This is a genomic window from Brevundimonas lenta (genome assembly GCF_014196335.1).
In the GTDB taxonomy this organism is placed as follows: Bacteria; Pseudomonadota; Alphaproteobacteria; order Caulobacterales; family Caulobacteraceae; genus Brevundimonas; species Brevundimonas lenta.
Genome location: NZ_JACIDM010000001.1, coordinates 1 through 220,058, shown reverse-complemented (window position 1 = coordinate 220,058; position 220,058 = coordinate 1). Strand labels below are relative to the sequence as shown.

The 220,058-nt window shown below is 69.3% G+C and carries 228 protein-coding genes, 2 tRNA genes and 1 pseudogene (1 of these 231 running past the window's edge); 117 read left to right on the top strand and 114 right to left on the bottom strand.

Translation table 11 applies throughout. The annotated features are described in order from the left end of the window. The 4 genes from GGR12_RS01155 to GGR12_RS01140 form a co-directional block, all read left to right on the top strand. Positions 1-124: the 3' portion of a hypothetical protein gene (locus tag GGR12_RS01155; protein WP_183201999.1), read on the top strand. Its footprint begins 104 nt before the window's first position; 124 of the gene's 228 nt are visible here — the last part of the coding sequence; its start codon lies beyond the left edge, outside the window; it ends in the stop codon at positions 122-124. A gap of 17 nt (positions 125-141) precedes the next feature. After that, positions 142-1,068, top strand: coding sequence for a methionyl-tRNA formyltransferase (gene fmt, locus GGR12_RS01150; RefSeq protein WP_183201997.1), 927 nt, complete (start codon positions 142-144; stop codon positions 1,066-1,068). Next, positions 1,068-1,835: a tRNA pseudouridine(38-40) synthase TruA gene (gene truA / locus GGR12_RS01145; RefSeq protein WP_183201995.1), complete on the top strand. Its 768-nt coding sequence runs from the start codon at positions 1,068-1,070 to the stop codon at positions 1,833-1,835. The genes fmt and truA overlap by 1 nt, the downstream gene beginning before the upstream one ends. Before the next feature lie 71 nt (positions 1,836-1,906). Beyond that, a complete protein-coding gene (locus GGR12_RS01140; protein ID WP_183201993.1) occupies positions 1,907-2,677 on the top strand; it encodes an alpha/beta hydrolase in 771 nt (256 codons plus the stop codon). Here GGR12_RS01140 and GGR12_RS01135 read toward each other — a convergent pair. Both GGR12_RS01135 and GGR12_RS01130 read right to left on the bottom strand, forming a co-directional pair. After that, positions 2,674-3,066, bottom strand: coding sequence for a YidB family protein (locus tag GGR12_RS01135; protein WP_183201991.1), 393 nt, complete (start codon positions 3,064-3,066; stop codon positions 2,674-2,676). The genes GGR12_RS01140 and GGR12_RS01135 overlap by 4 nt on opposite strands. 62 nt (positions 3,067-3,128) lie before the next feature. After that, positions 3,129-3,266, bottom strand: a complete 138-nt coding sequence (locus GGR12_RS01130) for an entericidin A/B family lipoprotein (RefSeq protein WP_183201989.1) — start codon at positions 3,264-3,266, stop codon at positions 3,129-3,131. A 99-nt stretch (positions 3,267-3,365) separates the two neighbouring features. Here GGR12_RS01130 and GGR12_RS01125 point away from each other — a divergent pair, with 99 nt between their 5' ends. The 6 genes and pseudogenes from GGR12_RS01125 to GGR12_RS01100 all read left to right on the top strand — a co-directional run bounded on the left by GGR12_RS01125 (position 3,366) and on the right by GGR12_RS01100 (position 10,437). After that, on the top strand, positions 3,366-5,027 hold the full coding sequence (locus GGR12_RS01125) for a thiamine pyrophosphate-binding protein (protein ID WP_183201987.1): 1,662 nt from the start codon (positions 3,366-3,368) through the stop codon (positions 5,025-5,027). Between the two features lie 8 nt (positions 5,028-5,035). Next, positions 5,036-5,485, top strand: coding sequence for a hypothetical protein (locus GGR12_RS01120; protein WP_183201985.1), 450 nt, complete (start codon positions 5,036-5,038; stop codon positions 5,483-5,485). Between the two features lie 45 nt (positions 5,486-5,530). Beyond that, positions 5,531-8,443 (top strand): DNA polymerase I, encoded by a 2,913-nt coding sequence (gene polA, locus GGR12_RS01115; protein ID WP_183201983.1) that lies wholly within the window; start codon positions 5,531-5,533, stop codon positions 8,441-8,443. 59 nt (positions 8,444-8,502) lie between these two features. After that, complete coding sequence (locus tag GGR12_RS01110; protein WP_183201981.1) at positions 8,503-9,258, top strand: energy transducer TonB; 756 nt, start codon at positions 8,503-8,505, stop codon at positions 9,256-9,258. Next, positions 9,221-9,508: pseudogene (locus GGR12_RS01105) on the top strand (DNA polymerase); the annotation flags it as partial. The gene GGR12_RS01110 and the pseudogene GGR12_RS01105, both read left to right, overlap by 38 nt. 200 nt (positions 9,509-9,708) lie before the next feature. After that, a complete protein-coding gene (locus GGR12_RS01100) occupies positions 9,709-10,437 on the top strand; it encodes a toll/interleukin-1 receptor domain-containing protein (protein WP_183201977.1) in 729 nt (242 codons plus the stop codon). Between the two features lie 267 nt (positions 10,438-10,704). On the opposite strand, the gene GGR12_RS01095 is transcribed toward GGR12_RS01100, so the two are convergent. From GGR12_RS01095 to GGR12_RS01080, 4 genes are all read right to left on the bottom strand, one after another. Beyond that, positions 10,705-11,190 (bottom strand): hypothetical protein, encoded by a 486-nt coding sequence (locus GGR12_RS01095; RefSeq protein WP_221212177.1) that lies wholly within the window; start codon positions 11,188-11,190, stop codon positions 10,705-10,707. A gap of 4 nt (positions 11,191-11,194) precedes the next feature. Then, a complete protein-coding gene (locus tag GGR12_RS01090) occupies positions 11,195-12,172 on the bottom strand; it encodes a toll/interleukin-1 receptor domain-containing protein (RefSeq protein WP_183201975.1) in 978 nt (325 codons plus the stop codon). A gap of 84 nt (positions 12,173-12,256) precedes the next feature. Continuing rightward, positions 12,257-12,532: a hypothetical protein gene (locus GGR12_RS01085; protein WP_183201972.1), complete on the bottom strand. Its 276-nt coding sequence runs from the start codon at positions 12,530-12,532 to the stop codon at positions 12,257-12,259. After that, complete coding sequence (locus GGR12_RS01080) at positions 12,519-12,728, bottom strand: hypothetical protein (protein WP_183201970.1); 210 nt, start codon at positions 12,726-12,728, stop codon at positions 12,519-12,521. The genes GGR12_RS01085 and GGR12_RS01080 overlap by 14 nt, the downstream gene beginning before the upstream one ends. 989 nt (positions 12,729-13,717) lie before the next feature. Between GGR12_RS01080 and GGR12_RS16475 the strand changes: the two genes are divergently transcribed. From GGR12_RS16475 to rplS, 6 genes are all read left to right on the top strand, one after another. Further along, positions 13,718-15,202 (top strand): phage terminase large subunit family protein, encoded by a 1,485-nt coding sequence (locus GGR12_RS16475; protein WP_425486211.1) that lies wholly within the window; start codon positions 13,718-13,720, stop codon positions 15,200-15,202. 78 nt (positions 15,203-15,280) lie between these two features. Further along, the gene (locus GGR12_RS01065; protein WP_183201969.1) at positions 15,281-15,775 is read left to right on the top strand and encodes a hypothetical protein; all 495 of its coding nucleotides are present in this window, start codon (positions 15,281-15,283) and stop codon (positions 15,773-15,775) included. After that, positions 15,775-16,371 carry a hypothetical protein gene (locus GGR12_RS01060; RefSeq protein WP_183201967.1) on the top strand — a complete coding sequence of 199 codons (597 nt, stop codon included), beginning with the start codon at positions 15,775-15,777 and terminating at the stop codon, positions 16,369-16,371. Before GGR12_RS01065 ends, GGR12_RS01060 begins: the two co-directional genes overlap by 1 nt. A gap of 36 nt (positions 16,372-16,407) precedes the next feature. After that, positions 16,408-17,631 (top strand): BaiN/RdsA family NAD(P)/FAD-dependent oxidoreductase, encoded by a 1,224-nt coding sequence (locus tag GGR12_RS01055; RefSeq protein WP_183201965.1) that lies wholly within the window; start codon positions 16,408-16,410, stop codon positions 17,629-17,631. Positions 17,632-17,750: 119 nt separating this feature from the next. Continuing rightward, positions 17,751-18,446: a tRNA (guanosine(37)-N1)-methyltransferase TrmD gene (trmD, locus tag GGR12_RS01050; RefSeq protein WP_183201962.1), complete on the top strand. Its 696-nt coding sequence runs from the start codon at positions 17,751-17,753 to the stop codon at positions 18,444-18,446. A 65-nt stretch (positions 18,447-18,511) separates the two neighbouring features. Next, positions 18,512-18,940, top strand: a complete 429-nt coding sequence (rplS, locus tag GGR12_RS01045) for a 50S ribosomal protein L19 (RefSeq protein ID WP_183201960.1) — start codon at positions 18,512-18,514, stop codon at positions 18,938-18,940. 72 nt (positions 18,941-19,012) lie between these two features. Here the strand turns inward: rplS and GGR12_RS01040 are convergent, their stop codons facing one another. Continuing rightward, positions 19,013-20,245 carry an epoxide hydrolase family protein gene (locus GGR12_RS01040; RefSeq protein ID WP_183201958.1) on the bottom strand — a complete coding sequence of 411 codons (1,233 nt, stop codon included), beginning with the start codon at positions 20,243-20,245 and terminating at the stop codon, positions 19,013-19,015. A 198-nt stretch (positions 20,246-20,443) separates the two neighbouring features. Between GGR12_RS01040 and GGR12_RS01035 the strand changes: the two genes are divergently transcribed. Continuing rightward, positions 20,444-20,917: a helix-turn-helix domain-containing protein gene (locus tag GGR12_RS01035; protein WP_183201956.1), complete on the top strand. Its 474-nt coding sequence runs from the start codon at positions 20,444-20,446 to the stop codon at positions 20,915-20,917. Here the strand turns inward: GGR12_RS01035 and GGR12_RS01030 are convergent. The 9 genes from GGR12_RS01030 to GGR12_RS00990 all read right to left on the bottom strand — a co-directional run bounded on the left by GGR12_RS01030 (position 20,880) and on the right by GGR12_RS00990 (position 34,564). Then, positions 20,880-21,323: a cupin domain-containing protein gene (locus tag GGR12_RS01030; protein WP_221212176.1), complete on the bottom strand. Its 444-nt coding sequence runs from the start codon at positions 21,321-21,323 to the stop codon at positions 20,880-20,882. The two genes, GGR12_RS01035 and GGR12_RS01030, sit on opposite strands and share 38 nt — an antisense overlap. Before the next feature lie 24 nt (positions 21,324-21,347). After that, the gene (locus tag GGR12_RS01025) at positions 21,348-24,302 is read right to left on the bottom strand and encodes a beta strand repeat-containing protein (protein WP_183201954.1); all 2,955 of its coding nucleotides are present in this window, start codon (positions 24,300-24,302) and stop codon (positions 21,348-21,350) included. Between the two features lie 238 nt (positions 24,303-24,540). Beyond that, positions 24,541-28,884, bottom strand: coding sequence for a beta strand repeat-containing protein (locus GGR12_RS01020; RefSeq protein ID WP_183201950.1), 4,344 nt, complete (start codon positions 28,882-28,884; stop codon positions 24,541-24,543). 215 nt (positions 28,885-29,099) lie between these two features. Then, positions 29,100-29,585 (bottom strand): PA2169 family four-helix-bundle protein, encoded by a 486-nt coding sequence (locus GGR12_RS01015; RefSeq protein WP_183201948.1) that lies wholly within the window; start codon positions 29,583-29,585, stop codon positions 29,100-29,102. Positions 29,586-29,654: 69 nt separating this feature from the next. After that, positions 29,655-30,461, bottom strand: coding sequence for a tryptophan 2,3-dioxygenase (locus GGR12_RS01010; RefSeq protein ID WP_183201946.1), 807 nt, complete (start codon positions 30,459-30,461; stop codon positions 29,655-29,657). A 41-nt stretch (positions 30,462-30,502) separates the two neighbouring features. After that, entirely contained in the window at positions 30,503-30,775 is a 273-nt protein-coding gene (locus GGR12_RS01005; RefSeq protein ID WP_183201944.1) for a hypothetical protein, read from the bottom strand. Positions 30,776-30,798: 23 nt separating this feature from the next. Then, a complete protein-coding gene (locus GGR12_RS01000; RefSeq protein WP_183201942.1) occupies positions 30,799-31,161 on the bottom strand; it encodes a YdbL family probable chaperone protein in 363 nt (120 codons plus the stop codon). 17 nt (positions 31,162-31,178) lie between these two features. After that, a complete protein-coding gene (locus tag GGR12_RS00995) occupies positions 31,179-31,370 on the bottom strand; it encodes a YnbE family lipoprotein (protein ID WP_183201940.1) in 192 nt (63 codons plus the stop codon). A gap of 77 nt (positions 31,371-31,447) precedes the next feature. After that, a complete protein-coding gene (locus GGR12_RS00990) occupies positions 31,448-34,564 on the bottom strand; it encodes an intermembrane phospholipid transport protein YdbH family protein (RefSeq protein ID WP_343053048.1) in 3,117 nt (1,038 codons plus the stop codon). Positions 34,565-35,035: 471 nt separating this feature from the next. Here GGR12_RS00990 and GGR12_RS00985 point away from each other — a divergent pair, with 471 nt between their 5' ends. Further along, a complete protein-coding gene (locus tag GGR12_RS00985; protein ID WP_183201936.1) occupies positions 35,036-36,388 on the top strand; it encodes a M23 family metallopeptidase in 1,353 nt (450 codons plus the stop codon). Positions 36,389-36,395: 7 nt separating this feature from the next. Here the strand turns inward: GGR12_RS00985 and GGR12_RS00980 are convergent, their stop codons facing one another. After that, positions 36,396-37,043, bottom strand: coding sequence for a glutathione S-transferase family protein (locus GGR12_RS00980; protein ID WP_183201934.1), 648 nt, complete (start codon positions 37,041-37,043; stop codon positions 36,396-36,398). 48 nt (positions 37,044-37,091) lie between these two features. On the opposite strand from GGR12_RS00980, the gene GGR12_RS00975 reads away from it, so the two are divergent. Then, positions 37,092-37,982, top strand: coding sequence for an alpha/beta fold hydrolase (locus GGR12_RS00975; RefSeq protein WP_246328701.1), 891 nt, complete (start codon positions 37,092-37,094; stop codon positions 37,980-37,982). A 3-nt stretch (positions 37,983-37,985) separates the two neighbouring features. On the opposite strand, the gene maiA is transcribed toward GGR12_RS00975, so the two are convergent. Continuing rightward, complete coding sequence (maiA, locus tag GGR12_RS00970) at positions 37,986-38,618, bottom strand: maleylacetoacetate isomerase (RefSeq protein WP_183201931.1); 633 nt, start codon at positions 38,616-38,618, stop codon at positions 37,986-37,988. Then, entirely contained in the window at positions 38,615-39,268 is a 654-nt protein-coding gene (locus GGR12_RS00965) for a fumarylacetoacetate hydrolase family protein (RefSeq protein WP_183201930.1), read from the bottom strand. Before GGR12_RS00965 ends, maiA begins: the two co-directional genes overlap by 4 nt. 136 nt (positions 39,269-39,404) lie before the next feature. Here GGR12_RS00965 and GGR12_RS00960 point away from each other — a divergent pair, with 136 nt between their 5' ends. From GGR12_RS00960 to GGR12_RS00950, 3 genes are all read left to right on the top strand, one after another. Beyond that, the gene (locus tag GGR12_RS00960; RefSeq protein WP_183201927.1) at positions 39,405-39,788 is read left to right on the top strand and encodes a glycine zipper domain-containing protein; all 384 of its coding nucleotides are present in this window, start codon (positions 39,405-39,407) and stop codon (positions 39,786-39,788) included. A gap of 26 nt (positions 39,789-39,814) precedes the next feature. Then, positions 39,815-40,192 (top strand): hypothetical protein, encoded by a 378-nt coding sequence (locus GGR12_RS00955; RefSeq protein WP_343053047.1) that lies wholly within the window; start codon positions 39,815-39,817, stop codon positions 40,190-40,192. An 88-nt stretch (positions 40,193-40,280) separates the two neighbouring features. Continuing rightward, the gene (locus GGR12_RS00950) at positions 40,281-40,445 is read left to right on the top strand and encodes a DUF1328 family protein (RefSeq protein ID WP_183201922.1); all 165 of its coding nucleotides are present in this window, start codon (positions 40,281-40,283) and stop codon (positions 40,443-40,445) included. Positions 40,446-40,504: 59 nt separating this feature from the next. On the opposite strand, the gene GGR12_RS00945 is transcribed toward GGR12_RS00950, so the two are convergent. The 3 genes from GGR12_RS00945 to GGR12_RS00935 form a co-directional block, all read right to left on the bottom strand. After that, positions 40,505-41,356, bottom strand: coding sequence for a metallophosphoesterase (locus GGR12_RS00945; RefSeq protein ID WP_183201920.1), 852 nt, complete (start codon positions 41,354-41,356; stop codon positions 40,505-40,507). Next, the gene (locus GGR12_RS00940) at positions 41,356-42,327 is read right to left on the bottom strand and encodes a diacylglycerol/lipid kinase family protein (protein ID WP_183201918.1); all 972 of its coding nucleotides are present in this window, start codon (positions 42,325-42,327) and stop codon (positions 41,356-41,358) included. The genes GGR12_RS00945 and GGR12_RS00940 overlap by 1 nt, the downstream gene beginning before the upstream one ends. A 61-nt stretch (positions 42,328-42,388) precedes the next feature. Next, positions 42,389-42,727, bottom strand: a complete 339-nt coding sequence (locus GGR12_RS00935; protein WP_183201916.1) for a hypothetical protein — start codon at positions 42,725-42,727, stop codon at positions 42,389-42,391. A 151-nt stretch (positions 42,728-42,878) separates the two neighbouring features. Between GGR12_RS00935 and GGR12_RS00930 the strand changes: the two genes are divergently transcribed. Together GGR12_RS00930 and GGR12_RS00925 are read left to right on the top strand one after the other, a co-directional pair. Beyond that, positions 42,879-43,220 carry a YMGG-like glycine zipper-containing protein gene (locus GGR12_RS00930; RefSeq protein WP_183203705.1) on the top strand — a complete coding sequence of 114 codons (342 nt, stop codon included), beginning with the start codon at positions 42,879-42,881 and terminating at the stop codon, positions 43,218-43,220. Between the two features lie 80 nt (positions 43,221-43,300). Beyond that, a complete protein-coding gene (locus GGR12_RS00925; RefSeq protein WP_183201914.1) occupies positions 43,301-43,750 on the top strand; it encodes an OmpA family protein in 450 nt (149 codons plus the stop codon). A 3-nt stretch (positions 43,751-43,753) separates the two neighbouring features. Here the strand turns inward: GGR12_RS00925 and GGR12_RS00920 are convergent, their stop codons facing one another. The 3 genes from GGR12_RS00920 to GGR12_RS00910 form a co-directional block, all read right to left on the bottom strand. Next, a complete protein-coding gene (locus GGR12_RS00920) occupies positions 43,754-44,434 on the bottom strand; it encodes a thioredoxin family protein (RefSeq protein WP_183201912.1) in 681 nt (226 codons plus the stop codon). A gap of 23 nt (positions 44,435-44,457) precedes the next feature. Then, entirely contained in the window at positions 44,458-46,632 is a 2,175-nt protein-coding gene (locus GGR12_RS00915) for a protein-disulfide reductase DsbD family protein (RefSeq protein WP_183201910.1), read from the bottom strand. A 116-nt stretch (positions 46,633-46,748) separates the two neighbouring features. After that, a complete protein-coding gene (locus tag GGR12_RS00910; protein ID WP_183201908.1) occupies positions 46,749-47,225 on the bottom strand; it encodes a hypothetical protein in 477 nt (158 codons plus the stop codon). A gap of 103 nt (positions 47,226-47,328) precedes the next feature. Here GGR12_RS00910 and pgi point away from each other — a divergent pair, with 103 nt between their 5' ends. Together pgi and GGR12_RS00900 are read left to right on the top strand one after the other, a co-directional pair. Continuing rightward, complete coding sequence (gene pgi / locus GGR12_RS00905; RefSeq protein ID WP_183201906.1) at positions 47,329-48,954, top strand: glucose-6-phosphate isomerase; 1,626 nt, start codon at positions 47,329-47,331, stop codon at positions 48,952-48,954. A gap of 413 nt (positions 48,955-49,367) precedes the next feature. Then, the gene (locus GGR12_RS00900) at positions 49,368-49,766 is read left to right on the top strand and encodes a DNA breaking-rejoining protein (protein WP_183201904.1); all 399 of its coding nucleotides are present in this window, start codon (positions 49,368-49,370) and stop codon (positions 49,764-49,766) included. A 91-nt stretch (positions 49,767-49,857) separates the two neighbouring features. On the opposite strand, the gene GGR12_RS00895 is transcribed toward GGR12_RS00900, so the two are convergent. Further along, a complete protein-coding gene (locus GGR12_RS00895) occupies positions 49,858-50,358 on the bottom strand; it encodes a hypothetical protein (protein WP_183201902.1) in 501 nt (166 codons plus the stop codon). Between the two features lie 158 nt (positions 50,359-50,516). Between GGR12_RS00895 and GGR12_RS00890 the strand changes: the two genes are divergently transcribed. The 3 genes from GGR12_RS00890 to groL all read left to right on the top strand — a co-directional run bounded on the left by GGR12_RS00890 (position 50,517) and on the right by groL (position 54,104). Further along, on the top strand, positions 50,517-51,965 hold the full coding sequence (locus tag GGR12_RS00890) for a tetratricopeptide repeat protein (RefSeq protein WP_183201900.1): 1,449 nt from the start codon (positions 50,517-50,519) through the stop codon (positions 51,963-51,965). A 144-nt stretch (positions 51,966-52,109) separates the two neighbouring features. Beyond that, positions 52,110-52,397: a co-chaperone GroES gene (groES, locus tag GGR12_RS00885; RefSeq protein ID WP_183201898.1), complete on the top strand. Its 288-nt coding sequence runs from the start codon at positions 52,110-52,112 to the stop codon at positions 52,395-52,397. A gap of 54 nt (positions 52,398-52,451) precedes the next feature. Next, positions 52,452-54,104 (top strand): chaperonin GroEL, encoded by a 1,653-nt coding sequence (groL, locus tag GGR12_RS00880; protein WP_183201896.1) that lies wholly within the window; start codon positions 52,452-52,454, stop codon positions 54,102-54,104. Between the two features lie 151 nt (positions 54,105-54,255). Here groL and GGR12_RS00875 read toward each other — a convergent pair whose 3' ends face one another. Together GGR12_RS00875 and GGR12_RS00870 are read right to left on the bottom strand one after the other, a co-directional pair. Then, on the bottom strand, positions 54,256-54,606 hold the full coding sequence (locus GGR12_RS00875) for a hypothetical protein (protein ID WP_183201894.1): 351 nt from the start codon (positions 54,604-54,606) through the stop codon (positions 54,256-54,258). A gap of 335 nt (positions 54,607-54,941) precedes the next feature. Then, positions 54,942-55,886, bottom strand: a complete 945-nt coding sequence (locus GGR12_RS00870; RefSeq protein WP_183201892.1) for a toll/interleukin-1 receptor domain-containing protein — start codon at positions 55,884-55,886, stop codon at positions 54,942-54,944. A 131-nt stretch (positions 55,887-56,017) separates the two neighbouring features. Here GGR12_RS00870 and GGR12_RS00865 point away from each other — a divergent pair, with 131 nt between their 5' ends. After that, positions 56,018-56,545: a hypothetical protein gene (locus GGR12_RS00865; RefSeq protein WP_183201891.1), complete on the top strand. Its 528-nt coding sequence runs from the start codon at positions 56,018-56,020 to the stop codon at positions 56,543-56,545. A 16-nt stretch (positions 56,546-56,561) separates the two neighbouring features. Here the strand turns inward: GGR12_RS00865 and GGR12_RS00860 are convergent, their stop codons facing one another. Beyond that, the gene (locus tag GGR12_RS00860) at positions 56,562-57,104 is read right to left on the bottom strand and encodes a hypothetical protein (protein ID WP_183201890.1); all 543 of its coding nucleotides are present in this window, start codon (positions 57,102-57,104) and stop codon (positions 56,562-56,564) included. 37 nt (positions 57,105-57,141) lie between these two features. Further along, complete coding sequence (locus GGR12_RS00855) at positions 57,142-57,552, bottom strand: hypothetical protein (protein ID WP_221212175.1); 411 nt, start codon at positions 57,550-57,552, stop codon at positions 57,142-57,144. 203 nt (positions 57,553-57,755) lie between these two features. On the opposite strand from GGR12_RS00855, the gene GGR12_RS00850 reads away from it, so the two are divergent. The 3 genes from GGR12_RS00850 to GGR12_RS00840 all read left to right on the top strand — a co-directional run bounded on the left by GGR12_RS00850 (position 57,756) and on the right by GGR12_RS00840 (position 60,827). Beyond that, positions 57,756-58,439 (top strand): hypothetical protein, encoded by a 684-nt coding sequence (locus tag GGR12_RS00850; protein ID WP_183201888.1) that lies wholly within the window; start codon positions 57,756-57,758, stop codon positions 58,437-58,439. Between the two features lie 337 nt (positions 58,440-58,776). After that, positions 58,777-59,247 carry a hypothetical protein gene (locus GGR12_RS00845; RefSeq protein ID WP_183201886.1) on the top strand — a complete coding sequence of 157 codons (471 nt, stop codon included), beginning with the start codon at positions 58,777-58,779 and terminating at the stop codon, positions 59,245-59,247. Between the two features lie 203 nt (positions 59,248-59,450). Continuing rightward, positions 59,451-60,827 carry a phage terminase large subunit family protein gene (locus tag GGR12_RS00840; RefSeq protein ID WP_246328700.1) on the top strand — a complete coding sequence of 459 codons (1,377 nt, stop codon included), beginning with the start codon at positions 59,451-59,453 and terminating at the stop codon, positions 60,825-60,827. A 78-nt stretch (positions 60,828-60,905) separates the two neighbouring features. On the opposite strand, the gene GGR12_RS00835 is transcribed toward GGR12_RS00840, so the two are convergent. The 3 genes from GGR12_RS00835 to greA all read right to left on the bottom strand — a co-directional run bounded on the left by GGR12_RS00835 (position 60,906) and on the right by greA (position 65,041). Next, the gene (locus tag GGR12_RS00835) at positions 60,906-64,190 is read right to left on the bottom strand and encodes an amidohydrolase family protein (protein WP_183201884.1); all 3,285 of its coding nucleotides are present in this window, start codon (positions 64,188-64,190) and stop codon (positions 60,906-60,908) included. Between the two features lie 128 nt (positions 64,191-64,318). Further along, entirely contained in the window at positions 64,319-64,468 is a 150-nt protein-coding gene (locus tag GGR12_RS00830; protein WP_183201882.1) for a hypothetical protein, read from the bottom strand. 96 nt (positions 64,469-64,564) lie between these two features. Next, on the bottom strand, positions 64,565-65,041 hold the full coding sequence (gene greA, locus GGR12_RS00825; RefSeq protein WP_183201880.1) for a transcription elongation factor GreA: 477 nt from the start codon (positions 65,039-65,041) through the stop codon (positions 64,565-64,567). 212 nt (positions 65,042-65,253) lie between these two features. Between greA and GGR12_RS00820 the strand changes: the two genes are divergently transcribed. Continuing rightward, positions 65,254-66,474 carry a BaiN/RdsA family NAD(P)/FAD-dependent oxidoreductase gene (locus tag GGR12_RS00820; protein WP_183201878.1) on the top strand — a complete coding sequence of 407 codons (1,221 nt, stop codon included), beginning with the start codon at positions 65,254-65,256 and terminating at the stop codon, positions 66,472-66,474. A gap of 204 nt (positions 66,475-66,678) precedes the next feature. Then, a complete protein-coding gene (locus tag GGR12_RS00815) occupies positions 66,679-68,310 on the top strand; it encodes a M28 family peptidase (protein ID WP_183201877.1) in 1,632 nt (543 codons plus the stop codon). Positions 68,311-68,329: 19 nt separating this feature from the next. On the opposite strand, the gene GGR12_RS00810 is transcribed toward GGR12_RS00815, so the two are convergent. Continuing rightward, positions 68,330-68,761 carry a hypothetical protein gene (locus GGR12_RS00810; protein WP_183201876.1) on the bottom strand — a complete coding sequence of 144 codons (432 nt, stop codon included), beginning with the start codon at positions 68,759-68,761 and terminating at the stop codon, positions 68,330-68,332. Positions 68,762-68,864: 103 nt separating this feature from the next. Here GGR12_RS00810 and GGR12_RS00805 point away from each other — a divergent pair, with 103 nt between their 5' ends. Next, positions 68,865-69,995, top strand: coding sequence for a serine hydrolase domain-containing protein (locus GGR12_RS00805; RefSeq protein WP_183201875.1), 1,131 nt, complete (start codon positions 68,865-68,867; stop codon positions 69,993-69,995). On the opposite strand, the gene GGR12_RS00800 is transcribed toward GGR12_RS00805, so the two are convergent. The 3 genes from GGR12_RS00800 to GGR12_RS00790 form a co-directional block, all read right to left on the bottom strand. Next, the gene (locus GGR12_RS00800) at positions 69,980-71,494 is read right to left on the bottom strand and encodes an MFS transporter (RefSeq protein WP_183201874.1); all 1,515 of its coding nucleotides are present in this window, start codon (positions 71,492-71,494) and stop codon (positions 69,980-69,982) included. The two genes, GGR12_RS00805 and GGR12_RS00800, sit on opposite strands and share 16 nt — an antisense overlap. A gap of 199 nt (positions 71,495-71,693) precedes the next feature. Continuing rightward, positions 71,694-72,623 carry an EamA family transporter RarD gene (gene rarD / locus GGR12_RS00795; protein ID WP_343053044.1) on the bottom strand — a complete coding sequence of 310 codons (930 nt, stop codon included), beginning with the start codon at positions 72,621-72,623 and terminating at the stop codon, positions 71,694-71,696. Positions 72,624-72,780: 157 nt separating this feature from the next. Then, positions 72,781-73,827 (bottom strand): aspartate-semialdehyde dehydrogenase, encoded by a 1,047-nt coding sequence (locus GGR12_RS00790; protein ID WP_183201872.1) that lies wholly within the window; start codon positions 73,825-73,827, stop codon positions 72,781-72,783. A 155-nt stretch (positions 73,828-73,982) separates the two neighbouring features. On the opposite strand from GGR12_RS00790, the gene zapE reads away from it, so the two are divergent. From zapE to GGR12_RS00775, 3 genes are all read left to right on the top strand, one after another. Further along, on the top strand, positions 73,983-75,083 hold the full coding sequence (gene zapE / locus GGR12_RS00785; RefSeq protein WP_183201862.1) for a cell division protein ZapE: 1,101 nt from the start codon (positions 73,983-73,985) through the stop codon (positions 75,081-75,083). Between the two features lie 53 nt (positions 75,084-75,136). Beyond that, complete coding sequence (locus GGR12_RS00780; RefSeq protein ID WP_183201860.1) at positions 75,137-75,673, top strand: YbjN domain-containing protein; 537 nt, start codon at positions 75,137-75,139, stop codon at positions 75,671-75,673. A gap of 88 nt (positions 75,674-75,761) precedes the next feature. Next, positions 75,762-76,628 (top strand): hypothetical protein, encoded by an 867-nt coding sequence (locus tag GGR12_RS00775; RefSeq protein WP_183201858.1) that lies wholly within the window; start codon positions 75,762-75,764, stop codon positions 76,626-76,628. Between the two features lie 87 nt (positions 76,629-76,715). On the opposite strand, the gene mdh is transcribed toward GGR12_RS00775, so the two are convergent. After that, a complete protein-coding gene (gene mdh, locus GGR12_RS00770) occupies positions 76,716-77,678 on the bottom strand; it encodes a malate dehydrogenase (protein WP_183201856.1) in 963 nt (320 codons plus the stop codon). A gap of 109 nt (positions 77,679-77,787) precedes the next feature. Between mdh and GGR12_RS00765 the strand changes: the two genes are divergently transcribed. The 4 genes from GGR12_RS00765 to GGR12_RS00750 all read left to right on the top strand — a co-directional run bounded on the left by GGR12_RS00765 (position 77,788) and on the right by GGR12_RS00750 (position 84,965). Continuing rightward, positions 77,788-78,600 carry an EcsC family protein gene (locus GGR12_RS00765; RefSeq protein WP_183201853.1) on the top strand — a complete coding sequence of 271 codons (813 nt, stop codon included), beginning with the start codon at positions 77,788-77,790 and terminating at the stop codon, positions 78,598-78,600. Positions 78,601-78,694: 94 nt separating this feature from the next. After that, complete coding sequence (gene katG / locus GGR12_RS00760; RefSeq protein WP_183201852.1) at positions 78,695-80,917, top strand: catalase/peroxidase HPI; 2,223 nt, start codon at positions 78,695-78,697, stop codon at positions 80,915-80,917. A 138-nt stretch (positions 80,918-81,055) separates the two neighbouring features. Then, on the top strand, positions 81,056-81,943 hold the full coding sequence (locus tag GGR12_RS00755) for a hydrogen peroxide-inducible genes activator (RefSeq protein WP_183201849.1): 888 nt from the start codon (positions 81,056-81,058) through the stop codon (positions 81,941-81,943). Between the two features lie 133 nt (positions 81,944-82,076). Further along, a complete protein-coding gene (locus GGR12_RS00750) occupies positions 82,077-84,965 on the top strand; it encodes a M16 family metallopeptidase (protein ID WP_183201846.1) in 2,889 nt (962 codons plus the stop codon). 94 nt (positions 84,966-85,059) lie between these two features. Here GGR12_RS00750 and GGR12_RS00745 read toward each other — a convergent pair whose 3' ends face one another. From GGR12_RS00745 to GGR12_RS00730, 4 genes are all read right to left on the bottom strand, one after another. Further along, on the bottom strand, positions 85,060-85,887 hold the full coding sequence (locus tag GGR12_RS00745; protein ID WP_183201844.1) for a S1 family peptidase: 828 nt from the start codon (positions 85,885-85,887) through the stop codon (positions 85,060-85,062). Positions 85,888-85,891: 4 nt separating this feature from the next. Next, positions 85,892-86,335 carry a DUF350 domain-containing protein gene (locus GGR12_RS00740; protein ID WP_183201842.1) on the bottom strand — a complete coding sequence of 148 codons (444 nt, stop codon included), beginning with the start codon at positions 86,333-86,335 and terminating at the stop codon, positions 85,892-85,894. A gap of 122 nt (positions 86,336-86,457) precedes the next feature. Beyond that, positions 86,458-87,630: a dual-specificity RNA methyltransferase RlmN gene (gene rlmN, locus GGR12_RS00735; RefSeq protein WP_183201840.1), complete on the bottom strand. Its 1,173-nt coding sequence runs from the start codon at positions 87,628-87,630 to the stop codon at positions 86,458-86,460. Between the two features lie 256 nt (positions 87,631-87,886). Further along, positions 87,887-88,306: a metallopeptidase family protein gene (locus tag GGR12_RS00730; RefSeq protein WP_183201838.1), complete on the bottom strand. Its 420-nt coding sequence runs from the start codon at positions 88,304-88,306 to the stop codon at positions 87,887-87,889. Between the two features lie 98 nt (positions 88,307-88,404). Between GGR12_RS00730 and GGR12_RS00725 the strand changes: the two genes are divergently transcribed. The 3 genes from GGR12_RS00725 (at position 88,405) to GGR12_RS00715 (ending at position 92,911) form a co-directional block, all read left to right on the top strand. Further along, positions 88,405-90,729: a PAS domain-containing sensor histidine kinase gene (locus GGR12_RS00725; RefSeq protein WP_183201833.1), complete on the top strand. Its 2,325-nt coding sequence runs from the start codon at positions 88,405-88,407 to the stop codon at positions 90,727-90,729. A 49-nt stretch (positions 90,730-90,778) separates the two neighbouring features. Next, complete coding sequence (locus GGR12_RS00720; protein WP_183201822.1) at positions 90,779-91,633, top strand: HAD family hydrolase; 855 nt, start codon at positions 90,779-90,781, stop codon at positions 91,631-91,633. Between the two features lie 288 nt (positions 91,634-91,921). Then, positions 91,922-92,911, top strand: coding sequence for an acyl-CoA thioester hydrolase/BAAT C-terminal domain-containing protein (locus GGR12_RS00715; RefSeq protein ID WP_183201819.1), 990 nt, complete (start codon positions 91,922-91,924; stop codon positions 92,909-92,911). On the opposite strand, the gene GGR12_RS00710 is transcribed toward GGR12_RS00715, so the two are convergent. From GGR12_RS00710 to sdhC, 7 genes are read right to left on the bottom strand one after another with little or no spacing between them, the layout of a single operon-like run. Next, positions 92,908-93,234, bottom strand: coding sequence for a PilZ domain-containing protein (locus GGR12_RS00710; protein ID WP_183201817.1), 327 nt, complete (start codon positions 93,232-93,234; stop codon positions 92,908-92,910). The two genes, GGR12_RS00715 and GGR12_RS00710, sit on opposite strands and share 4 nt — an antisense overlap. Then, positions 93,231-94,094, bottom strand: a complete 864-nt coding sequence (locus GGR12_RS00705) for a kinase (protein WP_343053042.1) — start codon at positions 94,092-94,094, stop codon at positions 93,231-93,233. The genes GGR12_RS00710 and GGR12_RS00705 overlap by 4 nt, the downstream gene beginning before the upstream one ends. Next, positions 94,028-94,348 (bottom strand): 2Fe-2S iron-sulfur cluster-binding protein, encoded by a 321-nt coding sequence (locus GGR12_RS00700; RefSeq protein WP_183201814.1) that lies wholly within the window; start codon positions 94,346-94,348, stop codon positions 94,028-94,030. Before GGR12_RS00700 ends, GGR12_RS00705 begins: the two co-directional genes overlap by 67 nt. Position 94,349: 1 nt before the next feature. After that, positions 94,350-95,153, bottom strand: coding sequence for a succinate dehydrogenase iron-sulfur subunit (locus tag GGR12_RS00695; protein ID WP_183201812.1), 804 nt, complete (start codon positions 95,151-95,153; stop codon positions 94,350-94,352). Positions 95,154-95,155: 2 nt separating this feature from the next. Beyond that, on the bottom strand, positions 95,156-96,940 hold the full coding sequence (gene sdhA / locus GGR12_RS00690) for a succinate dehydrogenase flavoprotein subunit (protein ID WP_183201811.1): 1,785 nt from the start codon (positions 96,938-96,940) through the stop codon (positions 95,156-95,158). A gap of 3 nt (positions 96,941-96,943) precedes the next feature. Continuing rightward, a complete protein-coding gene (gene sdhD, locus GGR12_RS00685) occupies positions 96,944-97,348 on the bottom strand; it encodes a succinate dehydrogenase, hydrophobic membrane anchor protein (RefSeq protein WP_183201808.1) in 405 nt (134 codons plus the stop codon). Further along, entirely contained in the window at positions 97,345-97,818 is a 474-nt protein-coding gene (sdhC, locus tag GGR12_RS00680) for a succinate dehydrogenase, cytochrome b556 subunit (RefSeq protein ID WP_183201806.1), read from the bottom strand. The genes sdhD and sdhC overlap by 4 nt, the downstream gene beginning before the upstream one ends. 223 nt (positions 97,819-98,041) lie before the next feature. Between sdhC and GGR12_RS00675 the strand changes: the two genes are divergently transcribed. Beyond that, complete coding sequence (locus GGR12_RS00675; RefSeq protein ID WP_183201804.1) at positions 98,042-98,572, top strand: hypothetical protein; 531 nt, start codon at positions 98,042-98,044, stop codon at positions 98,570-98,572. Here GGR12_RS00675 and GGR12_RS00670 read toward each other — a convergent pair. Beyond that, the gene (locus GGR12_RS00670) at positions 98,559-98,987 is read right to left on the bottom strand and encodes an HIT domain-containing protein (RefSeq protein ID WP_183201802.1); all 429 of its coding nucleotides are present in this window, start codon (positions 98,985-98,987) and stop codon (positions 98,559-98,561) included. The genes GGR12_RS00675 and GGR12_RS00670 overlap by 14 nt on opposite strands. Positions 98,988-99,033: 46 nt before the next feature. Next, positions 99,034-99,912, bottom strand: coding sequence for an SIMPL domain-containing protein (locus GGR12_RS00665; protein ID WP_183201800.1), 879 nt, complete (start codon positions 99,910-99,912; stop codon positions 99,034-99,036). A 235-nt stretch (positions 99,913-100,147) separates the two neighbouring features. On the opposite strand from GGR12_RS00665, the gene GGR12_RS00660 reads away from it, so the two are divergent. Together GGR12_RS00660 and ahpD are read left to right on the top strand one after the other, a co-directional pair. Further along, positions 100,148-100,702: a peroxiredoxin gene (locus tag GGR12_RS00660; RefSeq protein ID WP_183201797.1), complete on the top strand. Its 555-nt coding sequence runs from the start codon at positions 100,148-100,150 to the stop codon at positions 100,700-100,702. 164 nt (positions 100,703-100,866) lie between these two features. Next, positions 100,867-101,400 carry an alkylhydroperoxidase, AhpD family gene (gene ahpD / locus GGR12_RS00655; RefSeq protein WP_183201796.1) on the top strand — a complete coding sequence of 178 codons (534 nt, stop codon included), beginning with the start codon at positions 100,867-100,869 and terminating at the stop codon, positions 101,398-101,400. Here ahpD and GGR12_RS16795 read toward each other — a convergent pair. Next, a complete protein-coding gene (locus GGR12_RS16795) occupies positions 101,397-102,182 on the bottom strand; it encodes a LytTR family transcriptional regulator DNA-binding domain-containing protein (RefSeq protein WP_183201793.1) in 786 nt (261 codons plus the stop codon). The genes ahpD and GGR12_RS16795 overlap by 4 nt on opposite strands. Before the next feature lie 105 nt (positions 102,183-102,287). Between GGR12_RS16795 and GGR12_RS00645 the strand changes: the two genes are divergently transcribed. Then, positions 102,288-102,929 (top strand): DUF2306 domain-containing protein, encoded by a 642-nt coding sequence (locus tag GGR12_RS00645; protein ID WP_183201790.1) that lies wholly within the window; start codon positions 102,288-102,290, stop codon positions 102,927-102,929. Here the strand turns inward: GGR12_RS00645 and GGR12_RS00640 are convergent. From GGR12_RS00640 to GGR12_RS00630, 3 genes are read right to left on the bottom strand one after another with little or no spacing between them, the layout of a single operon-like run. Next, positions 102,905-103,429 carry an SRPBCC family protein gene (locus GGR12_RS00640; protein ID WP_183201788.1) on the bottom strand — a complete coding sequence of 175 codons (525 nt, stop codon included), beginning with the start codon at positions 103,427-103,429 and terminating at the stop codon, positions 102,905-102,907. The two genes, GGR12_RS00645 and GGR12_RS00640, sit on opposite strands and share 25 nt — an antisense overlap. Positions 103,430-103,478: 49 nt before the next feature. Beyond that, positions 103,479-103,847, bottom strand: a complete 369-nt coding sequence (locus GGR12_RS00635; RefSeq protein WP_183201786.1) for an MmcQ/YjbR family DNA-binding protein — start codon at positions 103,845-103,847, stop codon at positions 103,479-103,481. 3 nt (positions 103,848-103,850) lie between these two features. Next, positions 103,851-104,702 carry a glutamate racemase gene (locus GGR12_RS00630; RefSeq protein WP_183201784.1) on the bottom strand — a complete coding sequence of 284 codons (852 nt, stop codon included), beginning with the start codon at positions 104,700-104,702 and terminating at the stop codon, positions 103,851-103,853. Positions 104,703-104,827: 125 nt separating this feature from the next. On the opposite strand from GGR12_RS00630, the gene GGR12_RS00625 reads away from it, so the two are divergent. Beyond that, positions 104,828-107,002 (top strand): M3 family metallopeptidase, encoded by a 2,175-nt coding sequence (locus GGR12_RS00625; protein WP_183201782.1) that lies wholly within the window; start codon positions 104,828-104,830, stop codon positions 107,000-107,002. A gap of 59 nt (positions 107,003-107,061) precedes the next feature. On the opposite strand, the gene GGR12_RS00620 is transcribed toward GGR12_RS00625, so the two are convergent. Together GGR12_RS00620 and GGR12_RS00615 are read right to left on the bottom strand one after the other, a co-directional pair. Continuing rightward, the gene (locus GGR12_RS00620; protein ID WP_183201780.1) at positions 107,062-107,373 is read right to left on the bottom strand and encodes a UrcA family protein; all 312 of its coding nucleotides are present in this window, start codon (positions 107,371-107,373) and stop codon (positions 107,062-107,064) included. 172 nt (positions 107,374-107,545) lie between these two features. Continuing rightward, on the bottom strand, positions 107,546-107,845 hold the full coding sequence (locus tag GGR12_RS00615; protein WP_183201778.1) for a UrcA family protein: 300 nt from the start codon (positions 107,843-107,845) through the stop codon (positions 107,546-107,548). A 335-nt stretch (positions 107,846-108,180) separates the two neighbouring features. On the opposite strand from GGR12_RS00615, the gene ffh reads away from it, so the two are divergent. The 3 genes from ffh to rimM all read left to right on the top strand — a co-directional run bounded on the left by ffh (position 108,181) and on the right by rimM (position 110,989). Next, positions 108,181-109,704 (top strand): signal recognition particle protein, encoded by a 1,524-nt coding sequence (gene ffh, locus GGR12_RS00610; protein WP_183201776.1) that lies wholly within the window; start codon positions 108,181-108,183, stop codon positions 109,702-109,704. A gap of 27 nt (positions 109,705-109,731) precedes the next feature. Next, positions 109,732-110,316, top strand: coding sequence for a 30S ribosomal protein S16 (gene rpsP / locus GGR12_RS00605; RefSeq protein WP_183201774.1), 585 nt, complete (start codon positions 109,732-109,734; stop codon positions 110,314-110,316). 145 nt (positions 110,317-110,461) lie between these two features. Beyond that, the gene (rimM, locus tag GGR12_RS00600) at positions 110,462-110,989 is read left to right on the top strand and encodes a ribosome maturation factor RimM (RefSeq protein WP_183201771.1); all 528 of its coding nucleotides are present in this window, start codon (positions 110,462-110,464) and stop codon (positions 110,987-110,989) included. On the opposite strand, the gene GGR12_RS00595 is transcribed toward rimM, so the two are convergent. Further along, positions 110,986-111,162 carry a YegP family protein gene (locus tag GGR12_RS00595; RefSeq protein ID WP_183201769.1) on the bottom strand — a complete coding sequence of 59 codons (177 nt, stop codon included), beginning with the start codon at positions 111,160-111,162 and terminating at the stop codon, positions 110,986-110,988. The genes rimM and GGR12_RS00595 overlap by 4 nt on opposite strands. Positions 111,163-111,296: 134 nt before the next feature. Between GGR12_RS00595 and GGR12_RS00590 the strand changes: the two genes are divergently transcribed. From GGR12_RS00590 to GGR12_RS00580, 3 genes are read left to right on the top strand one after another with little or no spacing between them, the layout of a single operon-like run. Then, a complete protein-coding gene (locus GGR12_RS00590) occupies positions 111,297-111,686 on the top strand; it encodes a DUF3597 family protein (protein WP_183201767.1) in 390 nt (129 codons plus the stop codon). Between the two features lie 12 nt (positions 111,687-111,698). Further along, on the top strand, positions 111,699-111,908 hold the full coding sequence (locus GGR12_RS00585; protein ID WP_183201765.1) for a KTSC domain-containing protein: 210 nt from the start codon (positions 111,699-111,701) through the stop codon (positions 111,906-111,908). 43 nt (positions 111,909-111,951) lie between these two features. Further along, positions 111,952-112,359 (top strand): VOC family protein, encoded by a 408-nt coding sequence (locus GGR12_RS00580; RefSeq protein ID WP_183201763.1) that lies wholly within the window; start codon positions 111,952-111,954, stop codon positions 112,357-112,359. A 4-nt stretch (positions 112,360-112,363) separates the two neighbouring features. On the opposite strand, the gene GGR12_RS00575 is transcribed toward GGR12_RS00580, so the two are convergent. Next, positions 112,364-113,161, bottom strand: coding sequence for an enoyl-ACP reductase FabI (locus GGR12_RS00575; protein WP_183203701.1), 798 nt, complete (start codon positions 113,159-113,161; stop codon positions 112,364-112,366). Positions 113,162-113,311: 150 nt separating this feature from the next. Here GGR12_RS00575 and GGR12_RS00570 point away from each other — a divergent pair, with 150 nt between their 5' ends. Further along, the gene (locus GGR12_RS00570; RefSeq protein WP_183201761.1) at positions 113,312-113,869 is read left to right on the top strand and encodes a hypothetical protein; all 558 of its coding nucleotides are present in this window, start codon (positions 113,312-113,314) and stop codon (positions 113,867-113,869) included. Here the strand turns inward: GGR12_RS00570 and fabB are convergent. Further along, the gene (gene fabB / locus GGR12_RS00565) at positions 113,866-115,095 is read right to left on the bottom strand and encodes a beta-ketoacyl-ACP synthase I (protein WP_183201759.1); all 1,230 of its coding nucleotides are present in this window, start codon (positions 115,093-115,095) and stop codon (positions 113,866-113,868) included. The genes GGR12_RS00570 and fabB overlap by 4 nt on opposite strands. A gap of 64 nt (positions 115,096-115,159) precedes the next feature. Next, on the bottom strand, positions 115,160-115,693 hold the full coding sequence (fabA, locus tag GGR12_RS00560; protein ID WP_183201757.1) for a 3-hydroxyacyl-[acyl-carrier-protein] dehydratase FabA: 534 nt from the start codon (positions 115,691-115,693) through the stop codon (positions 115,160-115,162). A 913-nt stretch (positions 115,694-116,606) separates the two neighbouring features. Here fabA and recQ point away from each other — a divergent pair. Then, the gene (gene recQ / locus GGR12_RS00555) at positions 116,607-118,472 is read left to right on the top strand and encodes a DNA helicase RecQ (protein WP_183203700.1); all 1,866 of its coding nucleotides are present in this window, start codon (positions 116,607-116,609) and stop codon (positions 118,470-118,472) included. Here recQ and htpX read toward each other — a convergent pair. After that, complete coding sequence (gene htpX / locus GGR12_RS00550) at positions 118,469-119,449, bottom strand: zinc metalloprotease HtpX (RefSeq protein ID WP_183201755.1); 981 nt, start codon at positions 119,447-119,449, stop codon at positions 118,469-118,471. The genes recQ and htpX overlap by 4 nt on opposite strands. Before the next feature lie 83 nt (positions 119,450-119,532). Between htpX and GGR12_RS00545 the strand changes: the two genes are divergently transcribed. The 3 genes from GGR12_RS00545 (at position 119,533) to GGR12_RS00535 (ending at position 121,078) form a co-directional block, all read left to right on the top strand. Further along, entirely contained in the window at positions 119,533-119,769 is a 237-nt protein-coding gene (locus tag GGR12_RS00545) for a DUF1674 domain-containing protein (protein ID WP_183201753.1), read from the top strand. Between the two features lie 57 nt (positions 119,770-119,826). Continuing rightward, a complete protein-coding gene (locus GGR12_RS00540; RefSeq protein WP_183201751.1) occupies positions 119,827-120,243 on the top strand; it encodes a hypothetical protein in 417 nt (138 codons plus the stop codon). A 103-nt stretch (positions 120,244-120,346) separates the two neighbouring features. After that, a complete protein-coding gene (locus GGR12_RS00535) occupies positions 120,347-121,078 on the top strand; it encodes a hypothetical protein (RefSeq protein ID WP_183201749.1) in 732 nt (243 codons plus the stop codon). 3 nt (positions 121,079-121,081) lie between these two features. On the opposite strand, the gene pyrF is transcribed toward GGR12_RS00535, so the two are convergent. Beyond that, the gene (gene pyrF, locus GGR12_RS00530; protein WP_183203699.1) at positions 121,082-121,792 is read right to left on the bottom strand and encodes an orotidine-5'-phosphate decarboxylase; all 711 of its coding nucleotides are present in this window, start codon (positions 121,790-121,792) and stop codon (positions 121,082-121,084) included. 101 nt (positions 121,793-121,893) lie between these two features. Between pyrF and GGR12_RS00525 the strand changes: the two genes are divergently transcribed. Beyond that, on the top strand, positions 121,894-122,592 hold the full coding sequence (locus GGR12_RS00525) for a MarC family protein (RefSeq protein WP_183201746.1): 699 nt from the start codon (positions 121,894-121,896) through the stop codon (positions 122,590-122,592). A gap of 4 nt (positions 122,593-122,596) precedes the next feature. Here the strand turns inward: GGR12_RS00525 and GGR12_RS00520 are convergent, their stop codons facing one another. Then, positions 122,597-123,694, bottom strand: a complete 1,098-nt coding sequence (locus GGR12_RS00520; RefSeq protein ID WP_183201744.1) for a phytase — start codon at positions 123,692-123,694, stop codon at positions 122,597-122,599. Positions 123,695-123,947: 253 nt separating this feature from the next. Here GGR12_RS00520 and GGR12_RS00515 point away from each other — a divergent pair, with 253 nt between their 5' ends. From GGR12_RS00515 to lpdA, 4 genes are all read left to right on the top strand, one after another. After that, positions 123,948-126,173, top strand: a complete 2,226-nt coding sequence (locus tag GGR12_RS00515) for a TonB-dependent receptor plug domain-containing protein (protein ID WP_183201736.1) — start codon at positions 123,948-123,950, stop codon at positions 126,171-126,173. 208 nt (positions 126,174-126,381) lie between these two features. Continuing rightward, positions 126,382-128,181, top strand: coding sequence for a PAS domain-containing sensor histidine kinase (locus GGR12_RS00510; protein WP_183201734.1), 1,800 nt, complete (start codon positions 126,382-126,384; stop codon positions 128,179-128,181). A gap of 66 nt (positions 128,182-128,247) precedes the next feature. Further along, entirely contained in the window at positions 128,248-128,724 is a 477-nt protein-coding gene (locus GGR12_RS00505) for a hypothetical protein (protein WP_183201732.1), read from the top strand. A 115-nt stretch (positions 128,725-128,839) separates the two neighbouring features. Beyond that, positions 128,840-130,249, top strand: a complete 1,410-nt coding sequence (gene lpdA, locus GGR12_RS00500) for a dihydrolipoyl dehydrogenase (RefSeq protein ID WP_183201729.1) — start codon at positions 128,840-128,842, stop codon at positions 130,247-130,249. Between the two features lies 1 nt (position 130,250). On the opposite strand, the gene GGR12_RS00495 is transcribed toward lpdA, so the two are convergent. The 4 genes from GGR12_RS00495 to fsa all read right to left on the bottom strand — a co-directional run bounded on the left by GGR12_RS00495 (position 130,251) and on the right by fsa (position 133,630). Further along, entirely contained in the window at positions 130,251-131,207 is a 957-nt protein-coding gene (locus GGR12_RS00495; RefSeq protein WP_183201726.1) for a retropepsin-like aspartic protease, read from the bottom strand. Positions 131,208-131,338: 131 nt separating this feature from the next. Then, positions 131,339-132,271: a tyrosine recombinase XerC gene (locus tag GGR12_RS00490; RefSeq protein ID WP_183201724.1), complete on the bottom strand. Its 933-nt coding sequence runs from the start codon at positions 132,269-132,271 to the stop codon at positions 131,339-131,341. Continuing rightward, on the bottom strand, positions 132,253-132,954 hold the full coding sequence (locus GGR12_RS00485) for a DUF484 family protein (RefSeq protein ID WP_343053038.1): 702 nt from the start codon (positions 132,952-132,954) through the stop codon (positions 132,253-132,255). The genes GGR12_RS00490 and GGR12_RS00485 overlap by 19 nt, the downstream gene beginning before the upstream one ends. Positions 132,955-132,976: 22 nt before the next feature. Next, positions 132,977-133,630, bottom strand: coding sequence for a fructose-6-phosphate aldolase (fsa, locus tag GGR12_RS00480; protein ID WP_183201720.1), 654 nt, complete (start codon positions 133,628-133,630; stop codon positions 132,977-132,979). Between the two features lie 63 nt (positions 133,631-133,693). On the opposite strand from fsa, the gene GGR12_RS00475 reads away from it, so the two are divergent. Next, complete coding sequence (locus GGR12_RS00475) at positions 133,694-135,856, top strand: primosomal protein N' (protein ID WP_183201718.1); 2,163 nt, start codon at positions 133,694-133,696, stop codon at positions 135,854-135,856. Positions 135,857-135,865: 9 nt separating this feature from the next. On the opposite strand, the gene GGR12_RS00470 is transcribed toward GGR12_RS00475, so the two are convergent. After that, on the bottom strand, positions 135,866-136,426 hold the full coding sequence (locus tag GGR12_RS00470) for an SH3 domain-containing protein (RefSeq protein WP_343053037.1): 561 nt from the start codon (positions 136,424-136,426) through the stop codon (positions 135,866-135,868). A 42-nt stretch (positions 136,427-136,468) separates the two neighbouring features. Between GGR12_RS00470 and GGR12_RS00465 the strand changes: the two genes are divergently transcribed. Both GGR12_RS00465 and GGR12_RS00460 read left to right on the top strand, forming a co-directional pair. Further along, positions 136,469-137,455, top strand: coding sequence for a 2-hydroxyacid dehydrogenase (locus GGR12_RS00465; protein ID WP_183201714.1), 987 nt, complete (start codon positions 136,469-136,471; stop codon positions 137,453-137,455). Between the two features lie 118 nt (positions 137,456-137,573). After that, positions 137,574-139,604: an alpha/beta hydrolase family protein gene (locus GGR12_RS00460; protein ID WP_183201713.1), complete on the top strand. Its 2,031-nt coding sequence runs from the start codon at positions 137,574-137,576 to the stop codon at positions 139,602-139,604. A 7-nt stretch (positions 139,605-139,611) separates the two neighbouring features. On the opposite strand, the gene GGR12_RS00455 is transcribed toward GGR12_RS00460, so the two are convergent. Continuing rightward, a complete protein-coding gene (locus GGR12_RS00455; protein ID WP_183201710.1) occupies positions 139,612-140,349 on the bottom strand; it encodes a molybdopterin-synthase adenylyltransferase MoeB in 738 nt (245 codons plus the stop codon). Between the two features lie 32 nt (positions 140,350-140,381). Beyond that, complete coding sequence (locus GGR12_RS00450; protein ID WP_183201704.1) at positions 140,382-140,771, bottom strand: BLUF domain-containing protein; 390 nt, start codon at positions 140,769-140,771, stop codon at positions 140,382-140,384. Positions 140,772-140,913: 142 nt separating this feature from the next. On the opposite strand from GGR12_RS00450, the gene hslV reads away from it, so the two are divergent. The 4 genes from hslV to hslU all read left to right on the top strand — a co-directional run bounded on the left by hslV (position 140,914) and on the right by hslU (position 144,492). Continuing rightward, entirely contained in the window at positions 140,914-141,471 is a 558-nt protein-coding gene (hslV, locus tag GGR12_RS00445; RefSeq protein WP_183201703.1) for an ATP-dependent protease subunit HslV, read from the top strand. Positions 141,472-141,522: 51 nt separating this feature from the next. Next, a complete protein-coding gene (locus GGR12_RS00440) occupies positions 141,523-141,930 on the top strand; it encodes a GxxExxY protein (protein WP_183201700.1) in 408 nt (135 codons plus the stop codon). 115 nt (positions 141,931-142,045) lie between these two features. Continuing rightward, positions 142,046-142,948, top strand: a complete 903-nt coding sequence (locus GGR12_RS00435) for a nuclear transport factor 2 family protein (protein WP_183201698.1) — start codon at positions 142,046-142,048, stop codon at positions 142,946-142,948. A 239-nt stretch (positions 142,949-143,187) separates the two neighbouring features. Then, on the top strand, positions 143,188-144,492 hold the full coding sequence (hslU, locus tag GGR12_RS00430; RefSeq protein WP_183201696.1) for an ATP-dependent protease ATPase subunit HslU: 1,305 nt from the start codon (positions 143,188-143,190) through the stop codon (positions 144,490-144,492). A gap of 3 nt (positions 144,493-144,495) precedes the next feature. Here hslU and GGR12_RS00425 read toward each other — a convergent pair whose 3' ends face one another. Beyond that, entirely contained in the window at positions 144,496-144,744 is a 249-nt protein-coding gene (locus GGR12_RS00425) for a hypothetical protein (RefSeq protein ID WP_183201694.1), read from the bottom strand. A 104-nt stretch (positions 144,745-144,848) separates the two neighbouring features. On the opposite strand from GGR12_RS00425, the gene mmcB reads away from it, so the two are divergent. Beyond that, positions 144,849-145,307 carry a DNA repair putative endonuclease MmcB gene (gene mmcB, locus GGR12_RS00420; protein WP_183201692.1) on the top strand — a complete coding sequence of 153 codons (459 nt, stop codon included), beginning with the start codon at positions 144,849-144,851 and terminating at the stop codon, positions 145,305-145,307. On the opposite strand, the gene GGR12_RS00415 is transcribed toward mmcB, so the two are convergent. The 7 genes from GGR12_RS00415 to rph all read right to left on the bottom strand — a co-directional run bounded on the left by GGR12_RS00415 (position 145,292) and on the right by rph (position 150,215). After that, positions 145,292-145,744, bottom strand: coding sequence for a COG3650 family protein (locus tag GGR12_RS00415; protein ID WP_183201690.1), 453 nt, complete (start codon positions 145,742-145,744; stop codon positions 145,292-145,294). The two genes, mmcB and GGR12_RS00415, sit on opposite strands and share 16 nt — an antisense overlap. Positions 145,745-145,757: 13 nt before the next feature. Continuing rightward, positions 145,758-146,237, bottom strand: a complete 480-nt coding sequence (locus GGR12_RS00410; protein WP_183201688.1) for a COG3650 family protein — start codon at positions 146,235-146,237, stop codon at positions 145,758-145,760. Between the two features lie 56 nt (positions 146,238-146,293). After that, positions 146,294-147,253: a magnesium transporter CorA family protein gene (locus GGR12_RS00405; protein ID WP_183201685.1), complete on the bottom strand. Its 960-nt coding sequence runs from the start codon at positions 147,251-147,253 to the stop codon at positions 146,294-146,296. A gap of 30 nt (positions 147,254-147,283) precedes the next feature. Beyond that, positions 147,284-147,808: a CHAP domain-containing protein gene (locus GGR12_RS00400; protein WP_183201683.1), complete on the bottom strand. Its 525-nt coding sequence runs from the start codon at positions 147,806-147,808 to the stop codon at positions 147,284-147,286. Between the two features lie 35 nt (positions 147,809-147,843). After that, on the bottom strand, positions 147,844-148,986 hold the full coding sequence (locus GGR12_RS00395; protein WP_183201681.1) for an acyltransferase family protein: 1,143 nt from the start codon (positions 148,984-148,986) through the stop codon (positions 147,844-147,846). A 46-nt stretch (positions 148,987-149,032) separates the two neighbouring features. After that, a complete protein-coding gene (locus GGR12_RS00390; RefSeq protein WP_183201679.1) occupies positions 149,033-149,404 on the bottom strand; it encodes a hypothetical protein in 372 nt (123 codons plus the stop codon). Positions 149,405-149,492: 88 nt separating this feature from the next. Beyond that, the gene (gene rph, locus GGR12_RS00385; protein WP_183201677.1) at positions 149,493-150,215 is read right to left on the bottom strand and encodes a ribonuclease PH; all 723 of its coding nucleotides are present in this window, start codon (positions 150,213-150,215) and stop codon (positions 149,493-149,495) included. A gap of 45 nt (positions 150,216-150,260) precedes the next feature. Here rph and GGR12_RS00380 point away from each other — a divergent pair, with 45 nt between their 5' ends. The 3 genes from GGR12_RS00380 to grpE are packed head-to-tail and all read left to right on the top strand — an operon-like array spanning position 150,261 to position 152,661. Beyond that, entirely contained in the window at positions 150,261-150,947 is a 687-nt protein-coding gene (locus tag GGR12_RS00380; protein WP_343053030.1) for a DUF1287 domain-containing protein, read from the top strand. Then, a complete protein-coding gene (gene hrcA, locus GGR12_RS00375; RefSeq protein ID WP_183201673.1) occupies positions 150,944-152,032 on the top strand; it encodes a heat-inducible transcriptional repressor HrcA in 1,089 nt (362 codons plus the stop codon). The genes GGR12_RS00380 and hrcA overlap by 4 nt, the downstream gene beginning before the upstream one ends. A 44-nt stretch (positions 152,033-152,076) precedes the next feature. Further along, positions 152,077-152,661 carry a nucleotide exchange factor GrpE gene (grpE, locus tag GGR12_RS00370; RefSeq protein ID WP_183203698.1) on the top strand — a complete coding sequence of 195 codons (585 nt, stop codon included), beginning with the start codon at positions 152,077-152,079 and terminating at the stop codon, positions 152,659-152,661. Between the two features lie 141 nt (positions 152,662-152,802). Here grpE and GGR12_RS00365 read toward each other — a convergent pair whose 3' ends face one another. After that, the gene (locus tag GGR12_RS00365) at positions 152,803-153,705 is read right to left on the bottom strand and encodes a dienelactone hydrolase family protein (protein ID WP_183201670.1); all 903 of its coding nucleotides are present in this window, start codon (positions 153,703-153,705) and stop codon (positions 152,803-152,805) included. Positions 153,706-153,766: 61 nt separating this feature from the next. Continuing rightward, complete coding sequence (locus GGR12_RS00360) at positions 153,767-154,402, bottom strand: alpha-ketoglutarate-dependent dioxygenase AlkB (protein ID WP_183201668.1); 636 nt, start codon at positions 154,400-154,402, stop codon at positions 153,767-153,769. 47 nt (positions 154,403-154,449) lie between these two features. On the opposite strand from GGR12_RS00360, the gene GGR12_RS00355 reads away from it, so the two are divergent. Continuing rightward, positions 154,450-154,845 (top strand): Tat pathway signal protein, encoded by a 396-nt coding sequence (locus tag GGR12_RS00355; protein WP_183201666.1) that lies wholly within the window; start codon positions 154,450-154,452, stop codon positions 154,843-154,845. On the opposite strand, the gene GGR12_RS00350 is transcribed toward GGR12_RS00355, so the two are convergent. Next, a complete protein-coding gene (locus tag GGR12_RS00350) occupies positions 154,846-155,820 on the bottom strand; it encodes an ABC transporter ATP-binding protein (RefSeq protein WP_183201664.1) in 975 nt (324 codons plus the stop codon). A 101-nt stretch (positions 155,821-155,921) separates the two neighbouring features. Here GGR12_RS00350 and GGR12_RS00345 point away from each other — a divergent pair, with 101 nt between their 5' ends. Beyond that, on the top strand, positions 155,922-156,161 hold the full coding sequence (locus GGR12_RS00345; RefSeq protein WP_183201662.1) for a zinc-finger domain-containing protein: 240 nt from the start codon (positions 155,922-155,924) through the stop codon (positions 156,159-156,161). A gap of 7 nt (positions 156,162-156,168) precedes the next feature. Here GGR12_RS00345 and GGR12_RS00340 read toward each other — a convergent pair whose 3' ends face one another. From GGR12_RS00340 to GGR12_RS00330, 3 genes are all read right to left on the bottom strand, one after another. Next, a complete protein-coding gene (locus GGR12_RS00340; RefSeq protein WP_183201660.1) occupies positions 156,169-158,019 on the bottom strand; it encodes a DUF885 domain-containing protein in 1,851 nt (616 codons plus the stop codon). A 79-nt stretch (positions 158,020-158,098) separates the two neighbouring features. Then, positions 158,099-158,719: a DUF6655 family protein gene (locus tag GGR12_RS00335; protein ID WP_425486199.1), complete on the bottom strand. Its 621-nt coding sequence runs from the start codon at positions 158,717-158,719 to the stop codon at positions 158,099-158,101. After that, complete coding sequence (locus GGR12_RS00330; RefSeq protein WP_183201656.1) at positions 158,716-159,156, bottom strand: VOC family protein; 441 nt, start codon at positions 159,154-159,156, stop codon at positions 158,716-158,718. The genes GGR12_RS00335 and GGR12_RS00330 overlap by 4 nt, the downstream gene beginning before the upstream one ends. A 156-nt stretch (positions 159,157-159,312) precedes the next feature. Here GGR12_RS00330 and GGR12_RS00325 point away from each other — a divergent pair, with 156 nt between their 5' ends. The 4 genes from GGR12_RS00325 to GGR12_RS00310 all read left to right on the top strand — a co-directional run bounded on the left by GGR12_RS00325 (position 159,313) and on the right by GGR12_RS00310 (position 161,471). Further along, positions 159,313-159,888, top strand: a complete 576-nt coding sequence (locus GGR12_RS00325; RefSeq protein ID WP_183201655.1) for a YqaA family protein — start codon at positions 159,313-159,315, stop codon at positions 159,886-159,888. A gap of 46 nt (positions 159,889-159,934) precedes the next feature. Continuing rightward, entirely contained in the window at positions 159,935-160,468 is a 534-nt protein-coding gene (locus GGR12_RS00320) for a disulfide bond formation protein B (protein WP_183201653.1), read from the top strand. Further along, positions 160,446-161,042, top strand: coding sequence for a demethoxyubiquinone hydroxylase family protein (locus GGR12_RS00315; protein ID WP_183201651.1), 597 nt, complete (start codon positions 160,446-160,448; stop codon positions 161,040-161,042). The genes GGR12_RS00320 and GGR12_RS00315 overlap by 23 nt, the downstream gene beginning before the upstream one ends. Positions 161,043-161,165: 123 nt before the next feature. Further along, the gene (locus GGR12_RS00310; RefSeq protein ID WP_183201648.1) at positions 161,166-161,471 is read left to right on the top strand and encodes a hypothetical protein; all 306 of its coding nucleotides are present in this window, start codon (positions 161,166-161,168) and stop codon (positions 161,469-161,471) included. Positions 161,472-161,478: 7 nt separating this feature from the next. Here GGR12_RS00310 and GGR12_RS00305 read toward each other — a convergent pair whose 3' ends face one another. The 3 genes from GGR12_RS00305 to ppa form a co-directional block, all read right to left on the bottom strand. Beyond that, positions 161,479-162,468: an esterase-like activity of phytase family protein gene (locus GGR12_RS00305; protein ID WP_183201646.1), complete on the bottom strand. Its 990-nt coding sequence runs from the start codon at positions 162,466-162,468 to the stop codon at positions 161,479-161,481. Next, a complete protein-coding gene (gene cobT, locus GGR12_RS00300; RefSeq protein WP_183201645.1) occupies positions 162,465-164,342 on the bottom strand; it encodes a cobaltochelatase subunit CobT in 1,878 nt (625 codons plus the stop codon). Before cobT ends, GGR12_RS00305 begins: the two co-directional genes overlap by 4 nt. A gap of 98 nt (positions 164,343-164,440) precedes the next feature. After that, a complete protein-coding gene (gene ppa, locus GGR12_RS00295; protein WP_183201642.1) occupies positions 164,441-165,004 on the bottom strand; it encodes an inorganic diphosphatase in 564 nt (187 codons plus the stop codon). A 202-nt stretch (positions 165,005-165,206) separates the two neighbouring features. Here ppa and GGR12_RS00290 point away from each other — a divergent pair, with 202 nt between their 5' ends. After that, on the top strand, positions 165,207-165,890 hold the full coding sequence (locus GGR12_RS00290) for a DUF599 domain-containing protein (protein WP_183201640.1): 684 nt from the start codon (positions 165,207-165,209) through the stop codon (positions 165,888-165,890). 264 nt (positions 165,891-166,154) lie between these two features. Here the strand turns inward: GGR12_RS00290 and GGR12_RS00285 are convergent, their stop codons facing one another. Further along, positions 166,155-167,006, bottom strand: a complete 852-nt coding sequence (locus GGR12_RS00285; protein ID WP_183201638.1) for an N-formylglutamate amidohydrolase — start codon at positions 167,004-167,006, stop codon at positions 166,155-166,157. Positions 167,007-167,149: 143 nt separating this feature from the next. Here GGR12_RS00285 and cpdR point away from each other — a divergent pair, with 143 nt between their 5' ends. Continuing rightward, on the top strand, positions 167,150-167,506 hold the full coding sequence (cpdR, locus tag GGR12_RS00280; protein ID WP_183201636.1) for a cell cycle two-component system response regulator CpdR: 357 nt from the start codon (positions 167,150-167,152) through the stop codon (positions 167,504-167,506). Positions 167,507-167,591: 85 nt separating this feature from the next. Continuing rightward, positions 167,592-167,666, top strand: a tRNA-Val gene (locus tag GGR12_RS00275). A 73-nt stretch (positions 167,667-167,739) separates the two neighbouring features. On the opposite strand, the gene GGR12_RS00270 is transcribed toward GGR12_RS00275, so the two are convergent. Both GGR12_RS00270 and GGR12_RS00265 read right to left on the bottom strand, forming a co-directional pair. Further along, the gene (locus GGR12_RS00270) at positions 167,740-168,114 is read right to left on the bottom strand and encodes an ammonium transporter (protein WP_183201634.1); all 375 of its coding nucleotides are present in this window, start codon (positions 168,112-168,114) and stop codon (positions 167,740-167,742) included. Next, complete coding sequence (locus GGR12_RS00265) at positions 168,111-168,407, bottom strand: autorepressor SdpR family transcription factor (RefSeq protein WP_183201631.1); 297 nt, start codon at positions 168,405-168,407, stop codon at positions 168,111-168,113. The genes GGR12_RS00270 and GGR12_RS00265 overlap by 4 nt, the downstream gene beginning before the upstream one ends. Before the next feature lie 52 nt (positions 168,408-168,459). Between GGR12_RS00265 and GGR12_RS00260 the strand changes: the two genes are divergently transcribed. The 3 genes from GGR12_RS00260 to GGR12_RS00250 all read left to right on the top strand — a co-directional run bounded on the left by GGR12_RS00260 (position 168,460) and on the right by GGR12_RS00250 (position 171,748). After that, positions 168,460-170,148, top strand: a complete 1,689-nt coding sequence (locus GGR12_RS00260) for an alpha/beta hydrolase family protein (RefSeq protein WP_183201629.1) — start codon at positions 168,460-168,462, stop codon at positions 170,146-170,148. Between the two features lie 68 nt (positions 170,149-170,216). Beyond that, complete coding sequence (locus GGR12_RS00255; protein WP_183201627.1) at positions 170,217-171,170, top strand: hypothetical protein; 954 nt, start codon at positions 170,217-170,219, stop codon at positions 171,168-171,170. 17 nt (positions 171,171-171,187) lie between these two features. Further along, complete coding sequence (locus GGR12_RS00250; RefSeq protein WP_183201625.1) at positions 171,188-171,748, top strand: fasciclin domain-containing protein; 561 nt, start codon at positions 171,188-171,190, stop codon at positions 171,746-171,748. A 1-nt stretch (position 171,749) separates the two neighbouring features. Here the strand turns inward: GGR12_RS00250 and GGR12_RS00245 are convergent, their stop codons facing one another. After that, on the bottom strand, positions 171,750-172,538 hold the full coding sequence (locus GGR12_RS00245; RefSeq protein WP_183201623.1) for an alpha/beta hydrolase: 789 nt from the start codon (positions 172,536-172,538) through the stop codon (positions 171,750-171,752). A 202-nt stretch (positions 172,539-172,740) separates the two neighbouring features. On the opposite strand from GGR12_RS00245, the gene GGR12_RS00240 reads away from it, so the two are divergent. Then, positions 172,741-173,682 carry a DUF5996 family protein gene (locus GGR12_RS00240; RefSeq protein WP_183201621.1) on the top strand — a complete coding sequence of 314 codons (942 nt, stop codon included), beginning with the start codon at positions 172,741-172,743 and terminating at the stop codon, positions 173,680-173,682. A gap of 47 nt (positions 173,683-173,729) precedes the next feature. Here GGR12_RS00240 and GGR12_RS00235 read toward each other — a convergent pair whose 3' ends face one another. Then, a complete protein-coding gene (locus GGR12_RS00235) occupies positions 173,730-174,434 on the bottom strand; it encodes a glutathione S-transferase N-terminal domain-containing protein (protein WP_183201619.1) in 705 nt (234 codons plus the stop codon). 155 nt (positions 174,435-174,589) lie between these two features. Here GGR12_RS00235 and GGR12_RS00230 point away from each other — a divergent pair, with 155 nt between their 5' ends. After that, the gene (locus GGR12_RS00230) at positions 174,590-175,984 is read left to right on the top strand and encodes a methylmalonyl-CoA mutase family protein (protein WP_183201618.1); all 1,395 of its coding nucleotides are present in this window, start codon (positions 174,590-174,592) and stop codon (positions 175,982-175,984) included. Beyond that, on the top strand, positions 175,981-178,122 hold the full coding sequence (gene scpA, locus GGR12_RS00225) for a methylmalonyl-CoA mutase (RefSeq protein ID WP_183201616.1): 2,142 nt from the start codon (positions 175,981-175,983) through the stop codon (positions 178,120-178,122). Before GGR12_RS00230 ends, scpA begins: the two co-directional genes overlap by 4 nt. 8 nt (positions 178,123-178,130) lie before the next feature. Here scpA and GGR12_RS00220 read toward each other — a convergent pair whose 3' ends face one another. The 7 genes from GGR12_RS00220 to GGR12_RS00190 all read right to left on the bottom strand — a co-directional run bounded on the left by GGR12_RS00220 (position 178,131) and on the right by GGR12_RS00190 (position 184,631). Continuing rightward, positions 178,131-178,547, bottom strand: a complete 417-nt coding sequence (locus GGR12_RS00220) for a hypothetical protein (RefSeq protein ID WP_183201614.1) — start codon at positions 178,545-178,547, stop codon at positions 178,131-178,133. Positions 178,548-178,584: 37 nt separating this feature from the next. After that, the gene (gene mnmC, locus GGR12_RS00215) at positions 178,585-180,393 is read right to left on the bottom strand and encodes a bifunctional tRNA (5-methylaminomethyl-2-thiouridine)(34)-methyltransferase MnmC2/FAD-dependent 5-carboxymethylaminomethyl-2-thiouridine(34) oxidoreductase MnmC1 (protein WP_183201612.1); all 1,809 of its coding nucleotides are present in this window, start codon (positions 180,391-180,393) and stop codon (positions 178,585-178,587) included. Positions 180,394-180,477: 84 nt separating this feature from the next. Next, the gene (locus GGR12_RS00210) at positions 180,478-180,858 is read right to left on the bottom strand and encodes a hypothetical protein (RefSeq protein ID WP_183201610.1); all 381 of its coding nucleotides are present in this window, start codon (positions 180,856-180,858) and stop codon (positions 180,478-180,480) included. A 148-nt stretch (positions 180,859-181,006) separates the two neighbouring features. After that, the gene (locus GGR12_RS00205) at positions 181,007-181,276 is read right to left on the bottom strand and encodes a hypothetical protein (RefSeq protein ID WP_183201608.1); all 270 of its coding nucleotides are present in this window, start codon (positions 181,274-181,276) and stop codon (positions 181,007-181,009) included. Positions 181,277-181,446: 170 nt separating this feature from the next. Next, positions 181,447-181,752, bottom strand: coding sequence for a hypothetical protein (locus tag GGR12_RS00200; protein ID WP_183201606.1), 306 nt, complete (start codon positions 181,750-181,752; stop codon positions 181,447-181,449). A 132-nt stretch (positions 181,753-181,884) separates the two neighbouring features. Further along, complete coding sequence (motA, locus tag GGR12_RS00195) at positions 181,885-182,754, bottom strand: flagellar motor stator protein MotA (RefSeq protein ID WP_183201604.1); 870 nt, start codon at positions 182,752-182,754, stop codon at positions 181,885-181,887. 80 nt (positions 182,755-182,834) lie between these two features. After that, positions 182,835-184,631 (bottom strand): long-chain-acyl-CoA synthetase, encoded by a 1,797-nt coding sequence (locus GGR12_RS00190; protein WP_183201602.1) that lies wholly within the window; start codon positions 184,629-184,631, stop codon positions 182,835-182,837. 369 nt (positions 184,632-185,000) lie between these two features. Here GGR12_RS00190 and GGR12_RS00185 point away from each other — a divergent pair, with 369 nt between their 5' ends. Beyond that, positions 185,001-185,561 (top strand): hypothetical protein, encoded by a 561-nt coding sequence (locus GGR12_RS00185; protein ID WP_183201600.1) that lies wholly within the window; start codon positions 185,001-185,003, stop codon positions 185,559-185,561. 57 nt (positions 185,562-185,618) lie between these two features. Here GGR12_RS00185 and GGR12_RS00180 read toward each other — a convergent pair whose 3' ends face one another. Together GGR12_RS00180 and GGR12_RS00175 are read right to left on the bottom strand one after the other, a co-directional pair. Continuing rightward, positions 185,619-186,938, bottom strand: coding sequence for a PQQ-dependent sugar dehydrogenase (locus GGR12_RS00180; RefSeq protein ID WP_183201598.1), 1,320 nt, complete (start codon positions 186,936-186,938; stop codon positions 185,619-185,621). Between the two features lie 67 nt (positions 186,939-187,005). Further along, positions 187,006-187,896 (bottom strand): DUF1206 domain-containing protein, encoded by an 891-nt coding sequence (locus GGR12_RS00175; protein WP_221212172.1) that lies wholly within the window; start codon positions 187,894-187,896, stop codon positions 187,006-187,008. A gap of 104 nt (positions 187,897-188,000) precedes the next feature. Here GGR12_RS00175 and GGR12_RS00170 point away from each other — a divergent pair, with 104 nt between their 5' ends. From GGR12_RS00170 to GGR12_RS00160, 3 genes are all read left to right on the top strand, one after another. Further along, complete coding sequence (locus GGR12_RS00170) at positions 188,001-188,939, top strand: ABC transporter ATP-binding protein (protein WP_183201596.1); 939 nt, start codon at positions 188,001-188,003, stop codon at positions 188,937-188,939. Further along, the gene (locus GGR12_RS00165; RefSeq protein ID WP_183201594.1) at positions 188,939-189,706 is read left to right on the top strand and encodes an ABC transporter permease; all 768 of its coding nucleotides are present in this window, start codon (positions 188,939-188,941) and stop codon (positions 189,704-189,706) included. The genes GGR12_RS00170 and GGR12_RS00165 overlap by 1 nt, the downstream gene beginning before the upstream one ends. A gap of 95 nt (positions 189,707-189,801) precedes the next feature. After that, positions 189,802-190,812, top strand: coding sequence for a hypothetical protein (locus GGR12_RS00160; RefSeq protein WP_183201592.1), 1,011 nt, complete (start codon positions 189,802-189,804; stop codon positions 190,810-190,812). 1 nt (position 190,813) lies between these two features. Here GGR12_RS00160 and GGR12_RS00155 read toward each other — a convergent pair whose 3' ends face one another. Further along, positions 190,814-191,191: a hypothetical protein gene (locus tag GGR12_RS00155; RefSeq protein WP_183201590.1), complete on the bottom strand. Its 378-nt coding sequence runs from the start codon at positions 191,189-191,191 to the stop codon at positions 190,814-190,816. A gap of 90 nt (positions 191,192-191,281) precedes the next feature. Here GGR12_RS00155 and GGR12_RS00150 point away from each other — a divergent pair, with 90 nt between their 5' ends. Genes GGR12_RS00150 through GGR12_RS00130 form a run of 5 tightly spaced genes read left to right on the top strand, consistent with a single transcriptional unit; the run spans position 191,282 to position 193,899 of the window. Further along, positions 191,282-191,629, top strand: a complete 348-nt coding sequence (locus GGR12_RS00150; protein ID WP_183201588.1) for an ArsR/SmtB family transcription factor — start codon at positions 191,282-191,284, stop codon at positions 191,627-191,629. Continuing rightward, positions 191,626-192,117 (top strand): SRPBCC domain-containing protein, encoded by a 492-nt coding sequence (locus tag GGR12_RS00145; protein ID WP_183201586.1) that lies wholly within the window; start codon positions 191,626-191,628, stop codon positions 192,115-192,117. The genes GGR12_RS00150 and GGR12_RS00145 overlap by 4 nt, the downstream gene beginning before the upstream one ends. Continuing rightward, positions 192,117-192,773, top strand: coding sequence for a dihydrofolate reductase family protein (locus GGR12_RS00140; protein WP_183201583.1), 657 nt, complete (start codon positions 192,117-192,119; stop codon positions 192,771-192,773). Before GGR12_RS00145 ends, GGR12_RS00140 begins: the two co-directional genes overlap by 1 nt. Next, positions 192,773-193,243: an SRPBCC family protein gene (locus GGR12_RS00135; protein ID WP_183201581.1), complete on the top strand. Its 471-nt coding sequence runs from the start codon at positions 192,773-192,775 to the stop codon at positions 193,241-193,243. Before GGR12_RS00140 ends, GGR12_RS00135 begins: the two co-directional genes overlap by 1 nt. Continuing rightward, positions 193,243-193,899, top strand: a complete 657-nt coding sequence (locus tag GGR12_RS00130) for a glutathione S-transferase family protein (RefSeq protein WP_183201579.1) — start codon at positions 193,243-193,245, stop codon at positions 193,897-193,899. The genes GGR12_RS00135 and GGR12_RS00130 overlap by 1 nt, the downstream gene beginning before the upstream one ends. Here GGR12_RS00130 and GGR12_RS00125 read toward each other — a convergent pair. Beyond that, positions 193,896-194,366, bottom strand: a complete 471-nt coding sequence (locus GGR12_RS00125; RefSeq protein ID WP_183201577.1) for a PaaI family thioesterase — start codon at positions 194,364-194,366, stop codon at positions 193,896-193,898. The genes GGR12_RS00130 and GGR12_RS00125 overlap by 4 nt on opposite strands. Positions 194,367-194,483: 117 nt before the next feature. On the opposite strand from GGR12_RS00125, the gene GGR12_RS00120 reads away from it, so the two are divergent. Beyond that, positions 194,484-194,828 (top strand): TFIIB-type zinc ribbon-containing protein, encoded by a 345-nt coding sequence (locus GGR12_RS00120; protein ID WP_183201576.1) that lies wholly within the window; start codon positions 194,484-194,486, stop codon positions 194,826-194,828. A 16-nt stretch (positions 194,829-194,844) separates the two neighbouring features. Here the strand turns inward: GGR12_RS00120 and GGR12_RS00115 are convergent, their stop codons facing one another. Further along, entirely contained in the window at positions 194,845-196,563 is a 1,719-nt protein-coding gene (locus GGR12_RS00115) for a hypothetical protein (RefSeq protein WP_183201574.1), read from the bottom strand. A gap of 176 nt (positions 196,564-196,739) precedes the next feature. Here GGR12_RS00115 and GGR12_RS00110 point away from each other — a divergent pair, with 176 nt between their 5' ends. From GGR12_RS00110 to GGR12_RS00090, 5 genes are all read left to right on the top strand, one after another. Then, positions 196,740-197,444, top strand: a complete 705-nt coding sequence (locus GGR12_RS00110; protein ID WP_183201572.1) for a two-component response regulator ChvI — start codon at positions 196,740-196,742, stop codon at positions 197,442-197,444. Then, positions 197,413-199,050, top strand: a complete 1,638-nt coding sequence (locus tag GGR12_RS00105; RefSeq protein ID WP_183201570.1) for a sensor histidine kinase — start codon at positions 197,413-197,415, stop codon at positions 199,048-199,050. The genes GGR12_RS00110 and GGR12_RS00105 overlap by 32 nt, the downstream gene beginning before the upstream one ends. After that, positions 199,047-199,481, top strand: a complete 435-nt coding sequence (locus GGR12_RS00100) for an HPr kinase/phosphorylase (RefSeq protein WP_183201568.1) — start codon at positions 199,047-199,049, stop codon at positions 199,479-199,481. The genes GGR12_RS00105 and GGR12_RS00100 overlap by 4 nt, the downstream gene beginning before the upstream one ends. Positions 199,482-199,570: 89 nt before the next feature. Further along, the gene (locus GGR12_RS00095) at positions 199,571-199,975 is read left to right on the top strand and encodes a PTS sugar transporter subunit IIA (protein ID WP_183201566.1); all 405 of its coding nucleotides are present in this window, start codon (positions 199,571-199,573) and stop codon (positions 199,973-199,975) included. Continuing rightward, positions 199,972-200,250 (top strand): HPr family phosphocarrier protein, encoded by a 279-nt coding sequence (locus GGR12_RS00090; protein WP_183201564.1) that lies wholly within the window; start codon positions 199,972-199,974, stop codon positions 200,248-200,250. The genes GGR12_RS00095 and GGR12_RS00090 overlap by 4 nt, the downstream gene beginning before the upstream one ends. Positions 200,251-200,254: 4 nt before the next feature. Here the strand turns inward: GGR12_RS00090 and trhO are convergent, their stop codons facing one another. The 3 genes from trhO to GGR12_RS00075 all read right to left on the bottom strand — a co-directional run bounded on the left by trhO (position 200,255) and on the right by GGR12_RS00075 (position 201,802). Next, on the bottom strand, positions 200,255-201,202 hold the full coding sequence (gene trhO, locus GGR12_RS00085; protein ID WP_343053027.1) for an oxygen-dependent tRNA uridine(34) hydroxylase TrhO: 948 nt from the start codon (positions 201,200-201,202) through the stop codon (positions 200,255-200,257). Next, positions 201,199-201,441 carry a GIY-YIG nuclease family protein gene (locus tag GGR12_RS00080; RefSeq protein WP_183201560.1) on the bottom strand — a complete coding sequence of 81 codons (243 nt, stop codon included), beginning with the start codon at positions 201,439-201,441 and terminating at the stop codon, positions 201,199-201,201. The genes trhO and GGR12_RS00080 overlap by 4 nt, the downstream gene beginning before the upstream one ends. A 285-nt stretch (positions 201,442-201,726) precedes the next feature. After that, positions 201,727-201,802 (bottom strand) — tRNA-Ala (locus tag GGR12_RS00075). A 158-nt stretch (positions 201,803-201,960) separates the two neighbouring features. On the opposite strand from GGR12_RS00075, the gene GGR12_RS00070 reads away from it, so the two are divergent. The 5 genes from GGR12_RS00070 to hisS all read left to right on the top strand — a co-directional run bounded on the left by GGR12_RS00070 (position 201,961) and on the right by hisS (position 206,732). After that, positions 201,961-202,278: a YggT family protein gene (locus tag GGR12_RS00070; protein ID WP_183201558.1), complete on the top strand. Its 318-nt coding sequence runs from the start codon at positions 201,961-201,963 to the stop codon at positions 202,276-202,278. Between the two features lie 130 nt (positions 202,279-202,408). After that, positions 202,409-203,287, top strand: a complete 879-nt coding sequence (locus tag GGR12_RS00065) for a 3-hydroxybutyryl-CoA dehydrogenase (RefSeq protein ID WP_183201556.1) — start codon at positions 202,409-202,411, stop codon at positions 203,285-203,287. Continuing rightward, the gene (locus GGR12_RS00060; RefSeq protein WP_183201554.1) at positions 203,287-203,862 is read left to right on the top strand and encodes a phthalate transporter; all 576 of its coding nucleotides are present in this window, start codon (positions 203,287-203,289) and stop codon (positions 203,860-203,862) included. Before GGR12_RS00065 ends, GGR12_RS00060 begins: the two co-directional genes overlap by 1 nt. Before the next feature lie 78 nt (positions 203,863-203,940). Further along, a complete protein-coding gene (locus GGR12_RS00055; RefSeq protein WP_183201552.1) occupies positions 203,941-205,200 on the top strand; it encodes a DUF418 domain-containing protein in 1,260 nt (419 codons plus the stop codon). A gap of 38 nt (positions 205,201-205,238) precedes the next feature. Then, positions 205,239-206,732 carry a histidine--tRNA ligase gene (gene hisS, locus GGR12_RS00050; RefSeq protein ID WP_183201550.1) on the top strand — a complete coding sequence of 498 codons (1,494 nt, stop codon included), beginning with the start codon at positions 205,239-205,241 and terminating at the stop codon, positions 206,730-206,732. A gap of 366 nt (positions 206,733-207,098) precedes the next feature. Here hisS and GGR12_RS00045 read toward each other — a convergent pair whose 3' ends face one another. After that, the gene (locus GGR12_RS00045) at positions 207,099-209,234 is read right to left on the bottom strand and encodes a M13 family metallopeptidase (protein WP_183201548.1); all 2,136 of its coding nucleotides are present in this window, start codon (positions 209,232-209,234) and stop codon (positions 207,099-207,101) included. A gap of 152 nt (positions 209,235-209,386) precedes the next feature. On the opposite strand from GGR12_RS00045, the gene GGR12_RS00040 reads away from it, so the two are divergent. Together GGR12_RS00040 and GGR12_RS00035 are read left to right on the top strand one after the other, a co-directional pair. Then, complete coding sequence (locus GGR12_RS00040; protein ID WP_183201546.1) at positions 209,387-211,222, top strand: cation:proton antiporter domain-containing protein; 1,836 nt, start codon at positions 209,387-209,389, stop codon at positions 211,220-211,222. A 231-nt stretch (positions 211,223-211,453) separates the two neighbouring features. Continuing rightward, a complete protein-coding gene (locus GGR12_RS00035; RefSeq protein WP_246328699.1) occupies positions 211,454-212,107 on the top strand; it encodes a TetR/AcrR family transcriptional regulator in 654 nt (217 codons plus the stop codon). Positions 212,108-212,202: 95 nt separating this feature from the next. Here GGR12_RS00035 and GGR12_RS00030 read toward each other — a convergent pair whose 3' ends face one another. Continuing rightward, positions 212,203-213,324, bottom strand: coding sequence for an aromatic ring-hydroxylating oxygenase subunit alpha (locus GGR12_RS00030; protein ID WP_183201542.1), 1,122 nt, complete (start codon positions 213,322-213,324; stop codon positions 212,203-212,205). A gap of 117 nt (positions 213,325-213,441) precedes the next feature. Here GGR12_RS00030 and GGR12_RS00025 point away from each other — a divergent pair, with 117 nt between their 5' ends. Next, entirely contained in the window at positions 213,442-214,392 is a 951-nt protein-coding gene (locus tag GGR12_RS00025; RefSeq protein WP_246328698.1) for an alpha/beta fold hydrolase, read from the top strand. Between the two features lie 150 nt (positions 214,393-214,542). Next, positions 214,543-216,660 carry a transglycosylase domain-containing protein gene (locus tag GGR12_RS00020; RefSeq protein WP_183201540.1) on the top strand — a complete coding sequence of 706 codons (2,118 nt, stop codon included), beginning with the start codon at positions 214,543-214,545 and terminating at the stop codon, positions 216,658-216,660. A 6-nt stretch (positions 216,661-216,666) separates the two neighbouring features. On the opposite strand, the gene GGR12_RS00015 is transcribed toward GGR12_RS00020, so the two are convergent. From GGR12_RS00015 to GGR12_RS16785, 4 genes are all read right to left on the bottom strand, one after another. Beyond that, positions 216,667-217,383, bottom strand: coding sequence for a YgjP-like metallopeptidase domain-containing protein (locus GGR12_RS00015; protein ID WP_183201538.1), 717 nt, complete (start codon positions 217,381-217,383; stop codon positions 216,667-216,669). After that, positions 217,349-218,629, bottom strand: a complete 1,281-nt coding sequence (locus GGR12_RS00010) for a polyhydroxyalkanoate depolymerase (RefSeq protein ID WP_183201536.1) — start codon at positions 218,627-218,629, stop codon at positions 217,349-217,351. The genes GGR12_RS00015 and GGR12_RS00010 overlap by 35 nt, the downstream gene beginning before the upstream one ends. Positions 218,630-219,359: 730 nt before the next feature. Further along, positions 219,360-219,704, bottom strand: a complete 345-nt coding sequence (locus GGR12_RS16790) for a hypothetical protein (RefSeq protein ID WP_343053142.1) — start codon at positions 219,702-219,704, stop codon at positions 219,360-219,362. A gap of 5 nt (positions 219,705-219,709) precedes the next feature. Continuing rightward, positions 219,710-220,058: hypothetical protein (locus tag GGR12_RS16785; protein ID WP_343053151.1), on the bottom strand; the 349-nt coding region annotated here is incomplete at its 5' end.

Genomic DNA, 220,058 nt, shown 5'->3' with positions numbered 1-220,058 from the left:
GGGCGTCGCCGTGGTCGGCGTCATCGCCGGCATCCTGATCGACCGCCTGCTCGATTTCGACGACGCGCTCGACGCGGGCGGCGAGTGGGACGAGGGCGGCGGCGTCTTCACGCGCTGGAACTAAGCCTCTAAGGCGTCCTCATGCGCCTCGCCTTCATGGGTACCCCCGACTTCGCCGTGCCGTCCCTGGCCGAGCTCATCGCCTCGGGTCACGATGTCGTCGCGGTCTATTCGCAGCCGCCGAAGCCGCGCGGCCGCGGCCAGAAGCTGACGCCCTCACCGGTCCACGCCTTCGCGGAGACCATGGGCCTGCCGGTCTTCACGCCCGCGTCCATGAAGGCCGCCGACGCCATCGAGACCTTCCGGGGCCTCGACGTCGACGCCGCCTGCGTCGTCGCCTACGGCCAGATCCTCAAGACCGAGGTGCTGGAGGCCCCGCGCCTCGGCTGCTTCAACCTGCACGGCTCCCTGCTGCCGCGCTGGCGCGGCGCCGCCCCTATCCAGCGCGCCATCATGGCTGGCGACCGCCAGACCGGCGTCCAGATCATGCGCATGTCGGAAGGCCTCGACGAGGGTCCGATCCTGCTCTCCGAAATCCTCGACATCCGTCCAGACGACACCGCCGCCAGCCTGTCCGAGCGCATGGCCCACACCGGCGCCAGCCTGTGGCCCCGCGCGCTGGCGGCCATCGAGCGCGGCGGCGTGAGCGGGACGGCCCAGGCGGGCGAACCGACCTACGCCCGCAAGATCACCCCGGCCGAGGCCCGCATCGACTGGACCCGCCCGGCGGCCGAGGTCGACGCCCACATCCGCGGCCTGTCGCCCTTCCCCGGCGCCTGGTTCGAGGCGGTCGGACCTGACGGCCCCGTGCGCATCAAGGCCCTGATGTCGCGCGTCTCCCAAAGGGGCGAAGGCATCCCGGGCGAGGTGCTGGACGGCGCCCTGCGCATCGCCTGCGGCGACGGCGTCGTCCGCCTGCTCCGCGTCCAGCGCGAGGGCCGCTCCGCCCAGGCGCCGGAAGACATGCTCCGCGGCTTCGCCCTGCCGCCGGGAAGCCTCGTCCGCTGATGCCCCGCTACCGGCTGACCATCGAATACGACGGCTCGGGCTACAACGGCTTCCAGGTCCAGGACGGTCAGCCGACGGTTCAGGGCGCCATCGAGACCGCCATCAAGGCCTTCTGCGGCGAGGATATCCGCATCGCCGCCGCCGGCCGCACCGACACCGGCGTCCACGCCACCGGTCAGGTCGTCAGCTTCGATCTGGAAAAGGCCTGGCCGGCCCGGACGGTCATGAACGCCATGAACGCCCACCTCATCCACGAGGCGGTCTCCGTGCTCGACAGCGCCGAGGTCGACGGCGAATGGCACGCCCGCTTCTCGGCGACCGGCCGCCGCTACCTCTACCGCATCCTCAACCGCCCCGGCCGTCCGGCGCTGGACCTCGGCCGCGTCTGGCACATGAAGAAGCCGCTCGACGCGGACGCCATGCACGCCGCCGCGCAAGGCCTGGTGGGCCTGCACGACTTCACCACCTTCCGGGACGTGAACTGTCAGTCGAAATCGGCCGAGAAGACCCTCGACATCGCTTCGGTCACCCGCGTCGGCGACGAGGTGCATCTGGTGTTCGAGGCGCGCAGCTTCCTGCACCGCCAGGTCCGCTCGATGACCGGCACCCTCGTCGAGGTCGGCCTCGGCCGCTGGGCCGTCGAGGATGTCGCCACAGCCCTCGCCGCGCGCGACCGCACCGCCTGCGGCCCGGTGGCCCCCTCGGACGGTCTGTACCTGACCGGCGTCAGCTACCAGCCGGCCCCCGGTCCGGGCGACGATCTATGACTTCCGTGCGAGTGACGCCCTGAACGAAAGGCCCTAAACCGCGGTCGCGTTTGAGTGGAGGTCGCAGGGTCATGATCAGCCGACGCAATGTGGTTTTGACCCTCTCCGCAGGCGCGGGGGCCGCCGTGGTTTCGCCGGCGGCCGTCGCGGCGACCCGTCAGACCGGCGCGCGGAATGTCGTTCTCGCCCACGGGCTGTTCGCCGACGGATCGTCATGGTCGGAGGTCATCGGGCGACTCCAGACCGAGGGTCTGAACGTCACCTCGGTCCAGAACCCGCTTACCCGTCTCTCCGAAGCCGTCGCCTCGGTCCAACAGGTGCTGGCGCGGCAGGACGGTCCGACCGTGCTCGCCGGTCATTCGTTCGCGGGCATGATCATCAGCGAGGCGGGTGTGCACCTGAACGTTTCGGCCCTGGTCTATGTGGCCGCCCGCGCGCCGGATGCGGGCGAGGACTATGCCGCGCTGGCGGGGCGCTTTCCGGCGCCGCCGGCTTCGGCCGGCATCGTCTATGACGGCGATCAAGGACGGCTCAGTGAGGCCGCCTTCCTGCGCGACTTCGGCGGCGATCTGCCTCCCGCCCGGGCGCGGGTGCTCTATGCGGCGCAGCAGCCGTTCCAGCGGGCGCTGCTCGCTGACCGCACGACCCAGGCGGCCTGGCGATCCAGACCCAGCTGGTACGCCGTCTCGACCGAGGACCGCACGATCAACCCGGACCTGCAGCGATTCATGGCCAACCGGATGGGTGCGACGACCGTCGAACTTCGCGCGAGCCACCTGTCGCTGATCTCACAGCCTGACGCGGTGGCGCGGCTGATCCTGGACGCGGCGCGCACAGCCTAACGCTTCAGGAAGCCGCCCAGCATATCGCCGAGGCCGCCGGGCAGCTTGTCCAGCAGGTCGTCGGCGCCGTCGGCTGTGCCGCCGGGCGTCAGGCGATCGATGGCCTCCGGCAGCAGGCCGGACAGGGTCTCGCTCGCCTGCTCCGGCGAAATGCCCAGCTTGCGGGCGAAGTCCGCGATCGGGCCATGGCCCAGCACCGCGTTGATCTGCTCGGGCGAGATATTCAGGTTCGAGCCCTTGCCGACCCACGAACCGACGACGTCGCCGAGGCCGTTGGCTCCGAACTTTTCCGTCAGGCCGCTTACGCCGCCCTGACCCTTCAGCAGGTCGCCCAGACCCCCGGCGGCGTCATCGCCCAGGCCGCCCAGCACATTGTCGAGTAATCCCATGTCGCTCTCCTGTCGGCGCGAAAGGCCGCCGACAGGTTACGCGCATGCGGACGCCCGAAATATCAGTTCTTCACCTCATTCGCCGCGCCGGTGACGGCCGAACCGACCGCCTGCACGTCACGGCCCACGCCGGCGACGGTGTTGCAGGCCGAAACGGCGAGGGCGGCGGCGACGAGGGCCAGGGTGACGATCTTGCGCATGGGAAGTCCTTCAGAGGGGGGAGTAACCTTGGCCGTAAACGTCAGGCTTGGCCGTACGGTTGCATGGCCAGGGCGGGAGCCGTCTGCTAATCCGCCCGCATGACCCAGCCGCTCAATACCGCCGCCCGCCGCCTTGTCGAGACCCTCGTCATGAACGGCGTCGACCGTGTCTTTTGCGTGCCGGGCGAGAGCTACCTCGCGGTGCTCGACGCCCTCGCCGACGTCTCTGACAAGATCCAGGTCATCGCCTGCCGCCACGAGGCCGGCGCCGCCAACATGGCCGAGGCCTACGGCAAGCTGACAGGCAAGCCGGGCATCTGCATGGTCACCCGCGGTCCCGGCGCGACCCACGCCTCCATCGGCGTCCACACTGCCCACCAGGACTCCACGCCGATGATCCTGTTCGTCGGCCAGATCGCCCTGACCGACCGCGGCCGCGGCGCCTTCCAGGAGGTCGACTACCGCGAAGTCTTCGGCGGGCTCGCCAAATGGGCCACCGAGCTCGAAAGCCCCGATCGCACCGTCGAGGTCGTCGAGCGCGCCTTCTCCACCGCCCTGCAGGGCCGCATGGGCCCGGTCGTCGTCGCCCTGCCCGAAGACATCCTGCACGAGGACGGCGGCCCCTCGCCGGTCCGCCCCGTGGTTCCGGCGAAGGCCGCCCTCGACCCCGCCTTCGTCGCCGCCCTCCAGGACCGCCTCTCGAAGGCCGAACGCCCCCTGCTGGTCCTCGGCGGCTCCGGCTGGACCGACGAGGCGACCACGGCCATCGCCGACTGGTCCGAACGCCTCGGCCTCCCGGTCGCCCTGTCCTTCCGCCGCAAGGACCTGGTCTCCAACGATCGCCCCAACTACGCCGGCGATCTCGGCCTCGGCCCGAACCCGAAACTGATCGCCCGGGTCAAGGACGCCGACCTCCTGATCGTCATCGGCGCCCGGATGGGCGAGAACCCGACCCAAGGGTACACGCTTCTCGACCGCACCCAGACTATCCACAAACTTGTCCACACCCATCCGGGTCCCGAGGAGATCGGCCGCGTCTGGCCCGTCCTGCTCGGCGCCACGGCCGATAACTCACTGGCCGCGCTGGCGATTTCCTCGATCGAGCCCGGCCGCACCTGGACCGACGTGGCGCAGGCCGCCCACGCCGACTATCAGGCCTTCATCGCCCCCGTTTCCGTCACCGGCGCGGTCAATATGAGCGAGGTCATCCGTACACTGACGGATGTGCTGCCCGCCGACGCGATCCTGACCAACGGCGCCGGCAATTTCGCCGCCTGGCTGCACCGTTTCCACCGCCACACCGCCCGCCGCACCCAGCTGGCCCCGACTTCCGGCGCCATGGGCTACGGCTACCCCGCCGCCGTCGCCGCCAAGTCGGTCCACCCGGACCGCGACGTCATCTGCATCGCCGGCGACGGCGACTACCTGATGACCGGCCAGGAGATCGCCACCGCCGTACAGTACGGCATCAACGCGGTGGTCGTGATCGTCGACAACGGCACCTACGGCACCATCCGTATGCACCAGGAGACCCACTACTCCGGCGCGGAGCGGGTCATCGCCACCGACCTGAAGAACCCCGATTTCGTCAGATACGCCGAGGCCTTCGGCGCCTTCGGCATCCGCTGCGAGCGCACCGAAGACTTCCCCGCCGCCCTGGAAGCGGCGCGGAACGCGGGCCGCCCGGCCGTCGTTCACCTGATCACCTCGGCCGAGGACATCGCGCCCAATCGCACGATCACCGGCCTTCGCAGCCAGTAGGAGCGCCCATGCGCGCCGTCGCCGTCCTCGCCGTCACGCTCGCCATCGGCGCCTGCGCCACGCCAGCGCAACCCGCCCCTGACGGCCCGCCGATGGCGCAGAACGGCAATGACTGCGCGGTGATCGCGGCGGTGGCGAAGGAGCACTATCGCTTCAACACCACCGACAACGTCCCGCCGCCACTCTGGCTGGACGACGAGGGCTCGGGCTGGAATCCCCGCTGCGACTGGAGCGAATACGGCCTCAGCTTCCCGGCGACCTTCCACCCGAACGACCGCCCCCAGCCGCAGCGCGTCCAATGGGTCTCGTTCAAACAGCCCCGCTACGACGGCCACGGCGCGACGATCGAAGCCGGAATCCTGCACGGCCCGCTGGCCGGCATGGGCGTCGAATGCCGCGTCATCTCGGGCTTCGCCGCCTGGACCGTCAGCGAATGCCGGAACACCTGGATCTCATGATCACAGGGCGGTGACGGGCGGCGCGCGCGCCCCTATGTTCCGCCCATGACCGACAGCACCGCCGAGACCGCCGACCGCCCCCTCACCCAGGACGGCCCCGCCCTGCGGCTCTGGATGATCGATGCTTCGGCTTACATCTTCCGCGCCTATCACGCCCTTCCGCCGCTCACCCGCAAGTCCGACGGTCTGCCGGTCGGGGCGGTGCAGGGTTACTGCAACATGCTCTGGAAGCTGATCCGGGACATGAAGGGCGCGGACGGCCCCACCCACCTGGTGGCGATCTTCGATCACTCGGAGAAGACGTTCCGGAATGAGCTGTACGACCAATACAAGGCGCACCGCCCGCCGGCGCCCGAAGATCTGGCCCCGCAGTTCCCGCTGGTTCGGGAGGCCACGGCGGCGTTCGGCGTTCATTGCCTAGAGCTGCCCGGCTACGAGGCCGACGACCTGATCGCCACCTACGCCTGCAAGGCCCGGGACGCGGGCGGCGAGGCCGTGATCGTCTCATCCGACAAGGACCTGATGCAGCTGATCGGCGGCGGCGTGGTCATGTGGGACCCGATGAAGGACCGCCGGCTGGAGGAGGCCGCGGTCTACGAAAAATTCGGCGTCGGCCCCGAGAAGATGATCGACCTGCAGGCCCTCATCGGCGACAGCGTCGACAACGTGCCCGGGGCCCCCGGCATCGGACCCAAGACCGCGGCCCAGCTGCTGGACGAATACGGCGATCTCGACACCCTGCTGGCCCGCGCCGGCGAGATCAAACAGCCCAAACGCCGCGAAACCCTGATCAATTTCCGCGACCAGATTCTGCTCAGTCGCGAACTGGTCCGTCTGTCCTGCGACGCCCCCGCGCCCGAGGCCATCGACGACTTCGCCGTCCGCGACCCCGACCCCGAGGTGCTCGCCGACTTCCTCGACAAGATGGAGTTCCGCTCGCTGCGCAACCGTGTCGGCGACGGCAAGGCACCGGCCCGCGACGGCACCGCCTTCGTCGCCCGCCCCAAGCCCCTGACCGCCCCGGTCATCACCCCGCGCTACGCCCCCCAGGCCCCGACCACGCCCAACGAGGCCCACAACTTCGATCTGGAGGGGTACGTCTGTGTACAGACGATCGAGGAACTCGACGCCTGGATCGCCCGCGCGACCGAGGCCGGCGTGGTCGGTTTCGACGTCGAGACCGACGCCCTGTCGTCGAATTTCGCGGGGCTGTGCGGCGTGTCGCTGGCGATCGGGCCGAATGACGCCTGCTATGTGCCGCTGACGCATGAGCATGCGCCGGTCGAGAGCGCCGGCGGGCTGGATTTCGGGGACGGGCCGGCCGACACGCGCGAACCGATCACCCAGATCGAGAAACAGACCGCCATGGCCCGCCTGAAGACCCTGCTGGAGAACCCCGCGGTCCTGAAGGTGGGCCAGAACATCAAATACGACCTCGCCGTCATGGCGAAGCGCGGCGTCCGCGTCGCGCCTTACGACGACACCATGCTGATCAGCTACGTCCTCGAGGGCGGCCTGCACGGCCACGGCATGGACGAGCTGGCCCGGCTGCACCTCGGCCACGAACCCATCCCGTTCAAACAGGTGGCGGGCACGGGCAAGGCCCAGAAATCCTTCCGCCACGTCGAGCTGAAACACGCCACCTGCTACGCGGCCGAGGACGCCGACGTGACCCTGCGCCTGTGGCGCATCCTCAAGCCCCGCCTGGCCGCGGAAGCGCTGACCACCGTCTACGAAACCCTCGAACGCGGCATGCCCGAAACCCTCGCCGGCATGGAGCGCGAGGGCATCCGCGTCGACCCCGCCCGCCTGCGCCGCCTGTCCAGCGAGTTCGGCATGCGCATGGCCGAGCTGGAGACCAAAGCCCACCAGCTGGCCGGCCGCCCGTTCAATGTCGGCTCCCCGCGCCAGATCGGCGACATCCTGTTCGGCGAGATGCAGCTGCCCGGCGGCAAGAAGACCGCCAGCGGCCAGTGGGGCACCGAGGCCTCGACCCTCGACGCCCTGGCCCAGACGCACGAACTGCCCCGCGTCCTGCTGGACTGGCGCCAGCTGGCCAAGCTGAAGGGCACCTACACCGACGCCCTGATCGAGGCCGCGGACGACACCACCCACCGCGTCCACACCAGCTACCAGTTGGCCGCCGCCACCACCGGCCGCCTCGCCAGCTCCGACCCCAATCTGCAGAACATCCCGATCCGCACCGAGACCGGCCGCCAGATCCGCCAGGCCTTCATCGCCGGCCCCGGCAATGTCCTGATCAGCGCCGACTACAGCCAGATCGAGCTGCGCCTGCTGGCCCACATCGGCGACATCCCCGAGCTGAAACGCGCCTTCAAGGCCGGCCAGGACATCCACGCCGCCACGGCCTCGGAGATGTTCAACGTCCCCCTCGACCAGATGGACTCCGAGACGCGGCGGCGCGCCAAGGCGATCAATTTCGGCATCGTCTACGGCATCTCGGCCTTCGGTCTGGCCGCCCAGCTGGGCATCGACCAGGGCGAGGCCGGGGCCTACATCAAGACCTATTTCGAGCGCTTCCCCGGCATCCGCGCCTATATGGACGCGACGAAAACGGAGGTGCGCGAGCGCGGCTTCGTCTCCACCGTCTTCGGCCGCCGCATCCACATCCCGGCCATCCATTCCAAGTCGGGGGCCGAGCGCCAGTTCGGCGAACGCGCCGCCATCAACGCCCCCATCCAGGGCGCCGCCGCCGACATCATCCGTCGCGCCATGGTCCGCATGCCGGCGGCGCTGGAAGCGGCCGGCCTGTCCGACGTGAAGATGCTGCTCCAGGTCCACGACGAACTGGTCTTCGAGGCCCCGGAAGCCAGGGCCGACCAGGCCATCGCCGTGATCAAACGGGTGATGGAGGGGGCGGCGGAGCCGGCCGTGGCGCTGACGGTGCCGTTGGTGGTCGATGCGCGAGCGGCGGGGAACTGGGACGAGGCGCACTGAGGGGGCGGATAGACCGCGCCGCGCCCGCGTGATTGTCTGCCGACGAGAGGGAGGCGTCGATGGCTTTTGTAAATGCCCTGGCTTGGCTGGGAAGCGGGATCGTTGCGCTGACGGGCGCGGGTCAGGAGGCGGGACAGGATTTTGTCCCCCCTGCCTGGAGCCGACCGGTCAGCGCCGCCAACGCCGCACAGATGCATCCGGCCTTTGCCGGGGGGATTGGCATCGGCGGGGTGGCGACCGTGAAATGCAGGGCCGCGGCCGATGGGCCGCCGACAGAGTGCGTGGTCGTTCGTGAAGCGCCCGAGGGCCTCGGCTTCGGCGCCGCCGCGCTGCAGATGCTCGCAACCGCCGAGGTCAGGGCGGCCCGCCTAGACGGCGAAGTGTCCCCGCGCTGGGTCCAGACCAACGTCAACTTTCTGGCCCCGGATATGGGCGCTCCGTCGGAAGTGAGGGCGGAGCCTTCGCCCGCCAGTCTCGCCCTCGCCAGGAAACTGGTCGACCTTATGGAAGCGGACCTTCCCCCACCGCCCCGTGACCTCTGGTCAGGTGGTCTCGACGCCGAACGCCGCGAGGTTGTTCGTCCCTGGATAGACGAGTTGATGCCCAGAGATCCGGTGCGCGACCGGGAGGTCCGGGCGCTTCAGCTGATCAACCTGTTCAGCGACGTCGAGCTGCAGCGCATGATCGAGCGCAAGCCGGTGAGAATGCCCTCGACCGAAGAGATGTTGGCGGCATGCCCGCCGCCGACACCGGACGAGCTGGCGGCGATGGCCGAGATTCGCCGACGCTATTGCGCCCGCTACGCGTGCGAGTGAACGCGCTGCCGTCATTATCCGGCGCATGATCCGCCTGCCGGCGGCGCTTGCAGCGGCCGGCCTGTCAGACGTGAAGATGCTGCTCCAGGTCCACGACGAACTGGTCTTCGAGGCCCCGGAGGCGAAGGCCGACCAGGCCATCGCCGTGATCAAGCGGGTGATGGAGGGGGCGGCGGAGCCTGCCGTGGCGCTGACCGTGCCGCTCGTGGTCGATGCGTGCGCGGCGGGGAACTGGGACGAGGCGCATTAGGGCGCTGACGCACCCTAATGCGTTCTGGCGCTAACGCTCGCGACGCGGTCGCTCGCTGCTTGAGCGCGAAAGGTCGGGTTGTGAAGGCGGCGCTCAACCTTGACGGTCGGCAAGACTCAGGTTGACGTTCATGTACTTTGGAGCGCTACCGATTGATTCGCGTGGCATCCCCATACGAATAGCCTCAACAGGTAGCCCGTTTGCCGCCAAGTTCAGCTCTTACGAACAGCGCAGCTGGACCTATTAGGGTCTTCATTTCCTATTCGCATAAGGACCAAAAGGCTCGACAAACGCTTGAAGTGCACTTGGCCCAGCTGAAGCGCGAAGGCATCGAGTTCTGGTTCGATGGAGACATTACGCCAGGCAGCGAAATCGACGCCAACGTAAGGCGCGCGATGAAAGCGGCGGATATTTTCGTCGCGCTCGCGAGTCCGGACTATCTCCATTCAAGCTATTGCTTTGACAAGGAATACAGTCCCGCCCTGCGCAAAGCCGCCCGAGGTGGCATCAGAGTAGTTGTCGCGATTCTGAGGGATTGCCAGTGGAAGCATACTCGCATGGCGGCTTACAAAGCGCTGCCGACTGACGGAAAACCTGTCGATCATTGGCCCAGGAGAGGCGATGCCTACGAGGAAATCGTCAATGGTTTGCGAGAGGTAATCAAGGCTGTTTCTGCCGTAAAGGCCGGTTTGCCCCCGAAGCGGCGTTCGACTGCTTCAACGGCTCCGAAGAAGCCGGTCTCTCCCAAGATCGCATCACCCGGCGCGAAGAAACCGCAACCAGCGAGGACCCTTAAGGCTAAGCCGGCCAAGGCCAAGGCCAAAGCCAAGCCGGGCGCGACGAAGCCCAAATCGGGCGCTTCGACGCAACCAAGAAGGGCCGTCAAAGTGCGTCCTAAGAAGCCGCGCGGACCCTCGCCCAGCCGGTAACTTCAGTCCCAACCAGGCCGCACGGCAGTGCGGTTGCATTTTGGGCAATGCAAAGAGGAGGTCGGGCGATTCTCGTCTCTGGCCCTCTGTGACTCTTCCTTGGTCAGGACTTGTTCCGCGAACTGATGTCCGCAGTTTTGGCAGGTGAATGGCTTCGTCTCAGGCATCGTCACGACTCGGTTTGCTGATAACAAATCGAACCTTGGCCGCATCTCTTCGATCATGCAACCGTGAGTCGATGGCCTGCTCCGTCGAGATTGAAGGCAACTAGGCTTCTAATTTTCTTTTGGAATCGACTTCAACAAGCGTCCGCTTGTCGGCTCCCGCTCCGATCACTACGCACCAGCGAGAAAAGCCTGCCGATTGCTCCGATCCTGCGGGTAGCAATCCGTCGTGCAGCAAAACCCTCCCCTGCCGACCAAAATGCCCATCCGCCTTGCCGCACACGGCGAGTTGCGTCGAGGTCCGAACAATATCTCCAAGGCGGGGTGTGGTCGATTGAGGGTCGAACAAGCTCTCTTGATCCACCTCAATCATCACATCCGGGATGATCAGGCCACGCCAGCTGAAGTTTTCCGAACTCGGGAAAAAGATAAACGGGGAGCCGCCATCCAAGACCACCGCGGCAGGTTTGTCTTGCAAGCTTCCAACAAGAACTGTCGATTCGTATTTCGTTCGAGGCAGCATGAGCGAAAGAGGCTTCGCGTCCGCAAGTGCGCCAGCCGTGAATTCTGTTGCGGATAGCATGTTCATCGCTCTACCAACCGGAACCTTGCTGGAGCGGATCGACTAGCATGCTCCAGTAGAGTTCGGCCGCTCCCTCTTGAGAAAGTTTCTTATCTCGTTCCAGCCCAAGGGAACGCATGCCCATGCTCAACAAGTGGAGAGAATGCTCATCTGCTTCGACGCGAAGCGACTCGTTCATCGAGTTACTTCCCGTGGTCTGTCCGTGGATATAGTTTATCCCCTTGGAGAAGCTGTCATCGCCCAAGTAGATTGTTGCTCGCGCGACGTCTTTGCCCTCTTTGTAGATTGTCGCGAAAAACCGACCAGCATCGACCTTTCGAAAATTGCCCTCGAAGCCCGGGTTGCGCGCCGTGAGTTCGGAAAGTGAGTTCTCAAAATATCGGGCGATGAACTCGAATGTCTCCAGTTGAAACTGGTCTCTGTCTCGCTGCGTAAAGGTCTTGGCCAAGCGTAAATTGCTGGATCGTGCGACCGCTGGTGCGGCTATCGGTACCGACCGTACGGCCGCCGGCGCACTGTGCAATGCTGCGGGGGAGGAGGCCCCCGAACTCGCAATATCAGCAGCGGCAATTCTTACAGCCTTGGCGACCTGCAGTAGTGCTTCATCGATGTCCGGCCATCGTGTGACCGGAATGCCGTCCTTCGGAACGGCCATCAGTTCACCAAAAGGAGCATTGTTCCAGTCACAAGCGCGCAGAATGACCGGAATGACGCGAGCCTCCTTTGCGTGATGGCGTTCCATCGCTCGTTTCATTTCGATGTCGTAGCAATAGTCCGACGCAATGAAGTCCGCACTTACAAGAAGCAGGATGATCTGATCCCTATTGATGTGGTCGTCGATCGCTGCATGGATGTTCTCGCCCGGCCCGATCCGGCGATCATGCCAAGTGTCGATGACGCCCTGTCGCTTGAGCATAGCGAGCTGTTTCTCAAGCTGATCCCTCAGCCCTTCGTCCGCGTGCGAATACGAGAAGAAAACGCTTGGCAATGCCGCCCCCGAGTTTGAGAAACCAATGTGATGCGCCCTTCAGGATTCGCAAGCGTTGTGAACCCCTAAGGCTGCGAGGCGTCCTTACGTCATCGCCACATCCCCGCCCGCCCCATGCGGCCGAACCCAGAACGTCACCCGTCCCGGGCACCCCATCCGCCGGCAGGTCGTCGCCCGGCCCCACAGGACGAAATTGGCCCCGCGCTCGCGGGCGATGCGCTTCAGGTCCGCCCGGATGCGAAGCTCGCACAGGTCGCACTCGGTGTAGACCAGCCAGCGATTGGCGATGATCGCGCCGACCGTGCGGCCCGCCGTCTTCCAGTCCTCGGCCGTGTAGCGATCCGGATTACGCCGACCCATCGGCCTGTCGAACGGAGCCGGCGCGGCGCAGGTCCATGGAGGCCGACTGCCGCTGGATGGCGCCGGGCGAGAGGCGCTCGATCTCGGCCAGCAGGGCGCCGATGCCGGCGCGGCCGTCGGCGCTGGTCAGGTCGACGCCCCGGAGGGCGGCGAGGAGGCGGGCGGAAGGGTGGTTCGGGGTCGGGTCCGGGGTCATGGCGTCCTCCATCGCTGACGCTCTGTCTGGACCGGGAGAACGGGGCGGGCAAATGAATTGTTCCTGATTTGTTCCGGTTGTTCACCCTCCTTCGCCTCCGGCTTCGGAGGGTCCCCCTCCCCCGGCGGGGGAGAATTTGCTGTGCGGTTGTTTTCGGATTCCCGCGCAATCGGGGTGAGGGATTTCAGGGGGTTGACGCTGAAATCAGGGGATCGGCCAGCCGGGGTATCGGCCGCCCTTAGACTTCCGGCATGGGGAAGCATTTCAATTCGAAACATGACGACGCGGCGTGGCGGGCGCTGTTCGGGCGCTGGCATGCGGGGGAGGCCTGCAAGGCGCTGAAGGCCGAGGCGGGGGTGTCGAGCGATACCTGGCGCGCCAATGCGAAGCGGCTGGGGATGCGGCTGTGCGATCTGCCGGCGGATCATCCGGGGCGGCGGCGGGCGCCGCCGTTCGAGGCGCGGCCGGATGACTGGAAGCATCAGAACAGCCTGCTGGACGAGGGCGGGTGGCGGGAGCTGTTCCGGCTGAGGGCCGTGGGCGTGCCGGATACGGTGCTGTCGGAGCGGTTCGGGGTGCATGCGGCGACGATCTGCACCCAGGCGGCGAAGCGGGGCTGGCGGCGGGAGGATTTGCGGAGGGCGTCGGATGAGGTGGTGGGGGCGGAAGGCGAGGTTTCGCCCCTCCACCGCTTCGCGGTCCCCCTCCCCGCGGAGCGGGGAGGAGACGAGGGCGGCGTCGGCGATCCGCGCCTGGCGGTCGCGATCGATCCGAAGGATGCGGCGGCGACGCGGGCGTCGTTCGAGGCGGTGATCGTCAGCGCGGGGGCGCTGGGGGACTATCGGACGGTGACGGCGGCGTGCCGGACGAAGGAGGCGGTCGAGAAGAGCTTCTTCGCCTCGGGGGGCTATCGCCCTTCGGGCTGCTTGAGCCCCCCGAACCCCCCGGGGTGCGAAGACGGCGAGGCCGGGGAGGCGGCCGCGGCGCCGCTGGAGTTGCGGCCGGCGCAGAGGGCGCCGGACGGGGACTGGTCGACGTGGTTGTTCCTGGGCGGGCGGGGGGCGGGGAAGACACTGGCGGGGGCGATGTGGCTGGCGGATCAGGCGGAGGCGCTGGGGGCCGGCGGGCGGCTGGCGCTGATCGGGCCGACGCTGCACGACGTGCGCGAGGTGATGGTCGAGGGGGCGTCGGGGATCGTCTCGCTCCCGCGCTGGCAGGGCGGGGCGCGGCCGGTGTTCGAGCCGTCGCGGCGGCGGCTGGTGTTTCCCAACGGGGCGGTGGCGCAGGCGTTTTCGGCGGAGGATCCGGACAGCCTGCGCGGGCCGCAGTTCGCGGCGGCGTGGGCGGACGAATTTTGCGCGTGGAGGAAGGGGGGAGAGACGCTGGCGTTGCTGCGGATGGGGTTGAGGTTGCCGCTGCGCCCCTCCACCGCTCCGCGGTCCCCCTCCCCACGATGTGGGGAGGAGACGGAAGGTGGCGGCAGTGTCTCCTCCCCGTCGCCTTGCGATGGGGAGGGGGACCCCGAAGGGGTGGAGGGGCGTAGTCAGCCGCGCCTCTGCGTCACCACCACGCCCCGGCCCTCGGCGGCGCTCCGGCGCCTGCGGGGCGAGCCGGGGTGCGTGGAGACGCATGCGACGACGCGGGACAATGCGGCGAATCTGTCGGCCGGCTTCGTCGAGGGGCTGGAGCGGCTGTACGGCGGGACGCGGAAGGCGGCGCAGGAGCTGGAGGGGAAGGTGGTGGAACAGGAAGGGGCGCTGTTTACGGCGGAGATGATGATGCGGGCGCGTTCTCCCTCCCCGCCCCGGGGAGGGTGGTCGCGAAGCGACCGGGTGGGGGCGGCGGACGAGGCGGATGGGGGCGCCCCCACCCTGTCGCCGCTGCGCGCCGACATCCCTCCCCGGGGCGGGGAGGGAGAGGCGCCTTACGACCGCATCGTCGTGGCGGTGGACCCGACGACCACCGCCGGCGGGAACGCCTGCGGCATCGTGGTGGCGGGGCGGCGGGGGGATCGGGCCGTGGTGCTGGCGGACTGGTCGAAGGCGGGGCTGTCGCCGGACGGGTGGGCGCGGCGGGCCGTGCGGGCGGCGGAGGCCTTCGGCGCGCACGCCATCGTGGCCGAGGTCAACCAGGGCGGGGAGATGGTGCGGGCGGTGCTGAAGGCGGCGGGCTGCGCCGTGCGGCTGAGAGAGGTGCGGGCGACGAAGGGCAAGCGGGTGCGGGCCGAGCCGGTGGCGGCGCTGTATGAGCAGGGGCGGGTTGTTCATGCGGGGGACTTCGCGGCGCTGGAGGAGGAGCTGATGGCGCTGGGCGGGGAGGAGGAGGCGGGGTCGGACCTGGACCGGGCGGATGCGCTGGTGTGGGCGGTGACCGACCTGCTGATCGACCGGGCCAGGAGCGGGGAATACGGGCCGCGGGTGAGCGTGCTGGGCGGGCCGGTCGTGCGGACGGGGCTGTCGGCGCGGGCGTGGTGAGCGCGTAACCGCGTTCTGTCACGCTTGACGCGAGGGCGGACTCGGCCAAGGGTTGTGCGGGGACAACGGAGGCTGGTCATGAGGGATGCGCGCGCCTTGCGGGGGCGGTTGCCGGGGGTCGCGTCGATGGCGCTGGTCCTGCTGCTGGGGGGCGTCGGCCTGACGGGCTGTGCGACCATGGCGGATGAGGTGGCGTACGTGCCGCCGCCGCCCCCGCCTCCGCCGCCTCCGCCGCCTCCGCCGCCTCCGCCGCCTCCTCCGCCTCCTCCGCCTCCGCCTCCTCCCATGCCGCAGCGGCCCAGCTATGTGCCGGTGACGGTGCAGTCGACGAGCACAGGCAGCTTCCTCTTCATCCGCAACGACCTGTGGCAGGGGCTGGGCGCCGACGAGCCGAGCCGGCGGACCGAGTTCTGGCGCCAGCGGCAGGACCAGCAGATCGGCGTCGGGGCCCAGATCCAGCTGCGCGAGGGGCAGCAGTATCTGCTGTTCCCGGTGTGCGCCGACCAGCCCGCCTGGACGAAGGTGCTGCGCCACGTGCCTGACGGGGCCGGGACCGTGACGGTGAACTGCTGATGCCCAGTTTCGCCAACGTCGAGAATGTCGTGAAGGGGGTGGTCAGCCTGATCGCCCTGCTGCCGGGCCTGGCCCTGATCACCCGCGCGATCCAGCTGCCGCTGGACCTGCAGCAGCTGATGGGCGGGCTGGCGCTGACCGCCGGGGTGCTGGTGGTGCTGGCCGTCTATCTGTTCGGCGGGCGGCTGAAGCGGCTGTCGGCGCAGAAGGTGGGCATCGCCGTGCTGGCGCTGGGCGTGGTGGGGCTGGCGACCTCGGTCTACGCCTTCAGCTACATCGGCGAGCACACCATCGAGCGCAGCGTGGACGGGGAGACGGTGCAGCTGGTGGTGCCCGACCGCCCGACCGGCCAGCTGGCGACCGACATGGTCTACTACCAGGGCGACTACGTCGAGGCGATGCACGACCCGATCAACGGCGGCCGCATCGCGCGCGACATCCACGCCCAGGCCAAGCCGACGCTGTGGGCGATGATCTTCTGGTACACCGTGGCCCAAACCCTGCTGCTGGCGGCGATGGTGCTGGGCGCCTGGAAGGTGGCCGACGTGCTGGAGCGGCGGCGGGGCGCGGCCAGGCCGACGGAACAGGCGGCCTGATGGTCGCGGGGCGGCCGCCCTGCTAAGCGCAGGCGGATGAGCGAAACCGTAGATGTCCTGATCGTCGGCGCCGGCGCGGCCGGGATGATGTGCGCCATCGAGGCGGGGCGGCGCGGGCGCTCGGTGCGCATCGTCGATCACGCGCGGGCGCCGGGCGAGAAGATCCGCATCTCGGGCGGCGGACGCTGCAACTTCACCAACCTGGGAACCGGGCCGGCGAACTTCCTGGGCGAGAACCCGCGCTTCGCGACCTCGGCGCTGAAGCGCTACACCCAGCACGACTTCATCAAGCGGGTCGACCGGGCGAGCATCGCCTGGCACGAGAAGACCCTGGGCCAGCTGTTCTGCGACGACAGCGCCAAACAGATCATCCGTATGCTGACGGACGACATGCGCGAGGCGGGCGCGACCCTGTCGCTGGGCCTGGCGGTGGACCGGGTGGCGCGCTCGGGCGAGGGCTTCGAGGCGGCGCTGTCGGACGGGAGCGTGGTGCGGGCGAGGTCGCTGGTGCTGGCCACCGGCGGCAAGTCGATCCCCAAGATGGGCGCGACCGGCTGGGCCTATGAGACGGCGCGGCAGTTCGGGCTGCGGGTGACCGACACGCGCCCGGCGCTGGTTCCGCTGACCTTCGAGCCGGGCCTGCTGGAGAAGCTGGCGCCCCTGTCCGGGCTGTCGGTCGAGGCGGTGGTCAGTCACCGGACGCCGGCGGACGGCGGCGCGCCCGGACGGCCGACGGCCGAGACGCGGTTCGCGGAAGGCATGCTGTTCACCCATCGTGGGCTGTCGGGCCCGTCGATCCTGCAGATCAGTTCTTACTGGCGCGAGGGCGAGGCGATCACCGTGGCCATGGCGCCCGGCGAGGATGTCTACGCTCGCCTAAAGGCGGCCAAGGAGGAGAACGGCAAGCAGATGGTGCACACGGCCCTGGGCCACATCGTCCCGCGCCGTCTGGCCGAGAGCGTGTGCGAGCGCGAGGGCGTGCAGGGCAAGCTGGCCGAGGTCGGCGACAAGGTGCTGCGCCGGCTGGACGAGGCGGTGAACGCCTGGACGGTCAAGCCGGTGGGATCGGAAGGCTATCGCACCGCCGAGGTGACCCTGGGCGGCATCGCCACCGACGAGCTGGACCAGCAGACCATGGCGGCGAAGGCCGTGCCGGGCCTGTACGCCATCGGCGAGGCCGTCGACGTCACCGGCTGGCTGGGCGGCTACAATTTCCAGTGGGCCTGGTCGTCAGGCTGGGCGGCGGGGCAGGTTTGCTAGGGTCGAGGGTCGAGGGTCGAGGGTCGCGAGGCGAGGTGGATGTCCCGGACTTCGGGGCTCCTGAACCCTGAATCCCTCGACCCTCGTCCCTCGACCCTGAGTGCGCTAAGAGGCGCCCCATGCCCTTTACAGCCACCGTCCTGACCATGTTTCCGGAAGCGTTTCCGGGCCCGCTCGGCGTTTCGCTGATCGGGACGGCGTGGCGCGAGCGGGGGCTCTGGAGCCTTGAAACGCTTGACATTCGGGCGTTTTCCGAAGATAGGCGCGGCTTCCTGGATGACACCCCCGCGGGTGGCGGCCCAGGAGCCGTGCTTAAAGCGGATGTTGTGGCCCGGGCGGTCGATAGCCTGACCGGACCGAAACGGCCGCTTTTGTACATGAGCGCCCGGGGTCGGCCCCTGACCCAGGCGCGCGTCAAGGAATGGGCGAAGGCGGACGGCATCGTCGTCCTCTGCGGCCGTTTCGAGGGGGTGGATCAGCGCGTGCTGGACGCGCGCGGGTTCGAGGAGGTCTCGGTCGGAGACGCGGTTCTCGCCGGCGGCGAGGCGGCGGCGATGGTCGCGATCGAGGCGTGCGTACGACTGATCCCCGGAGTGCTGGGCCAGGCTGAAAGCCTGAGTTCGGAAAGCTTCGAGGACGGGCTTCTGGAGCATCCGCAGTACACGCGACCGCGGACGTTCGAGGGCCTGGATATCCCGGAGGTCCTGCTGTCGGGCGACCATAAAAAGGTCGCGCAATGGCGTCAGGAGCAGCGGGAGACGACCACGCGGGAACGACGTCCGGATCTCTGGGCGGCGCGCAACGCGAAAGACTGAGCTACCCGCGGGGTTCGCCCCGCCAATTCACAGCTAAAGGGCGCAAAAGCCCGAGGAGAATAGACATGAACATCCTTCAGCAGATCGCTGCCGAGGAAAAAGCCCGTCTGATCGAGACGCGCGCCATTCCTGACTTCCAGCCGGGCGACACCCTGCGCGTCAACGTCAAGATCAAGGAAGGCGAGCGCGAGCGCGTCCAGGCCTTCGAAGGCGTCTGCATCGCGCGCGCCGGCGGCGGCGTGAACGAGAACTTCACCGTCCGCAAAATCTCCTTCGGCGAGGGCGTCGAGCGCGTCTTCCCGATCCTGTCGCCGAACATCGAATCCATCGAAGTGAAGCGCCGCGGCGTCGTCCGTCGCGCCAAGCTGTACTACCTGCGCGACCGTCGCGGTAAGTCGGCCCGTATCGCCGAGAAGCAAACCGCCCGCGCGCCGAAGGGCGTCGCCGTGCCGGTCACCGGCGCTGCTGAAGGCCCGGCCGACACCGAAGCGTAAGCCGCTTCAGGTCGTTGATATGAAGAAGGCCCCGGCGGTTCGCCGGGGCCTTTTTCTTGCGCGGGGGCGCGGTCAGCGCAGGGAGCGGAAGCCGGTCCGCATCTCGTTGACGAGCGCCTCGGGCTGCTCCCAGGCGGCGAAATGGCCGCCCTTGTCGACCCGATTGTAGTGGATGAGGTTCGGATAGAACCGCTCGGCCCAGCTGCGCGGGCACTGGTACAGCTCGTCCCGGAAGGCGCTGATCGCGACCGGCACCTTCACGTTCATCGGCACGAAGAAGGGCAGCTTGTTCTCCCAGTACAGGCGCGCCTCGGAGATGGCCGTATTGGTCAGCCAGGTGATGGTCAGGTTGTCGAGGATGTCGTCGCGGCTGAGACCCTCGGTGACGCCGTCGAACACCCGCGCCTTGAGCTGGTAGCTCTTTTCGTCGTGGTCGCAGAACCAGGCGGCCAGACCGATCGGCGAGTCCGCGATGCCGTACAGGGTCTGTGGCCGCAGCCCCATCTCCTGGGCGTAGGCGAGGCCCTTGCCGAAGAAGGTGTCCAGCCGCTGGAAGGCCCACAGCTCGTCCTCGGACAGGCCGGCCGGCGGCGTGTGCGTCGGCAGGGCGGCGAAGATTTCGGGCGGCACGGCGGAGGGCATGTTGGTGTGGATGCCCAGCAGTTCCGGCGGGGCCAGCACGCCGAGCTGCTCGGTGACCAGAGCGCCCCAGTCCCCGCCCTGGGCCACGACTTTCGTGTAGCCGAGGCGCCGCATCAGCTCGACCCAGGCCCTGGCCATGCGGGGGGCGTCCCAGCCTGGCTTGTCCGGCTTGCCGGAGAAGCCGTAGCCGGCCATTGCCGGGATCACGACGTCGAAAGCGTCCTCGGCCTTGCCGCCGTGGGCGGTGGGGTCGGTCAGCGGCCCGATGATCTTGAGCTGCTCGATGACCGAACCGGGCCATCCGTGGGTGATGATGACCGGCAGGGCGTTCTCGTGCTTCGAGCGGACGTGGATGAAGTGGAAGTCCAGGCCGTCGAGCTCGGTGATGAACTGGGGCAGGGCGTTCAGGCGCGCCTCGACCTTTCGCCAGTCGTATTCGTTCGCCCAGTAGTCGGCGAGCTTCTGCATGGTGGCGAGCTGGACGCCCTGGGTGTCGTCGGGGACGGTTTCCCGTTCTGGCCACCGGGTGTTGCGGAGCCGGCTGCGCAGGTCCGCGAGGTCTTCGTCCGGGACATTGATGCTGAAGGGCCGGATCGCCGTGCTGTCGACCCCCGCCCCTAGTGCCGCCGCGCCGTCGGGCGCCATAGGAACCGTTCCGTCCATGGTGTTTCTCCAGGTTTTTCAGGGACAGCCGGGGAGCGCCGGATGGTCCGGTCGCATGGGAGACCGGCTGAAGCCTTGGACCCGCTTCTATCGACACGTTCAGCCCGCTGGCTTGAACGGATGGGGCGTTTTGGAAGGTTTGTGCCGTTGATCTTCCGCCGTCGGAGACCGATGTTCCGGGCCGAAAGCAGATGCGCCATGGTTCCACCCTCTACAGGACCTGGACATTGTCCCCGTGGGCTCGCGCCCTGGCAGCTTGAACTCGCCGTCGGAGAACTGCTTCGGGAGCCCGGCGCGGACCTGTCGGTCGCGGACATCGCCAACCGGTGCGGCCTGTCCCGCAGCTATTTCGAACGCGCCTTCAAGATCAGCATGGGCACGCCGCCGCACCGATGGATGGTGCAGCAACGGGTCCGGCGGGCCGCCGAACTGCTGGAATGGACCGACGAGAAGGTCTGTCTGATCGCGTCGTATTGCGGCTTTGCGGACCAGAGCCATCTGACCCGGGTGTTCGGGGCGACCATGGGCTGCAGCCCGGCGGCCTGGCGGCGACGGCGGAGAGCGGGATGGGCCCTGGCGGTCGCCGGGCCGACGGGCCGGACGCGACCGGACCCGCACCGGAAAGCGACGCTGACTATCGACCCGGCGTCGGCGAGGGAGGCGGACCTGTGAGCGTCGCAAGCGGCTGGCCGGCCTCGACGAAATAGGTCGACAGCATGCGGCCGGTCTCCGGTCCGATGTCGCGCGCATTGTGCGGCGTGTTTGCAGGGATGAGGAAGGCGTCCCCGGTCCTCAGGGTGACGTCGGCGCGGCCGGCCACCTTCATCTCGACATCGCCGGCGAGGATGTAACCGACCTCCTCGCCCGGATGGATGTGCCAGCCGGATTCGACCCCGGCCGGAATTTCAGTCACCACCTGAACGATCTCCCGGTCCGCGACCGACGACGGCGCGCGCTGTAGTTCGCGGCGGACGAGCCGGCTGGCGAGTTCGTCACGCGCCGGCTCCTGGGTGACGGGACCTGCGGCGAGCGGGGTGAGGGCGAGGGCCGCGATCAGGGCCATCGGGGGGAAGAGCATGGCGGTCTCTCCGAACCTGCGCCCCTATAACAGCCAGTGATCCATATGGGCTCCCGGGATGAACCCGTGGTCGTTGAGCGGCAGGCCCGACCAGTCGCCGATCCAGGGGAGGGCGTGGCCGAAGCCGGCGTGCGGCCGTGCGGCGAGGGCGTCGAGGACGCTGGTCTCCGGCAGAGCCTGCACCGCCGTGTCGTCGGCCGCGGGCGGCAGGACGAAGGCGTCGTCGATGAATTTGTCGCTCGTCTCCAGCGGGCCGGAGGGCGGCGGCGGATATGTCAGGACGCGGGTGGTGTTTCCGGCGATGAAGCGAAGCAGTTCCACGCTTTCGACATAGGTCGAGCCGTCGCGGCCGGCGACGGAATCGACGATGCGGTAGCCGGCCCCCTCGCTGACGATGACGTAGTTCGCGGCCACGCCCCGCAGGTGCACCTCGTCCGTGCCGCCGCCCCCGAACAGCCGGTCGGCGCCGCCCATGCCCTTGAGGATGTCGTTGGCCGCGCCGCCGGTGATGGTGTTGCCCAGGGCGTTGCCCGTTCCGTAGAATTTGTTGGCGCCGACGTAGAACATGTCCTCGACATTGGCGCCCATGGTGTGGGTGCCGACGTGGGCCTCGATCACGTCGTGGCCCTCGCCCGCCAGCTCGACCACGGTGTCGTAGGCGTCGAGAACGTAATAGTCGTTGCCGGCCCCGCCCTGGACCTGGTTGGCCGCCCCCTGGCCGCCGCGGAGAACGTCGTCGCCGCCGAAGCCCAGCAGGGTGTCAGCGCCGAGGCTGCCCGACAGGGTGTTGGATGCGCCGTTGCCGATCAGCACGTCGTTGTGGAGGGAGCCCGCGAGCGCCTCGAAGCCGAACAGGTTGTCGGTCGCGCCCTCACCGTCGTTGGTCGCCTTGCCAAGGTCCAGCCTGGCGCTGACGCCCGCCGTCGCCTGGCTGTAGTCGGCGGTGTCGAAGCCCGCGCCGCCGACCAGGGTGTCGACGCCGCCCCGCCCGCGCAGCAGGTCGTCGCCGCCGCCGCCGGTGAGGGTGTTGTTGAGCGCATTGCCCGTGCCGGTGAACCCGCCCGCGCCGCCGAAGAGCAGGTTCTCGATATTGGCGCCGAGGACGTAGGCGGCGATGCGGGCGTCGACCGTGTCCGTGCCCTGGCCGGCGACCTCGACCACGGAATCGGCGGCCTCGAGGATGTAACGGTCGTCGCCGAGACCGCCCTGAAGCGTGTTGGCCAGGCCTGTCCCGCCCCACAGGATATCGTTGCCGCCCTGGCCGAGCAGGGTGTCGGAGCCGAGCCCGCCGCGCAGGGTGTCGCCCCCGCCGGCGCCGGTGATGACGTTGTTCAGCGCATTGCCCGTGCCGCTGAAATCGCCGACGCCGGTGAATACCAGCCGTTCGACGTTGGCGGACAGGGTGTAGGCGGCGATGCGGGCCTCGACGGTGTCCGTGCCCTCGCCGGCGAGCTCGACCACGGTGTCGACCACCTCGAGCACATAGCGGTCGTCACCGGTACCGCCCTGCAGGGTGTTGGGGGATACGATGCCGCCCCACAGGATGTCGTTGCCGCCTTGGCCGAGCAGGGTGTCGACGCCTGCGCCGCCTTGCAGAAGGTTGGCGCCGGCGTCGCCGATGAGCAGATCGTTGGCGACGGATCCGATCAGGTTCTCGATACCGGTCAGGGTGTCGCCGTCGTTGGCGATTCCGGTGTCGAGGCGGGCCGTGACCGACCCGCCGCCGGAATAGTCCGCCGTGTCGATGCCGGCGCCGCCGTCGATGCTGTCCGCCCCGGCCCCGCCGTCGATGACGTCGTCGCCGCCGCCGGCGTTGATGATGTCGATGCCGCCGGCGGTGGTGATGCGGTTGGCGCCGTCCGTGCCGGTGATGGTGTCGGCGCCGTTGCCCGTGACGACGTTCTCGAAATTGCTGAAGATCTCGCCGAAATTGGTCGAGCCCGTCACGAGGTTGATCTCGTAGGTCCCGTTCCACAGGGCCGTGTTGATGGTGTCGATCCCCGTGCCGCCGTCGAGGATCTCGTTGACGCCCGAGGTGAGACCGGCGTGGATCAGGTCGTCGCCGGCGTCGCCGTAATAGTGACCCTCGCCGCCGGAATGGAGGATGTCGTTGCCGCCGTCGCCGTGGACCTCTTCCTCGGTGCCTTCCCCGCCGTACAGGGTGTCGTTGTCGGCGCCGCCGCGAATGACGTCGATGCCCGTGCCGCCGTGAATGAGGTCGTCGCCGGCCCCGCCGTTCAGGATGTCGGCGCCGGCCTGGCCGAACAGGGCGTCGGCGCCGCCCTCGCCATTGAGCGTGTCGATCCCCATGGCCGGGGCGGAGCCGATGGCGTGGCCGGTGACCGAGACATTCAGCACGAAGGTGTTGTTCGCCGTGAACGTCGAGCCCGGTCCGCTGCCGAACGGCCGGACGTTGATGTAGTAGGTCCCCGCGGCGGGGGCGGTGAAGGTCAGGTAGCTGTCGTAGGACAACTGGCTTCCAGCGGTGCGGGGAAAGGATCCCAGACCGCCGCTGGTCGGAGCTTCGTCGTCGGAGGCGCCGACGATATTGCCGCCTGCGTCCAGCAATTCGGCGACCAGGTCGACGGGGGCGCCGATCAACGAGCCGACGCCGAAGTCGAGATCGATGGTGATGGTCTGGCCGGCGCCGATCGCGACCGCGAAATACTCGCTCTGACCGATGGTCGTCTCGACGATGGCGGTGGTGTGGGGCGTGGAATCGACGCCGATCGTCGGGTTCTCGAGGACGCTCCAGGTCGAGGTGATGGTCTCGAGGTTGAAGGCCGTGGCGATCGAACCGTTGAGATAGGAGGCGTTCGGAATCCAGGTGTCGGTGGAATCTCCCATCACCCAGTCGTCGCCGTCGCCGGCGTTGACGGTGTTGACGCTGGTCCCGGTCGATCCGGGATAGGCGATGACGAAGTCGTCTTCAGCGGTCCCGGTCATCGGCTGGCCGGTGTAGATGTGGCTGATGGGCATGGCGTTCGATCCCTCGCTGAGGGCCGGGCCTCCACCCGGCGCGCGGATGAAAACAACGCATACTGATCAGGCGGGGGCGGGGGGCCTGGGCCTGAAAGGCCCCTGCGCAGTAGCGCAAATTGGGTAGGCCCGACGGGCAGTAAGGCGCGCGGTTCGAACAACACGCAAGCGGAGCCATAAACGGAAAAGGCCCCGGCGGTTCCGCCGGGGCCTTTCGTTCACCTGAAGCCGTGCTCGGTCAGACGATCCAGCCGTCGTGGGCGTGGCCGTCCATGTGCGGGCCGAACATGCCGCCGATGAGCAGCGGCGCGTCCGCGAAGCCATGGAAGCCGGTCTCCATGCCGCTGGCGCCGCCGCCGGAAGCCTCGCCGGCGAGTGCGAACGGTTCGGGCGAAACCAGCGGGCTCGCGTCGTGGGGCAGGGCCGGCAGGATGAAGGCGTCGTCGTCCTGCAGCGGCGAGACCAGCGGCCCGGCGTCCTTGGCCGACAGTTCCGGCGATCCCACGTGGGTGTAGGTGAGCACCGTCTTGGTGTTGCCGGTCAGGAAGCGGACCGCCTCGATGCTCTCGACGTAGATAGTGCCGTCACGGCCGGCGACCGTGTCGACGATGCGCCAGCCCGAGCCCTCGATGGTGACCGTGTACTGGGCCTTGGAGCCCCGCACATGAACCTCGTCGTAGCCCGTACCGCCGAACAGGCGGTCGGAGCCGCCCATGCCCTTGAGGATGTCGTCGCCGATGCCGCTGGTGATGGTGTTGTTGCCGGCGTTGCCCGTTCCGTAGAATTTGTTGAAGCCGACGTAGAACATGTCTTCCACGTTCGCGGCCATGACGTGGGCCCCGACGTGGGCCTCGATCACATCGTAGCCCTGGCCGGCCAGCTCGACGATCGTGTCGTAGGCGTCGAGGATGTAGGTGTCGTCGCCCAGACCGCCCTGCAGCTGGTTGGCCAGACCCTGTCCACCGGAGAGGATGTCGTTGCCGCCGAAGCCCAGCAGGGTGTCCGCGCCGAGGCCGCCGCTGAGGCGGTCGCCGAGCGTGCCGCCGACGAGGGTGTCGTTGAAGGCTGAACCCAGAATGGCTTCGATGGAGACATAGGTGTCGGTCGCGCCGTCGCCGTCGTTGACGGCGCGCATGACGTCCAGACGGGCGTTCACCCCGGCCGCGGCCTGCGAGTAGTCGGCGGTGTCCATGCCGGATCCGCCCTGCAGGACGTCCACGCCGCCGCGGCCGCGCAGCAGGTCGTCGCCCGCTCCGCCGGTCAGGGTGTTGTTGAGGACGTTGCCAGTGCCGGAGAAGGCGCCGGTCCCGCCGAAGATCAGGTTCTCGACGTTGGCGGCGAGGTTGTAGGCGTTGATGCGGACGTCGATCGTGTCCGTGCCCGCGCCCGCCGCCTCGACGACGGAGTCGGCGACCTCGAGGATGTAGAGGTCGTCGCCGGCGCCGCCCTGCAGCTGGTTCAGCGCGCCGGCGCCGCCCCACAGGATGTCGTTGCCGCCCTGACCGAGCAGGGTGTCGGCCCCGAGACCGCCGCGCAGGACGTCGCCCAGCGCGCCGCCGATCAGGGTGTCGTTGTAGGCCGAACCCGTCAGCGCCTCGATGGAGCTGAAGGTGTCCGTCGCGCCGTCGCCGTCACCGGTGGCGCGCATAACGTCGAGACGGGCGTTCACCCCGGCCGCGGCCTGCGAATAGTCCACCGTGTCGAAGCCGTTCCCGCCGGCCAGCACGTCGATGCCCGCGCCACCGATCAGGATGTCGTCGGCGGCGCCGCCGTCGAGGCTGTCGGCGCCTGCGCCGCCGCGCAGGGTGTCGACCCCGCCGGCGCCCGCCAGGGCGTCGTCACCGGCGCCGCCGGTGATGTCGTTGGCGGCGGCGTCGCCGGTCAGACTGTCGTTGAAGCCGGAGCCGATCAGGTTCTCGATCGAGATCAGGGTGTCCGAACCGCCCTGGCCGTCGTTGACGGCCGTGCCGGCCGTCAGATTGGCGGTCACGCCCGAGGTCGCGCCGCTATAGTCGGCGGTGTCGGAATCGGAGCCGCCGTTCAGGGTATCGCTGCCCGCGCCGCCGCGCAGAATGTCCGCGCCCGCCAGGCCGTTGAGGGTGTCGTCGCCCTCGGTGCCGGTCAGCGTCTCGCCGTTTGCGGTGCCCGACAGGCTGACGCCGGTCACGACGGTGCGGTCGGCGAATTGCAGGGCCTCGACATTGGTCAGGGTGTCGACGCCATCGGCGCCGGTGACCGTGATCACGCCGGCGACCGTGCTGATCGAATAGTCGGCCCAGTTGCCCGAGAAGACGGCGGTGTCCGTGCCGTCGCCGCCGTTCAGAACGTCGTCGCCCGCGCCGCCGTCCAGGGTGTCGTCGCCCGCCAGGCCGAAGACGGTGTCGGCGGCGCCCGAGCCGACCAGCGTGTCGTTGTTGCCCGAGAGCTCGAAGCGTTCGATGCCCTGGAAGGTGTCGCCCGTGGCGTCGCCGGTGCTGGCCGCGTTGTTGGCGAGGTTCAGGGTCAGGCCGACCGCCGCGCCGCGATAGCTGGCGGTGTCGATGCCGTTGTCGCCCATCACGGTGTCGGCGCCCACGCCGCCTTCGAGGACGTCGTCGCCCTCGCCGCCGATGAGCCAGTCGTCGCCCGCGCCGCCGCGGGCGCGGTCATTGCCTGCCCCGAGGAACAGCAGGTCGCTGCCCGAGCCGGTGGTGATGTCGAAATGTTCGATGTTCGAATAGTTGACGCGGGTCAGGTTGCCGGCGGCGCCGTCGCGGAACACGCCGCCGAAGCTCTGGATGCCTGCCGTTTCGCCGGACCAGTCTATGACGAGGGTGTCTACGCCGTCGCCGCCGTCGATGGTGTCCGCGCCACCGCCGACGGTGATGATGTCGTCGCCGGCGCCGCCGTTCACGGTGTCGTCGATGCCGTCCTCGGTGTTCCCGGTTCGGGTGACGATGACGTCATTGCCCGAGCCGGCGGTCAGGTACAGCCGCTCGATGCTGGTGACGTCGCTGCCGTTGGCGAGTTGCTGCACGCCCGCGAGATTGAGGTCGAGCGAGATCGCCGTGGCGGTGTTGCTGAAGTCGACGTTCCAGCCGTCGATGCCCGACCCGCCGTCGACGTGGGCCACGCCCTGGAAGGTGGCGATATTGTCATTGCCGTCGCCACCGTTGACCGTGTCTTCCCAGGCGCCCGAGAGGATGGTCTGCAGGTCGTCGTCGCCCGAGCCGCCGCGGATGATCATCCGCTCGATGCCGGTGAAATTGTTGTTGGCGAAGGTGCCCGAACCCGGCGTCAGGCTTTCGCCGACGAACATGTAGGAGGTGCGGTCGCCCATCTCGATGATCAGGGTGTCGACGCCGTCGTCGCCGTGGATCACGTCGCCCATGCCGCCGCCGGCGCCGCCGCCGCCCGAGGTGATGATGTCGTCGCCCGCGCCGCCGTGGATCACGTCGCGGTAGCCGGTGCCGCCGGTCTGCAGGTCCGTGGCGTTGTTGTTGACGCCATACAGGGTGGTGATGACGTCATTGCCCGAGCCGAAGGTCAGGTCGACGCGCTCGACATTGGTCACCGAGCTGCCGCCGCCCATGACGCTGACGCCGGTCATGCCGGCGTTGAGGTTCATGGTCATGCCGCCCGAGAAATAGCTCAGGTCGGCCGTCCAGGTGTCCATGCCGGTCCCGCCGTCGATCACGGCGCCCCCGGTCAGGGTGTAGAGGTCGTCGCGGCCGGCGCCGCCGTACAGGGTGTCGAAGCCGGCGTCCGTGGTGATGGCGTCGTCGCCCGAACCGAGTCGGATGGTGAAATTCTCCACGCCGGTGAAGCTGACGCGCTGGGTATTGCCGGCGTTGCGCAGGGTCCCCGGGGTGCTGTCATAGGGCATCTGCAGGAAGACCGCCGCGGTCTCCGACGAGAAGTCGGCGATCAGCGTGTCGACGCCGTCGCCGAAGGTGTAGCTGTCGTTGCCGCCGGTGAAGGTGATGCTGTCGTTGCCCGCGCCGGCATCGATCGTGTCGTTGTAGTTCCCGGTGCGGCCGACGAGCGTGTCGGCGCCCGTGCCGAGGAACAGCCAGACGCGCTCGACGCCCTGGACGCTGGAGCCGTTGCCCAGGTTGACGAAGGCCGAGGCGGCCGCGTTCAGGTCGAGCGAGACGCCCAGGGCGTTGTTGCTGAAGTCGGCGCGCCAGAAGTCGACGCCGGCGCCGGCGTTGACCGTCGCATTGCCGCGCCAGGTGTCGATGTCGTCGTCGCCCGCGCCGGTGCTCACGACGTCATTGCCGCCGCCCGTGACGATGGTGTCGTTCCCCGAGCCGGTGCGGACGTCGAAGCGCTCGAAATTGGTGAAGTCGACCTGGCGGGTCGGAACTTCGTAATAGTAGCCGGTCACGTCGCCGGTGGAGGGGATGAACTGCCCGGTGATCACATTGCCGGTGGCGGTCGAGAAGTCGACGATCAGAAGGTCGTCGCCGTCGCCGCCGTCGGTCTGATCGGACACGCCGCGCGCTGTGATGGTGTCGTTGCCGCCGAGACCGTTGATCTGGTCCTGGGCGTCGGTGTCGACCAGTACGTCGTCGCCCGACGTGCCGTTGATGGTGGGCATGCTCGATCCTTGCTGGATGAACGCCCGCTCCCCCTTGGCGCTGGCGACGCGCGCAGAGAGACCATCGCTCGCCGAGTTTGACAAGGAGAATCAGCCAGTTGGAGAAAACCCTCCGGCGAGTGTGGCTTCACGGTGCGGTCAGGAGACGTCGGTTGGTCGACGTGCGGCGAGGCCTCTGACCGGGCGGCAGGTCGGTGAACGGGGTGTGCCGTCGCCTACTGCGGGAACAACCGGTTGTTGGCGTCCTTCTGGCCTTCGAGGCTGTGTTTGAGGTCGCGCATCTGGTCGTGGCCGTCGCGGACCTTGTCCCAGGCGCGGCGGATGGTTTCGCGCGTGGTGGCCGAGATGTGGGAGTCCTCCAGCGCCTTCTCGAAATGAGCCTGAACGTGGTCCTCGGTGCTTTCGAGCGCGCCGACGACGCTGAGCTCGTCGCGGAGCAGGGCGTGTTTCACGTCCATGAAGGCGCGCTGGGCCTTGGCGAGGATCGAGCCCTCGGCGTCGGGCTCGCCGCCCAGCGAACGGACGCTGGTTCCCAGCTCCTCGGCGACGCTGCGGCGTTCGACGTCGCGGCGCGTGAACAGGTCGCGATGGCCATCGTCCGACGTCTCCGTGGCGGCCTCGCGGTATCCGTCGGCGCTGTCGATGGTGGTGCGGATCAGGCCGTTGAGGACCTGGATGTCGTGGCGATTGGCGTTCGTCATGGTCGTCATCCCCGTGTGGGAGAGACGAATAAAGCGCATCCCTGCGGCGAAGGTTGCCGTCGAACGTCGTTACAGGCGCGTGCGCAGCGACCAGAGCTCAGGGAAACAGCGGCGCTGGAGGGTCTCGGTGAGGTAGGCGACGCCTTCCGTACCGCCGGTGCCGCGGCGGCGGCCGATGATGCGTTCGACGGTGACGACATGCTTGTGGCGCCAGGTCAGCAGGGCGTCGTCGAGGTCGACGAGCTTTTCGGCCAGCTGGTACTGCGGCCACCAGCGGGCGGTGTCGCGATAGACCTCCAGCCAGGCATCCTCGACCGCCTCGGACGGTTCGTAGGGCTGGCTGACGTCGCGGTTCAGCACCTCGACCGGGATCGGCAGGCCGGCGATGGCCAGTTGCGACAGGGCGTCGTCATAGAGGCTGGGCGCATCGATGGCGGCCTTGAGGGCGGCGTAGGCGTGTGGCCGTTCCTCGTGGAAGCGGAGGAAGCGCGAGTCCTTGAGGCCCAGCATGGCCTCGAAGCGGCGGAACTGGTCGCTCTGGAAGCCGGAGGAGGAGCCCAGCACGCCGCGGAAGCGCAGATAGTCCGCCGGGGTCATGGTGGCGAGGATGTCCCAGCTCTGGGTCATGACCGCCTGGATGCGGCTGACGCGGGCCAGGCTCTTGTAGGCGGGGACCAGATCGCCGCTGCGAACCAGCGACTGCGCCAGGGCGACCTCGTGCAGGATCTGCTTGAGCCACAGCTCCTTGGTCTGGTGGATGATGACGAACAGCATCTCGTCATGCTGGTCCGACAGCGGATGCTGGGCGGCGAGCAGGTCGTCGAGCGCCAGATAGCCGGAATAGGTGATCGAGGAGGGCGGGGCGGCGTCGGTCATGGGCGTCGTATCGCGCGGGCAGGCCGCCGGCTCAAGGGCGCTCAGTTGCGATCGGAGTCGTCGCGGCCGGGGTCGAGGGTGTTGTCGACGCGGTCATCCCAGCCCTCGCGCTCGGACTTGAAGGCCAGGGCCATCAGCGCCCAGGCGAGCCCCACCGTGCCGAGAGTGCCGATCAGCAGGGCGATCCAGCCGTGCAACGGCAGGTCGCCGCCGCCGATGGCGCGCCAGAAGGCGGCCAGGCCCCAGGTCGAGGCGGCCGCGATGAGCGCGGCGATGAGAAGATTGCGCAGCAGGCGGAGCGAGCGGGAGGCCATGCTCCCATCCTACTCCCGACCGCCTAGCGCTGCACCCACTGACCCTGGGCGTTGCGGTACCATTGGCCGGAGCTGATGCGCGGCAGGAGCTGGGTCTCGAACATGCGGGCCCCGGCGACGTCGGCGGTGGTCCCGGCCTGGGTGGCGCTGCGGGCGTAGGCGTCGCGGCGGGCCTGGTTGGTGACCTGTACGGCCGCTGTCAGGGCCGCATCGGACGAGGCTGTGCGGAAGCCGAGGAGGCCGTCGGCCTGCTCGCCGACGACGCCCTGCGCCTTGGCGGCGTCGATGAGCGACTTCTGTTGCGAGGTCTGGGCGAAGGCCGCGCCCGCGGCCACGCCGAGGGCGGCGATGGCGGCCGCTACGACGAAAAGCTTGCGGAAGGACATGATGGGCAACTTTCGCTTCAGAACAGGTTCGGATTCTCGACGAGGAGGTCCTGAAGCTCCTTGTCGAGGCGGATGCGGACGTCCGCGTCCAGCTTGGCGTAGATCTGGATCGGGTCGACCTGCAGCCGGACGGTCGGCGTGCAGGCGGCGGCGCCTACGGCGATGAGGCCGATAAGGGCGACGGCTCTGCGCGTCTTCGCACGGGTCATGATCAGGTCTCCGGAAGATCCGCTGCGATCTAACGCGGTCGATGGTGAACGGGTTCTGAACGGCGAAGGCGGCCGCATCAGGGCGTGACGTAGGGGGTGGGCGTCGGCTTGCCGGCGCGGGCGCGATTCAGCTCCATCAGATCGCCGATCAGCTCGTTCAGATTGATGGTGGTGTCGAGCGTGAGGTCGATCTCGGTGCCCGAAGGGAGCGGCAGCTGGCGGTTCAGGAATTCGCGGCTGATGAACTCGCTGATCGGGATGCGGAGCTCCTGGTGGGTCGGCGGATCGTGGCGGCCGCGGATGCGGAACAGGATGCCCAGCCGGCCCTGGTCGAGGCTGTTGACCTCGGCGGACAGGATGTCGAACGACAGGTTCTCCATGGCCTGGTAGGCCAGGTCCTGGACCGTGTTGGGCGGCACGCCTTCGCCGCCGCCGTCCGCCTGGAGGCCGCTGAGGGCCTCGCGCTGGATCGAAAGTCGACCCGGCTTGATCGCCTGCAGGCTGCCGCCCGTGATGCGGACCCCGCCCTGGGGATCGTAGGTGAAAGGCAGGCGGCCCGAGACGACGGCGTCGAGGGCGACCTTGTCGTTGAGGCCCGAACCGGCGACGACGTCGCCGAGCTGCACGTTCTCCAGCACCACGACGCCGGCGATCGGCTGGTTGTGGTCGAAGGGGACCGCGAAGGGCTCGACCCGTATGACGCCGCCGGCCAGGTCCAGATCGCCGCCCTGGATGGTCACGGCGGACTTGTCGAGGCCGAAGGTCAGGTCGACGTCTGTCAGCGGGGCGAAGGAGTCCAGCCGCTCGGCGGTCAGCACCTGACCGGGCTCGGCCGTCAGGGGGGCCAGGCTGGTGAAGTCGACCGTCCCCTGAAGTCCGGTGATCGGTCCGGCCGGGCTGTTGAAGTTCAGTCCCGGGATGGTCAGTCTTCCGCCGCTGGTGCCCTCGGCGCCGTCACGCCAGTCGACGCGTCCTGCGAAGGAGACCGATCCGGACGCGGGCGAGCCGACGAAGCCGGCGATCACCGGGCTGAGGTCCTCGGGCTGAAGGCCGCCGACCGAGAAGATGATCGAGGGCGCGTCGATGGTCAGGCCGCCGGCCTTTTCCCGCCCGTTGTGCGTCACGGTCATGGTCCCGAGGTCGGTCTCGCCGCGCGACAAGTCGAAGGCGCCGGTCCAGTTTTCGTTCGAAAGCCGTGCGGAGCCGACCGCCGTGACCGGGTTGAAGCGCTCGGGCGTGGTGGCGTCGACGACCCGGGCGCGGGCGACGCGGGCGTCCAATCCGAGGCCGCGCGGGCCGCCCGTGGCGGTCAGCGATCCTCGTGCGTCCCGGAACGACATCGCGAGGAAGGGGGCGTCGGCGTCGACGTCGGAAAGTATGCCGTCGGCTCGCCAGGCGCCGTCGACGACGCTGATCATGGGCGCTTCCGACGGGCAGAAATCGCCCGAGATGTCGGTGACGTCGTTTTCGTCCAGCTCCAGCCGCTCGACCGTCAAAGGCATGCAGCCGTTGGCCACATAGGTCAGGCGGCCGTTGGATGAGGCCAGTTCCCCGCTGGTCGACAGGGTCACGCCGCGGGCCACGTCGAAGTCCAGCGCGGCGCGACCGTCGATCGTCGCCGTGAACCCGCCCGGCGTCAGCCGCCAGGCCGGGATGGATATGGCGGCGTCGGGCAGGCCGGCGCCCGGAGTCGCCGACACGCTCAGGGCGCCGCCGCCGGGCGCGCCACGCACGGCGGCGAAGATCGGGCCCGACGAGGGGCTGACGGTGAGGACGCCGCCGTTGGCCGGACGCAGGGTCGCCGGGCGGTCGAGGACGACCCGCGTTTCGGAGGTCGTGGCGCTGATGGATACGGCCGGTATGTCGACCGCGAAGTCCGACAGGGCGCGCTTCATATCGGCCAGTTCGACGGCGTCGTCGCGCGCGGGGGCGCCGAACAGGGGCCAGGCGCCGCGTGTGGCCCTGAGCGATCCCCGGGCTTCCAGCCGCAGGGCGTTGTCGGAGACCAGATCCAGATCGAGGGCCCCGCGTGCGCCATCGAGGCGGAGCTCGTTCAGTCGCAGACGGTCGGCGGTGACGCTGAACGGCCCCTGGGCCTCCAGCGCCGAGCCGCGACCGCCGACGACCAGGCGGGTGGTGCTGAGAGTCAGGCCGGACGCGTCCAGCCCGACACCCTCGACGGCCCCGGCGTCCAGCACGGCGCCGCCCTCCAGCCTCCAGCCCAGCCCGCGGCTGTCGCGCATCAGCGAGGTTTGCGCCCCGTCGAGCCTGAGACGAAGCGCGCTGGCGACATTGGGGCCCTCGAGCCGGTCGGCGCGCAGATCGGCGTCGGTGACGCCCTCGATGCGGAAGGCCTCAAGCCAGCCCGCGCTTTGACCGGTGAAGGTCAGGTCGGCGACGGCGTCGGCGGCCGTGCGGTCGCCGGCGGTGAGTTGTCCCGCCGTCAGGGCGCCCACGACCCGGACCCAGCCGTCGCCGCGGCGGGCCTTGAGGTCCGGATATGGGAAGTTGCCGGTCAGGTTCAGCTGCAGGGCCTCGCCGGACAGGGCGGGCAGGTTGGCGCTCGATGCATTGGCGGTTCCGCGGATGGCCATCCGGTCGCCGGTGGTGGCGATGACCAGCGTCGCGGCGAGATCGCGCGCCTCGATGTCGCCGCTGCGGAAGGCGGTGGCCGGCATGCGCGCGTTCAGCTGCCGCAGTTCGCCGTTGTCGATGCGCGCGTCGCCCAGGATGTTGGCCGGGCCGTAGTCGGTGTCGAGCCGCACCCGGGCGCCCTCGACCAGCACCAGGGGGCCGCGCACGTCGGGCTGCGGCGGGCGGCTCATGAATTTCTCGATCAGCGGATCCAGCGAGCCCAGCGACAGTTTGCCGCCGCGCACGCTGGCGCGGACAACGGGTCGCACCAGGCGGACCCGGCTGGGGGTCACGCCCAGGCCGCGCTTCGAGAAGGGGGAGCCGATCACATAGTCGACCTCGACCCGTTCGACGGTCACGTCCGGCCGGGCGGGATCGCCGATGCGGATGCGGGCCACGAGCCGGTCAAGCTCGACCCGTTCGACCTCCATGTCGGCCGGCACGCCCTGTTGCTCCAGCCAGCCGATCAGCACCTGGCGCGCAGCCATGCGGCGATTCAGCCAGGCCGCGGCCAGCAGGATCAGAAGGACGCCGAGCACGACCCCGAGGATCAACAGCACCCTGCGTCCGCGCACGCGCGGACGGGGTGGGCGGACCGGGGCGGGGGACGCGGTTTCGCTCATGCCCTGGTCCTTATCGGGACGCATCCTCCGGTGGAATGGGTGATGAGCAAATGAGGACTCCCGATGAGCAACAAATGCGTGTCCAGTGGGCCACAGATGAGTGGCGTATCGGCCACTTTGAATGCAGTCCGAGTCGGCGGCCGATCCATGCGGAACGGGACTCCGATATCCTCGTCTAATCGCTACGAATACACTGGCGAGACCTCAGGCTAATCTCACCGATCACGCAAGCTTTACCCGAGACTACGGCCTCGGTTAACGGTCTGTAACGATCCGGCTTCCCATGATGGTCCCGGCGGGCTATACGGCCTGTCTCGCGACTGGCGGCCCCCGGGGGGCGGCTCAGGCGCGATCCTTGCTTAACAGTAGCTTTGGCGCCGGTCTGGCGTCGTCGTTTATCGGGGACCGATGGCTCAGTTCGATCCACGTCGCCAGCCGATGCGCATCGCTCCGCACGCTTTGACAGCGGTGGCGGCGATCTCGGTGGCGCTGCTTGCCGGTCGCGTATACCAACCCGCCAAGGCGGAAGAGGCTCCGCCCCTCACGCAAGTTCAGATCGCCGCACTGGAGGCCCAGGCCTTCGCCGCCGGCGGCATGCCCGCTGGTCTGACCACGCCGGAAGCGGTGCCGGTCCAGATCCGCAAGGGCGAGACCTTCGAACAGGCCGTGCGCCGCACCGGCATCGCGCCGGAAGAGGCTTCGGCCGTCGCCGCCACCCTGTCGAACGCCATGGACGTCAGCTCGATGCGGGCCGGCCAGAAGTTCGAGACCGCCATCGCCAAGCCGCGCGGCGGCCGGGGCGACGCCCGTCTGATCGGCCTGACCATGCGCACGGGCCCGGCCAGCCAGCTGACCGTGTCGCGCAGCTTCGACGGCGCCCTGCGCCTGCGCGCGCTGGAAGAAAAGGTCACGCACGAGACCGTCGTGCTGAAGGGCAAGGTCGAGGGCTCGCTGTCGCGTACGGCGCGTCGCGAAGGCGCCCCGGCTGGCGTGGCCCGTCAGGCCGGCCGCCTGTTCTCGCACAAGTTCGATATGGATCGGGACATCAAGTCCGACGATCAATTCACCTACGTCTTCGACCGCACGGTCACCGAGAACGGCCGCACCATCGGCTCCGGCGACCTGCTGTACGCCGAGCTGAAGGGCGTGGTCTTCTATCGCTTCAAGGCGGAAGGCGCGAAAGAAGCCCAGTATTTCGACGCCACGGGCAAGAACACCCGCTCGGCCTTCATGCGCACGCCGCTGGAGCGGGGCTTCCGGGTCTCGTCCTCGTTCGGCTTCCGTCGTCACCCGATCGCCGGCTATCGCAAGATGCACCAGGGCATCGACTTCGCCGCGGGCATGGGCACGCCGGTCGTCGCCCCGGCTGACGGCGTGGTCGTCGAGGCCCGCCGCTGGGGCGGCTACGGCAACTGGCTGCGCATCCGTCACCCGAACGGCCTCGAAAGCGGCTACGGCCACCTGTCGCGCTACGCGCCGGGCGTTCGCGCCGGTCAGCGCGTCCGTCAGGGCCAGATCGTCGCCTATGTCGGTTCGACCGGCGCCTCGACCGGTCCGCACCTGCACTACGAAATCTGGCGCGGCGGCCAACGGATCAATCCGGCCGGCGTCCGCACCCAGGAAGGCACGGTTCTGGCCGGCTCGGACCTGGCGGCGTTCCGCGCCGAAAAGGCCCGCATCGACCGCATCATCGCCTCGGGCGGCGAGCGTCGCGCCCAACAGGCCGCCATGTCCGGCGGCCTGCGTCCCGCCCAGGGCTAACCCCCCCTCAGCTTGCGACATTGGCGGCCGCGATCAGCGCGTCGTCGATGGCGCGCGCCCGGACCGCGGCCTCGCGCGCGAAGATCCGCTCCGCATAGGCCCTGAAGGCCGGGCGGTCCGGCAGGGAGCCGAACTGCAGCCCCCAGCCGATCTGGCTGCCGACATAGACGTCGGCGGCCGAGAAGCGCTCGCCGAGGATCCACGGCTCCTCGCCCGACACCGCGCTCTCCAGCGTGTCGACGACCTGTTCGAAGCTGCCGTAGCCGGCCATCCCCGCCTTGTCGGCCGGGGCCAGCAGGTTCAGCGATTTGGCGGTGACGGCGGCCTCGACGGGCCCGGCGGCGAAGAACATCCAGCGCAGGTACGGCCCGCGAAGCGGATCATCGAACGCCGGGGCCAGCCCGGCCTCCGGAAAGGCGTCGGCCAGCCAGGCGCAGACGGCGGCGCATTCGGTGACGGTGACGCCTCGCCAGGTGACGGCCGGCACCTTGCCCATCGGATTGATCGCCAGATAGGCGGCGGCCTTCATAGTCGTGCCAAAATCCAGAACGACGGTGCGGTACGGGCGGCCCACCTCCTCCAGCATCCAGCGGGCGATGCGGCCGCGCGACATGGGGTTGGTGTAGAAAACGATCTCGTCGGACGGCGGGGTCATCTGCGTCTCCCTGTGCGTTATGAGCCGGAAACTGGACCCCGGGAGCTGATGGAACAACGGCGAAACATCCTGAAGGGCGCGCTGGCGGGCGGCATGCTGTGCGCGGCCGGTTCCGGCGCCTGGGCGCAGGCCGCCTTCGCCTCGCGCAGGATCGTGGTCGAGACGCGCGGGCGAGGCCCTGACCTGATCCTGATCCCGGGGCTGGCCTCAACCAGCGCGGTGTGGCGCGGCACCGCCGACCGGCTTGGGGGCCGCTATCGCCTGCACCTGGTGTCCGTGCGCGGCTTCGGGGACCTGGCCCCGCAAGGGAATGCGGAAGGCGCGGTCATGGGCGCCGTGGCTGCCGAGATCCGGCGCTACATCGCCGAACAGCGATTGAATCGGCCGTCGATCATCGGCCATTCCATGGGCGGCCAGTTGGGCATCCGCGTCGCCGCGGATGCGCCGGGACGGGTAGCGCGGCTGATGACGGTGGATTCCTCGCCCTTCTTCGCCGCGTTGATCAGCCCGCAGGCGACGGTGGGCGACGTCGAGCCGATCGCCCAGGTGGCCTATCAGGCGATCCAGTTCCTCGGCGACGACGCCTTGCGGGCTCGCGGCCAGGAGATGGGGCTGGAGCTGGGCGGGGCGACCGACGCCCTGTTCGGAACGATGGGCTGGCAGGGCGGCGACCGGAAGGTGCTGGCCCAGTCCCTGTACGAGGTCATGACGATCGACCTGCGCCGCCGGCTGGCCGACATCACGGCGCCGGTGACGGTGGTCTACGGCTGGAGCACCGATCAGAACTCGCCGCGCAGCCGCACCGACACCCTGTTCCGGGGGGCCTACGCCAACCTCCCGCGACCGGCGACGTTCGAACACATCGAGGGGGCGGAGCACATGGTCATGATCGACCAGCCGGCCCGCTTCATTGCGGCGGTGAACCGGTTCCTGGCCTGAGCCTCAGTCCGCGTCGGGCTGGTTGTCCGGGTGGGCGGCGATGAAGGCGTGGTGGTTCTTCGCCGCGGCGTCGACGGCCATCAGGTGCGGGAAGGCGTCCAGCGGCACGTTGAAACGCTGCGCCGAATAGATCTGCGGGATCAGGTAGCAGTCGGCCAGGGTTGGTGAGGCGCCGTAGCACCAGCCGGCCCCGTGGCGCGCGACCAGCGCCTCCAGCGCCTCGAACCCCGGATTGATCCAGCGGGCGGCCCAGGCGTCGATGGCGGCCTGATCGGCGCCGAACGTCTCTTTCAACGCCTTGCCGACACGCAAATTGTTCAGCGGATGGATGTCGCAGCCGACCAGGGCGGACATGGCTCGAACGTGGGCGCGCGGCACCGGCCCGGCCGGCAGCAGCGGCGGAAGCGGATAGGCCTCCTCAAGCCATTCGAGGATGGCGGGGCTCTGGATCAGGACCGTATCGTCGACCTCGAGGGCCGGGACCAGACCCTGCGGATTCAGGGCCAGATAGCTGTCGGACTTCTGGTCGCCGTGGCGAAGATCGACGCCGCGTTGCCGGTAGGCGAGGCCCTTGAGCTCCATCGCGATGCGGGTGCGATATGAGGTGCCGGAGCGCCAGTAGTTGTGGAGGATCATCTCGGCCTCAGGGTGAAGGCGAGGGGCGCCAGGCCCCCGATGGTCGCCTCGATCCGGTCTCCCGGCTGAACCGGGCCGACCCCTTCGGGGGTGCCGGTGAAGATCAGGTCGCCCGGGCGCACGTCCCACAACTCCCGCGCCTTGGCCAGGATCTCTTCAGGGTTCCAGACCATGTCGTCCAGACGGCCCGACTGACGCGCCTCTCCGTTGACCGTCAGGGCGATCGGCGCGGCCGGGTCGGGAAGGGCGCCCAGGGTGATCGCGCCGCAGGGCGCGGACTGGTCGAAGCCCTTGGCGGCGTCCCACGGGCGGCCCTTCTCCTTGGCGGCCGCCTGAAGATCGCGCCGGGTCAGGTCGCACCCGACGGCCCAGCCGGCGATGCCGCCGTCCTCGCCGATGGCGCACACCAGTTCGACCTCATGGTGCAGGTTGGCCGTCGCCGTCGGGAACAGCGGATCAGCGCCGTCCGTCACCACGGCGTCGGCCGGTTTGGAGAAGAAGAAGGGCTCTGCGCGGGCGTGGCCCATCTCCCTGGCATGCCCGGCGTAGTTCTGGCCGACGCACAGGATGCGGCGGACGGGGAAGCGCGCGGTCTGGCCCGTGACGGGCAGCGACGGGGTCGGGGCGGGCGAAAACAGCCAGTCGGTCATGATGGTTGTCTATTCCGCCCGGAGCCGGTTCGCCAGAGTCCCGCAATGCTGCAATGCGGGAACCGTGACGGCGGAGTGGCGTTCCGGCTCAGGGTTCTCTATCTAACCGTCAAGCTTGACGAACGGAGCGCGCATAATGGCGACCACCAAGGCGGCGGCACGAGCAGCCGTGAAGAACGACATCAACACGCTGAAGGACGACCTCAAGACGCTGGGTGGCGTGGAGAAGGACGATCTGCGCGAGAAGGCGACTGCAGCTGAAACCCGTCTGCGCGAGAAGGCGGCCGAGACGGAAGCCCGCATGCGCGAACAGGCCGAGGTCCTGCGTCAGCGCGCTCGCGGCTATTACGACGAAGCCCGCGTGCGGGGTCGTGAGTATTACGATGAGGCCCAGGAGCGCTTCGACGAGGCCCAGCGCTATCTGACCGAACGGGTTCAGGAGCGTCCGATCCAGTCGACCGCGATCGCGCTCGGCGTGGGCGTGGTGCTCGGCCTGCTGCTCGCCGGTCGTCGCCGCTGATGATCGGCGGGGGGCTGATCCGCTCGGTGACGAAGAAAGCCGTCGCGGCCGCGATCGCGGCCGGGGCGGCGCTGGTCGCCGTCGTCTGTCTGGGGGCGACCGTCTTCTACGCCCTGTGCATGGTCGTCGTGCCGCTCGCGGCCGCGGCCATCACCATGCTGCTGTTCGCCGTCGTCGCCCTGGCCGTGGCGCTGACCTATCTGAAGAGCGACGAGCCGGCCGAGCCTGAAGCGGACGAGACTTACGGCCTCGGCGAACGGGCGTTCATGCTGTTCAAACAGCGCCCGATCCTCGGCACTGCGGCGGCCCTGGCCGGCGGCTGGATCTTCCTTCGCAATCCGGCGCTTGCCAGCATCGTGGCTGCGGCCTTCACCGAAAAACCGCACGGCCGCCGTCGCCGCTAAAGCGGAACAGCAGACCCTTCCGAACGTTGTTCATACAGGTGCGGCGAACACAGCCGTTCCGTGAAAACTGTGCGGAAGGAATCTCTCAATGCTGCGCTGGGCACTGATATTTCTCGTGCTCGCTCTCGTCGCAGGCGCCCTCGGCGCCGGCGGTGTCGCGGGCCTTTCGATGAACATCGCCTACATTCTGTTCGTGGTCTTCATCATCCTGTTGATCGTGCACTTCGTGACCGGTCGAGGGCGACGAATCTAGCGAGACAGACTTGATCGAAGAGGGCCGCGGCGATGTCGCGGCCCTTTTTCGTGGCCGGTTCAGACGGCGGCCCGCTCGCGCTCGCCGGGGGTGGCGGGATCAGGCGCCGTGGCTGTTTTGCGCGTGTCCTGGCGGCGCGGCAGACGCCAGGTCTGGCTGGGCGCGAAGGCGTCTCCGGTCCAGGCGATGGCGGTGACGGTGATTTCCTTCGCGTCCCATTCGATCTGGTTGAAGCTGGGGGGCGACCCCCGCTCCCGGTGCGACAGGGTCCCGCAGCCGACCGCATAGGAGCAGTGATCGCCGAGGTTGATCGGCAGGGCGAAGGGCACGTGGACGTGTCCGGTGGTGATCAGATCAACCCCGGCCTCGGCGAAGATCGCGGCCGCGTCGTCGCCGCGCTTCACGTCGCCGGTCATGGGCGTGCCGATCATCTCGATCAGCGGATGGTGACAGGCCAGCACGCGCAGCGCGCCGACGGGCGCCTGGCGCAGCGCGGCGGCGGCCTTGCGTGTCTGATCGAGGTCGATGACGCCCTTCGACCAGTTGGGCCGCGCCTGCCAGCCCCGCGCCGTGACCACGCCCCGGACCATCAGGGCGGGGCTGAGGAACTGGTGGTCGTGGGCCGGGTGGCCGATGGCGTCCTCGAACGCCTTCCACGGATGGAACAGGCGCGCCGGCAGGCTCCAGTAGGGCACGTCGTGATTTCCGACGATGACGAAGGTCGGCTCCGGCATGCGCCGGATCCATTCCCCGGCGGCGGCGAACTCGTCGGGCAGACCCTTCTGGGTGACGTCGCCGGTGATCAGCACCAGATCCGGCGGCGAGGCGTGTGCGAAGTCCAGCGCTGCGGCGCAGGCCCGCCTGTGTTCGCATCCGAAATGGACGTCCGAAAACTGAAGAATGCGCCCCACTAGACGGCGTCCTCCGCCGCAGCCGGGATCGGCGCCAGGGCCTGGAAGGCGTTGCGGATAAACCGGACGCGAGCCTCATGACGCAGCAGGATGGGCTCGCCGTCGATCACCGCCGGGATGCGCGAACGGGCGCGAACCCGAACCATCCGCGTCGCCCGGGTGGTGACGGACGGATCCTGGCGCCAGTCGCTGAGGACGGCGTTGGCGGCGAGGCGGAAGGCCTCGCCCGCGTCCGCGGGATTCATGGCGGCGGCCTCCAGGCCTGTGTCCTCGTCCATGGCTTTCGAGATCATCGGGCTGATCAGCACCAGGGCCTCGGCCCGGCGCTCGGGACGCTTGTCGAGGGAGAAGCGCAGACGGCCGGAGAAGGCGCGCTTCAGGGCCCGGCGCGCATAGAGCCAGGCCAGTTTCAGCCGACCCGTGCGCATCGCCTCGCGGGCCGGGGCCCACAGCGCCGGCGATCCAAGAATGGTGGCGCAGAAGAAGGCCTGGCGAACCTCGCCGTCCTCGACCTCGCCGCCGGCCACGCACTGCGGTGCGCCTTCCTCCAGCGCGACCTTCAGGGCGGCCTTCCAGTCGGCCGTGCCGTACAGCGCCTTCGGCAGCATGTTCATGGTGCCGCCCGGCAGCGGAGCGACAAGGGGCCCGTCCGGGCCGGCGCGCGAGGCGATCGTGCCGGCCGTGCCGTCTCCCGCGAGAACGAACAGGACATCCGGTTTCTCATCCAACGCGGCCTGGATCTGCTGGTCGAACTGTCCGGCTTCCAGCGACACGACCGAGGCCTCGCAGGCGTAGGCGGACAGGATGCCTTCCGCTTCTGCGGCCGCGCCAGGGCCGACGCTGCCGGACAACGGATTGACCAGCATTATGACCCGGCCCAGCGCCACATGGGGCGTCAGGACGCAAGGCTCGACGGCCGCATCCGGGGACACGGCCGTCAGATCGACAGCATCGGCTACAGTCTCGCTCATGCCGCCCGAACGCCCCGCGAGGGGACGATGTTCCGGCGGCGGTGAGACGGTAGCGAGACTACTACTTCTTCAGCTCTTCGGTCGCGGCGGCGGCGCCGGCCTGGGCCGCATCACCGGCCTTGCCGGCGGCTTCGGCAGCGACGTCGGTGGCCTCGTCGGCGACCTTCGGGGCTTCGCCCTTCACGGTCGAGACGCCCTTGGTGATCCAGCCGTCCATCATGGCGCCGCCTTCGGCCAGCGACTGCTCCTTGATGCCGAGCACAGCTGTCAGCACGCCGAACAGCGCGAGCAGGGTCACGATAACCCCGATGACCGGGTTGCCCCCACGACGCTTGGAGCGCGCCCACACCGGGCTGTGATCGCTATCGTCCGCCATGCGGACCGGTTCGGAAAAACGCATACGAAAACCCCCGTCTCAATGCCCCGGACGCACCCTCCGCGCCCCGGAAACCAGCCTAATGCAGGCTTAACCAGGATCATAGGCGGGGAACCGTCACGCTTATCCAGCGTTCTCACCCACGGGGCGAACCTGAGGGATGAAGGAAGTCACCATGAAGAAGGCGATCATCGCGATTGCGTCTGCCGGCCTGCTGGCCGGGGCCTGCGCCAGCGACCCCTATAGCCAACCCAGCGAGGCTACGCGTCAGGGCGCAATCGGCGCCGGCCTCGGTGCGGTCGCCGGCGCTATCATCGGCAATAACGTCGGGAGCGGCAGCGCCGGCACCGGCGCAGCCATCGGCGCGGTCGTCGGCGGCGCTGCGGGCATTATCCGCGGCTCCAACGAAGACCGGAACAACCAGCAGCGTTACCGGGACAGCCAGGGGCGGTATTACTACTGCTACGACGGCCGTCAGGACGAATGCTACTGGGAGAACGGCCAGCGTCGCTACTAGGCGCAGGCTTTTCTGAACTGAGATACGGGCGGTTCGTCGGTGGCGGGCCGCCCTTTTCATGAAGCGGAGAGGGTTCGGAGATGCTGCGTACGATCTTGCTGACGGGCCTGACGGCGGGTGTTCTGGCGGGCTGCAGCCTGACGCCGAAGACGCCGGATCGCGCGGACATCGTGGCGCAGCCCTCGCCGTGCGCCGAGAAGCGGTTCGAGGTCTATTTCGCCGAGAACGAGGCCCGGCTGACCAATCCGGCGCTGCAGGCGATCGGGCTGACGGCGACCCAGCTGCAGGGTTGCGACATCCGCCGGGTGCGGGTGATCGGCCTGGCGGATGCCCAGGGCGTGGCGGCGGACAATGTGGATCTGTCGCAGCGCCGCGCCGTGTCGGTGGCCGAGGCGCTGGTCGCCGCAGGCTGGCCCACGCCGGCGTTCGAGCTTGAAGCCATCGGATCCGAGGGCGCCGTGACGTCCCAGGGAACCAACGAGCCGATGCGACGGCGTACAGAGGTGGTGGTCGACGCGGCCCCGCGCTGAGCCTCAGGTCCCGACCGTTTCCGGATATTTGATCGCACAGCCGTAGGGCGTGGCGAAGGCGGTTCGCACCGGGCGTTCCGACTGCACGTCATCCAGCGCGGCGCGGACGAAATTCGTCGCCCCCTGCAGGTCCTCGACGCGCGGCGTCGGCTTGTCGTCGATGCCGCCGACATAGACCAGGCGACCCTCGGCATCGATGATCCGCATGTCCGGCGTGGTCTTGGCCCCGAACAGCTTGCCGACCTGACCGGTCGGATCCAGCAGCAGGTGCGTCGATCCGGCGTTGGTGCGGGTCTTCCAGGCGCGGGCGCTGTCGCCCTCGACATAGCCCTGGGTGCCGGGCGACGAGGAGATGATGCTGAGCCAGACGACGCCGTCCTCGGCCGCCTCGCGCTGGAGGGCCTGCATGGCGCCGGTGTAGTGCTTCTTCACATAGGGGCAGCCTTCGTTGGTCCACTCCAGCACGACGACCTTGCCGCGGAAGTCGGCCAGCGAGCGCTGCACCCCCTCGGCGTCGACCAGGGTGAAGGCGGGCGCCATCTGCCCGGCCATCGGCATCGCTCCAGGCGCAGCGGCGGCGACCGGCGTCGGGGCCGGCGTTTCGGCCTTCTGCGGCGCGGCGGCCTGTTGCTGGCATGCGGCGAGGGTCAACGCGGCCAGGGCTACGGTGATCAGTCGGGTCATGGCGGCCTCCTGTGGTCAGTACGTCAGGGACGGGCGTCCTTGAGGGCGTCGACGATGACGCCCGCGGTCAGCAGCTGCGGCAGAACCCGCGGCTCCGCCTGTCCGGGAAGATAGAGCAGATACAGCGGAACGCCCGACCGGCCGCGGCGCTGCAATTCGGCGGTGATGGCGTCGTCGCGGCGGGTCCAGTCGGCGACCAGATAGACGGCGTTGGTCCGCTCCATCTCGCGCGCGACCTCGGGCGAGGTCAGGGAGGTCTGCTCGTTGATCTTGCAGGTCACGCACCAGTCGGCGGTGAAGTTGACCAGCACCGGACGTCCCTCGGCCAGGGCCGTGTCGATGGCCGCCTGCGACCACGGCGCGGACGGCGGGCCGGATCCTTCGGCGCGGGTCGGCACGCCTGTCGCCGGTGAATCCGGCGCCTGGGCGGCCATGAAGACGCCGGCGCCCGCCAGCACCAGGACGACCGCGCCGGCCGTCAGATGAACCACGCCGCGACGGCCGAGGCCGCGCTCCGTCTGCCCCGTGCCGACCAGCCACAGGCCGAGCGCCAGCAGCAGTCCGGCCGCGAACAGCAGGCCCAGGGCGTCGGCGCCGGCCTGGCGGCTGAACACCCAGCCCAGCCACAGGGCGGTCCCGTACATCGGGAAGGCCAGCAGACCCTTCAGCCGCTCCATCCAGGCGCCGGGGCGCGGCAGCTTCGCCAGCAGGGCCGGCGACAGGCTGACGAGGACGAACGGCAGGGCGAGGCCCAGCCCCAGCATCAGGAACACGACCAGCGCCATCGGCCACGGCATGACCAGGGCCGCGCCCAGGGCGAAGGCCATGAAGGGCGCGGTGCAGGGCGCGGCCACCACGACCGCCAGCGCGCCGGTGAAGAAGGCCCCGACGCCGCCCGGCAGGCGGGCCAGCGGTCCGGAACCGGCGGCCTGCAGCCCGCCGCCGACGTGGAAGACGCCCGACAGGTTCAGCGCCACGGCCAGCATCAGCAGCGCCAGGCCGGCGATCACCGGCGGCGATTGCAGCTGGAAGCCCCAGCCGACCGCCTCGCCCGCCGCGCGCAGGCCCAGCAGGACGCCGGCCAGGATCAGGAAGGTGGTCAGCACGCCCGCGAGAAAGGCCAGGCCGTCCCGTCCTGCATGGCGGGGATTGTGGGCCGAAGCCGTCAGGGCCGCGGCCTTCATCGCCAGGATGGGGAAGACGCAAGGCATCAGGTTCAGGATCAGCCCGCCCAGCAGGGCGAACAGCGCCGCCTTGGCGAAGGCGCTCCAACCGGCCGGTTCAGTCGCTACGGGCGCCGTGTGCTCGGGTCGGGTCGTGACGTCGCCGGACCCCGTCGCGCCCGGCAGGGCCGCTCCCGGTTCGGCGCGGATCTCCCAGGCGCCGTTCTCGGTGACGAGAACGCCTCCGATCGGACCCGACAGGCCGTTGGTGTTCATCTTGCCGCCGGCGGCAAGGGCCAGGGTCAGCCCTTGCGGGCCCCAGGACCCGGTCTGGGCGGCGGCGTGGTCGATCACCCCGCTCTCGAACGGGAAGAAATAGCTCGGACCCGGATCGCGGCCGGCCAGCGGACCGCCGGTCGCCGTCAGGGTCAGCACCCCGTTCTCCAGCGAGACGTGCGCCGTGATCCCGGCCGGACGCGGGGCCTGTTCCAGCACTCGCGCGATGGCCGCGCCATGAGCGGGGTCCAGCGGCGCGGCGCCCTCGCGCACAGGCAGGTCGAGGGTCAGTGTCAGGTCGTCGGGCACGCACATCTCGGCGCTGCAGACCAGGAACTGCGCCTTCACCAACAGGGGCAGGACGGTTCCGGGCCGCGCGTCGGCGGGGACCTCGATCGGCACGGGCAGATAGACCACGCCCTCGTAGCCGTAGTTGACCAGCTGCTGCAGCCGTTGCCGGTCCGGCAGGGGCCAGACGATGTCGCCGGCCGACACGCCCTGCGGCAGGGTCCAGACCAGGGTGGTCGGACCGCCGGAATCGCCCGGATTGCGCCAGTAGGTGTGCCAGCCCGGTTCGATATTCTGACGGATCGCCACCACCGCGGTCGAACCCGGCGCGGCCCAGCGGCTCATCGCCACCAGCTCGGCCTCGATCCGTTCGGTGCGCTGCGGGCCGGCGGACGGGGCCGCCTGCGCCCAGGTCGCGACCGGGACCAGCATCAGGCCGAGCAGGATCAGAAGACGGAACAGCCGACGCATCGGGCCTCGCGAACAGGGACGTCCCGACCCTAGCCGGTCATGGCCCCCGCCGTCACTGGCGCGGACAGCGGCGCGTCGTCTCACGCTGCGAATCCCTCTCCCGTTGGGAGGGGGACCTACACCGGCGGCTGCGGCGGAGCGGTGATGACCTCGACGTTGTCGTTCAGGAGGTAGGCCAGTTCGTCCAGGGCGACGCGGCGCTCGGCGGGGCTGGCGGCGGCTTCGACAGCCTCGACCTTCTTCGGCATGTCTTCCGAAATGCCGCGCAGGATGCATTTCAGGTCGCCGTCCGTGCCGCGCTCCTTGAGGATCAGGTGACCCTGCATGTCGAGCGCGGCCAGTTCGGCGGCGCGTGTCTTGAAGCCGGTGAAGGCGTCGGCCGTCATGAAGCCGGGCTGGTCCGCCGCGCCGCTGGCCATCCAGCCCCGGACGACGCCGCGCAGATCGCCCGAACGCGTGATGATATCGGCGAACAGGGGCTCGCCCGCGACCGAAACCGGCGCGTCGGCGGCCGCCGGCGGCTGGGCCGCGGCGAGGGCCACGCCCGGGTCGGAGAGCAGGAGAGAGACGGCCAGGGCGACGCCGCAGGACATGGCGAACCTCTTTTGTTGGTCCGAATCGTGGATTCGGCGTTGAACCGGCTTACGCCCGACCCGTAAACGAGGGTTTACCCCCTTCCCCGATCGAGACCGCCGAATGACCGCCCGCTCCCAGGCCCTGGCCATGTTCCGCGCCGTTGCGAAGAAGGACGCCGGGTCCCGCATCGTCCACCAGTTCGCGACCGATCCGCGTCGGACGGAGCGCATGGGTGTCGAGGCCGCGGGTCTCTATGTCGACCTGTCCAAGCAGTCGTGGAGCGCCGAAGGCTTCGAGGCCGCCCTCGATCTGGCCCGGACCTGCGATGTCGAGGGACGCCGGAACGCCCTGTTCGGCGGCGAGGCGGTCAACAACACCCAGGGCCGCGCGGTGCTGCACCCGGCGCTGCGCGCCGCCGCCGACGCCGATTTCAGCGCTCTGGGCGAGCCGGTGTCGAAAGAGGTCAACGAGACCCGCAACGCCATGGCCCGGTTCGCGGTCGACATCGGCTCGGGCGCCGAGACGGGCGGGACCAAACAGCCGTTCACGGCCATCGTGCACATCGGCATCGGCGGCTCGGACCTGGGCCCGCGCCTGCTGTGGGACGCGCTGCGGCCGCTGGAGCCGACCATCGATCTGCGCTTCGTCGCCAACATCGATCCGCGCGACATGGCCGAGGCCCTGTCCGGGCTGGATCCGGAAACTACCCTGGTGGTCGTCGTGTCGAAGACCTTCACCACCCAGGAGACCCTGGCCAACGCCGACCTGGCCAAGGCGTGGCTGGCCGAGAGTCTGTCGCCGCGCCGGATGGCCCGGCACCTGATCGGCGTCACCGCCGCGCCGGAAAAGGCCGAGGCCTGGGGCTGCGGCAAGACCTTCGGCTTCCGCGACTGGGTCGGCGGCCGTTATTCGCTGTGGTCGGCGGTCAGCCTGTCGGTCGCCGTGGCGCTGGGCTGGGACGTGTTCGAGCGGGTGCTGAACGGCGCCCAGGCGATGGACGAGCATTTCCTGACGGCGGACCTGGAGCGCAACGCGCCGGTGCTGCTGGCGCTGGCGCAGGTGTTCAACGTCGAGGGCCTGGACCGCCACGCGCGCACGGTCGCGCCCTACGCCCACGGCCTGCGCCGTCTGCCGGCCTTCCTGCAGCAGCTGGAGATGGAGTCGAACGGCAAGCGGGTGAAACGCGACGGCTCGGGCGTCGATACGGCGACGGGTCCGGTGGTGTTCGGTGAGCCCGGCACCAACGGCCAGCACGCTTTCTTCCAGCAGATTCATCAGGGGCCGAAGGTGGTCCCGGCGGAGTTCGTGGTGGTCGGCCACACCTCGGAAGGGGCGATGGACGCCCGCGAGGGCGACGCGCCGCTGTGGTCCAACGCCCTGGCCCAGGCCCAGGCCCTGATGGTCGGCAAGACCGAGGCCGAGGCGAAGGCTGAACTGATCGCGGCGGGGGCCGACAAGGCTGAGGCCGAGCGGCTGGCGCCGCACAAGACCTTCCCGGGCAACCGCCCCTCGACCACCATCCTGATGGACGCCCTGACGCCGGAGGCGGTCGGCGCGCTGATCGCCCTGTATGAGCACAAGACCTTCGTCGAGGGCGTCATTTGGGACATCAACAGCTTCGACCAGTGGGGCGTCGAACTGGGCAAGGTGCTGGCGAAGGCGATCCTGAAGGACGTCGAGGCCGGCGAGCCGTCGCCGAGCCTCGATCCCTCCACCGCCGAGCTGATGAAGCGGCTGATGGTGTAGGGCAGTGCTGATCCTTTTCCCGGTGGGAGAAGGTGGCCCAAGGGTCTGATGAGGGTCGACTGCCTGCGTCGCCGTGCAGCGCATCGGCTTCCGTCTTCCGCGAAGCGACCTCAAGCGAAGGTTCATCACAAAGCGCACCAAGGAGCACGAAGGGCACCAAGAAAGCCGCGCCAGGCTCAGTGGCTTGGCGCCCTTTATGAGACTTCGTGTCCTTCGTGACGAACCAGCCGTCCATCGAGACGCTCCGGCCCGCCCCCCATGACGCACCGCCCGGCGACTATGTGGCGCAACCGGAAATCCTGTCGAGACGGTCCACTGCACGCCACGGATATGTGATCGCGGCGGCTCGCTTGCGTGATGATACCTTCGGATCGTCGGACGGGGCCTGTCACAACGGCTTTCGGGAGACCCACATGGTCAGGCCTCTGATGTTGCTGGCGGCGATCGCCGCCCTTGCCGCTCCGGCGCTGGCGCAGGACGCCGTGAGGAACGAGCGGATACAATTCGCGCGGGGGGCCAGCTCGGCGACGGTGACCGGGGACATCCAGGGCTATGACACCGTCAACCATCTGGTAGGCGCGCGGGCCGGCCAGACGATGAGCGTGCACATGCGCTCCAGCAACGCCTCGAACTACTTCAACGTCACCGCGCCGGGCGCGGACGCCGCGCTGTTCACCGGCAGCAGCGACGGCCAGCATTTTGAAGCGCAGCTGCCGTCGAGCGGCGACTATGTGGTGCAGGTCTATCTGATGCGGAACGCGGCCCGTCGCGGCGAGAGCGCCAACTACACCCTGACGGTCGACGTCCGCTGACATGAGAAAAGGCGGACGTCGTTTCCGACGCCCGCCCTCCTCGCCCACGCACCCGGTCAGTACTTGCGCGACCGGATGAAAGGGAAGCTGTCTACCAGCGACGGTCGTACCGGTAGTCCCGATCGCCGCGGCGGTTCTGGCTGCTGCGCCACTCGCCGTGGTTTCGCCAGAAGCGGCCGTCCCGGTAGTAGCCGCGGCCCTGATAGGTGCGGCCCTCGACGTAGCGGTCCTGACGGCCGTAGCGGTCGTCGTAGCGGTAGCCGCTGTTGTAATCGCGGCTGTTGATGCCGTGCTCGCGTTCCCAGTGGCCCTGGTTCCGGTAACAGCGACCGCCGCGGTAGTAGCCGCAGTCGTCGCCGCCGTCGCTTGCGGCCGCGCCGACCGCCGCGCCGGCCAGGGCGCCGCCGGCGATATAGGTTCCGTCGCCGTTGCCCATGACCGCGCCGGCGAGGGCGCCGACGGCGGCGCCGATCAGGGCGTCTTTCGTGCGGTCATTGTCCTGGGCGGCCGCCGGCGTGGCGGTCATCAGGCCCAGGGCCATGGCGCCGACCACGGCGGGGGTGGCGATGGCGATCTTCGAAAGGGTCTTCATGGTCGGTTCCTTTCCTCTTTCGACGCTGCGTGCGCCGTTGTGAGGACCCTTATGGGCGCGCGCGGCTGAACGGGTCGGGAGGCGGGTGTTCATGGGCGGTTCACCTTGCCAAGCTTGCCGGAATGCGGCCCCATGCCGGGAACGGACGGGAGGCGGATGTGCGCAGGCTGCTGACGGGTGGACTGATCGGGCTGACGGCGGTGACGGTCGCCTCGTGCGCCACGGCCCAGACGACGCCGCAGGAGCCGCCTCCGGTGGTCGCCCCGGCGCCCCCGCCACCGCCGCCTCCGCCTCCGCCTCCCCCGCCACCGCCGCCTCCGGCCTCGGACGTCCGCATCTCGGCCCCCACGCCTGCGGACCAGGTCACCGAGATTCTTGCGCGCGAACAGGACCCGGAGGCCGCCGCGGCCGCCCTGGTCGCGCTGGCGACCGAACGCTACGACGCCGGGGACGCGGCGGGCGCCGGCGCAGCCCTGATCGCCGGGGTCGAGGTGGTCGAAACGCGGTTGGGCAAGGACGCGCCCGCCGTCGCCCGGCCGTTGGGGGCGCAGGCCCGGCTGAAGATGGAGACCGGCGACTATCCCGGCGCGCTGGCGGACCTGGAACGGGCGCAGGCGCTTCTGGAGGGTGCGGCGACGCCGGACCCGGTCGAGCGCGCCACGCTGATCTATGACCGCGGCCGCGCCTTCGACCTGCTGGGCCGCAACGAGGAGGCCGAGGCCGCTGCGCGCGAAAGCCTCGCCTTGCGTCGCGAACTTCTCGGCGCGGTGCACGAAAAGACCGCCGACAGCCTGAACCTGGTGGCCAACACCCTGACCGCCCAGGGCCGGCACGCCGAGGCCGACCCGCTCTACCGGCAGGTGCTGGGCATGTACGAGGTGCTGTACGGGCCCAACGACCCGCACGTGGCGATCGTGCTGTCCAACCTGGGCAACTCGCTGCGGCGCTCCGGCCGGGCGCATCAGGCGGAACCGCTGTACGTGCGCGCCGTGTCGATCGCGGAGCAGTCGGAATACCGGGTGCTGCTGGCCCAGTGCCTGACCAACCTCGGCTGGTTCCTGCACGTGACCGGCCAGGGCGAGCGGGCCGAGGGGCCCTTCCGCCGGGCGCTGGCGCTGGCGCTCGAGATCGTCGGGCCGGACCATCCCTTCACCGGCGTGACGCAAGCCAACCTCGGCTACGCCCTGTCCGACCAGGGCCGCTGGGCGGAGGCGGAGGAGCCGTTCCGTCTCGGGCTGGCGACGTTCGAGGCCGGGGTCGGCCCGGACAGTCCCGACCTGCTGGACGCGATCGAGGGCTATGCCGCGGTGCTGGACAAGCTGGGCCGACAGGAAGAGGCCGAGGCGCTGTATCGTCGCAGCCAGGCCATCGCTGACGCGCGTCTGCCGCCGGGGCATTCGGACGCGCTGGCGGGGACCGAGCGCTTCGCCGGCTTCCTGGTCCGTCACGACCGCTCCGGCGAGGCGCTGATGCTCGTGCGCGGCGGGCTGGACGATCTGTTGGGCGAGCAGGCGCGCGGGCGGGACTGGCGCACGCGGGTGAAGGGCGCGCGCCCCCTGTTCGGCCGTCAGGTCGAGGCCGCCTGGACTCTGGCCGCCGCCGGCTGAATCCGCGAAATCAGGGCCGCTCGCCTTGACGCTCCCGACCGGGGCGCCTAACTGCCGCTCGCGTTAGCACTCGGGTCTGTCGGCTGCCAAAATGGCCAGTCCCGCCGAGCGCCGCACAGACTTTTCTCAAGGGAGATACATCAGATGGCGTTTCGTCCGCTCGGCGACCGCGTGCTCGTGAAGCGCGTGGAAGAAGAATCGAAGACCAAGGGCGGGATCATCATCCCCGACTCGGCCAAGGAAAAGCCGCAGGAAGGCGAAGTCGTCTCGGTCGGCCCCGGCGTCCGTGACGAATCCGGCAAGGTCAACGCGCTGGAGCTCAAGGCCGGCGACCGCATCCTGTTCGGCAAGTGGTCGGGCACGGAAGTGAAGATCGATGGGGACGACCTCATCATCATGAAAGAGTCGGACGTGCTGGGCGTGCTTTCCTGAGCACCGGCTGTCCACGACTTTTTCCCAAGATAATCAGAACCAAGGAGCAGCCAGATGGCCGCCAAACAAGTGATGTTCTCCACTGACGCGCGCGAGAAAATGCTGCGCGGCGTCAACGTTCTCGCCAATGCCGTGAAGGTGACCCTCGGTCCCAAGGGCCGCAACGTCGTGATCCAGAAGTCCTTCGGCGCCCCGCGCTCGACCAAGGACGGCGTTTCGGTCGCCAAGGAAATCGAGCTGGAAGACGCCTTCGAGAACATGGGCGCCCAGATGATCCGCGAAGTCGCTTCGAAGACGAACGACAAGGCGGGCGACGGCACCACCACCGCCACCGTCCTGGCCCAGTCGATCGTCCAGGAAGGCCTCAAGGCCGTGGCCGCCGGCATGAACCCGATGGATCTGAAGCGCGGCATCGACAAGGCCGTCGCCGTCGTCCTCGCCGACATCAAGGACTCCAGCCGCAAGGTCAGCGCCAACTCGGAAATCGCCCAGGTCGGCACCATCTCGGCCAACGGCGACCTGGAAGTGGGCGAAATGATCGCCCGCGCCATGGAGAAGGTCGGCAACGAGGGCGTCATCACGGTTGAAGAGGCCAAGACGGCCGAAACCGAGCTGGACGTCGTCGAAGGCATGCAGTTCGACCGCGGCTACCTGTCGCCCTACTTCATCACCAACGCCGACAAGATGGAGGTTCAACTCGAGGAGCCGCTCATCATGCTCCACGAGAAGAAGCTGTCGTCGCTGCAGTCGATGCTCCCGATCCTGGAAGCCGTGGTCCAGTCGGGCCGCCCGCTGGTCATCATCGCCGAGGACATCGAGGGCGAGGCCCTGGCCACGCTGGTCGTCAACAAGCTGCGCGGCGGCCTGCGCGTCGCCGCCGTCAAGGCTCCGGGCTTCGGCGACCGCCGCAAGGCCATGCTGGAGGACATCGCCGTCCTGACCGGCGGCCAGGTCATCTCGGAAGACCTCGGCATCAAGCTCGAGAACGTCACCCTCGACATGCTCGGCAAGGCCAAGAAGGTCACCATCACCAAGGACGACACCACCATCGTCGACGGCGTCGGTGAGAAGGACGCGATCGAGGCCCGCATCGGCCAGATCAAGGCCCAGATCGAGGCCACGACCTCGGACTACGACAAGGAGAAGCTGCAGGAACGTCTGGCCAAGCTGGCCGGCGGCGTCGCGGTCATCCGCGTCGGCGGCTCGACCGAAGTCGAGGTGAAGGAAAAGAAGGACCGCGTCGACGACGCCCTCAACGCGACCCGCGCGGCCGTCGAGGAAGGCATCGTCCCGGGCGGCGGCATCGCCCTGCTGAAGGCCACCAGGGCGCTTGAAGGCCTGAAAGGCGACAACGCCGACCAGACCGCCGGCATCGCCATCATCCGCCGCGCCATCCAGGCCCCGATCCGTCAGATCTCGGAAAACGCCGGGGTCGAAGGCTCGATCGTGGTCGGCAAGGTGCTGGAGAACGACAGCCGCACCTTCGGCTTCAACGCCCAGACGGAAGAGTACGGCGACCTGGTCAAGATGGGCGTCATCGACCCCGCCAAGGTCGTCCGCACCGCCCTGCAGGACGCCGCCTCCGTGGCCGGAATCCTGATCACGACGGAAGCGGCTGTCGCCGACGCGCCGAAGAAGGCCTCGGCCGGCGGCCCCGCCGGCGGCGGCATGGGCGGCATGGGCGGCATGGGCGACATGGACTTCTAAGCGGATCGAGGCGGGCGCGAGCCCGCCTCGGGACGCCCCGGCGGTGGTCTGGGTCCGGTCAGCTCAGAGCTGTGCTGAAATGAAGAGGGCGGGCCCGGTGACGGGCCCGCCCTTTTTGCGCGTAGATGGTGAGTGAATTGGAAGGCCTTCCCTACTCAAACCGAACCAACTCCAAAGGATCTTTTCGTCCCTCCTGTTCGATCAAGAACCGGAAGCGATTTAGGAGGATGCGGCTGCGAACACCCGGCGCTTCTTGGCCGCTTGCGATATCGATATTGATGTACTGCTTCCGACCGGGAGACAGCTCAATTCCTACGCGCAGATGAGGCTGGCCCTCGGATGTCATCAGTAGTGCGATGGAGGCATCGGCTGCCGCGAGGGGCAGTTGGAAGGCCTGATCGCCAGGCAGGGGCTCGATCACAAGCCGGCCAGGTACATCTGCGGGATAATCAACGTTGTAGATACCGCGAAGCTGTAGACGTTCCGGGCCCGTCAGGATCAAGTAGTAGGTGTCGCCACCCCTCTCATCCTGGCAGACGAGCCCTACCCAAGGCGATCCATCCATTTGCCCAACCACTAGCGTGCCCGGCTCAGGAGGTTGATCTCTCTTTGGGCGCGCGCTCTGTATTCCGAATGTAACGACCTGAACCATCAATCATCTGCCTTGAGCATGAGCTGAGCTATTCCCATCCACGCCTTATCGCGGTTCGATTGCAGGTCGGACAGTGAATGGCGTAGGTGGGGCGGCCCTCTTCCCGTGCTCTTCGTGCTTCTTCAGCGGTCAGAACTTCGATTTCGAACCGGTGACCACAGTTCTGGCAGCGGTATCTGTTCAGCTTACTCATACTGAATACCCGCCCGTTCGACGAAGACGTTCCACAACCATTCGGCTGCGCGTTCTGATGAATAGCGCGTAGAGTCTTGGGTTCCTGACCAGACACCATCCACGATTAGGAACAGATTGAACTCGTCTGCATCCACACGAATGGAGCCATGTGACGTGTTCGACGCCGCGTGGGCTTCAAACACGTAGCTGATATCGCCAAACCCGCGTCGCTTGTTGTTATGCACAGTGATCGAAGCTTGTTGGTTTCCGACTTTGGCTCGATTCACGATTGTGCAGGTAAAGGCTGTCGGACTCATCATCTCGTGCCTCGTTCTGAGGTCCTCTGAGGCACGAGCTAATTCCTCGCAGGAGGATGCAAAGTAATCTTTGATCACTTCGAAGGTTTTGTCGGCAAACTCAGCACGCTCAATCGCGTCGAAGTCCCTCTTCACCTTCACGCGGCGAGGAGCGAAGTTGTCAGTGGTCCCTGTCGCAATCAACGACGGCGTAAGCTGACCTTGTGAGTGCACATCAGTCAGCTTGCGAAGGCCGGTGATCACGTCGAGGAAGGCGTTGTTTGCGTTAGTCCATTCTGAGATCGGTTTGCCGTCTTTGGGCAAGGCCATGAATTGACGAAGCGGGGATGAAAGCCAATCGGATGGCTCGGCGATGATGGGTACGATGCGCATCTTGCCCGCCTGCTGCAGTTCGAGTGCCCGCTCGAACTCCTTCTCGTAACAGTAGCCTGACGCCAAGTAGTCTGGGCTGACGATCGCCAAAAATAGATCGCTCGCATCCAGCTCATTGCTGATCGTTCCATCCAAAACCGAACCTGCCAAGATGTCGCGATCATACCAGGTCGCTATCTGACCCTCTCGCTGCAGCATCGCGAGATGCTTGTGGAGGCGCTCCAGATACCGTTCGTCGGCATGCGAATAGGAGATGAAAGCTTTCAATTCGGGCTCCTTTCATCGCGCACTTTGGTTGACGAACGGTCGAGTCGCAATAGTGGGTTGCTAAAATGTTCACGTCGCGTGACGATGCATCCAGCAACTGACGCGTGCGAGCGTAGCTCCAGGAGGCCCCGATGGAATTGACGCATCTTCCCGCTGATCTGCTCTCCGCAGCAAAAGCCGGAGATTTTCCTGCAGGCACGCTCATCTTCACGCCCTACGCTTGGTACGGTGAAGAGCCGTTGCAGCTAGGCATCCGCGTGGGAGATGAAGGGGATATCTTCGCCCTGACCGATTGGCATGGAGGTCGCTCCAAGGCCGGTACAATAGTCACAACGCGTGGCGACCGACCGGTTTTCGGCTTCCAGCATGTCGCCCGGTTGTATTTGAACCCGTCAACCTCGACGGTCGCGATCAATAGCTCGAGGGCGGCGAACGGCTTTGTCGCGCTCAGCAGTGAGGGTTTGGTCCTAGCGTCGATACGGCCCGATCCCAACTTTCACACAATGTCATACCCGTATCTCATTGATCCACGCACATGGCAGCCACTAGCGGCCTCAGCGCAGGTCTCGCCGGAGGTGTGGTTCGACGACTGGCAGATTCGGATCGAGTTGAGTGGCAATGAGACGTTTGTCGCTTCGATTGCTCGCCAAGCTGATTGAGATCTAGTCGACACCGTCACCGGGGTCCAAGCGGAACCCATTTCATTGCATAGGCGTCAGATTGCCAATGACGGGTTGGCGCTTGGCCATCCTGGAACGTCCCGCGCAGGGTCGTCTGTGCGTTCGGCGAGAGGTTCGTGTTGAACGTCCACGTCAACGTCGTGATCTTGGCGTCCGCCGGGAATTTCCCGTCGGGGCCGGCCGGCTTGTCTGAAAAGTCTGCAGCGACTTCTACTTCGGTCAGCATTTTGTCTGAGAAGCTGTTGGCAACCTCAATAGCGATTGCATCTTCGATCCCGCCGCTGACGTAGTCTTGTACCCCGTAGTTAGCGATGCGGTTGACTGCGATGGTCTTGCCTCGTTCCGACAAAGGCACCGCTTCCTGGAAACGTCGAATGCAAACGTCCGCGGCCATGTTTCGGCTGGCCTGATCACCGCCATCACGAGCGTTCTTCAAGATGCATTCGTCATAGCTACGGCCGAACGTCTTTGCCGAGTCATCGCAGCCCGCCACTGTGAGGGCGATGGTTGAGACAAGAAAGATTGCGCGCATGATCAACGGTCGTCGGTCAGGGGAGGGGTGTCGTGAGTGAGGACTAATCAGCGTGTGCCAATGTCTCGACTTCGCGATCACAGAAGCGGCAAATCTTCGCCTCCGCCTTGATCGTTTCAGCGCACCACGGGCACTTTTTGACGGGATCGGCATCTACGGTCGCGGTCTCCGACGATGCCGGGGCCTGGCGGGTCGCTGCGGAGGTGTTCGCGACGAGCGCCGCAAGGGCGGCGTCCCTGGCGGCTTCGGCGGCCTGCTTTTTCGGGTCTTTCAGGATCAGGGCGCAGGGCAGCGCGACGATGAACAGTGCCGCGCCGAAGAGCCACCACAGAACGAAGTTGTGACCTTTGCCCGACGCAATCGCCGCCGGCAGAAGTCCGATAACTACCGCGATTAGAAAGATTTCCATGTGTTCCCCCAAGGCCAGACTGGCTCGGGCGAGGTTGGAGTTCAAGCAGGACTTCGTTCGAGACGCGGGGATTCCCCCTCCACCGCTTCGCGGTTCCCCTCCCCCATGAGGGGGAGGAAAGGCGTCATGGGCGGGGCTGCGCGTGACGGACGCGCGGGGCGCGCCCGTCATGAGTGGTCTGGCAGTGGCGGTTCCGGATTGCCGAACGCTCTAATAGTTGCGATCCATGAACAACCGCGGGGAGGAGCATGGACGTTTTCGTCAGCGTGGGCACGGGCCTGAGCCCGGAGCAGGAAGCGTTCGTCAGCGCAGTCGAGGCCCGGCTAAAGGCGGTCGGCTGTTCGCCCTGCACGATCGGCAGGAACACTTTCAGCGCCGACGCGCCGCTTCGGGCGGTCACGGATCTGATGGACCGCTGCTCGGGAGTCGTGGTGATCGCGGTCGAGCGCTACTGGGTGCAGGACGGCGTCGAGCGGCGAGGTGGAGCGAGGTCGAAGTCGCTGGCGGGAGTCGGCCTAGCCACCCCGTGGAACCAGATCGAGGCGGCCATGGCCTATAGCCGGGGCCTGCCTCTTTTGGTTCTGGTCGATCAGAGCCTCCGCTGTGACGGACTGCTCGAGAAGGGCAATGACTGGTTCGTCCATGAGCTTCCGATAGACCCGGCAGCCTTGAACAGCGTCACGTTCACGGGGCTGCTGGACAGCTGGCGACAGCGGGTTGCCGCACCTCCGAGCCGTCCCGAGCCAGCCAGCGATCCGTCGAAGATGACTATCGGTGCGTTGGCCGGTGCCCTGGGTCCCGCGCAGCTGTGGGCCATTCTGGGGGCCCTCACGGTTCTGATGGGCGGGGCGTTCACGGCCGGGGCGACCGTTGGGAAACTGATCGATCCTCCGGAAAGCTCAAAGGCGGCAGGGGAAGCGGCGGGCAAGTAGAACGGACCACCCGCCCCAACCCGCCTCAAGGACGCTTCGCGCCGCTCGTGCGGCAGGCCGGGACGGCCTGTCCTTGACCCGTGCCGGGTCGGGCGGGCGGGGCTGGGCGTGACGGACGCGCGGGGCGCGCCCGTCTGGATTTCCACCGGAGGCGCTGCGGCTATTCGCCGACGACCAGCCGACTTTAACGAACAAAGTCGCGCCGTTTCAACGCTCTGATCCGCAGCAATCCCATTCGACGCGCCTGTGTTGGGGCCTCCCCGATAATGGCGGGATGACACAGGACACACGACTTCACAGACAGCCCTATTGCCGGCGGAGCGCCGATGACTGGGCCTTGATCGAGCGGCTGTATCGGGCCGGGGCGACCGCCAAGGCGCTGGCGAAAGAGTACGGCGGGACCGAGCGGACGATCTATGCGCGCGCCCGCGTGCACGGCTGGCTGCGCAAGGATGCGCAGCCGCTGGCGCCGCCGTTGACCGAACTTGAGGCCGACGCGGCGGCGCGCGAGGCGGGGCTGGAGGCGCGCGCCGACGGTCTGCCGCCGGCGGATGCGCCGGTGCGGATGCTGGCGGCCGGGGCCTCGCTGGGGGATGCGGCGCGGGCGGCGGCGGAGACGGCGATCCGGATGCTGAGGGACGGGCAGCCGGCGCGGTCCTACACCTATGCGCGGCTGGCGGGGACGCTGGAGCGGCTGGCGCGCGGGCCGTCTCTGGGGGCGGCCGGGGATGGCGGGGGTGCGGACGGGACGGAGCGGGGGCGGCTGGCGGCGCTGGACTTTCTGCGGGGGGAGGCGTGCGCGGAATGAGCGGGTGCAAAGCGGCTTCGTCGTCGCGTCGCGATGCGCCTCTCCTCCACCCCCTCGACGGGGGAAGGGTCGGGGATGGGGGTGGCGACGCGGCGGGGACGGTCGGGCTGGAAGACGCCGGCGTCTTCGCGACCGAGGCGGAAAGGGCGGCGGGAACACCCCCACCCAACCCTCCCCCGTCGAGGGGGAGGGCTTCTGAGCTTTTGTCGGCCGAGGTGCTGGGGGCGGCGGCGTGGGCGGCGGCGAGCCATGAGGGGCAGAGGGCGCCGGCGGGCGACTGGCGGACCTGGGTGTTTCTGGGCGGGCGCGGGGCGGGGAAGACGCGGGCCGGGGCGGAGTGGGTGTGGGCGACGGCCTGCGCGCTGGGCGCCGGGGGGCGGATCGCGCTGGTGGCGCCGACGCTGCACGACGCGCGGGCGGTGATGGTCGAGGGGCCGTCGGGCGTGCTGAACCTGCCGTTCCGCTCGGGCGCGGTGTTCGAGCCGTCGCTGAGGCGGGTGCGGTTTCCGGGCGGGGCGCTGGGGCTGTTGTTCTCGGCCGAGGAGCCCGAGCGGCTGAGGGGCCCGCAGTTTCACGCCGCCTGGGGGGATGAGGTGTGTGCGTGGGGGCGGGGGGAAGAAGTGCTCGCGATGTTGAGACTTGGGTTGAGGCTGGAATGGCCGGTGCGGGCGAGCGATTCCTTGGTGGGCCGCGGACCGTCGGCCCCTTCGGGGACCTCCCGACCCGACGCGGCCTGGGCTTCGCCGCATCCTGGCGCTCAAGCAGCGAGCGACCGCGTCGCGAGCGGTAGCGCCCCACAACTGGTTCTCACATCTACGCCCAAGCCGGGGCGGTTGATGCGCGGGGTGCTGGGCGAGGTCGGATGCGTGCGGACGGATGCGGGGACGCGGGCCAATGCGGCCAACCTGGCGCCGGGGTTTCTGGCGGCGATGGAGGATCTGTACGGCGGCACGCGGCGGGCGGCGCAGGAGCTGGAGGGGAAGCTGCTGGAGGCGGAGGGGGCGCTGTTCCGGCATGAGGATATCGAGAGGGCGCGGGCGTGGGGGGAAAGTTACGTCGGGCCGTGCGAGCGCGTGGTCGTGGCTGTCGATCCGCCGGCGGGGACGCTGTCGGGGCGGCCGAGGGATGCGTGCGGGATCGTGGCGGCGGGACGGCTGGGGGACCGGTTCGTGGTGCTGGAGGACCGGACGGCGGCGGGGCTGTCGCCCGAGGGCTGGGCGGATCGGGTGAGGCGGACGGCGGAGGCGCACAAGGCGGCGAAGGTGGTGGTGGAGGCCAACCAGGGCGGGGCGATGTGCGAGGCGGTGCTGAAGGCCTGCGGCCTGACGGTTCCGGTGCGGCGGGTGCATGCGAGCCTGGGCAAGGCGGCGCGGGCCGAGCCGGTGGCGGCGCTCTACGAACAGGGGCGGGTGGCGCACCTGCCAGGTCCGGGGCCGGGGCTGGAGGCGCTGGAGGAGGAGCTGATGGGGCTGGGAAGCGAGGGCGCGGGCGGGGGCAGCCCGGACCGGGCGGATGCGCTGGTCTGGGCGATCACCGAGCTGATGCGGCCGAGGCGGCGGCCGGGGGTGTGGGTGCTGTAGGGGGAGCGTGGGGCTCCCCCTCCACCATCCTTCGCCAAGGCTCCGGATGGTCCCCCTCCCCCAGAAGGGGGAGGAGAACTAGTCGTGTCCGTGCCCGTGGGTCTCCGTGGCGGTGACGCCGGCGGCCCAGGTTTCTCCGCCGGACTGGGTGAACCAGAAGGGCTGGCGGGGGCGCCGGCGGGGGGCGACCTCGTCCATGTGGCTGTCGTACACGCGGCCGTTGGCGATGGTGTAGGCGATGGAGGTCGTGTTGCGGATGTTCTCCAGCGGGTTGGCGTCCATCACCACCATGTCGGCCAGCTTGCCGACCTCCAGCGAACCGATGTCGCGGTCCATGCCCAGCGCGCGGGCGCCGTTGAGGGTGCCGGCGCGGATGGCCTCGAGCGGGGTCATGCCGCCCTGGGCCAGGCCCCACAGCTCCCAGTGGGCGCCGAGGCCCTCGCGCTGGCCGTGGGCGCCGATGGAGACGCTGACGCCGTGCTCGTTGAGGCGATGCGCCTCGCGGGCGATGGCGATGTGGTTCCACTCGTTGTCCGGGGCGGTGACCGGGCGGCGGGCGCGGGCGTCGAGGATGCGGCGCGGCACGTACTGCGTCAGGATCGGGTGATCCCAGACGTTGCTCTCCTGGTACCAGTAGTTCTCCCCGAAGGCGCCGCCGAAGGCGACGATCAGGGTCGGGTTGTAGGCGGTGCCGGTCTGGCTCCAGAGCTGGTGGACGTCGTCGTAGAGACGGTCCAGCGGGATCGAATGCTCGATCGTGGTGTGGCCGTCGACGATCATCGACATGTCCTGGTGGAACAGGGAGCCGCCCTCGGGGACGACCATCATGTCCAGCTCGCGGGCGGCGGCGATGATCTGCTGGCGCTGGTCGCGGCGGGGCTGGTTGTAGCTCTTGACGCTCCAGGCGCCGGCGGCCTGCATGCGGCGCAGCGTCGAGCGGGCGTCGGCGAGGTTGTCGATCTGGGCCGTGGTCGGGGTGGCGGCGCCGTACAGGACCGTGCCGGTCGAGAAGATGCGCGGGCCGACGACGCGGCCGGCGCGGGCCAGCTCGCTGTGGGCGAAGATCTCGCTGGTGTCGTTGGACGGGTCGTGCAGCGTGGTGACGCCGAAGGCCAGGGCGGCGTAGTCGACCCAGCTTTGCTCCGGAATGATCTCGTCCGAGCCCATGGAGCCGTGCCAGTGGGCGTCGACCAGGCCGGGCATGATGGTCTTGCCGCTCATGTCCATGACCGGGACGCCGGCGGGGACGGGCGTGGAGGCGGCGGGGCCGATGGCCTCGATGCGGTTGCCGTCGATGATGATGACGCCGTTCTCGATGACCTGCTCGCCGTTCATGGTGATCAGGCGGGCGCCGGTCAGGGCAATGCGGCCCTCGGGCTTGTCGGCGGCGACGCTGAAGCCGAGGTTGATGCCGCGCTCGTCCGGCCTGGGCAGTTCGGCGGGAGCGCCGTCGACGAAGGTGAAGGCCTGGTTGAGGTCGCGGCTGAACAGCTCGGGGCCCAGCGACCACTGCAGGCGGTGCGAGTCGCCCGACCAGCTGAGCCACTCGCCGGCGTCGCGGGTGACGCGGGCCTGGGGCAGGGATTTGCCGTCGGCGCCGACCGTGATCGGGCGTCCGGTGACGGCGAAGGGCGCGACATAGGCGTTGAAGCGCTCGGTCCAGCCCAGCCAGCGGCCGTCGGGCGAGACGGCGAACTCGCTGGCCCATTCCGAGGTCAGGTGGGTCCGTTTGTCCTGGCCGTTGAGGTCGACCGAGACGAGGGTGCGCTTGTCGCCGTCGCGGCCCGAGAGGAACAGGCGGTCGCCGTCGGCGCCGAACTGCGGGGCCTGGCCGTCATCGGTGATGTGGACGGGGGCGCCGCCGGCGGTGGGGATGCGGTAGACGCCCGGATCGCGGCTCCACAGGGCCGAGGTCAAATAGCCGTCGGCGACCGTGCGATAGACGATGGTGCGGCCGTCGGGAGAGAAGGTCGGCTCGACGTAGTGGCCCGGGTTGGGCGTGACCACGCGGCCCTCGCCGCCGTTGGCGGAGACCACGCGAACCGTGCCGAAGTCCTGGTCGTCCCAGGTGGTGTAGACGATGGACCGGCCGTCGCGGGACCAGTTCGGATAGAGCTCGAAATGGTCGCTCTGGCGCGTCAGGCGGCGGGCTGTGCCCGTCGGCAGATCGCGGATCCAGAGATTGCCGAGGGCCTCGAACACCACACGCGAGCCGTCCGGCGAGGGGCGGGCCCAGCGGATCATCTTCACGTCGAAATGGTTAGGCGCGACCTCGACCGGGAAGCGGACGGTCTCCTGCACCCGGCGGGTGTCGGCGACGTGGAAGGGGATGTCGGCCACGGCCTGGGAGCCGACGTCGACGCGCTGGATGCGGCCGTCGGCCCAGAAGACGATGGAGCGGTTGTCGGGCGTCCAGCTGATCGACGGATAGAGGCCGTGAATCGCCCAGGTCTCCTGCATGTCGCGGTCGAGGCTGGAGAAGACCGGCGTCTCGCGCCCGGACTCGATGTCCATGACGTAGAGGACGGACTGGTAGCGAACCCGGCGGATGAAGGCGAGCGAGCGGCCGTCGGGCGAGGGCGTCGGGCGGATCGAACCGCCGGGGCCGGTGATGTAGGGCTCGATCTGGCCGGTCTCGCGGTCGAGACGGCGGATGACGTAGATCTCGGTGTTGGGGTCCTTCGAGTATTCGAAGACGCCGCCCGGCGTGGCGTCATCGCTGAAGTAGACGTAGCGGCCGTCGGGCGAGACGGCGGGTTCGCCCGTGTCCTTCTGCTGCGTGCGGCGCTCGGTCATCTGCACGCCGCCGCCGCCCGCGCGGTGGTACATCCAGAGCTCGCCGGCCCCGAGCGAGCGGCCCGAGGTGAAATGCTTGCGGGCGATGATGAACTCGCCGTCCGGGGTCCATTCCGGCTGGTTCAGCAGGCGGAAGGTCTCCTTGGAGACCTGGGTCGGGTTGGAGCCGTCGGCGTCCATGACCCAGATGTTGTCGCCGCCGCCGCGGTCAGAGGTGAAGGCGATGTGGCGGCCGTCCGGCGACCATTTCGGCTGCATGTCCCAGGCCACGCCGCTGGCGATGGCGCGGGCTTCGCCCCCGGCGATCGGCATGACGTAGATGTCGCCCAGCAGGTCGAAGACGATGGTCTGGCCGTCAGGGCTGACGTCCAGCGACATCCAGGTGCCGCGGGTGACGTTGATGGAGACGTCGCGCGACGGCCCGGGCGGGTTCTGGACGTCCCATTTGGGCGTCTCTGCTGCGGCGGGAGCCGCGGGGGCTGCGGTCGGGGCCGGTTCGGGCGTCTGGGCCCAGGAGGACCCGGCGAACGTCAGGCAGGCGGCCGTAGCCAGCAGAACACGCTTCATTCTTGTACATCCCCAAACAGGGGACGTCCGACGGCATGAGGCGCCCGCGTCCCTGTCGCGGCGCAACAGAGCATTCCGCGCGGCGCGAAGTCCAGCCGCGCGGCCTCAACAACTGTGTCGCGGGGAGGTCAGTCCTCGAGCGGCGGCAGGCCGGCTTCCTTGCGGGCGGCGGCGGCGGCTTTCTTTTCAGCCTTGGCGGCGGCCTTTTCGGCGGCCTTTTTGGCGTCGGCGCGCTCGCGTTCCATGCGTTCGAAGCTGTAGTTGGGCTTACGGGCCATCGGCGTTTCTTTCTTTTTGCAGCGCGGGCGCGCTTCGCGCCGAACGGGCGCGCGGGGGGAAACCCAAGGTGGGGCGCATTGGCCCCGGGAGCAACGTCAATCGACCGCGACAACCTCGACAGTTTGTCCGGCGACGGACGCTTCGTCGCCGACGCGCTTGCCGACGAGGGCGCGCGCCAGGGGCGAGACGTGGCTGACGGAACCGGCGGCGGGGTCGGCCTCGTCCTCGCCGGTGATGCGCCAGGTCTGGGTGCGGCCGTCCTCGCGCTCGATGGCGACCGAGCCGCCGAAGCGGACGCGGCCGTCGGCGACGGTCTCGACCAGCTGGGCGGAGGCGCGGCGGGCGGACCAGTAGCGCAGGTCGCGGGCGGCGCGGGCCATGGGGGTGCGGTCGCTCTCGATCGTACCGCTGGACTGGGCGGCGTTGTAGGCGGCGCGGGCGTCGGCGAGGGCGGCCTCGATCTGCGCCAGGCCCGACAGGGTGACCAGGTTCGGGTGCGGAGAGATGGGACGGTCGGGAAGGTCGGCGGCCGTGGCCTCCAGATCTTCCTCACGGGTGAAGGCGACGCTCATAAGGAATGAGCGTATGGCGGGCGCGGGCGTTCCGGTCACCCCCTCTTCCGCTCCTCCCGGCGAATGCCGGGATCCAGATCGGGGACCAGGCGCCTGGAGACAGGGCATCGAACTCCGGAAAGGTCAGCGCCATTCCATCTGGGCCCCGGATTGGCTGCTTCGCGCCGTCCTTCGGATCGCCGGGGTGAGCGGAAGAGAGTAGAGACCGGCGGATGACAGAGTTGAAGACAGTGCATGTGATCGGCGCCGGCCCCGCGGGGCTGATGGCGGCCGAGCGGCTGGCCCAGGGCGGCGCCCGGGTGGTGGTGCACGAGGCGATCCCGTCCGTGGCGCGCAAATTCCTGATGGCCGGGCGCGGCGGGCTGAACCTGACGCACACCGAGGCGCTGGACGGATTCGTCGGCCGCTATGGCGAGGCCGGGCCGACGGTGGCGGCCTGGCTGGATCGGTTTTCGCCGACGCATCTGGTGGGGTGGGCCGAGGGTCTGGGGCAGGCGACGTTCACGGGTTCTTCCGGACGGGTGTTTCCGAACACGATGAAGGCCTCGCCCTTGCTGCGGGCGTGGCTGAGGCGGCTGGCCGAGCTGGGCGTCGAGGTGCGGACGCGGTCGCGCTGGACCGGGCGCCGCGACGGGGCGTGGGTGTTCGCGACGCCGGAGGGCGAGCGGGTCGAGGCGGCGGACGCCGTGGTGCTGGCGACCGGCGGGGCCAGCTGGCCGCGGCTGGGGTCGGATGGTTCGTGGACGGATGATCTGGCCGGCGCCGGTGTGGAGGTGGCGGCGTTGCGGCCGTCAAACATGGGCTTCGACGTGGCGTGGTCGGAGGTGTTCGCCGACCGGTTCGCGGGCGAGCCGCTGAAGCCGGTGGCGCTGACGCATGGCGACCGGACGGTGCGCGGCGAGGCGATGGTGACCCGCTACGGCCTGGAGGGCGGCGCGGTCTATGCCCTGTCCGGGCCGCTGCGCGAGGCGGTGCTGCGCGACGGGACGGCGGAACTGGTCGTCGACCTGCGGCCGGACCTGACGGTGGAGGCGCTGGCGGCGAAGCTGGCCAGGCCGCGCGGCAAGGACAGCGTGACCAACTGGCTGCGCAAGGCCGGCGGGCTGTCGCCGGCGGCGGTCGGGTTGATGCGCGAAATTCCTGGCGAGGTGCCGCAGGGGGCCGACAAGCTGGCCAAGCGGATCAAGGCGGTGCGCCTGACGCTGACGGGCGTGCAGGGGCTGGAGCGGGCGATTTCGTCGGCGGGCGGTGTGCGGCTGGACCAGGTCGACGACCATCTGATGCTGAAGGCGCTGCCGGGCGTGTTCGTCGCCGGCGAGATGCTGGACTGGGAGGCGCCGACCGGCGGCTATCTGCTGCAGGCCTGTTTCGCCTCGGGCGTGGTGGCGGCGGAGGGCGTGCTGGGGTGGCTAGCATTGGCGCGGGAAAGTTGATTTCGTCTCTGCGCAGGAACCGCTAGCGTATTCAGGTCTGAAATCGAGCCAGCACCCCCCAATCCGCTCATCCCCGCGAAAGCGGGGACCCAGTGCTTTCCAAGGCTGGTAGGAGGGATTGGTTTCAGTGCGACCCCATCGCCACCGGTTCGCCCAAAGAACTGGGTCCCCGCTTTCGCGGGGATGAGCGGAAAGTAGAGAGCCATGAACCGCCTTCGCCTGACCCTCCTCGCCTCCGCCGCCCTGCTGGTCGCGGGCCCGGCCCTGGCCCAGACGGCTGATCCGGCGCTGCTGAACGAGCACACGCGCGTGCTGGCCTCGGACGAGTTCGAGGGCCGCGGCGTGGCGACGCCGGGCGAGCAGAAGACGGTCGACTATGTGGTCGAGCAGTTCCGCGCCCTCGGCCTGGAGCCGGGCGGGCCGGACGGCCAGTGGGTGCAGTCGGCGAAGCTGAGCCGGACGCAGCAGGCGGGACCGGCCACGATCGTCGCGCGGACGCCGGCCGGCGAGATGGAGCTGCGGCGCGGGCCGGACGTGCTGGTGGCCAGCGACCAGCCGCTGGAGCGGATCACGGTGACCGACGCGCCGGTGGTGTTCGTCGGCTACGGCGTCGATGCGCCGGAGCGGAACTGGGACGACTTCAAGGGCATGGACCTGAAGGGCAAGATCCTGCTGGTCATCGTCAACGACCCGGACTTCGGCGCGCCCGAGGGGCATCCGGTGGCGGGCCGGTTCGACGGCAACGCCATGACCTTCTACGGCCGCTGGACCTATAAATTCCAGGAGGCCGCGGCCCAGGGCGCGGCCGGGGTGCTGGTGATCCACGACACGCCCGGCGCCGGATACGGCTGGAGCGTGCTGGAGGGGTCGTCGACGGCGCCCGACTTCGACATCGTCCGTCAGGACTGGGCCGCCGAGCGCGTGCCGGCCCAGGGCTGGATCCAGGGCGAGGCGGCGGAGCGGCTGATCCGGTCAGCGGGTCTGGATTACGCCGCGCTGCGCGAGCAGGCGCGGACGGAGGAATTCCGGCCGGTGGTGCTGCCGGGCGTGACGATGTCGATCGACTTCGGCCAGACCCACGACAACATCGAGAGCCGCAACATCCTGGCGCGTATTCCGGGTTCGGAACGTCCCGACGAGACGGTGCTGTACGGGGCGCACTGGGACGCCTACGGCCGCGCCACGCCGGTCGGGGACGACGACATCTATAACGGCGCCGTCGACAACGCGACGGGCGTGGCGGCGATGATCGAGCTGGCGCGGATGTTCAAGGAAGGCGCTCCGCCCGAGCGGTCGGTGGTGTTCGGCATCTGGACGGCCGAGGAGGCCGGGCTGCTGGGCGCTGAATACTACGCCGCCAACCCGGTCTGGCCGCTGGAGACGACGGTGGCGAACCTGAACATGGACAGCCTGCTGCCGGGCACCGAGGTGTCGCCGCAGATCGTGGTGATGGGCGCGGGCAAGAGCCAGACCGACGCCTGGGTCGGGCGGCGGGCGACCGAACAGGGCCGGGTGCTGATCCCCGATCCGGCGCCCCAGGCAGGCGGCTTCTATCGCTCGGACCATTTCCCGCTGGCGCGACGCGGTGTGCCGGCGCTGTTCGCCGCCGCCGGCTTCACCGGCCACAACGAGGCGAGCCGGGACTATGTGCAGAACCGCTATCACAAGCCTTCGGACGAATGGACGCCGGAGTGGGTGATGGACGCCGCGGCGGTGGACGTGAACCTGCTGTATCTGGTCGGCAGCGACCTTGCGAACAGCGAGGAATGGCCGGAGTGGAATGCAGGGTCGGAGTTCGAGGCGGCGCGGAAGGCGTCGGCGAGCGCGCGGGAGTAGGCCGGAACGCCGGCCGTTCTCAGGCGATCGCGGGGTCCCGGTTGAAGCCCGGCAGGTGGGCCAGGCCGAACGTCAGCGCCGCCGCCAACACCGCGAGGACGGGACCCTCGATCAGGGTCATCACCATGGTCCGTGTCCCGCTCCAGCCATAGGCGCCCCCGAACCGGACATCCAGGGTTGTGCTGAGGCGGGCGTGCAGCGACCAGAGGGTGAAGAGCAGGATAGCGGCGGCCAGGGCGGCGAGGAGCCTGCGGCGCCGACCGGCGGGCGCGAGGATCAGGGCGCTGCCGACGATCAGGGTGATCGCCATGAACGCATCGGCGGCCTGACCGGCCGCTTCGTTGACCTTGAAGCCGGCGAGCAGCACGTTAATCAGCGCGACAGTCGGCAAGGTCAGACCGGCGACGACGCTGGCGAACCGGACCGAGGACGAGTGCGAAGCTGGGCGCATGCGCCAGATGTGACAGCGACCTCCGCCGGGAGCAACTCATACGGCTCAGCTTGCGTGAGGAGTCGAGGATGACGCCGCGACGGGGGAGCGGTAGGAGACCTGCATGACCCTCCCCGACATCCACGGCGTCTGTCCGCCGCGCTTCGCGGCCGTGAAGGACGCCTTCGCCGCCAATTTCACCGATGCGCCCGAGGGGCTGAACGAGCGGGGGGCGCGGTTCAGCGTGGTGATCGACGGCGAGGCCGTCATCGATCTGTGGGGCGGCTGGGCGGATACGGCGCAGAGCGTGCCGTTCGGCGAGGACACGCTGACGCCGGTGTTTTCGGCCGGCAAGTCGGTGATGGCGCTGCTGATCGCGACCTGCGTCGAGCGCGGGCTGCTGGACTACGAGGCGCCGGTGGCCGGCTACTGGCCGGCGTTCGGGCAGGCGGGCAAGGCGCGGATCACGGTCGGCCAGCTGATGAGCCACCAGGCCGGGCTGTCGGGGTTCGCCGAGGCCATCGATCCGACCGACTGGTTCAACCGCGCCGTGGTGCTGGAGAAGCTGTGCGCCCAGGCGCCGCTGTGGGCGCCGGGGACGGCGTCCGGCTATCACCCGATCACCATCGGCTATCTGGCAGGCGAACTATACCGGCTGGTCGACGGACGCAGCATGGGGACGGCGCTGCGTCAGGACTTCCCCGGCCTCGACCTGTGGATCGGCCTGCCGGAAGAGGAGTTCGGGCGCGTGGCGCAGATGCGCAAACCGGCGGCGCCGCCAAACCTGGGCGTCATCGATGCGGTCAAGCGCTCGGCCTTCTTCGACCGCGGCTCGTCGCCGGGACAGCGGGAGTCGGGCGAGTGGCGCAAGGCGGAGATCCCTTCGGCCAACCTGCACGGCACGGCGCTGGATCTGGCGCGGATCGTGGGCGTGGCGGCGACCGGGGCGATCGACGGGCGGACGGTGCTGTCGGACGCGACGCTGGAGGCGCTGCGGCGCGAGCGGATCTACGGCCAGGACCGGGTGCTGCCGTTCGTCATGGGCTGGGCGGCGGGGCTGACCTGCAACCGCGGCCTGGGCGTGTTCGGGCCGCATGACGAGGCGCGCGGGCATTACGGCTGGGGCGGCAGTTGCGTGGTCGCGGACGCGGAAGTGCGGCTGTCGGCGGCCTATGTGATGACGCGCCAGTCGCCGCATCTGATCGGCGATCCGCGCGCGGTGCGGCTGCTGGACGCGCTTTATTCCGTGTTCTGACGCTTCGGCGCGGTCAGGAGGCCGATGACCCCGGCGGCGAACGCCGCGAGCGCGCAGGTGAGCATCACCCACGCATAGCCCCAGTGGAAGGCGTTGCGCAGCGCGCCGTCGGTGGTGTCGCCCGCCATGAAGGCCCCCAGCAGGTCGCGTGCGGTCGCCGGATCGGCGACGCGATGGCTGAACTGGCCGGACAGAACCAGGCCGAGGAGGGCGATGGCCAGAAGACCGGCGACGCGCGCGACCGCATTGTTGACGCCGGAGGCCACGCCGGTGTGCTCCGGCTTCACCGCCCCCATCACCGCGGCGGTCAGGGGGCCGACGGCGAGCGTCATGCCGATCGCCAGCACGGTCATGCCCGCCAGAGGCCCGTCCACATAGCCGGCCGTCCGGGGCATGAAGGCCAGCAGGGCGAGACCGACGCCGGCGAGGACGGGTCCGACGCTGAGCGACAGGCGCGCGCCGAAGCGGTCGGCGAGGCGGCCGGCCGAACCGGAGAACAGGCTCATGATGACGGCGAAGGGCAGCATGGCGGCGCCGGCTTTCGTGGCGCTCCAGCCGTGCACGCGGATCAGATCGAAGGGCAGGAAGAACATGGCCCCGCCCAGGGCGAAATAGAGCAGCAGGGTGAGGCCGTTGATGCCGCTGAACACCGGCGAGCGGAACAGGCCGAGCGGCATCATCGGGTGACTCTGACGCGCCTCGGCGACGAGGAAGGCGATGAGCAGGACCGCGCCGCCGGCGAGGGCGGACAGGATCAGGGGGTTGGTCCAGCCGAGGTCAGGGGCGGCGGTGAGGGCCCATGTCACGGCGGCGAGACCGGAGGTGGCCAGCAGGGCTCCGGCCCAGTCGAGCCCGCGGGCGGAGGGATCGCGGCTCTCGGGCACGGCGCGCAGGGTGACCAGGGCGGTGAGGGCCGCGAGTGGGACATTGATCCAGAAGATGAAGCGCCAGTCGGCCTGATCGGCCAGCCAGCCGCCGATCAGGGGTCCGACCATGCCGAACAGGGCGCCGGCGCCGGCCCAGGTTCCGAAGGCCTTGCCGCGCTCTTCGGGCGGGAAGACCGAGCCGATGACGGCCAGGGCGCCGGGAGTCAGCAGGGCGGCGCCAATCCCCTGCACGGCGCGGCCGACGATGAGCAGCTGGACCGTTGGAGCGAGGGCGCATGCGACGGAGGCGAGGGTGAAGACGGCGACGCCGATGAGGAAGACCAGGCGGCGGCCGAAGCGGTCGCCGGCCGCGCCGCCGATCAGGACCAGGGCGCCGAGCGTCAGCAGATAGGCGTTGGAGACCCACTGGGCGGCGGCGGGACCGGCGCCGAGGTCGTTCTGGATAGCCGGCAGGGCGACGCCCAGGGCCGAGCCGTCGATGAAGGTCAGGCTGGAGCCCAGCACGGTGGCGGCGAGCACCCAGCGCTTGCGGGCTTTCGACAGGGCCTGACCCGGCGCGGCCGCGCCCTGGACCTGTCCGGCGTCGCAGGGACCGCGGTGGGCGTGGGTCATGGGGGGAGCGTAGCGCGGCGGCGGGGAGTTGTCGTCGCCCGGACGCAGCGGAGCGTGGGAAGTGGCTAGTGGCTAGTGGCTAGTGATTGCTGGATCACCAGCGGGAACCGCTCGGCCTCCAATGGCGACCGCGTCAGCCACTAATCACTAGCCACTAGCCACTAATCGCCGCCTCTGGCAGCCGTTCGCGACCCGAGCGTCACGCCGGTTCGGCCGTCTCCTTCAGCGCCTGGCGGGCGGCGCGGACGCGGAAGAGGGCGGCGGCGGCGAAGACGGCGGCTCCGCCCCAGATGAAGGCGAAGGAGGCGATGCGCAGCGGTGTCAGGGCCTCGCCCGCCCAGACGCCGACGGCGAACTGGAGGGTGGGAGCGAGGAACTGGATGAAGCCGATGGTCGACAGCGGCAGGCGACGCGCCGACCAGGCGAACAGGGCCAGCGGCAGCACCGTGGCCGGGCCGTTGGCCAGGGCCCAGAGGGTGTGCGTCGGGCTGTCGAAGGCGACGCCGGCGCCGGTGTGCTGCAGCCACAGGACCCAGGCGAGACCAAACGGGACCAGCAGCAGGCATTCGACCAGCAGGCCGGCCTGGGCGTCGATGGGCACGCGTTTGCGGATGACGCCGTAGGTGGCGAAGCTGATGGCGAGGACGATGGAGATCCACGGAGGGCGGCCGAGCGCGAGCGCCTGGAGCAGGACGCCGACGGCGGCGAGGCCGATGGCGACCCAGCCCCAGCGGTCGATCCGTTCACGGAACAACCACAGGCCGACGATCATGTTGAGCAGGGGGTTGATGTAGTAGCCGAGGCTGGCTTCCAGCGTCGCGTGGTGGGTGGTGGCCCAGACGTAGATGCCCCAGTTCACCGCGATCAGGACCGTCGAGAAGGACAGCCAGGCGAGGGTCTTCGGCGAGCGGAAGACGGCGGCGACCTGGCCGCCCTGTTTGGCGAGAACCACCAGCAGGCCGGCGACGAGCACGGCCCAGAGGGCGCGGTGGGCGAGGATTTCGAGGGCGTCGAAACCCTGCGCCGCCTGGCCCATGAAGAGGAGCGGCATGACGCCCCAGAGAACGTAGCAGCCGAAGGCGGACAGCAGGGCGGCGCGGGACGTGGCTTCAGGTGCCGACGGGGTCACAGCGGTGTTCCTTTCCTTCGTCATCCTCGGCCTTGTGCCGAGGATCCAGACGCGCGGCAGGGTCCGGAGAAGCGCCGGATTGCACGGTGTCTATGGGCCCTCGGCACAAGGCCGAGGGTGACGGGTCAGTGGTAGGCGGGGGAGGAGACGGGCACGTTCAGACGGTCAGGGTGCGGTAGCCGCTCTTCGGCGTGATCACGCCGGCTTCGTCGAGAAGCTGGGCGATCTGGACGGCGTTGAGGGCTGCGCCCTTGCGCAGGTTGTCGGACACGACCCAGAAGGACAGGCCGTTTTCGACCGTGTGGTCCTTGCGGATGCGCGAGACGTAGACGGCGTGTTCGCCGGCCGCGTCGATCGGGGTGATGTAGCCGTCGGCTTCCTGCTTATCGATCACCTGCACGCCCGGCGCGTCGCGCAGGATGGCGCGGGCCTCGTCGGGGCTGATCGGACGGTCGAACTCGACCGTCACCGATTCCGAGTGGCCGACGAAGACCGGCACGCGGACGCAGGTGACCGTCAGCTTGATCGACGGGTCGAGGATCTTGTGGGTCTCGTCCCACATCTTGGCTTCCTCGTCGGTGTAGCCGTCGTCGCGGAACGAACCGATGAAGGGCAGGACGTTGAAGGCGATCTGCTTGGGGAAGACCTTGGGCGTGGCGTCGCCGAGGCCGTAGATGGCCTTGGTCTGGTTCCACAGCTCGTCCATGCCTTCCTTCCCCGCGCCCGACACCGACTGGTAGGTCGAGACCACGGCGCGCTTGATCTTCGCGGCGTCGTGCAGGGGCTTCAGCGCCACGACCAGCTGGGCGGTCGAGCAGTTCGGATTGGCGATGATGTTCTTCTTCTTCGCCTGCTTGATGGCGTCCGGGTTCACCTCGGGCACGATCAGCGGCACGTCCGGGTCCATGCGGAAGGCGGAGGAGTTGTCGATGACGATGGGACCGGCCTTGCCGATCTTCTCGGACCATTCCTTCGACACCTTGCCGCCGGCGGACATCAGGACGATGTCGACGCCGGAGAAGTCGAACTGCTCCAGGTCCTCGCATTTCAGGGTGCGGTCGCCGAAGGAGACCTCGACGCCCTTGGATTTGCGGGAGGCGATGGCGTGCATCTTGTCGACCGGGAAGTTCAGTTCTTCCAGGATGTTGAGCATTTCCTGACCGACATTGCCGGTGGCGCCCACGACGGCGACGACATAACCCATGTTTGGTGGTCCTTCGGACGTCCCTAACGCTCGCCGCGCGGCGGCTCGCTACTTGAGGGGCGCAGGTATGTGGATAGTGAGGGCTGCATGTAGTCCTTCGCAGCCGCGAAGCAATCGCTTTTCAGGGGGCACGGGGGCCGCTAAGCCCGAGAACGATGTCTTCTCACATACGCGCAGCTTATGAACGCCGCCTGGCCGACGGCCGGCTGACGCCGGATCCGTCGCAGGTTCCGGTGGTCGAGGCGTTCGGCCGGCTGGAGACGGATCTGGAGAAGCGCGGCCTGTTCGGCCAGGTCCCGGAGGTGCGCGGGGTCTATCTGTGGGGGCCGCCGGGACGGGGCAAATCCATCCTGATGGACCTGTTCTTCGCCTGTGCGCCGGAGAAGCGGAAGACGCGGGCCCATTTCCACGCCTTCATGGCCCGGGTGCACGAGCTGATCGGCCAGTGGCGCAAGGGCGATGTGAAGACGCGCAAGGCGATCTTCGGCCAGTCGAAGGGCGACGATCCGATCGGGCCGGTGGCCGAGCTGATCGCGTCCGAGGCGCGGCTGCTGTGCTTCGACGAGCTGCAGGTCACCGACATCGCCGACGCGATGATCCTGGGACGGCTGTTCGAGGCGCTGTTCGAGAAGAAGGTGGTGCTGGCGGTGACGTCGAACCGGGCGCCGGACCAGCTGTATCTGAACGGGATCAACCGCCAGCTCTTCCTGCCCTTCATCGCCATGCTGGAGGAGGCCTGCGAGGTCGTGTCCGTGCATGGCGCGCGCGACTGGCGGCTGGACCGGCTGATGGGCGACCGGGTGTGGTTCGCGCCGAACGATGCGGACGCGCGGGCGCACTTCGAGGCGCTGTGGGAGGACCTGAAGGGCGAGCAGGCCGAGGCGCCGACGCATCTGCACGTGCTGGGGCGCGACGTGGTGGTCGAGCGGACCGACGGCGGCCTGGCGCGGGCGACCTTCGCGGACCTGTGCGGACGGGCCTTGGGACCGCAGGACTATCTGGCCGTCGCCGAGCGCTTCCACACCCTGTTCGTCGAGGACGTGCCGGTGCTGGGGCCGGCCAACCACCACGAGGCGCGCCGGTTCGTGACCCTGGTGGACGCGCTTTACGAGGCGGGGACCCGGCTGGTGGCCCTGGCCGAGGCGGCGCCGGAGGCGCTGTACCGCGAGGGCGTCGGCGCGTTCGAGTTCGAGCGCACCGTGTCGCGGCTGAATGAAATGGCCGGCGCGGAATGGCTGGCGCGCGAGCGCGACTGACCGCCATACTGTCGCCGTGCGACCGCCTGTAGCTGGCGGCGAAGGAGAGCTGAATGATCCGACGTACCGTTTCCGCCCTCGCCGCCGCCGTCGTGATGGCGACGGCCGCCGCGCCGGCCATGGCGCAGACCGCACCGGCCCCGGCGGCCGCCCAGCCGGGCCTGTCGATTTCCGACGTCAGCGCCTGGATCGCCGCCCATGGCGGTCAGGTCGCCCCGGTGCAGCGCGTCGGCGACCAGACCTTCATCGCCGTGCGCGACGGGGAGATGACCTGGGCGGTGTTCTTCTACGGCTGCACCGGCGACGTGTGCGCCGACATCCAGTACGCCGCCTTCTTCTCCAACCCGGGCGTGACCCTGGACATGGTCAACAACTGGAACCGGGACCAGCGCTTCCTGAAGGCCTTCTATGCGCCGGCGGATGCGGGCGGCGATCCATCGGCGACGGTGCAGTACGACCTGCTGCTGCGCCCGGGCGGCGTCGACCAGCTGACCGATCCGACGGCGGTGTGGGTCGGCATGCTGGGCCTGTTCGCGCGGCATGTGGGCTTCCTGGTCGAGACTCCGGCGCCGGCGGCGCCGCCGCAGTAGGTAACGGGTCACCACGCCCCTTCCCTGACTCCAGGTTGCGTGCTGAAGTTCGCACGAACAGGTGAGAACAGCCTTTGGGGGATACGGGTTGGGAAACTCCTTCGAGCGATGGGGACTTCGCGCCGTCGGCATAGCCGGCATTCTGACGGGTCTGGCGGACTTCGCGGACCCGTTCCTGACGACGCCGTCTCTGAGCGGACTGATCTCCTCGGTCGGGCTGGCCATGATCGGGGGGCTGCTGCTGTTTCTCGCCAGCGATGCGGCGCGGACAGACGAGCATCGAGCCGAATTGCGTCGTCATCTGGAGCGACAGGACGCCGAGCTTGAGGGCATTCGGGCGTTGCTGGTCAACGAGTCCCTGGACCGGCTGGACAAGGTGCCGCAACTGCTGAAGCCGAACATCGCGCTTCTCGGTGCGGCCAAGGCGAAGAGCCTTGTCGAGGAACTCAGGGATCTGGTTCGTCGCGAAACGTTCGAGTGGAGGGACGCGGATGCGTTTCGGACCTTCTACCTCGATACGCTCAAGGGACTCGGGCCGGGCGTCACCTTGATCGCGACGAGCCGTACCGAGACCCACTATTTCTGGAACGGCACACAGGTCGCCTCCGAGATGAAGGCTTTCATCGAGAGGGGCGGGACGGTGCGGCGGGCCTTCTTTGTCGACGACGATCGGCGGGACGCGCCGGACCTGATCAGGATCCTCGACAATCAGGCGAGCCTTGGGGTGCAGGTGTTCACCGTGGATTCTGCATGTCTCGGCGGCAGTCGCCGGCTCATCCTCGCCGACGACGCGCGCGATTTCGGGTGGGAAGTGTTCACTACTGACGACGGCAAGATCGAGCGGGCGTTGGTGACGGCCGAGAGCGAGAAGCTCGCGCAGTTCCGCCAGTTTCTCAATCGGGTTCGGGCTTGCCCCAGCCTGAAGCCCTACGGCAGCACGTCCGGCAGCTTCTAGACGTCCGGATCTCTCGCTGCGCAAGCGCAACAAGAAAGGGCCGCGGATTCCTCCGCGGCCCTTTCGCTGTTCAGCGGTGTGCGCGGCTTACGCCAGCGAACCGTCGATGTCCTTGCAGGCCTGGATGAGGCCCTGGACGGACTCGACCGACTTGGCGAACATCGCCTTTTCTTCGTCGTTGGTGGTGAACTCGATGACCTTCTCGACGCCGCCGGCGCCGATCAGGGCGGGGACGCCGACGTAGAGGTCAGACAGGCCGTACTCGCCCGAGAGCCAGACGGCGCAGGGCAGGACGCGCTTCTGGTCCAGAAGATACGACTTGGCCATGGCGATGGCGCTTTCGGCCGGGGCGTAGAAGGCCGAACCGGTCTTCAGCAGGGCGACGATCTCGCCGCCGCCGCCACGGGTGCGCTTGACGATGGCGTCCAGTTCATCCTGGGTCAGGAAGCCGGCCGAGACGGCGTCCGGCAGCGGCAGGCCGCCGATGGTCGAGTGACGGACCATGGGGACCATGTCGTCGCCGTGACCGCCGAGGGTCCAGGCGTGGATGTCCTGCACCGACACGCCGGTCTTTTCAGCCAGGAAGTAGGCGAAGCGGGCCGAATCGAGCACGCCGGCCATGCCGACGACCTTCTCCTTGGGCAGGCCCGAGAATTTCTGCAGCGCCCAGACCATGGCGTCGAGCGGGTTGGTGATGCAGATGACGAAGGCGTTCGGGGCGTGCGCCTTGATGCCCTCGCCGACGGCCTTCATGACCTTCAGGTTGATGCCGATCAGGTCGTCGCGGCTCATGCCCGGCTTGCGCGGCACGCCGGCGGTGACGATGCAGATGTCGGCGCCGGCGATCTCGGCGTAGTCGTTGGCGCCCTTCAGCGCGACTGACGAACCGAAAACGGCGGTGGCCTCTGCGATGTCCAGCGCCTTGCCCTGGGGGGTGCCTTCGGCGATGTCGAACAGGATGACGTCGCCCAGCGCTTCACGCGCCGCCACGTGGGCCAGGGTGCCGCCGATCATGCCGGCGCCGATAAGGGCGATCTTCGCGCGAGCCATACTGCTTGTCTCCGGGAGGAAGTTGTGCGGTGCGATACCGCTGTCGCGCGGCGGTCTAGACCCGTGCGCTTTCGCCTGCAACCGTGACGCCGCGTCACGCGGAATCCTGATGACCCGATCACCTGAGACCCTGCCCGAATTCATCGCCCCGGAGGACGTGCCGGCGGGCCTGGTGACGGTCGTCGACGAGGGGGCGATCCGGGCGGACATGGAGGCGTGGCGGGCGCGGATGCTGCGGCGGCCGGGGTTGATGGACAAGGCCTCGCGGGCCGCCCAGGACCGGATCAACAGGCTCATCCCGGAGCGGGTCCACGCCGTCGTCACGGCGGGCGTCGAGGCGATGACGCGGGGCATCATGACCGGGTCGGAGGTGCTGAAAGCGCAGCCGCCGGCAGGCGGGTCGCTGGCGGCGCGCGAGGACAAGGCGCGGGCGCTGATCCGGGCCTATCGCAACACGGCCGGGGTCGAGGGCGGGATCGCCGGAGCCGGAGGCTTCGTGATGGCGGCGGCGGACTTCCCCGCGCTGATGGCGATCAAGGTGCGGATGCTGTCCGACATCGTGGCGGTCTACGGCTGGGGCGGCGGGGCGACGGCGGAGCGGCTGTTCCTGCTGCACATCTTCCACCTGGCCTTCGCCAGCCCGAAGCGGCGGCCGGAGGCGCTGAGGGCGCTGGAGGACTGGATCGCCGGAGCCGGGCAGCCGGAGGCGGTCGCCGACTACGACTGGCGGCGGTTCCAGCAGGAGTACCGCGACTACATCGACCTGGCGAAGATGGCGCAGCTGATCCCGGTGGTCGGCGCGCCGATCGGGGCGGTGGTCAACTGGCGGCTGGTCGACCGGCTGGGCGAGACGGCGATGATGGCCTGCCGGATGCGCTGGTTCGGCGAGGAGGCCCGGTCGGCCGGCGAAGCTTCGCTATAACTTCACCTGTTCGTGACGACAAAGTTTATCGATTTTCCCTTCTGCGGCGAGGGGCATAGGGTCCCTCCAATCGAGTCATAAACAGGAGGAAATCATGGACGGACAAGCCGGCGGACCCACTCCCCTGAACGATCCGCGGAAGGAGCCGGAGGCGCTCCGGACCCTGCTGGGCCGAACCAATCGCGACTGGTGGCCGAACCATCTGACGATGGACATCCTGCATCAGCAAGGGAAGTCGGGCGACCCGATGGGCGACGACTTCGACTACGCCGAGGCGTTCAAAAAGCTGGACTACGCAGCGGTCAAACGCGACCTGCATGCCCTGATGACCGACAGCCAGCCGTGGTGGCCGGCGGACTACGGCCACTACGGCCCCTTCTTCATCCGCATGGCCTGGCACTCGGCCGGGACCTATCGCACCGGCGACGGGCGCGGCGGCGCGAATGCGGGCCAACAAAGGTTCGCGCCGCTGAACTCCTGGCCGGACAACGGCAACCTGGACAAGGCGCGGCGTCTGCTGTGGCCGATCAAGCAGAAATACGGGGCGAATCTGTCGTGGGCCGATCTGATGATCCTGGCCGGCAATGTCGCCATCGAAAGCATGGGCGGGCCGGTGTTCGGCTTCGGCGGCGGCCGGGCCGACGTCTGGGAGCCGGAGAAGGACGTCTACTGGGGCACGGAGGAGGAGTGGCTGGGCGCCACCCGCATCGACGAGGAGGCGGGCAAGGCGCTGGAGAGCCCGTTGGCGGCGATCCAGATGGGCCTGATCTATGTCAATCCGGAAGGCCCGGGCGGCAACGCCCAGGCGCTGCAGTCGGCGCGCGACATGCGCGAGACCTTCGCCCGCATGGGCATGAACGATGAGGAGACGGTGGCCCTGACCGCGGGCGGCCACACCTTCGGCAAGGCCCACGGGGCCGGCGACGCCGCCAAGGTCGGCGCTGCGCCCGAGGGCTCGGACATCGCCCAGCAGGGTCTGGGCTGGCAGTCCGGCCACGAGAGCGGCATGGGCGATCATACCATCACCTCGGGCCTCGAAGGCGCCTGGACCCCCACGCCGACCAAGTGGGACATGACCTTCTTCGAGATGCTGCTGGACCACGAATACGAACTGGTCCGCAGCCCGGCCGGCGCGAAACAGTGGCAGCCGGTCGGCAATCCCGAGGACACCCTGGCGCCCGGCGCGCACAGTCCGCACCGAAAGGTGCCGACGATGATGACCACGGCCGACATGGCCCTGAAGGTCGACCCCGGCTACCGCAAGATCACGGAGAAATTCCGTAGTGATCCGGCCTATTTCGCCGACGCCTTCGCCCGCGCCTGGTTCAAGCTGTGCCACCGCGACATGGGTCCCAAGGCCCGCTACCTCGGGCCGGAAGTGCCGGCCGAGGATCTGATCTGGCAGGATCCGATTCCGGCGCAGCAGGGTCCGATCATCGGCGCCGCCGACGTCCAGGCGCTGAAGGAGAAGATCAAGGCCTCGGGATTGTCGGTGGCCGATCTGGTGACGACGGCCTGGGCGTCGGCGGCGACGTTCCGGGGCTCGGACTTCCGGGGCGGCGCCAACGGCGGCCGTCTGCGGCTGGCGCCCCAGAAGGACTGGGAGGTCAACGAACCGGCGAAGCTGGCGAAGGTCCTCAAGGTCTATGAGGACATCAAGGCGGCCTCCGGGACCAATGTGTCGATCGCCGACCTGATCGTTCTGGGCGGCTCGGTGGGCGTCGAACAGGCGGCTCTCGCCGCCGGCCACAAGATCGAGGTCCCCTTCACGCCGGGCCGCACCGACGCCAGTCAGGAGCAGACCGACGTCGAGGGCTTCGCGGTGCTGGAGCCGAAGGCCGATGGTTTCCGCAACTATCTGAGCGTCAGCTTCAATGTGCCGACCGAGGAACTGCTGGTCGACCGGGCGCAGCTGCTGGGTCTGACCGCCCCGCAGATGACGGTGCTGGTCGGTGGCCTGCGGGTGCTGGGGGCCAACCACGGCGGGTCGACGCACGGCGCCCTGACCCACCGGCCGGGGCAGCTGACCAACGACTTCTTCGTCAATCTGCTGGACATGCGGACGGCGTGGAAGGAGGTCGACGATCGCGGCGACGAGGTCTTCCTCGGCTCGGAGCGCATCTCCGGCGAGGAGCTGTGGACCGCGACCCGGACGGACCTGGTGTTCGGCTCCAATTCGCAGCTGCGGGCCCTGTCCGAGGTCTACGCATCGGCCGACGCCGGCGGGAAGTTCGTGAAGGACTTCGTGGCGGCCTGGGTGCAGGTGATGAACGCCGACCGGTTCGACCTCGACCTGGGCGGCCGCAAGGCGGCCTGACCGGTCGGGAATATCTCCCCGCCGCGACGCCGCGGCGGGGAGCTTCCGGCCCCGTGCGACCATCTGGCGCGCGGAAAAGTCTGATAAGAGATGTCGATAGGTTTTGATTTCGGGATAGCGGCCGTCTATCACCGACCGATGCTTCCTACGCTTCGTCAGCTCCAGTACCTCAAGCTTCTCGCCGAGTACGCCTCGTTCAGCCGCGCCGCCGAGGCCGCGCATGTCAGCCAGCCGGCCCTGTCGGCGGGCGTCCAGGAACTGGAGCGCATTCTCGGCGCGCCGGTGGTGGAGCGGACCCGCGGCCAGGTGCAACTGACGGCCGTGGGCGCCGAGGCGGTGAAACGGGCCGAGGACGTGCTGGCCCGCACCGAGGACCTGGTCGAGGCGGCGAAGAACGCCGGCAAACCGCTGTCCGGGCGGTTCCGCCTGGGCGTGATTCCGACGGTCGCGCCCTTCCTGCTGCCCGCGAAACTGCCCGGTCTGAAGACCGCCTATCCGGCGCTGCGCCTGTTCATCCGCGAGGACCTGACGCCGCGGCTGGTGGCGGGACTGAAGTCCGGTCTGCTGGACGCGGCGGTGATCGCCCTGCCCTACACCGCTCACGGCGTCGACCACGCCCGCATTGGCGACGACGAGATCCTCGCGGCCGCGCCGCTGGGCCACGCCCTGGCCGGGCCGGGACCTATCGCGCCGGGTTCGCTGAAGGCCGAGGACCTGATCCTGCTGGAGGACGGCCACTGTTTGCGCGACCAGGCGCTGGCGGCCTTCGACATCGAGGCGCCGAAGGGCGACGACGTGTTCGCCGCGACCAGCCTGCACACCCTGGTGCAGATGGTGTCGTCGGGGCTGGGCGTGTCCTTCCTGCCCGAGATGGCGGTGCGTGCGGGTCTGGCCGACATGCCGGGCGTGGTGGTTCGCTCCATCGCCGCCAGGGCGCCGCGCCGCGAGATCGTGGTGGCCTGGCGCACAGGCTCCAGCCGCGCCGCCGAGGCGCAGCTGCTGGCCGAGGCGCTGAAACTGGATTGATCCGGGTTCGGCCGACGCGCGCCCCCTGAGGTTGCGCGGTCGCTTCATTACGACTCCGTAAGGTGCAGGCGCCGAGGCGGCCTGTCAGGTTCGCCGAAAGTCCCGCGCGCGCGGGATGCGGAGCCTGTTCCCCATGAAGTCCCGTCTGATCCTCACCGCCGCCGCCTCGGCCCTGCTGGCCGGCGTTTCGGCCTGCGCCACCGTCAGCGCGCCGCAGCAACAGGCGGTCGCCGCGCCGGTCCTGACCTGCGCCCCGACGCCGGCGCCCGCCGCCGTCGCGCCGGGCGAGGTGCCGCCGCTGGGCTTCCGCGAATGCGTGCTGCCGAACGGGATGAAGGTCTACACGCTCAAGGACGCCTCGACGTCGAACGTGACCGTGCAGGTCTGGTACCGCGTCGGCTCCAAGGACGATCCGGCCGGGCGCTCGGGCTTCGCCCACCTGTTCGAACACCTGATGTTCAAGTCGACCAAGAACATGCCGACAGAGACGTTCGACCGGCTGACCGAGGACGTGGGCGGGTTCAACAACGCCTCCACCTGGGACGACTTCACCAACTACTACGAGGTGGTGCCGGCCAATCACCTGGAGCGGCTGCTGTTCGCCGAGTCCGATCGCCTGGGCTCGCTGGTCGTCGACGCCGACGTCTTCGCCTCGGAGCGGGACGTGGTGAAGGAGGAATACCGTCAGAGCTATCTGGCCAATCCCTACGCCCGCTTCTTCGGCCTGTTCGCGCCGCAGACCATCTATGAGAACCATCCGTACCGCCGCCCGGGCATCGGCTCGATCGAGGAGCTGAACGCAGCGACCATCGACGACGTGCGCCGCTTCCACGCCACCTACTATCGGCCGGACAACGCCGTGCTGATCGTGGCGGGCAATTTCGATCAGGCGAAGCTGGACGGCTGGATCGAGCAGTATTTCGCCGGGCTGACCAATCCGGCCACCGCCCTCCCCGCCAACAATGTGGTCGAGGCCGAGCCGACCGGTCCGCGCGAGGCGACCTTCTATGGCGCCAACGTGCCGCTGCCGGCGGTGATGCTGGCGTGGCGGACCGTGCCCTACGGCGACCCGGACCGTGCGGCCCTGACGGTGCTGGACGGCATTCTGTCGACCGGCGAGAGCAGCCGCCTGTACCAGTCGCTGGTCTATGAGAAGCAGATCGCGGCCCAGGCCAGTTCGAGCCCCGACTTCGCGCAGCAGGCGGGCAATCTGACCGCCTATGCGATCATGGCCGACGGCAAGACGCCGGAGGAGGGCCTCGCCGCCCTGCGCGCCGAGGTGGCCCGCTTCCGCGACGAGCCCGTCAGCGCCGCCGAACTGGCCGAGGCCAAGAACGAGTTGGTCGCCGACATCCTGCGCTCGCGGGAAGGCGTGGACGATCGCGCCAATGCTCTGGGCTTCGCCCTGATGTGGGACGGCGACGCCGCGGCCGCCGACCAGGAGGTGGCCGCGCTGCAGGCCGTAACCGCCGCCGATGTGCAGCGGGTGGCCAACCGCTATCTGACCGAACAGCGCATGATCACCATGCGCTACCTGCCCGCCGACGAGGCCCATCCGCCGTCGGAGCAGAACAAGGACGTGGACGCGCCGGTGCATGTGGCCGATCTGGCCCCCGCCGGCGAGCCGACGGTGCTGCTGCCCGAGGCCGAACGCGCCGCCATCCCGACGCCGGGACCCGAGGTGTCACCGGCGACGCCGGCCGTGGCCGACTTCCGCCTCGACAACGGGCTGCGGGTGCTGGTCGCCCCGACCGAGGGCGTGCCGCTGATCTCGGCGCGTCTGGGCTTCGACGCCGGCACGCGCAACGACGGCCGCCTGCCGGGCCTGGCGACCATGACCGCCGGCCTTCTGACCCAGGGCACGACGACGCGCTCGGCGCCGCAGATCGCCGCCGAGATCGAGGGACTGGGCGCGACCGTGGGCGCCGGGGCGGGGGTGGACTTCACCAACGTCTATGCGAACTCGCCCGCCGACGTCTTCCCGCAGACCCTGGCCCTGATGGCCGACGTGGTCCGCAATCCGGCCTTCGCCGCCGAGGAGCTGGACCGTCAGCAGTCGCAGACGCTGGACGGCCTGCGCGTGACCCTGACCCAGCCGGGTCCGGTCGCCTCGCAGGCGGTTGGCCGGGTGATCTATGGCGACGCCGCCTATGGTGCGCCGGGATCGGGCACGGTGACGTCTGTGCCGGCCATCACCCGTGAGGACGTGGCGCGGTTCCATCAGAGCTATTTCTCGCCGAAGGACGCGACCCTGGTGTTCTCGGGTGCGATCACGACCGAGCAGGCGCGCACCCTGGCGCAGCAGGCGTTCGGCGACTGGCGCGACACGCGTGTGGCGACAGTGACGGCAACCAATCCGGCCGGTGCGGCGCTGGCGCCGCGCGTCGTCGTGATCGACCAGCCGGGCGCGGGCCAGGCGGCGGTGGTGGCGGCGGTGCGGGGCATCTCGCGCGCCGACGCCGACTATTTCCCGCTGTCGCTGGGCAACACGGTGCTGGGCGGCGGCTATTCCTCGCGCCTGAACCAGGAGGTGCGGATCAAACGCGGCCTCAGCTACGGCGCCGGATCGTCGCTGGGCGCGCGGGCGGAAGAGGGCGTGTTCACTGCCTCGGCCCAGACCCGCAACGACGCGGTGCCGGCGGTGGCGGATCTGATCCTGGAGGAGATCAACCGCATGGGCACCGAGCGCACGACCGAGACCGACCTGTCGCCGCGTCGGGCGGTGATGATCGGCGGCTTCGGGCGCTCGCTGGAGACAGTGGACGGCCTGGGCGGCTTCGTCGCCAACCTGGCCCTCTATGACCTGCCGATGAGCGAGCTGGCGGCCTATGCCGGCAACGTCCGCGCCGTGACGCCCGAGCAGATCGAGGCCGCCTTCGCCCGGCATCTGCCGGGGTCGGAGGCCAGCGTGGTGATCGTCGGCGACGCGGCGCAGTTCATCGAGGCGCTGCGGGCGAAATATCCGAACGTCGAGGTCATCCCGCTGTCGAGCCTGAACCTGGACCGCGCGACGCTGCAGTAGGGGCCGACAGGGTGGGGCGGACTGTTCGCGGGTCGCCCCCACCCGGCTTCGCCTGCGGCTCAGCCACCCTCCCCGGGACGGGGAGGGAGAGGTGTCAGGCCGACAGGCAGACCACCTGGGCGACCCTCAGCTCGCGGCGGAGTTCGTCGGCGACGAGGCCGTAGTTGCCGACTGTGACGATGCGGCCGGTGAGGGGCTCGTCGGCCTTCTGAACGCCGCGGATGGCGGGGCCGAAGGTGTCGGGGGCGGTGGTGTAGATGCGGCCGCGGCGCGGGCTTTCGGCGATGGTGACGCCGATGGCGCGGCCCTGACGATCCAGCACCGGCGCGCCGGACAGGCCGGCGAGGGTGCCGCCGAGGCCGTCGGTGCGGCCGACCTCGGCCCAGGCCAGGACCGGTTCGTCGCGCTGGCCGCGGCCGCGCACCTTCAGGGTCTCGCGACCCAGCAGACGCGAGGTGATCTCGCCGGCGCGGGCTTGTGGGAAGCCGGGGTGGAAGGCGCGCTGGCCGGCGCGCAGGACCCTCGTGTCGGCGATCGGAATGGCCGGGGCGCCGCCCTGGGTCAGCAGAACGGCGACGTCTGCGCGGGGCGCGAGGCGGACGTCGGCGGCGACGGCGCGGCCTCCGCCGACCATGATGGCCGGACGCCGGCAGCCCTCGACAACGTGGCGCGCGGTGACCCAGGCGCCCTCCTGGGCGATCGAGAAGGCGGTGCCTGAACTGGGCTGGAAGGGGATGTCCGGCGCATGGACGGTGACGGCCGGGTCGAACGGGGTGACGGGGCCCAGCAGGGCGCCCTCGACCTCGTCGGGCGGCGGCGGTGCGGGCGGGGCGTCGGCGTTCTCGCGGTGCGCCAGCGAGGCGAACAGCAGGGCGCCGAGCACCGCGGAATAGATCAGCCAGTCGGGCGGACGGGAGGCCATGGCCTCAGCCCGTCAACGCGGCGGCCAGGATCAGGGCGGTCGACAGCTTGGCCCCGACCAGCAGGACGGCGGCGGCGATTTCGCCGTCGCGGATGCGCTGCGGCAGGCCGGTCAGCAGCATGTCGACGATGCGGAAGGCCAGCAGCTGCAGCACCAGGGTGGCGACGCCCCACAGGGCGATGTCCTTGATCGAGGTCGAGACGCTGAGGCTGACGGCCAGCGGGATGGCGAGACCCAGCAGCACGCCGGCGTAGGCGACGGCGGCGGCGGCGTTGCCCTCGCGGATGAGGGCGATCTCCTTCCACGGCGTGAACAGGGCGTAGATCACCGCCCCGATCAGCATCAGGCCGAGCGTGACGCCGAGGTGCGCCATGGTGGTCGGGAAGCCGGTCGCGAAGGCCTGGACCTCGGCGCTTTCGAGCACTCTGGAAAGGGACGAGGAGTCCATGGGGTCCCGCACTGGTGGTAGTCCCTGACGATTGCCCGTTTTTCGCCCCAATCCGCAAGAGTGACGGCGCCACACCTGGTCAAGATTGGTGTCGCCGTGTGTCCACGGCCGGGGCCGGGGGGTCAGGCGGCTTCGACCGAGTCCGTGTCGGCGGCGGCCTTGCGCAGGGCAGAGGCGCGGACCTTTTCGCTTTCCGACTTCAGCTGGCCGCAGGCGGCGAGGATGTCGCGACCGCGCGGGGTGCGGATCGGCGAGGCGTAGCCGGCCTTGTTGAGGATGGCGGCGAAGCGTTCGATGGTCTTCCAGTCCGAGCACTCGTAGTCGGTGCCGGGCCACGGGTTGAACGGGATCAGGTTGACCTTGGCCGGGATGCCCTCGATCAGTTTGAGCAGGGCGCGGGCTTCCTCGGGGCTGTCGTTGACGCCCTTCAGCATCACGTACTCGAACGTCACGCGGCGAGCGTTGGAGATGCCCGGATAGGCGCGGATGCCGGCCATCAGCTGTTCGAGATTGTACTTCTTGTTCAGCGGCACCAGCACGTCGCGCAGGGCGTCGTTGGTGGCGTGCAGGCTGATGGCGAGCATGGCCGCCGTGCGGGTGCCGAGGGCGTCCAGCTGCGGCACCACGCCCGAGGTCGAGACGGTGATGCGGCGGCGCGACAGGGCGATGCCCTCGTTGTCCGAGATGATGTCGATGGCGTTCGACACGTGGTCCAGATTGTAGAGCGGCTCGCCCATGCCCATGAACACGATGTTCGACAGGCGACGGTCTTCCTTGGGCGACGGCCACTCGCCGAGGTCGTCGCGGGCGACCTGGACCTGGGCCACGATCTCGGCGGCGGTCAGGTTGCGGACCAGCTTCTGGGTGCCGGTGTGGCAGAAGGTGCAGTTCAGCGTGCAGCCGACCTGGGACGAGACGCACAGGGCGCCGGCGCGGCCGACGTCGGGGATGTAGACGGTCTCGATCTCGATGCCCGGGGCGGTGCGGATCAGCCATTTGCGGGTGCCGTCCTTCGACACCTGGCGCTCGACGATCTCGGGGCGGGCGAGGGTGAAGGACTCGGCCAGCTTCGCCTGCATGTCCTTGGCGACGTTGCTCATCGCCGCGAAGTCGGTGACGCCGTAGTGGTGAATCCAGCTCCACACCTGCGAGGCGCGCATCTTCGCCTTCTCGGGCGGGCAGACGCCGGCGTCGATCAGCGCCTGACGCAGTTCCGCGCGCGTCAAACCGGAGAGGTTGACGGGGGCCGTCGCGGGCGCGGCGGACGTGCGGGAAAGGTCGAGCGTGAGGCTCAAGGCGGCATCCTTCGGTAGCGGGAGGCGGGGCTTATACCACAGATCGCGCTGGTTTTAAGGCGGGGGCGGTCGCCACTTCCGCGAAGCGGAGCCCTGGGAAGGTTCATCACGAAGGGCACGAAGGGCTCACGAAGAACACCAAGGAGTTGGCGCGAAGGCTGGGTCTCTTCGTGATCTTTGTGAGCCCTTCGTGTCCTTCGTGACGAACCGATCGGCCGTCGAAACAAGCTCGATGCCGGCTGCGCCGGGAGACGGCTCAGTCCGCCCCGTCCTCGATGTCGTGGATCTGGTCGTCATCCAGCCCGAAATGGTGGCCGATTTCGTGGATGAGGACGTGGGCGATGATCTCGCTGAGGCCGACGTCGCCGCGTTCGACCCATTCGTCGAGGATGGGGCGGCGGTAGAGAAAGATGCGCGAGGGCTCGGGCGCGGGTCCCATGCCGTCGCGCAGGCCGATGTCGACGCCGTGGTAGAGCCCTGTCAGCTCGAACGGATCCTCGATCTCCATCATGTTCAGCGTCTCCTCGTCGGCGAAGTCGTCGACGCGGATGACTACGTCGCCGGCCAGGGAGCGGAACGGGTCAGGCAGGCTGTCAAAGGCTTCGCGCGCCAGGCGGGCGAAGTCGTCGAGCGAGGGGGCGAGCTGGTCGGCCCAGGTGTTCTGTCCATCGGTCATGCTTCGCCATATCGGGGTTTCAGGGCCGCCTCGCAAATCAGGCGCGGCGCGGTATGGTTACCGAATCGGGGCGCGGGGCTCCGCTTGACGGATTTCGGATGGCTGAGGCGGACATCGCCTATGTCGCGACCGCGGGGGCTGCGGGTCTGGCGCTGGCGCTGAGCGCCTGGGCCGCCCGGCTGCGCGGGCGCCTGGCCGTGCGCAACGGCGGGCTGGAGACGGCGATGGTCACCGCCCAGGCCGATATCGCCGAGCGCGACGGGGCCCTGGCGGCGTTCGAGGACGTGCGGCTGGCGCTGACGCCAGGCGGGCGGACGACCCGGTTGGGCGCGCCGGCGGCCTGGGATGCGATCCTGGCCGATCTGACCACGGGCGAGGATGCGCCGACCGATCCGGCCATGGCCGTGCTGGACGCCGTGCGTTCGGGCGCCGGACCGCGACTGGACGCGCTGATCGATCGCGGCGAGCCGTTCGACGCGGTGCTGGAGGGCTCCGGCGGAGCGTGGGCGGTCGAGGGCCGCTCGTCGGCGGGCGCGGCGTGGCTGCGGCTGTCGCGTCTGGGGCTGGTGGGCACGGCGACCGAAAGCGGCCTGGGTCTGCTGGCGGACTTCTATCCGGCGCCGACCTGGATCGTCGATGCGGCCGGACGGCTGGCCTGGGCCAACCAGGCGTGGCTGGCCGAGATGAAGGTCGAAAGCGTCGAGGCGGCGCGCGAGAAACAACTGAGCTTCGACCGCGGCGCGGACGCCATCGTCGCCGAGGCGGGCCGGCTGCATCAGCGGCAGGAAGGCTTCCGCTGGACGACCGGCGGCGGACGTCGCCGCGCCTGGCGGATCGTGGCCGAGCCGGCCCCGGGCGGCGCGGGCGCCGTGCTGGCCTTCGCCCTGGACATGACCGAGGCGGAAGAGACGCGCGACACCCTGCGCCGACACGTCGAGGCGCATGACGAGACGCTGAATCACCTCGCTGACGCGGTGGCCATCTTCGGCCCGTCGAAGCGACTGGCCTTCCACAACACCGCCTTCCAGTCGCTGTTCAGCCTGGACCCGGCATGGCTGGACGAACGGCCGACGCACGCCGAGTTGCTGGACCGTCTGCGCCAGCGCCGGATGCTGCCCGAGGTGGTCGACTACGCCGGCTGGAAGGCCAAGGAGCTGGACTTCTACGGCGCCGCCGAGGCTGCGCCGGACGACAGCTGGTCCCTGCCGGACGGGCGGACGTTGCGCGTGGTGCGCCAGCCCCACCCGCTGGGCGGCATGCTGCTGCTGCTGTCGGACATCACCGACGAGCTGAAGCTGCGCAGCCGGTTCAACGCCCAGATCCAGGTGCAGACCGCGACCCTGGACAAGCTGAACGACGCCGTCGCCGTGTTCGGCTCGGACGGCCGCATCCGCCTGCACAACGAGGCTTTCGAGACCTTCTGGCGGGTCAGCGGCGACCAGCTGCGGGCGGCGGGCGATTTCGACGCCGTGGCGGCCCTGTGCCAGGCGACCATGCCGGATCCCAGCCTGTGGCTGGGGCTGAAGGCGCGGGTGGCCGATCCCGATCCCGAAAGCCGCGTGCCGATCTCGGGCGAAGGGCGCACGACGGACGACCGCATCGCCTCGTGGCAGACCCGGCCGCTGCCGGACGGCGCGACGCTGGTGGCGTTCTCGGACATCACCGCCCGCCGCGGGCTGGAGCATGCGCTCGCGGCCAAGGCCCAGGCGCTGGAGGAGAGCCAGGCTCTGAAGCGCGAGTTCGTGGGCAGCGTGTCGTACGAGCTGCGCACCCCGCTGACGACGATCGTCGGCTATTCCGAACTGCTGGAGACGCTGGGCGACCTGCCCGAGCGCAGCCGCCAGCATGCGGGAGCCATCCGCGTGGCAGCCAGCCAGCTGGCCAGTTCGATCGACGACGTGCTGGACATGGCCCAGATCGACGCCGGCGAGATGGAGCTGACGCTGGGCGACGTGCGGGTCAGCGATCTGCTGGACGAAGCCGCCGGGAAACTCCGTGCACGGATCGAGGGGCGCGGCGCGGCCCTGATCGTCGTCTGCCCGGCCGGTCTGCGGCCGATCCGGGCGGACGCCCAACGCGTCGGCCAGGCGCTGGAGCTGTTGCTGGACAACGCCGCGCGGGCGGTGGGCGAGGGCGGGTCGGTGACCCTGACCGCCGAGCCCGGGCCGGCCGAGGTGCGCATCCGGGTCGAGGACACCGGCCGGGGCATTCCCTATCACCTGCAGGCGCACGTCTTCGATCGCTTCGTGCGGCGCGAGCGGGGCGGTCCGGGCGTGGGCCTGGCCCTGGTCAAGGCGCTGGTCGAACTGCACGGCGGCTGGGCCGAGGTGGAGAGCGAACCGGGCAAGGGCGCGGCCTTCATCCTGCACCTGCCGCTGGAAGCCGTGGGCGTCGCCGCCGCCCCGGAACTGCGCCTCGGCTAGATTTTCAGCCCGACTGGTATAGAGCGGCGGAGAACCGAGGATCCCGCCCATGGCCAAGCCGCTCAAGACCGCCCTGATCTACGACTTCGACGGCACGCTCGCGCGCGGCAACATGCAGGAAGTCAGCTTCATCCCGTCGGTCGGGATGGAGAAGGGCGCCTTCTGGGAAGAGGCTGAGGCCCTGACCAAGGAGGCCGATGGCGACGGCATCCTGATGTACATGCAGCTGATGCTGAACCACGCGCGTCTCAACGATGCGCCGATCACGCGCGACACCCTGCGCGACCACGGTCAGGACGTGAAGCTGTTCGACGGGCTGAAGTCGGACCTGACCGGCAAGGGCTGGTTCGAGCGGATCAACGCCATCGGCGCCGAATACGGCCTGGAGATCGAGCACTACATCATCTCGGCCGGGCTGGAGGAGATGATCGACGGCTGCCCGATCCGCGAGGAGTTCCGGCACGTGTTCGCGTCGAAATTCGTCTACGACAAGCACGGCGTGGCCATCTGGCCGGCGGTCGGCGTCAACTACACGACCAAGACCCAGTACCTGTTCCGCATCAACAAGGGCGTGCTGAACCACTGGGAGCACGACCGCATCAACCGCTTCATGGCCGACGACGACCGGCCGGTGCCGTTCGAGCGGATGATCTTCCTCGGCGACGGCGACACCGACGTGCCGACCATGAAGATGATGCACACAAAGGGCGGCTTCTCGATCGCCGTCTACGACCCGCGCAACAGCGAGCGCGACCAGCAGAAGATCTACGGCCTGATCTCGGAGGACCGGGTCAATTTCGTCGCTGCTGCGGACTATCGCGAGGGCGCGGCGCTGGATCTGATCGTGAAGGGGCTCATCGGCCGGATCGCGATCAATGCGGGGACGATGCCGGAGGGGGTGTGAACCTGCGAGGGTGGGTTTCGTCACAACGTGCACAACGAGGCGCAACGGACACGACGGGAGCGAGCCTTCTTCAGGATCAGTCCAGAAGCGTCTGATTGAAGGACGCCGAAGGCGTCGATCCATCGTTCGGGAGGCCTGCCCAACCGCTGTCGTAGCGGCCCCGCAGTGTTCGTTGTGACTCGTCGTGTTCGTCGTGAAGAACCAGGGGACCGCCTTCTTCTGCATCCAAACCGGCGGTCGGCGACGACTACCCTCTGACAGGCGGATGATCCGCCGGAGGGAACGACCGTGAGCCTGACCCGCCTGACGCGCACTGCCATCGGCGGCCTGATCGGCCTGCTGGCCGTCATCGCCGTCCTGACCGCCGCCCCTGCGCGGGCCCAGGAGACGGTGACCGAGACGCCTGTGCCGGGCATCCCGCATGCGGTGCTCTACACCACGGGCGAGGCTGCGCGGCCGGTGGTGGTTATCCTGCACGGGGCGGACGGCAACGACGAGGCCGGGCGGCGCTTCGGCCCGATCCTGGCGGAGATGGGCTATGCGGCCGTCGGCCTGCCCTACTATTCGCCGAACTGGGGCGACTACGGTCCGCCGCCGATGTTCCCGGACCTGCCGGGCAGCTTCATCGACATCCGCGTCGACCAGTTGGCTGAACTGCGCGACGCCTTGCGCGGCATGGATGGCGTAGACGTGGGGCGGTTCGGCCTTTTCGGGGCGTCCAAGGGCGCGGAGTTCGCCCTGATCGCGGCCAGTCGGTACGACTGGATCGACAGCGTGGTGGCCTATGCGCCGACCGACGTGGTCTGGGAGGGCTGGGGCCTGGAGATGGTCGAGGCCGAGGGGACGCGGTCGTCGTTCTCGTTCGGCGGCGAACCGTTGCCGTTCATGCCCTATCGCGGCTTCGTCGAGGGGCTGCTGGCCGGGCCGTCGGCGGACCTGCGGGCGATCCACGAGAACGGCCGCGCCGACCATCCGGAGCGGGAGGCGGGGGCGCGGATTCCGGCCGAGGCCTATCGCGGCGGCCTGCTGCTGATCGCGGGCGGGCAGGATGCGCAATGGAACGCCGGCCGGGCGACGGAGAACATCGTGGCCGCGCGCTCGGCGGCGGGGCTGGACACCGTGGCCCTGGTCTATCCCGACGCCGGTCACGACCTTGTCGGCGACGGCGGGCCGCGGGATACGCCGCGCAGCGGCGGGACGCCGGAAAGCAATGCGGCGGCGCGTCAGGACGCCTGGCCGAAGGTGGTCGCCTTCATGGAGCGGACATTGGAGCCCTAGCGGCCGCCCGCTCTCAGGAATGCGTCGCGGGCGGGCGCGAGGCGAGAGGGGACGAGGCCGCGCAGGGGAGCCTGGCCGCGGCGTTTGACGCCGATCTCATTGCCCTTGCTCCACGCCACCTCGGCGTCGATGACGAGGCCGAGGGCGACGTCGACGATCTGGATCCGGGACGGCAGGGCCATGCCGCGGTCCATGCGGATGCGCAGACCGGCGTCCGAGGCGTCGACGATGAGGCAGGGCATCTCCAGCCCCGGCGCGACGACGACGCCCCGCGAATTGGCGGCGGAGCGGGTCTCGAAACGGCGGTCCTGCGGGGGCTTCATTCGGTGATAGTCGTCGGCACGCGATTTCGATCCAGCTGGATCACGACGTCCGCCGCGATTCCTCCGGCCAGCATACGCCGGGTGATGCGCTCGAAATACTGGATGAAGTTCGCCAGCCGCTCACGCTCCACAGGCGGCAGGTCGGCCGGGGCGACGCCGAGCAGGTCGGCCTCCTGCTGCGAGCGCCAGTCCAGCACGACGCCGAAGTCCGGGGCGCGCAGGAAGACGATGGCGTCGAAACGGGCGGCGAACTCGGCGTAGGGGCCGGCGAGGGAACCGTTCACGGCCCGACGCCAGCCGCCGTCGAGGTCCTGTTCGCGCTCCAGGGCATTGAGGGGCGATGCGAGCGCGGACTCGTCCTCGGCCCGGGCGCTGAGGCACCAGGCGTCGATCAGGACGGCGGAGGGTCTCCCCTCGAAGCGTCGCCAGCGATCGACGGGCCAGCGGTCGTCGCCGCGCTTGTCGAAATCGGGGATCAGAGTCTCGTCGTCGGGGCCGGCGGAAGACAGGTCGTCGATCAGGCGCCGCAGCAGGCCGAGGTCGTGCGTGCCCGGCGGGCCGCGGGTGAGCAGCAGCGGATGGACGTCGCGGGCCAGGGCCTCGCGCTCGGCGCGGGTCAGATAGACGTCATCGATGGAGATCTGGGCGGCGCCGAAGCGTTCGGCGGCGGCGCGGGCGAGCGTCGTCTTGCCGGACCCTTGCGCGCCGACGATCCCGATCAGGGGTGGACGATCTTTCGGTCCGGCGGCGATGAGGCGGCCGACCAGATCGACCAGGTCGGGATGGGCCCGGCTCAGTGCTGGCTTTCCGGCAGGCGGACGATCAGGCCGTCGAGGTCGTCCGAGACGCGGATCTGGCACGACAGGCGGCTGTTCGGCTGAACGTTCTCGGCGAAGTCGAGCATCGACTCCTCCATCGCCGAGGCGCGGCCGGTCTCGGCGGCGAAATTCTCGTCGACGTAGACGTGGCAGGTGGCGCAGGCGCAGGCCCCGCCGCAGTCAGCGTCGATGCCGGGCACATTGTTGCGGATCGCGCCCTCCATGACGGAGAGGCCATTCTTGACCTCAACCGTATGCTCGCGGCCGTCGTGCTCGATGTAGGTGATCTTCGCCACGTCAGGCCGTCGCTTCGCTCTTCTTGCGGCTGGGCGAGACCATCAGCTTCTTGGTCTCGGCGATGGCCTTGGCGGGGTTCAGGCCCTTCGGGCAGACCTGGGCGCAGTTCATGATGGTGTGGCAGCGGTAGAGCTTGAACGGGTCCTCGAGGTCATCGAGGCGCTTGTCCGTAGCGTCGTCGCGGCTGTCGGCGATCCAGCGGTAGGACTGCAGCAGGGCCGCCGGGCCGAGGTATTCGGTCTGGTTCCACCAGTAGCTCGGGCACGAGGTCGAGCAGCAGGCGCACAGGATGCACTCGTACAGGCCGTCGAGTTTCGAACGCTCTTCCGGCGACTGCAGGCGCTCCTTCTCCGGGTCCGGCTCGTCAGACTGGAGCCAGGGCTGGATGGAGTCGTACTGGGCGTAGAACAGCGACAGGTCCGTCACCAGGTCCTTGACCACCGGCTGGTGCGGCAGCGGCGCGATGGCGATCGTGTTGGACGCACACTCGTCCATGCCCTTGGTGCAGGCGAGCGCGTTTCGGCCGTCGATGTTCATCGAGCACGAACCGCAGATGCCCTCGCGGCACGAGCGCCGGAAGGTCAGGGTCGGGTCGATCTCGTTCTTGATGTGGATCAGGGCGTCGAGAAGCATCGGGCCGTGATCGTCGGCCGAGACCTCATAGACGTCCCAGCGCGGGTCGGCGTCGACCTCGGGGTCGTAGCGGTAGACCTTGTAGGTCTTGACGTTCTGCGCGCCGGCCGGGGCCTTGTGGACCTTGCCGGTGGTGGGCTTGGAGCCGCGGGGAAGGGTGAGCTGGACCATGATCAGTAAACCCGCGCCTTGGGCTCGATGTATGCGATGTCCTTGGACATCGGCTCCTTGTGGACCGGACGGTAGTCGATCGACACCTGCTCGCCGGGACGCTTCCAGGCGAGGGTGTGCTTCATCCACGTCTTGTCGTCGCGCTCCGGATAGTCCTCGCGGGCGTGGGCGCCGCGGCTTTCGGTGCGGTTCAGGGCGCCCTCGATGGTGACCATCGCCTGATCGATCAGGTTGTCATACTCGAGGGTCTCGACCAGATCGGTGTTCCAGATCAGGCCGCGGTCGGTGGTCTTGATGTCGACGCCGGCGGCGTGGATCGCGCGCAGCTTGTCGACGCCTTCCTGAAGGGTCTTGCCGGTGCGGAAGACGGCGGCGTCGGACTGCATCGCGTGCTGCATCTCGACGCGCAGCTTGGCGGTCGGGGTCGAGCCGTTGGCGTTGCGGAAGCGGTCGAGGCGGGCCAGATGGCCGTCGGTGGTCGAGGCCGGCGCGTCCGGCACCTTCGACGCCTTGTCGACGACCTCGCCGCAGCGCAGGCCGGCGGCGCGACCGAACACGACCAGGTCGGTCAACGAGTTGGAGCCCAGACGGTTGGCGCCGTGCACCGAGACGCAGGCGGCCTCGCCGACGGCCATCAGACCGGGGACGACGCTGTCCGGGTTGCCGTCACGCAGGGTCAGGACCTCGCCGTGATAGTTCGTGGGGATGCCGCCCATGTTGTAGTGGACGGTCGGCAGGACCGGGATCGGCGCCTTGGTGACGTCGACGCCGGCGAAGATCTTGGCCGACTCCGAGATGCCCGGCAGGCGCTCGTGCAGGATGGCCGGATCGAGGTGGTCGAGGTGAAGGAAGATGTGGTCCTTCTTCGGACCCACGCCGCGGCCTTCGCGAATCTCGATGGTCATGGAGCGGCTGACCATGTCGCGCGGGGCCAGATCCTTCACGGTCGGCGCATAGCGCTCCATGAAGCGCTCGCCTTCCGAGTTGGTCAGATAGCCGCCCTCGCCGCGGGCGCCCTCGGTGATGAGGCAGCCGGCGCCGTAGATGCCGGTCGGGTGGAACTGCACGAACTCCATGTCCTGCAGCGGCAGGCCGGCGCGCAGCACCATGGCGTTGCCGTCGCCGGTGCAGGTGTGGGCCGAGGTGGCCGAGAAGTAGGCGCGACCGTAGCCGCCGGTGGCCAGGATGACCAGCTTGGCGCGGAAGCGGTGCAGGGTGCCGTCGTCCAGCTTCAGCGCCGTGACGCCGGTGCAGGCGCCGTCCTGCATGATCAGATCGAGGCCGAAATACTCGACGAAGAACTCGACCTCGCGGCGGACCGACTGGCCGTACAGGGTGTGCAGGATGGCGTGGCCGGTGCGGTCGGCGGCGGCGCAGGTGCGCTGCACCGGGCCTTCACCGAAATTGCGGGTCATGCCGCCGAAGGCGCGCTGGTAGATCTTGCCTTCATCCGTCCGGCTGAAGGGCACGCCCCAGTGCTCCAGCTCGTAGACGGCCTTGGGCGCGTTGCGCACGAGGTATTCGATGGCGTCCTGGTCGCCCAGCCAGTCCGACCCCTTGACGGTGTCGTACATGTGCCACTGCCAGGAATCCTCGCCCATGTTGCCGAGCGAGGCGGAGATGCCGCCCTGTGCCGCGACGGTATGCGAGCGGGTCGGGAAGACCTTGGTGACGCAGGCGACCTTCAGGCCCTGCTGGGCGGCGCCGAGGGCGGCGCGCAGGCCGGAGCCGCCGGCTCCCACCACCACGACGTCATAGGCGTGATCGACGAATTCGTAGGCGGCCAACGATCAGGCTCCGAGACCGGCCGGGAGCGGGGCCGAGCCCAGCGCCAGGCGCACGAGGAAGAAGACGCTGGCGAAGGCCAGGGCGAGACACAGCAGGCCGATCCCGCCGAGCAGGGCGGTGCGGGTCGACGGCTTGTGGATGTAGTCGTCGACGACGACCTTCAGGCCCATCCACATGTGCCAGATGCTGATCAGCAGGGTGGCGGCCAGCAGGATGGCGTTGACCGGCGACCGGAACCATCCGGTCGCGCCGTCGTAGCCAGCGCCGGAAACGGTCCAGGCGCTGGCGAAGGCCCAGAGGGCCAGCGGGACGAGGATGAGAGAGGTGAGGCGCTCGGCCTTCCACTCGCCGGCGCCTTCGCGCTCGGACACCTTCACATTGCGGACGAAGCGTGCGGGCTTGCTCACAGGACCACCTTCCCGCTGAGGAACAGGGCGGCCCAGAAGCCGACGGCGAGGACGATGGCGGCGACGATGCTGATCCAGGTCAGGGTGTCGGCGCCCTTGATCGACAGGCCGGAGCCGGCGTCCCAGATCAGGTGACGGACGCCCGCCGTCAGGTGGTAGGCGGCGGCCACGGTGATCCCGAACCAGATCAGCAGACCCAGCGGCGAGCCCATGAGGCCGGTGTAGGTCGCATAGGCGTCAGGACCGCAGGCCGCGGCGACCATCCAGGCGACCACGAACAGGGCGCCGAACGACAGGCCGATGGCCGCGCCGCGGTTGAGGATCGACCCCCACATGGTGATGTGGAAGCGCCAGATCTGGAGATGCGGCGACAGGGGACGGACACGGCCGTTGGGCTGACGCACGAACCGGCCGGTCTGATCGGTGACCGGATCGTTGGACGCGTCGCCCGGCTGGGGAGAGCTCGACATATTGCGAATGGTTCTCAAAAACCCGAAGGAATTCAGGCGCTCGAAATCGGTGAACAGGCTTTAGTCAGCGGGGCAGGGAGGGTCAACGCAGCCCGGACGAGAGTATGCGTTTCCCGTCGGGCGATTTGGTTCCCGCGACCCGATCACGATTTCGCGTGTTGCCCGTCTGCACTAGCCGACTGGCTCGCGGGAGTTCAGCTTTCTCCTCGTCATGTCGGGATTAGTGGTCGTCGCCCTGGCGAGTCTGCTTGCACAGCAGGCTGCGCCCCATCCATCCACGCTGCGGGCCTATGAAGCCCCCGTGGTGAGGCCGTTCGAGCCTGCGCCCGACTTCGGCCTGGAGCCGGCGCAGGGCGACGGAGAGGCCGCGGCCGACCGCCGGCCGCTTGAAGCTCCGGTCGCGGTCGACGCCTATGCCCGTTCCTATGAATTCTCGCCCGGCGACGCCGAGGCGGCCTACGACCAGGGGGTGGCCTCGGCCGAGGTGCGCGCCGATCAGGCCGCCGGGCCGATGGCCGGTCGCTGGCAGGTCGCCGACGAGCGAGGCGAGCTGACCTTCGGCCTGTTGCTGAACGAGACGGGCGGCCTGGTCGAGGGCGGCTGGCGGCAGGGCGGACGGTCCGGCGCGGCGGCTTACGAGGGCGGAGTGGTCACGTTGGACGGCCTGGGCTCGCTGGCCGTGGCCGCCGACGGCCGGAGCGGCGTTCTGACCCGGGGCGAGCGCTCGACCCCCGTGATCCTCAGCCGGCCGTAGCCAGCCGCGCGCGCGACACCGCCGCCTGCAGGGCGGACGCGCCGTAGTGAACCGCTGCGCCGCGCCCCCAGACCGGATCGGGCCACAGGCCGTCGTCCGGACGGCGGCCCACCACATGGACATGAAGCTGGGCCGTGACGTTGCCGAGGGCGGCGACGTTGAGCTTGGCCACCGGGCGGTCGGCGGCGTCGCCGAGGGCGCGGACGATGTCGCCGGCGCGGACGATCTCTTCCATCAGGGCGGCGCGTTCAGCGGTAGTCAGGTCCTCGATCTCGCGCAGATCGGCGCGGCGCGGGATCAGGATCAGCCACGGAAAGCGGGCGTCGTCCTGCAGGCGGACCTGGCACAGGGACCAATCGCAGGCGATGACGGAGCCGGCGTCGAAGGCGGGATCGGCTTTGAACAGGGTGGCCATGACGCCCTCGGTCGCGCGGCGCGACCGGGGCGTCAAGCGAAAGGCCTCAGTTCAGGCCGTAGACCACGCAGGACTGGTCGGTGAGTTCGCGCAGCGGCGGCTGCAGCGCCAGACGGGCCGCCTCGATCTGGGCTTCTGACGGCGCGCCGGGTGCGGCCGGAGCCGGCGGCGGGGGAGGCGGAGGGGGCGGCGGCGCGTAGGCCGGCTCATAGGAGACGTCTGAGGCCATGGCGGCGCCTGCCCCGTAGGACGGCCAACCGGCCAGGACGTCGGTCTGGCAGGCGCGGCCGGTCGGATCGATGACGCGGACATTCCCCAGCGACGCGCCGGCGTTGGAGGCAGCCTGACGCGCGCGCGTGGCGGCGTCCTTGACCGCTTCCGCCTGCAGCCAGGTCTTCATGGCATTGTCCGGCTCGAGGTTGAACCAGACCTGGCCGATGTAGGTCGGCTGGGTGGCGACGACGGTCGCATAGACCCGCTCAAGCACGCTCATGTCGCGCAGGGTGACGCTGACGGTCGCTTCCGCCTGGTAGCGTTCGATGCGGTCGGAGCGGACGTTGTCGCGCAGCACGCCGTTCTCGTCGCGGTACTGGTCGTAGAGCGGGCGGGTGGTCAGCGTGGTCTCGACGCGGACCACGTCTACGCCATAGGCGCCCAGGGCCTGGCTGAGGGCGCGGATCTGGTCGGCGGCCTTGCGCGAGGCGTCGGCGGCGCTGCGGTCGATGGACTGGAAGGTGGCGCTGAAGCCCGCGCGGTTGGCCGGCACCTGGGTGCGGACATGGCCGATGGAGGCGATGACCGGATCGCGCATCCACCACGGCGCGGGCACATAGCGGTCCCCGATCGTGGCCGGCGGGGTCTGGGCGAAGGCGACGGCAGGCAGGGCGGCGGCGGCGATGAGGACGGCGAGGGTCAGGCGGCGCATGCGAGGTGGCTCCCTTGTTGTTGAGGGGAGCCTGACCGTCGGCCGCACTCCGGTAAAGCTTGCGCGCGCGGATCGTCAGGGGCCGTCAGACTATTGTCTGGATAGAAATTATCTATCGATGAAAGCCGCTTCGCATCATTGACTTTGTGCAGCGCAACCGCCATTTCGCGGCTGCGGCGCCGCTCCCCCGGCGTTCCAGAGCTTCCTTTTTCAAGCACCACCAGGAGAACAGCGCATGCTGGGCGTCGGTCAAAAACTGCCGGAATTCAAGATCATTGGCGTGAAGCCGGGCTTCAACAGCCACGAGGAAAACGGCGTTTCGGCGTTTGAGGCGGTCACCCAGGACAGCTTCGAGGGCAAGTGGAAGGTCATCTTCTTCTACCCGAAGGACTTCACCTTCGTGTGCCCGACCGAGATCGCCGAGTTCGCCTCGCTGGCCCGTGATTTCGAAGACCGCGACACCGTCGTCCTCGGCGGCTCGACCGACAACGAGTTCGTCAAGCTGGCCTGGCGCCGCGACCACGCCGACCTGTCGAAGCTGCCGATCTGGCAGTTCGCCGACAACGGCGGCAAGTTCGCCCGTGAACTCGGCGTCCTCGACGAGGCCGAAGGCGTTGCCCTGCGCGCCACCTTCGTCGTCGACCCGCACAACGTCGTGCAGCACGTCTACGTCACCAACCTGAACGTCGGCCGCGCGCCGGCGGACACCCTGCGCGTCGTCGACGCGCTGCAGACCGACGAGCTGTGCGCCTGCAACCGCCCGGTGGGCGGCGAGACCCTGGCCGCGTAATAGTAAGGCCAGCGTTTTCCTGACAGGCGGCGGCGCGAGCCGCCGCCTGTTTTGTTTCCATCCTGTGCGCTAACGCTCGCGACGCGGTCGCTCGCTGCTTGAGCGCAGACCAACAGGGCTCAACGAGGCCGAAGGCCGGTAGCCCAAGCAAAGGATCACCTTCGATGTCGATCGACGCCCTGCGCGACCTCATCCCGGCCTATGGCAAGGACATCTCCCTGAACCTCGGTTCGCTCGCGTCCGAGACGGTGCTGAACGACCAGCAGAAGTGGGGCTGCTTCCTGGCCTCGGCCCACGCCATCGGCGTCGGCCCGGTGGTGAAGGCGATCGAGGCCCAGGCGGCCACGGTGCTGTCGCCCGAGGCGATGAACGCGGCCAAGGCCGCCGCCGCCATCATGGGCATGAACAACATCTACTATCGCGCCCTGCACCTGATGAAGAACCAGGAGTACACGACCATCCCGGCGCGCCTGCGGATGAACGTGATCGCCAATCCAGGCGTCGAGAAGATGGACTTCGAGCTGTGGGCGACCGCCGTCTCGGCCATCAATGGCTGCGGCGCCTGTCTGGACGCCCACGAGGGCACGATGCGCCAGCACGGCGTGCCGGCGACCCAGATCCAGGCCGCCCTGCGCATCGGCGCGGTGGTTCACGCCGCCAGCCGGATCGTCGCCTCGGAAACCGCGCTGGCGAACTAACCGGCGGGGGCGGCCCAGTCCGTCCCTTTCAGGACGGCGGCGTAGGTCCGGCTGACCGGCGCCGTCGATCCGTCCGACAGGCTGAGCTCGCCGCGGCCGGACTTCCAGAGGGCGGTCTGGACCGCGGTGCGCGCCACCCACCACGAGCGATGGGTGCGGAAGCCGTCGGCGGCGCCCAGCGCCTCGAGCGCATCGCCGAAGCGCATCAGGACGAGCGCCGAGCCCGCCTCGGTGCGGATGCGCAGATAGTGGTCCTCGGCCTCGACGGCGACGAGGCGGGCCCGGGCGAGCCGCGGCGCCAGCTTCGACCGGATGGCCGGCGGGGCGACATCCGGAGACGCGGGACGCTCGGCCCGGGGGCGCAGGGCTGTGCGGGTCAGCCACGCCAGGCCGACGACCGCGACATTGATCGTCAGCACGCTGGGCATGGTCCAGAAGACGCGGTCGAAGGTGAAGGAGCGCCCGAACAGGATCACCGGAATGACCGCCACCCAGATCGAGATCGGGGGCGTCATGGCGACGATCTGGGCGAGGGCGAAAAGGCGCGGGCGTTCGGGAAAGAGCCGCGCCACCCACGGCTCGATCAGGGCGGCGATGACGCCGCCGCCGACCAGGCCGAACAGCCAGTACAGATTGCGCTGGAGCGCCGGAATCTCTTCCGTGTCGAAGGCCGATGTGGCCGCGAGGAAGACGCCGAACAGCGCCAGGCCGATCAGTTCGACCATGCTGGTGCGGCCCAGCCGGAGGCCGCCCGGACGCCCTTTCAAAACTTCGGTCGTCACGCCCCGCTCCGTTCGCGAAGCGGTCGAACCCGTTCGCGAAATCAAGGCTGACACGCCCGGCAAGCCGGTTTCAAGCGGCAGTCCTGTTTTCGAGGGAGCGGACGGATGAAGCGAGCGGCGGCGGGAGTGGTGTTCGGGCTGACGGCCCTGATGTGTCTGGGCGTGGCTCTGGTCAGCGCACGGTATTTTTTCCCCAACCCGGTCGGGGCGGAGGGGATGGCGATCCATCTGGCGGCGCGGCCGGCGGTTCTGATCGCCCATGTGGCCGGCGGGGTGACCGCGCTGGCGATCGGCGTATTCCAGCTGGTGACCCGGCGCGGACCGCGGCGCGTGTGGCACCGCTGGGCGGGGCGGGTCTATGTCCTCGCCGTCCTGATCGGATCGGTCGCGGGCCTCGGTCTGGCGCTGACCAGCACCGCCGGTCCGATGGCGCACTGGGGGTTCGGCCTGCTGGCGGTGGCCTGGTTCTCGACCACGGTCATGGGCTGGAGGAAGGCGGTCGCCGGCGAGTTCGGCCAGCATCGTCGCTGGATGATCCGTAGCCTGTCCCTGACCTTCGCGGCCGTGACCCTGCGGATCATGCTGCCGCTGATCCCGCTGACGGGGATGGATTTCGTCGAGGCCTACCGGTGGGTGGCCTTCCTGTGCTGGGTTCCGAACCTGCTGGTCGCCGAGCTGTGGATCCGGCTGAGCGGCTGGCCGGAGGCCCCTACGCGCGCGCTTCAGACCTCGCCGCGTTCGAGATAGCGCATCCAGCGCTGGAAGCCCGCGCCCATGACGCCGTCGACGCCGTCGGCCATGGCGCCCAGGCCCGGCCCTTCGACGGTCATGACCCAGGTCGGTGTCCAGCCCCGGTTGGCGGGCGGCCAGGTGACGGTCAGGACGGCGCTGGTGGCCTTGCCCTTCAGCGGGCCGAAGGGGGCCTCGAAGACGATGCGGGCGGGTTCGACGGACACGACGCGGGCATGCTCGAACTGCGTGCCGTCGGCCAGCTTCTCGCACCAGCAGCCGCCGGGCGTGAGGTCGACGGTGATGTTGGCCGCGTCGCCGCTGTAGGTGTGGGCGCTGTCCCACCAACGGCCGACGTCGACGAGCGTGCCGGGGATGTCGCCGGGATCGATCCCGGCGCCGACCTCATAGCGCAGGGTGAAGCTGTCGGCGGTGCGCGCGACCACTTCCGCATCCGCCGCAGAGGCGGTCAGCAGGCCGAAGGCGGCGACAAGGCCGGCGATCGTGGATTTCAGCATGATCGATCCTCCCGCCGCCATCGGGCGACGGAAGCGCGGTCGCGTCAAGTCAGCCGGCGAAGGCGGGAGCCAGGGCGATGAGCTTCTTCGACGCCTGGGCGCGGTAGCTCTCGTCGATCCAGGCGCGGAACATCGGCAGCGGATCTGCGATGTCTTCAGGCCAGGAGGCGGTGACCCAGCCGCTCTTGCCAAGGCCGTAGCCGGTCGGCTGGACGAACGGCATCTCCAGCGCCTCGGCGGCGGTGAAGGGCAGTTTGCACGACAGGCTGAACGGGTCGCCCGAGACACTGAGGTAGGCGAAGGTCTTGTCCTTCACGGCCAGGTCCGCATGGCCCGGCCACGGGCTTTTCAGGTGCGCTTCCGGATAGGTGAGGCCGAAGGCGCGCAGGGCGTCGGCGGCGTCGGCGGGTGCGCTCATCGATCAGGCCGGCTGGAAGGTCAGGGGCGCGCCCCAGAACTGGCTGACCAGATCCGACTGCGGACCGGCCTTGCCCGAGGTGAAGAAGTCGCGCCGGCCGGAGCCGCCGAGCAGGTACTCGGGGTGGCGCTGGAAATAACGGTCCAGGGCGTCGGCGACGGCAGTCGGCTGGTGGATTACCGGCGTGCCGTCCGGCAGGGCGGCGGCGAAGAGGTCGGCGACGATCTCATAGTGGGTGCAGCCGAGGATGGCCTTGTCCGGGTGGCGGCCGATGCGGCGGCGCAGGGCGTCGACGTGGTCCTCGACCACGACCTTCAGTTCCTCGGTCGGGGCGCCCAGCTCGATCAGGCCGGCGAGGCCCGGGCAGGGCTCGGAGAAGACGGCCAGGTCCTCGCGGCGTTTGTCGATCTCGATCTCGTAGACGCGGCTCATGGCCGTGGCGGCGGTGCAAAAGACGCCGGTGATGTCGATGGCCTCGACCTTGTCGCCGCGACGCTCGGCCTCATACGTCCAGGGCAGGCCGGTGGCGGCCTCGATGGTCGGGACGATGATGCCCAGCACATTGATCGGGCGGCCGTGACGCTCGCGGGCCTCGGGCACCCAGGTCTGCTGCAGACGGCGCAGGGCGATGGCGCTGGCGGTGTTGCAGGCCAGGACGATGACGCTGGCCCCGGCCTCGAACAGGCGTTCGCAGCCTGCGCGGGTCAGGTCGACGATCTCCTCGCCGCCGCGCCCGCCATAGGGGGCGTTGGCCTGGTCGGCCAGATAGACGAAGTCCCGCTCGGGGAACCGTCGCGTCAGTTCGCGGTGGACCGTCAGGCCGCCCACGCCGGAGTCGAAAACGCCAATCGCCATGAGGCGGCCTTTAGACGCAGCGCCAGCCCGCGTCCACCGGCGAAGATTACGGGGCTGTCATGTGACAGCGGGGCCGTGGGAGGCCTAGGGTCCGCGGGAACGAATGGCCCCCATGGAGCTTCCATATGCACAGACGACACCTTCTCATCGCGGGAGGCAGTTTCGTGGCCCTCTCGGCCTGCACCTCGACCGGCACGACCAACGGCGGCGGCGCCGTCGCTTCGACCGGCGGCCTGGAAGCTGACGCGCGGATCGCGCGCGCTGTCCTGCCGACCCAGGCGCCGAAGGCCGAGCTGCTGCAGACCTGGACCGGTTCGTATGGCGGCGTGCCGCCGTGGGACAAGGTGACGGCCGCCAAGCTGCGCGAAGCCCTGCTGGAAGGTATCGATCTGCAGCGCGCCGACTACGAGGCGATCGCGAACAACCCCGAGCCGCCGACCTTCGCCAACACCCTGGTGGCCATGCAGATGGCCGGCGAGCCGCTGGACCTGGCCCAGAACATCTACGGGGTGATGACCTCGAACATCGGGTCTGACGACTACAACGCCGTCGACACCGAGGTGTCGCCGTTGCTGTCGGCCGCCTACGACGAGATCAGCTTCAACGCGAAGCTGTTCCAGCGCGTGAAGACGGTCGCCGACAACGCCGACGCCATGGGTCTGAGCGCCGAGCAGAAGCGCATCGCCGTGCGCAGCCGCGACTCCTTCATCCGCAGCGGCGCCGCGCTGGACGCCGACGGCAAGGCCGAGCTGGGCCGGATCAACACCGCCCTCGCCAACGCCTTCACCGCCTTCAGCCAGAAGGTCGTCAACGACGAGAAGACCTGGACCGTCATCCCGAATGAATCGGGCATGGCCGGCATCCCGGCGTCGAACAAGGCCGCCGCCGCCGCCGCCGCACGCTCGCGCAACGTCGAGGGCTGGGCCGTCGTCAACACGCGCTCGAGCGTGGATCCGTATCTGACCTTCGCCGACGACCGCGAGCTGCGCGAGAAGGTGTGGCGCAAATTCGTGAACCGCGGCGACAACGGCGACGCCAACGACACCAACGCCACGATCGCCGAGATCGTCCGCCTGCGTCAGCAGCGCGCCCGCCTGCTGGGCTACAACAACCACGCTGAACTGCGCATGCAGGACACCATGGCCAAGACGCCGGATGCGGCGTTCGACCTGATGAACCGCGTATGGGCGCCGGCCAAGGCCCGCGTCGCCGAGGAAGTCGCGGACATGCGCGCCCTCGCCGGTCACGACATCGAGCCGTGGGACTACCTCTACTATGCGGAGAAGGTCCGGAAGCAGAAGTACGACCTCGATCAGAACGAGCTGAAGCCGTACTTCGAGCTGAACAATGTCCGCGCCGGCTCGTTCGAGATGGCGCGCCGCCTGTACGGTTTCACCTTCGACAAGCTGCCGACGGGCGCGGTGCCGGTCTGGCATCCGGATGTCGTGGTCTATGAGGTCAAGGACGCCGGCCGTCCGATCGGCCTGTACTACGCCGACGACTACGCCCGTCCGGGCAAGCGCTCGGGCGCGTGGATGACGACCTACCGGTCGCATTCGTCGTTCGACGGACCGAAGAACACGCTCGGCTCGAACAACAACAACTTCATCAAGGCCGAGGGCGGCGAGCCGATCCTGATCTCGCTGGACGACGCCGAGACCCTGTTCCACGAGTTCGGTCACACCCTGCACGCCTATTCGTCGAACGTGGTCTATCCGGCCCTGGGCGGCACGCCGCGCGACTTCGTCGAATATCCGTCGCAGGTGCACGAGCACTGGGTGCTGACCCGTCCGATCCTGGACGGCTATCTGAAGCACGCCGAAACCGGCCAATCGATGCCGCAAAGCCTGATCGACAAGGTCGAGGCCGCCGCCACCTTCAACCAGGGCTATGCGACGGTCAGCTATCTGTCGTCGGCGCTGGTCGACATGGACCTGCACACCCAGACGGCACCGCCGACCGACATCGACGCGTTCGAGAAAGCGTCGCTGGACCGTTACGGCATGCCGAAGGAGATCGTGATGCGGCACCGTCTGCCGCAGTTCAATCACCTGTTCACGTCGGACAGCTACTCGGCCGGCTACTACTCGTACCTGTGGTCCGAGACGATGGACGCCGACACCTGGGCGTATTTCGAGGAGTCGGGCGACGTCTTCAATCCGGAGATCGCCGGCCGCTTCAAGTCGATCATGCTGGCGCCGGGCAATACGGTGGACCGCGCCGAGGCCTATCGCGCCTTCCGCGGTCGCGACCCGGACGTGCGGGCGCTGCTGAAGGTGCGCGGCTTCCCGACTTCGTAGGACGTCGGGAGCCAGAACGGACAAGGCCCGCGGAGCGATCCGCGGGCCTTTTTCGTAGCCTAGTTCGGGATGGTGGGCGCGCGGACGACGAGGCGTTCGTCGCGACGGGCGCGGGCGTAGTCTTCCTGGCGCGCTGCGGGGAGCAGGCCGACGGCTTCGCGCTGGACTTTCATGACACAGAGGGTGTCGACCAGGCGGGGGCCGTGGCGGCAGGCGTCACGCACGCCTTTCGCCACCCGGGCGTCGAAGGCGACCGTGCCCGAGTAGCTGGCGAGATCCAGATCGCCGTAGGAAACACGAACGTCCTGTGCGGCGGCGGATCCTGCGGACAGCAGGGTGACGGCGGTGAGGGAAGCAAGGGTCCTGAGCATTGGAGTATCCTCTTGTCGCGGGCATTGCGACACAAGCCAGATGAGTGGTTCTTGTGACGTCTACCAGCGGCAAACCGTGATAATTCCGAGAAGTCAGGGTGAGTACTGGTCAGTCAATCACAAGCCACGTTTATGACAAGCGGATAGCCGCAATGCAGTGCGGCTCCCGACATCAATAGGCGACCGCGCGGCGGCTTTGGGCGTAGTCGACCTGGGCTGCGCGAGGCAGCTGGCGGACGGCTTCCTGCCGGACGCTGCGGAGGCAGAAGGTCCGGTCGCTGACGAGAGCGTCCATGCGACGGGAGAATCTGCACACCCGGTTGGCGGCCGCATCGACGCGGACGTCGAAGGTGTCTCCGCCGGCGACGGTGGCCAGGTTGAGGTCGCGCCACTCGATGGTGGCGACCTGTGCGGACGCGGTACCGGCGGCGGCCATCACTACGACGGCGGCCAGAGAAGCCAAGACTTTCATGTTCGTCTCCTGGGAGAGCGCTGCATCGCGCGTGTCGGCGACGGGGCCAAATTGCGCCCGCGCTGTTGCAGGTCGGTGAGCGTTTCGCGGCCAAATCAGGACATTGCGTGAATTCGCAGAAACCTGAACGGCGTTCACTCCGGCGCCTTCGCGCCTTGTCTTGGCCCCGGTTTTCCGTCATAAGCCGCCGCTTCCGGCGCAAGTGAACCCTGCGTCTCCACCGGGACGACCCCTGTTTCGACAGGACGAGCCCGGCGAGAACCCTCTGCCGACGTGATCGTCGCCAGAGGCCATTTCTCTATGGGGACCCGGGTTCAACGCCAAATGAGGTGTTGATGTTCGAGGCTCTGAACGAGCGGCTGACAGGGGTTTTCGACCGGATCACCGGTCGCGGCGCCCTGTCCGAAAAGGACGTGGCCGAGGCGATGCGCGAAGTTCGCGTGGCGCTGCTCGAGGCCGACGTCGCCCTGCCCGTCGTCAAGGACTTCATCGCCTTCGCCACCGAGCGCGCCACCGGCGAAGAGGTCATCCGTTCGGTCAAGCCGGCCGATCAGGTCATCAAGATCGTCTACGACGGCCTGGTGGAGATGCTGGGCGGCGATGAGCCGACCCCGATCAACCTGAACGCTACGCCGCCCGCCGTCATCCTGATGGCCGGCCTGCAGGGCTCGGGCAAGACGACGACCTCGGCCAAGCTGGCGCTGCGGCTTACGAAGTTCGATCGCAAGAAGGTCATGATGGCCTCGCTGGACACGCGTCGTCCGGCGGCCATGGAGCAGCTCGAAACCCTCGGCAAACAGATCGAGGTCGCCACCCTTCCGATCGTGAAGGGCGAGAGCGCGGTCCAGATCACCAAACGCGCGCTGCAGTCGGCGAAGCTGCAGGGCTTCGACGTCCTGATCCTCGACACCGCCGGCCGGATAACGCTCGATGAGGCCCTGATGGCCGAGGTGGCGGAAGTCGCCGCCGTGTCGAAGCCGATCGAGACCCTGCTGGTCGCCGACAGCCTGACCGGTCAGGACGCTGTCCGCACCGCCAAGGCCTTCCACGAACGTCTGCCGCTGACCGGTCTGGTGCTGACCCGCGCCGACGGCGACGGCCGCGGCGGCGCCATGCTGTCGATGCGGGCCGTCACCGGCCTGCCGATCAAATACCTGGGCGCCGGCGAAAAGGTCGATGCGCTGGACGTGTTCGACGCCCGCCGCGTCGCCGGCCGCATCCTGGGTCAGGGCGACATCGTCGCCCTGGTCGAGAAGGCCAGCCAGGAGCTGGACGCCTCCAAGGCCGAGGCCATGGCCCGCAAGCTGGCCAAGGGGCAGTTCGACCTGAACGATCTGGCCGGCCAACTGGCCCAGATGAAGAAGATGGGCGGCCTTCAGGGCATCATGGGCATGCTGCCCGGTGTCGCGAAGATGAAGGCCCAGATGGCCGACGCCAACATCGACGACCGCATGATCGCCCGCCAGGAAGCGATCATCAGCTCGATGACCAAGGCCGAGCGCAAGAAGCCGGACCTGCTGAACGCCAGCCGCAAGAAGCGCGTCGCCGCCGGCGCCGGCGTCGAGGTCCAGGACATCAATCGTCTGCTGAAGCAGCACCGGCAGATGGCCGACATGGTCAAGTCGCTGTCGCGCGGCGGGCCGAAGAAGATGCAGCAGATGGCCGCCATGCTCGGCGGCCTCGGCGGCGGTGGAATGGGCGGACCGGACATGGCCCGCCTGAAGGCGATGGGCGGGGGCAAGATGCCCGAGCCGAGCGCCGACGAAATGAAAGCCCTTCAGGACCGGCTCGCCGGACTGGGCGGCGGACAACTGCCGGGGGGGCTTCCGGGCCTGCCGGGCTTCCCTCCCAAGAAATAAGACTACGTCTGAAGAAAGAGACCGAAAATGCTGAAGATCCGTCTGGCCCGTGGCGGCGCCAAGAAGCGCCCGTACTACTACATCGTCGTCGCTGACTCGCACTCGCCGCGCGACGGCAAGTTCATCGAGCGCGTTGGTTCCTACAACCCGATGCTGCCGCGCGACGGCGAACAGCCCCGCGTGACGCTGAAGGCCGACCGTATCGCCGAATGGCTCGGCAAGGGCGCCCAGCCGACCGACCGCGTCGCCCGCTTCCTGTCGCAGAACGAGGAACTGGCCGGCAAGGTGAAGTGGACCCAGTCGAACAACCCGAACAAGGCCCAGCCGGGCAAGAAGGCGCAAGAGCGCGCCGCCGAGCGCGCCCAGCGCGAAGCTGACCGCGCCGAAGCTGAAGCCGCCGCCAAGGTGGAAGCCGCTGAAGCCGCCGTCCGCGCCAAGGAAGAAGCCGCCGCCGCCGCCGAAGCCGCCAAGAACGCTCCGGCGGTCGAAGAGGCCCCGGCTGCTGAAGAAGCCCCGGCCGCCGAAGCCGCTGCTGAAGAGGCTCCGGCCGCTGAAGCCGCTGCTGAAGAAGCCCCGGCCGCCGAAGCCGGCGAAGAGAAGACCGAGGCCTAAGGGTTTCTCATCCGCTCACCCCGGCGAACGCCGGGGCCGGGATGACAGAGAGCAGTGTCCGGATTTCCGGACGCTGCTCTTCTGCTATCTGGAGCGGCGTTTCTGATCTGGGTCCCGGCCTTCGCCGGGATGAGCGGAGGTTTCCATGGCTAGCGACAGCAAGCTCATTCTGGTCGGCCAGGTCTCCGGCGGGTTCGGGGTCAAGGGCGAGGTGCGGGTGACGGCGTATACGGCCGACCCGATGGCGCTGCTGGGGTATCGCGACCTGCTGCGGGCGGACGGTTCGACGGGCCTGACGCTGCTGTCGGGACGGCCGGACAAGGTCGGTCTGGTCGGTCGGGCGAAGGAGATCGCCACCAAGGAGGAGGCCGACGCCCTGCGCGGGCTGAAGCTGTTTATTCCGCGCGAGCGCCTGCCCGAGCCGGACGAGGACGAGTTCTATCTGACCGATCTGGTCGGCGTGCAGGCCCGTGATCCGGAGGGCGTGGTGCTCGGCACGGTGAAGTCGGTGCAGAATTTCGGCGCCGACGACATGCTGGAGATCGCGCCGGCGGCGGGCGGCCAGACCTGGTATCTGCCGTTCACGAAGGACGCGGTGCCCGACCTGCACCTGGCCGACGGCTGGGTGCTGGTGGTGCGGCCGACCGAGATCGGCGAGCGCGAGCCGGACTAGCTGTTGTCCTCGACCTCGGCCCCGGGTCCGTTGGACTTGATGGAGTCGATGGCGTTCTGCGCCGAGGCTTTCGAGGTGTAGCCTTCCGTCGAGAAGATGGTCTCGGCGTTGTATTTGAAGCGGACGCGGAACTCGCCCGCCTTGTCCTTCCAGATCTCGAACTTGTGGGCCATGGGGCGCCTCCTTGGGGGAGGGGCACGCTCTCATGGCGGGCGGTCCAGTCAATCGGGCGGAGACCTGAGCCGGATGGTGAACCGCGGCCCCCTGCGAGCGTTAGCCGCCTGACCATTCAGGAGAAGGCGGCGCCATGAGTATCTTCAGTTCGATCTGGGACCGTATTCGCGGTCATCGCAAACCTGCGGCCCCGGCCGCTCCGGCCCCGCAGGCGGCTCCGGCCGCAGCGCCAGCCGCGCCTGTCGCGCCGGCCGCCGCGCCGCCGCCCGTGGACGTCGAGGCGGTGCTGGCGGCCATGGCCGAGGCCAAGGGCGGGGGCGGCAACTGGCGGACCTCGATCGTCGATCTGCTGAAGCTGCTGGACCTCGACTCCAGCCTGACGGCGCGCAAGGAACTGGCCGGAGAGCTGGGCGTGCATGCCGGCGAGCACGGCAGCGCCGAGCAGAACATCGCCCTGTCGAAGGCGGTGTGGGCCCGGCTGGAGGCCAACGGCGGCATCGTTCCGGCGTCGCTGCGGGACTGACCGGAGGCGGAGATGCCCTCCAGCGTCATCCGGGGCTTCAGCTACGACGAACCGAAGCGCCGGCTGCGCATCACCTTCGTGAGCGGCGACGTCTACGACTACCTGGACGTGCCGCCGATGATCTTCGACGGCCTGAGGGTGGCGCAGTCGAAGGGCGGGTTCTTCGCCAGCCATATCCGGGAACGGTTCACGTTCGAAAGGGTCAGCATCGCCCTGCCCTGAGATGGGCCAGGAACGCCGCGTCAGAACGGGCGTTTCGGGCTTCATGCTCGATCATACCGGAATCGTCGTCTCTGACCTGAAGGCCGCGCGCCGCTTCTACGACGCCGTAGCCGAGGCGCTCGGCCTGCAGACGAGGACCCTGCACCCGGAGTTCTTCGTGCTGGGCAAGAGCCAGGAGGAGGCGATCCCCTATCTGTGGATCGGGACGCTGATCCCGTCGTACTGGGTCGAGGGTTCGCGGCCGGGAATCAACCAGATGCACGTGGCCTTCAGCGCCGAGAGCAAGGCGATGGTGCAGGCGTTTTACGAGGCTGCGCTGAAGGCGGGCGGACGCGACAACGGCGCGCCCGGCCCGCGCGAGGGCGCGGATCAGTACTACGGCGCCTTCGTGCTGGATCCCGACGGCAACAATATCGAGGCCGCCTATCGCGGCCCCGATGCCACGGACTGACGGGTCAGGCTTCCTCGTCGCCCGCCAGGCCCATCATGTGGAAGCCGGCGTCGACGTGGATGACTTCGCCGGTGGTCGAGAAGCCGAGGTCCGAGCAGAGCCACAGGGCGCAGCCGGCGACGCCTTCCATCGAGGTGTCTTCCTTCATCGCCGACATGGCGCGGCCCTGGGCGATCATGCCGCGGCCGCCGGAGATGCCGGCCAGCGACAGAGTGCGCATGGCGCCGGCCGAGATGGCGTTGACGCGGATGCCCTTGGGACCCAGGTCGCGGGCGATGTAGCGGGTCGCGGCCTCAAGCGCGGCCTTGGCCACGCCCATGGTGTTGTAGTTCGGGATGGCCCGCTCGGAGCCGAGGTAGGTCATGGTGACCAGCGAACCGCCGTTGGGCATCAGCTTCGAGGCGCGCTTGGCCACGTCGACGAAGCTGAAGGCCGAGATGTTCATGGCCAGCAGGAAGCTCTCGCGGCTGGTGTTCTCGACGAACGAGCCCTTCAGCTCGTCCTTGTTGGCGAAGGCGACCGAGTGGACGACGAAGTCGATCGTGCCGAACTCCTTCTCCAGCTCGGCGAAGGCGGCGTCCATGGAGGCGTCGTCGGTGACGTCGGCCTGGATCAGCAGCTTGGCGCCGACGCTCTCGGCCAGCGGACGCACGCGGCGCTCGAGGCCCTCGCCGAGGTAGGTGAAGGCCAGCTCCGCGCCTTGCGCGGCCAGCTGGGAGGCGATGCCCCAGGCGATGGAGTTGGCGTTCGCGACGCCCATGACCAGGCCCTTCTTGCCCTTCATGAGTTCGCCCGCGGGCATGTTCCAGCTGCTCTCGGCGGCCATGGATCGTCTCCTCGTGATTTGCGGGAGGGTTAGCAGGGGGCGTGACGCGGGGGAAGGCCGTCAGGTTTCGAGCGGTTGCGGACGCGGCGGACGTGAGTCTAGCTTGGCCGTACGAAGGAGACGCCCATGGCCCTCTGGCTCGGACTTCTGGCGGCGATGGCGGCGGGACAGGCGGCGGAGCCTCCGGCCCGGCCTGAGGTCGCCGTCGTGGTGCTGACGCTGGACCAGGTGCGGCAGGTCCAGGCCCGTCACGGCCGCTCCACCTTGGACGCATTGGGCGACGAGCGGTGGGGGCGGTTCCGGTTCGTGGACGGGCCGGTCGAGGCGGAACGGTTCGCCACCTGCGAGGACGAATGGGCCGACGGCGGTCTGGACTATTGCGTCCGCTTCTACCTGACACGGGCCGAGGTCGCGACCGGGGCGCCGCCGACGGTCGTGGTGGTGTTCGACGATCAGCCGGCCAAGGCCGCCGTCCATCGCGGGGCGGGCGAGATGCGCGCCCTGTGCTTCGGGCGCGGCGTGACGCCGAGCAAGGCCGAGGCCCAGGACACCTGGCTGTGGCCGGACTCGGTCCGGATGCACGGCGTCAACGACTGGGAGCGCGACCGGGACGCCCTGGCGGCCTGCATCGACGCGGCCGCCGCCGAGCCGTTCACTGGCCTGCGGGAGCCTGACGTCGACTAGACCTTCGAGAGGATCAGCGTGCCGTTGGTGCCGCCGAAGCCGAAGCTGTTCGACATCACGTGCTTGAGCGGGCCGTCGTGGCGTTTGCGCAGGATCGGCATGCCCTCGAACTCGGGGTCGAGGTTTTCGATGTGGGCGCTTTCGGCGGCGAAGTCGTTGTCCATCATCAGCAGGCAGTAGATGGCCTCCTGGGCGCCCGCCGCGCCGAGCGAGTGGCCCGTCAGCGACTTGGTCGAGGAGATCATCGGCAGGTCGTCGCCGAAGACGTTGCGAACCGCGCCCATCTCCTTGCTGTCGCCGACCGGGGTCGAGGTGCCGTGCGGATTCAGGTAGTCGATCTTCGGATTGCCGGCCATTTCGAGCGCGATCTTCATGCAGCGCTCGGCGCCCTCGCCCGAGGGGGCGACCATGTCGTAGCCGTCGGAGTTGGCGCCGTAGCCGGTGACCTCGGCGTAGATCTTCGCGCCGCGCGCCACGGCGCGCTCGTATTCTTCCAGCACGACGATGCCGGCGCCGCCGGCGATGACGAAGCCGTCGCGGTCCTTGTCATAGGCGCGGCTGGCCTTCGACGGGGTCTCGTTGAAGTTCGACGACATCGCGCCCATCGCGTCGAACATGTTCGACATGGACCAGTCGATGTCCTCGACGCCGCCGGCGAAGATGACGTCCTGCTTGCCCCAGGCGATCTGTTCGGCGGCCGCGCCGATGCAGTGGGCCGAGGTCGCACAGGCCGAGCTGATCGAATAGTTGACGCCCTTGAGCTCGAACCAGGTGGCGAGCACGGCGGACGGACCCGAAGCCATGGCCTTGGGCACGGCGAACGGCCCGATGCGCTTGGGCGAGCCGCGCTCCTTGGTGGTGTCGGCGGCCTGCAGGATGACCTGGGTGGAGGGACCGCCCTCGCCGACGATGACGCCGATGCGCTCGGACTTGATCTCGTCCGGGGTCAGGCCGGAGTCCTTCAGGGCCTCCTCGAAGGCGATGTGGCCCCAGGCGGTGCCGTTGGCGAGGAAGCGGGCGGCGCGGCGATCGACGTGGGGCGCCCAGTCGTCGGCCGTGGCGCCGAGCGCCGGGGGCGCCCAGACCTGCGAACGGAAGCCGTACGTGGCGTGGTCGGCGGCGTGCTGGACGCCCGACTTCGCATCACGCAGTGACGCAGTGACCTCCTCGGCTCCGGTGCCGATGGAAGAGACGATGCCCAGGCCGGTGACGACGACACGCCGCATGGCAGTTTCCTTCTAACAACGCTCAGTCGCCGCGTTGATCGCGGTCTGTCTGAATATAGGGGGTTTAGCCGGCCGTCGCTTCGGTGGTCGCGCCGAACAGGCCCACGCGCATGTCGTTGCAGGTGTAGATCACCTCGCCGTCGGCCTCGAGCACGCCGTCGGCGATGCCCATGACCAGCTTGCGGTTGATCACCCGCTTCAGGTTGATCTTGTAGACCACCTTCTTGACGGTCGGCAGGACCTGGCCGGTGAATTTGACCTCGCCCACGCCCAGCGCCCGGCCCTTTCCGGGGCCGCCGATCCAGCCGAGGTAGAAGCCGACCAGCTGCCACATGGCGTCCAGGCCGAGGCAGCCCGGCATGACCGGATCGCCGATGAAGTGGCACTGGAAGAACCAGAGGTCCGGATGGATATCCAGCTCGGCCTCGACATAGCCCTTGCCGTGCTCGCCGCCGTCCGCGTTGATCTGCGTGATCCGGTCGAACATCAGCATCGGCGGCGCCGGCAGCTGGGCGTTGCCCGGCCCGAACAGGTCGCCGCGCCCCGAGGCGAGAAGGGCTTCGTAGTCGAAGGACGACGGATATTTGGACGAGCTCAAAGGCGGTCTCCGGCCGGTGTTGCCGTGGGGGTACACGACGGGAAGGGACGGCTCAAATTTTTAGTGGCGGGCTGCGCCCCTTCCCCCATTTCGGGGGAAGGTGGCCCGGAGGGCCGGATGGGGGCTGGCCGCGGTGATCGGCTGGCCGGCCTTCGATGCGCGGACAGAGCCCCCATCCGTCTCGCTCCGCGAGCCACCTTCCCCCGAAATGGGGGAAGGACGTGCATGTTCGGCTCCGGCCGGTGGTGTTCCGGCAGAGGTGGGGAAGGCGCGGGGCGTCCGGTCCTCGCCCGGAGCTTGATAGTTTTACCGTTTCGACGAAGCTGGCCGCCCCGCGTGGTCGTTGGTTTCGCGCGCCCTCCGGCTGGCGGCCCTGTTAGAGCCTTGACGGATCTCCGCCGCCGCCATTGCTGGAAGCGACGTGGGTGGGACATCGGCTGAGCCAGCGGTCCGCACCTTCGATGCGCGGCGAGCAAGCGGACAGCATCCATCGCTGTCCGACGAGGACCCCCGGACTACCCTTCGCCCGGGCTTCATCGCTCGACCACAGCCCGTCGTCGTCGAGGCGCTGGATCCGACGCCTTCCCCATCGACGGGATGGGAGGATTATGCGGCGGGCGGATACCTCGCTGCGTAGAGGGAATTTAGGTGCGGGAAGTCAGAGGGTTGGCGAAAAGAGTTCGGAAATAGCCAGCAGGCTTCCTTCCCCCATTTCGGGGGAAGGTGGGCGGCGGAGCCGCTCGGATGGGGGCTCTGTCCGCGTCGAAGATGGCGGGAGTCCTGTCGCCGTCGACAGCCCCCATCCGGCCCTCCGGGCCACCTTCCCCCGAAATGGGGGAAGGAAGAACGTGGCGAAGGCCCGGTAGAGCTCCTCGCCAATGACAGCCGGGAACAAATGAGGCACAAGGCCGCGATGTTCGCCGACTCGATCCTCGCCCCGCCCGCGCCGACCATGGCCGATGCGCGCGCGACGCTGGAGCGGGTCTGGGGCCATGCCGACTTCCGCGGGATGCAGGCCGAGGTGGTGGCCGAGATCCTCGCAGGGCGCGACGTGATGGCCGTGCTGCCGACCGGCGGCGGCAAGTCGGTCTGCTACCAGATCCCCGCCATGCTGCGACCGGGCCTGGGTCTGGTCGTCTCGCCGCTGATCGCCCTGATGACCGACCAGGTCGAGGCGCTGAAGCAGCAGGGGGTGGCGGCGGCGCGACTGGACTCCGGCGTCTCGATGGACGACCGCTCGGCCATCTGGCGGCAGGCGAAGGCGGGCGAGCTGGATCTGCTGTATGTCTCGCCCGAGGGACTGGCGCAGCCGCATCTGATCGACCGCCTGCACGATCTGCCGCTGAGCCTGATCGCCATCGACGAGGCGCACTGTGTCTCGCAATGGGGACATGATTTCCGTCCGGATTACAGGACGTTGGGCCGTCTGGCCGAGCTGTTCCCCGGCGTGCCGCGGATCGCCGTCACCGCCACCGCCGACGCCCGCACCCGCGACGACATCGTCCGCTCGCTGCGCCTCGACGGGGCCAGGGTCGTCGTCGACAGCTTCGCCCGGCCGAACCTGCAGCTGTCGGCCGTGCGCAAGGAGAACGGCTCGCGGGCCCGCACCGACGCCGCCGTCATCGAGCTGGTGCGGCACCGGCGCGGCAAGTCCGGGGTCGTGTATTGCGGCTCGCGCGACGGCTGCGAGCGGGTCGCCCAGGCCCTGAAGGACGCCGGGACCAACGCCATCGCCTACCACGCCGGGATGGACGCGCGGGAGCGCGACAAGCGGCTGGAGCGGTTCCTGGCCGAGGACGGGGCGGTGATGGTGGCGACGATCGCCTTCGGCATGGGAGTCGACAAGGCCGACGTGCGCTTCGTCATCCACGCCGATCCGCCCGGCTCGCTGGAGGCCTATTGGCAGGAGATCGGCCGCGCCGGGCGCGACGGCGAACCGGCCGAGGGCATCACCCTGTACGGTCCGTCCGACATCGCCTGGGCGCTGCGCCGGCTGGACAGTCGTCCGATGGCCGAGGAGGTCAAGGCGGTGCAGGTGCGCAAGGCGCGCCAGCTGTTCGCCATGCTGGACGGGGCGACCTGCCGCCCGCAGACCGTGCGCCGCTATTTCGGCGAGGGCGCCGCGGATCGCTGCGGCGTCTGCGACATCTGTCAGGACCCGCCGGCCCTGTTCGACGCCACCGTGCCCGCCCAGAAGGCCCTGGCCGCGGTGCAGCGGCTGGGCGAGCGCTTCGGCAAGACCCGCGTCATCGACCACCTGCTGGGCAAGACGAAGGACGTCCAGCCGTGGGAGACCAACCTGTCGACCTGGGCCATCGGCGCCGACACGGCGATGCACACCTGGCGCGACGTGGTCGACCATCTGATGTTCGAGGGCCTGCTGGTCGAGGACCCCAACGACGGCAAGCCGCTGGTCATGCTGGGCGATGCCGAGGCGGTGCGCGGCGTCTATCGCGGCGAACGCGTCATCGAGGTGCGGCTGACCCCGGCCCGCGTCTCGGCGCCGCGTGAACGCGTCCGCAACGGTCGCAACGCCGCGCTGGAGAGCATGGACGCCGACGTCCGGGCGAGGTTCGAGGTGCTGCGCGCCTGGCGTCGCGACCGCGCGGCCGAGCAGCGCGTGCCGCCCTATGTCATCTTCCAGGACAAGACCCTGCTGGAGATCGCCATCGCCGAGCCGGGCGACCTCGACACCCTGGGTCACATCTCCGGCGTCGGCCAGTCCAAGCTGGACCGCTACGGCAAGGGCGTTCTGGCGGCGCTGACCGCCTCGGCCTAGCCCCAGGGGCCGCGCGGCTGGCCTGAGCTCGGGACCGAGGTCTGCGCCGTGGTCGGGACGGAGGTCGTGGCCGGGCGCGCCGGGGCCGGCGCGACGGCGACCGGGGCGAGGGACGGGCGGCCCATCTTCACGCCCAGCTCCATCAGGGCCCGAACGCGGTTGCCGGTGGCCGGGTGGGTCGAGAACAGGTTGTCGGCGCCCGTCCCGGCCAGCGGGTTGATGATGAACAGCTGGCCCGAGGCCGGATTGCGCTCGGCGGTCGGATTGTGGATGCGCTTCGCATAGGCCTCGATCTTCTGCAGGGCCGAGGCGAGGGCGTTGGGGTCCTGGGCGATTTCGGCGCCGACGCGGTCGGCCTCGTACTCGCGCGACCGGCTGATGGCCATCTGCACCAGGCCGGCGGCCATGGGGGCGAGGATCATGAGGGCGAGCGTGCCGATGATGCCGCCCGGGCGCTCGCGGTCGTCGCCGCCGCCGAAGAACATCGCGAAATTGGCCAGGGCCGCGATGGCGCCGGCGATGGTGGCGGTGACCGTCATGGTCAGGGTGTCGCGGTTCTTCACGTGCGCCAGCTCGTGGGCCATGACGCCGCGGATCTCGTCGCGGGTCAGCATGTCCAGCAGGCCGGTGGTGGCGCAGACGGCGGCGTTGGCGGGGTTGCGGCCGGTGGCGAAGGCGTTGGGCTGGTCGTTGGGGATGATGGCGATCATCGGCCGCGGCAGGCCGGCGTCGCGCGCCATCTGCACGATGTCGGCGACATAGGTGCGGACCACGGCGTTGGGGTGGCTCTCGTCGACCGGCTGGGCGCGGTACATGCGCAGCACGATCCTGTCGGCGTTCCAGTAGCTGAACAGATTCATCCCGCCGGCCACGACCAGGGCGATCAGCATGCCCGCAGCGCCGCCGATCATGTAGCCGATGCCCATGAACAGCGCCGTCAGCACGGCCAGCAGGGTGAAGGTCTTGAGATGATTCATCGTCGTCCGGGGTGGTCGCTGGCGCCGGGGAGGCGAAATGCCAATTTGCGAATTGAAACGCTCTGGCTCAAGGCAAGGACGCTGTGACCGATCATCCCACCCCCGACGCCCCGCCCTCGCCCGCGTACAATGCGGACGTTCCGCACGCCACGCCCGACAAGCCGCTGAGCGAGGCCGCGCGCCGCGCCCTGCTGGAGGCCGCCGAACGCCGCGCCGCCGCGGACGACGCGCCGCTGGAGACGGAGCACGGCGGTCCGCGCGGACCTGAACCCACCCGCTACGGCGACTGGGAGAAGAAGGGGCTGGCGGTCGATTTCTGACCCGGCGAACGAAGGCCGGCGAACGGCGTTAACCCTGCGCTTCAGGAGACGCCCCGCATGATCCGAACCTTCGCCCTCGCCGCCGGTCTGGCGGTTCTCAGCCTCGCCGGCGCCGCCGCGGCCCAGAACTACGCCCCGTCGTGGGGTCAGCCGGTCTATCTCGACGCATATGGCCGGCCGGTCGGCGGCACGCCGCTGTCGGAGGTCGAGACCCGCTCCTACGTCGAGACCGGCTATTGGGCCGACGGCTACAACGAGCAACCCTACGTTTACGTCCCCGGCCGGGCTCCGGCCTACGGGTACGGCGGGTACAGGAGCCGGGGGTACGGCTACGACCGGCGGCCGGATCAGGGCTATCGCGACGAATGGGGCTACGACGACGACCGGGCGCGGCCGGGGCGGCGGGGCTATGTCCGCGGCCATTCCGATGATCGGAACTGCGACTGCCCGGACGTCTATTTCCGCGACCGGTGACGCCCCTGAGGGGAAAGCGGCGGCGGGACATCCCGCCTGCGGTGCAAGGCCGGGCCTTCCGGCGTGAAGCGGCGATAACGGCTCCCGAAACGGAGTCCGTCCCATGCGTATGCTTCTCGCCGCCGCCGGCGCAGCGATCGTCGTCCTGGCCGCCTCGCCCGTGCTGGCCGGCGGGCCGAACGGCGGGAGCGGGCAGCCGCCGCGCCCGGGGCCCTGCTGCGGCCATCCCGGCGGCGGGAACACCAACATCAATGTGAACGTCAACGCCCGGGCCAGCGCCTATGCCTCGGCCTCCGCGGGATCGTACTTCAACGCCCGCACCTATGACGTCGGGACGTACCGCGGCGGCTATTCCGGCGGCGGCTCCGTCTATGTGGGCGGCGGATACGGCGGCGACATCGGCGGTTATGTCGGGGCGCCGGTCTATTTCAACGAGCAGGCGCTGGAAGGCGCGCCGTGCCCTTCGGCGCCGTTCGGCTACGTCGTGACCGGCTTTGGACGGGGGGAGCGCGAGCCGTCGCACTGCGGCTATCGCTACCGCGAGGAGCACGATCGGGGCGGGCGCTACGGCTACAGCGAGCGCCGCGAGTCGTACGAGGAGAGCCGCTACGAGGTTCGGGAATCGTACGAGGAATACGAGGCGTACGAGGGCGGCGAGTATTACGGGCGGGAGCGGGACTGCGATTGCCGCAGCGACCGCGAGGCCGCGCCCTATCCGCCGGCCTATCTGCCGGATCCGCCGCGCTATGAGCGGCCGGCGCCGCGTCGAGCCGAACCCCCGCGCCGCAGTCTGCCGCGGCAGACCTACAGCCAGGAGCCCGGCGAGCGGGGCTGAGGCCTAGAAGCCGTCGATCGAGGCGACGATCGAGGACGCCGCCAGCAGCGGGTTCTCCGCCGCGATCACCGGGCGGGCGACGACGAGGTGGGTGGCGCCCGCCTCCAGCGCCGCGCGCGGGGTGGCGACGCGCTGCTGATCGCCGAGGTCCGCGCCCTCGGGGCGGACGCCGGGGGTGACGATCAGGAAGTCGGGGCGGCCGGCGGCCGTGGCGATCTCGCGAACCCGGGCGGCTTCCAGCGGACTGGAGACCACGCCGTCGACGCCGCAGTCCAGCGCCTGACGCACCCGGCGCTCGACCAGCTCGGCGGCGCCGTAGCCGTAGCCGATGTCGGTGAGGTCGGCGTCCGACAGGCTGGTCAGGACGGTGACGGCGAGCAGTTTCGTGGCGGCGCCCGAGGCGTCGCGGCCCTTGACCGCGCCGCGCATGACCTGCGGCTCGGCGTGGACGGTGAGGAAATCGCAGCCGCCCTCGGCGACCGAGCGGGCCGCGCCTTCGACCTGGGCGCCGATGTCGTGCAGCTTCCAGTCCTGGAAGACATGCTTGCCCTTCGCTTTCAGTTCGTGGGCGAAGGCGACGCCGCCGGGCCGGGCCAGCAGGGTCAGGCCGATCTTGTAGGAGACGACGCTGGGGCCCAGCAGGTCGACCATGGCGCGGGCCGCCTCCAGCGAGGGCAGGTCCAGGCCGACGAACAGGCGCGGGTTGTTGAGCACAGGCGTCATCGTCGATCTCTCCGTTTGGCCGCAGGGGTGGACGCGCGGGCGCGCGTCGGCCCTTATGGGCGACAGGGTGAATTGCGGGGCGAGGTCAGCACATGGACGCGGTCGATCTGGGGGTCAACCTGTTCGTGGCCCTGTTCGCCTTGCTGGATCCGATCGGCAACGTGCCGATCTTCGCCGCCGCGACGGCCGGAGCCAGCCTGCGTCAGCGTCTGTCGGTGTCGTTCCTGATCTGCCTGTTCATCGTCGCCTTCCTGACCTTCTTCTTCTTCACCGGCCTGGGGCTGCTGCAGTTCTTCGGCATCTCGCTGGCCGCGTTCCGGATCGCCGGCGGCATCCTGCTGCTGCTGCTGGGTCTCGACATGGCGCGCGAGGACTTCATCAAGAGCTTCGCCGACACTGACGCCCTGGCCGACGCCAAGGACGTGCGCGGCTATGCGCGGCGGCGGTTCCAGCGGCTGATCGTGCCGTTCGCCATGCCGCTGCTGATCGGGCCCGGCGCGATCTCGACCATCATCATCCAGGCCGGCGAGGCCGAGAAGATCGGCGCGACGGCGCAGGCCGCCGGCGTGGGCGCCATCGTCGCCGCCAGCGTGGCCACCTTCCTGTGCTTCGCCGCCACCGGCCCCATCAGCCGCATCCTCGGCGACGTCGGCATGGCCATCGTGGTGCGGGTGCTGGGCCTGATCCTGTGCGCCCTGGCGATCCAGTTCATCCTGCTGGGCCTGTCAGAGGCCATTCCGGGCATGTTCTCGGGGGCGGTTACCGCGCCCTATCCGAGCGGCGGCCACTGAGTCCTCAGAGACCCAGGGCCGAGCGGATGTCGCGCCAGTCGATGTATTTGAAGTTCTGGGTGCCCGTGTCGTTGACGTCGTCCTGAACGACGACGAGTCCCTCGGGGAAGGCGTCGCCGACCGGACCGCCGAGGGCGTCGAAACCGTCCGTGCCGGTGACGCTGTCGACCGCGCCGTCCTGCACCACGAAGCGCCCGACGTAGGCCGGCTGCGCGCCGTCGATGCGCCAGACCGGGAAGGTCGAGTCGCCCTGGCTGGAGCCGATCAGATAGCGGGCGGCGCCGTCCGCGATGATGGTCAGGCCCTCAGCGTCGGCGACGAGGACGCCGGGCGCGATCGGCTGGACGAGGGTGCGGGCCGCGCCGGACGCCGGGTCGAGGCTGTAGCGCCAGACGCCGACGTTCTCTTCGGCGATGTAGAGGGCGTCGGTCGCCTCGTCGGCGGCGCAGCCTTCGGAAATGGTCCCGATTTCGGCGCGGCGCACCAGCCGGGAGACCGGACGGCCGGCGGCGTCGGCGGTCAGCACGAACTGGCGCAGTTCGCCCTCGTGGCCGACGAGGATGGCGTGAACCTCTGACCCCCGGCGGGCGAAGCAGAAGCCGTAGGGCTCGATGACGTCCGAGGTGAGCGCGCCCCACGGACGCACGGGATTGTCGCCGGTTCCGGCCGGATCGAACAGGTACAGCGCCACGCCGGTCTTGCCCGGGGTCCGGTCGCTGGCGCCGAGCACGATCTGGGGCCGACCGTCGACGACGAGGCCGTCGGTCAGGTCGACATTGTTCAGCAGACCCTCGGGCAGGAACTGCAGCACCGCGCCGTCCAGGCCGTAGATATAGAGGCCGGCCTTCTTGTCGGTGCCGGCGACGAAGCCGCGCGTCAGGACGCCGTTGACGGTGACGGGCGTCGCGGAGGCCCAGATGGCGGGGTCGTCGGCGGCGTCCTCGCCCGCGGTGCCGACCGAGGGCGTCTCGAGCGTGGCGCGAACCGGGACGCCCTGGCCGACGAAGCCTTCGCCCTCGCCCTGGTAATCGACCTCGCCGGTGGCGCAGGCGGCGAGCAGCGCCGAGGCGGCGACGGCGAGGGTGAAGGTCCGGACGGTCATGGGCGCATCCCGCAAAGCTTTGATGGCTGCGCGTGCAACACGCCTGCAGGGGGCGGGTCAACGCAAGCGGAATGACGATCCGGCGTCAGTCGCATGACGATCCCTCCGTCGCCGGATCGAACGTCATCCAGGCGTCCCAAAACGGCCAAGCCGGGTTCGCGAAAGCGTCGTACGGCCGTCGCCGCCACGGCCTAGCTGGCCCTCCCAGAGCCGGCGACCGGGGGGTCGACCGGACCATCGGGGATGCCAGTCTATGAAACTCGGACTTCTGCTCGGCGCCGCGCTTGCGCCTCTCGCTTTCGCCGGCGCTGTCTGCGCCCAGGACGCCACGCCCGCCGGTGAATACGGCGGCGAACCCGTCCAGATCGAGGACGTCATCGTCAACGGCGAGATCGTCTTCCGCAACCGCACGACGGACGACAACCCCGTCCTGTCCTACGACCTGGAATATTTCCAGCGCTTCGAGCCGGTGTCGGTCGGTGAAATGCTGAAGCGCGTCCCGGGCGTGACCTTCACCTCGGACGTGCTGGAGTTCGACGGCGTGTCGATGCGCGGCCTGCCGCCGGGCTACACCAGCATCCTGATCAACGGCCGCCGCGCTCCGGGCGGCGAGGACGACGGCGCCTTCTTCGTCGACCGCATCCCGGCCGAACTGGTCGAGCGTATCGAGATCATCCGCAGCCCGCGCGCCGACCAGCCGTCGGACGGCGTCGCCGGCGCCATCAACATCGTCCTCAAGGAAGGCGCGCAGCTGGAGGGCGGCTCGGTCCGCGCCGGCGCGCTGATCAACGAGGACGGCGAAGTCCGCGGCGCCGGGTCGCTGACCTGGGCCGGCAACACCGAGAACACCTCGCTGTGGGCCGCGCTGAACTATCAGGGCCGTCGCAATCCGAAGCAGAAGCGCTCGGAGCGCTATGACGACGATCCCGCCAACGGCGGCGAGCTGGACAACATCGAACTGCAGGACGACACCCGCGACGGCGTGGACATGTCGGCCAACGCCGAGTTCACGACCCGCTTCGACAACGGCCGCCTGCGCTTCAACGGCCTGGTCATCGACACCGACCGCGACGAGGACGAGACCTCGGTCACCTATGTCGACGACGGCTCGGGCTCCTTCACCGAGATCGACGGCGTCGAGATCCAGCAGGAACGCATCAGCCAACAGACGTACGCGCTGGGCATGGACGGCGCGTTCGACGTCGGCCCGGGCGAGCTGGACTTCAAGCTGGGCTGGACCGGCTTCCGCGACGACACCACGGCGACGACGTTCGAGGGCGACAATTTCCAGGATCCCGATCTGGCGCTGGTCGAGGACGAGGAAACGCTTGAGATCACGGACGACGAGCTGGATTTCGGCGGCGCCTACACGCTGCAGACCGGCAACGTCGAGGTGAAGTTCGGGGCTGATTTCCTGAACAAGCAACGCGACGGCGTCGGCGCGGAAGGCGTCGACTATGCGATCGAGGAAAACCGGTTCGAGCCCTATGTGCGCGTCTCGGGCGAGATCGGCGCGACGGTGCGTTTCGACGCCGGCCTGCGTTACGAAAGCTCGGAGCGCGAGGTCACCGGCGACCTCGGCACGGTGGAATCGGACGCCAGCGACTTCTTCCCCTCGGCGCACCTGACCTGGTCGCCGACCCAGGCGGACCAGTTCCGCGCTTCGTACGCCCGCACCCAGCGTCGTCCGAACTTCAGCTACCTGGCTCCGATCTTCCAGGACGAGGAACCGGCGGACGAGGACGGCCTGCGCGGCAATCCGCTGCTGGAAAGCGAAAAGGCCAACGGCTTCGACGTCGGCTACGAGCGCCGCATCGGCACGCGCGGCATCTTCGGCGTGAACGTCTTCTACCGTGAGATCGAGGATCTGATCGAGGTCGTGGACACCGGTCTGGAGGTCAATGAGGACGGCGAAACGCCGGCGCCGGGCGACGACGTGTTCAACCTGTTCGAACCGCGCAACATCGGCGACGGCACGACCTGGGGCATCGAGTTCGACTTCTCGTCGCCGCTGGACGTGATCGGCCTGCCGGACACCGGTCTGTTCTTCAACTACACCTGGATGGACAGCGAGGTCACCGATCCCTGGACCGGCGACAAGCGTCCGTTCCGGAACCAGCCGCAGAACGTCTACAACGTCGGCTTCATCCACACCGTCAACAGCTGGGACATGAGCTTCGGCGCCAGCATCTACGGCCGCGACGAAGGCTATGAGTCTGGCATGGATGAGCTGGTGAAGGTGGAATACGACCAGGACCTGGAAGCCTTCATCGAGAAGCGTTTCGGCGACCGCGTCGTGGTGCGCCTGTCGGCGATGAACCTGCTCGACAAGGAGAAGCGCGAAACGTTCTGGAAGTACGACGGCGACTCGGTCGAGGAGATCCTCGACAACCGCGCCAACGGCGACATCGACGAGTTCGAGCTGGAAAGCGAGCGCTCGGGCGTCCTGTACCAGGTGACCCTGCGCGCGGCCTTCTAGGGCCGGCGACAGATCAGACGACAGGGGTCGGAGGGAAACCTCCGGCCCTTTTCGTTTTGAACGGCCGAAAGGCTTACGGCCAAGCTGGACCCTGCGGCCAAGCTTCGGTTAGGTCGCCTGGGGGGCGAAAGCGGGGGGATCCGGTTCGCCATTTGCATGGTGTCGGCCGAACGGGCGCGACGGCGCCAGAACGGGACAGTCGGGGCGGATGTTTCTCGAGGGCCAGATCAACTGGATGTGGGTGCTGGGCGTGGCGGCCGCCGTCGGCTGGCTTGTCGGCCTGGTCGCGCTGTGGTTCGCCGTCACCAACCGGTCGCGGCACGTGGACGCCTCCGGCCAGCTGGATCTGGTCCAGCGCGTCGCCGAGGATTCCCAGAAGCGGCTGTTCGAGACCCTGAACGCCATCCCCGTCGCCCTGGTCGAGACCGACCGACAGGGCAAGTTCGTGTTCGCCAACCGCGCCGCCCACCAACTGCTGGGCCGCCGCGACGCCGAGCTGATCGGCCTGCGTTTCCATTCCGCGACCTGGGGCATCACCTTCCCGGACGGCCGCCCGGTGCCGCCGGACCTGCTGCCCAGCGCGCGCGCGCTGCGCGGGCAGACGGTGAAGGGCTTCCATCACCTGCTGGCCAATCCGGCGACCCGCAAGAAGATGCTGGTCTCGGTCACCGCCATGCCGATCGAGAACGACCTGGGCCAGATCACCGGATCGACCGCCGCCATCGTCGAGACCGACGGCCTGCAGGCGCCGGAGATCGTGTGGACGGAGCCTGAGGTTGAGGCCGCGGTCGGCGACGATCTGACCCGCCGGGTGTTCAACGCGGCCTCGAGCGCCCTGGTGGTCGTGGGCGCGGACGGACAGGTGCGCGAGGCCAACAGCACGGCTCTGGCGGTGCTGGGACGGGACGCGGCCCAGGGCGATTTCGGCGATCTGTTCCTGGACGAGGACGAGCGCGTCGAGGGCCGTCAGGCGCTGCGGGCGGCGCTGGCGGCGCCGGCGGGGGACGCCGAGCCCTATGTGTCGCGGCGGAGCGATATCCGCTGGGCGATGCTGCCGCTGACCGGACCGGACGGGACCGCCGACGCCCTGCTGCTGGCCGGTGAAAAGGCCGATGCGGCCGCGACGGTCGCGACCGAGACTTTCGAGACGAATTCCAGCCCGGCCGCCATGCCCGCGACGGAGGCTTCCGACGAGACCCTGGCGCTGCGCGACGAGGTCGAGGCGGCCCGTCGTCAGGCAGAGGAGGCGCTGGCCGCCGCCGCCGCGGCGCGTCAGGACGCCGAACTGGCCCGCGCGTCGGCCCGCAAGGCGCAGGAAGACGCCGAGGCCGAACTGCAGGGCGGGCGTCGGATGGAGAGCGTGGGACGCCTGACCGGCGGCCTGGCGCACGATTTCAATGCGCTGCTGGGCGTGATGACGGGCGCGCTGGACATGATGCTGCGTCAGGCCGACGACCCGGCGCGGGTGCGCCGGCTGGGCCAGGCCGCGCTGACCGCGGGCCAGAGGGGCGAAAACCTGACGCGCCGCCTGACAGCCTTCGCCCAGGGCGACGACGAGCCGGCGCTGCAGCTGATCGACGCCGGCGTGTTGCTGCGCGGCATGGAGATGCGTCTGCGGGCGCTCGCGGGCGCCAATATCGACCTGATGATCGAGGGACCGGCCCAGCCGGCCCCGGCGCGGCTGGATCCCGTCGCCTTCGAGGGCGCGGTGCGGGCGCTGACGCAGAACGCCATCGACGCGGTGGGCGCGCGCGGCTCTATCGCCGTGCGGCTGGAGCAGCTGCTGGAAGGCGGGCTGCGGCTGAGCGTGCGGGACACCGGTCCGGGGATGGATCGCGAACTGGCGTCGCGGGCGGTCGAGCCCTTCTTCACCACCCGCGAGGGCGCGGCCGGCCTGGGTCTGTCGCAGGCCTACGGGTTCGCGCGGCAGTCCGGCGGCGTGCTGTCGATCGACAGCCAGCCCGACGAGGGCGCCGAGGTCTCCATCACCCTGCCCCAGGCCCACTGACGCGTCCGCCTATCGCCGTTCCCGCAGCGCGTGTACAATGGTTAACAAGCTGAGCGGAGAGCGGTCATGAAGCTGTTGCGGATCATCCTGGCGCTTGCGGTCCTCGGTTACGTCGGATGGCTGGCGTGGCCCCTGTTGTCGCCCCTGCTGGACGGCGGCGCCCCTGACGTGACGACGATGCGGGCGGGCGTCGAGGCGGACGCCGGCGGCGACCTGTTCGGCCTGATCCCGGCCTGGGCCTTCTGGGGCGCGGCCATCGGCCTGTACCTGGTCGCGGCCCTGATGCTGGGATCCGGAAATCCGAAGGCCGCGGTGGCCTATTTCCTCGGCTTCATCGCCGACGCCGTGCTGCGGCTGGCGATCAACGCCCAGGGCGGAGGCGAGGCCGCCGCGCGCTCGATGGCGGCGCCGGACGCGTTCAGCGGCCTGCCGGTCGATCCGGTGTGGGTGGTGCTGGGCGTGCTGCTGCTGGTCGGGGTGCTGGTGGTCGTCGCCGGCCGCCGCGTGCATCGCCGTCGCGAGGCCGGGCAACTGGCCTACTGAGACGCTGTAGACAGCACGGATCGTCACTACATGCTGTGCAGCGGTTGACCCTCGCGGGCTTGCCGCTAGGTTCCGCGCGCCTCCCCGCGCCAAGACACAGCATCAGAGAGATCCCATGGCCGAAGCCGCTTCCTACGACGTCGTCATCATCGGCGGCGGTCCGGGCGGGTACAACGCCGCCATCCGCGCCGGCCAGCTGGGGCTGAAGGCCGCCTGCGTCGAGATGCGCGAAACCCTGGGCGGGACCTGCCTGAACGTCGGCTGCATGCCCTCCAAGGCGCTGCTGCACGCCTCGGAGCTGTTCGAGGCGGTGACGAAGGAGTTCCCGACGCTGGGCATCGACGTCGGCGCGCCGAAGCTGAACCTGAAGCAGATGATGGCCCAGAAGGCCGACAGTGTCGGCGCCCTGACCAAGGGCATCGAGTTCCTGTTCAAGAAGAACAAGGTCGAGTGGATCAAGGGCAAGGGCCGCATCGCCGGCGCCGGCCAGGTCGAGGTGACCGCCGCCGACGGTTCGAAGTCGACCCTGAGCACGAAGAACATCGTCATCGCCACCGGCTCCGAGCCGACCCCGCTGCCGGGCGTGGCGTTCGAGGACGGCAAGGTCGTGGACTCGACCGGCGCCCTGTCGCTGCCGGCCGTGCCGAAGAAGCTGATCGTCGTCGGCGCCGGGATCATCGGCCTGGAGCTGGGCTCGGTGTGGCGTCGTCTGGGCGCCGAGGTGACCGTGGTCGAGTTCCTCGACCGCATCACCCCGGGCATGGACAAGGACGTGGCCACGGCCTTCCAGCGCGCGCTGACCAAGCAGGGCATGACGTTCAAGCTGGGTTCCAAGGTGACCGCGGCGAAGACGTCGAAGGACGGCGTCGAGCTGACCGTCGAGCCCGCCGCCGGCGGCGCCGCCGAGACCCTGAAGGGCGACGTGGTGCTGGTGGCCATCGGCCGTCGCCCGTACACCGACGGTCTGGGCCTGGAGACGGTCGGCATCGAACTGGACAAGCGCGGCTTCGTCGCCAACGACCACTTCAAGGCCAACGCCGGCGGCGTGTGGGTGATCGGCGACGTGACCTACGGTCCGATGCTGGCGCACAAGGCCGAGGAAGACGCCGTCGCGGTCATCGAACTGATCGCGGGCAAGGCCGGTCACGTCGACTACGACCTGGTGCCGAGCGTGGTCTACACCTCGCCGGAAGTGGCCTGGGTCGGCAAGACCGAGGACCAGCTGAAGGCCGAGGGCGTCGCCTACAAGGCCGGCAAATTCCCGTTCAGCGCTAACAGCCGCGCCAAGATCAATCACGAGACCGAGGGCTTCGTGAAGGTGCTGGCGGACGCCGTGACCGACAGGATCCTGGGCGTTCACATCCTCGGCCCGCAGGCCGGCGAGATGATCGGCGAGGCGTGCGTGGCCATGGCGTTCGGCGGCGCGTCGGAAGACGTGGCGCGCATCTGCCACCCGCACCCGACCCGCTCGGAAGCCGTCAAACAGGCGGCCATGGGCGTCGATAACTGGACGATGCAGGCCTGATCTACTGCCGGATCGCGTCCTCGATCGTGCGCGTCGTCTGACGGCGCAGGCCTTCGAAGGCGACGGTGTTGCTGGGGAAGTCCAGCGTCACCTGACGGAACCGGCCCAGCAGGTCCGCGCCGACCAGCAGGGCCGGGCGGTCGGCGAGCTCCAGCGTCTCGAAACAGTGCAGGTCGGCGAACAGCAGCGGGGTCGGCCCCAGCCGGTGGCCGCCGAGGCGCAGATCGTCGACGCGGGCGAGGTCGGCTGACAGGCTCTGGCCCGTCACGCCGTACAGCGGGATGGCGCGGGACAGGCGGCCGCCGTCGTCGCCGCGCGCGGTGATGGCGCGGCGCAGGGCGTTGTTGCCGATCGAGTATTGCGCGCCGCTGTCGATGAAGGCCGCCGCGCCCTGACCTTCCACGACCGTCTGGGTCAGGATCAGCTGGCCGAAGCGGCCGCGCGCGGCGCGGACGCCGTCCCGCTGCAGGCGCGAGCCGGTGACCATGCCGTCGCCGGTGACGATGCGGACGCCGCGGACGCTGAGGCTGGCCGACCGGCGCGTGACGTCGAAGCTGAGCCGGAAGCGGCCCAGAACGTCGAGGCCGAGCAGGCCGTCCGCGCCCAACTGGTCGTGCGGCAGGACGGGGCAGCGCAGATTGCGGAAGGCCAGGCCGCTGAGCAGCAGACGGTCGATGGCGACGCTGTCGGTGCGGGTGGCGGTGGTGATGCCGTGCACCATCACCGGCTCCAGCGGCGGCAAGGCGAGCTGGGCGGCCACCCTGTCGGAGACGGCGGTCGCGCCCGCCCCGGTGTCGATCACGAAGGTGAAGGGGCCGCGACCGTTGATGTTCACCGCCGCGCCGACGCGGGTGAACAGATTGGCCAGCAGCTGGATCGGCTCGACGTCTTCCTCCGGCGCCACATCCTGCGGCGCGTCCTGGGCGAAGGCGGGCGTAACGGTCGCGGCCGCGCCCATCGCGGCCAGCAGTGCGCGGCGATCCAGGCCCTTGATAGGGTGCGTAGTCAGAGACGTTCCCCCTTCTTTTCGGGCCACTGTAGGCGCCGTTCGGGCGTCCTGGCGAGTCACCGGTATCGAAGCGTGGCCGTTCAGTCGCGCGGGTGGGCCGCGGCGTAGGCTTCGAGCAGCCGCGCGGCGTCGACGGCGGTGTATTTCTGCGTGGTCGACAGGCTGGCATGGCCCAGCAGCTGCTGGATCGAGCGCAGATCGGCCCCGGCGCCGAGCAGATGGGTGGCGAAGCTGTGCCGCAGGGCATGGGGCGTGGCGCTGGCGGGCAGGCCGAGACGGCCGCGCAGACGCTGCATCGCCGCCTGCACCTGACGCGGGCCCAGGGCGCCGCCGCGGCGGGCGCGGAACAGGGCGTCGTCCGGCTGGAGCGGGAAGGGTTGCAGCGCCAGATAGGCGTCGACGGCGTCACGCACGGCGGGCAGCACCGGCGCCAGCCGGGTCTTGCCGCCCTTGCCGGTGATGCGCAGGGCCTCGGGCAGAGGGGCGTCGGCGCGGGTCAGGGACAGGCCCTCGGAAATCCGCAGGCCGCAGCCGTACAGCAGGGTCAGGACGGCGCGGTCGCGGGCGGCCTCCCACGGTTCGGCGTCGGGATCGGCCCCCGGTTCCTGCATGAGGCCGAGCGCCTGATCCTCGGTGACCGGGCGGGGCAGGGTCGCCTTCAGGCGCGGACCGCGCACCAGGGCCAGCTGGGGCGTGTCGATCCCGCAGCGGCGGTCGAGGAAGGCGTGGAAGGTGCGGATCGCCGACAGGGTCTGGCTGATCGAGCGGGCGTTGAGGGGGCGGTCGCCGGAGCGGCGCTCGGCCAGGTGGGCGCGGAGTTCGGCGGCGGTGACCGTGCCGAGGTCGGCCAGGGCCTGGGGCTCGCCGCGATGGCGCTCGAGGAAGGCGAGGTAGAGCCGACCGATGTGGCCGTAGGCCTCAAGCGTGCGGGGCGAGAGGCGCCGCTCGTGGGCGAGATGCTCCAGCCAGGCGGCCAGAGCCTCGGAGGCGGTGGTCAGTTGAGGATCGGCCATCGCTCGGCCGTGCGCTCGACGACCCGGGCGATGAAGGCGACCAGTTCGCAGCCCATGTTCGGGGTGAAGCCGTCTTCCTCGGGCGAGCCGAAGGCGCAGATGGCGTGTCGGCCGGGGGCGTCGGAGCCCGGGAACTGGGGGGCCATGCGGATCAGGGCGACGGATTTGACCTCTTCATCGGCGCCGCCGAACAGGTTCAGGCCGTCGAAATTGGGCCCCAGCCAGGTCAGTCCATGCTCGCCCAACAGGCTGTCGACGCCGCCGGCGTCCAGCGATTTCCAGCCGAACGGCACGCCGCCGGGCTTTTCCAGCGCGATGGCGGCGCCGGACAGGCCGAAGCGGCCTTGCGCCACCGCATCGAGGCGGCGGGCCAGGTCGGAGGGGCTGCGCGCCTCCATCAGATCAAGGGCGGCGACGTGGGTCTGGGTCTGGGCGGCGAAATTGGCGCGGGCGACGGCCTCGATGCGCTTGCGGGCGTCGGCCTCGCGCTCGGCGGCCTCTTCCAGCTTCGTCAGGGCGGCGCGGCCGAACTCGACGACGTTGCGGCCGTGCGGCTTCAGACCGATCTCTTCCAGCAGGGAGCGGTCGTCGAGCAGGGTCTGCGAATTGGCCTGCAACCAGGCCCGGATCTCGGGCCAGTGCGGCTCCTCAGGCCTGGAAGAGAGGTCAGGCGATACGCTCACAGACCTCTCCCCGAGGCAGGTATTACAGGATCGACTGACCGGTCTTGCCCCAGTCCGCCAGGAAGGCATCAAGCCCCTTGTCGGTTAACGGGTGCTTGACCAGACCCTTGAAAACGTCGGCCGGGAGGGTGGCCGCGTCGGCGCCGGCGAGGGCCGCGGCCGAGACGTGGCCCGGATTGCGCAGCGAGGCGGCGAGGATTTCGGTGTCGAATCCGTGGATGTCGTAGAGGGTGCGGATCTCTTCCAGCAGGGCGATGCCGTCGGCGCCGTGGTCTTCAAGACGACCGACGAAGGGCGAGATGAAGGTGGCGCCGGCCTTGGCGGCCAGCATGGCCTGGGCGGCGGAGAAGCAGAGGGTGACGTTGGTTTTGATGCCCTTGTCGGCGAAGGCGCGGGTGGCGCGCAGACCGTCCCAGGTCAGGGGCAGCTTCACGACGACGTTCGGGGCGATGGCGGCGAGCTTGTCGCCTTCCTTGACCATGGTCTCGAAATCGGTCGCCACGGCCTCGGCGGAAATCGGCCCCTCGACGAGGGCGCAAATCTCGGCGATGACCTCGGCGATGTTGCGACCGGATTTGGCGATCAGCGTGGGGTTGGTGGTGACGCCATCCACCATTCCGGTGGGGACCATGTCCTTGATGACGGCGACGTCGGCGGTGTCGAGGAAGAGTTTCATGGGGCGGCTCTTTACCTTTGTCGGGCCGCAAGCGCGACTCACATTCTCCTACCGGAGCGTGGCGTGAAGGTCGCATCCGTTCTGATTCCGCTGCCGGTGCCGGAGGCCTTCGATTACGAGGTGCCGGAGGCGTTCGACGTGGCGCGCGGCGACCAGGTGGCCGTGCCGCTGGGGCCGCGGCTGATCCGCGGGATCGTGGCCGAGGCGCGCGAGACGACGGGGTCGAACCGGCGGCTGAAGGCGATCGATCATGTGCTGGACGACCCGCGCCTGCCGGAGCGGACGGTGGACTTCGTCGAATGGGCGGCGCGCTGGACCCTGAGCGCGCCGGGCGAGATGGCCTCGGCGGCGCTGAAGGGGCTGCGGGCGCCGCGGCCCCGGCCCGAGCGGCGCGTGCGGCGGGTGGGCGACCGGTCTCCGGCGCGGCCGACGGCGGCGCGGACGGCGGTGCTGGAGGCGCTGGGCCAGCGCTCGATGCCGGGGCCCGATCTGGCGCGGGCGGCGAATGTGTCGTCCGGCGTGGTGAAGGGGCTGCTGGACGAGGGGGTGCTGGAAGCGATCGAGATCGAGGCCATCGCGGCCTTCGACGCGCCCGATCCCGACCATGCGCCGGCGACGCTGAACCCCGACCAGGCGGCGGCGGCGGACGCGATCGGCGCGGCGGCGGCGGAGGGCGGGTTCAAGCCCTTCCTGCTGGACGGGGTCACCGGCTCGGGCAAGACCGAGGCCTATCTGGAGGCGGCGGCGCGGGCGCTGCGGGCCGATCCGGCGGCGCAGGTGCTGATCCTGTTGCCGGAAATCGCCCTGACCCAGGCGCTGATCGAGCGGATCTCGCACCGCTTCGGCGCCGCGCCGGCGGAATGGCATTCGGGCGTCGCCCCGCCGCGCCGGCGGCAGGTGTGGGAGGCCGTGCAGGCCGGGCGCTGCAACATCGTCGTGGGGGCGCGGTCGGCGCTGTTCCTGCCCTATGTGAACCTGAAGCTGATCGTGGTCGACGAGGAGCACGACGGGTCGTTCAAGCAGGAAGAGGGCCTCGTCTATCACGGGCGCGACCTGGCCGTGGCGCGGGCGCGGATCGAGGGGGCGACGGTGGTGCTGGCCTCGGCGACGCCGTCGCTGGAGACGCTGTGGAATGCGCATCAGGGCCGCTATCGCTGGCTGAAGCTGGGGGCGCGGCACGGGGCGGCGGTGCTGCCCGACATCAAACTGCTGGACCTGCGCGAGAATGCGCCCGACCCGCAGACCTGGCTGTCGCAGCCGTTGCGCGAGGCGATCGGCGAGACCCTGCTGAAGCGCGAGCAGACGCTGCTGTTCCTGAACCGGCGCGGCTATGCCCCGGTGGTGCTGTGCCGGGTGTGCGGCCACCGGATGACGGCGCCGGACACCGACAGCTGGCTGGTGGAGCATCGCTACACCGGGCGGCTGGTGTGCCACCTGACCGGCTTCTCGATGCTGCGGCCGAAGGCGTGTCCGTCGTGCGGGGCCGAGGACAGCCTGGTCTCGGTGGGCCCGGGCGTGGAGCGGGTCGAGGAGGAGGTGCGCAACCTGTTCCCCGAGGCGCGGACGGCCGTGTTCAGCTCGGACACCGTGCCGGACGGCAAGTCGGCGCGGGCGCTGATCCAGTCGATGGCCGACGGCGAGATCGACATCCTGGTGGCCACCCAGGCCGCGGCCAAGGGGCACAACTTCCCCCTGCTGACCCTGGTCGGGGTGGTGGACGCGGACCTCGGCCTGCGCGGCGGCGACCTGCGGGCGGCCGAGCGGACCTTCCAGCTGCTGACCCAGGCGACCGGCCGGGCGGGGCGGGCGGACAAGCCGGGGCGGGCGATCCTGCAGACCTGGACGCCCGAGCATCCGGTGCTGCAGGCGCTGGCGGCGGGCGACCGCGACGCCTTCGTCGAGGCCGAGATGGCCGAGCGCGAGGCGGCGTCCCTGCCGCCCTACGGCCGGCTGGCGGCGCTGATCCTGTCGGGCGAGAACGCCCAGGCGGTGGAGAAGGTCGCGCGCGAGCTGGCCGAGGCGATCCCGAACGCCGAGCGGCTGGAGGTCTATGGTCCCGCCGACGCGCCGCTGGCGCTGGTGCGCGGACGGCGGCGCAAGCGGCTGCTGGTGCGGGCGGACCGGGACGTGGACCTGCAGGGCTTCCTGCGGGTGTGGCTGTCGCGGGTGAAGGTGCCGGCGTCGGTGCGTCTGAATGTCGACGTGGACCCGTACAGCTTCCTGTGATCGGGCGACCTAGTCCCGGCCGGTCCCGGCGGGCCGCGAGGCGTTGCACAGGGCGTGTTGCTGGGCGCCGAAGACGGCGTTCTGGCGGACCCAGCCGTGCATGCGGCGGACGCGGACCTCGCACCAGCCGTCCTCGCACGCGTCCATGGAGACGAGCGAGCGGGGCGACAGGCGGGCGCGGACCGGAGAGGTGGTCGAGCGGCCGGCGTGGATCGGAATCTCCACGTTCGAGGCGTTGAAGACGCTGCGGCGGCTGGAGACGACGCTGCGGTGGACCCAGGCGACGGCGCCTTCGGGATCGCAGATTTTCCGCCACTCGGCGGTCTCGGCGATGACCTGCACCGGCAGGCCGGAGACCTGGTATTCCCACAGGATGCGGTAATCGAGGCCGGGGCCCTCGCGGGCGCGGACCTCGTCCGATTTCAGCGACAGCCAGCGCGGCACCGGCTGGCGGCTGGGGGTGGGGCGGCCGTCGGGCATGGTGGCGCCCGCGCCCGCCAGAACGGCGGCGCCGAGTACCCCTGCGATCAGCGCCAGCCTTGAAAGGCGGTCGCGAGCTTTGCCAGACACCGGGTTGCCCATTAAACGGAGGCGACGAAACGAAGGTCCCGAATGTCCACGCCCAGGCTTAAGGTCGTATTAACCAGACGCCTCCCGGACGCGGTCGAGACGCGTATGCGGGAGCTTTTCGACGCCGAACTGAACCTGACCGACCGCGCGATGGACCGCGCGGCGCTGGAGCACGCGGTCAGCTACGCCGACGTGCTGTCGCCGACCATCACCGACACGATCGACGCCGATCTGATCGCGAAGGCCGGGCCGCAGCTGAAGATGATCGCCAATTTCGGCGCCGGGGTGGATCATATCGACATCGATGCAGCGGTCGGGCGCGGTCTGATCGTGACCAATACGCCGGGGGTGCTGACCGAGGACACGGCCGATCTGGCCATGACCCTGATCCTGGCGGTGAGCCGTCGGATCGTGGAGGGCGCCCAGGTGATGCAGGAGGGCCGGTTTGAGGGCTGGACCCCGACCTGGATGACCGGACGCAAGCTGTGGGGCAAGCGGCTGGGAATCATCGGCATGGGCCGGATCGGCCAGGCCCTGGCCCGGCGGGCGAAGGCGTTCGGGATGCAGGTGCACTATCACAACCGCAAACCGGTGCCGGCGATGATCGCCGAGGAGCTGGGCGCGACGTACTGGGACGACCTGGACCAGATGCTGGCGCGGATGGACCTGATCTCGCTGAACTGTCCGGCGACGAAGGAGACGCATCACCTGCTGTCGGCCGAGCGGCTGGCGCTGATGCGGCCCGAGGCGATCCTGATCAATACGGCGCGCGGCGAGCTGATCGACGAGGCGGCGCTGGCCCAGGCCGTGGCGGAGCGGCGGATCGCGGGCGTCGGGCTGGATGTGTTCGAGCACGAGCCGAAGGTGCATCCGGGCCTGCTGGGGCACGCCAATGTCGTGCTGCTGCCGCACCTGGGGTCGGCGACGATCGAGGCGCGTCAGGACATGGGCGACCGGGTCATCGCCAACATCCAGACCTTCGCCAACGGCCACCGGCCGCCGGATCGCGTCATCCCCGCAATGCTGTAGGGGCGGCGCAGCCCTGAGACGAACGGCGCCGCAATTTCGCGCCGTTCAAGCTTGACCGTACGCCTGTGTCCGGGCTTTGTCCGGGCGGGAGTATCGGGGGATTACAATGACATCGGGATTGTCGAGGGGCGCTGCGTTCGCCCTGTCGCGGCGTGGCGTGCTGGCCGGCGCGGCCGGACTTGGAGCCGGATTGGGCGCCGGGATGATGGCGGGACCCGCGGCGGCGCGACAGACGACGCCCCATAGCCTGGACGACTTCTTCGCAAGGGACGGCGTGATCGGCGCGGCCCTGTCGCCGGCCGGAGACCGTATCGCCCTGGTGCGCGAGGTCTGGGAGGGCGACAACCGCCGCGCGGTGCTGGACACGATCGACGCCGCCGACCCCTCGAAGGCGCCCATGCGCGCGCCGATCGGCGATGTCGACTGCGAGGCGATGGAATGGGCCAGCGACGCGCGTCTGCTGGTCTGGGTGGCGCTGACGACCCGCACCGCGAAGGACCGGCGGTCGGCGAGGTCCCATGTGGCCCAGGGCGGCCAGGAGATCGTGTCGCGCCGGGTGGTCTCGATCGATCCCGCCACCGGCGGCGCGGTGGCGCTGTTCAGCGGCGACAACCGGCGCATGCGGGCGACCCGCAACCTGGGCCGGGTCATCGACCTGCTGCACGACGATCCGGACCATGTGCTGATGGCGGCGCCGAGCTCGATCGGCGTGCTGACCCTGTTCAAGGTCAACGTCCTGACCGGCCGCGCCGAGGAGGTCGAGAAGGGCGGCAACGGGACCTATCACTGGCAGACCCAGGATGGGGTGCCCGTGCTGCGCTACGACATCAACGTCGCCGGCAATGCATTCAGCATCCACGCGCGGGCGCCGGGCGAAACGCGCTGGACCTATGTGCGCCGGGTGCGGGTGAACGAGGCGCCGGACTTCGAATGGGTGGCCGCCACCGACCGGCCGGGGATCGTGCTGGTCGCCGCGCGCCAGGACGGCGAGGACGTCGCCACGGTGCGCGAGATGGATCTGAAGTCGCTGACCATCGGGGCGCCGATGATCGCGCGCGAAAAGGCCGACGTGGTCGGCGGCCTGACCGACGACCGGGGCCGGTATCTGGGCGCCGTCTACTGGGGCGACCGGCTGGAATACGACTTCGCCACGCCCGAACTGGCGCCGCATCATCGGGCCATGAACCGGTTCTTCGACAACGAGTGCAACGTGCACCTGGTCGGCGTCGATCGCAGCCTGAACCGCCTGCTGGCCTATGTCAGCGGTCCGCGGGAGCCGGGGGCCTGGTATCTGTACGACCGGGCCGCGCGCAGCTTCGTCAATCTGGCGGCGCGCACCACGCTGGCGGCGGAGCGGCTGGGCAGGGCCGAGGCGATCGACGTCGCCACCCGCGACGGGGCGACCATCCGGGCCTATCTGACGGCGCCGCCCGGCGGCGCGCCTGGGCCGCTGATCGTCATGCCGCACGGCGGACCGGAAGTCCGCGACGTGCAGGGCTGGGACCGGACCGTGCAGATCATGGCCGCGCAGGGATGGTGGGTGCTGCAGCCCAATTTCCGCGGTTCGGGCGGCTACGGCCTGGCCTTCGCCGGCGAGGGCTGGAAGCGCTGGGGCGACCGGATGCAGGAGGACGTCGAGGACGCCGTCGCCCAGGTGGTGAAGGACAAGGGGCTGAACGCCGACAAGGTCGGCATCATGGGAGCCAGCTACGGCGGCTATGCGGCCCTGATGGGCGCGGTGCGCCGGCCGGACCTGTACAAGGCGGCGATCGGCATCTGCGGCGTCTACGACCTGCCCGACATGCTCGCCCACGAGCTGCGCGACGACAACACGCCGGACAACGAGGTCTACCAGTTCTGGGTCAAGCGCATCGGCGAGCCGCGGGAGGATCGCCCGGCGCTGGAGCGGGCGTCGCCGCGGCGTCGGGCCGGCGAGGTGAAATGCCCGGTCATGCTGGTCCACGGCGTCGACGACCCCATCGTGCCGGTGTTCCAGTCGCGCCGGATGCGGGACGCCCTGCAGCAAGGCGGACAGGTCAGTCTGCACTACACCGAGGTGGTGGACGCCGGGCACGGCGACTGGGAGGACGGGGTCGAACAGGAGCTGATGGAGAAATACATCGACCTGTTCCGCCGGGCCTTCGCCTGACGGCAGCCTAGCCGCCGCAGGCCGGGCAGGACGGATCGGGGGCGACGCGGACGGTCCGCGCCGTTCCCGCCAGGCCGTCGTAGAGCAGCAGGCGACCCGACAGGGGTTCGCCGGCGCCGGCGATCAGCTTGATCGCCTCCAGCGCGGCCATGGAACCGACGACGCCGGCCAGGGCGCCGACGACGCCGACGCGCGAGCAGGTCTCGGCGTCGGGCGGGGCGTCGGGGACCATGCAGCGATAGCAGGGGCGGCCGTGGAAGACCCCGACCTGTCCGCTCCAGCGGCCGAGCGCGCCTGAAACCAGCGGCGTTCCGGCGGCGAGGCAGGCGGCGTTGACGGCGAAGCGGGTCTCGAAGTCATCCGTGCCGTCGATGACGACGTCGCAGTCGGCGATCACAGCGGAGGCGGTGCCCGGGGTCAGGCGCTGTTGTCGGGTCTCGACGGCGACGTGGGGATTGAGCGCGGTCAGGGCGGCGGCGCCGGCCTCGACCTTCGGGCGGCCGATATCGGCGCCGTCGAACAGGATCTGGCGCTGCAGGTTCGACAGGGCGACGGCGTCGTCGTCGATCAGGCGCAGGGCGCCGATCCCGGCGGCGGCGAGATAGAGGGCGGCGGGCGCGCCGACGCCGCCGACGCCGACGATGGCCACGCGCGCGCCCTTGAGCCGTTGCTGCCCCGGTCCGCCGACCTCGGCCAGCACCAGGTGGCGCGCATAGCGTTCGATTTCGTCGTCGGAGAAGGTCACCGCATCCAGTTAGGGGCTGGGGAGCCTGAGGTCTACGCGGCCTTGCGGAAGTCCAGCATGGCCTCGGCGTCGTTGGCGGTGACGCTGGAGATGCACGGCAGGCCGACGCTGCCGAGCATGGCGGCGGGGTCGGCGCACAGGCTCATGGGCTCGGTCAGCACGCGGGCGGGGATCGGCATGTCGCACAGGATGCGCAGGCCGGAATGGCGCGGATCGACCAGCAGACGGCGCATCAGGCGGTCCAGATCGGCGCGGCCGCCCTCGAGCGCCTGCAGGATATGGCCGCGGTGGAACATGACGCAGCCGGTGATCTCGTCACGGCGGTTGTTCACTTCGGAGGCGCCCAGAATCTGGGCGATGGAAAGGGTGGAGACACCCGTCGCGCCAACAGCTTCGCTGGCGTAAATCACGCGATGAAGCAAAGCGCTTCCCTCATATGGCTAAAAATGGGGCACTGTTTGTCTATGTAAGGGTTTACAGTGGTAAGAATATGGCTCAGCGTAGCCATTGGATTCGCGGCGATTTCGCCTTGCCGCGCCGCATTTCGGTCTCCATCTGAAATGGATGGCTAACGAAACATCCTCATTCCCCGACTGGCACGGCACGACCATTCTGGCCGTGCGCAAGGACGGCCGGACCGTCATCGCCGGCGACGGCCAGGTCTCCATGGGCCCGACCATCGTCAAGGGCGCGGCCCGCAAGGTCCGCGTTCTGGCGGGCGGCAAGGTGCTGGCCGGCTTCGCCGGCGCGACGGCCGACGCCTTCACCCTGATCGAGCGGCTGGAAGCCAAGCTGGAGCAGTATCCCGACCAGCTGGCGCGCGCCTGCGTCGACCTGGCCAAGGACTGGCGGACCGACCGCTATCTGCGCCGGCTGGAGGCCATGCTGCTGGTCGCCGACAGCAGTTCGATCTTCACCGTCACCGGCGTCGGCGACGTGCTGGAGCCGGAGTTCGGCGTGGCCGCGGTCGGCTCGGGCGGGAACTATGCGCTCGCAGCGGCGCGGGCGCTGATGGAGAACACCGACCTGGACGCCGAGACGATCGCGCGGCGGTCGATGGCCCTGGCGGCGGAGATCTGCGTCTACACCAACGGGAACCTGACGGTGGAGACGCTGGAGTAGGAATCCGGCAGTCTGTGCTCGGGTCGGGGTTCATCACGAAGAGCACGAAGGATGCACGAAGGGCACGAAGGGATCGCGCCGGTCCCTCAGGACGCGGAGCGCGTCGGCCGCATTATCGTGGATGCGGCGGTGGCCGTGCATCGTGCCCTTGGACCCGGCCTGCTGGAGTCCGTCTATGAGGCCTGTCTCGCGGAGGAGATCCGGCAGAGGGGATTGAAGGTGGAGCGCCAGGTCGGCGTGCCCGTCGCCTACGGCGACGCGCGGATGGATGTGGGCTTTCGGCTTGATCTGTTGATCGACGATCTGGTCGTGGTCGAGATCAAGGCGATCGACGCCCTTGCGTCGATCCATACGGCGCAGGTCCTGACCTACCTCCGCTTTTCGGGGCGGCGGCTGGGCTATCTGATCAACTTCAACACGACCCTGCTCAAGAACGGTCTCCGCCGCGTCGTGCTCTGATCCCTTCGTGCCGCCTTCGTGTCCTTGGTGATGAACCTTCGATCCGGCCGTCTTTCATCGATTTAACGAGACAGCGTTCGCCTTCTGACGCTCCATGCCGGCGGGAGGATTCCATATGCGCCATTTCGCCGTTCTCGCTCTGCCGTTGATGCTGGCCGCCGCGCCTGCACTGGCCCAGGTCCCGGATGCGGCGCCGATCGTGGCGGCGGAGCGGGCGTTTGCGGCGGATGCGCCGGGGATGGGGATCGCCGGGAGCTTCAACAAATGGTCGACGCCGGACGCGATCCTGATCGCGGGCGGACAGGTGCAGAGGGTCGGCGAGGTCTATCCCGACGGGCCGCGACCCGCCGATGAGCCGCTGCTGGAGTGGTGGCCGAATTTCGCCGGCATCGCGCGGTCGGGCGACCTGGGCTTTTCGACCGGCGGCGTGGCCGTGGGCGGCCAGCGGACCGGGCACTATTTCACTATCTGGCAGAAGCAGCCGGACGGGTCGTGGAAGTGGGTCTACGACGGCGGTTCGGGCGCGAGCGCCGCGGACGTGCCGGGGCCGGAGACCGAGCCGGTGATCCTGCCGCCCGGACCGGAGCTCCTGATGGTCCGGTACGAGGGGCAGCCTGTCGACAACACGCCGGGCTGGCAGTCGGCCATGAACGAGGTGAAGGCGCAGGAAGCCACGCTCGCGCAAGGCGCTGCAGTCGATCAGAAGGCCGCCCACCTGGGACTGATGGCCGACAACGGTCGGCTCTATGTCGCGCCGAGGCCGCCCGCGATCGGACGCGAGGCCTTCGCCGAGGCGCTGTCCGGCTGGCCCGCGACCTTCCAGTTCGGCCCGACCCAGGGCGGCGGGGCCTCGCGGTACGGCGATCTGGTGTGGACCTATGGGACGGCCGCCTGGACCCGCGACGGACAGCCGCGGACCGGCCACTATGTGCGGCTGTGGCAAAGGCAGGAGGGCGGCTGGAAGATCGTGCTGGCCCAGCTGATCCCGGCGCCGCCCCCTCCCGCCGCCGGCGGGTGAGGAGAGCCAGGCTGGTTCATCACCAAGGGCACGAAGAAGCACGAAGCGCACGAAGAGCGTGCGGCGCCGCAGGCATTGAGGCCTCGGAAACAAGGCGCTTCGCGCAACGCTGAGGCCGGAATTCCTTTGTGTCCTTAGTGGTTCTTCGTGCCCTTCGTGATGAACCTCACCCGGGCTCAGACGTGCGCCGCGACCAACCGCCCCTCCCCAACGCCGGGCGACCGCCCTATCTGAATCGCATGACCGATCTGTCTCCCCGCGAAATCGTCTCCGAACTGGACCGCTTCATCGTCGGACAGGACGACGCCAAGCGCGCCGTGGCCGTGGCGCTGAGAAACCGCTGGCGGCGCAAGCGCGTGCCTGAGGACCTGCGCGACGAGGTGACGCCGAAGAACATTCTGATGATCGGGCCGACGGGCGTCGGCAAGACCGAGATCGCGCGGCGGCTGGCCCGGCTGGCGGGGTCGCCCTTCCTGAAGGTCGAGGCGACCAAATTCACCGAGGTCGGCTATGTCGGGCGCGACGTCGACCAGATCATGCGCGACCTGGTCGAGGCGGCGCTGGTGATGGTGCGCGACAAGCGCCGCTCAGGCGTGAAGGCGCGGGCGGAAGGGCAGGCGGAGGAACGGATTCTGGACGCCCTGGTCGGTCCCGGCTCGCAGCCGGCGACGCGCGAGAGCTTCCGCAAGAAGCTGCGCGACGGCGACCTGGACGACAAGGAGATCGAGATCGCCCTGGCCGACACCTCGTCGCCGATGCAGGGGCTGGACCTGCCGGGTGGCGGCAACGTCGGGATGATCAATCTGTCCGAGATGCTGGGCAAGCTGGGCGGCGGCCGCACCCGCAACGTCAAGCTGACGGTGCGCGACGCGGTCGGTCCGCTGGTGACCGAGGAGAGCGACAAGCTGCTGGATCAGGAAAGCCTGACCAAGGAAGCCCTGCTGCTGGCCGAGAACGAGGGCATCGTCTTCATCGACGAGATCGACAAGGTGGCCGGACGATCGGACCGCGCGGGCGGCGCCGACGTGTCGCGCGAGGGCGTGCAGCGCGACCTGCTGCCGCTGATCGAGGGCACGACGGTGTCGACGAAATACGGGCCGGTGAAGTCGGACCATGTGCTGTTCATCGCCTCGGGCGCCTTCCATGTGGCCAAGCCCAGCGACCTGTTGCCGGAACTGCAGGGGCGTCTTCCGATCCGGGTGGAGCTGAAGGCCCTGACCCGCGACGACTTCGTGCGCATCCTGACCGAGCCGGAAGCCAATCTGATCCGTCAGAACCAGGCGCTGCTGGCGACCGAGCAGGTGACCCTGACCTTCACGCCGGACGCGGTGGAGGCCATGGCCGACGCGGCGGTGGCGGCGAACTCGGCGGTCGAGAACATCGGTGCCCGGCGGCTGCAGACCGTGCTGGAGCGCGTGCTGGAGGAGACCAGTTTCAAGGCCTCAGACCTGGCCGGGCAGACGGTGACTTTCGATGGCGAGCGCGTGCGCGAACGCGTCGGCGATCTGGCGAAGAACGCCGACCTGAGCCGCTACATCCTCTGACGATCAGGTCGCGGGCGCGCTTTCGGCGTGGGCGCGGGCGCGGTCACGCTGGACGGCCTCGACCTCTTCATTGGCGACGCGCTGTTTCATCGTGACGGCGGCCGGGGCCTCCACCGTCGGCGCAGGCGCCGGGCTCGGCCGCAGGAAATCGGCGCCGATGAGCACGACCACGAGGACCGCAAGGCCGCCGAGGATCCAGACGCCGATCATGCTGCCGCCGCGATTGCGGCGGGCGACGGGATCTTCCCGCATTCGGATATCTCCTGATGTCAGCCACCTTAACACGGTGACACTGTCGGCCGTTCCACAATCGCCGTGCGCTTGAAAACGGAACACATGCAGAACATAAAGGGCTGATGGCCGCCGAACTCCTGCAGATCGATCTCGTCTTCAGCCGACCGGAGACCACCCTGTCCGTGACGCGGGGGGCGGCGCGGCTGATGCTCGACATGGGCTATGCGCCGCTGCTGGAGGTGGGGCTGCCCAACGGCCGGCGCGCCGACGTGATGGCGCTGGGCCCGCGCGGGGACATCGTCATCTGCGAGGTGAAGTCGGGGCTTGAGGACTATCGCGTCGACCGGAAATGGGGCGAGTACGGCCCCTATTGCGACGCCTTCTATTTCGCCGTGGCGCCCGAGTTTCCCGAAGGCATCCTGCCGGTCGAGCCGGGGATGATCGTCGCCGACGGCTTCGGCGGGGCGGTGGTGCGCGAGGCGCCGCTGAGCCCGCTGGCGCCCGCGCGGCGCAAGGCGCTGACCCTGGCCTTCGCCCGGCTGGGGGCGATGCGCACGCTGCGGGATCAGTCGGGCGTCTGATTGCTCTCGACGACGCGGCCGCTTTCGCCCGCGGACATGATGGCGGCGACGGAGGCCGCGCAGCCGGTCAGGCGCTCGCCGGCGAACTCGACCCGGGCGGTGAGGGGATAGATGCGGTCGCTCATGCCGTCCGAGCAGTCGGCGGTGTTCAGCTTCATCATCAGGTCGAGGCCGCCGGTGGTGGTGCCGCGATAGACCACCGCGTCGTTCTGAACCTCGCGCCGGGCGATGATGTGCTGCTCCGGGCGGTCGACGCCGGTGAAGACCAGGGCCTCGCCATGCGCCTCAAGCGACCAGAAGGGCTCGGTTCCCAGGGCGCGGACCGGCTGATCCAGATTGACGCCGGCGAGGACGGGCGAGGGCGCCGTCGGCGGCGCAGCCGAGGCGCAGGCGCTCAGCGCCGCGGCGGACACCAGGATGAGACAGGGGCGGACCATGCGGGCTCCTCCATCAGGCTGCCGGGGCGGCGGGCTGCTCCACGACAGGGCCGCTTTCACCAGCGGCGGCGAAGGCTGCGGACGAGGCGCCGCAGCCCATGAGGGTTTCCTCGCCGACCTTGACCAGGGCGGTGAGCGGATAGGTGCGATCGCTCATGCCGTCGCTGCATTCGGTCGCCGTCAGGGTGATCTCGATGCCGGTTCCGGCGGCCGTTTCGGTCGCCAGGGTGGCGACCGTGCCCTGGACGACGGGCTTCGACTGCGGGCCGCGCTGTTCGGGGCGGTCGAGGCCGGAATAGACGACCTCGGAACCGGTCAGTTCGATGCCCCAGAAGGGTTCGGTGCCGACGAGGCGCACCGGCCTGGTCAGGTCGACGCCCGCCAGCTTGGGCGCCGGCTCGGCCGGTTCGACGGTCGGCGCGGTGTCGGCGCCGCCGGAGTCGCAGGCGGAGACGAGAAGCAGCGACGCGACGGCGGCGATGGACAGACGCATGGGGGGCTCCACTAACGGTCGAAAAGGAAGCGCCCCTCAATCCCGCGGGTCAAGAGCTAGAGCCAGCCCTTCTTCTTGAACCAGGCCAGCGGAAGGATGGCCGAAATCACCATGGCGACGAGGGCGATGGGGTAGCCCCAGCCTTCGCCCAGCTCGGGCATGTGGGTGAAATTCATGCCGTAGATCGAGGCGATGAGGGTCGGCGGCAGGAAGGCGACGGCGGCGACCGAGAAGATCTTGATGATCGACGACTGCTCGATGTTGATCAGACCGAGGGCGGCCGACAGCTGGAAATTGATCGACGAGGCGACGGCCTGGTTGTGGCCGATCAGGCTTTCGGCGTCGCGGCTGAGCGAGCGCAGGTGGGCGCGGGCGTCGCCGCTGTCGACGCGCTCGTCGATGCCGACGAAGGCGAAGATGCGGACGAGGCCGGCGAGGCTTTGCTCAAGCCGCGCATTGGCCATCTGGGCGCGACCCAGCTTGGTGATCAGCTTCTCGAACCCGACCGTGCGGCCGCCGGAGAAGACGTGGTTGGCGATGCCTTCGACCCGGGCGACGTTGCGGGACAGGATGTCCGAGGCGCGGTCGATGATCGATTCCATCAGATGCAGGAAGATGTCGACGCCGGAGACGCAGAGGCCGGCTTCGCGCTCCAGCTTCTCGGCCATCATCGAGAAGGGCTTCGGGTTGGCGTAGCGGATGGTGATCAGCGGGCCGGTGGTGAGGATGAAGGTCACCGGATCGACGGCCGGGATCTCCTCGTCGCCGCGGACGATGATGTCGGCGGTCATGTAGGTGGCGCCGTTCTCGCGATAGACGCGGCTGGAGGCCTCCAGCTCGGCCATCTCCTCGCGGGTCGGGACGGACAGACCCAGGGCGGCCTCGACGGCGAGGTCCTCCTCGCGGGTCGGATCGGTCAGGTCGATCCAGATGATGTCGGGGGTCAGCTGCAGGCGGGCCGCGTCGACGACGCCGGGCTCGCAGCTGGCGCCGCCGGTTTTGTAGACGCGGATCATGTGGAGGCCCCTGCGCGCGAGGCCGGGCGGTCAGGGCGCAGGCGCGACCGGAGCCGAGGCCATGAGCACGCCCTCGTTGGGGTGCTGCGGCGCCTTGTAGATGAATCCGTGCGTCGGATAGACGGTGGTGCCGAGGTCATTGATCGGGTTGTACCAGACCTTCACCGCAGTCCAATCGCCGGCGTCGGATACGTCGACGACGGTGACGTTCTCCTCGACCTTGCCGCGGCTGCCGCCCCAGTTGGCGTGGGTGACGCGGATGACGCGGTCGGTCAGGACTTCAGACACGACGGCGACGTGGCCGCGGCTCATACGGCCGCTGGACTCGAAGGCGAGAACCGACCCGGTGCGCGGACGCTGGCCGGTCTGGAAGCGGTTCTGGGCCTGGGTCCACCAGGTGCTGGCGTCGCCGAAAATCTCGATGCCCGAGAACATGCGGGCGAAGGTGACGCACTGCCAGTACGGCTCGTCGGCCTTTGCGGAGGGGGCGGAAACGCCCATCGCAAAAAGACCGAGGGTCGCCGCAACCGCGGCGGCTGTGAGCCGTTTCGTCATGCTGGCGTGTGCTCCCGACTGCTTCGGAATCAGCCTTAGACGATAGTTTTGGAAGGTTGAAGAACCCTTTCAGGCGAATCCGGCCCCGATGAAATCGAGGGTTGACCTGAGCCGTTGCGAGTCGCGAGGGACCGCAAAGCCTTGCGGGCGGGGCGTTCAACGAGGTGGTACGTCATCACGGCTGCAACCGGAATTGCGGCGACAATGGCCAGCCACACAATGATGTGAAACCGCTTGTCGTCGGCCCCGGTGAGGCGCGCGGCGGCGTTGGTGGCAACCAGAAGCACCGGTGCGCAGACCATGTAGATCGAGTAGCTGATCTCGCCGAGATAGGTCCCGGCCTTCGAGGCGAGGACGCCGGCGCGGTCGTTCTCCAGAGAGCCGAGGGCGAGGATCAGGCCGCCGGCGGCGAGCACGGTGATCGGGTCCCACAGGCCCAGCGAGGCGCTGGCCAGCACCAGGCCGCCGAACACGAGGGCCAGCGGACCGGCGTGCGGCAGGCGGGCGCGGCGGTGGACGAGATACAGGGCGCAGCCGAGGGCGAAGCACGGCACGATGCGCAGCGCGCCCCAGCGGAAGGTGGCCTCGGTCAGGGAGAAGCCGGCCAGCGGCTCGAACGCGGCGTAGAGGCCGAGCGCGAAGGCGGCGGCGAGCGCGGTGGCGACGACGGGCCGGTTACGCAGGCGCCAGGCGACGAAGGCGAAGGCGGGGAAGCTGAGATAGGCGAACCATTCGGCGGAGATCGACCACGAGGGGTGGTTGAAGGCCGAGGTCGGGGCGAGGCCCCAGGCGTGGGTCAGGGTCAGGTGGGCCGGAAGCGCCCGCCAGTCGGTCAGGCTGGCGTCGATGCTGAGGCCGACGACCGTGGCGACGACGCCGAGGCCCAGCATGCCGAACAGGGTGACCAGGTGCAGCGGATAGACCCGCGCGATCCGGGCCCACAGGAAGCCCTTGTAGGAGAACCGCCTCTCGCCCGCCGCCTCGAGATAGACGTGGCTGAGGATGAAGCCCGACAGGACGAAGAAGACCTCCACGCCCAGATAGCCCTTCGTCACCGCTACCGGCGTGAAGCCGACCGCGAGATGGGGCCAGGCGGTGTAGAGCACCACCCAGGCGGCCGCGAGGAACCGCAGGGTGGTGAGCGCGCGCAGGTCGGGCGGGGTCTGGACCGGATTCATGCCCGCCATCCTGGGACGGCAGGCCTGGGATACGATTAAGCCGCGATCAGGCCGTGCATTCGGCCGGCTTGGTCTCGCCCGGCTTGTACATGGCGCAGGCGCGGTCGATCTCGTCCTGGATCATCTGGCAGGGGTTTTCCGGGTGGCACGGCGGATGCGAGGCCGGGCTGACGCGGGTGCAGCGGGAGGCGAGCGCGATCGCCGCGTCCGATCCCTGGTCCAGGGTGCAAGAGGTGGAGGAGGCCTCGGCCGGGGCGACGGCGTCCTCCTGCGGCGGGGCGTCGGCGGGCATGACCACCGGCTCCTGGGCGGCGGCCGCGGCCTCGGTCCCGGCGGCCTTGTCGGCCGGCGCCTCGGCGGGCTGGGTGCAGGCGGACAGCACCAGGGCGGCGGCGGTCAGCAGGATCGGCAGGCGCATGTCGTCGTCTCCGCGAATGTATCGCAGCGACGATGCCCGCTTTCCGCGAACGTGGAAACCCCGGTCGCCCGGTGCGCGAAGCTTCGCCTTACGCGGGTCTGCCAAGGGCTGCCCGCTGCATGGCGAACAGCTCGGTGCAGCCGCCGTCGGCCAGCTGGAACAGGCGGTCGAACTCGGCGCGGGTGAAGCCGCGCTTCTCGCCGGTGGCCTGGATTTCGACGATGGTGCCGGTACCGGTCAGGACGAAATTGGAGTCCGCCTCGGCCGAGGAATCCTCCTCGTAGTCGAGGTCCAGCACCGGGGCGCCGTCGCAGACGCCGCACGAAACGGCGGCGACCTGGTCGAGGATCGGGTCGGTCTTCAGCACGCCCTCGGCGCGCAGGTAGTCGAAGGCCGAGGCCATGGCGACCCAGGCGCCGGTGATGGCGGCGGTGCGGGTGCCGCCGTCGGCCTGGACGACGTCGCAGTCCAGCACGACCTGCCGCTCGCCCAGAGCCTTGAGGTCGACGACGGCGCGGAGCGAGCGGCCGATCAGGCGCTGGATCTCCTGGGTGCGGCCGGTCTGCTTGCCGGCGGCGGCCTCGCGGCGGCCGCGGGTGTGGGTGGCGCGGGGCAACATGCCGTATTCGGCGGTGACCCAGCCCTGACCCTTACCGCGCATCCAGCCCGGGACGTTCTCCTCGACCGAGGCCGTGACCAGCACCTTCGTATGGCCGAAGGAGACGAGGCACGAACCCTCGGCATAGCGGTTCACGCCGGTCTCCAGGGTGACGGTGCGGAGTTGTTCGGGGGTGCGGTTGGAGGGGCGCATGGATGGGTCCTTGGAAGCAGTCGCGGCGCTGCTTATCCTGAAACCGTGAGCCTGTCCCCTTCCTCGCCCGAGCCGTCGTCCGAAGGCGCGCCAACGCGTCGCCTGCTGCTGGCCGGGGGGCTGACCGCCCTGGTCCCTCTGGGCGGGTGCAGCGGCGCGATCGCCGTCGACGTCAGCGCGGGCGGGCCGTCGAAGCTCGCCGCGGCGGCGCAGAAGCAGTTGGGCGTGACGAAGGAATACGACGCCGCCTATGCACGGCTGCCCTATCCCGGCGGCGACGTGCCGCGAAAGACCGGCGCCTGTTCGGATGTGATCATCCGCGCCGCACGCGACGGACTGGGCCTGGACCTGCAGAAGCTGGTCCATGAGGACATGGAGGCGAATTTCGCCGCCTATCCGTCGAAGCGGCTGTGGAACCTCGACAGGCCGGATCCGAACATCGACCACCGGCGGGTGCCCAATCTGGAGGCTTATTTCCGCCGCCAGGGCGCCAGGGTGTGGGAAGCGACGGAGAAGACGGGCGGCGCGGCCTTCCCGGAGCCGCTCGAGACCGGCGACATCCTGAGCTGGCGCAGCGGCGGCGGGGCCTCGCACATCGGCCTGGTGACGCGCGGCGGCAAGGATCCGCTGATCCTGCACAACGTCGGCCACGGGGCCATGCAGCATGCGCTGTGGCCAATGGGCTTCTGGCGCGGGGCTGTGGGCCACTATCGCTGGCCGGTGAGCGCATGAAATCCCCCCTCCTCACCTCCACCTCGCTGGAGACCGGCGGGCTGACCGGGCTGGATCAGCGGGCGCGGGACATCTTCCGGCGCATCGTCGAGACCTATCTGCAGACCGGCGAGCCGGTGGGGTCGCGGACGCTGTCGATGACGGGCGTATCGCTGTCGCCGGCGTCGATCCGAAACACGATGCAGGACCTGACCCTGGCCGGGCTGCTGGCGTCGCCGCACACCTCGGCGGGGCGGATTCCGACGCATGCGGGGCTGCGGCTGTTCGTCGACGGCCTGCTGGAGATCGGCGACATCTCCAGCGAGGAGCGGCGCGAGATCGACGGGCGTCTGGCCGGGCGGGGCCGCAATTTCGACGAGGCGCTGAACGAGGCCTCGTCGCTGCTGTCCGGTCTGGCCGGCGGCGCGGGCATCGTGGCCAGCCCGGTGCGCGACGCCGGGGTGAAGCATGTGGAGTTCGTGGCCCTGGGCCACGACCAGGCGCTGGCGGTGCTGGTGGCGGACGACGGCACGGTCGAGAACCGACTGATGCCGCTGAAGGCCGGGGTGACGCCCTCGACGCTGCAGGAGGCTTCGAATTTCCTGAACGCGCGGCTGAAGGGCCGGCCGCTGCATGAGGCGCGCACCGAGATGCGCACCGAACTGGACATCGCCCGGCGCGAGCTGGACGCCGCCGCGGCGCGGCTGGTCGAGGACGGGCTGGCCGCCTGGTCCGGCGGGGCGGAGCGCGAGCGGGCCCTGATCGTGCGCGGCCGGGCCAATCTGCTGCAGGACGCGGGGGCCATGGAGGACCTGGAGAAGGTCCGGGTGCTGTTCGACGATCTGGAGCAGAAGGAACAGCTGATCGGCCTGCTGGACGGGGTGTCGACGGCCCAGGGCGTGCGCATCTTTATCGGCGCGGAAACGCGTCTGTTTTCGCTTTCGGGTTCCGCAGTGATCGCGGCGCCCTATATGAGCGGCCGACAGCGGGTTCTGGGCGCCATCGGCGTCATCGGCCCCGCGCGACTGAACTACGCCCGTATCATCCCGTTGGTGGACTACACCGCCCGGGTGCTGGGCCGGATGCTGGACGGACAAGAGACGTGAACGAGACGCCCGATACCCCGATTTCTGAAGAACTGGCCGCGGACATGGCCGAGGCTGAAGCCAATGCGGAGGCGGGGCTGGACGACGGCCTCGGCCCGATCGACGCCCTGATCGCCGAGCGCGACCAGTGGAAGGATCGGGCCCTGCGCGCCGTGGCCGAGGCCGAGAACACGAAAAAGCGCGCCGAGACGCAGAACAACGACGCCCGCGCCTACGCCATCCAGAAATTCGCCCGCGACCTGCTGGTGGTGTCCGACAACCTCGAGCGCGCCATCCAGCATGCGCCCAAGGACGCCGATCAGGCGGCCGCGGGCCTGATCTCGGGGCTGGAGCTGACCCACAAGGCGCTGCTGCAGGCGTTCGAGGGCAACAATCTGCGCCGCGTCGCGCCGGAGCCGGGCGAGGCCTTCGATCCGCACCTGCATCAGGCGATGATGGAGCAGCCGTCCGACACGGTTCAGGGCGGCCAGGTCATCCAGACCCTGCAGCCCGGCTACGCCCTGTTCGGCCGGACCGTGCGCCCGGCGATGGTCGTGGTGGCGGCCCGTGGATCGGGCGCCGCGGCGGGCAACGCGGCTTACAACCCGGGCGGCGGCGGCAGCGGCGGGAATTTCGACGGCCAGGCCTGACTCAGTATCCGCTCATCCCGGCGAAAGCCGGGACCCAGTCCTGTCGGTGAAGCGCTGCTGCGTGGGATTGGCCGGGCGGATCATCGCCTGAATCCGATCATCCAAAGCACTGGGTCCCGGCTTTCGCCGGGATGAGCGGAGTTATTTGAGGCGTTCTCCAAAGAAGGCCAGCAGCTTGCTCCAGCCTTCGGCGGCGGCTTCCGGGCGGAAGCTGTCGCGGTAGTCGGCGTGGAAGCCGTGCGGGGCGCCCGGGAAGACGATGATCTCGCTTGAGGTCTGGCCGGCGGCGGCCAGGGCGCTGCGCATGGCTTCGACGCTTTCCAGCGGGATGCCGCGGTCGTTCTCGCCGTAGAGGCCCAGCACGGGACATTTGAGGTCGTCGGCGAGGTCGACCGGCCAGGGCTGGCCGGCGGCGGCCTGTTGCGGCGTGGCGGTCGGAGCCGGGGCCAGGCGGCCGTACCAGGCGACGCCGGCGTCGATGACGGCGAAGCGGGCGCAGGCCTGCCACACCACCTTGCCGCCCCAGCACCAGCCGGTGACGCCGACCTTGTCGGCCTTCGCCCAGAGCTGCTGGCTGGTCCATTCCAGGGTGGCGGAGATGTCGCCCATGACCTGTTCGTATGATGCGGCGCCGACGATCTCCTGGATGCGCTGCATGTCGCTGAGCGGGGCCGGGTCCTCGACGCGGACGAAGAAGGCGGGGGCGATGGCGGCGTAGCCCTGGTGCGCCAGGCGGCGGCAGCAGTCGCGGATGTATTCGTGCACGCCGAAGATCTCGGACACGACGATGATTACCGGATGCGGGCCGTCGCCGGTCGGGCGGGCCACGTAGATCGGCAGGTCGAAGCCGTCGGGCGCGGGAACGGTGGTCTGTTCGATCGTCAGGCCGTCGTCGCCGGTCTGGATCGGCGCGGCCTGGGCGGCGAGGGCCGCAGGCGCATAGCCGGCGAAGAACAGCCCGCCGATCGTGCCGGTCGCCAGGGCGCGGCGGCTGAAGCGGATGTCGTCGGGCTCGGGACCTTCGGGGCGGATCAGCGTCGTCATCGGCAGGGCTCCGTCGCTTGCAGGAAGCGGGACAGTGGCGGCGGCTCCGGCGGCCGTCGAGTCACGATTGGCGTGAGGCCGGTCCCGCCTTGCGCAGGGTCAGGTTGATGCGGCCGCCGCCGGGGACCAGGGTCGAGGAGCCGGGAACCAGCCGGTCGATCCCGTGCCGCGCCAGTCGCGCCGGGCCGGTGAGGGCGCAGACGTCGCCGGACGACAGCCGGATCGCCTTCGTCGGCCCGCCGTCGGCCGCGCCGATGCGGAACAGGGCCGCGTCGCCCAGGGAGACGGACAGGACGGGGGCGTTCAGGTCGGCCTCGTCCCGGTCCTGGTGCAGACCCATCTTCGCCGGGCCGCGGTACAGGTTTACGAGGCAGGAATCCGGCGGCTCCGGCCAGCCGGTGAGGTCGCGCCAGAGGTCGAGCAACGTCTGCGGCATCGGCGGCCAGGGCGCGCCGGTGACCGGATGGGTCGGTTGGTAGCGATAGCCGGCGCGGTCGGAGACCCAACCCAGCGGGCCGAGGTTGCTCATCTGAACCGAGAACGGCCGCCCGGTGCGGGTCACCGGCTGGTGGAAGGGCGCCTGTTCGACACCGGCCAGCACCTCGGCCAGCAGGTCGGCCTGCGCCGCCGGGGTCAGGGCGCCGGGCCAGTAGCGGAAGCCGTCGACGCCGGTGTCGATCTGGCGGGGCGGGGTCATCGGACGGCTCAGGAGAATGTTAAGCGGGCGAGGCTAGCGTGCGCCGCATGGATCGTCGCGCCCTTCTCGGCCTCGCCGCCGTCGCCGTCACCGCCAAACCCGCCGCCGCGTCGTCGGGCGGCGGAAGCGCGCCGGCCCTGCCCAGCTATACGCGCCTGCCGACGGTGACCGCCAACATGCGGCGCCCCGGCGGACAGATGGGGGTGATGACCGTGGAGGTCGGCGTCGACACGCCGGATGCGGCCCTGCGCACGCGGGTGGCGCAATCCGCTCCGCGGCTGCGCGCCGCCTACGCTGCCGTGGTGCAGGAAGCGGCGACCGTGCTGCTGCCCGGCGCGCCGCCGGATCTCGAACGGCTGGTGGCCCAGCTTCAGGCGGCGACGGATCGCACCCTGGGCCGACGCGGCGCGCGCCTGCTGATCGGCACGGTGTTGGTGGTCTGATCAGTCCTTCGTGGGACTGACCTGGTTCGCATCGCCATAGGTCAGGGCGAGGAAGACGTCTTCCAGATCCGGATCCTCGGTGGTGATGTCGTGGATGGTCACGCCGGCCGAGCGGACGGCGGCGAGTACCTGTTCCACCGACGACTGGCCCTTTTTGTAGGTGATGGCGAAGGCCCCGTTCGGGCGGCCGACCACGTCGAAGCCCTTGATCGTCGGCAGGCCGTTCAGCTCGCCTTCCGGCGTGACGATGACGTTGCGGGTGTCGAGACGGCGCAGCAGCTGCGGCGTCGGCTCGCAGGCCACGACCTCGCCCCGGTTCATGATGGCGATGGTGTCGCAGAGCTCCTGCGCCTCCTCCAGGTAGTGGGTGGTCAGCAGGATGGTCACGCCCTCGGCGTTGATGCGGCGGACGTATTCCCACAGCTGGCGGCGCAGCTCGACGTCGACGCCGGCGGTCGGCTCGTCGAGGATCAGGATGGGCGGATTGTGGACCAGGGCCTTGGCGACCATCAGGCGGCGCTTCATGCCGCCGGACAGGGCGCGGACGTAGGCGTTGGCCTTGTCGGACAGGCCTAGGGCGGCGAGCAGCTCGTCCGAGCGACGCTCCCTGGCCGGCACGCCGTAGAACCCGGCCTGGACCTCCAGAGCCTCTCTGGGGGTGAAGAAGACGTCGGCGACGATCTCCTGCGGCACCACGCCGAGGGCGGCGCGGGCGTCGCGGGGCTGTTTGTCGATGTCGCGGCCCCAGATCGAGGCCGTGCCGCCGGTCTTGTTCACGACCCCGGCGAGGATGTTGATCAGGGTCGACTTGCCCGCGCCGTTGGGGCCCAGAAGGCCGAACATCGAGCCGCGCGGGATGACCAGGTCGACGCCGCGCAGGGCGGTCTTGGCCGGGGCCTTTTTCGTGCCCGCGTAGGTCTTTTCCAGACCGCGCACCTCGATGGCGTTGGCGGGCAGGGCGTCGGTCTCGGTCATTCAGGCGCTTTCGGGTGTTTCGGGCGACTCCGTTTGACGGTATGGAGCGCGCGCGCATACCTATGCACCCTCGCTGCAATCGCCAAGTCAGAGCTGTCCGAATGCCTTCGCGCCCGACCTCCGTGATCATCCCCCCGCCGGAAGAGATCGTGGTGACCTCCAAGCGCGTCGCCTGCGACGGCGGCGGCGGCGCCCTGGGCCACCCGCTGGTCTATATGGACATGGGCGAGGACGACCACGTCGAGTGCGGCTACTGCGACCGCCGCTTCGTGCTGGGCAAGAAGAAGCGGGCCGAGAGCGAATACACCAGCCCGGCCGCGCGTCCGCCTTCGGCTCACTAGGCCAGCGTTACAGCGCCGGCGCGCCGCCGCCGGCCGCGATCCAGGCGTCGACCTGGGTCTCCAGCACGTCCAGCGGCACCGATCCTGACCCCAGCACGACCGCGTGGAAGTCGCGGATGTCGAAGCGCGGACCCAGCGCGGCCTCGGCCCTGGCGCGCAGTTCGCGGATCTTCAGCTCGCCGATCTTGTAGCTGGTCGCCTGGCCCGGATTGGTGATGTAGCGCTCGACTTCCTTGACGATGTCGCGCTCGGACAGCAGCGAATTGGCGCGGAAATATTCGATCGCCTGCTCGCGGGTCCAATGTTTGGCGTGCAGGCCGGTGTCGGTGACCAGACGCACGGCGCGCCAGAGTTCCGTCGAGAGGCGGCCGAAGTCCGAATAGGGATCCTGGTAGAAGCCCATCTCCTTGCCCAGCTGCTCGGCGTACAGGCCCCAGCCCTCGGCGTAGGCGCCGTAGCCGCCGAAGCGGCGGAACGACGGCAGGTCCCGCATCTCCTGGGCGTAGGCGATCTGGAAGTGATGGCCCGGGGCGCCCTCGTGATAGGTGATGCCCTCGATCTGGGGCTTCAGCACCTGGGTCATGTCGGACAGGTTGACGTAGTAGATGCCCGGCCGCGAACCGTCCGGCGCCGGGGCGTTGTAGAAGGCGATGGAGGCGGTGGCCTCGCGCCACGGCTCGACGGCGCGGACCTCCAGCGCGGCTTCCGGCAGGTCGCTGAAGTACCGGGGCGCCGCCGCCATGACCTGGGCGATGAAGGCGCGGGCGTCGCCGAGGTACTGCTCCTTGCCCGCGGGCGTGTTCGGATACTGGAACCGCGGGTCGGTCTTCAGCAGGGTGAAGAACTCCTGCAGCGTGCCGGTGAAGCCGACCTGATCCATGATCGCCTGCATCTGGTCGTGGATGCGATCGACCTCGACCAGGCCGATCAGATGGATCTGGTCGGCGGTCAGGTCGGTGGTGGTCGAGAGCTGCAGACGGGCGTTGTAGAAGGCCTCGCCCTCGGGCAGGCGCCAGACGCCTCCTTCGCGGTCGGGCATGACGTCGGCCTGCTGCTGCACCTCGGTCAGGGCGGCGAGCACGCCTTCATAACCGCGCTTCCATTGGCCGGTCAGGGCGGCGCGGCCGTCGGCCAGCAGGCGGTCCTTCGTCGCCTGATCGGCGTCCAGGGCGCCGACCTTCTTCTGGAAGTCCGCCCACACCGGATTGTCCGCGCCGCCGTCGAAGGGGGCGCCGGAGATGACGTTGCGGGTGTTGGCGATGGAGGGGGCGAAGACGAAGCTGGGGGAGATGACCCCGCCGCCCGCGCGCTCGCGCAGCTCGTCGGCGATCTCGCCCATGACCCGCTCGCTGTCCTTCAGGCGCGAGACATAGGCTTCGGCGTCCGACACGCTGTCGACGGCGTGCTCGTTGATCAGGAAGACCGGCAGGCCGGTGGTCGGATTGCGGTTGGCGGCGAACTGGTAGCCCCAGTCGCGCCAGCGGTTCTGCAGCCGTCCCTCGACCACGGCGTGCTCGAACAGCCGCCAGCTGACCTGGCTCTGCGGGTTCAGGGCGTTGAAGTCGAACTGCGACTTCATCTGCTCCAGCTGGCGCTCGGCCAGGGCCTGGGCGCGCTCGGCGCCGGCGTCGGTGTAGTCGTCCAGCTTGCCGTAGTCGGTCCTGATGCCCAGCGAGGTCATGGCCTCGGGGCTGAGGGCGATCGACTGCTGGAAGGCCTCCTCGAAGAAGGCCGCCAGGCGGGCGTCCTCGCTCTGCGCGGGTGCGACCGCGGCGGGCGCGGCCTGGGCGAGGGCGACGGCGGGCGCGCCGGTCAGCACGGCGGCGGCCGCGACGGTGGAGACGAGCAGACGACGCATGGAAATCCTCCGGAAAACCGAGGGCGCGACCTTCACCGCTCGGCGAGCGGGGCGCAAGTTACGTTGGCGAAAGGCTGGTTTAGAACTGTCGCCAGCTGTCGCCGGGGTCGCGTTGGCCGGGTTCGACGCTTTGCTGGCCCCAGGCGACGATCATCAGCAGCTTGTGGCTGCGGATGCGGAATTCGCCGGTCATGGGGACGATGGCGCCGAGCGGGGCGCCGGTCTTGGGCTCGTAGAGGAAGGCGGAGAACTCGGCGACGCCGACGCGGTCGCGGCGGCTGTAGACCGACAGTTCGGGGATGGAGACGACGTTGAAGCTGTCGTTGATGGGGACCCGCATCTCGGGGACGCCGAAGACGCGGCGCATCTGCTCCAGCGACAGGGCGCCGGCGCGGAGTTCGAGGACGGCGTCGGCCTCGCCCTTGTTGGGGGCCAGCGCATAGCCGCCCGTGGACAGGGCGTTGCGGATGGCGCTGACGGCGTAGGGCGCGTTTTCGGCGCGGAAATAGACGTCGTCGACGAAGACCCGCGAGCCCTTGGGGATCGGCAGGCTCAGGCCCTCGACGGCGCGGTCGGCGGCGCGCGCGACCAGCAGCTGCTCGGTGGCGGTGCGACCCGGATAGGTCTCGGTGGTGGAGGCGCAGGCGGTCAGGCCCAGAAGGGCCAGCGGGACGAAGGCGAAAGCTCTCAAGTGACTCACCAACTCCCGGTGTTCGGCATCGACGCCCACGGCTCGGCCGGCGCCAGCGCTGCGCCCTCCTGCAGAATCTCGATGGAGATGCCGTCCGGCGACCGTACGAAGGCCATGTGGCCGTCGCGCGGCGGACGATTGATCGTCACGCCGCCGTCGGCGAGCCGCTGGCAGGCCGCGTAGATATCGTCGACCTTGTAGGCGAGGTGGCCGAAATTGCGGCCGCCGTCGTAGGGCTGGGGATCCCAGTTGTAGGTCAGCTCGACCTCCGGGGATCGCTCGGCGTCGGAGCGGGCGTGGTCGGCGGGGGCGGCGAGGAAGACCAGGGTGAACCGGCCCGCCTCGTTGTCCATGCGGCGCATCTCCTTGAGACCCAGCAGGTCGCAATAGAAGCGGAGGGAGGCGTCGAGGTCCGTCACGCGGACCATGGTGTGCAGATAGCGCATGGTGTTCCGGTCCCGGGGAGAGGCGGCGGCAGGCGGCCTCTATAGCGGCGGTTCGTCGCGATCGCGACTCACGGACGGTTTCGGCGGATGCGTCGGCGCGCGCCGCCTGCTAGACGCGATGGACGGCCGCTTTCGTCGGGCCGGGCCGGGGGTTGCATGCTTCGCAAGCTTTACGACTGGGTTTTCGAGCTTGCCCGCAGCAAGCACGCCACGCCGGCGCTGGCGGCGGTGTCGTTCGCCGAAAGCTCGTTCTTCCCGATACCGCCGGACGTGATGCTGGCGCCGATGATCCTGGCGCGGCCGGACCGGGCGTATTTCTACGCCGGGGTCTGCACCCTGGCCTCGGTGCTGGGCGCCATCCTCGGCTACGCCATCGGCTATTTCCTGACCGACGTCGGGATGATGATCCTGAGCTGGCTGGGCAAGGCGGACACGTTCGAGGCGTCCAAGGCGCTGTTCCAGCAGCACGGGGCCTGGGTCATCCTGATCAAGGGCCTGACGCCGATCCCGTTCAAGCTGATCACCATCGCCTCGGGCATTTTCCAGTTCAACTTCGCCCTCTTCGTCGCCCTGTGCGCCGTGACGCGCGGCGGCCGCTTCTTCCTCGAGGCCTGGATTCTGAAAACCTGGGGGCCGGCGGTGCTGGCCATGGTCGAAAAGCGACTGGCGCTCTGGACCTTCATCGGAATCGCCGTGCTGGTCGCCGCTTTCTTCGCGGTGAAGCTTCTCTGACCGACGCATCGACGGACGGCCTGAGCCCGGCTATGAACATCGTCCGATGAGAGGCCTTTATCGACTCCTGACGCGGTGGTGGACCGCCTTCGCCCTCGCCATTTCGCTGGCGTTGCTGGGCGCAGCCCATGCGTTCGAGCGCTTCGGCGGCCTTGCGCCCTGCAACCTCTGCCTCAAGCAGCGGGAAGTGTACTGGGGCGCCGTGGCCATCGCCCTGACCGCTACCCTGTGGCACCTGGTCAGCCGCGGCAGCCGGGGCACGCCCCGGATCGCCGCCTTCCTGCTGGCGGTGGTGTTCACGACCGGCGCGGTCACCGCCGTCTTCCACTTCGGCGGCGAGATGAAGTGGTGGGACCTGCCGGCGACCTGCGCCGGCGGCGGCTCGGTCGATCTGGAGAGCATGGCGGCGTTGGCGCTGGGCACCGGACCGATCGAACGGGTGGCCATGTGCGACGCGGTGACGTGGCGCTTCGCCGGTCTGTCCATGGCAGGATGGAACGCGCTGATCTCCATCGCATTGGCCGTGTTCAGCCTGCTCGCCGCCAAGAGGCCCAAGGATGCCCGCGCCCCGCGACCCTGATCCCGTGAGCGACGCCCGCCGCGTTCCGCTGCCCCGTCCGGGCGTGGGCGCGAGCAAGCGCCGACGCGCGGAAATCCTGCGCGTGGATCACGCCGGCGAATACGCCGCGGTCCATATCTATCGCGCCCAGCAGGCCGTGTTCGAGGGCCGCAAGGGCAAGGACGCCATCGCCGCCGACATGGAGGAGATGCGCGGCCAGGAGGCGGTGCATCTGCAGCGGTTCGAGGCGCTGCTGAACGCCGAGAAGGTGCGGCCGACGGTGATGACGCCGGTCTGGCGGCTGGCGGCCATGGCGCTGGGCGCCGGCACGGCCCTGATGGGCGAGAAGGTCGCTCACGCCTGCACCGAGGCGGTGGAGAGCGTGATCGAGGAACACTACGCCGACCAGATCGCCGAACTGCAGGACCGCGATCCGGCCCTGGCGGCGGAACTGACGAAATTCCGCGACGAGGAACTGGCGCACCACGACCACGCGGTGGACCACGGCAGCCGCGAGGCGCCGGGTTACGGTCTGCTGAGCGCGGTGATCAAGGCGGGGTGCAGGGCCGCGATCAAGGTGTCCGAGCGGGTGTAGAGCCCCCGGCCGGGATCGAGGTTTCCGATCCCGTCGACTGAGCAAACGCAACAATTATGTTGCAAGTGCGAAAAGCTGAGTCATCCTCAGGCTGTCTTCCTTTCACACGGGGAACGTCCAGCCATGTTGATCGCAGTTGTGGCCCTTATCGCCGCGCTTCAGTCCCAGACGCCCGCACCGGTCGTCCAGGTCGCGGCCCAGCCTCCCACCCAGCCCGTTTCGCTCCCGGTTCCGGCTCCGCCGTCAGCTTCGGTTGAAGCCGCGACCGAAGCGGACGCCGCACCGGAATCCGAAGTCGAGCCCGAAGCCGAGCCTGAGGCCGGGGCCGTCGCGGAAGAGCCGCGCACCCGTCAGGTGTGCCGCTATGTCGAGCTGCCGGCTCGCCGCTTCCCCGTCCGCCGCTGCCGCACGGTCCCGGTCGAGGGCTGAGCGCCGGTCATGACCTCCGGGCGGGGCGGGTGACGACGTCGAAGGCCAGCAGCAGGGTGCGCTGGACCTCGTTGCTGTTGTCGTCCGACAGGATGTAGAGGCGCACGCCGTCGCCGTGGCGGACCGCGGCGACGCCCTCGAAATTGTCGGTGGTGCCGGGGAGTTTCAGCTCGACCAGCACAGGGCCGAGGCTGCCGTCGGGGGCCATGCGGCGAATGCGGGCGCGGGCGTCGACCGGCGGGGTGTAGGAGCGCTGGACGACGAAGAAGCCGTCGCCGGACGGATCACGGTCCATGCCGGTGACGCGGTAGTCGCTGTCGACGAGCGGGGCCGCAGGCGGAGCCGAGATTTCGACGCAGACCGCAGGGGTGCAGTCCCAGACGCCGCCGCTCTCTCCGGCGGCGCGCCAGCCGGAGGGCGAGGTCGAGAGTCCCTCAATGCCGTCGTTGAGGGTGAAGGCGAAGTCGGGAATGCGGACGCTGCGGGGCGTTCCGGGCTGGTCGGCCGGGCCATAGTTCCAGATGCGGTGGTCGCGCTCGAAGCTGATCAGCAGGTCGCCGTCGCGGGTGATCGCCAGGCCCTCGGCGTCGCCATCGGCCTTGTCCATGATCGGGCCGCCGTCCAGCAGGGTCAGGCGGCGGTGTTCGAGGCCGGCGAGGCCGGCGAGGTCGCCCTTGCGGTCGAAGACGAGGCGGCCGCGGATCAGGTCGCCGGCGTCGGTGACGCTGACGAAGGCGTCGGGGCCGGTCAGCTTGAGGTCGGACAGGCTGTGCAGCGGCGAGGCGGGGGCGGCGACCAGCTCCACCCCGCCGGCGAAGCGGACGCCGTCGGCCAGTTGCGCGCCGCCGGGAAGGCCGAGGCCGACCGGGCGGGTTTCGGCGGCGGAGGCGATCCAGCCGGGCGCGCCGGACAGGGGCGGGGCGACGGTCGCGGTGGCGGCGCAGGCGGTGAGGATCAGCAGGCCGACGACGGCGGCGAACCGCCGGACGTTCCTCACGCAGCCTTCCGGCGGCGGGCGGGCTTCTCGGCCACGGTCTGGGTGTCGAACAGTTCGGCCAGTTTCTCGATCATGGCGCCGCCCAGTTGCTCGACGTCGACGATGGTCAGGGCGCGGCGGTACCAGCGGGTCACGTCGTGGCCGATGCCGATGGCCAGCAGCTCGACCGACGAGCGCGTCTCGATGTGCTCGATGACCTGGCGCAGGTGTTTGTCGAGATAGAGGGCGGCGTTGGCCGACTGGGTCGAGTCGTCGACCGGCGAGCCGTCGGAGATGACCATCAGGATCTGGCGCGCCTCGGGGCGGCCCATCAGGCGGTCGTGGGCCCAGAGCAGGGCCTCGCCGTCGATGTTCTCCTTCAGCAGGCCCTCGCGCATCATCAGGCCGAGGTTCTTCTTCGCGCGGCGCCACGGGGCGTCGGCGGCCTTGTAGATGATGTGGCGCAGGTCGTTCAGGCGGCCCGGGTTGGCGGGCTTGCCGGCGGTGATCCAGGCTTCCCGGCTCTGGCCGCCCTTCCAGGCGCGGGTAGTGAAGCCGAGGATCTCGACCTTGACCCCGCAGCGTTCGAGCGTGCGGGCCAGGATGTCGGCGCAGACGGCGGCGACCATGATCGGCCGGCCGCGCATGGAGCCGGAGTTGTCGAGCAGCAGGGTGACGACGGTGTCGCGGAAGGGGCTCTCGCTCTCGGCCTTGAAGCTGAGCGGGCTGGTCGGGTCGGTGATGATCCGGGTCAGGCGGGCGGTGTCGAGCACGCCCTCCTCCAGGTCGAAATGCCAGCTGCGGTTCTGCTGGGCCATCAGGCGGCGCTGCAGCTTGTTGGCCAGACGGGCGACGACGGAGGACAGGGCGGTCAGCTGCTGGTCCAGCAGCGAGCGCAAGCGCTCCAGCTCGTTGGGGTCGCACAGGTCGGCGGCGTCGACGACCTCGTCATAGGCCTGGGTGAAGACGCGGTAGACGTCGATGTGGCGGCCGTCGTCGGCGGTCTGCTGGCGATTGGGCAGGGAGCCTTCGTTGACATCGGGACCCTCGTCGGAGGCGTCGCCGTCGGGATCGGCGGGGGAGCCGTCGGGGCGAGCGTCGCGTTCCTCACCGGCCGTCTGGTCGTCGGTCGAGCCGTCCATGGACTGGCCTTCGCCGCCGCCGGCGTCGTCCTCTTCCTGATCCTCGGGATCGGCGGCGTCGGGGTCCTGGGGATCGGGCTCCTCGTCGCCCTTGTCCTCGGAGGCGTCCTCGCCACGTCCGTCGCCGGGATCCATGTCCAGCGCGCGCAGCACGTCCTTGAGCCGTTCGGCGAAGGCGGTCTGGTCGCCGGCGACCTCGGCCAGGGCGTCGATCTTCGCGCCGGCCTTGTTCTCCAGTTCGCTGCGGACGAGGTCCAGCAGGGCGCCGGCGCCGTCGGGCGCGCGCTGGCCGGTCAGACGCTCGCGCACCAGCAGAGCGACGGCCTCGGGCACCGGAACGCGGTCGGCGTCGGTGACGCGCAGGGCGCCGGTCTTCTCCAGCCGGGTCAGCAGGGCCGCGTTCATATTGGCGCGGACGCCGGCGAGGGCGGTGGAGCCGACGGCCTCGACACGGGCCTGCTCGACGGCCTCGAACACCTCGGCGGCGCGGCTGTCGGCGGGGCGAAGGCGGGCGTGCAGGCCCTCGTCGTGATTGGCGAGACGCAGGGCGAGGCGGTCGGCCTGGCCGCGCAGGGTGGCGCTTTCCGGCGCGCCGGGGTCGCGCGGGGGATGCGGCAGGGTCAGGACCCCGTTGACCAGCTTGGGCCCGTCCGAGCCGAAGACGACCTCGAGCTCGGACTGTTCGGCGAGGGCGCGGGCCGCGTGGGCGAGCGCGCGCTTGAACAGTTCGGCGGGGGTTTCGGCGGCGGCCATGGCAGGGAGATAGCGTGCGCGCCGGGCCGGGGCCAGCCGGAACGAAAAAGGCCCCGACGTAACCGTCGGGGCCTCTGATTTTCAGCTGTGCCGAAGCATCAGGCCGCGTTGGCGGCCTTGCCGGAGGCCTTGAGCTTTTCCTGGTGGGCGCGGACGCCCGCGGCGATCAGCTCGGCGGCTTCGCCGGCGTCGCCCCAGCCCTTCACGGTGACCGACTTGTTCTTCTCCAGATCCTTGTAGCGGGTGAAGAAGTGCTCGATCTGCTCGACCAGGATGGCCGGCAGCTGCCGGTAGCTGGCGATGTCGGTGTAGTAGGGGTTCAGCTTGTCGACCGGGACGGCGAGGATCTTCTCGTCGCCGCCGGCTTCGTCTTCCATCTTCAGCACGCCGATCGGGCGCGAGCGGATGACGCAGCCCGGCACGACCGGGGTCGGGTTCAGCACGATCACGTCGCAGGGATCGCCGTCGTCCGACAGGGTGTGCGGGATGAAGCCGTAGTTGCCCGGGTAGTACATGGCGGTGTGCAGGAAGCGGTCGACGAACAGCGCGCCCGACTCCTTGTCCATTTCGTACTTCACCGGCAGGCCGCCCTGCGGGATTTCGATGACGACGTTGACGTCCCAGGGCGGGTTCGGGCCGACGGGGATGGCGTCGAGGTTCATGACGGACTCGTCTATGTTGCAACTGCGAAACGGGGAGGCGCGCGTGATAAGCGCCCACGGCGCCCGAAGCAAGGCGGGATAAGGCCCCAGGGGTTAACGCACGGCGGACGGACGGGCGCCGCGAGGGGCGGACTTTCCGTCGAGATCGCTTGAGCCCGGCGGCGACGCAGGCGAGTGTGCGCATTCGAGGCAAGGAGCGGCGATGACCAGTTTCGACTATGCGGCCCTGGCCCTCTTCTTCTTCTGCTGGCTGGGCTACGGCCCGCTGCTGAACCTGCTGGCGCACCGCAGCGGCACGCTGAACGACGATATGATGATCGTGCGGCGGGTGTGGATGACGGCGATGACCCATCGCGAAATCCGCCTGGTCGACAGCCAGCTAATGGGCCATTCGATCAATTCCGCGAGCTTCTTCGCCTCGACCAACCTGCTGCTGATCGCGGCGGTGGCGGGGATTCTGTTCGGCGGGCCGTCGGCGCTGGCGGGGTTCGCGTCGGTCGGGGCCGAGGCGGTGCCGACGCGGTTGCTGGAGGCCAAGCTGGCGCTGGTGCTGATCTGCCTGGTGCGCGGCCTGCTGGATTTCATCTGGGCGCTGCGCCAGATGAACTACACCCTGGCCCTGATCGGGGCGGCCCCCGAAATCCACACCGAGGCCGACCGGGTGGCGCTGGGCGAGGCGGCGACCAATCTGCTGAACCCGGCGCTGAGCACCTTCAGCCAGGGCGTGCGGGGCTATTATTTCGCCCTGGCGGCGGCGGCCTGGCTGTTCGGCCCGCTGTGGCTGGCGCTGGGCGTGGGTGCGGCCTTCTGCCTGCTGGTGTGGCGTCAGGCGGCGTCGCCGGCGGCGCGGGCGATCCGCAGCGCGCGGCGGCTTCTGGAGCCCTGAGACCCGAGTCAAGGTCACGCTTGTTCGCACTCGCGGGCCGATGCCGGTGAAACTTTCCGCTGAAAACGGTTACGAGACCAGGTTGTGACAGAAGTGTGCCGTTACACTGCGTGACCGCAGGTGCGAAATGGCTTCTTGACGATTTGTGCGCTGCACACTAGCTTCATTTTCGACGCCGCGAGGCGTCATGCCCTTCCTGGGCGTTTCCTCCCTAAAGACTTCAATGCCGCGCCTTCGGGCGCGGCTTTTTTTATGCCCGGAGGGTCAGTCGGCCAGCAGGTCGGCGATGACCCGCGCCACGCCCTTTTGCGCCCGCGCCCAGCCGGGCCCCGGCAGGCGGGCGGCCTCGTCGAAATAGAGAGCCCGGTTCAGCTCGATCTGGACGGCGTGGAAGCCCTCTTCGGGCCGGCCCCAGGTCTGGGTGGTCCAGCCGCCGGCGTAGGGATGGTTCAGCGCCACGCGCCAGCCCAGGGCCTCGAAGCCGCGCCGCAGACGCCGGGTCAGCTCCGGATCGCAGGACGAGCCGTGGCGATCGCCCAGCACCACGTCGGGGCCGCGCGGCCCGCCCGGCGACTGGGTGGCGCGCGCCGGCATCGAATGCCAGTCGACCAGCACCGCCTCGCCGAAGCGGTCGCGGGCGGCGTGCATCTCGGCCGACAGGGCCGCGTGCCACGGCGCATGGGCGCGGGCGACGCGGGCGCGGGCCTCCTGCAGCGTCAGACGGCGGGCGTAGAGGGGGCTGCCGTCGCCGGCGAGGCGGGGCAGGACGCCGTAGCCCGCGGCGGCGCGGGCGGAGCCGATCCCGTCCAGACCCTCGATCAGGGCGGGGTCGAAATCGGCCGGGTCACGGTTGAGGTCGACATAGGCGCGGCCGAGCCGGGCCAGCATCAGGACTGCGCCGTGACCGCGTCCCGGCGCGATGAGCTGGTCGACGAGGGCGTCCTCGGCGCTGCGCAGGCTGTTTTCGGACAGGTCGGCTGCTGCGCCCAGATCGGCGGGGTAGTCCGCGCCCGAATGAGGCGAGGCGAAGATGAAGCGGCCGGGCGCATCCGGGCGGGCCAGGACGAAGACGCCCTGGTCGTGTTCCGCCCCGGCGATGTCCAGCGGCTGCGTCATCACCTTCGCCATAGCGCGTTTCGCGAGAGCGTCCACAGCCCGTCCACGATTACGCAGACTCCCGTGGGGGGATTTTCATGGCGGATTTACCAGTAGGGGCGTAACGTTTGGGCGAACGTTGATCTCGGGGCGAACTCACTGACATGGCGCGTATTCTTCTGGCCGAGGACGATAATTCGCTGCGGGGCTTCCTGACGCGCGCGCTGGAGCGGGCCGGACACTCGGTGGTGGATTGCGAAAACGGCGACGACGCCATCGACGCGCTGGACCAGGGTCCGTGGGATCTGCTGCTGACCGACATCGTCATGCCGGGCGCCGACGGGATCGAGGTGGCGCGCGTCGCCGCCGCCCGTCAGCCGGGCATTCGCATCATGTTCATCACCGGTTTCGCCGCCGTCGCCCTGTCGGCGGCCCAGGCCAGCCCGCAGGCCAAGGTGCTGTCCAAGCCGGTTCATCTGCGCGACCTGGTGGGTGAAGTGGAACGGATGGTCGCGGCTTGATCAAAAGCCCCTTGCGGTCCGCGAGGACTGCGGGTTATAGACCGCGCCTTCCCGCCCCGGGGCTTGTCTCCAGGGCCGTTAAGGCGGACGCGTAGCTCAGCGGGAGAGCACTACGTTGACATCGTAGGGGTCACAGGTTCAATCCCTGTCGCGTCCACCATTTCCTTCTGACAATCCAGACGGTTAGCTGACCCATTCGGGCCAGCCACCGACTCGCGTCCGGGTGTCGCCCATCAGGCGGCGTTCGCCTTCGACCGCAGCGACAGGCAGTAGAAGACCGTGACGGCGATCCCCAGGATGACCGCGGCGCAGCCGCCGACGACGGCGACCGGGATCGGGGCGAAGACCCAGAAGCTTGCGTAGACGAGGCCGCTCAGCGCCAGCGACCAGCCGCCGACGCGCGTGACCTTGCGGGCCGCGTTGCTGGGCGCGATGCGCTTGGGCATGCGGTTGCCGAACCAGGCGATCTGCAGGCCGATGGCGCACAGCACGATGCGGATGGTGGCGTCCTCGTCGATATAGCCCTGCTGGCGCGCGAGGCTGGCGCCCAGGGCCAGGACGAGAATGCCCACGCCCGAGGCGATGTCCTGGATCAGTTCCTTCTTCATCGCGCAGTCTCCTTTTTGGGCTGCGGCGCCTCTGCGCCGAGGCCGAACGAATGGACGAAGCCCAGCAGTGCTTCCTCGAGCACCGAAAGCTTCAGGTGATAGATGACGGACTTGCCGGCCTTCTCGGCGTGGACGAGGTCGGCCTCCTTCAGCACCGCGAAATGCGCCGACATGGTCGGTTTCGAGACGTCGAAATGGTCGCTGAGCTCGCCCGCGCTCATGGGGCCGTCCTGCAGCAGCTGCAGCACGCGGCGGCGGGTGGGATCAGAAAGGGCCTTGAAAACCTGGCTCATAATGTGATGATTAGCTAATCATCGAAATGAAATCAAGTCCGGGGCCCCTGAAATGAAGCCGATCATCGCCTTTGCGGCCTGCGCCCTTGCGCTGCTCGCCGCCTCCGCCGCCCTGGCCGATCCGGCGTCGCCGGCCGGCGACTGGCAGGGGGTGATCAGCGCCCGGGGAACCCGCGCGGCGATCCATATCGAGCAGACGGCGTCGGGCGCCTTCGTCGGCGACATCGACCTGCCCGACAACGGGATCCGGGACTTTCCGCTGGACCAGGTGACCCTTCAGGACGGGGTGCTGGCGTTCTCGTACCGCGGCGGCACGCGGCGGTTCGAGGGGCGCTGGGACGAGGCCGCCGGCGCCTGGGTCGGGCGGTTCCAGACCCCCAACAGCGGAATCGACATGGCCTGGACGGCGGGCTTCCTCGGCCTGCCGGTCGTCGACGGCCTGGATGGCCGCTGGGAGGGCGTGATGAGCCAGGGCGGGGTGCAGACGCGGGTCATCCTCCGCGTCGACACAGACGAGCATGGCACCTGGGCGCTGCTGGACCTGCCCCACCTGGTGGAGATCGGCATTCCGGTGAACCCTCTGACGCGACAGGGCGACGCCGTCGCCTTCACCGCGCCCGCCGCGGGCCTGGGCTTCCAGGGCGCGCTGGATCCCGCCGCCGGAACCCTGAAGGGGACGTTCGGCGCGCCGGGAAGCGGGGCTCCGCTGGAGCTGGTCCGCAATGACGACGGCGAGCCGCGCAGGCCGCAGACGCCGACGGCGCCATGGCCCTACCGGACCGAGGAGATTTCAATCGCCAACGCCGCCGCCGACGTGCGCCTGGGCTGTACCCTGACCCTGCCGCAGGGCCCGGGATCGCACGCCGTCGCCATCCTGCTGAGCGGAACGGCTGCGCAGGACCGGGATGAGGAGATGGTCGGGCACAGGCCCTTCCTGGTGCTGGCCGATCACCTGGCGCGGAACGGCGTCGGTGCGCTGCGCTGCGACGATCGGGGCGTCGGCGCCTCCACGGGGGTGTTCAGAACCTCCATGCTTCCGGACTTCGCCGACGACGTCGAGGCGAGCATGGACGTCCTGCAGGCGCGGCCGGACGTCGGCAAGATCGGCCTGATCGGCCATTCCGAAGGTGGGATCGTCGCCTCCATGGTCGCGGCCGAGCGGGCGGATGCGGCGTTCGTGGTGCAGGTCGCCGGTCCCGGCGTGCCGGTCTACGACCTGCTGCTGAAACAGGGCGAGGAGACGTCCCGGGCGCGCGGTCTGCCGGAGGCCATGATCGAGCAGCAGAGCGCCCTGCGCCGGGCCGTCTATGACATCGTCCGGGCGGCGGAGACGCCGGAGGCGGGCGCGGCCGAGGTCGAAATCTTCCTGGTCTCGGTCGGCTTGCCGCGAGAGACGGCGCAGGGCGAGGCCGCGTTTGCGACCCGTCCCGACATGCAGCGCATCCTCAAGGTCGATCCGGCCGCCTGGCTGGCGCAGGTTTCGGCGCCCGTGCTGGCGATCGTCGGATCGAAGGACACCCAGGTTCCGGCCCCGCAGAACCTGCCCGGGCTGCGCGCGGCCCTGGCCGGCAACCCCGACGCCACGGTGCTGGAGCTGCCCGACCTCAACCACCTGATGCAGACCGCCCGGACGGGCGCGATCGGCGAATATTACGAGATCGAAGAGACCATGGCGCCGCTGGCGCTGGCGACCATTTCGACCTGGCTCGCAGAGCGTGGTTTCGCCCGCGCGACGCCCTGAGACGTCGAAGGTCAAACCGGAACCGCCAGGAAAAACGGGCGTTCGGACCTCCCATCAGGAGAGTTCCGATGAAAACGACCATCTGTCTGGCCGGCGTATTGGCCCTGGCGCTCGCGGCGCCCGGGATCGCTTCGGCCCAGAATAACGGGCGGGGACACGACAATCACGGCGAGGACCGCGGCAAGGGACGCGGCCATGACGGCCATGACAACCGCGGGCCGGATGATCGTGGCCGGGGTCACGACGACCGGGGAGGCGGCGATCGCGGAAACGGTCGCGGGCAGGATCGCGGCCCGGGGCGTGACGACCATGGCGGCGGACGCCAGCATGCGCGCGGCCCGGATATCGAGCGCCAGGTCGAGCGCGAGGTGCGCGCCATCACTGGCGACGTGGACCGGCGCCGCGTGGTCGTGGACGACCGTGGACCTGTGCTGGTGCTGCGACGCGAGCCCGACCGCGGGCTGATCGCCGGGTGCCCGCCTGGCCTTGCCCGCAAGCACAATGGCTGCCTGCCTCCGGGGCAGGCGAAACGGATCGCGCGGGCCCGCTACGACTATCTGTGGGACCGTCGGGACGACGGCTACGTCTATCGCTACGACGACGGCTATCTGTACAGGATGAACCAGCAGGGCTCTCTGCTGGGCTATCTGCCGGTTCTGGGCGGCGCGCTGGGCCTGGGCAACGCGTGGCCGGCGCAGTACGCCTACCAGCCTGCGCCCCGGTACTATGTCGACTATTACCGGCTGAACGACCGCTACGATTACCGCTATGCGGACGGTGTCCTGTACGGCCTGGATCCGAAGACCCAGGCCATCGGCCAGGTTGCGGCCCTGCTGACCGGCCAGCAGTGGAACGTCGGTCAGGCGATGCCGACCGGGTACGACGTCTACAACGTGCCCTATGCCTACCGGAACCAGTACGCCGACGGGCCGGACCGCTGGTACCGCTACAATGACGGCTATGTGTACCAGGTCGATCCGACCACGCGGCTGATCCAGACCGCCATCCAGCTGCTGACCTGAGCCACCGGAGAATCGAGATGCGATCCATCATGCGCCGGGCGCTCGCGCCCGTGGCCGCCCTGACGCTGGTTGCGTGCAGCGGCGGGGACGACGGCAAGACGGCCGGGGCGGAGGCGGCGCGGCCGTCGTCGGAAAACCTGGCTGTGGCCCTGAAGGGCGAGGGCGACCTCGACACGCTGGAGAGCGTGACGACCAACTCGGGCCTGGCGTCGGTGCTGGAAGGCGTCGGCCCCTATACGGTGTTCGCGCCGACGAACGCCGCCTTCACGGCCGGCGGCGACCTGACAGGTGAGGCGGCGAAGGCGGAGGCGGCGGCGTTGTTGCGGGCGCACATCGTGCCCGGCGCGCTGACGCGGCAGGACATCCGCGCGGCGATCGACCGCGCGGGCGCCGGCGGCGCGAAAATGCGCACCATGGCGGACGGGATGCTGACCTTCACCCGCGATGGTGAGACCATCGTCGTGACCGGGCCGGACGGCGCGACCGCCCGGCTGACCGGCGATGAAGAGCTGGCCAGCAACGGCGTGCTGCAACCGCTGGACGGCGTACTGCTGAAGCCCGCCGCGCCAGCGACCTGAGTCAGCCGACCGGCGCGCGCTGGTTCTCGACCGCCCAGTCGAGGGCATAGTCGGCGACGGTCTCCCAGCCGGCGTCCATGCAGGTCCAGTGCGAGCGGCCCTCGAAGATTTTGAGGTCGGTGCGCGACGGGGCCTGTTTCTGTTTGTTGTAGATGCCGCGCGTCATGGAGGCGTCGGCGATCAGGTCGAGCTCGCCGCCGATGAGCAGCAGGGGGGCGCGGCGTGGGTTATCCCAGGTGATGTGGCCCGAGGCGCCGGTGACGCCGTCCCAGTAGACCTTGCCGGGGGTCGGGACGATGTAGCGGTCGTAGAGGGCGTCGACCTGGTCGCGCGGGGCGGTCTGGGCGAAGCGCTCGCCGAAGAATTTGCGCGTCATCACCTTGGATTTCGAACCGCTGAAGACGTCGGAGAAGACCGGCAGGGCGGAGGCGATGGCGTGCGGCCCCAGCGGCACGCCCGGCGTCGGGGCGGGATCGATGGCCACGCCGGCCACGCCGAGGCCGCGGTCGAGCAGATGCTGGACGATGACGCCGCCCAGCGAGTGGCCGATCAGGATCGGCTCCTGCGGCATGGCGCGGATGATGCGGTCGTAATGGTCGAAGATGGCGACCTGGCCGACCTTCGCCAGCCTGGGATCCGGCGAGGCGCGCAGTTCGGCGGGCGGGCGGTCGTCATAGGGCCAGTCGGGGGCGACGACGGTGAAGCCCTTCGCCTCGTAGCGGGCCTTCCAGGCCTCCCAGCTGGCCGCGTTCAGCCAGGCGCCGTGGATCAGCATGATGGTCCGGGACATGTCGGTATCCTCCAGGCCATCCGGGAGCTCGGCGGGCGAACGCCGGATCGGGCCGCAATTGACGGGGTACGCGCTCGGATACTGCGGCGGCGCCCCGGAACGGGAGATCGGGGGCCAGGCCGCGGACACCATAACAGCTCCCGTGAAGATTGCGGATATGCCGGAAGTGGCGTTTCCTGACGACGGGGGCGGAGGAGACGACATGACCGCTTCCGTCGACGACCCGTGGCCCGCCCTGCCGTACGGCGACTGGGCCGAAACCGGCCGGACGCTGCATCTGTGGACCCAGATCGTCGGCAAGGTGCGGCTGGCGCAGACGCCCTGGTTGAATCATTCGTGGCAGGCGCCGCTGTATCTGACCCCGCGCGGCCTGACGACCGGGCCGGTGTTCCATGGGCTGCGGGCGTTCGAGCTGGAGTTCGACTTCATCGATCAGGCGCTGAGGTTGCGTTCGGACGGACCGGTCGGCGAGATCGGCCTCGTCCCCATGCCGGTCGCCCAGTTTTATGCGCGGGTGATGACCCTGCTGAACGAGGCGGGTCTGTCGGTGGCGATCCACGGCCTGCCCAACGAGATCCCCGACGCCGTGCCGTTCACGAAGGACACCGCCCCGCGCGTCTATGATCCGGTGCAGGCGCGGCGGTTCTGGCGGGCGTTGCTGCAGGCCGACCGGGTCATGCGGACCTTCCGCACGGCCTTTCTGGGCAAGGCCAGTCCGGTGCATTTCTTCTGGGGCAGTTTCGACCTGGCGGTGACGCGGTTCTCGGGACGGCCGGCGCCGCCGCATCCCGGCGGCGTGCCGAACCTGCCGGATGCGGTGACGCGCGAGGCCTATTCGCACGAGGTGTCGAGCGCGGGCTTCTGGCCGGGCGGGCCGGGGATCGAGGAGGCGGTTTTCTATTCGTACGCCTACCCGGAGCCGCCCCACTTCCGGGAGGCGAAGGCCGAGCCGGAGGCGGCGCGGTTCGAGGCGGCTCTGGGCGAGTTCGTGCTGCCGTACGAGGCGGTGCGGACGGCGCCCGATCCGGACGCCGCCCTGATGGCGTTCCTGCAGTCGACCTACCGCGCCGCGGCCGACGCCGGGCGCTGGGACCCGGCGCTGGAGTGCGGGATCGGCGTGCCGGGAAGGCCACGACCGGCGTAGTGAAATCCGCTGATCCCCGCTTTCGCGCGGTTTAGCGGAATGTGGGATTAGCCCCGCTTCGGGATTTCCAGACCCCGCTGCACGGCCGGGCGGGCGAGACCGCGGTCCAGCCAGGCAGGGACGTTCTTGAGGCTGTCGAATTCGACCAGGTCGCGGGCCTCGTAGAAGGTGACGAGGTTGCGGATCCAGCCGAGCATGGAGATGTCGGCGATGGTGTACTGGTCGCCCATGATCCAGTCGCGGCCCTCCAGGCGGGCGTCGAGGACCTTCAGCAGGCGGGCGGATTCGGCGACGTAGCGCTGCAGGGGGCGTTTGTCCTCCCAGGCCTTGCCGGCGAATTTGTTGAAGAAGCCGAGCTGGCCGAACATCGGGCCGAGACCGCCCATCTGGAACATGACCCACTGCAGGGTCTCGTAGCGGCCGGCGGCGTCGGCGGGGATCAGCCGGCCGGTCTTTTCGGCGAGGTAGAACAGGATGGCGCCGGACTCGAACAGGGCCAGCGGCTTTCCATCGGGGCCGTCGGGATCGATGATGGCCGGGATCTTGCCGTTCGGATTCAGGGATTTGAACTCGGGCGTGTGGCTCTCGTCCTTGCCGATGTCGACCAGGTGCGCCTCGTAGGGCAGGCCCAGCTCCTCCAGCATGATCGAGACCTTCACGCCGTTGGGCGTGTTCAGCGAATAGAGCTGCAGAAGGTCGGGGTGCTGCGCGGGCCAGCGCTGCGTGATCGGGAAGGCGGACAGGTCGGTCATCGGGGAGGCTCCGGAACGGGCGTGTCAGCCTATGTTGGAAGCGGCGAGCGCAACTGCAACGCGGGTGGTGGCTGAAAAGCTTCGCCGCCTTCGGCTGCCGCCCGGCAAGGGTGCGGCACTGGACCCCGCCGCGCCGCCGATGCATTGGATGCGCCATGTCAGACCTGTTTCCGACCCCCTCCCCCGCCCAGTGGCGGACGCTCGCCGAGAAGGCGCTGAAGGACCGGCCGATCGAGAGCCTGGTGCATATGGACGCCGACGGTCTGGTGACCCGGCCCCTGTACGCCGGCGCGACGGGCGTCGAGGCGGTGTTCGCGCCGCGGCCGTCGGACGCCGACGGACGCGCCTGGGACCTGCGCACCCTGGTCGAGGGCGACGAGGCGGCGGCGGTCAACGTGGCGGTGCTGGCCGACCTGGAAGGCGGGGCGGCGTCGATCGTCCTGAAAGGCGCGGTGCTGGCCGACAGCGAGCCGCTGGCCAGGGCGCTGGACGGCGTGGCGCTGGAGCTGGCGGCGGTGGCGCTGGACGCCGGCCTGGACGGCCCGGACGCGGCCAATGCCCTGGCGGTGGCGGCCAAGGGCTCGCCGCGGGCGCGGCTGATGTTCCACATGGACCCGGTATCGGCCTTTGCGGAGACGGGCGAGGCCCCGCGCTCGATGGAGGAGCACCTGACGCTGGCGGCCAATACGGCGGCGCGGCATGCGGGCGCCTATCCGGACGCGACCTTCTTCCTCGGCAGCGGGCGCGTGGCGCACGAGGCGGGCGGCTCGATCGCCCAGGAGCTGGCGTTCGCGGCGTCGAACGCGGTGGCCCTGATCAAGGCGGCGGTCGAGGCCGGGATGACGGCGGAGCGGGCGCTGAAGGGCGTGGTGCTGGGCGTCTCGGTCGACCAGGAATATTTCGACGGCCTCGCCAAGGTGCGGGCCCTGCGGCTGATGTGGCGCTCGATCTGTCAGGCGTTCGGGGTCGAGGCGCCGGCGCTGATCGAGGCGCGGTCGTCGCGGCGGATGCTGTCGGCGCGCGATCCGTGGCCGAACCTGCTGCGGCTGACGGCGGCCGGGTTCGCCGGCGCGGTCGGCGGCGCCGATGCGGTGGTTCTGGACGGCTTCACGCGGGCCGAGGGGCGGCCCGACGCCTTCGCCCGGCGGCAGGCGCGCAACACCCAGCTGGTGCTGATGGAGGAGGCCAATCTGGGCCGGGTCGACGATCCGGCGGCGGGGTCCTGGTATCTGGATCAGCGCACCCGCGAACTGGCCGAGGCCGGCTGGGCCGAGTTCCAGATCATCGAGGCCGAGGGCGGGCTGGTGGAGGCCCTGCGCGGCCACCTGATCCAGTCGCGCATCGCCCGGTCGCGCGAGGTGCTGGAGACGGCCCTAGCCAAGGGCGGCAAGCAGATGGTGGGGGTGACGAAATTCGTCGATCCCGACCCGCGGCCGAGCGCCTTCGAGGCCGAACCGCGCGTGTCGCCGGTCGGCGGCGGCGACGCCTGCGTGCCCCTGACCCCGATCCGCCTCGCGGCGCCCTTCGAAGCCGAAGGAGCGGCGAAATGAGCTTCCCCGATTTCTCCAAGGCCGCCCTGGACCTGTCGCCGACCGGAACCGGTCCGGCGCGCAAGGCGTGGAAGACGCCCGAAGGTCTCGACGTCGCGCCGGCCTATGACGCCGCGGCGCTGGACGGGCTGGAGTTCATCCACGGCCTGCCGGGCATCGCGCCCTATCACCGCGGGCCCTACCCGACGATGTACGCGGGCAATCCGTGGACCATCCGCCAGTACGCCGGCTTCTCGACCGCCGAGGCCTCGAACGCCTTCTATCGCCGCAACCTGGCGGCCGGTCAGAAGGGGCTGTCGATCGCCTTCGATCTGGCCACGCACCGGGGCTACGATTCCGACCATCCGCGGGTGAAGGGCGACGTCGGCATGGCCGGCGTGGCCATCGATTCCATCTACGACATGCGCACCCTGTTCGACGGCATTCCGCTGGACCAGATGAGCGTGTCGATGACCATGAACGGCGCCGTGCTGCCGGTGCTGGCGCTCTATGTCGTGGCGGCCGAGGAGCAGGGCGTCGCGCACAAGGACCTGACCGGGACCATCCAGAACGACATCCTCAAGGAGTTCATGGTCCGCAACACCTACATCTATCCGCCCGAGCCGAGCATGCGGATCATCTCGGACATCTTCGCCTGGACGGCGGAGCATGCGCCGAAGTTCAACTCGATCTCGATCAGCGGCTATCACATGCAGGAGGCGGGGGCCTCGGCGGACCTGGAGCTGGCCTACACCCTGGCGGACGGGGTCGAGTATCTGAAGGCGGGCGTGGACGCCGGCATGGACGTGGACCGGTTCGCGCCGCGCCTGTCCTTCTTCTGGGCCATCGGCATGAACTACTTCATGGAGGTGGCCAAGATGCGCGCCGGCCGCCTGCTGTGGGCGGAAGCGGTGTCGAAGTTCGGGGCGAAGGACCAGCGGTCGCTGTCGCTGAGGGCGCACTGCCAGACCTCCGGCTGGTCGCTGGCGGCGCAGGACGTGTTCAATAACGTCAGCCGCACCATGGTCGAGGCCATGGCCGCGGCCGGCGGGCAGACCCAGTCGCTGCACACCAATGCGCTGGACGAGGCCCTGGCCCTGCCGACCGACTTCTCGGCCCGGATCGCGCGCAACACCCAGCTGCTGCTGCAGATGGAGACGGGCCTGACGAAGGTCATCGATCCGTGGGGCGGCAGCTACTATGTCGAGCGGCTGACGCATGAGCTGGCCGAAAAGGCGCGCGCGCACATGGCCGAGGTCGAGGCGCTGGGCGGGATGGCCAGGGCGATCGAGGCCGGCATTCCCAAGCTGCGCATCGAGGAGGCCTCGGCGAAAACCCAGGCGCGGATCGACACCGGCCAGCAGACCGTCGTCGGCGTGAACAGCTATTTCAACGACGTCCCCGACGACATCCCGATGCTGAAGGTCGACAACGCCGCCGTGCTGGCCGCGCAGATCGACAAGCTGAAGCGCCTGCGCGCCGAGCGGGACGAGGCGAAGACGCAGGCCGCGCTGGACGCCCTGACGGCGGGCGCGAAGGCCGACGCGAACCTGCTGCAGCTGGCCGTCGAGGCGGCGCGGGCCTACGCCACCGTCGGCGAAATCTCCGACGCGCTGGAGGCCGCCTTCGGCCGCCATGTGGCGACGGTGAAGACCGTTTCGGGCGTGTACGCCAAGGAAGCGGGCAAGAACCCGAAGATCAGCCGCGCCCGCGACATGGTCGCCGCCTTCATCGAGAACGACGGCGGGCCGCCACGCATCCTGATCGCCAAACTGGGCCAGGACGGCCACGACCGGGGACAGAAGGTCATCGCCACCGCCTATGGCGACCTGGGGCTCGACGCCGTGGCCGGGTCGCTGTTCCAGACGCCGGCCGAGGCGGCGAAGGAGGCGGTGGAGAAGAACGTCCACGCCGTCGGCGCCTCATCGCTGGCGGCCGGCCACCTGACCCTGGCGCCCGAGCTGATCGCCGAGCTGAAGAAGCTGGGCCGCGAGGACATCACCGTGGTCGTCGGCGGGGTGATCCCGCCAGCCGATGTGCAGCCGCTGCTGGATGCCGGCGTCGCCGCCGTCTATCCGCCCGGCTCGGTGATCGCCGACACGGCCATCGACCTGATCGAGAAGCTGAACCAGCGCCTGGGCTACGCCCAGAAGGGCTAGATCGCCCTCTAGGGGGTGTGCGCTGCTGGCAGGGCGGCGACCTCTTCGGGGGTCAGCAGGCGGCTGACGCGGGCGCGACAGAAGGCCGTCGGGGACCGGTTCGGCCCCGGGACGAAGATGCGGACCCAGTCGTTGGTGCAGATGCGCGTGCCGGCGGCGCCGGTGCGTTCCGGCACGATGGCCAGGCGGATGGCGAAGTCGACCTCGCGGCAACCGCCCGCAGCCTGCAGTTCATAGACGTCGTTGCGGCCGACCCGGAGGAAGATCTGGTCCGGTCGTCCGCGCCGGAAATTGGTGACCGTCTGGGTGTTGAAACAGGCGCGGGCCTGGGGCGGCGCCGATCCGGACTCGCCGCCCGTGGTGGGCGCGCAGGAGACGGTGGCGGCGAAGACGCCGAGGCCGGCGATCAGGATGGGCAGACGCATGGGCGGGATCCTCCTCCCGTAGTTGTCCCCCTGAAGCTCAACCGTCCGCTTTCGCCGCCGGTTGCACAAGACCCTCGCCGGTAGAGAATCGTAACGGCGCGACGCGCGCGGCCAGATCGGCGGGAAGCGGCGACGGCGCGCCGGTGGCCAGGGCGGCGAGATGCTCGGCCAGCAACGGCGCTGCGCAGAAGCCGCGCGATCCCAGACCGCCGAGCACGAACAGTCCGTCGCCGAGGGCGCCGGCGAGGGGCAGGCGGTCGGGCGTGGTGGCCCTGACGGCGACGCGGGCCTGCGACGGCCCGGCGGCGGCGATGCGGGCGGCGAGGGCGGGCAGGCGAGCCGATACGGCGGCGAGGTTTTTCGCGCCGGCCTCGGCCGAAACGATCGGGGCGGCCTGGCCCCGGTCGTGGGTGGCGCCGAACAGAAGGCCTTCAGCGGTAGGCGCGGCGTATCCGCCCCAGGCGACGGGAGCCGCCTCGACGCCCTCGATCCAGTCGGCCTGGCCGGCGACCGGCGACAGGGGCAGGTTTGGAGCGAGGTCCGGGGCGCCGGCGCCCGCGGCCAGGACGACCACCCCGGCTTCGGCGATAATCTCGCCCGCGGTGTCGGCCAGACGCCAGCGGCCGTCGGCGCGTTCGAGGGTCGCGACCCGGGCGGTGATCAGCGTCGCGTCGTCGAGCCAGGCCTTGAGGATGGCGGATGGGCGCACGGCGAGGGCGTCGCGCATCATCAGGCCGCCGGTTTCGACCGCCTCGCCCAGATGGGCGGAGCAGGATTCGGCGTCGAGAGTGGTCATGCCGTCCGTGGGCCAGACCGGCTGGGCGGCGATCTTGCCGAAACGGGCCGCGTCGCGGGGCGTCTGTTCGAGCTGGAGGACGCCGTGGGCGACGACGGCGTCGGGGGTCTGCCCATAGAGCGCTCCGGCGCGGGCGAGGGCCTGGGCGTAGAGGGCGGCGATGCCCTCGTCGCCGGCGTCGAGGCGGGGCGTGACGAGGGCGGAGGGGAAGCCCGAGGCGCCGGCGCCGGGCGTTTCAGCCTCGATCACGACGGGGGCGAGGCCCAGGGCCTGGAAGGCGCGGGCGAGAGCGGCGCCGGCGACGCCCGCGCCGATGATGGCGACGGAGGGGGTGGGAGGGGCCGCGGGCGGCGCCTCGCGGCGGGCCTCGAGGCGTTCGCGCTTACGGCCGTGGCCGGGGCGCTTTTCGACGGTGAAGCCGCGCTGGGCCAGACCACGCCGGACCGAGCCGGCGACGGTGAAGGTGGCGATGCGGGACGTAGGCGATGACCGGGCGGCGATGAGGTCCAGCACAGCCTCCGACCACATGGCCGGATTGGTCGAGGGGGCGAAGCCGTCGAGGAACCAGGCGTCGGCGGGTCCGGACCATTGCGACAGGGCCCATTCGACCTCGCCGACGGCCAGATCGAGGGTGGCGTTGAAGCCGGGCAGGTCGAGGCGGTGGAAACCCGGCGTCGGCGCGGGCCAGGCGGAGAGCAGGGCGTCGGCGGCGTCGGCGATCTCCGGCCAGTTCGACAGGGCGCGCGCGGCTTCCTCGCGGGACAGGGGGAAGCCCTCGACGGAGAAGATGTGCAGATGCGCGTCTGGCGGCCCTTCGCGGCGCCACAGATCCAGCAGGGCGGCGATGTTCAGTCCGGTGCCGAAGCCCAGTTCGGCGACGGTGAAGTGGCGCAACCCCTGCCAGGCTTCGGGCAGGCCGCAGCCGTGCAGGAAGACGGCCCGCGTCTCGGCCAGACCATCCTCGCGCGAGAAATAGACGTCGTCGAAGCGGCCCGAGCGTGGGGCGCCGTCCTCAGTCCAGACAAGGCGGGGCGAGCGGTCGTCGGTCATCGACCCCGGACCTACACCGGGGGCCGCTGGACGCAATGAAAAAGGGCCGCCCGGAAGGACGGCCCTGATCGATGGAGGTCCGGACTACTGTTTCGCCGGCGGCGTGGTCGTTTCCGGATTCAGGCGACGCTCGGTCTCGGTGGTGGTGGCGCCGCCTGCGGGCGGGCGTTCGGCCTCGGGGACCATCGCGCCGCTGGACGGAGCCATCGCGCCGGACGAGGGGGCCATGGATTCGCCGGCCGCGCCGGTGCGGCTGCCTGCGGCGGCGGCCGATCCGGTGGCGGAGCCGGCGGCTGCAGCGGCGGCGTTGGCGGATTCGGTCGCGCTGAGGGCGGCGGCGTCGGCCGCGGCGTCAGAGGCGGCGGCCGCTTCGGCGGCGGCGTCCTCGGCGGCCTTGTCGTTGTTCTGGCAGGCGGCCAGAGCGAGCGCGGCGGCTCCGGCGGCGATCATGACGGGGAAGCGCATCGGATAGTCCTTCTGCAAAGCTGTAACAGCCCGAGGGAAATACCCGTGCTCGCCCGATGTTCCGTGGCGGCGCGCAACGAAAAAAGGGCCGCCCGTGAGGGCGACCCTTCTCTTCAACTAAGCCCGAAGGCTTATCTTGAAGTCGCTCTTAGTGAGCGGCCTTCTCTTCAGCAGCCGGAGCGGCCGGAGCGGCAGCGGCGTCAGCAGCCGGAGCAGCGGCGGCGGCGGCAGCGTCGCCAGCGGCGGCGGTGGCGTCGGCGGCAGCGGCGTCAGCCGTGGCAGCAGCGTCGGTGGCGGTGTCGGCAGCGGCGGCAGCGTCGGTGGCGGCAGCGTCAGCGGCCTTCTCTTCGGTGGCGGGCTGGCAAGCGGCCAGAGCCAGAGCGGCGGCCGAGGCGGCGATCAGAGCGGTGATGCGCATGTTTTTAGTCCTTCAGAAGGGTCATACGAGGTCATGAATCCTCGCCAGCCGGTGATAACGGGAACGTGAGCAGTTGTGCAAGCGAATTCTCACGGGTTCGTGAACCAGTGTAACGCAACGACAAAGGGGCCGCCGATGCGGCGACCCCTCTGATGACCCTTTGAAGCGGATTATTGCGGCGGCGGGCTGGTCGCCGGGGAGGTCGGGGTCATGCCCGATTCCGGCGGCAAGGTCGGCGGCGGCGCGCCCGTGACGGGGGTTCCGTCGGGATTGACCGCTGGTGGCGGAGTGGTCGTCGGCGGCGTCGTGGGGGTCATCGCGCCGTCGGCCGGAGCCATGGCTCCATCCGCAGGGGCCATCGCAGACGTGTCAGCCGCGGCATCGGCAGCCGCGTCGGTCTTTTTCTCGGCTGCGGGCTGACAGGCCGCGAGCGCCAGCGCTCCTGCGGCGGCCAGGGTGAGGGTCGTCAATTTCATGAGGCGTCCTCCGACGATCGTGCGGACGGAGCGGCCGCCCGCTTCCACGATCGACACGCGCTGAACTATCGAACGGCCGCAGTGTTCCCGAAGCCGTGAACGCGGTTGAGCGCGCGTGAAGGAACCGTGAGATCAGGCCTCGGTCGGGGCCGCCTGCAGCGCTTCTTCCATCTCGATGAACGAGGGCTGGGCCGCCGAGGGAATGTCGCCCCGGCCGATCTCGACCGAAATCTGGGCGGCGTTGCCGTGCAGGTGGGCGACGAGGACCGACTGGATGATTTTGTAGAAGGCGCCTTCCTCGTCGACGATCGACTTCAGGCGGGCGGCGAGCGGGCCGACCAGGCCGTAGGCGAGGAACACGCCGAGGAAGGTGCCGACCAGGGCGCCGCCGATCATGCCGCCGAGGATTTCCGGCGGTTCGGTGATCGAGCCCATGGTCTTGATGACCCCCAGAACGGCCGCGACGATGCCCAGCGCCGGCAGTGCGTCGGCGAGGTTCTGCAGCGCGTGCGGCGTGCCCAGGGCTTCGTGGTGGTGCTTTTCCAGCTGCTTTTCCATGGCGTCCTCGATCTGGTGCGGATCCTCGAGGTTCATGGTCATCATGCGCAGGGTGTCGCAGATGAAGTCGGTGGCGAAGTGGTCCTTCAGCACCTTCGGATATTTCTGGAAGATGGTGCTCTCGGCCGGCTTCTCGATGTGGCTTTCGAGGGCGATGACGCCCTTGGACTTCATCGTCTTGGTCAGCTGGAACAGCAGGGACAGCAGATCCTTGTAGTCGGCGCGCTTCCATTTCGGGCCGGCGAAGGCCTTGGCCAGGCCGCCGAAGGTCGACTTCAGGACCGAGGTGCTGTTCGAGATCAGATAGGCGGCGACGCCCGCGCCGCCGATGGCCATCATCTCGTGCGGCAGGGCGTGCAGGATCACCTCGAACTTGCCGCCCGAGATGACGTAGCTGCCGAACACCAGGGCGAACAGCAGCACAATGCCGATAATCTGGAACATGGAAGACGGAAGGCCCCAACGCGCGCGAGAGGCCGACCATCGCCGTTAATGATTAAGGGGCGGTTGCGAACCGCCCGGTCTTACAACCGGGTCGTGCCGTTCAGGATCGACTCGCGCGCCGTGTCGGTCATCTTCGAATAGCCGGTCTTGCTGCGCACATAGAGCGGGCCGTCGACTTGGGCGGGGTCGAAGCCGTCCTTCACGAGGTCGACCTTGCGGTATTTGAAGGTGCCGGTCGTCTCGGCCGACTTGATCAGGCGCACGAAGGCCGGGCGGGCGTAGGAGGGCAGCTCCTGGTCGACCCACTCGGCGAAGGCCTTGGCCGAGAAGCGGCCGTCGACCACCAGGGCGACCATGCCCGCCTTGCCTTCCTGGCCGGGCACGGGGACGCCGTAGGCGATGACCTCGCGCACGCCAGGCGACTCGGCGAGACGCTGCTCGACCTCGGCGGTGGAGACGTTCTCGCCCTTCCAGCGGTAGGTGTCGCCGATCCTGTCGATGAAATAGACGTAGCCTTCGTTGTCCTGCTTCATCAGGTCGCCGGTGCGGAACCAGCGATCGCCCCGCACGAAGACGTCGCGCAGGACCTTCTTTTCGGACTCGGCGCGGTCCGCGTAGCCCGAATAGGCGTGGCGGGTGTCGTCGCCGATCAGGCCGATGGCCTCGCCGACCTCGCCCGGCTTCGCCGGCTGGCACAGGCCGTCCGCGCCACGCACCGGCATTTCCGTGTCGATATCGAAGCGCACGAGGCGGAAATTGATCTTCTTTTTCAGGAAGCCCGGCACGCGGCCGATGGCGCCCGCCTTGCCGTCGAAATTGAACAGCGAGACGTTCCCTTCGGTGGAGCCGTAGAACTCCATGATCTCGGGGATGGCGAAGCGCTTCTGGAAGTCGGTCCAGACGTCGGGGCGCAGGCCGTTGCCGAAGGCGAGACGCAGCTTGTGCGACCGCTCGTCCGGGTTCTCCGGGCAGTTGACCAGATAGCGGCACAGCTCGCCGATGTAGACGAACAGGGTGGCGTCGGACGCCTTCACGTCGGGCCAGAAGGTCGAGGCCGAAAAGCGCTTGCGCAGCACCAGCCGGCCGCCGTTCAGCAGGGCTGGGCCGATGCCCACCAGGCCGCCGGTCGAGTGGTAGAGCGGCAGGACGTTGAAGGTGACGTCCTTTTCGGTGGCGAAGGTCGCGCCGGCGAAGGCGCGCATATAGGTGCGGGCCCGGGCGTGGGTGATCTTGGCCGCCTTCGGCAGGCCGGTCGTGCCCGAGGTGTAGATGTACAGGGCCGTGTCGCGATTGGTCAGGCCGGAGCGGACCGACTTGGCCGGACGGACGGACGAGCCGCTGCGGACGGGCTTGTCGAGGCCGCGGCGCTCGTCGGCCTCGTCGGCGTCGTTGAGGCCCAGCACCCAGAGCATCAGGTTGCGGCCGACGCGGCCGCGGGCTTCCTCGACCTTGCGCCAGCAATCCTCGTCGGTGACGACCTGGGAGGCGTTGGAGATGGTCAGGCAGTGAGCGAGGGCGTGGCCGGTCAGGTTGGTGTTGATCAGCGCCGTGCCGACCCCGACCTTGGCGAAGCCCATCCAGGCGGCGATGTATTCGGCCCGGTTCAGCATCACCAGGGCGACGGTGTCGCCGCGCTTCAGCCGGCGGCTCTGCGCCCAGTGGCCGAAGCGGTTGGCCATGGCGTCCAGCTCGCGATAGCTGATGCTGCGCTTGTCGTCCTGGATGGCGATGTGTTCGGGGTATTTGTCGACGGCCTCTTCCCAGTCGTCACAGACCAGGTCGGAGCTATCGAGCTCGATCGGCTTGATGCGCTGCAGCAGGCGGCTGAGGACCTTGGTGAACCGCAAGTCCCGTCGGATGTTCGCCACCAGACCCATTTCAGCAATCTCTCCGCAACAAGGCCCCGAACCGGTGATGAACAAGCCGCCCGGCCGGGTCAACCGGCGGGGGAATCCCTGCGGCATTTGAGGGCGATTCGCGAACGGTTTGGGACAAGGCGTGGCGCCGATGCGGCGGTTACGCGACGTCATCCGTCGGTGGGCGATCCGGGCGACGGGTGTTTTTGCCCGCTGCACGCAAGCGGACGGGGTGTTTAGGGGCGAAATTAAAGTAAAGCGGAAGCATAAAGCGGCGCGGTTTCCGCCTCACTTGTGTTCGCAACAGTGTTTCTTGAAGGTATCTGACACGTTCGCGGAACTCTGGTCTCTCCGACCCATTCTCGACCTCACCTTATTGGAGGAACCGAGATGACGTTCACCTACACAGACGACCGCGTACGACCGTATGGCGACCGCGCCGAGGTCGCTGCTGAAGAACCCTTCATCCCCGTCTATGCGCGCGGCAAGACCAGCCGTAGCCGCAAGAGCGGCGTCAAAAGCTGGATGATCCTGGCCCCGATCGGCGTGCTGGTCGTGGGCGGCGCCGCCGTCATGATGATGATGGGCGGCGACGACGCGGCGACCGAGTCCGCCCTGGTCGAGCCCGCGGTGGCGACGCCGGTCCTGCCGGCCGCTGCGCCTGCGGTCCCGCTGGCTGCGACGACCCCGGCCGAGGCGACGCCCGCTCCGGTCCCGGTCGCCCGTGAGGCCGCGCCTGCGCCCCGCGCCGCCCCGGCGCCCGCCCGTCGTGCGGCGGCGCCGCGCGCCGAGACCCCGGCTCCGGTCGTCCGTGAGGCGACGCCGCCTGCGCCGACCGTCACTCCGGCCGCGCCGGCTGTCTCGCCGACGACGACGCTGAACAGCACGCCGGCGACGCCCGCGCCGACCACGCCGCGTGAACCGGCCATCGTGGTCGAACCGCTCGGCTAAAATCCGGTCAGACAAGCGAAGGCCCCGAGGGATCGCTCCGTCGGGGCCTTTTGTCGTTCAGGCGGCGGGGCTGACGCGCCAGATGACGTTGCCGACGTCGTCGGCGACCAGCAGGCCGCCGAGGCGGTCGAACTGCACCCCGACCGGCCGGCCCATGGCCTGGTCCTGCTCGTTGATGAAGCCGTCGAGGATCACTTCCGGCTGGCCCGACGGGACGCCGCTTGCGAAGGGCACGAAGATCACGCGGTAGCCGTTGCGCGGCTTGCGGTTCCACGAGCCGTGCTGGCCGACGAAGGCCCCGCCCTGGAAGCGGGCCGGGAACAGGGTCCCCTCGCCGAAGGTCAGGCCCAGCGAGGCGGTGTGGGCGCCCAGGGCGTAGTCGGGCTTGAGGGCGCTGGCGACGAGTTCCGGGCGCTGCGGCTGGACCCGGTCGTCGACGATCTGGCCGTAGTAGCTGTAGGGCCAGCCATAGAAGGCGCCCGGCGTGACCGAGGTCATGTAGTCGGGCACCAGGTCGTTGCCGAGCTCGTCGCGCTCGTTGACCGAGACCCACAGCTTGCCGCTGTCCGGCTGCCACGCCATGCCCACCGGATTACGCAGGCCGGAGGCGTAAACCCGTGAGGCGCCGGTGGCGGGGTCGATCTCGAGGACGGCGGCGCGGTTCTCCTCCTCGTCCATGCCGTTCTCGCCGATGTTTGAGTTCGAGCCGACGCCGACGAACAGGCGCGAGCCGTCGGGGCTGGCGACCAGGCTCTTGGTCCAGTGGTGGTTCCGGCCGGCGGGCAGGTCGGCGACCTTGCGCGGGGCGGCGGTGATCTGCGTCTGGCCGGTCTGGTAGGGGAAGGCCACCACGGCGTCGGCGTTGGCGACGAACAGGGTGTCGCCGACCAGGGCCATGCCGAAGGGCGACATCAGCTGGTCGAGGAAGACGGTGCGCGTCTCGGCCACGCCGTCGCCGTCGGCGTCGCGCAGCAGGGTGATGCGGTTGGGGCTGGGGACGCGGGCCCCGGCCTTCTTCATGAACAGGCTCTGGAACCAGCCGCGGGTTCCGCCCTCCATGCCTTCAGGCTTGGGCGGGGCGTTGGTCTCGGCCACCAGGATGTCGCCGTTCGGCAGGCGGTACAGCCAGCGCGGATGTTCGAGGCCGACAGCGAAGGCCTGGACGCGCATGCCCTGCGCCGGCGTCGGCATCCGTCCTTCGGGCCAGCCGACGGCGTCGGCGACGTTGACCGTGGGGATCAGGGACTTCTGCGGCGCGGGCAGGGTCGGATTGGGCCCGAAGCCGATCATCGGGTCGCGGGTGGATTCGGTGCCGCAGGCCACGAGCGTCAGGACGACGAGCGAGGCGACGGCGGCGGCGGCTGCGGGGGCGCGCATGGCGGTATCCTTCGGCGCTGGAACAGGTGGGAAACCATCCGCTACGGCACAGGTTCCGTCCTGACAATCACGTGGGCAGGACCTCGCGGGGCGGGCGGATTTTCCGGAAGCGCGCCTCGATGAAGGAGAAGGTCCCGAAGGCGATGAAGCCGAGGGCGGCGAGGGTCAGGAACCAGGCTCCCGCCGGCTGCCGCTCGACGGCTTCAAGGGCGCCGCCGAAGCTTGTTACGTCCGAGGCCTCGGAATGGAAGCCGGCCAGCACGACGAGGGTCGCCAGCGGCAACCAGGCCAGCCCCCGCGCCAGATATCCTGCGCGGGCGAGCGGAGCGACGCGCCGGCACAGCCTGGCCGAGCAGGCGAGATATTCGGTGAAGTCCGTGCGGACAGCGCGCACGACGTTGGCCACGCCGACGCCGGCGATGCACAGGCCGACGCCCACCAGAATCCAGTTTCCGAACGGGAGGGACAGCACCTGCCGAGCCTGCTGTTGTCCCTGAACCGCTTCACCGGCTGCGGGATCCGCCGGGGTATGGATCAGCAGGCTGAAGGCGCTGAAGGCGAGGAAGGCGTAGCCGAGCCCGCTGCAGGCCTGACTGAAGCGGGTGTTCCAACCCTGCCGGCTGCCGCCCTCATGATCGGCGTCGAACACCGCCTGCAGGAACCGCCAGAACACGAAGGCGCACAGGCCCAGGCCGAGGAGCAGCAGCCATGCACGGCCGAAGGGCTGCACCGCAAGCCATCCGATGGCCCCCCGCGTGCCGACGGCCTCGTCCATCCAGCCGGGCAGCGACAACAGGGTGATCACGCCGACGGACAGATAGACGAAGCCGCGCGCGCCGTAGCCGATGCGGGCGACCAGTTCGACGCCGTCCCGGGCCACTGCCTCGCGCCGACGGCGGCCGGGATTGCGGACCATGTCGATCAGGCGGGTTTGCAGTCGGCGCAGGGGACTCGGCACGGCGACGGAAACACGCCGCGCCGGATAAGGCTCCGCTCATTCCAGCCGCGGCCTTGAGGTGCGGCGGGGCGAGGCATATCTGCTGGACCCCTGGGAGGGCGCTTATGCAGCCGGTGATTTCGATCGAGGGTCTGACCAAGACCTACAAATCCGGGCTGCAAGCCCTCAAGCCCACCGACCTGGCCATCCGCAAGGGCGAGATCTTCGCCCTGCTGGGGCCGAACGGAGCGGGCAAGACGACCCTGATCTCGATCGTCTGCGGCATCGTCACGCCGACGAGCGGAACGGTCATCGCCGACGGGCACGACATCCAGAAGGATTATCGCAAGGCGCGCTCGATGATCGGCCTGGTGCCGCAGGAGCTGACCACCGACGCCTTCGAGACGGTGTGGGCGACGGTGACCTTCAGCCGCGGCCTGTTCGGCCGGGCGCCGAACGCCGCCTATGTCGAGCAGATCCTTCGCGACCTGAGCCTGTGGGACAAGAAGGACGCCAAGATCATGACCCTGTCCGGCGGGATGAAGCGCCGGGTGATGATCGCCAAGGCGCTGAGCCACGAGCCCGACATCCTGTTCCTCGACGAGCCGACCGCCGGTGTGGACGTCGAGCTGCGCCGCGACATGTGGGCGATGGTGCGCAAGCTGCGCGAGCGCGGCGTGACCATCATCCTGACCACCCACTACATCGAGGAGGCCGAGGAGATGGCCGATCGGGTGGGCGTGATCCTGAAAGGCCAGCTGATCCTGGTCGAGGACAAGACGGCTCTGATGAAGAAGCTGGGCCGCAAGACCCTGACCCTGCAGCTGCAGGAGCCGCTGGAGGTCCTGCCGCCCGAGCTGTCCGACTGGACGCTGGAGCTGAAGGCCGAGGGGCACGAGCTGGAATACGTCTTCGATTCCAACGCCGAGAAGACCGGCGTGCCGTCGCTGATGCGCCGGCTGTCGGATATCGGCATCGGTTTCAAGGACCTGTCGACGCGGCAGAGCTCGCTGGAGGACATCTTCGTGGGCCTGGTCCACCAGTCGAAGACGGAGGCGGCGTGATGGCGTTCAACGGTTACGGCGTCTGGGCCATCTACCGCTTCGAAATGGCGCGGGCGCTCCGCACCGTCTGGCAGTCCATCGTGACGCCGGTGATCACCACGGCGCTGTATTTCGTCGTCTTCGGCTCGGCCATCGGGTCGCGCATGACCGAGATCGACGGCGTGCCCTACGGGGCCTTCATCGTGCCCGGGCTGATCATGCTGAGCCTGTTCACCCAGTCGATCTTCAACGCCTCGTTCGGCATCTATTTCCCCAAGTTCACGGGCACGATCTACGAGCTGCTGTCGGCGCCGGTGTCGCCGTTGGAGATCGTCATCGCCTATGTCGGGGCGGCGGCGACCAAGTCGGCGGTGCTGGGTCTGATCATCCTGGCGACGGCGTCCTTCTTCGTGCCGCTGGAGATTCTGCATCCGTTCTGGATGTTGGCCTTCCTGATCCTGGTGTCGACGACCTTCAGCCTGTTCGGCTTCATCATCGGCATCTGGGCGCAGAGCTTCGAGCAGCTGCAGTTCATCCCCATGCTGATCGTGACGCCGCTGACCTTCCTGGGCGGCGCCTTCTATTCGATCCACATGCTGCCGGAGCCGTGGCGGACGGTGACCCTGTTCAACCCGGTGGTCTATCTGATCTCGGGCTTCCGCTGGGCCTTCTACGGCACGTCGGACGTCGGCATCGTCGTGAGTCTGACGGCCACGCTTGGCTTCTTCTTCGCCTGCCTGGCGGTGGTCGGCTGGATGTTCAAAACCGGCTATCGCCTCAAGAACTAGGCGCGGCCTTCGCCACGAAAGCGGCCAGATCGGCCGCCACCTTCGGCGGCAGTAAGCGTTGAGGAAGCGCGCCGCCCCCGGGCGCGGGAGACTGCATGTCCGACGACCAATCGAAGCTGAACGGCTCCCCCCAGCCGTTCCGGCGCCCTGTGACGTGGGGCCGTCCGCCCGCCACCGTGTTCCGGGCCGGCCCGCTGCCGACCGGTGAACGCCTGCCGCCGCTGCCTGAACCGCCGCGTCCGGCCGCTGCGCCTGCGACGCCCGCGGCGACCGCGCCGGCGACGCCGCCCCGGGCCGGCGCCTTGCAGCGCCCGCCGTCCGATATCTTCAACGGCTCGATGATCCCGCGCGCGGCGCCGAAACCGGTGGAGCCTGTCGCGCCCCCTACGCCGCAGCCGGCCGCGGCCGTCGCCGCGCCTGTGGCGGCCGAGCCTGAGCCCGCTCCGCGCCCGATGGCCAAGGCGCCCGAGCCCGACCTGACCGTCCGTCCGCTGCCGGAACCCGAACCCCTGCCGGAACCGAAGCCGAAGCCTGCTCCGGCGATCAAGGCCGCGCCGGCCGCCCGTCCGGTGGAGGCCGCGCCGATCGTCAGCCCGACCCTCGCCGCCGCCAGCGCGCGCGGGAAGCCGACGCGCCGCATGCCGCTGTACGCGGGCGTGGCCGCCGTCGCCGTGCTGGGCGTCGCGGCGGGCGTCTGGTTCATGACCCGCAACCCGGCCGAGGCGCCGACCACGGCCGCCGCGCCGCTGTCGGTTGAAGCGGCGGCTCCTGCCCCCGCGACCCCGATCGAGGCTGTCGCCCCGCCTGTGGACGCCACGCCGACGACGGCTGCGCCCGCTGTGACCGCTCCGTCGCCCGCAGCGACCCGGCCGGTTCGCGCCGCTGCGTCACCGCCCGCGCGCACGACGGCGGCTCGCCCGGCCGTGACCCAGCCCGCACCGGTTCAGGCCCAGCCGCAGACGCCAGCGCCCGCGCCGGTGATCACGACTGCGCCTCTGGTGGAAATCGCGCCCGCGCCGCCGGCCGGGCCGCCGCCGACGGCCGCCGAACGCCCGGCCGCCGATCCGGACGCGCCGATCGCGACCCGGCCGCAGCCGCTGAATTGATCTAGCGGAGCGCCGTGTAGCCGCGCTCGACCATGCGGCGCAGGCCTTCATAGACCTCGGCCAGCTCCTCGTAGGCGGTGCGGGTGGCGGTCAGGCGCGCGATCTGGTCGACGGTCGAGGGCGCGCCGGATTCCGACTGGCGAAGGCCCTCGGCGACCCATTTGCCGCGCGCCGTGGCGGTCAGCACAGCCAGCCTCTGGAAGGCCGCCGCGTCGAGGTTGGGCAGCATGTGGCCGATGACCTCGCGGTTGGCCACGAAGGTCGAATAGTCGATCTGCTCCAGCAGGCCGCGCAGCTTGCGCTGCTCCTGCGGGTCGATGTCCTGCGGCTCGAAATGGTCGCGCTGACGGCGGTAGCTGCCGGTCTGGATGGTCGACATCACGCCTCTCCCGAACATGATTTCGGCAAGGCTGGCCCGCGTCGATTAACGATGGGTTGCGGGCGACGTGTCGATTTGATACTTAAGTGAATGCTTCAGTATCAGGAACCGCTCGATCTCGCCTTTCAGGCTCTGTCGGACCCGACCCGGCGGCGCATGGTCGAGCGCCTGTCGCGCGGGCCCGCCTCGGTCAGCGAACTGGCCGAGCCGCTGCCGATGTCGATGTCGGCGGTGGTGCAGCACCTGAAGATTCTCGAAGCGGCCGGCGTGGTGCGCTCGGAAAAGGTCGGGCGCGTCCGCACCTGCCGCGTCGAACCCGCCGCCCTCAGCGCCGCCGAGCGCTGGATCAACGAGCGCCGCCGGTCGGTCGAACGCAGTCTCGACCGGCTGGCCGTCTTTCTGGATGAGACCAAACCCGAAGAGGAGAAGACGAAATGACCGTCCGAACCGAACCCTCCGTCGCGCACGGGACCTTTACGGTGGAGCGTCGCTACGACGCCTCGCCGGCCCGCGTGTTCGCCGCCCACGCCGATCCGGCCGCCTTCCGCCGTTGGTTCGCTGACGGAGAGGAGTGGACCGTTCATACGTGGGAGCAGGATTTTCGCGTCGGCGGCCATTTCAGGGGCAGCTTCCGCTTCGGCGACGAGAACAACGCCACCTGGTTCAACGAGACCGAATATCTCGACATCGTCGAGAACCGCCGCATGGTCTGGAGCTACGTCATGGGCCGCGAAAGCCCGGATGGACGCATCCGCAACTCCGTCTCGCTGGCCACGACTGAAATCGTCGCCGACGGCGCAGGCACGCGGCTGGTCTATACCGAACAGGGCGCTTTCCTGGAGAGCGCCGACGACATCGCCCTGCGTGAACGGGGCTGCGCCGACATGCTCGACGCCCTCGGCCGCGAACTGAAGGCGCATGCGTGATGGCCGGCAAGGTTCGCGTCAGCAGCTTTACAGTCTCGGCCGACGGGTTCGGCGCGGGCCCTGATCAGAGCCTGTCGAGCCCCCTGGGCGTCGGCGGCGAGCTGCTGCATCACTGGTTCTATCCGACGAAGACCTTCCAGACGATGTTCGGTCAGGGCGCAGGCAAGGACGGGGTCGATAACGCCTTCGCCGAACGCGGCATGGAAGGCATGGGCGCTTGGATCCTGGGACGCAACATGTTCGGCCCCATCAGGGGCGATTGGCCCGACGAGGCGTGGAAGGGCTGGTGGGGCGACGAGCCGCCCTATCACGTGCCGACGTTCGTTCTGACCCACTATCCGCGCGCCTCGTTCGAGATGAAGGGCGGTACGGTCTTCCATTTCGAGACCGGCGGGATCGAGGCGGCGCTTGAGCGGGCCCGCGACGCGGCGGGCGACAAGGACATCCGCATTGGCGGCGGGACGGAGACGATCCGCCAGTATCTGCAGGCCGGACTGATCGACGAGATGCACATCGCGATCTCGCCGGTGCTGCTGGGCCGGGGCGAGCCGTTCTGGGCCGGGCTGGACCTGCCCGCCCTGGGGTACGAAGTCGCGAGGTCGACTGTGGGCGAGCGCGCCACCCACCTTGAGATCCTTCGCAAGGGAGGCGCGTGATGGCCGACAGCAGGCTGTATTTCGGATCGTTCACGGTCGAGCGTCGCTTTGACGCCCGGCCGGAGCGGGTGTTCGCGGCCTTCACCGACCGCGAGATCAAACAGCGCTGGATGGGCTGCGACGAGGTCGCCGCGCCGCAAATCGAACAACTGGATTTCGTCGTCGGCGGCCGCGAGGTCAGCCGGGGCGGCGGCGGGGACGGGGCCGAGCATCTGTTCGAGGGGACCTACCTCGACATCGTCGAGGGCCGTCGCTTCGTCTTCGCCTTCGTCATGCATGTGGGCGGCCGTAAGCTGTCCGCCTCGCTCGGAACGGTGGAGGTCCTGCCGGACGGCGCCGGGACGCGGCTGATCTTCACCGAACAGGGCGTCTATTTCGGCGAGGACGGCTGGGCCGAGCGCGAGGAAGGCACATCCCAGGGATTGAACCAGCTGGCCGCCTGGCTGGCGTCGCAGAAAGAAGCCGCCTGATGTCGCTGATCGTCTGGTCCCACCCCTATTCCGCCTACGGGCAGAAGACCGCCATCGCCTTCTACGAACTGGGCCTGCCGTTCGAGCTGAAGCTGGTGAACGGCGAGCCGGCGGTGACGGAGGAATTCGGCAAGGTGTCGCCGTTCGCTAAGATGCCGGTGCTGATCGACGAGGCGGCGGGCGCGACGGTGTTCGAGTCCAGCATCGTCATCGAATACCTGGATCGGCTGGCGGGCGGCGGAACGCTGATCCCGGCCGATCCGGTCGAGGCGCTGGAGGTCCGCTTCATGGACCGGATCATCGACACCTATGTCGCCGGGCCGATGAACCGGATCGTGTTCAACCGGCTGGGCCGCGCCGGCACGCCCAACGAGACGGCGATGGCGCTGGAGGCGAAGGAGCTGGAGAGCGCCTGGGACATGCTGGAGCAGCGGTTGTCGGACGGGCGCACCTGGGGCGCGGGCGAGAGCTTCACCCTGGCCGACTGCTGCGCCGCGCCGATCCTGACCTATGCGCGGCGGCTGGTTCCGTTCGGCGACCGGCCGCACCTGCGGGCGTGGCACGCCCGGCTGATGGCGCGGCCGTCGTTCGTGCGGGCGCTGGAGGAAGCGGCCCCGTTCGGCGATCTGATGCCCGCGCCGCCGCCCGCGGACTAGGTCCGGGGCTGAAGCACCATCAGGGTGGACTGGCCGTGGGCAAGAAGGCGCCCGGCGGCGTCCCTGACGGTCGCCTCGGCGGTGATGATCTGGCGCCCGGCGTTGATGACCCGTCCCTCGCAGCGGACGCGGCCCGCGTCGGCCGTGATCGGGCGGGTGAAATTCGTCTGGGTCGAGATGGTGGTGTAGCCGGCGCCCGCGGGCAGCAGGGAGTGGGCGGCGCAGCCGGTGGCGCTGTCGACCAGGGTCAGGGCCCAGCCGCCGTGCACCGTGCCCTGCGGGTTCAGCAGATGGGGACCGGTCTCGCCCTCGAATACGGCCACGCCCTCGCCGACCTCGATGAGGTCGAAGGTCATGGTCTGGCTGATGCTGGCGGGGGGCAGGCGGCCGTCGATGACGGCTTGCAGCAGGTCGCGGCCGGACATGCGTCCGATGGCTTCAGCGGTGGTGGTCGGCAGGTCGGTCATGGCGTCACAGTTGGGGGTTCGCGGGCCGGCCGCAAGCACGCGGCGGATCGCCGCGCCGGGTTGGCTGAACCTCCGACGCCCCGTAGCTCTTTGGGGAGAGAACCAAGGAGACGCCCGATGCCGCTGTTGATGTGCCCCAACGACAACGCCGCCATGCAGACGCTGGAACGCGGCGGCGTGCAGTTCGACATGTGCCCCAGCTGCCGCGGCGTCTGGCTGGACCGCGGCGAGCTGGAGAAGCTGATGGAGTCGGCCTCGGCGGAGGGCCGCGCCTCGGCCCCGCAGGCCGCCCCGGCGCCCCAGCCGCAGGCCCACGCCCCCTATCCGCCGCAGCAAGCCGCGCCGCAGCCGTGGGGCAACCAGGGCTATCGCGACGACCGTCACCGGGACGATCGCCATCGCGACGACGAGTACCGCTACAAAAAGAAGAAGCGGATGGACATCTTCGACATCTTCGACTGATTTCGTCGAGCCGCGGTCAGGCCGCCAGGCCGGCCGCGCGCATCAACCCCTTCAGCGGAACCAGCGCGTCGGGCGCGGCGGCCAGGGCCGCGCGGTTGTCCGGCGCGCGGAATAGTTTGATCGCCTCGGCCTTGGCGCGATCGGCGGCCGCGCCCAGCGGCGCGGTCTCGCCGGCGGCGAGACGCAGAAGGGCCGACAGTTTCTGCGGCAGGGGCGCGGGCGAGCGGGCCAGCAGGGCGACGATGCGCGCGTCAGCCTCGACCGAGCCGCCGACCTTGCCGATGGCGGCGCAGATGTCCGCCTCGTCGCGATCCGACAGGCCGCAGGCGCGGATGGAACGCTGCAGGCTGGCCAGCACGCCCAGTTTCTGGGCCGCGGTCATGGCCGAGCTCTGGTTGCGCATCTCGGTCTCGAACCGCAGCGAGCCGACGCAGGCCGACAGCCAGCGGGCCGCAGACCGTTTGTTGGCGACGCCGGTGACGTTCTCGCACAGCCGCGTCAGGGCCTCGGCCTCGCACAGGATGGTGGTGCACGTCTTGACGTAGGAGGCGACGAAATCGGCCGTGACCAGCGCCTTGGAGCGCTCGTTGAAGGCGGTCTGCACCTCTTCCAGCGTCAGCAGCCGGCCCGCCGTGGCGGTCAGGGTGGTGGCCAGCGCCCGCAGGATGTCGATCTCGCCCGCCGCATCGTTGGGACGCAGGCGGCGCGGGCTCATCAGTTCGCGCAGGACCATGCGGGCCAGGGCGGCGGCCAGCAGGGGGAACTCCGCGGTCTCGAGACGCGCGCCCAGACGGGCGGCCGGACCTTCGACGGCCGGAATCTGCAGGGCCATGCGCGGATCCTGACGGACCAGCATGCTCACCTCACGCGGCGCGACCATGCGCACGACGGCGGCCAGAGACCCGCCCTGGTCGAGCGACGGCCCCAGCACGTCGGCCAGGTTGGTGCGCGCGCCGAGCATTTCGCACAGGATCTGCTCGATCGGCACGAGCACCATGGCCCGCGGGTGGCCGTCCATCGGCGCGCGGTCGGCGATGTCCATCAGGCGATCGATGCGGACGCGGCTGCCGCGGAGGCCCTTCAGCGCCCCCGCCACGACGCCGCCCATGATGAAGGCGCGCTCGGGCTGGCCTTCCAGCCGGTGGGCCATGTCGGCGATCGACTGGTTCTCAAGGCTGGGGAAACGGTTCTTGCGTCCGGCCGAGACCAGCCGCTCGATCGCGGTATCCGCCAGGCGCTGGTAGTGGCGCACCAGATCATGAACCGGCTGGCCGACGGCCTGGCTTTCCGGGACCGCCACCTTCTGGATGGCGTGCTGAAGTTCGACGCCCGATGCGTCCAGCTTTTCGGCCAGGTCGGGGCGATGCAGCAGTTCGAAGGCGGTGACGCCCTGGCGATTCAGCCAGTCTTCCAGCACCCGTCCGATCTGGTCGCGGGCCACCGGGGCGTAGAGGTCCTGGGGCGTTCCGCAACGCGGTCCCGCCTGGTCGTCGGCGACGACACGCTTCTGTTTCACCTCCGGCACGCCACGGGTCAGCACGGTGATGCTGTTGAATTCCATGGTGTCCGGATCGAGCGTTTCCTTGGTCACCCGGACCGCCGCCGCATAGCCGTCGCGCAGCAGGTCCTCGGCCGTGTCGATGGCGTGACCACGGTCCTCGCTCGCCATCTGGAGGGTCCAGGGCGAGGGCGCGGTTTTCCGCACATAGACTTCGTAGTGGACGGGGCCGGCCATGAAACGCTCGCACAGTTCGAGCGTGAAACATGCCGCACAGACTTTAAGGGCGGGTTTCGTTGCGAATTCGGGCGGCGCGGATCATTCTCCCGCCGCATTCTCACCGCGATCGCATAGAACGGTTACGCTTGCCGTGCGTTGCAGTCGCGCACGTCGAAGCCTGCAAGGAGACCCCGTTGGCCAACATCACCCTTGTCGATGACGACGAGAACATCGTCGCCTCCGTCTCGCTGGCGCTGGAAAGCCATGGCCACAAGATCACCGCCTACCATGACGGGGCCGCGGGGCTTGAGGCGCTGGAGAGCTCGCCGCCGGATCTGGCGATCCTCGATGTGAAGATGCCGCGCATGGACGGGATGGAAGTGCTGCGCCGTCTGCGCCAGACCTCCAGCCTGCCCGTCATCATGCTGACGTCGAAAGACGAGGAGATCGACGAGATCCTCGGCTTCAACCTCGGCGCCGACGACTACATCCACAAGCCGTTCAGCCAGCGCCTGCTGATCGAGCGGGTGAAGGCGCTGCTGCGCCGCACCGGCGCCGACGGCGGCGAGCCCGAGGCCGCGGGCGAGAACTCGAACAAGGCGATCAAGCGCGGCAAGCTGACCATGGATCCGGCCCGCCACGAGAGCACCTGGGACGGTCGTCCGGTGAAGTTGACGGTCACCGAGTTCCTGCTGCTGCAGGCCCTGGCCCAGCGCCCCGGTTTCGTGAAGAGCCGCGACAACCTGATGGACGCCGCCTACGACGATCAGGTCTATGTCGATGACCGCACCATCGACAGCCACGTGAAGCGCATGCGGAAGAAATTCCGGGTGGTCGACCCCGAGTTCGACGCCATCGAGACCCTGTATGGCGTGGGATACCGTTACCGCGAAAGCTGATCCGGCCCCCGGGGCCGACGACGACCGGCCCCGCCTGAAGCGATTCGGCGGGTCGCGGCTCGGCGGCCTGATTCTGGCGCTGAACCTGCTCAGCCTGCTGATCCTGTTCGTCGGGGCTCTGGCCCTGAACGAATGGACCCGCGGCCTGATCGAGGCGCGGCAGCAAACCCTGACGGCCCAGGCCGAGCTGTTGGTCCGGGTGCTGGGCGAACCCCAGATCGGGGTGACGCGCGGCGATCCCGTGCCGGTGCTGGACCCGATCGAGGCCAGCCGCTGGCTGCGCGACAACTTCATTCCGTCGGGCCAGCGCGCCCGTCTGTTCGACGTCGACGGCCTGCCGGCGGCCGACAGCTACACCGTGACGGAGGACATTCCCGGCTCGCCCCTCCCGCCCGCCCGGCCCGCCGGCACGCCGCCGCCGCAGGGCGCGGAGAAGAAGGAACAGCGCAGTGCTCGCACGGCCGAACTGGCCCGCGCCGAGCTGGCCGCCGAAATCCAGGGCGCGCTGGAAGGCCGTAACCAGGCCACGGTCCGCATGTCCGAGAACGGCGAACGGGTGGTGTCGGTGTCCATTCCCGTGCGCCACGTCGAGCAGGTGCTGGGCGTGCTGACGCTGGAGGCCGGCGATGTCGACGGCACCGTCGCCGAACAACGCCGCGCCCTGATGCCCTTCGCTCTGGTGGCGCTGTTCGTGAACCTGCTGGGTTCGCTGCTGATGCATCTGTTCGTCGCGCGGCCGGTGATGCGTCTGTCGGCGGCGGCCGACGAGGTTCGCCTGCAGCGGTCCCGCGCCATCTCCCTGCCGGATCTGGAAAGCCGCAAGGACGAGATCGGCGATCTGGCGCGTTCTCTGGAGACGATGACCGAGACCCTGTCGGACCGGATGGACGCGATCGAGGCCTTCGCCGCCGACGTGTCGCACGAGATCAAGAATCCGCTGACCTCGATCCGCTCGGCGCTGGAGACCCTGCCGCTGGTCAAGACCGACGAGCAGCGCGCGAAGCTGACCAATCTGCTGCAACAGGACGTGCGCCGCCTCGACCGGCTGATCACCGACATCTCCAACGCCTCGCGCCTGGACGCCGAGCTGAACCGCGACCGGCCGCGCACGGTGGACCTGACCCAGCTGCTGACCGAGATCGCCGGCGTCTACGAGGCCGGACGCAAGCCGGGCGAGGCGCGGCTGGTGTTCGAGGCGCCCGCCGGCGACCACGCCATGATCACCGGCCGCGACGGACCGCTGGGGCAGGTGTTCCGCAACCTGATCGACAACGCTCGCTCGTTCAGCCCGCCCGACGGCGAAGTCCGCGTCTCGCTGGTGCGCGACGAGTCGGATCCCGATCGCCCCGTGCAGGTGCGGGTCGAGGACGACGGCCCAGGCATTCCGGCCGAGAACCTCGAGACGGTGTTCGAGCGCTTCTACACCTCGCGTCCGCGCGGCACGGCGTTCGGGGCCAATTCCGGCCTCGGCCTGTCGATCGTGCGCCAGATCGTCGAGGCCCACGGCGGCCGCGTCTGGGCCCGCAACCGCACCGACCCCGACGGCGGCGTCGCCGGTGCGGTGTTCGTGGTCGCGCTTCCCCCCGCCGCAGGCCGCAGACTATGACCGCGCCCGTCCAGCCGACCCACGCCACCGTCGTCGCCCAATGGAGGTCCGGTCGCGGCTGGCGCGCCGTGCTGCTGTTCGGGCCGCCGGGCGCCGGGAAGAGCGACCTGGCCCTGCGTTTGATCGCCCGGGGCTGGCGGCTGGTGTCCGACGATTACGCCCATGTCTTCGCCTCGGGCGGCGCGCTTTACGCCCGCGCTCCGGAGACGATCGAGGGGCGGATCGAGGTGCGCGGCGTCGGGGTGACGCCGTCCTGCGCCCTCGGTCTCGCCCGTGCGGTTCTGGCCGTGGAGCTGTCCGATGAACCCTTCGAGCGCATGCCTGAACCCGAAACCCGCGTGCTGGACGGGGTCTCCGTACCGCTGTTGCACCTCAACCCGCGCGAGGCCTCCGCAGGTGAAAAGGTCGCGGCGGCCATCGCCCGGCTTTAACCCGGCTTCGAGTTGGGCTATTCCGCCCGGCTTGCGGTCAGTCCATGGGGCGGCCGACACGCGGGGGCGCGAGTCTTGGTGAAGCCTTCATGATCGGGCTGGTGATCGTCACCCACGGGGGTCTGGCCTCCGAATTCCTGTCGGCGATGGAGCACGTGGTCGGGCCCCAGCGCGGGGTCGCGGCCATCTGCATCGGGCCGGAAGACGACATGGAGCGCCGCCGGCGCGACATCGTCGATGCCGCGCGCGCGGTGGACGACGGCGACGGCGTCATCCTGCTGACGGACATGTTCGGCGGCACGCCGTCCAACCTGGCCATCTCGGTGATGGAAGAGACCCATGCCGAGGTCATCGCGGGCCTGAACCTGCCGATGCTGATCAAGCTGGCCAGCGTGCGCGTGCGCGAGCCGCTGGAGGCCTGCGTGGCCCACGCCCAGGACGCTGGCCGCAAATACATCTCGGTGGCCAGCTGGGTGCTGCAGGGCGAGAAATGACGCAGACGGCCGCCGCGACCGCCAACATCTGCAACACCCGCGGGCTCCACGCCCGGGCCAGCGCCAAATTCGTCAAACTGGCTTCGGGCTTCGACGCAGAGGTCCACGTGACCCGCGACGGCGTGACGGTGAACGCCCTGTCGATCATGGGCCTGCTGATGCTGGGCGCCGGCAACGGCTGCACCATCGACATCGCCGCTGAAGGCGCCGAAGCCCAGGCCGCCATCGACGCCCTGCTCGACCTGGTGGCCCGGAAGTTCGACGAGGGCGAGTAGGCCGTCAGTCCTTGGACCGGTCCGGCAGCACCGCGCCGACGTGGTCGATGCCAAGCTTCGCAGCGATCTCCATCTGCCGTTGCCGCTCCAGATAGCGGTCCCGCTGATCGTCCGAGCGCGTGTCATGGCAGCGCTCGCAGCAGACGCCCTCGACGTAGCGGGGCGAGGTGCGCCCGGCCTCGCTGACCGGCATGCGGCAGCCGCGGCACAGGGTGTGGCTGCCTTCCGACAGGCCATGGCCGACGGCGACGCGCTCGTCGAAGACGAAGCATTCGCCCTCCCACAGACTTTCAGCCGGCGGGGTGGTTTCGAGGTAGCGCAGGATGCCGCCCTCGAGGTGATGGACGTGCTGGACGCCCTCCGCCTTCAGGAAGGCGGTCGCCTTTTCGCAGCGGATGCCGCCGGTGCAGTACATGGCGACCTTCGGCGGAGTCGGCCGGTCCAGAAGGGCGCGGCCCTCGGTCCGGAACCAGTCGGGGAAGTCGCGGAAGCTGCGGGTGTTGGGCTGGACCGCACCCGTGAAGGCGCCGACGGCGGCCTCGTAGTCGTTGCGGGTGTCGATGATCACCGTGTCCGGGTCCGCGATCAGGGCGTTCCACTCGGCCGGCGAAACGTAAGTCCCGGCGTCGCGGACAGGATCGAGATCGGGCTCGCCCATGGTCACGATCTCGGCCTTGAGCCGCACCTTCATCCGGTAGAACGGCATCATGGCGGCGCTGGAGAATTTGAGCTCGAGCTCCGCGAAGCCGGGCAGGGCGCGGACGCCGTCCAGCACGCGTTCGATCGCCTGCGCCGGCCCGGCGATGGTGCCGTTCAGCCCCTCGTGCGCCACCAGCAGGGTGCCGCGGACATCAGACGCGCACAGTTGCTCCAGCCGATCGCGCACGGCCTCGCGATCATCGATCCGCGCGAACCGGTACAGGGCGGCGACGAGAACGGGGGAACCGGTCACCAAAGTCGCTTTCGCGCGAAGGCATGGCCCGACCCGGACTTGAGGTAGCGTTCAAAGGCCACGGCCTTCGATGGGTCGTTAAAGGCGAGATAGGTCACAAGACGCCAGGGTTTGAACTTCGAGGTGTGCCTTGATTGCCCGGCATTATGGGCAGCAAGGCGGCTACGCAGGTCGTCGGTCATCCCGACATAGTGCTCGTCGGGATGCGCAATGCTCTCGATGAGATAGACGTACCGCATGAGCCGCCCCGCTCCGCTGAGGCTTGTGGCGGCATCCTGCTTCCCGCTCCAACGCATGCCAATACCGACGTGCGCGCACTGAGGAAGAAGCAAAAGGCTGCGAGCGGCGGCCCTTCTTCGCCAGGGCTTCGAAGGGCATCCAGCTTCGCGCTATCCGACCTGTCCTGCGAAGCGCGTCAGCGCGAAGAGGGTGAGAGTGGGGGCCCTTCTTCGCCGAGGCTTCGAAGGGCATCCTACTTCGCGCTATCCGACCTGTCCTGCGAAGCGCGTCAGCGCGAAGCAGGATGGTGGAGCCGAGGGGAGTCGAACCCCTGACCTCGTCATTGCGAACGACGCGCTCTACCAACTGAGCTACGGCCCCGTTTCCGGGTGCAGGCGAGGGCGCGACATACGAGTGGCGGCCCGGTGGTGTCAACCGGTCGCAGCGGCGGCCGGGCCGGCAGGTGTCGGAAATGTTGGCGGGCGGGGCCGCCTGTGTCTAGAACCGGATCATCAACCCGAGCAGGAGCATCCCGGGGCATGGCGGCGATCATCGAGTTCGTGTTTTTCATCATCGAGACGGTGCTGCGTCTCTTCGTGCTGGCGTTGATCATCAACGCAGTGCTGAGCTGGCTGTTCGCGTTCGACGTCATCAACTACCGCAACCGCTTCGTCGCCTCGCTGGCCGAGGCGCTGGACCGTATCGTCTCGCCGGTGCTGGCGCCCCTGCGCCGGGTCATTCCGCCGCTGGGCGGGATCGACATCACGCCGATCGTCGCCTGGATCCTGATCGCCGGCATCCAGCGCTACCTGTTGCCGGCGTCGAAGGCGGCGATGCTGAGCTTCGTTCCCTACTGACGGTGCGTCGGGGCCACAGGCACGGCGGCGATTGCGCCCCCGGGCGCATCCGGCGCTTTGCTCGCTCCGGCTCCCGTCCTAAGGTGCCGCTCGATCGGGCCCCGAGCGGCCTGCCAGACATCCGGACTACATGACCACGATCAAATCAGTCGCCATCGTCGGCGCGGGCCAGATGGGCGCGGGTATCGCCCAGACCGTGGCGACCGGCGGCTATGTCGTGAAACTCTTCGACGCCGCCGGCGATCGCGTGCCGCAGGCGCTGGGCGCCATCGCCGCCAGCCTGGCGCGCCAGGTCGGGCGCGGGCTGATGGACCAGGCCGCCGCCGACGCCACCCTGTCGCGTATCTCCGCCGCCGGCTCTCTGGCCGAGGCCGCCAAGGCCGACCTGGTTATCGAGGCCGCCGTCGAGGACGAGGTCGTCAAGAAGGCGATCCTGGCCGACCTGGTGCCGCATCTCGGCCCCGAGACCCTGCTGGCGTCCAACACCTCGTCGATCTCGATCACGCGCCTCGCGTCCACGACCGACCGGCCCGAGCGCTTCATCGGCCTGCACTTCATGAAGCCGGCGCCGGTGATGAAGCTGGTCGAGATCATTCGCGGCATCGCCACGTCTGCGGGCACCTATGACACCGCTGTCGCCTTCGCGGAGTCGCTGGGCAAGACGACGACCAATTCCGAGGACTTCCCCGCCTTCATCGTCAACCGCATCCTGGTGCCGATGATCAACGAGGCGATCTACACGCTCTATGAGGGCGTGGGGAACGTGGCCTCGATCGACAAGGCGCTGAAGCTGGGCGCCAACCATCCGATGGGCCCGCTGGAGCTGGCCGACTTCATGGGCCTGGACGTCGTCCTGGCGATCATGAACGTGCTGTACGACGGCCTCGCCGACAGCAAATACCGGCCCTGTCCGCTGCTGGTGAAATACGTCGAGGCGGGCTGGCTGGGCCGCAAGTCGGGCCGCGGCTTCTACGACTATTCGGGCGACGTTCCGGTCCCGACGCGATGATGATCCCCAAGCTCGAAAAGCCGGAGGATTTCCCGGGCCAGGAGCGTGTGGTCTGGCGGCCCGAGCCGCAGCGGACGGTGCTGGCCGCCCTGGCCGGCGTCGCCTGGCCGCCGATCGTGCTGACCTTCTTTATCTGGCCGCCGCAGAACTGGCTGCCGGGGCCCGAGATCGACTGGCGCGTTCGGGTGCTGCTGGTCGGCCTGCTGGCCATTCCGGGCGGCATGTGGCTGCTGGCGCGCGAGCGCGAGCGCACGGGGCGTCCCGCGACCCGTCTGGGCGTGGTCTGGCGCTTCATGTTCTACGGCGGGCTGCTGTCGGTGGCCCTGGCCGCCGTGGTCGCCCTGTTGCTGGCGGTGTTCGGCCTGTTCGAGGCTGGCGGCATCGCCCAGGCCGCGGGCGCGACCGAAACCACGCTGCTGATCTACGGCGTGGGCGGCCTGCCGTTCGCGGTGGTGATCGGCGTGGCCTATGCGCTGTGGGCCGGCCTGTGCACCGCCTTCATCGCCTTCACGCCCCAACCGGAGGTGCGCGACCGCCTGGGCGTCCTGAAGGGCGATCGCGGCGGCGACGCCTGAACCCTTTCCGCGAATTGGTTTGACGCCGGCCCGGCCTGGGGCAAGCTGCCCGCTGCCACGGACCGGGGGAGAACAGCCATGGCGGCTACAGACACGATGACCGGCGAGGCCGTCGCGCCCGCCGTCAGGCTCGCGCCCGTCGCGCCGGGCGACCGCATCTTCAATCTCGACATGCTGCGCGGCTGGGCGATCCTGGGGATCCTCGCCGTCAACGCCATCACCTTCGCCTGGCCGATCTCGGCGGGGATGAGCGAGGCGGCGCGTCCCTATGCCCTGACCGGGATCGACGCCTGGGGGCATTGGGTCACCGACGTCTTCTTCGAGGACAAGTTCCGCACCCTGTTCACGATGCTGTTCGGCGTGTCGATCTATCTGGTCGGCGGCGAGCGTTTCGACGAATCGCGCGGCAAGCTGCTGCGCAGCCGTCTGTTCTGGCTGGCCGTGTTCGGCCTGATCCACGGTCTCGCCATCTGGTGCGGCGACATCCTGCTGCACTACGCTTACTGCGGCCTGCTGATGATGATGATGCGGTCGATGAAGGCCGGAAAGCTCATCTGGATCGGCGGCGGGATCACCCTGCTGTGGATGCTGATGTCGGCCGCGGCGCCGCTGGCGATGAACGCCATGCCGCCAGAGTTCATGGCCAAGGTCGACGCCGGCCAGGCCGGGGTCACCGCCCAGACCATTCTGGCGACCGTCGAGGCCTATCACGCCAGCGCTTCCGGAGCCTGGATCGAAAACGCCAAGGCCTGGATGATGGTGCAGGGCTTCAGCCTGTTCCTCGTTCCGGTGACCGTGCCGCTGATGATGCTGGGCCTCGGCCTGTTCAAGTCCGGCTTCTTCTCCGGTCGCGCCCCGGTGTGGGTCTATCTGCTGCTGGTCGTGGCCACGGCGGCCAACCTGTGGGTCTTCGCCACCAACGCCTGGGTCGAGATCCTGGCCGGGCCGGGCGAGCATCCGACGCGCGGCCTGGCCTCGGCCGCCGGCGGCCTGGCGCCGCTGGTGACCCTCGGCTACGCCAGCATGCTGATCCTGATGACCCGGTTCGGGCTGAAATTCCTGACCGGCGTTCTGGCCCCGGTGGGCCGCATGGCCTTCACCAACTACCTGACCCAGTCGATCATCATGGCCAGCCTGTTCTATCTGCCGTGGGGCCCGCACTGGATGGGCACCATGGGGCCGGGGCAGCTGTGGGGCGTGGTCGGCGCGGTCTGGGTCGCCCAGCTGATCTGGTCGCCGATCTGGCTGTCGGTGTTCCAGATGGGACCGCTGGAGTGGCTGTGGCGCTGCCTGACCTACGGCCGCCTGGTGTCGATCCGGAAGGCCGCGGTCGCCTGATCGTTGCCCGGGGCCGGGGGATGGCTTAATCGCGCGGCATGACCGACGCCGCCGCTCCCCGCCCCGAAGCCCGCAACCCCCGAGGGTTCGCCGACCGCCGTGGTCGCGACCTGGTGGCCGAGCGCCGCCTGGTCCAGCGCGTGTCCGAGGTATATGAGCGCTGGGGCTTCGAGCCGCTGGAGACCGGGGCGTTCGAATACGCCGATGCGCTGGGGAAATTCCTGCCGGACGCCGACCGTCCGAACGAGGGCGTCTTCGCCCTGCAGGACGACGACGATCAGTGGATGGCGCTGCGCTACGACCTGACCGCGCCGCTGGCCCGGTTCGCGGCCCAGGGCTGGGAGACCCTGCCCAAGCCGTTCCGCCGCTACGCCTTCGGGCCCGTGTGGCGCAACGAGAAGCCGGGGCCGGGCCGTTTCCGCGAGTTCGTGCAGTGCGACGCCGACACGGTCGGTTCGGACCGCCCGGAAGCCGACGCCGAGATCATCGCCATGGCCTGCGAGGGCCTGCAGGCGGCGGGCCTGGCGCCGGGTCAGGCGGTGGTGCGCGTGTCGAACCGCAAGCTCTTCGACGGTCTGTTCGAGGCCGGCGGCGTGACCGATCCGATCCAGAAGCTGACGGCCCTGCGGGCCATCGACAAGTTCGACCGGCTGGGCTGGGAGGGCGTGTCCGCCCTGCTGGGCGAGGGTCGCCTGGACGAGTCCGGCGACTACACGAAGGGCGCCAATCTGCCGCTGGGCGTGGCGGCGACGATCGAGGCCTTCCTGGCCTCGGCCGGCGACGCGGCCCTGAGCCGGGCGGAGACGCTGGAAGCCGTGGCGCGGGCCGGCGGTCTGGGCGCGATCGGCGAGGGCGCCCTGAACGAGCTTGCGGCCATCGACCGGGCGCTGAACGCGATGAAGGTCAGCCAGGACGCGGTGCGTTTCGATCCGACCATCGTGCGCGGGCTCGAGTACTACACCGGCGCGGTGTTCGAGGCCGAGCTCCTGCTGGACACGACCGACGAGAAGGGCCGTGCCGTGCGCTTCGGCTCCATCGGCGGCGGTGGTCGTTACGACGATCTGGTGGCGCGCTTCACCGGTGAGCGGCTGCCGGCGACCGGCTTCTCGTTCGGCGTCTCGCGTCTGGCCTCGGCCCTGCGCGCGGCCGGGCGGGGCGACGAGGATTCCGTCCGCGGCCCGGTGGTGGTCATCGTCTTCTCGGAGGACGACATGCAGCACTACCTCGACGCCGTGTCCGAGCTGCGCAACGCGGGCGTCGCGGCCGAGCTGTACCTGGGCCGCGCGGGCATGAAGGCGCAGATGAAATACGCCGACCGGCGCGGCGCTCCGGCGGCGGTGATTCTGGGCGGCGACGAGATCGCGGCCGGCCAGGTGACGATCAAGGACCTCGACGCCGGCCGCGCGCTGGCCGCAGGGGTCACCGATAACGAAGCGTGGAAGGCCGAACGCCCCGGGCAGCGCGTCGTAGCCCGTGCTGAGCTGGTTTCGACGGTTCGCGCCATCGTTGACGCGGCGCGCACAGCTTCGTGAGTTATCACTGATAAGTAAGGAAATTCCGGGGACTGTGTCCGTACGTTCATTGACTTGAACGGGGAATTGTCGTTTTCCTCACCTCACTCGGGAAGCGCAGCGTTTCGACGCAGCAGCCGCCCGGAGGCGTTTCGGGGAGGAAACGTCCGCTCCTTAGAGAGCGAAAGAAGGCCCGCCGCGATGTATCCCCCGCGGCGGGCCTTTTTTGCGTCTGAAGCCTGGATTTTTGGCGCTAACGCTCGCGACGCGGTCGCTCGCTGCTTGAGCGCGGCCGTTGCGGTCCCGATAGCCATGTAGCGCCGGCCCAACAAAAAGGCCGGGGCGCGAGGCCCCGGCCTTTCCGAACCGGTTCGGCGTCAGGCCGCCTTACCAGATACGAACGCGCTCTTCCGGAGCGAGGTAGTATTTCGAGCCCGGCTGGATGCCGAAGGCGTCGTACCAGGCGTCGACGTTGCGCAGCGGGCCGATGACGCGGAACTCGGCGGGCGAGTGCGGGTCGGTGGCGATCTGCTGGCGCAGGGCGTCGTCACGCATCTTCGACTGCCAGACCTGGGCCCAGCCGTAGAAGAAGCGCTGGTCGCCGGTGACGCCGTCGATGACCGGGGCCGGCTGACCGTTCAGCGACAGGTGATAGGCCTCGAGGCCCACCGCCGTGCCGGCGGCGTCGCCGATGTTCTCGCCCATGGTCAGACCGCCCTGGACGTGGAAGCCGGGCAGGGGCTCGAAGGCGTCGTACTGGGCGCCCAGACGGGTGGTCAGGGCCTCGAAATTGGCCTTGTCCTCAGGCGTCCACCAGTTGCGCAGCACGCCGTCGCCGTCGGACTTGGAGCCCTGGTCGTCGAAGCCGTGGCCGATCTCGTGGCCGATCACGCCGCCGATGCCGCCGTAGTTGACCGCCGGGTCCGCGTCCGGATCGAAGAACGGCGGCTGCAGGATGGCGGCCGGGAAGACGATCTCGTTGTTGGCCGAGTTGTAGTAGGCGTTCACGGTCTGTGGGGTCATGCCCCACTCGTCCTTGTCGACCGGCTGGTTCAGGCGGTTCAGCTGGTACCGCCACTGGAAGACGCCGGCGCGCTCGCCGTTGCCGAACAGGTCGTCAGGGCGGATTTCCAGGGCCGTGTAGTCGCGCCACTTGTTCGGGTAGCCGATCTTGACCGTGAATTTGCGCAGCTTCTCCTCGGCCGCGGCGCGGGTCTCGGCGCTCATCCAGGTGTAGTTCTCGATCCGGTTGCCCAGGGCGATGCGCAGGTTGGCGACCAGCTCTTCCATCTTGGCCTTGGATTCGGCCGGGAAGTATTCGGCGACGTACTGGCGGCCGACGGCCTCGCCCAGCATGCCTTCCGCGAAGCTGATGCCGCGCTTGTCGCGGCTGCGCTGCATCGGCTGGCCCTGCAGGTCCCGCGAGCGGAACTCCCACTGGGCGTCCGAGAAGCGCTTCGACAGGCGGCCGGCGGCGTCGTCGGTGGTGTGGAACGCCTGCCAGGCCTGGATCACCGACATCGGCGTCTCGGCGTAGATGGCCGCGATCTTCGGCATGGCCGTGTCCTGACGGACGATCAGGCGCGACACGTCGCCCACGCCGACGGCGTTGTAATAGTCCTGCCACGGGAAGCCCGGAGCTTCCGACGCCAGCTGGGCGATCGAGTACTCGTTGTAGGTCTCGTCGCGGTTGCGGTTCTGGATCGGGGTCCAGTGCGCCTCGGCGATGCGGGTCTCGAAGGCGACGATGTCAGCGGCGGCCTGTTCGGGGTTGTCCCAGCCGATCATGCCCAGCATGCGGGCGACATAGGCCTGGTACAGGACCTTCTTCTCGGCCCAGCGGCTCTCGAGATAGTAGTCGCGGTTCGGCAGACCGAGGCCCGACTGGCCCGTCGAGACGACGTAGCGGGTCGGGTGCTTCTGGTCGATCGTGATGCCGGTGCCGAAGATCGTGCCGCCGATGCGGCCCTGGGTCTGCCCCATGTAGACCGCGGCCTTGTCATGGGTGTCGGCGGCTCGGATGGCGGCCAGATAGGGCTGCAGCGGCTGGGCGTCGCGGGCCTCGATGCCGGCTTCGTCCATGTAGGAACGGTAGGCGTCGGCGATCTTCTGCTCGTCCGAGCCGGCGGCCAGATCCGTGCGGGCCACCAGGCCCGAGATCATCGCCTTGACGCGGTTGTCCGACAGTTCGCGCAGCAGGGCGAACGAGCCGTAGGAGGTGCGGTCCGACGGGATCTGCATACGGTCGAGGGCGGCGCCGTTGGCGTAGCGCATGAAGCTGTCGCCCGGGTTCACCGAGGTGTCGCGGCCGTTCAGGTCGAAGCCCCAGGTACCGTATTTCGGCGCTTCAGTGCCCTGGTAGCCGAGGACGGTCGCGCCTTCAGCCGGGGTCTGGAACAGTTCGTAGACCGTGCAGGCCTCGTCGACGCAGGCGTGTTCGTCGCCCTGGGTCCAGCTCTGGGCATGGGCCATAGCCGGAACGAGCAGCGCGCCCATGGCGGCGCCGATAAGCAGCTTCTTCATTCAATTTCCCCGATTTCACTTCACCATCTGGAAGGGTCGGCGCGGACCCTACGCCCGCCTCCCGGCCTGTCGTCTGAATTTTTTGTCATGATACGACGGAAACCCAGACACGGCGGCGTTTCAGCCTGTAGGCTGAACCGTACGGAGGGCGGATGACGACTCACGGCGGTGGCGGCGAATACAAGGACCTCGTGGTCTTCCTGGCGGCGGCCGGCGTGGTCGTGCCGCTGTTCAACCGTCTGAAGATCAGTCCCGTTCTCGGCTTCCTGGCGGCCGGCGTCCTGCTGGGGCCGGACGGCCTGGCGCGCTGGGCCGACAGCATGCCGTGGCTGTCTTACCTGACCATATCCGACGCCAGCCAGATTCGCTCCCTGTCCGAGCTGGGCGTCGCCTTCCTGCTGTTCATGATCGGGCTGGAGCTGTCGTGGGAACGGCTGAAGGCGATGCGCAAACTGGTCTTCGGCCTCGGCCTGTCGCAGGTCGCCCTCTGTACGGTCGTGCTGGCGGCGCTGTTCATGGTCATGGGCCAGTCGCTGGTGTCGGCCGCGGTGCTGGGCATGGGCCTGGCGCTGTCGTCGACGGCGGTGGTCATGCCGGTGATGGCCGAGCGCGGACGGCTGGGCGGCGCCACCGGCCGGGCCACCTTCTCCATCCTGCTTGCCCAGGATCTGGTCGTCGCGCCGATCCTGATCACCGTCACCGTCCTGGCCGCCATGGCGCAGGAGGGCGCGACCCCGGCGGGCGAGTTCGATCCGTCGGTGCTGGGGCCGGCGCTGTTCACCCTGATCCCGGCCGCGATCGGTCTGGCCTTGATCGTCATCCTGGGCCGTCTGGTCCTGCGGCCGATGTTCCGCTCGGTGGCGAAGGCGCGCTCGAAGGGGCAGGGGCAGGAGATGTTCGTCGCCGCCAGCCTGCTGGTGGTGGTGGGCGCCGGTCTGGCCGCCCAGGCCGCAGGCCTGTCGATGAGCCTCGGCGCCCTGGTCGCCGGCCTGCTGCTGGCCGAGACCGAGTTCCGGCGCGAGGTCGAGGTGTCGATCGAGCCGTTCAAGGGCCTGCTGCTGGGCGTGTTCTTCGTCGGCGTGGGCATCGGCCTGGATATCGACGCCGTGGTCGCGGATCCGCTGGCGGTGTTCGGCCTCGCGCTGGGCCTGACGCTGCTGAAGGCGTTGTTGATCTATGGCGTGGCGCGCCTGTGGGGCGTGAAGAACCGCAACGCCATCGAGACGGCGCTGGTGCTGGGCCCGGCGGGCGAGTTCGCCTTCGTCATCCTCGGCGCGGGCATGGTCGAGGGCATCGCCTCGCACGAGTTCACCCGCACGGTCATGCTGGCCGCGACCATCAGCATCTTCACCGTGCCCTTCATGGCCATGCTCGCCGACCGGCTGGTGCGTCAGGTCGCGCCCGTGACGCCGGACCTGCCGGTCGAGGCGCTGGAGCCGAAGAGCGCGGACGGTCAGGTGCTGATCGTCGGCTTCGGCCGGGTCGGCCGCCTGGTGGGCGAGATGCTGACCGAGCATGGCCAGACCTTCCTCGCCGTTGACGCCAACGCCTCCACCGTGGCCAGGGGGCGCGACGAGGGCTCGAACGTCGTCTACGGCGACGCCGGCCGTCACGAGATGCTGGAGCGCTGCGGCATCGACAAGGCCCGCGCCGTGGTGGTGACCATGGACGCTCCGGCCAAGGTCGACGAAGTGGTCGTCGCCGTCCGCGCCGCGCGTCCCGACCTGATCCTGATCGCGCGGGCGAGGGACTCCCGCCACGCCGAACGGCTGTACCGGCTGGGGGTCACGGACGCCGTGCCGGAGACGACCGAAGCAAGCCTTCAGTTGGCCGAGAACACGCTCGTAGACCTCGGCGTGCCGATGGGGCAGGTGCTCGCCTCGATCCATGAGAGGCGCGACCGCTTCCGGAAGTTGTTCCAGGATGCAATGCCAGATGGAGAGGCCGCCCGGCGGCCCCGCGCCTTGCGTTCCACGGTGCGGCGCTGAGCCGCAGCGACGGACTCTGGCGGTTGGCCCGTTAACTCCTGAACTATGTTCGGCGTTAACTTATACACCCCATTTTGGTCATCGTTGCGTGATGACTGATTGCCCAGTCGGTGGGTCGGCAAAGACCGACATCGCTCTCCGGAGCACCCAAAATCCCTATCGCTTCGGCGTTCCCTCCCCGTTCGGCGGCTCCCCCCGCCGTTAGTTTGAGTAACCGTTTTCATGCGAGACATGGCCCTGAGTTCCGTGCACGCCTCCGACACCGAGGCTGACACCCCCCGTCTGAATCGTCGTCAGGCCGCCAAGGTGCGGACCCGTCAAAAGGTTCTGGATGCAGCGCGCACGCTCTTCGCCGAGCGCGGCTACGAGCCCGCCACCATTCGCGACATCGCGAAGGGCGCCGGCATGTCGACGGGCGCTGTGTTCGCCAACTTCCAGGACAAGGCCGAGCTGTTCGAAGCCGTCCTGTCGGAAGATCTGGCCAGGCTGGCCGAGACCCTGCGGTCGGCCTCCGCTGGCGAGACCAGCACCCGTGGCCGCCTGCTGGCGACGCTGACGGCTGGCTATCACGAGTCGCTGGAGCAGCTGCCGCTGGTCCAGGCCGTGGTCGCCCGTTCGTGGTTCCAGCCGGTCGCCGCCGAGGTCCGCACCCGCGCCGCCATCAAGCCGCTGGTCGATGTCGTCACCGACATCCTGCAGGCCGGCGTCCGTGAGGGCGAGCTGCGTCAGGACGCCGATCTGCGCCTCCTGGCCGAGCTGATCTACGGCGCCTTCCTGTCGAACTACCGTCACGCCGCCTACGACAACTGGGGCATCGACCAACTGGTCTCCCAGATCGGCAAACAGGTCGACGTGATCCTGGCCGGCTCGCTCGCCCGCCAGTAAATCCGGCTCACACCTTCCTGCCAAAGGCCGCGACGCCCCCCCGTCGCGGCCTATTTTTTTTGCCTGGCGCCCCGGACTGGGGCACTTGGTTTCCGTCAGCTTTTCCAGCGCAGCGTCGCCGGTTTCACCGGGTTGGCGAACGGCCGGCCCTCGGCGCGGCTCTTCGACCATTCGCGCTTCAGTTGCTGGTACCATTTGGCCTGTTTGTCGGCGTCGTCGATCCAGATCAGCGCCGGGTCGTAGCGCAGGCCCTCGTTCTGCAGGTTCACCATGCCGCCGTCCTGCTTCAGGAAGGCGACTACGCCCATCCGCAGGAAGGGCTTGGCGATGTTGAAGATCCAGTGGTCCGACCAGAAGATCTGGGTGATCCGCGTCCGGTTCTCCGTGATCGGCGTCAGGCAGGTCAGGGCCAGCACCTGTTTCGGACCGACCTGGATGTGCTCCCAGCGATAGCCGGGCAGGCGGAAGGTGATCTCCGTCGCCGGCGCGCCGCCCAGCAGCTTGTAGGCCCGACTGTTCGAGGACGGCGCATGGCGCACCATCGAGAAGCCCAGCTCGCGCGGTTCGAAGGCCTTGGCCTTCTCGTGCATCGAATGCTCTGATCGCCACCACCATTGCTGATGCACATACGGGCCATGGGCCGGGTCCATCAGGCCGACGACGGCGTGGTCGATGTGGCTTTCGAAATCCATCCACTCGACCAGTTTGGCCTCGCCGCCGACGACGCCGGGGAACTGCGGCGGCTCATGGTCGGGTTCGCCGGCGCCGCGGGGGTCGGAGGTGATCCAGACGAACACCATCCCCTGGCTTTCGCGCACGGCGTAGGACCGCACGCGGATGCGGTCGGGCTCATAGGCCTGATCCTCGACCAGCGACGGAATGGCCGCGCAGACGCCGTCCGGGCGGAAGCGCCAGCCGTGGTAGCAGCACTCGACCGTCTCGCCCTCGCCGGGCTTTTCGACCACCCGGCCGGCCGACAGGGGCGCCGCGCGGTGGGGGCAGATGTCGCGCATGGCGAAGACCTGACCGGCCTTGGTGCGGCCGACCAGAACCGGCTCGCCCAGCAGTTCATGCCGCTTCAGCGAGCCCGGCGCGACGTCGCGCGACAGGGCGACGAAATACCAGGCGTCCAGAACGAAGCCCTTGCCGAAGGCGGCGGGCGGGGCCTTGGCCTCGGGCGCGGAGGCGGCAGGGGAGGCGGAGTCGGCTGGCGTCATGGCGTCAGTCTAGCGGGCTGATTCCGCGAAGTCTTGACCGGTTGCATCCGTTCGCGCCCTCTGCGGCGACTAGGGGACAGAAGCGGACGCATCGTCCGCGCAGATGGGGTTACCGCCATGAAGACCATGACCGCCGCCGCGGCCTTCGCCGCCTGTCTCTCGCTGGGCCTCGCCGCTCCGGCCCTCGCCCAGGAGCACGGCTCGCATCAGGGACACGGCGAGGCGGCGGATCACGGTCACCGCCATGCGGACTTCCAGTCGGGCCGTTTCCATGTGCGCGTCGACGGACCGGAGCATCCGGTCGGCGACATCATCCTGATCCCCGGCCTGACCTCGTCGCCCGAGGTCTGGGACGGTCTGACCGAGCAGCTGAAGGGCCGCTACCGGATCCATCGCGTGCATGTGCAGGGCTTCGCCGGCGCGCCGGCCGAGGACAACGCCACCGGCCCGGTCTCGGCCCCCGTCGCGGAAGACCTGGCCCGCTATATCGCCGAGCAGGGCCTGGATAAGCCCGTGGTCATCGGCCACTCGATGGGCGGCACCATCGCCATGATGCTGGCGGCCCGCCATCCGGACTCGGTCGGCAAGCTGATGGTCGTCGACATGGTGCCGTTCATGGGCGCGATGTTCGGCCCTCCCGGGACCTCGGCCGAGACCGTCGCCGCCACAGCCGACCAGATCTACACCGGCATGTCGACCAGCCCGCGCGAGGCCTACAACGCCCAGGCGGCGGCCTCCATCACCGGCATGATCAACACGGAATCCCTGCGCGCCGGACCCGTTCGCGACATGGAGACCAGCGACCAGCAGGTCGCCGCGTCCGCCTTCCGCGAACTGATCGTCACCGACCTGCGGCCGGAGATCGCCAACATCACCGCCCCGACCGAGGTGCTGTACGTGAAGTTCAACGACCCGCGCATGACGCCCGAGATCACGGACGCCATCTACCAGATGTCGTTCGCCAACCTGCCGGGCGCGAAGCTGAAGCGGATCGACGACAGCGCCCACTTCATCATGCTGGACCAGCCCGCCGTGTTCGCCGCCGAGGTGAACGCGTTTTTAGAATAGGCCTGCGACAGGTCATGGTTTCGGCGGAAACAGCCCTCACAGTTCTGTGAAGGACGGGATCGGCGGCTCTCCGGGGCCGGCGATCCCGATGGGGCGTTTGCGAGTGCGGTCCGATCGGCTAAGCCATCGGGCGGGTTGGATGAGGTATCCATGGTCGGTGGCTTCAGCTTCGGACGCGGCAAGGGCGGCGATGGCGGCGAAAAGCCGGCGCGCACCCCGCTGCAACGGCTCCTGTACTGGGGCGCCGTGCTCGCCGTTTGGGGCGTCATCTTCCTGGTCGTCTTCTTCGCCGTGTTCGCGCGCGACCTGCCGGACACCTCGACCCTGTACAATGTCGATCGCCAGCCCTCGATCACCTACCTGGATCGCAACGGCGCGCTGATCGCGGTGCGCGGCACCCAGCAGGCCCCGCCGGCCGATCTGGACGCCCTGCCGGACTATGTCCCGGCGGCCTTCATCGCCATCGAGGACCGGCGCTTCTATCACCACCCGGGCTTCGATCCGATCGGCATGAGCCGGGCCATGGCCGCCAACATGCGCGCCGGCCGGGTGGTGCAGGGCGGTTCGACCCTGACCCAGCAGCTGGCCAAGAACCTGTTCCTGTCTCCGGACCAGAACATGAAGCGCAAGGTCCAGGAGCTGATGCTGGCCGTGTGGCTGGAGATGAAATTCTCCAAGGAAGAGATCCTCGCCCTCTATCTGAACCGCGTCTATTTCGGCGCCGGCGCCTACGGCATCGAGGCCGCCTCTCAGCGCTATTTCGACAAGAGCGCCAAACAGCTGACCGTCGGTGAGGCCGCCCTGCTGGCCGGCCTGCTGAAGGCCCCGTCGCGCTATTCGCCGGTGTCGGAGAGCGAGCGGGCCGGCGTCCGCGCCACCGTGGTCCTGAACGAAATGGTCGACGCCGGCGTCATCACGCCGGAACAGCGCGCCCAGGCCGCTGCTACGCCCGTGCGTGTGTCGCGCACCCTGGCCACCCAGCACGCGCAGTATTTCATCGACTGGCTGGACAAGCAGATCCGCGAGCTGGTCGGCGAGCCGACCGAGGACATGATCGTCGAGACCACGCTGGACCTGACGCTGCAGACCCAGGCCGAGCGTTCGGTGCGACGCATTCTGGATCGCGACAAGTCCAAGGGCGTCGAGCAGGCGGCCCTGGTCGCGCTGGACGGCGAGGGCCGGGTGCGCGCCATGATCGGCGGCAGCTCCTACGCGGACAGCCAGTTCAACCGCGCCGTCGACGCGCGTCGCCAGGCGGGCTCGGCGTTCAAGCCGTTCGTCTATCTGACCGCGCTGGAAAGCGGCTTCACGCCGGAAACCCGGGTCAACGACGCCCCGATCCGCATCGGCAACTGGTCGCCCAAGAACTATTCGGGCTCCTTCGCCGGCGAGATGAGCTTCGCCCAGGCCGCGGCCCAGTCGATCAACACCGTCGCCGCCGGCGTCGCCGACCAGGTCGGCCGCGACAACGTCGCCCGCACCGCCCGCCGCCTCGGCATCACCAGCCGCATCGGTCTGGAGCCGGCCATGGCGCTGGGCGCGGTCGAGGTCTCGCCGCTGGAGATGGCCACCGCCTATGACGCCTTCGCCAACGGCGGCAAGCGCGTGCGCGCCTATGGCATCAGCCGCATCCGCACCCCGCAGGGCCGGGTGATCTACCAGCGCGCCAGCCGCGCCGAGGGACCCGTCCAGGCCATCAGCAACCCGTATCTGTTCTACCAGAACACCCTGCTGCGTGGGGTCATCACCTCGGGCACCGGCCGTTCGGCGGCCATCGCCGGCCGCGATCTGGCAGGCAAGACGGGCACCACCTCGGACTACAAGGACGCCTGGTTCGTCGGCTACACCGGCGGCTTCGTGACCGCCGTCTGGGTCGGCAAGGACGACAACACGCCGATGCGCGGCGTCACCGGCGGTTCGTCGCCGGCGGCGATCTGGCGCGGCTTCATGGAGGCGGCCCTGCCGCGCCTGAACGCCCCGGCCATCCCGAACGGCCCGCCCATGCCGGAAGGCTGGCAGCCGCCCAGCGCGGTCGAAAGCCTGATCGGCCAGATCGGCGACCTGTTCGGCGACAACCCGCCGGGCGACGGGGGCGTGGACACGCTCGACGAGTCGCTGCTGGAGCCGGAACCGGCGCAGCGTCCGATCGCGCCCAACCGCGATCAGCCGCCTGTGGTCCGTCCGACCCAGCCGCAGCCGCAGCGCGAGGAGCCCCGCGCCGAGCCGGCCCAGCCGCAGGAAAAGAAGGCCGACCCGCTGTTCTTCTAGCGGGTACTAGCGACCCACGGCGTGCAGGGACGGGCCGTGGTCGCGCAGCCATTTGCGGAACGGGCGGTGGTCGCCGACCAGTCGCTCGACCACTGACCAATAGGCCGGGCTGTGGTCCGCATGGACCAGATGGGCGACTTCGTGCGCAGCCAGGTAATCGGCCACCGCGGGCGGGGCCATGATCACGCGCCAGCTGTAGCGGATCGAGCGATTGTGCGGGCTGCACGAGCCCCAGCGCGATTTCGTGTCTGCGATCGACACCTTCACCGGTCGCTGGGCGAGGGTGCGCAGGTGGTGCTCGGTGCGTTCCAGCAGCACCTGGCGCGCCAGGCGCTTGAACAGGTTCTCGATCCGCCGCGCGAAAGCCTCGCCCTCGCCGCCGGACTGGATCACCGGCCCGTCCGGACCGTCGATCAGGCGCGCCGCGCCGGCGCCGTTGACGGCGACCAGGCGGGTAGGGCGGCCGAACAGGGGAACGACCGCGCCGGGCTCCAGCGGGCTGCCTTCAGGCCGCTCGGCCAGACGCTCGCGCATCCACGCGGACTTGGTGCGGGCGAAGGCGACCGCTTCGGTCAGGCGGCGTTCGGTCGGGGCCACGACCACGGCCTCGCCGGCGCGGCCGTCGATGCGGATCGACGGGCGGCGCGCCCGCGGATTGACCGACAGCCGGGCGGGGACCCCGAGGGCCTCAGGCGGCAGCCGCTGGCCGTTCCGGTACTGCACTCAGGGCCTCGTTGCGGGCGATGAAGTCGCGCACGCGCGGATAGATTTCGTCGCGGAAGCGGCGGCCGTTGAAGACGCCGTAGTGACCGACCTCGGGCTGGACGTAGAGCACGCGGCGCTCGTCCGTCAGGCTGGTGCACAGCTCGTGCGCCGCCTGGGTCTGGCCGACGCCCGAGATGTCGTCCTTCTCGCCCTCGACCGTCATCAGGCCGATGTCGGTGATCTTCGTCAGATCGACCTTGCGGCCGCGGTGCTCCAGAAGGCCGCGCGGCAGCAGGTGCTGCTGGAAGACGATGTCGATGGTCTGCAGGTAGAACTCTTCCGACAGGTCCAGCACCGACAGGTACTCGTCGTAGAATTCCTCGTGCTTCTGGGCCCCGTCGCCGTCGCCGGACACCAGGTCCTGGAAATAGCGCCAGTGGGCGTCCGTGTGCTTCTCCTCGTTCATCGACATGAAGCTGTAGAGCTGCACGAAGCCCGGATAGACCCGCCGCCCGAAGCCCGGATAGGGCCACGGCACGGTGTGGATCATGTTCGACTTGAACCAGGTGAAGGGCTTCTCTTCCGCCAGCTGGTTGGTGACAGTCGGCGACAGGCGCGCGTCGATCGGCGAGCCCATGAAGGTCATCGAGGCGGGACGGTTCGGATCCTCGTCCTCGGCCATCAGGGCGCAGGCGGCCAGCACCGGCGGTCCGGGCTGGCACACGCCGACGACGTGGGCGCGCGGGCCGATCACGCCCAGCATGGTGCGGACGTGGTCGATGTAGTCGAAGAAGTCGAAACGGCCTTCCAGCATCGGCACGCCGCGGGCGTTGGACCAGTCGGTGACGTAGACGTCGTGGTCCTGCAGGAAGCCCTCGACCGTGCCGCGCAACAGGGTGGCGTAGTGGCCCGACAGCGGGGCGACGATCAGCACCGCCGGCGCCGAGGTCGGCTTGCCGGCCCGCTTCAGGTCGCCGACGTGCCGGGCGAACCGGACCAGCTTGCACCAGGGCGAGGACCAGACCACCTGCTCGGTGGTCTGCACCGGGCGGTTGTTGATGGTGACGACCTCAAGTCCCCAGGCGGGCTTGCCGTAGCGTCGCGTGACGCTCTCGAACAGCTCGGCCGACGCGAAGGCGGTCCGCCCGATGGCGGTGTCAGCGGCCGGATTGAAAGGAGAGCTCCAGAAATCCCGGGCCAACTGGGCCCCGATCCGGAAAGGAGCGGCCGATGCGTAGGCCAGCTCGTGAAGCGAATAAAGCATGCGTGTCCTGGGACGGCCCCCGCCGATGCGGCAGGGCACCATAGAATGCTTCGCACTGCAAAAAGATTATCGGTGATCACGTCTCGTTGAAGACGGATATGGCGCGGGGAGGGCTCGTCCGGACCTTGTCAGATCGGGGTCGTCAGGGGCGGCCGCCGAAGGCGGCGGTGAGGCAGGCATTACTCCCGTAGCAGCGCTTGTGGACTAGTCCTTCGGAAGCAACGACCACCCCCTCCACTATACCAATATAGATAGTGCTTCGTGCCTCATGGTGCATGGATTGGTTGTGGGGGATGGTGGGGGATCGAGAGCTGTAGAATCCTCGCGCAATACCCGGCCAATCTGTACTTGAGCTGGAAGCAACTTGGAGGGGGCAGTTCACCCGCGGGAGGCGAAGATGCCGAGGACGACCATTCCTGACGCCAAAATTGGCCTCGAACGACTGTCTTCCGTAAGGATACGCTCCTTCCTGCTTGGCGGATCTGTTCTGGCGGTGATGACTGCCACAGGCGGAAACGCGCTCGCTCAATGCGTGTCCTACAGCCTGGAGCCCGCCGAACCGGTAGCCTGTACGGAGTATGTCTTCGGCGCCCTGGCCGCCGTCGCCGGCGAGGCCGGCAAGCCGGTCGTCATCCGCGCCCTGAGCGGGGAACTGGTCGGTCCGCCGGCGGAATCGCACATGGTGTTCGGCAGTTTCGCCGTGCCCGGGGGCGATCCGTTCGCCGCCGGTTCATCGCCCGAACCGGGCAGCAGCCCGTTCCTCCCGCCGGCCTCGGGCCGGCGCCATCCAGGCTCCCCGCCGCCTCCGCCGCCGTACGGCCCGGGCGGTGACGATCACCCGGGCTACCCGGGCGGCTCGCACTACGGCGACGACGACGATCACGACGACGACGATCACGACGACGATCACGACGACGATCACGGCGGCGGTCACGACGACGACCATGACGGTGGTCATGACGGCGACCACGACGACGATCACGACGACGACGATCACGACGACGACGATCACGACGACGACGATCATGACGACGATCATGACGACGATCACGACGACGATGACGATGATCATGATCCCGATTATCCGCCTTCGCCGCCTCCGCCGCCGCCGCCGCCTCCTCCGCCGCCGCCCCCGCCGCCGCCCCCGCCGCCGCCGCCTCCGCCGCCGCCGCCCCCGCCGCCGCCGCCTCCGCCGCCGCCGCCCCCGCCGCCGCCGCCGCCTCCTCCGCCGCCGCCCCCGCCGCCGCCCCCGCCGCCGCCGCCCCCGCCGCCGCCGCCTCCTCCGCCGCCGCCCCCGCCGCCGCCTCCGCCGCCGCCTCCGCCGCCGCCCCCCCCGCCGCCGCCTCCGCCGCCTCCGCCGCCGCCTCCGCCGCCGCCCCCCCCGCCGCCGCCTCCGCCGCCGCCGCCGCCTCCGCCGCCGCCGCCTCCG

Bases quoted from the DNA above. Each gene is read 5' to 3' on its own strand.
- GGR12_RS01015 (WP_183201948.1), bottom strand. From the start codon at position 29,585: ATGACGAACGCCAATCGCCACGACATCCAGGTCCTCAACGGCCTGATC.
- groES (WP_183201898.1), top strand. From the start codon at position 52,110: ATGGCGTTTCGTCCGCTCGGCGACCGCGTGCTCGTGAAGCGCGTGGAA.
- GGR12_RS00390 (WP_183201679.1), bottom strand. From the start codon at position 149,404: ATGCGCCTGCCGATCCTGCTGACCGCCGCCGCCCTGGTGCTGTCCGCC.
- GGR12_RS00125 (WP_183201577.1), bottom strand. From the start codon at position 194,366: ATGACCGACCTGCCGACCACCACCGCTGAAGCCATCGGACGCATGTCC.
- fabB (WP_183201759.1), bottom strand. From the start codon at position 115,095: ATGCGGCGTGTCGTCGTCACCGGCCTGGGCATCGTCTCTTCCATCGGC.
- GGR12_RS00935 (WP_183201916.1), bottom strand. From the start codon at position 42,727: ATGCGTTTTTCCGAACCGGTCCGCATGGCGGACGATAGCGATCACAGC.
- pgi (WP_183201906.1), top strand. From the start codon at position 47,329: ATGACCGCCCGCTCCCAGGCCCTGGCCATGTTCCGCGCCGTTGCGAAG.
- GGR12_RS00200 (WP_183201606.1), bottom strand. From the start codon at position 181,752: ATGAAATTGACGACCCTCACCCTGGCCGCCGCAGGAGCGCTGGCGCTC.
- GGR12_RS00395 (WP_183201681.1), bottom strand. From the start codon at position 148,986: ATGAATCCGGTCCAGACCCCGCCCGACCTGCGCGCGCTCACCACCCTG.
- GGR12_RS00850 (WP_183201888.1), top strand. From the start codon at position 57,756: ATGGACGTTTTCGTCAGCGTGGGCACGGGCCTGAGCCCGGAGCAGGAA.
- GGR12_RS00330 (WP_183201656.1), bottom strand. From the start codon at position 159,156: ATGCGCTATCTGCACACCATGGTCCGCGTGACGGACCTCGACGCCTCC.
- GGR12_RS00580 (WP_183201763.1), top strand. From the start codon at position 111,952: ATGCTCGATCATACCGGAATCGTCGTCTCTGACCTGAAGGCCGCGCGC.
- GGR12_RS00440 (WP_183201700.1), top strand. From the start codon at position 141,523: ATGCACGAAGGGCACGAAGGGATCGCGCCGGTCCCTCAGGACGCGGAG.
- GGR12_RS00910 (WP_183201908.1), bottom strand. From the start codon at position 47,225: ATGTCCTGCGGCGTCGCCCTGGCCGTCTCTCTCCTGCTCTCCGACCCG.
- GGR12_RS00995 (WP_183201940.1), bottom strand. From the start codon at position 31,370: ATGACCCGTGCGAAGACGCGCAGAGCCGTCGCCCTTATCGGCCTCATC.
- GGR12_RS00400 (WP_183201683.1), bottom strand. From the start codon at position 147,808: ATGACGAAACGGCTCACAGCCGCCGCGGTTGCGGCGACCCTCGGTCTT.
- polA (WP_183201983.1), top strand. From the start codon at position 5,531: ATGACCGACAGCACCGCCGAGACCGCCGACCGCCCCCTCACCCAGGAC.
- GGR12_RS00725 (WP_183201833.1), top strand. From the start codon at position 88,405: ATGGCTGAGGCGGACATCGCCTATGTCGCGACCGCGGGGGCTGCGGGT.
- GGR12_RS00750 (WP_183201846.1), top strand. From the start codon at position 82,077: ATGAAGTCCCGTCTGATCCTCACCGCCGCCGCCTCGGCCCTGCTGGCC.
- GGR12_RS00310 (WP_183201648.1), top strand. From the start codon at position 161,166: ATGTTGATCGCAGTTGTGGCCCTTATCGCCGCGCTTCAGTCCCAGACG.
- GGR12_RS00710 (WP_183201817.1), bottom strand. From the start codon at position 93,234: ATGAAGCCCCCGCAGGACCGCCGTTTCGAGACCCGCTCCGCCGCCAAT.
- GGR12_RS01135 (WP_183201991.1), bottom strand. From the start codon at position 3,066: ATGGGATTACTCGACAATGTGCTGGGCGGCCTGGGCGATGACGCCGCC.
- GGR12_RS00575 (WP_183203701.1), bottom strand. From the start codon at position 113,161: ATGCCCGCGGGCGAACTCATGAAGGGCAAGAAGGGCCTGGTCATGGGC.
- GGR12_RS01040 (WP_183201958.1), bottom strand. From the start codon at position 20,245: ATGGACGGAACGGTTCCTATGGCGCCCGACGGCGCGGCGGCACTAGGG.
- GGR12_RS00805 (WP_183201875.1), top strand. From the start codon at position 68,865: ATGACCCTCCCCGACATCCACGGCGTCTGTCCGCCGCGCTTCGCGGCC.
- GGR12_RS00625 (WP_183201782.1), top strand. From the start codon at position 104,828: ATGCACAGACGACACCTTCTCATCGCGGGAGGCAGTTTCGTGGCCCTC.
- zapE (WP_183201862.1), top strand. From the start codon at position 73,983: ATGTCTTCTCACATACGCGCAGCTTATGAACGCCGCCTGGCCGACGGC.
- GGR12_RS01140 (WP_183201993.1), top strand. From the start codon at position 1,907: ATGATCAGCCGACGCAATGTGGTTTTGACCCTCTCCGCAGGCGCGGGG.
- cpdR (WP_183201636.1), top strand. From the start codon at position 167,150: ATGGCGCGTATTCTTCTGGCCGAGGACGATAATTCGCTGCGGGGCTTC.
- GGR12_RS00980 (WP_183201934.1), bottom strand. From the start codon at position 37,043: ATGACCCCGCCGTCCGACGAGATCGTTTTCTACACCAACCCCATGTCG.
- GGR12_RS01010 (WP_183201946.1), bottom strand. From the start codon at position 30,461: ATGACCGACGCCGCCCCGCCCTCCTCGATCACCTATTCCGGCTATCTG.
- GGR12_RS00595 (WP_183201769.1), bottom strand. From the start codon at position 111,162: ATGGCCCACAAGTTCGAGATCTGGAAGGACAAGGCGGGCGAGTTCCGC.
- greA (WP_183201880.1), bottom strand. From the start codon at position 65,041: ATGAGCGTCGCCTTCACCCGTGAGGAAGATCTGGAGGCCACGGCCGCC.
- fmt (WP_183201997.1), top strand. From the start codon at position 142: ATGCGCCTCGCCTTCATGGGTACCCCCGACTTCGCCGTGCCGTCCCTG.
- katG (WP_183201852.1), top strand. From the start codon at position 78,695: ATGGACGGACAAGCCGGCGGACCCACTCCCCTGAACGATCCGCGGAAG.
- GGR12_RS00490 (WP_183201724.1), bottom strand. From the start codon at position 132,271: ATGGCCGATCCTCAACTGACCACCGCCTCCGAGGCTCTGGCCGCCTGG.
- GGR12_RS01080 (WP_183201970.1), bottom strand. From the start codon at position 12,728: ATGACCCCGGACCCGACCCCGAACCACCCTTCCGCCCGCCTCCTCGCC.
- mnmC (WP_183201612.1), bottom strand. From the start codon at position 180,393: ATGACCGACGACCGCTCGCCCCGCCTTGTCTGGACTGAGGACGGCGCC.
- GGR12_RS00645 (WP_183201790.1), top strand. From the start codon at position 102,288: ATGAAGCGAGCGGCGGCGGGAGTGGTGTTCGGGCTGACGGCCCTGATG.
- rpsP (WP_183201774.1), top strand. From the start codon at position 109,732: ATGCTGAAGATCCGTCTGGCCCGTGGCGGCGCCAAGAAGCGCCCGTAC.
- GGR12_RS00090 (WP_183201564.1), top strand. From the start codon at position 199,972: ATGACGCAGACGGCCGCCGCGACCGCCAACATCTGCAACACCCGCGGG.
- GGR12_RS00465 (WP_183201714.1), top strand. From the start codon at position 136,469: ATGTCCACGCCCAGGCTTAAGGTCGTATTAACCAGACGCCTCCCGGAC.
- GGR12_RS00010 (WP_183201536.1), bottom strand. From the start codon at position 218,629: ATGCTTTATTCGCTTCACGAGCTGGCCTACGCATCGGCCGCTCCTTTC.
- GGR12_RS00285 (WP_183201638.1), bottom strand. From the start codon at position 167,006: ATGACGCAGCCGCTGGACATCGCCGGGGCGGAACACGACCAGGGCGTC.
- GGR12_RS00790 (WP_183201872.1), bottom strand. From the start codon at position 73,827: ATGGGTTATGTCGTCGCCGTCGTGGGCGCCACCGGCAATGTCGGTCAG.
- GGR12_RS00900 (WP_183201904.1), top strand. From the start codon at position 49,368: ATGGTCAGGCCTCTGATGTTGCTGGCGGCGATCGCCGCCCTTGCCGCT.
- GGR12_RS00060 (WP_183201554.1), top strand. From the start codon at position 203,287: ATGATCCCCAAGCTCGAAAAGCCGGAGGATTTCCCGGGCCAGGAGCGT.
- GGR12_RS00510 (WP_183201734.1), top strand. From the start codon at position 126,382: ATGTTTCTCGAGGGCCAGATCAACTGGATGTGGGTGCTGGGCGTGGCG.
- GGR12_RS00035 (WP_246328699.1), top strand. From the start codon at position 211,454: ATGGCCCTGAGTTCCGTGCACGCCTCCGACACCGAGGCTGACACCCCC.
- GGR12_RS00435 (WP_183201698.1), top strand. From the start codon at position 142,046: ATGCGCCATTTCGCCGTTCTCGCTCTGCCGTTGATGCTGGCCGCCGCG.
- hrcA (WP_183201673.1), top strand. From the start codon at position 150,944: ATGAAATCCCCCCTCCTCACCTCCACCTCGCTGGAGACCGGCGGGCTG.
- GGR12_RS00145 (WP_183201586.1), top strand. From the start codon at position 191,626: ATGACCGTCCGAACCGAACCCTCCGTCGCGCACGGGACCTTTACGGTG.
- htpX (WP_183201755.1), bottom strand. From the start codon at position 119,449: ATGAATCATCTCAAGACCTTCACCCTGCTGGCCGTGCTGACGGCGCTG.
- GGR12_RS00355 (WP_183201666.1), top strand. From the start codon at position 154,450: ATGGATCGTCGCGCCCTTCTCGGCCTCGCCGCCGTCGCCGTCACCGCC.
- GGR12_RS01085 (WP_183201972.1), bottom strand. From the start codon at position 12,532: ATGGGTCGGCGTAATCCGGATCGCTACACGGCCGAGGACTGGAAGACG.
- GGR12_RS00240 (WP_183201621.1), top strand. From the start codon at position 172,741: ATGACCGCTTCCGTCGACGACCCGTGGCCCGCCCTGCCGTACGGCGAC.
- GGR12_RS00525 (WP_183201746.1), top strand. From the start codon at position 121,894: ATGGACGCGGTCGATCTGGGGGTCAACCTGTTCGTGGCCCTGTTCGCC.
- GGR12_RS00405 (WP_183201685.1), bottom strand. From the start codon at position 147,253: ATGATCCGCGTCTACAAAACCGGCGGCGCCAGCTGCGAGCCCGGCGTC.
- hslV (WP_183201703.1), top strand. From the start codon at position 140,914: ATGGCTAACGAAACATCCTCATTCCCCGACTGGCACGGCACGACCATT.
- grpE (WP_183203698.1), top strand. From the start codon at position 152,077: ATGGCCGAGGCTGAAGCCAATGCGGAGGCGGGGCTGGACGACGGCCTC.
- GGR12_RS00270 (WP_183201634.1), bottom strand. From the start codon at position 168,114: ATGAAGAAGGAACTGATCCAGGACATCGCCTCGGGCGTGGGCATTCTC.
- GGR12_RS00930 (WP_183203705.1), top strand. From the start codon at position 42,879: ATGAAGAAGGCGATCATCGCGATTGCGTCTGCCGGCCTGCTGGCCGGG.
- cobT (WP_183201645.1), bottom strand. From the start codon at position 164,342: ATGGCCGCCGCCGAAACCCCCGCCGAACTGTTCAAGCGCGCGCTCGCC.
- GGR12_RS00155 (WP_183201590.1), bottom strand. From the start codon at position 191,191: ATGTCGACCATCCAGACCGGCAGCTACCGCCGTCAGCGCGACCATTTC.
- GGR12_RS01055 (WP_183201965.1), top strand. From the start codon at position 16,408: ATGAGCGAAACCGTAGATGTCCTGATCGTCGGCGCCGGCGCGGCCGGG.
- ffh (WP_183201776.1), top strand. From the start codon at position 108,181: ATGTTCGAGGCTCTGAACGAGCGGCTGACAGGGGTTTTCGACCGGATC.
- hslU (WP_183201696.1), top strand. From the start codon at position 143,188: ATGACCGATCTGTCTCCCCGCGAAATCGTCTCCGAACTGGACCGCTTC.
- GGR12_RS00210 (WP_183201610.1), bottom strand. From the start codon at position 180,858: ATGCGCTTCCCCGTCATGATCGCCGCCGGAGCCGCCGCGCTCGCTCTG.
- GGR12_RS00365 (WP_183201670.1), bottom strand. From the start codon at position 153,705: ATGACGACGCTGATCCGCCCCGAAGGTCCCGAGCCCGACGACATCCGC.
- GGR12_RS00950 (WP_183201922.1), top strand. From the start codon at position 40,281: ATGCTGCGCTGGGCACTGATATTTCTCGTGCTCGCTCTCGTCGCAGGC.
- lpdA (WP_183201729.1), top strand. From the start codon at position 128,840: ATGGCCGAAGCCGCTTCCTACGACGTCGTCATCATCGGCGGCGGTCCG.
- GGR12_RS01005 (WP_183201944.1), bottom strand. From the start codon at position 30,775: ATGGCCTCCCGCTCGCTCCGCCTGCTGCGCAATCTTCTCATCGCCGCG.
- GGR12_RS00780 (WP_183201860.1), top strand. From the start codon at position 75,137: ATGATCCGACGTACCGTTTCCGCCCTCGCCGCCGCCGTCGTGATGGCG.
- mdh (WP_183201856.1), bottom strand. From the start codon at position 77,678: ATGGCTCGCGCGAAGATCGCCCTTATCGGCGCCGGCATGATCGGCGGC.
- fsa (WP_183201720.1), bottom strand. From the start codon at position 133,630: ATGAAACTCTTCCTCGACACCGCCGACGTCGCCGTCATCAAGGACATG.
- GGR12_RS00340 (WP_183201660.1), bottom strand. From the start codon at position 158,019: ATGCGTCGTCTGCTCGTCTCCACCGTCGCGGCCGCCGCCGTGCTGACC.
- hisS (WP_183201550.1), top strand. From the start codon at position 205,239: ATGACCGACGCCGCCGCTCCCCGCCCCGAAGCCCGCAACCCCCGAGGG.
- GGR12_RS00745 (WP_183201844.1), bottom strand. From the start codon at position 85,887: ATGGCCTCCCGTCCGCCCGACTGGCTGATCTATTCCGCGGTGCTCGGC.
- truA (WP_183201995.1), top strand. From the start codon at position 1,068: ATGCCCCGCTACCGGCTGACCATCGAATACGACGGCTCGGGCTACAAC.
- GGR12_RS00320 (WP_183201653.1), top strand. From the start codon at position 159,935: ATGAGAGGCCTTTATCGACTCCTGACGCGGTGGTGGACCGCCTTCGCC.
- GGR12_RS01035 (WP_183201956.1), top strand. From the start codon at position 20,444: ATGGTTCCACCCTCTACAGGACCTGGACATTGTCCCCGTGGGCTCGCG.
- GGR12_RS01030 (WP_221212176.1), bottom strand. From the start codon at position 21,323: ATGCTCTTCCCCCCGATGGCCCTGATCGCGGCCCTCGCCCTCACCCCG.
- GGR12_RS00660 (WP_183201797.1), top strand. From the start codon at position 100,148: ATGCTGGGCGTCGGTCAAAAACTGCCGGAATTCAAGATCATTGGCGTG.
- GGR12_RS00920 (WP_183201912.1), bottom strand. From the start codon at position 44,434: ATGACCCGACTGATCACCGTAGCCCTGGCCGCGTTGACCCTCGCCGCA.
- GGR12_RS00360 (WP_183201668.1), bottom strand. From the start codon at position 154,402: ATGACCCCGCCCCGCCAGATCGACACCGGCGTCGACGGCTTCCGCTAC.
- GGR12_RS00065 (WP_183201556.1), top strand. From the start codon at position 202,409: ATGACCACGATCAAATCAGTCGCCATCGTCGGCGCGGGCCAGATGGGC.
- GGR12_RS00105 (WP_183201570.1), top strand. From the start codon at position 197,413: ATGGCGTGGGATACCGTTACCGCGAAAGCTGATCCGGCCCCCGGGGCC.
- GGR12_RS00120 (WP_183201576.1), top strand. From the start codon at position 194,484: ATGCCGCTGTTGATGTGCCCCAACGACAACGCCGCCATGCAGACGCTG.
- GGR12_RS00590 (WP_183201767.1), top strand. From the start codon at position 111,297: ATGAGTATCTTCAGTTCGATCTGGGACCGTATTCGCGGTCATCGCAAA.
- GGR12_RS01120 (WP_183201985.1), top strand. From the start codon at position 5,036: ATGCGCGCCGTCGCCGTCCTCGCCGTCACGCTCGCCATCGGCGCCTGC.
- GGR12_RS00220 (WP_183201614.1), bottom strand. From the start codon at position 178,547: ATGCGTCTGCCCATCCTGATCGCCGGCCTCGGCGTCTTCGCCGCCACC.
- GGR12_RS00520 (WP_183201744.1), bottom strand. From the start codon at position 123,694: ATGACCGTCCGGACCTTCACCCTCGCCGTCGCCGCCTCGGCGCTGCTC.
- ahpD (WP_183201796.1), top strand. From the start codon at position 100,867: ATGTCGATCGACGCCCTGCGCGACCTCATCCCGGCCTATGGCAAGGAC.
- GGR12_RS00570 (WP_183201761.1), top strand. From the start codon at position 113,312: ATGGCCCTCTGGCTCGGACTTCTGGCGGCGATGGCGGCGGGACAGGCG.
- GGR12_RS00350 (WP_183201664.1), bottom strand. From the start codon at position 155,820: ATGACCGAGACCGACGCCCTGCCCGCCAACGCCATCGAGGTGCGCGGT.
- GGR12_RS00670 (WP_183201802.1), bottom strand. From the start codon at position 98,987: ATGGCCACCCTGTTCAAAGCCGATCCCGCCTTCGACGCCGGCTCCGTC.
- GGR12_RS00640 (WP_183201788.1), bottom strand. From the start codon at position 103,429: ATGCTGAAATCCACGATCGCCGGCCTTGTCGCCGCCTTCGGCCTGCTG.
- GGR12_RS00665 (WP_183201800.1), bottom strand. From the start codon at position 99,912: ATGCGCCGCCTGACCCTCGCCGTCCTCATCGCCGCCGCCGCCCTGCCT.
- GGR12_RS00255 (WP_183201627.1), top strand. From the start codon at position 170,217: ATGAAAACGACCATCTGTCTGGCCGGCGTATTGGCCCTGGCGCTCGCG.
- GGR12_RS00865 (WP_183201891.1), top strand. From the start codon at position 56,018: ATGGAATTGACGCATCTTCCCGCTGATCTGCTCTCCGCAGCAAAAGCC.
- GGR12_RS00135 (WP_183201581.1), top strand. From the start codon at position 192,773: ATGGCCGACAGCAGGCTGTATTTCGGATCGTTCACGGTCGAGCGTCGC.
- GGR12_RS00505 (WP_183201732.1), top strand. From the start codon at position 128,248: ATGAAGCTGTTGCGGATCATCCTGGCGCTTGCGGTCCTCGGTTACGTC.
- GGR12_RS00635 (WP_183201786.1), bottom strand. From the start codon at position 103,847: ATGAGCGCACCCGCCGACGCCGCCGACGCCCTGCGCGCCTTCGGCCTC.
- GGR12_RS00695 (WP_183201812.1), bottom strand. From the start codon at position 95,153: ATGGTCCAGCTCACCCTTCCCCGCGGCTCCAAGCCCACCACCGGCAAG.
- GGR12_RS00325 (WP_183201655.1), top strand. From the start codon at position 159,313: ATGCTTCGCAAGCTTTACGACTGGGTTTTCGAGCTTGCCCGCAGCAAG.
- motA (WP_183201604.1), bottom strand. From the start codon at position 182,754: ATGTTCCAGATTATCGGCATTGTGCTGCTGTTCGCCCTGGTGTTCGGC.
- GGR12_RS00250 (WP_183201625.1), top strand. From the start codon at position 171,188: ATGCGATCCATCATGCGCCGGGCGCTCGCGCCCGTGGCCGCCCTGACG.
- mmcB (WP_183201692.1), top strand. From the start codon at position 144,849: ATGGCCGCCGAACTCCTGCAGATCGATCTCGTCTTCAGCCGACCGGAG.
- rimM (WP_183201771.1), top strand. From the start codon at position 110,462: ATGGCTAGCGACAGCAAGCTCATTCTGGTCGGCCAGGTCTCCGGCGGG.
- GGR12_RS00170 (WP_183201596.1), top strand. From the start codon at position 188,001: ATGCAGCCGGTGATTTCGATCGAGGGTCTGACCAAGACCTACAAATCC.
- GGR12_RS00020 (WP_183201540.1), top strand. From the start codon at position 214,543: ATGGTCGGTGGCTTCAGCTTCGGACGCGGCAAGGGCGGCGATGGCGGC.
- GGR12_RS00070 (WP_183201558.1), top strand. From the start codon at position 201,961: ATGGCGGCGATCATCGAGTTCGTGTTTTTCATCATCGAGACGGTGCTG.
- GGR12_RS00190 (WP_183201602.1), bottom strand. From the start codon at position 184,631: ATGGGTCTGGTGGCGAACATCCGACGGGACTTGCGGTTCACCAAGGTC.
- GGR12_RS00165 (WP_183201594.1), top strand. From the start codon at position 188,939: ATGGCGTTCAACGGTTACGGCGTCTGGGCCATCTACCGCTTCGAAATG.
- GGR12_RS00425 (WP_183201694.1), bottom strand. From the start codon at position 144,744: ATGCGGGAAGATCCCGTCGCCCGCCGCAATCGCGGCGGCAGCATGATC.
- GGR12_RS00025 (WP_246328698.1), top strand. From the start codon at position 213,442: ATGAAGACCATGACCGCCGCCGCGGCCTTCGCCGCCTGTCTCTCGCTG.
- GGR12_RS00915 (WP_183201910.1), bottom strand. From the start codon at position 46,632: ATGCGTCGGCTGTTCCGTCTTCTGATCCTGCTCGGCCTGATGCTGGTC.
- GGR12_RS00115 (WP_183201574.1), bottom strand. From the start codon at position 196,563: ATGGCCGGCCCCGTCCACTACGAAGTCTATGTGCGGAAAACCGCGCCC.
- GGR12_RS00630 (WP_183201784.1), bottom strand. From the start codon at position 104,702: ATGGCGATTGGCGTTTTCGACTCCGGCGTGGGCGGCCTGACGGTCCAC.
- rplS (WP_183201960.1), top strand. From the start codon at position 18,512: ATGAACATCCTTCAGCAGATCGCTGCCGAGGAAAAAGCCCGTCTGATC.
- trmD (WP_183201962.1), top strand. From the start codon at position 17,751: ATGCCCTTTACAGCCACCGTCCTGACCATGTTTCCGGAAGCGTTTCCG.
- GGR12_RS01130 (WP_183201989.1), bottom strand. From the start codon at position 3,266: ATGCGCAAGATCGTCACCCTGGCCCTCGTCGCCGCCGCCCTCGCCGTT.
- GGR12_RS00150 (WP_183201588.1), top strand. From the start codon at position 191,282: ATGCTTCAGTATCAGGAACCGCTCGATCTCGCCTTTCAGGCTCTGTCG.
- GGR12_RS00975 (WP_246328701.1), top strand. From the start codon at position 37,092: ATGGAACAACGGCGAAACATCCTGAAGGGCGCGCTGGCGGGCGGCATG.
- GGR12_RS00140 (WP_183201583.1), top strand. From the start codon at position 192,117: ATGGCCGGCAAGGTTCGCGTCAGCAGCTTTACAGTCTCGGCCGACGGG.
- GGR12_RS00130 (WP_183201579.1), top strand. From the start codon at position 193,243: ATGTCGCTGATCGTCTGGTCCCACCCCTATTCCGCCTACGGGCAGAAG.
- rph (WP_183201677.1), bottom strand. From the start codon at position 150,215: ATGCGCCCCTCCAACCGCACCCCCGAACAACTCCGCACCGTCACCCTG.
- GGR12_RS00810 (WP_183201876.1), bottom strand. From the start codon at position 68,761: ATGCGCCCAGCTTCGCACTCGTCCTCGGTCCGGTTCGCCAGCGTCGTC.
- GGR12_RS01060 (WP_183201967.1), top strand. From the start codon at position 15,775: ATGCCCAGTTTCGCCAACGTCGAGAATGTCGTGAAGGGGGTGGTCAGC.
- GGR12_RS00245 (WP_183201623.1), bottom strand. From the start codon at position 172,538: ATGTCCCGGACCATCATGCTGATCCACGGCGCCTGGCTGAACGCGGCC.
- GGR12_RS00740 (WP_183201842.1), bottom strand. From the start codon at position 86,335: ATGGACTCCTCGTCCCTTTCCAGAGTGCTCGAAAGCGCCGAGGTCCAG.
- GGR12_RS00265 (WP_183201631.1), bottom strand. From the start codon at position 168,407: ATGAGCCAGGTTTTCAAGGCCCTTTCTGATCCCACCCGCCGCCGCGTG.
- GGR12_RS00985 (WP_183201936.1), top strand. From the start codon at position 35,036: ATGGCTCAGTTCGATCCACGTCGCCAGCCGATGCGCATCGCTCCGCAC.
- GGR12_RS00415 (WP_183201690.1), bottom strand. From the start codon at position 145,744: ATGGTCCGCCCCTGTCTCATCCTGGTGTCCGCCGCGGCGCTGAGCGCC.
- GGR12_RS00345 (WP_183201662.1), top strand. From the start codon at position 155,922: ATGCCTTCGCGCCCGACCTCCGTGATCATCCCCCCGCCGGAAGAGATC.
- GGR12_RS00800 (WP_183201874.1), bottom strand. From the start codon at position 71,494: ATGACCCACGCCCACCGCGGTCCCTGCGACGCCGGACAGGTCCAGGGC.
- GGR12_RS00045 (WP_183201548.1), bottom strand. From the start codon at position 209,234: ATGAAGAAGCTGCTTATCGGCGCCGCCATGGGCGCGCTGCTCGTTCCG.
- GGR12_RS00080 (WP_183201560.1), bottom strand. From the start codon at position 201,441: ATGCGGTACGTCTATCTCATCGAGAGCATTGCGCATCCCGACGAGCAC.
- GGR12_RS00315 (WP_183201651.1), top strand. From the start codon at position 160,446: ATGCCCGCGCCCCGCGACCCTGATCCCGTGAGCGACGCCCGCCGCGTT.
- GGR12_RS00815 (WP_183201877.1), top strand. From the start codon at position 66,679: ATGAACCGCCTTCGCCTGACCCTCCTCGCCTCCGCCGCCCTGCTGGTC.
- GGR12_RS00205 (WP_183201608.1), bottom strand. From the start codon at position 181,276: ATGCGCATCACCGCTCTGATCGCCGCCTCGGCCGCCGCTCTGGCTCTG.
- GGR12_RS00820 (WP_183201878.1), top strand. From the start codon at position 65,254: ATGACAGAGTTGAAGACAGTGCATGTGATCGGCGCCGGCCCCGCGGGG.
- GGR12_RS00615 (WP_183201778.1), bottom strand. From the start codon at position 107,845: ATGAAAGTCTTGGCTTCTCTGGCCGCCGTCGTAGTGATGGCCGCCGCC.
- GGR12_RS00230 (WP_183201618.1), top strand. From the start codon at position 174,590: ATGTCAGACCTGTTTCCGACCCCCTCCCCCGCCCAGTGGCGGACGCTC.
- ppa (WP_183201642.1), bottom strand. From the start codon at position 165,004: ATGAACCTCGACGCCATCCCCGTCGGCCCGAACCCGCCCTGGGACGTC.
- GGR12_RS00180 (WP_183201598.1), bottom strand. From the start codon at position 186,938: ATGCGCGCCCCCGCAGCCGCCGCCGCCGTCGCCTCGCTCGTCGTCCTG.
- GGR12_RS00835 (WP_183201884.1), bottom strand. From the start codon at position 64,190: ATGAAGCGTGTTCTGCTGGCTACGGCCGCCTGCCTGACGTTCGCCGGG.
- scpA (WP_183201616.1), top strand. From the start codon at position 175,981: ATGAGCTTCCCCGATTTCTCCAAGGCCGCCCTGGACCTGTCGCCGACC.
- GGR12_RS00100 (WP_183201568.1), top strand. From the start codon at position 199,047: ATGACCGCGCCCGTCCAGCCGACCCACGCCACCGTCGTCGCCCAATGG.
- GGR12_RS00730 (WP_183201838.1), bottom strand. From the start codon at position 88,306: ATGACCGATGGACAGAACACCTGGGCCGACCAGCTCGCCCCCTCGCTC.
- GGR12_RS00040 (WP_183201546.1), top strand. From the start codon at position 209,387: ATGACGACTCACGGCGGTGGCGGCGAATACAAGGACCTCGTGGTCTTC.
- GGR12_RS01065 (WP_183201969.1), top strand. From the start codon at position 15,281: ATGAGGGATGCGCGCGCCTTGCGGGGGCGGTTGCCGGGGGTCGCGTCG.
- GGR12_RS00895 (WP_183201902.1), bottom strand. From the start codon at position 50,358: ATGAAGACCCTTTCGAAGATCGCCATCGCCACCCCCGCCGTGGTCGGC.
- GGR12_RS00925 (WP_183201914.1), top strand. From the start codon at position 43,301: ATGCTGCGTACGATCTTGCTGACGGGCCTGACGGCGGGTGTTCTGGCG.
- sdhC (WP_183201806.1), bottom strand. From the start codon at position 97,818: ATGTCGAGCTCTCCCCAGCCGGGCGACGCGTCCAACGATCCGGTCACC.
- GGR12_RS00830 (WP_183201882.1), bottom strand. From the start codon at position 64,468: ATGGCCCGTAAGCCCAACTACAGCTTCGAACGCATGGAACGCGAGCGC.
- GGR12_RS00765 (WP_183201853.1), top strand. From the start codon at position 77,788: ATGACCCGATCACCTGAGACCCTGCCCGAATTCATCGCCCCGGAGGAC.
- GGR12_RS00495 (WP_183201726.1), bottom strand. From the start codon at position 131,207: ATGGGCGCGGCCGCGACCGTTACGCCCGCCTTCGCCCAGGACGCGCCG.
- GGR12_RS01025 (WP_183201954.1), bottom strand. From the start codon at position 24,302: ATGCCCATCAGCCACATCTACACCGGCCAGCCGATGACCGGGACCGCT.
- GGR12_RS00515 (WP_183201736.1), top strand. From the start codon at position 123,948: ATGAAACTCGGACTTCTGCTCGGCGCCGCGCTTGCGCCTCTCGCTTTC.
- GGR12_RS00260 (WP_183201629.1), top strand. From the start codon at position 168,460: ATGAAGCCGATCATCGCCTTTGCGGCCTGCGCCCTTGCGCTGCTCGCC.
- GGR12_RS00620 (WP_183201780.1), bottom strand. From the start codon at position 107,373: ATGCTCAGGACCCTTGCTTCCCTCACCGCCGTCACCCTGCTGTCCGCA.
- GGR12_RS00185 (WP_183201600.1), top strand. From the start codon at position 185,001: ATGACGTTCACCTACACAGACGACCGCGTACGACCGTATGGCGACCGC.
- GGR12_RS00965 (WP_183201930.1), bottom strand. From the start codon at position 39,268: ATGACCGACTGGCTGTTTTCGCCCGCCCCGACCCCGTCGCTGCCCGTC.
- GGR12_RS00095 (WP_183201566.1), top strand. From the start codon at position 199,571: ATGATCGGGCTGGTGATCGTCACCCACGGGGGTCTGGCCTCCGAATTC.
- groL (WP_183201896.1), top strand. From the start codon at position 52,452: ATGGCCGCCAAACAAGTGATGTTCTCCACTGACGCGCGCGAGAAAATG.
- GGR12_RS00535 (WP_183201749.1), top strand. From the start codon at position 120,347: ATGCGTATGCTTCTCGCCGCCGCCGGCGCAGCGATCGTCGTCCTGGCC.
- GGR12_RS00290 (WP_183201640.1), top strand. From the start codon at position 165,207: ATGACCAGTTTCGACTATGCGGCCCTGGCCCTCTTCTTCTTCTGCTGG.
- maiA (WP_183201931.1), bottom strand. From the start codon at position 38,618: ATGATCCTCCACAACTACTGGCGCTCCGGCACCTCATATCGCACCCGC.
- GGR12_RS00160 (WP_183201592.1), top strand. From the start codon at position 189,802: ATGTCCGACGACCAATCGAAGCTGAACGGCTCCCCCCAGCCGTTCCGG.
- GGR12_RS00960 (WP_183201927.1), top strand. From the start codon at position 39,405: ATGGCGACCACCAAGGCGGCGGCACGAGCAGCCGTGAAGAACGACATC.
- GGR12_RS01125 (WP_183201987.1), top strand. From the start codon at position 3,366: ATGACCCAGCCGCTCAATACCGCCGCCCGCCGCCTTGTCGAGACCCTC.
- GGR12_RS00755 (WP_183201849.1), top strand. From the start codon at position 81,056: ATGCTTCCTACGCTTCGTCAGCTCCAGTACCTCAAGCTTCTCGCCGAG.
- GGR12_RS00940 (WP_183201918.1), bottom strand. From the start codon at position 42,327: ATGAGCGAGACTGTAGCCGATGCTGTCGATCTGACGGCCGTGTCCCCG.
- GGR12_RS01000 (WP_183201942.1), bottom strand. From the start codon at position 31,161: ATGTCCTTCCGCAAGCTTTTCGTCGTAGCGGCCGCCATCGCCGCCCTC.
- GGR12_RS00585 (WP_183201765.1), top strand. From the start codon at position 111,699: ATGCCCTCCAGCGTCATCCGGGGCTTCAGCTACGACGAACCGAAGCGC.
- GGR12_RS00055 (WP_183201552.1), top strand. From the start codon at position 203,941: ATGGCGGCTACAGACACGATGACCGGCGAGGCCGTCGCGCCCGCCGTC.
- GGR12_RS01095 (WP_221212177.1), bottom strand. From the start codon at position 11,190: ATGAACATGCTATCCGCAACAGAATTCACGGCTGGCGCACTTGCGGAC.
- GGR12_RS01110 (WP_183201981.1), top strand. From the start codon at position 8,503: ATGGCTTTTGTAAATGCCCTGGCTTGGCTGGGAAGCGGGATCGTTGCG.
- GGR12_RS00720 (WP_183201822.1), top strand. From the start codon at position 90,779: ATGGCCAAGCCGCTCAAGACCGCCCTGATCTACGACTTCGACGGCACG.
- GGR12_RS00410 (WP_183201688.1), bottom strand. From the start codon at position 146,237: ATGCGTCTGTCCATCGCCGCCGTCGCGTCGCTGCTTCTCGTCTCCGCC.
- recQ (WP_183203700.1), top strand. From the start codon at position 116,607: ATGTTCGCCGACTCGATCCTCGCCCCGCCCGCGCCGACCATGGCCGAT.
- GGR12_RS01020 (WP_183201950.1), bottom strand. From the start codon at position 28,884: ATGCCCACCATCAACGGCACGTCGGGCGACGACGTACTGGTCGACACC.
- GGR12_RS00030 (WP_183201542.1), bottom strand. From the start codon at position 213,324: ATGACGCCAGCCGACTCCGCCTCCCCTGCCGCCTCCGCGCCCGAGGCC.
- GGR12_RS00540 (WP_183201751.1), top strand. From the start codon at position 119,827: ATGATCCGAACCTTCGCCCTCGCCGCCGGTCTGGCGGTTCTCAGCCTC.
- GGR12_RS00235 (WP_183201619.1), bottom strand. From the start codon at position 174,434: ATGACCGACCTGTCCGCCTTCCCGATCACGCAGCGCTGGCCCGCGCAG.